We start from the raw sequence: 216,905 nt of genomic DNA, 5'->3' as shown, positions 1-216,905 counted from the left end.
CCCTTGAGGTCGTCGAGGGTTTTGATCTTCGCCGGGTTCACGACGAGCTTGACGCCGCCGGAGGCTGAGCCGGAGATGATGCGCAGGTTGGAGCCCTTGGACTTGACGTAGGCGTTGATCGAGGGGGAGGGGCCGATGAAGCCGATGTCGAGAGAGCCGCCGTTGAGGGCTTCGATCTCGGAGGGTCCGGCGTTGAAGGACTGCGGCTTGATGGCGGTGGCGCCGAGTTCCTTGGCGATGAGGCCTTCCTGGAGACCGACCAGCGCGGTGGCGTGGGTCAGGTTCGGGAAGTAGCCGATGCGGACCTCGGAAGCCGACAGCTTCTTGGCGGAGGTGTCCGCGACGTTCGCCTTCGGGGCGTCGTCCTTCTTCGCCTCGGAACCGTAGCCGCAGGCGGTGAGCAGCAGGGGGAGCGCAGCGGTCAGGGCGATGGCGCGCAGGGCGTTCAGCGGTCTAGCGGCAGACACGGAGGTGTCCTTTCACGGGTGGTGGTCGGGGAGGTGCGCAGAGGAGCGGAGACGAGAACCGCGGGACGAGAAGTGCGGGACGAGAAGTGCGGCGACGGAAGGACCGGGACGGCGGTGCGGGACCGTCGGCGCGCACGGCAGCCGTTCCCGGCCGGGTGGGGCGGGAGCGTTGGGCATGCGGGCGGTGATGCGGGCCGGGCGAGCCGGGGGCCGGGCCGGCCGACGGCGAGGGGATGATCAGTGCCCCTCGGCCGACCTGCGCGGGGTGCCGCGCCCTGTGACCGGTGTCAGGAAGGCTGACAGATGGCGCTGGACGTACGCACCAAGTCGATGTGCCGGCGGGAGGTCAGGGGCAGGATCCGGCCGGCGCTCTGCAGTGTCTGCACGGCCACCTCACCCCCTGATTCCTGTGATTCCTACTTTTCCCACCTGGTTGGTAGGCATATTGGCAGACAGGAAGGCTCGCCCCAAGAGATTGACCGCATGTTGGACGGTCGGATCTCGGGATGTGAGAAACCGCAGGTGGGGCGATGGTTACGGATTGGTCCAGGCGTCGGGGGTGCTGGACAGCGCGGAGACGCTGGGGGGCAGATCGGACGACGCGACATCCGCGAGCGTCACTCCGTCGAGGATCTCGCGCACGTTGGCGCGCAGGGCGATCCACAGGGGGAGGAGTGACTGGGCGGGGCCGGTGTACGTCAGGTCCGGGGGGCGGACCCCGCGCACCGAGACGAGCGGTCCGTCCACGACGCGGATGACGTCCGCGATGCTGATGGACTGAGCGGGCTTGGCCAGCCGGTAGCCGCCGTTGCCGCCGCGCTGGCTCAGGACGAGACCACCCCGGCGCATGTCGTTCAGGATGCCCTCGAGGAACTTGTGCGGGATGTCCTGCGCGTCGGCGATGGCCTCGGCCTTCAGGGGCCCGTCATCCTGTGACGCGGCAAGCTGCAGTGCGGCACGTACCGCGTAGTCCGCCCTGGCTGAAATCCGCATGTGGTCATTATCCCGTACGCCCGCGCCCGGCGGCCGCCACGGGTGCGGGCGCCGGCCGCGGGGCGGGCGAGGGGCGGGCAGGGGGCGGGCAGGGGTCGGGTGCGGGCGCCCGCCCCGCGGCCGGGAACGGCACCCGGCACCCGGCTCGGTGCCCCGTGTCAGTGGAAGGCCGCCGCCACCGCGCGGTGGGAGCCGTTGAGGTAGTGCTCGCCGATGGAGCGCAGCCGGTGCGCGGCGGGGTGGTGGGCCGTCAGGACGCGGGCGTTGCGCCAGAAGCGGTCCAGGCCGGGAGCGTCGGCGAGTTCCAGCACCCGCGCCGTGACGTGCAGGGCGGCCTTCGACGTCACCGTCTCGGCCGTGGCGACCAGGGCGGCGATGCCCGCGGGTTCCTCGGCATCGAGCTGGGCACCGGGGTCGAGGGCCCGCGTCATCACCTCGGTCGCCCGCTCGACCACGGCGGTGGCCGTCTGGGCGGCGGAGGCCAGTTCCCCGTAGGTGAGGAAGAGGTCCGGGTCCGTACCGGGCAGCCGGTACGCGTGCCCGCCCCTGCTGAGGTCGCGTGCCTCGGAGAGGGCGCCCTCGACGATGCCGAGGCCGACGTGGCACAGGGCGAGCCGGAGCGCCGGATCGGCGAGGCCCGTGTAGGGGGCCGCCGGTTCCTCGTCGTACGGGCGGCGGCCCAGTACCTGTCCGGGCGTGATGGTGACCCGGTCGAAGACGGCCTCGCCCGCGCCGGCCACGCGCTGCCCGAAGCGGTCGTGGGCGGGTTCGATGGTCATGCGGGGCGTGCCGGGTGGGATCCGTACGACCAGGGCGTCACCGGTGACCGTGCAGACGGCGTCGACCACGATCTGGTCGGCGATGGCCGCCACCGTGTCCAGGAAGCGGCGCCCGCTCAGCACGTAGCCGGTGGTGCGGGGTTGCAGCGCGAGGTCCGGCCCGCCGGTTTCGTCCTCGTCGGACGCCGGAGGGTGGATGGCGCCGCTCCACAGCCATTGCTCGCGCACCGACTCCTCCTCGAGGGCGGTCGCGGCGCCGTGACCCGCGTAGAAGCGCCCGCTCCAGGCGTACGTGTAGTGGCGGGCGAGTACGTCACCGACGGAACTGTCCGCGGTGGAGAGCTTGCGGACGACGGTGCACCCGGTGCGCCAGTCCGCTCCCCGGCCCGGCCCGGGCGGGGTGAGGCCGCCGAGCAGGCCGGCCTCGCGCAGCCGGGCCACCTCGTCGGTCGGCGGCCTGCCCGCCCGGTCACGGGAGATGACGTCCGCGGCGAGATCGTCCGCCACGTCGTGGGCGGTGCGCAGGAGCGCCGCCCGGCGCTGCTCGTCGGTGGGCAGGAGGCCGGCGGTGCTCGGTGGCGTCGGCATGGGACTCACTGACACTCCGCCCGGGCGTCGCCGCGTGGCGCTGGGGCTGGGCGGACAGCGGGGCCCTGGGGGGTGGCGGTGGTCATGTCGGCTACTCCGGAACGTCGTTGGGGTGTCGGCCGGTTGTTCGCTGGGTGGCGCGGGAGGCGCTCGGGCCGGCGCCTCGCCGAATCCCACCTTTCCCATCGGATTGATAGGGATACTTGCCCCATCCGGCGCCGCCTGCAAGTACGCGACCGAATGGCGGACAGTCCGGTCTTGAGATGCGAGATGACGCAGGCTCAAGAGCCTTTTGTGTCACCTTGTCCCGCCTCCCCTGCCACCTCCGGGTCAGCTCGGGCCGCGCCCGGCGGCGGGCCGGGACCGGGCGCTGCTGTGGCCGGACGGACGGCACGCTTCCCTATGGATTCAGTAGGAAAGTATTGACGCGGGCCCGTCCGGCACACCACGATGTGCCCATGTCCCCGTCGCAGCCGTTGCTCGTACGCCGCAGGCACGTTGACTTCCGTCGCGTCGCCAGCGCCGTCTGCCGACCCGTCTAGGCATTCTCCGACAGGGCATTTCCACGTCGCGCGCAGGCATGTCCGGCCGCCGCTTCTTCCCTCTCCGCACGCCTTCCGCTCCTCCTGGCAGCGGTTCTGCGGCACGGGCCCCTCCCAGCCTTCCCTCTGAGCCTCCCCTCCGAGTGGCCGGGGTCCGCCGCGTGTGCGGCGGCGTGCCCGCTCCTGCGGCCGAAGCCGGATCCGTCACGGATCCGTGACGGATCCGCCGCGCCCTGTCGTGGCCGGACACCCGGCATCCGTAGTCCACTCCGCGCAGCCGAAGGGGCCCACCGTGACCACCGCACTTCCCGCACCCGCCGTCCACCGTTCCCCGGCCCCCCGACTCCAGTTGGTCGGTGACCACCCGTCCGTGGTCCCCGCGCACGGCGCTGACGGCGGCCGCATCGGGTACCTCGTGTTCCTGCCCGCGAACGTCGACCCCGTGGCGCTGATGAACGCGCACGGTGTCCGCCCGGAGGTGCACCCCATCGAACCGGGATCCCTGAAGACCCTCACTCCGGAGCGGGCCCCGCGCCCCGCAGGAGTCCACTCCGACGATGCCATCCGGATCGATCACGACCGCCGGCTGGTGGAGGTCGACGGGGCCGAACTCGATCTCACCTACCTGGAGTTCGACCTCCTGTCACACTTCGTCGCCCACCCGTACACGGCGCACACCCGGGACGCGCTCATCTCGGACATCTGGGGGTACGGCCACATCGGCGACGGCCGCACCGTGGACGTCCATGTGGCCCGCCTGCGCCGCAAGCTCGGCCCCGCCCACCGGGGCCGCATCTCCACGGTGCGCCGCGTGGGCTACAAGTACGTGCCCGACCACCAGTAGACGCCACCACAACTCCACTCCACGGATGGCGTGTTCGTTGCCGCCGAGCCCGGCGCCCGGCCCGGCGTCCGGCCCGGTGTCCGGCCCGGCACCCGCGCCCCGATCCGAGCGGTGCTCGTACGGAGCGACCGTCCCCGCGCGGACGGCTGGTGCGACTGCCATGTTGCCGCCATGCTGCGGCAACAACCGGAGGCGAGAATCGGCCGGGGGCCGGGGGCCCGCACCCCCCTCACCCCGCCCCTTCCACCCTGGAGCATTCCGTGACGCTGCTGACGACCTGGCCGGAGAGCGGCCCCGAGACCGTCGTACGCCGTACCTCCGACCCCGCGGAGATCGCCGCCGCCCTGGCGCCGCTCGGGGTCCGCTACGAACAGTGGCCGGTACGCGAGGACATCCCGGCGGACGCCGGCAGTGACGCCGTCTTCGCGGCCTACCGGGCCGAGATCGACAGGCTGACCGTGGAGGAGGGATTCGCCACCGTCGACGTGGTCGCCCTGCACCCCGATGACGAGGACCCCGGTTTCGCGGAGAAGGCGAAGGCCGCGCGCGGGAAGTTCCTGGAGGAACACACCCACGACGACGACGACGAGGTGCGCTTCTTCGTCGCGGGTTCCGGCATCTTCTACCTGCATCTCGCGGGCGAGGTCCACGCGGTGCTGTGCGAGCGCGGTGACCTCCTCGGCGTGCCGAAGGGAACCACGCACTGGTTCGACATGGGCACCCGGCCCGCCTTCACCGCGATCCGCTTCTTCCACGAGGAGGACGGCTGGATCGGCACCTTCACCGGCAGCGGGATCGCCGGCCGCTTCCCCGACTTCGACACGATCACGGCGGGGGCCGCGGCGTGAGTCGGGGCGTGAGCCACGGCGTTCACGGTGTGGACGGTGGTGACAGTGTGCACGGTGTCGTGCTCGACATCGAAGGGACGACCAGCGCCGCCGACCACGTCGTCGACGTGCTCTACCCGTACGCCCGCGAGCGGTTCGCGGCCCTGATCGCCGAGCGGTCCGGGGACCCGGAGGTGGCCCGCGCGCTCGACCGGATACGGGCCGAGCTCGGCGAGCCGGAAGCGGACCCGGCACGGATCGTGCGGGCGCTGAACGCGTGGCTGGACGAGGACCGGAAGGTGACCCCGCTGAAGACCCTTCAGGGCCTGCTGTGGGCCGAGGGGTTCGCGCGCGGTGAGCTCGTCTCGCACTTCTACGCCGACGTGGTGCCCGCGCTGCGGCGCTGGCACGCGGAGGGTACGGCGCTGTACGTGTACTCCTCCGGCTCGGTCACCGCGCAGCGGGCGTGGTTCGGGCACAGCGCGGAGGGGGATCTGCGCGGCCTCGTCAGCGGCTGGTACGACACGGAGAACGCGGGCCCCAAGCAGGAGGCCGCGTCCTTCCGGACGATCGCCGCGGACGCCGGTATCTCCCCGGACCGGCTGCTCTTCCTCTCCGACCACGCGGGCGAACTGGACGCGGCCCGGCAGGCGGGCTGGCGCGTGGTCGGCGTACGGCGGCCCGGGGAGCCGTACTACGAACAGGGCCTGAACGGCCATACGGAGGCAAGGACCTTCGAGGACATCGGTGCAGTGGGGAGCGGAACATGACGACGGCGACGGACCTGGAGCAGGCGGGGGCGGTACTGGCGGCGGAGGCGGCCCGCTTCGCCTCCTTCGGCTGGATGCGCGGCACCTCCGGCAACCTCTCGGCGCTGCTCTCCCGCGACCCGTTCCGGCTGGCCGTCACGGCGAGCGGCCACGACAAGGGTGAACTTGCCTCCGCGGATGTGGTGTTGGTCGACGAACACGGTGCGGCCCTGAGCGGGGGCAGGCCGTCCGCGGAAGCGGAGCTGCATGCCCGCGTGGCCCGCCTGACGGGCGCGAACGCCGTCGTGCACGTGCACACGGTCGCTTCCGTGCTCATGGGGCGCAGGCAGCCGGGCGGCATCGTCCTGAAGGACCTGGAGATGCTGAAGGGTCTCGGCCATCCAGCGGAAGGGGAGGAGGTCACCCTCCCCGTGATCGCCAACAGCCAGGACATGCGGGTGCTCGGAGACCGTCTGGAGGCCGCCCGCGACCCGCGGATGCCCGCGGTGGTCGTGGCCGGGCACGGGCTGTACGCGTGGGGCGACTCGCCCCGCCAGGCGCGCCACCACACCGAGATCGTCGAATGGCTCCTGGAACTGGAGCTCGCCACGCGCTGATACGCGGCGTCGTCCGCCAAGCGCCACAGGGCGCTCCCCGCACGGGGAGCGCCCTATACGTCGTGCCGCGTCAGGCCAGGTGATCGGAGGGGTGCTCGCCCGCCGACACCTCCAGTACGCCGCGTTCGGTGACCAGCGCCGTCACCAGGCTGCCCGGGGTCACGTCGAAGGCCGGGTTGTGGCCGCGGGATCCGGCCGGTGCGGTGCGGACGCCCGCCCACTCCAACACCTCCTCCTCGCCGCGCAGTTCGATGGTGATGTCCGCGCCGCTCGCGGTCGCCAGGTCCACCGTCGTAGTGGGCGCGGCCACGATGAACGGGATCCCCGCGTGCGCGCACGCCAGGGCGATGCCGACCGTGCCCACCTTGTTCGCGGTGTCGCCGTTCGCGGCGATCCGGTCGGCGCCCACCACCGCGGCGTCCACCTCTCCCCGCAGGATGGTCCCGGCTGCCGCACCGTCGGCCTGGACGTAGTGCGCGATGCCCTCCTCGGCCAGCTCCCAGGCGGTCAGCCGGGATCCCTGCAGGAGCGGCCGCGTCTCGTCGGCGTACACCGTCTCCAGGCTTCCCCGGGCGTGCAGTTCGCGGATCACACCGAGCGCCGTGCCCCAGCCCGCCGTGGCGAGCGCGCCGGTGTTGCAGTGCGTCAGGATGCGCAGCGGGCGGTCCACGTCCAGCCGCTTCAGCAGCCAGTCCGCGCCGTGTGCGCCCAGCGCGTGATTGGCCTCCACGTCCTCGCGCTGCACGGCGGCGGCCTCGGCCAGGACCGCCGTCACGCCCTCGTCCAGTCTCACCAGCACCCGGTCCACGGACACGGCCAGGTTGACGGCGGTGGGCCGGGCCGCCCGGATCCGGGCGACCTCGGCGCGTACCCGCGTACGGTCCCAGCCCTCGCGCTCGCCCTGCAGCAGCGCTAGGGCCACGCCGTAGGCTCCGGCCGCGCCGATCGCCGGGGCCCCGCGCACGACGAGCCGTCGTATCGCGTCCACCAGGCCCTCCACGTCGTGGACGCGCAGCACCTCCTTGCGGTGCGGCAGGGCCGTCTGGTCGATCAGCGCGAGGGCGTCTCCGGCCCACTCGACGGCACGCAGTTCCCTGGTCATGGCAGTGCACTCCAAAGGCTTGGGGGAGGAAGGGGGGAGGGGTGCGGGTCACCGTACAGGAGCCGTGGGAACCAGAGTTCGAGACGCCGGACCGGTCCCGCGGGAAGCGGTGTTAGTCTCCTGGCTTCAACGACCTGTTGCACGGTGGTAGTCCGAGAGGGGAGCGCACATGCTGTTGACGCTGCGCCGCTACCTCGACTACGGCCGCTGCGCCAGCGACGCCTGTCGCGGCTGAGCGCTCCTCTCCGCCCGGCGTCCCGCGCCTGCCGAGCCGTTTTCCGACCCGGCTGAATTCACATCGATTTCATCGATGTCGCGCGCCGTTCACACCTGAGCGGCCGCGGCCCGTCTCACATCCCTCGTGCCGGCGCGCGCGGATCCCCGTACCCGGCCGTATCCCGCCGTACCTCCGTATCCCGCCGTACCTCCGTATCCCTGAACCCCCGTACCCCCGTACTCCTGTACCGCCGTACCCCGTACGTCCGTACGCCCGTACCGTCCTGGAAGGTCACCTCCATGTCCCGGAGATCCCGTACCCGCGCCCTTCGACTCGCCGCCACCGTGGCGGGAGGGGCCTTGCTCGCCACCGGCTGCAACGCCGCCGCGGCGAAGAAGGAGGAGGCCGGCACGAGTGCCGGCGGACCGGCGTTCACGCTCGTCACCCCGGACGCGGTGGGCCAGAACGAGTTCCTCAAGCTCTCCGTGGACGGCCTGAAGGCCGCGGCCAAGGCGAACGCGGGCAGCTCCAAGGTCTACGAGTCCACCGACGTGGCCTCCCGGCAGCAGAACGTCCAGGCCGCGGTGGACGCCGAGCCGAAGGTCATCGTGCTGGTCGGCTTCGAGTTCGCCGACCTCGTCGCGCAGCAGGCCGAAGCGCATCCGCAGCAGCGGTTCCTGGTGGTCGACGCCTGCACCCAGAAGACGTATCCGAACGTCGACTGCGCCGTCTTCAGGGAACACGAGGGCGTCTACCTCGCCGGAGCCGAAGCCGGACTGCTCAGCAAGAGCGGCAAGGTCGGAGCGGTGGACGTGCTCGACACGCCCCAGTTCCGGCGCTACAGCGACCCCTTCGCCGCCGGGGCGAAGAAGACCGCCCCCGCCGCCCTGGCCACCACCCGCTTCGTCGGCGGCCAGTCCCCCTTCAACGACTCGGCCCGCGCGAAGGAACAGGCGAGTTCACTGATCGCGGCCGGGACCGACCAGCTGATGGCGGCCGCCGCCGCGGGGAACTACGGCGTCTTCGAGGCGGCCAAGGCCAAGGGCGCCCTCGCGTACGGAGTGGACGTCAACCAGTGCGTCACGGCGCCCGGCACCGTCGTCGACAACGTGATCAAGAAGACCGACGTCGCCGTGCGGAAGGGCATCGAGCAGGTGCTGGCCGGCAAGGACGGCCGGATCGTCTCGTACGGACTGAAGGAGGGCGGCATCAGCCTGACCGGCCTGGAGCCGGGCGTCGACCGCTCCCAGTGCGTCATAGCCGAGCACGCCCCGGTCCTGGACCAGGTGAAGCGACTGCGCGACCAGATCGTCTCCGGGGAGCTGAAGGTCGATGACCCCGCTGCCAAGTAGCCCTGCCGATACGGTCGTCGAACTCACCGGAATCACCAAGCGGTTCCCCGGCACGCTCGCGAACGACGCGGTCGACCTCCGGGTGCGGCGCGGCGAGATCCACGCCCTGATGGGGGAGAACGGCGCCGGGAAGTCCACCCTGATGTCGGTCCTCTACGGGATGCAGCGACCGGACGCGGGCACGATCCGCATCCACGGGCGCGAGATGGACTTCTCGGACCCGGCCGACGCCATCGCCGCCGGACTGGGCATGGTCCACCAGAGCTTCCGGCTCTTCGACTCCCTGACCGTCGCCGAGAACGTCGTCTTCCGGGCCGAGCCCCGCCGGTTCGGCCTCCTCGACCGTGCGGCGGCCCGCCGGCGGGTCCGCGAACTCGCCGAGGAACACGGGCTGCCGGTCGACCCGGACGCCCGGGTCGCCACGCTGCCCGTGGGAGTGCGCCAGCGGGTGGAGATCCTCAAACTGCTGCACCGCGGGGCCCGCGTACTGATCCTCGACGAGCCCACGGCCGTCCTCACGCCCGACGAGGCGGACCGGCTCTTCGTCGTCCTCAAGTCCCTTGCGGAGCAAGGGCATTCGGTGATCATCGTCACGCACAAGCTGCACGAGGTCCTGGAGGGCAGCGACAACGTCACCGTGCTGCGCGACGGACGCGTCACCGCCCGGCTGCGTACCGCCGACACCACCGCGGCCGAGATCGCCGAGGCGATGACCGGCCGCCGGGTGGAGCTGGACCGCGTCCGTCCGGCAGGCACTCCCGGCGAGGTCGTGCTGTCGGTCTCGGGGGTGCGCGGAGTGGATCTGACCGTACGGGCCGGCGAGATCGTCGGCATCGCCGGCGTCGCGGGCAACGGACAGAGCGAGCTGATCGAGTCGCTCGCCGGGCTGCGCCCCGTCGGCGCCGGCCGCGTCGAGCTCGCCGGTCACGACATCACGCACGCCTCCCCGGCCGCACGCCGTGCGGCGGGCCTCGCCTACGTACCGGAGGACCGCGCGGCGGTGGGCACGGCGCCGGCCGCGTCCATCGCGGAGAACCTGGCGATGGGTCACCACCGGCGCTCGCTCGCCACCCGGTGGGGCCTGCTGCATCCCGAGGCCCTGCGCACGCATGCCCGCACGCTCATCGAACGCTACGGAATCAAGGCCCCCTCGCCGGCGACGCCGGCGGGCGCACTGTCCGGCGGCAACCTCCAGAAGCTGCTGGTGGGCAGGGAACTCGCGCACGACGCCCCCGTGCTGCTCGTCGAACAGCCCACGCGCGGCGTGGACATCGGCGCGATCCAGCAGATCCACGACCAGCTCATCGCCTACCGGGACGCGGGTCACGCGGTGCTCCTGGTCTCCGCGGAACTCAGCGAGGTCCGCGGCCTGTCGGACCGGATCCTGGTGATGTACGAGGGCCGCATCGCGGCCTCCTACGCCCGGGACGAGGCCGACGAACGCACCCTGGGCCTGGCCCTGGCCGGAGCGGTGGCCTGACATGAGCACCTTGCGCTCCACCCTCACCTCCGCACTGCGCTCACCCGTCTTGATCTCCGTGGCCGTCACGCTCCTCACCGGGGTGCTGCTCCTGGCGGCCACCGGAGCGGATCCGTTCACCGCGTACGGGGCCGTCCTGAGCGGCTCCCTCGGACCCGACGGGATCGGCTCCACGCTGACCACCGCCACCAGCGTCCTGGGCATGGCCCTCGCCCTGTCCGTGCCGCTGCGCGCCGGACTGATCAACCTGGGCGGCGACGGACAACTGGTGCTCGGCGGCCTGGCCGCCGCGGTCACCGGCCTCTACGCACCACTGCCCGCCGGCCTCACCGTCGTCGCCGCCCTGCTCGCCGGGATGGCGGCCGGAGCCGCGTACGCCGTGCTCGCCGCCGTGTGCGAGACCAGGCTCGGGGTACCGCTGCTGGTGAGCAGCCTGCTGCTGGCCTACCCCGCGGTCTCCTTCGCCTCCTACCTCGCGCGGTATCCGCTGAAGGAACCCGGCTCCAGCCTGCCGCAGACGCGGAGGCTGCCCGAGGGGGTCGCGCTGCCCGCGCTCGGATCGACCACGGTGACCGCCGGCCTCCTCCTCGTGGTCGCCGCGGCCGCCGTCCACTTCTTCGCCGATACGCGCACCAGCGCCGGGTACGAGGTCCGGATGACCGGGCTGGGTCCGCGCTTCGCGGCCTACGCGGGCGTGGACCGGGCCCGGCTGACACTGCGTCTGATGGCCACGTCCGGGGCCGTTGCGGGCCTGGTGGGAGCGATCGGGGTGCTGAGCTTCCCGTACCGCTTCCTCGACGGTGCGCTCACCGCCCCCGGCTACACGTGGACCGGGCTCACGGCGGCGCTGCTCGCCAACGCCGCCCCGCTCGGCACCGTCCTCGCGGCGCTGTTCTTCACGGTCCTGCAGGTCGGCGGCCTGAACATGGAGCGGGTCACCGAGGTACCGCGCGAGCTGACCCAGGTGCTGCAGGCCCTGGTCATCGTCCTGCTCGCCGCCCGGCCACGGATGCTCCGGCGGACCGCCCGGCACGCGGAATCCGCAGAAGAAGCGGAGACAGCGGAAGAAGGGGACGGCAAGCCCGAGGACGGCAAGTCCGAGGACAACCAGCCCGAGGACAACCAGCCCGAGGACAACAAGAACGTGAAGGTCGCCTGATGTCCCTGGAAACCGACCTCCTCCTCTCGATCCTGCGCGCGCTCACCCCGATCCTGCTCGCCGCCCTCGGCGGGGCGATCTGCGAGCGGGCCGGTGTCTTCAACATCGGCCTCGAAGGCATGATGCTGATCGGCTGCTTCAGCGCGGTCACCACGAGCTGGTTCACCGGCAGCCCGTGGCTCGGCGTGCTCGTGGCAGCGCTCGCCGGAGCCGCGTACTCCCTGATCCTGGCCGTGGGCGCGGTGACGCTGCGCGGCGACGCGGTGGTGCTGGGCGTGGCCATGAACCTGCTCGCCCTCGGACTCACCGGCTTCCTGCTGCGTACGGTCTTCGGGGTGCGGGGCACCTTCGACGACCCCGCGCTGACGGGACTCCCCCTGATCGGCGGGCAGTCACCGCTCGCCTACCTCTCCTGGGCCGCCGTCGCGCTCACCGCCTTCACGCTCTCCCGCCACGTACTGGGCCTGCGCCTGCGCGGCGTCGGCGAAGCGCCCGAAGCGGCGGCGGCGCTGGGAGTGAATCCCGCGAAGTACCGCTACGCCGCGGTCCTGGCCGCCGGCACGCTCTGCGGTCTGGCCGGGGCGCAGCTCGCGCTCGGCAACGTCACCCTGTTCTCCGAGAACATGACGGCCGGGCGCGGCTGGATCGCCGTGGTCGCTGTCATGCTCGGCCGTGGCGCCCCCCTCGGCGTCCTGCTCGCGGCCCTGCTGTTCGCCGTCGCCGAAGCGGTCGGCTTCCGCCTGCAAGGCCTCGGCCTTCCGCAGCAGGCCACGGACGCGGCGCCGTACGCCGTCACCCTCGCCGCCCTCTTCCTGACCACGGCGGGACGCCGCCGCCGTGCCGCCCGTACCCCTGGAGTTGTCGTATGACGCAGGACCTGCTGCCCCTCACCCGCATCCCGCGCACCGGCCTGCCGGCGTCCGCGCTCGTCGTCGGCGACCCGGCGCGAGCCGAGGCCGTCGCGGGGCTGCTCGAAGACGCCGCCGAGGTGTCGCACCACCGCGAGTACCGCGCCTTCACCGGGCTGTGGCGCGGACTGCCGGTGACGGTCGCCTCGCACGGGGTCGGCGCTCCCGGGGCCGTCCTGCTCTTCCAGGAGCTGGCCGACGCGGGGGTGCGCACCCTCATCCGGTTCGGTACGGCCGGGGCGATCCGGCCCGGAATCGCCGACGGCGACCTGGTGATCGCCGAGGCCGCGGTGCGCGACGACGGGGTGACCCGGCAGCTGCTGCCGCCGGAGTACCCCGCGGTGTCCGCACCCGAGGCGGTACTGGCCCTGGAGCGGGCGGCCCGGGAAGCGGGCGTGCCCCATCACCGGGGCATCGTCTGGACGCGCGCCGCCTTCCAGCCGGGCCTCGTCCCCTTCCCGGCGTACGAGAAGGCCGGTGTCGCCGCGATCGAGATGGAGCTCTCCGCGCTGCTGGTCACGGCCTCGCTGCGCGGGCTGACCGCGGGCGGCGTGCTGGTGGTGGACGGGGCGAACGCCGACGACCTCGTGGACGCGGAGGCCACCGGCGGTTACGACCCGCACCGGCAGGTGGTCGCGGACGGAGTCGCCAGGGGCAGCGCCGTGGCGCTGGAGGCGCTGCGCCTGCTGGCCGCGGCCGAGCACTGAGTCCGCACGATCGGGTTCTCGCCGCCCAGCCCCCCGCGGCCCGTGGATCAGCGCAGGCCGGCGAAGAGGTCGTCCTCGCGCGCGCCGTTGCCGGTGGAGTCCTTGACGCGTACGAAGGTCTCCATGCCCATCAGCTCGCCGAACCTCTCCTTGCCCATCTTGAGGAAGAAGATGTTCTCGCCCTGGCTGGCGTGCGCGGCCAGGGCGTCGTACTTCTGGCCGCTGAAGGCGAGGGTGTCCACCCAGGTGCTGATCTCCTCGTCGGGGAGGCCGATCTCGGCCAGCGCGGCGGCCTCGGCGGGGTCCGGCTCCGGCATGTCCTCCTGGAACTCGCGCATGGTCTCCCCGAAGCGCTTCATCGCCGAGTGCGGCATCGTCGTCCAGTAGACCTTCGGCGTCAGCTCGACCGTCTCCAGCGCCGCCATCGTGATGCGGTGGGCCTGGATGTGGTCGGGGTGGCCGTAGAAGCCGTTCTCGTCGTAGGTGACGACGACGTCGGGCCGGTAGTGCCGCATGAGCTCCGCGAGCCGGGCGGCGCCCTCCTCCACGGGGGTCTGCCAGAAGGACCCGGGGGCGTCGTTGCTGGGCCAGCCCATCATCCCGGAGTCGGCGTAGTCCAGTACCTCCAGATCGCTGACCTTCAGCACGTCGCAGCTCGCCCGGAGCTCCTCCAGGCGCATCGTGGCCACGGCCGCCGGGTCGTGCCCGGGGGTGCCCGGCTTGGCACCCCCGGGTCCGTCACCGCAGCGGCCGTCGGTACACGTCACCAGAACCGTGCGGATGCCCTCCGCCGCGTACCGCGCGAGGACCCCTCCGGTGCCGGTGGCCTCGTCGTCGGGGTGGGCGTGTACTGCCATGAGCGTCAAGGGCCGGTCAGTCATGAAAAGCAGTCCTCCTGCAGAACGCACATCCAGGTCGGCGTGCGCGGTGTGATCGGTGGGGCGGATCGGTCCCCCGTTCGTCTCAACCGTGTCGGCCGGACCCGTTGTTCCCGGCAGGGCCTGTTGTTCGCGGCCGTACCTGCTGTTTCCCGGCGGTACCTGCTGTTCCCGGGCGGTACCTGCTGTTCCCGGCAGGGCCGCCGGGCTTGCCCGTGAGGACCGCGGACCGGCACTCCGTCCGCGGCTAACTGGCCTTCAGGGTGCCGCCGTCGATGACGTAGTCGGCGCCGTGGATGTTGGCGGCCCGTTCGGACAGCAGGAAGGCGACCAGGTCGGCCACCTCCTCGGGCCGGGTGATGCGGCCCGATGCGACGCCGAACTGCCCGGGGATGTTCGCGAGCAGGTCGTCGTGGCTGACGCCGTAGGCCTCGGCCACCTTGCCGCCGTAGCCGTTCGGGTCGGTCCACAGCGGGCTCGCGACGAAACCGGGGGAGACCGTGTTGACGCGCACGCCGCGCGGTGCCAGTTCCTCGCTGAGCCGCTTGCTCAGCTGGTTCAGCGCCGCCTTGGCCTCGGCGTACCCCACCGGGGAACCCGAGGGGACACGGGCGTTGATCGACGAGATGTTGACGATCGCCCCCCGGCGCTCCAGGATGCCCGGCAGCGCCGCCCGGGTCGTCCGGACCGCGCTGAACAGATTGAGGTCGAAGAGGGCCTGCCACTGCTCGTCGTCCACGTCGAGGAAGCTGCCCAGGGACAGGCCGTCCGGATCGCCCGCGCCGACGTTGTTGACGAGGAAGTCGATCCCGCCGACCGCGGCGACCGCCTCCTCGACCACCCTCGTCGCCCCGTCGCGGGTGCTCAGGTCGATCGACACGGTGGCGGCGGCGGCCTTCTCCAGCTCGGGCGTGATGGTGCGCGCCGCACCCACGACCCGGACGCCTTCCGCTGCCAGCGCCTGGGTGATGGCGAGGCCGATGCCGCGGCCGGCGCCGGTGACGAGGGCGGTCTTTCCGTTGATTCCGAGGTCCATGACGTCGCTTTCTCTTGGTGTGAGGGCAGATTTCTTGACCTGTGGGTCAAAAATTAGGGCATAAAAAATGGCCCCGGCAGGGCGTTGCAGGTCAGAGGCCTGCCACGGCGGTGTCGATGACCCGGTGCAGGGTCGGCCCGTCGAAGGTCTTGGCCATGACGCGCAGCCCCACGATGGTGTTGAAGAGGAAGTGGGCCTGGGTCTGGGCGTCTACCTCCGGGGCGACGTCGCCGTCGCGGCGGCCCTGCTCGATGCGGTCGGCGAGGAGCTGGATGGTGCGCTGCCCCATGCGGTGGACGGCTTGGGTCGCCTCCTCGTCGCGTCCGCCGAGTTCCAGTGCGGTGTTGGCGGCCAGGCAGCCGCGCCTGACCGGTCCGGTGACCGGCCCGGTGACCGGCCCGGTGACCGGCCCGGTGACCGGTCCGGTGGTCGGTCCGGTGGTCGGTCCGTTGGCCGGCCCGGTGGTCGGCCTGGAGGCACGTCCGGCGGCCGGTCCGTTGAGCGAGCCGTTCAGGTCCGTGTCCACGAGGAAGGTCAGGTAGTCGCGGATGCACTCCCGGGTCGTACTCGGCCGGGCGAGCAGCGCCTCGGTCATCTCCGAGCCGGCGCGGGCGTAGAGCTCCAGGGCCTTGCCGAACAGCTCGCGCTTGGATCCGAAGGCGTGGTAGAGACTGCCCTTGGCCACCCCGGTGGCCTCCACGAGATCGGCGGGGGAGGTGCCGGCGTAGCCGTTGGTCCAGAACGCCTCCATCGCCTGTGCGATGACCGCGTCCGGTTCGAAGTTCTTCGGCCTGCCCATGACGCCACGCTATCGATTCTTGACCCTCAGGTCAAGAACATGCGCCGGCAGCGGCTTCATCGCCGCCTTCGTGCCGCGGGCATAGAATGCCGGGCCAGCCGCCGGACCGAAGGAGCCGCCGCCCGTGATCGTGATAGCCCACCTCAGCGACGTCCACCTCGACGGAGGGGACCGGGCCGCCGAGCGGACCCGCGCCGTCATGGAGTACCTGGAGGGGCTTCCGTACGAGCTCGACGCGGTGCTGGTGAGCGGCGACATCGCCGATCACGCGCGCCCGGAGGAGTACGAGGAGGCGCGCAAGGCCCTCGGCTCGCGCCATCCGCTGCTCGTCTGCCCCGGCAACCACGACGACCGCGCGGCCTTCCGGCGCGGCCTGCTGGGGGAGGAACGCCCGACCTCGGCCCCGGTCGACCAGGTGCTGCGCGGCAAGGGGTTCGTCCTCGCGGTGTGCGATTCGTCCGTCCCCGGTGAACACCGGGGACGCCTGGAGGACTCCACGATCGACTGGCTGGACGGGGTGCTCGCCGGCACGTCGCGCGAGGTGCCCGTCCTGGTCGCCTTCCATCACCCGCCCGTCCCGCTGCACATCCCCTACGTGGACGGCATCCGGCAGTTCGGTGAGGAACGGCTGGCGGAGCTGGCCGGGCGGCACCCGCATCTGACGGCGTTCCTGTGCGGGCACGCCCACACGGGCGCGGCGACCACCTTCGCCGGGCGGCCGCTGCTCGTGGCTCCGGGCGTGGTGTCCACGACGAGGCTCCCGTGGGAGGCGGCGTCCGGGGAGAACGAGTACATCCACGCGGACGAGCCGCCGGCCGTGGCCTTCCATGTCATCAGTGAGGACGGCCGGCTGACGACCCACTACAGGGTGGTCGTCGCCCGCCGGTAGCCGGAGCCGTCGCGGGTGCGGGTGAGGTGCCCGGCGATGACCAGGTAGCGCCGCAGCGCCGCGCAGTCCTCGTGGACGGTGAGCAGCAGCCCGTTCACCTCGGACTCCGTGTACGTGCGGTCCGCCGCGAAGAGGGTCTCGGTGAGGTGTACGAGCAACTGCTCGCGGCGGGCCGCCTTGCGCGGGATGGCCGCGAGGCGGCCGCCGGCGGTGAACAGGTCGGTGACGCCGCGCCGGGTGCGCGGGGCGGTCCCCGCCTCTGCGGTACCGGACTCTTTGGTGCTGAACTCTGCGGTACTGGACTCTGCGGTGCTGGATTCTGCGGTGCTTTGGGACATGTCACGGAGCTTCACCCGGCCGGAGGCCCCGGGGCAACCGGGTTTTCCGTGCGGGCAAAAAGTGACGGTCGTTCATCTTACTGAGTGGTAGCACCTGCCAGTACCCTCCCCGTGACCGGTTCCTGCCCCCCACGGAGGAGCACGTATGCGACGCCCCACCACGCGCACGAGAGCCCGTACGAAGACTCGGACGAAAGCTCGCACGAAAGCAGCCGTCGCCACCGCACTCATCGCCCTCGGAGTCGCCCTGCTGACCCCGGCCGCGGCCGCATCGGGCGCCGGCGCCCCGGTGCCGCCGCCGATCGCCGACCATGCCGACTACGCCGACTACTGCGGTCAGCAGTGCGCGGACATCCTGCCGCCCGGCCAGAGCGGCAACGCCACCCTCGCCCAGATCCTCGCCCACAAGGCCTTCGGCACGCTGCCCGCCCACACCTCCGACCAACTGGCGCGCTACGACTCGCTGGTGGCGGGCTATCCCGGCCTCACCGACGCCAAGGTCAACGATTTCTTCAACGACGCCTCCTTCGGCGTCCCCGCCGGACAGGTCGAATCCACCACGAGCCCGCGCTCCGACGTCACCATCACCCGGGACAAGAAGAGCGGCGTCCCGCACATCAAGGGCACCACCCGCTACGGGACTTCCTTCGGCGCCGGCTACGCGGCCGCCCAGGACCGGCTCTGGCAGATGGACCTCTTCCGGCACGTCGGCCGGGGCGACCTGACCCCCTTCGCGGGCGGCGCCCTCGCCAACCAGGGCCTGGAGCAGCAGTTCTGGCCGCAGGCCCCGTACACCGAGGCGGACCTCCAGGCCCAGGTCGACCGGATCCGGACCGCGGAGGGCGAGCGCGGACGGCTCGCGATGGAGGATGCCCAGGCGTACATCGACGGCATCAACGCCTACCGCGTGAAGTCCAAGAACGGACGCTACTTCCCCGGCGAGTACGTCCTCACCGGGCACATCAACTCGATCACCAACGCCGGGGAGATCCAGCCCTTCGAACTCACCGACCTGATCGCCCTCGCCTCCGTCGTGGGCGGCCTGTTCGGCGGCGGCGGAGGCGGCGAAGTGCAGTCAGCGCTCTCCCTGTTGTCCGCGCAGCAGACGTACGGCCTGGAGGAGGGAACCCGCGTCTGGGAGTCCTTCCGCCAGCGCGAGGACCCGGAAGCCGTGCTCACCGTCCACGACGGCACGAGCTTCCCCTACGCGCAGAAGCCGGCCGACCCCCGGGGCGCGGCCCTGCCCGACGCGGGCTCGGTCACCGCCGAGCAGCTCGTGTACGACCGTACGGGCGCGGCCGCGACGGCCGCCGCGGCCAACCCGCCCAAGCCGATGAAGCAGAGCATGTCCAACGCCCTGCTCGTCTCCGGCGCGAAGACCGCGAGCGGCCATCCCGTCGCCGTCTTCGGCCCGCAGACCGGCTACCTCGCGCCCCAACTCCTCATGCTCCAGGAGCTCCAGGGCCCCGGCATCAGCGCCCGCGGCGCCTCCTTCGCGGGCGTCAGCATGTACGTACAGCTCGGCCGCGGCCAGGACTACGCCTGGAGCGCCACCTCGGCCGGCCAGGACATCACCGACACCTTCGCCGTCGAGCTGTGCGAGCCCGGCGGCGGCGCCCCCACGAAGGCGAGCACCTCGTACGTCTACCGCGGCGCCTGTACGCCCATGGAGAAGCTGGAACACACCAACACCTGGAAGTCCTCGGTCGCCGACCCCACTCCGGGCGGCTCCTACCGGATGCAGGTGTGGCGCACGAACTACGGCATCGTCACGCACCGCGCGACCATCGCGGGCAAGCCCGTGGCCTACACCGCGCTGCGCTCCACGTACCGCCACGAGGCCGACTCGATCATCGGCTTCCAGATGTTCAACGACCCCTCCTACGTGAAGGACGCCCGCACCTTCCAGGAGGCCGCCCAGCACATCGGGTACGCCTTCAACTGGTTCTACGCCGACTCGCGCGAAGCCGCGTACTACAACAGCGGGTCGAACCCGGTGCGCGCGGCCGGAGTCGACGCGGCACTGCCCGTCCAGGGCAAGCAGAGCTACGAATGGCAGGGCTTCGACCCGGCCGCCAACACGGCCGACTACACCCCGCCCGCCGAGCACCCGCAGTCCATCGGGCAGGACTACTACGTCAGTTGGAACAACAAGCAGGCCAAGGGCTACACCGCGGCCGGCTTCGGGATGGGCTCCGTCCACCGCGGCGACCTGCTCGACCAGCGCGTCGGACCGCTCGTCGCGGCGGGCGGTGTGACCAGGGCCAAGCTCACCCAGGCCATGGCCGACGCGGCCGTCACCGACCTGCGCGCCGAGAACCTGCTGCCCGAGCTGCTGGCCGTGCTGCGCAGCGCACCCGTCTCCGATCCGGCCGCCCTGGCCGCGATCGACAAGCTCGCCGCATGGCAGGCCGCCGGCACCGAACGCAAGGAGACGGCGCCCGGTTCGAAGACCTACGCGCACGCGGACGCCGTCCGGATCATGGACGCCTGGTGGCCGCTGCTCGTCGAGGCCGAGTTCAAGCCCGGCCTCGGGGCGCCGCTCTACGACGCCCTGCGCGCCTCGCTCACCATCGACGAAGCACCCAACGCGGGTCACGGGCCCACCGGTTCGCACGCCGGCTCGGCCTTCCAGTACGGCTGGTGGAGCTACGTCGACAAGGACCTGCGCACGCTCCTCGGCCGCCCGGTGGCCGGACCGCTGGCCCGGCCGTACTGCGGGGGCGGCTCGCTCGCCGGCTGCCGGGACACGATGACGGCCACGCTCAAGCAGGCCGCCGCCGCCACCCCCGCCGCCGTGTATCCGGCGGACGGGACCTGCGCCGCGGGCAACCAGTGGTGCGCGGACTCCATCGTGCAGCGCCCGGTGGGCGGTCTGGCCCACCCGCAGATCAACTGGCAGAACCGGCCCACCTATCAGCAGGTGGTGGAGTTCCCCGCCCACCGCTGAGGCCCGGATGCGCGAAGGCCCGCCGGTCCCGGAACGTTCCGGGACCGGCGGGCCGTACGCTCAGGTCACGCGCCGCGGGGCTGCTCGCGCCGCTTGACCGCCCGCAGGACCACGAACTTCGGCTCGCTCGCAGCGACTTCGCTGTTGCCGAACAGGCGCCTCAGGTGCGTGTGGTACCCCATGTGCCGGTTGGCCACCACCCACAGCTCGCCGCCCGGGCGCAGCGCCTTGCGCGACTGCGCGAACATCCGCAGCGCCGTCGCGTCGGTCGTGGCCTGATGGGAGTGGAAGGGAGGGTTGCAGAGGATCAGGTCCACGGAACCGGGATCCAGCATCGCCACCCCGTCGCCGACGAGGAAGTCCGCCCGCTCCCGTTCGTGCGTGACGTTGGCACGGAACGTCGCCTTGGCCGAGGCGATCGCCTGGTACGACTCGTCGGTGAAGATGACCTCCGCACGCGGGTCGGCCACCGCGACCGCCGTGCCGACGACCCCGTTGCCGCAGCCCAGGTCGACGACCCGGGCCCCGTCCGTGTTGGTCGGGATGCTCTGGAGGAAGAAGCGGGTGCCGACGTCGAGGCGGTCCGCGCAGAAGATGCCCGCGTGGTTGACGACGGTCAGCCCGGCGCCCGAGCCGCCGTCCTGGTCCACGACGTACGTCAGCGGCCAGGGTCCGGGGGTCGCCGGACGGGTCGCACCCGGGTTGCCCGGCGTGCAGAAGATCAGGCGGGCCTTCTTCTCGGCCAGGGAGGTCTTCGTCGGGCCCAGGATCTTCTCGAAGAGCCGCAGCGTCGAGGTGTGGATCTCCTTCACCATGCCGGTGCCGACGACGACGGTGCCGGCATGCACGTGCGGGGCCACCCGGTACAGCTGGTCCTCCAGCAGCGCCAGGCTCTTGGGTACCCGGACCAGGAGCACGTCGATCCGCTCCGGCGGCGCGTCCTGGCTGGTCAGCAGGGTCACGGTGCCCTTGGCGGTACCGATCCCGTTGCGGTCCAGGTTCGCCATGGTGGCGGAGCGGGTCAGGCTGGAGTCGGTGATCTGGGTGGGGTGGTGCGCGGCCAGTGCCGTCGTCAGCGCCCCCCAGCGGTCCCCGATCACGGTGATCTGCCCGGCGCCGGCCAGATCCACCGGGCCGCGTTCACCCGTACCGGATTCGAGGTGGCGGAGCAGGTACTCGTCGGCGGCGTCCCATGCGAAGAGCCGGTCGCGCGGGTCCTCGGGGAAGCGGGCGAGCTCGTAGGAGCCGAAGGGCGTGGTCAGACGGTTCATATTGCCCCCAGGCTAACCGAGGGACCGGCCCGGTCCCGCACGGGCGGGGCCGGGAGAGTGGGCGGGGCCGTACGGGGCCCCGCCGCAGCACCGCGCCCCGGGCCGGCGGCGCTACCCCTGCTCCGGGAAGTCCCCGGCCATCGCGGCGGCGATCCGCAGGTACGGAGCCGCCTCGGCGGCCCGGCCCTGGCGCTCCAGGGTCCGCCCGAGCATCAGCTGCGCGTAGTCCTCCACGGGCCAGCGCTCCAGGATGCCGCGGAGCTCGCGCTCGGCCCGGGAGAGCTGGGCGGAGTGGTAGTAGGCACGGGCCAGCAGCAGCCGCGGAGCCAGCAGCTCGGGGGCCTCGGCCGCCACGCCGTGCAGGACCTGGGCGGCCTTCGCGTACTCCTTCGCGTCGAAGAAGAGCCGGCCGCGCTCCCACCGCTCGGCGGCGGTCCCGTGCTCCAGGTAGGCCTGCTGCCCGCCGATCGCGCCCATGACGTCCACCGCATCCCTCCGTAGCTGCGTCGCTCTGTCGCTCTGTCCGGCTGCACAACACGCGGATCCGTACGCACATTCCCATGACCGCGGCGGCTGCGCCGGGACTAAGTTGTGCCGTATGAGCAATCTCGATCGCCAGCCCGCTCTCTCCACCTGCGGCGGCCGCGGGTTCGTCGTGGCCGAGCCCGTGCGCGAGCTCCTGAGTCCGCGCACCGTCAAACTGGGCGAGTCCACCGAGGTCCGCCGCCTCCTGCCGAACCTGGGGCGCCGCATGGTCGGCGCCTGGTGCTTCGTCGACCACTACGGCCCCGACGACATCGCCGACGAGCCGGGCATGGCGGTGGCCCCGCACCCCCACACGGGCCTCCAGACGGTCAGCTGGCTCCACGAGGGCGAGGTGCTGCACCGCGACAGCGTCGGCAGCCTGGCGACGATCCGCCCCCGCGAACTCGGCCTGATGACCTCCGGCCGCGGCATCAGCCACTCCGAGGAGAGCCCGCGCCCGCACGCCCGCTTCCTGCACGGAGCGCAGCTGTGGGTGGCCCTCCCGGACGCGCACCGGGACGTGGACCCGCACTTCCAGCACCACGCGGACCTCCCGCAGGTCACCGCCCCGGGCCTGACGGCGACGGTCATCCTGGGCACCCTGGACTCGGCGACCTCGCCCGGAACCGCGTACAGCCCGATCGTCGGCGCGGACCTGTCCCTGGCGGCGGGCACGGAAACCCGCCTCCCGCTGGACCCGGACTTCGAGTACGCGGTCCTGTCGATGTCGGGCGAAGCCCACGTCGACGGCGTACCGCTCCTCCCCGGCGCCATGCTCTACCTCGGCTGCGGCCGCACGGACCTCCCCCTGCGCGCGGTCTCGGACACGGGCCTGATGCTGCTGGGCGGGGAGCCGTTCGAGGAGGAGATCGTCATGTTCTGGAACTGGATCGGAAGGTCCCAAGAGGATATCGCAGGCTTCCGCGAGGACTGGATGAACGGCACCCGCTATGGCGAGGTGAAGGGCTACGACGGCCCTCCGATTCCTGCCCCAGGCCTTCCCCCAACTCGCTTGAAGCCTAGGGGGAGGATGCGCTGAACAGCGCTGATGCCACCGAGGGTGAGTCGGGCGGAGCGGCTTTCATTTCGTTCCGCTTCCAGTCGCCGGGCTGGAGCCGAAGTGCTCGCCGGAAAGATTCTTGATCTCCACGTCGAGTCCCATGTGGAGCAGGCTGTGGTCAGGTCTGGTCGAACGAATGCTGACCCTTTGCTGACTCTACTGACGAGTAGTTAGATTTTCGGTGGAGAGATCCTGGCGGACCTCTCAGGGCGCAGACGTCATACCGAGGGTTCGCAAGTGGCCGCTTTCGGTGCGGAGGACGGCTCCATGCGGGCTCGACTTCGACTGCCCAGACCACCGTCGATCGGTCACGGCGACCGGCGTGCCTTGTTGTGGACAGCCAACAAGGGCGTGTCGGGCCCAGAGCTCGGAATGGCGGCGCACCGCCATGCGCCCCCAGGTCATCAAAACGCTCCTCGGGCTACGTCGGAGTGTCGCCGCTGGCGCGGGGCACGTTCACCCCGTCACACCCGGAAGCAGAGCCTCCAGCGATGAGCACCTGTCACGCAGACGGCCGGTGCCTGGGGTCGAGTCAGGGGCGATCGCCGGTGCCGCCTTCCGAGGGGGCCGCGGTGTGTTGATGTCCGCCGGGCCGGGGGGTCCGGGTGGTGTCGTGGATGCTGTCGCGGGCGGCTGCGGCGACCGCCTGGGGGGTGATGCCGAACTCGGTGTAGAGGCGTTGGTAGTCGGCGGATGCGCCGTAGTGTTCCAGGCTGACGATGCGTCCGGCGTCGCCGACGATGTCGCGCCAGCCCTGGCCGATGGCGGCCTCGACGCTGACGCGGGCGCGTACGGCCGGTGGCAGGACCTCGTCCTGGTAGTCCTGGGGCTGGGCGGCGAACCATTCACGGCACGGCATCGACACCACCCGTACCGCCAAGCCCTCGGCGGTCAGCACGTCGCGGGCGTCCAGGGCGATGTGGACTTCGGAGCCGGTGGCAACCAGGATCACCTCGGGCACCGTGCCGTCGACGGTGTCCGCGAGGGTGTAGCCACCGCGGGCCGCTTCCAGGGCCGGCGCGTACCGGCTGCTGCTTCGGTTCAGGACGGGCAGGTTCTGACGGGAAAGGATCAGGCCGGCGGGGCGGTCGGTGTGTTCCAGGATGGTCTGCCAGCACGCGGTGGTCTCGTTCGCGTCGGCAGGCCGCACGACGTCCAGGCCGGGGATCGCGCGCAGCGCGGCGAGGTGTTCGACGGGCTGGTGGGTGGGGCCGTCCTCGCCGAGGCCGATGGAGTCGTGGGTCCAGATGTAGGTGGCGGGCAGCTGCATCAGGGCTGCGAGGCGTACGGCAGGGCGCATGTAGTCGGAGAAGGTGAGGAAGGTGCCCCCGTAGGGACGGGTGAGGCTCTGCAGGGCGATGCCGTTGAGGATGGCTCCCATGGCGTGTTCGCGGATGCCGAAGTGCAGGGTGCGCCCGTAGGGGCCGCCCTTCCAGTCTTTGGTCTGCCGGTCGGCCGGGACGAAGGACGGCTCGCCGTCCATGGTGGTGTTGTTGCTCCCGGCGAGGTCGGCCGAGCCGCCCCACAGCTCGGGCAGCACCGGGGCCAGCGCCGTGAGGACCTCACCTGACGCGGCGCGCGTCGCCATCCCCTTGGCGTCGGCGGGGAAGGTGGGCAGGACGTCGCTCCAGCCGTCCGGCAGCCGCTTGGACTGGAGCCGGTCCAGCAGCGCGGCCCGATCGGGATGCGCGGTGCGCCAGGCCGTGAACGCCTCGTCCCATTCGGCATGCGCCGCGCGGCCGCGTTCCGCCGCCTGACGGGTACGGGCCAGGACCTGGTCCTCAACGGCGAAGTGCTGCTCCGGGTCGAAGCCGAGCAACTGCTTCGTGGCGGCGATCTCGGCTTCGCCGAGCGCGGAGCCGTGGGCCTTGCCGGTGTTCTGCTTGGTGGGGGCCGGCCAGCCGATGAGGGTGCGCAGCACGATCAGTGAGGGGCGGCCGTTCTCGTCGCGGGCGGCGCGGGTGGCGGCCAGGAGCGCGTCCACGTTCTCGACGTACTCGCCGGTGATGGTCCAGTCGACGCTCTGTACGTGCCAGCCGTAGGCGGCGAAGCGTGCGGGCACGTCCTCGCTGAAGGAGACGTCGGTGTCGTCCTCGATCGAGATGTGGTTCGAGTCGTAGAAGACGGTCAGGTCGCCCAGTTCCTGGTGGCCGGCCAGTGAGGCGGCCTCCGCGGCGACGCCTTCCATCAGGTCGCCGTCGGAGGCGATGACGTAGACGTGGTGGTCGAAGGGGCTGGTGCCCGGCTCCGCATCCGGGTCTAGGAGGCCGCGTTCGCGGCGCGCCGCCATCGCCATGCCGACTGCGCTGGCCAGACCCTGTCCCAGCGGCCCGGTGGTGATCTCCACGCCGCGGGTGTGGTGGTGCTCGGGGTGTCCGGGGGTGGCCGACCCCCACGTCCGGTACGCCTCCAGGTCAGACAGCTCCAGGCCGTAGCCGGCCAGGTAGAGCTGGATGTAGAGGGTGAGGCTGGAGTGTCCGCAGGACAGGACGAACCGGTCGCGGCCCAGCCACTGGTCGTCGGCCGGGTCGTGTTTCATGACGTTCTGGAACAGCAGGTAGGCCAGCGGGGCCAGACTCATCGCCGTCCCGGGGTGGCCGTTGCCGACCTTCTGGACCGCGTCGGCGGCCAGCAGTCGCGCAGTGTCGACCGCGCGGGTGTCGACATCGTCCCACCCGGCACACCCGGCATTCTCTGCTACCGGACTCGCCACGGGCCTGTCGCCCCGCACTGCCCCGGGCTCCTCGCTCATCATGCTGTCCCTTCGTATGGACGGACCGGCCCCGCAGGCCGCCTGCCGGTGGATGCGCCGTCGCGGCCGTGCTGGTCGGCATCCGCGGATGCCCTCGTTGCCGTCACCGCACGGCCTGCGTCGGGGATCCCAGCGTCCGGGACGCCGCGGCGGAGCGAACCTCCTCCAGCGTGGTGCTCTGCCGCGCGGCACGTTCGAGCAGTACGTCGAGGTCGTCGGTGTCAAGCCGGTTGTCGGTCTGGGCCAGGGCGCGCAGGGTGCGCCAGCAGGCTGCCTTGCCTTGGACGCCCGTCAGCATCGCCTCTGCCTCCAGGACGTCGCTGAGCGGGGAGCGGGAGAACAGGTGGCCGTTGGTCTTCAGGCGGCCTGCCTTCTCCGCCAGCCAGCCCGCAGCTGTCTTGGACTGGCTGGTCGACACGTCCAGGTCCGTCATGAGCCTGGCCAGCGCGTCACGGTCCTCGTCGACTTGCTCGGCGAGATCGGCGAGGATGTGGCCGTCCTGCTCGTCCTTGCGGGCGTTCGCGGCGCGACGGAACAGCTCCAGGCCACCGGTGGCGGCTGCGTAGTGGTCGCCCAGGTAGATCGCCAGGAGTTCGGCGCTCTCGGATTCGCCTTCCGCTGTGGCCGGCCCTGCGCGCATTTCGCGGGCAACCGACTGGCCGAGCTCGCTCCAGCTGTCCTCGAACTTGGTCAGTCCCTCGCGCTCCAGGGTGTCGGTGACGTCGGTGAAGTCGATGCCGACCCGTTCCAGCGCGACGAAGTGCGCCTTGGCGGCCGCGAAGTCGTCCACGGTGGGCGTGTGCGGGGGAAGGGTGCCGTGGTCGGCGAACGCGGCCAGCGTGCCGCCGGGCATGGTGTTGACCGTGCCTGCGATCACGAGCTCACTGACGTACATGGTGTCGGGAAGGCTCGGGTCCTTGACGCCGGTGGAGGCCCACAGCGGGCGCTGCGCGCGGGCACCCGCTGCGGCGAGGCGCTGCCACCGCGGATCGACGAGCAGTTGTTCGTAGGCCTGGAAGGCCAGGCGCGCGTTGGAGACCGCCGTCTTGCCCTTGAGCGTCAGCGCCTCCGCGGTGCCGATGGCATCGAGGCGGCGGTCGACCTCAACGTCGACGCGGGAGACGAAGAACGAGGCCACCGAGTGGATGTCCGCCAGCTCGCGGCCATTGGCCTGGGCCTGCTCCAGGCCCCGTAGGTAGGCGTGCATCACGTCGCGGTAGCGGTCCAGGGAGAAGATCAGGGTGACGTTGACGCTGATGCCTTCCGCGGTGACCGCGGTGATCGCTTCCAGGCCTGCCCGGGTGGCCGGGATCTTGATGAACAGGTTCGGCTGGTTGACCGTCTCCCAGAGCTTGCGGGCCACGGACACGGTGGCGCCGACGTCCTGCGCCAGCCGCGGGTCGACTTCGATGGACACCCGTCCGTCGATTCCTGCGGTCCGCTCGTACACGGGGCCCAGGACGTCACAGGCATGGCGTACATCATCGGTGGTCAGGGCGAAGACCGCGTCGTCGACGCTGCCTCCGGCCTCGCCCAGGCTCCGCAGCTGCTCGTTGTAGCGGTCCCCCTTGGACAGAGCCGAGGCGAAGATCGTGGGATTCGTGGTGACTCCCACGACGTGTTTGTCCGCGATCAGCTTCTTGAGCTCTCCGCCCGCGAGGAGTTCCCTGGACAGATCGTCGAGCCAGACCGATACGCCGGCGGCAGACAAGGCGGCGAGCGGGCTGGATTCAGCGGAGACTGACATGCGGGACCTCCAGAGCGGTACGGCGCCGCGCACGCTGAGGCTGCTGTCACCCGAAGGGCGAACTGCTGGCGGCGGCACTCGCACGGTGGTTCTCTCCGCGCCTGCCCGGATCGCCCCGCAGCAACCGCAATACCCGAAACGACCGACTTGAAGGTTGAAGGCTGAGGGCTGCAGGCAAGGACTCCGACTGAGCTGCGCACGGGCAAGAACCTCGTGAGTCCCGACGCAAGTATGGTGCGCCGCAGGAGACTGGAGCCCTGCCCCTGCGCCCTGCTCTCCGTACGGGCGAGACCGCCGAACATCCGCTGCTCGGTTGATGGCGGGCTGTTCACCGAGCCGCTCCCGGATCCGCTTGGCGAACCCTTCGTCGTACGTCATGCATCCACTGTCCTGCGGGTAGATGTGCGCCCGCGCCGGCCGCGGAGTAACTGGAGGCGGCATTGGTCAATGTCTTCGATTTTGAGGGAGGCTGCCCCGGGGTCCGGCTGGGGCCGCCATTCCCCTGGCGGCCATCAGGCAAAGGGGGCAAGGTCTTCCGCTGTGACCGTGGCGTTGGTGCCGGCACCCACCCTGGATGTTGGCACCAACGTCGTCGAGCGGGGCGGCCGAAGGGGGCGCCGGTGCCGAAGTACGTGCCAGCTCCTCCCGGTAATCGGCGTCACCGAGGTGCTTGGCCCAGTGGGACTCGGGGGTGTCCACCTTTACGCCGCTTGGCTCACTCGGCCGCTCGGTCAAGGCGTCACGGGGCAGACCATCCTCCATGGATAGCAATCGTGAGATGGACCCGGAGCATCAGGTCCCGGACGGTGTCGACGAGAAGACGGTGCGCGCTCTGGGTGCGCTGTCGAAAGCTCTGGAGACCACGGAGCGGGCCCGTGGTCACCTGTACGGGTTCCATCAGCTGACCGGGACGGCGGACTTCGAGCTCGGCGACGCGGTCCGGCTGCTGCGTGAGGCGGGCCACGAGGAGCAGGCCGCCCGGGTGGAGCGCGAGATCGTGGGCCGCAACGTCATCCCGGGCCACTGGACGTTCCAGATCGTGGAGGCCTATAACGAGACCTACTACCGCCCCTTCGCCGCGGTGGAACGGGACATCGTCGACGAGCTGGCCGGCGGGCGCGACCACCTCCTGGAGGCCCACCTCAAGACGAAGCGCCGCACCCAGCACCATCCCGACCACACGGCAACACCGCCGTCCTCCTCCTGATACGAGGTTCCCCGAAGCGGGGGGAGGGCGGGGAGCCTACGGAGCCGCCTGACCGACCGGAGCCTCTCAGAGCCAAGGCAGAGCGGCGCCCCGAGGTGTCCCTTACGTTGCGGCGTGCGCTCCGACAGACTGCCGGTAGGCCACGTGCCCGCCCAGTGCACCGCTGACGGCCACGGCAGCCAGTCCGCCCAGGGACCACATCCGGCCCTTCGCGGAGCGGCCCCGGAGCCGCGCTGTCAAGGAGGCGGTGTAACAGGCCACCGCGGCCACGTTGGCGACGGCGTGGGCCAGCCCGACCCGGGCCTGCTCGGGCGGCAGGTCCGCCCAGTCGGCCCAGCCGGCGACTGCTGCCGGGGCGACGCCTGCTAGGCCGACTGCGGTGAGGGTGGTCGCGGCGTGCCGAGCGCCGGGTACGGCGTCCAGTACCGAGGCCGACAGCCAGCATCCGATGGGCACCTGGACGAGCACGGGGTGCACGGGATGGCCCAGGGGCCTGCCGCGCAGCAGATCGCGTACGCCGCCCAGGGGAAGCGAGCGGATGCCCCGCTGGAGGGCCCTGATGGCCGGATCGGCCACCGTTGTGCGTTCGAGCCGGTCCAGGGCTGTGAGCCAGCAGACCGAGGCGGTGTGCAGTACTGCCGCCGGGTCGGCCGTGGGTGAGGTGTCGCCGGTGCGTGAGTTCATACACGACGCCTACCCGTCATCACGCTTCCATCCCGCCCGGACCTCTACTGCACGGGCCGCACCTCACGGCTGGCGGCGTTGACAAGAGCAGTGGGGTGGTCGCGGGAAGGACCGGTCACCTCCGCGCGTGCTGCGCCAGACGGGTGCACTTCTTGGCTCCGCTAGTCGGGGCGGTGCAACCGTCCCGCCCGCCCCTACAACCCGGCCGGGTACGGATGCCGGTCCCTTTCGTCGTAGGCGGGCACCAGCGTCCTGCGGTTTCGGGTCTGCTGGAGCGGGGCAACGGGATGCCCATGGGTGACTACGACACTTCGATCACCGTGGCGGTTCCGGCGGCCACGCTGTTCAGCTACCTCGCCGATGTACAGAACCTTCCCTTCTACATGCCGCGGCTGACCTCCGCGAAGCCGCACGGCGGTGACAAGGTCACCGTCACCGCGCACATCGAACCGCCCGGCGAACCGGAACAGGACGTCAAGAGCGAGGCCTGGATCCACGTCCTCGAAGAAGGCAAGTCCCTGGAGTGGGGCGCGGCGGGCCCGCACGACTACCGCGGCCGGCTGCACGTCGCCGCCGGAGACGACGCCCACCACTCCCGGCTCTCAGTGGAACTGCACACCGAGCGCGTCGAAGGCCAGCAGGTTGACGAGGGCCTCGCGGAAGCACTGGAGGGCATCAAATCCGCCGTTGAGGCGGCCCAAGCTGGTCAGTAGCCAACGCTGGGTACCTCTTTGCACAAAGGGCTCCCCTCATGGTTCGGGGACCGCCGGAGAGGTCCGTCCGGAGGGCGTGCAGGAGACGTGCTCTCCACGGCCCGGCGCAGCCGCAATAGGTCCGGGTCCCATTCCCGTGCGTCGTCCACTCGCGAAGCTCCGTTAATGCGGTTCGTACATCAGGTACAGGGTGAACTGCAGGTCTTTCCCCCCAAGATCGGCCTTCAGCTCGGCGCCGAGGGTGTCACGGGTGCGGGGTGCGGGGTGCGGCTGGGCAGCCCCCGGCTGTGTTCAATTGATCTCTCGGCCCGGTTCTCCGCTGCTATCGGCGGGATCGTCCGTACTGGCATCGGCGGCCACACCGGCTTCGCCGTCGGCGGGGCTGCCAGCGAGGTCGTCCACACCGGCAACGGCTGCGGGCGCCGTTGCTGCCGGCCCCGCTGCGGCATGCGCACGGAGGTATCCGATCACGGTGTTGCCGACCGCGACCAGGGGTACCGCCACGACCGCTCCGCCGATTCCCGCGACGATGCCGCCGGTGGCCACGGCGAGGACCACGGCCAGCGGATGCACCCGCACGGCTCGGCCGAGGATGAACGGCTGCAGTACGTGTCCCTCGATCTGCTGGACCACCAGGACGATCACCAGGGCCATGAGCGCGGTGAAGACGCCCTGGGTGACGAGAGCGACGACGACGGCCAGCGCGCCCGAGGCGACGGCGCCGACCAGAGGCACGAAGGAGGCCAGGAAGATCACGACCGCGATGGGGACGGCGAGCGGGACGTCGAGGAAGTAGATGCCCACGCCGATGAAGACGGCGTCGATCAGCGCGACGATCACCGTGCCCCGGACGTACGCGGTGAGCGTCCGCCAGGCGCGCGGGCCGGCGCCCGCCAGGCTCGGCCGGGCCGACGCCGGGACCAGCTTCAGCGTCCACTCCCAGATACGCCTGCCGTCGTAGAGCAGGAAGAGCGTGGAGAACATGGCGAGCAACAGCCCGGTCATGATCTCGACCAGCACCGTCACGCCCTGGAGACCGGTCGAGGTGATCTCGCTCGTGCTCGTCCCGATACTGCTGCTCAGCCGGTCGGCGACGTCGTTGATCTGCCCTTCCGTCACGTGCAGCGGGCTGTCGATGAGCCATTGCTTCAGCTCGCCGATGCCCTCCTGCACCCGCTCGGAGAGATCGCCGATATTGGCGAGCACCTGCCAGATCACGAACCATCCGGCCAGCCCCAGCACGGCGAACCCGCAGATCGCGGTCAGCGCGGTGGCCAGCCCCCGCGGCAGCCCGTGCCGTTGCAGCCGCGCGACGGTCGGCTGCAGGAGGGCGGTGATCAGCAGAGCGACGGCGAACGCCAGCACGACCAGCCGAACTGCGCCGATGACGCGCATCAGTACCCAGAGGGTGGCGGCCAGCACCAGCAACCGTCAGCCCACCTCGGCGGCCATCCGCACACCCCACGGCACCGCCGAGGCCGCGTCCCGGGACGCGACCCGGTCGGAACGCTGCTCCTCGATCTGGATGGCGTCGTCCCACGCCTCGAGGTACGCCGCTTCCTGCTGGGCGTGGAGTTGTGCCCGGCGCTCACTGAGGCCGGTGAGGCCCAGCTTGGTACGGGCGAGCCATCCGCGCGGGTCAGGCATGGGAGGTGGGTTCACCACGGATCCTTTTTCTCGGTGAAGCACTTGCCGCCCCGGGTATGGCATGCGTGCGGGTTTTCCTCGGCGCGCTGCCCACGGCACATGTACGTCGGCCACCCCTCGGCGCCTCGCCGCCACGCAGACCGGATGCCCCCGATCGTCCGCCGTACGCGTAGACCAAGTTTGTAGGTCGCTGCCCGGGGACAGTCGGTTCGCGGCTCGGCCCCCGGCGGGTCCGGGCACCCGGCGTCCGCCATGTTCTCTCTCGCCGTCCGAGGAGACGATCCGATGGCAAGTGCGCAGGAGTTGGCCGAGTCGCTCGGCTCGTGCCCCGCCCCTTTGGCCGCCGCGGGCACCCACACCCGGCGGATCACCGCAGCGCGCTCCGCACGGCCGCGGAACACGGCAGCGGCTCCCCCTCGGATGAGGGGGAGCCGCTGCGGTGCAGACGAGTGACGACACCGGCTTTACTCATTGAGTCGGGTGGAAGGGCCAGGTGTGCAGGAAGCAGTTGCGGCCGTCGTGGCCGTCCGCCTCTTCTTCGTCGAACCAGGGCCCGCCGCTGGCGAGGTAGCGGAATCCGTGGTGCTGGTTCACCGGGAACGCGACTGTGATCGCGCGGTTGCCGTCGGGGCGCTCGGCCAGGGCGTGGGCGCCGGCCGGATCCGTCATGCTACGAGCCGGGATACTCCTGCTCCTTCTGATCGCGTGCATGCTCTTCCGGCGTCTGCCAGGAGTCCGCGCGGCGCTGAGCGACGGGGTTCTGCTCGACCGGCGGTGCCTCCCGGCGTCTGCGTCGGCTCCCGTACCAGAATGCGCCGATCAGAAGGACGACCAGGACCACTCCGGCAAGCATGAGGAAGAGCGAGGCCTGGCCTTCGGCGGCGAGCGTTCCGATTGCAGTCATGCGCAGCCCCTACCCGCTCCCAGCGGACATATCAGTTCTCAACGGGGTTTATCGGTTAACCCGGGCGCGTCAGCTCCACCGTCGGACGGTCTAGCCGCGTCGCCCATCCGGGCCAATCCCTCGCTTGGGACGAGCAGCGTGATCGCGGTCGGGGTACACGGGCGGGGGGTGGCCGTCCGCGCCGCCTCTGTACGAGAGCTCAGGAGGCGCTTGGTGGACGGGATCGTACTGCTCAAGGAAGACCACAAGACGGTCGAGAAGCTGTTCAAGCAGTTCGAGAAGGCCGGCGAAGACGCTCACGCCGAGAAGCGGAAGATCGCGGACAAGGTGATCGACGAGCTGACCACGCACACCTGGATCGAGGAGAAGATCTTCTACCCGGCTGCCCGGGAGGCGGCGCCCGACACCAAGGACCACGTCCTGGAGAGCATCGAGGAGCATCATGTCGTGCTGTGGATGCTCTCTGAGCTGAAGGACCTCGACGCGGCCGATGAGCGGTTCGACGCCAAGATGAGCGTGCTGATGGAGAACGTCCGTCACCACGTTGAGGAGGAGGAGAAGGAGTGGTTCCCGGACGTCCGCAAGGCCATGGGCCGCAACCGCCTCACTGAACTCGGCGAGCAGATGGAGGCGGCGAAGAAGAAGGCTCCCGGCGAGCCCCTGGCCGTCCCGAGCGCCAAGCACTGACTGGGGGCTCCCATGTCGTGGCTCCGCTCCCGATCAAGCGTCGCCCCGCCCGCGGATGTGCGGGCGGGGCGGCGCTTGGCGTCAGAGGTTGGCGGGGAAACGGGCCCATGCGCGGTGTTCGCCCAGCGCTTGTGCTAGCTCTTCCACGATGGCTGTGCTGGTCTCGCCGGTGGCAATGCCGGGATCGCCCGCAGTGATGCCACACGTTTCGAGGAGCTGCCCCGCGCTGTTCCAGCCGCCGATGGCCTTGCCGTGGCGGTACGCCTCGGTGACGAGCAACAGGACCCTCGGGTCGGGGGCTGTGGGGGGCTGTGCCGTACCGGCCTTGGCGTCGCGGGCTCCGTAGGCGTCCGCGCCCGCTTCGGGCGCCCCGGCCAGGAGGAGGGCGTCGAATTCGACGGAGCGGGCGGTGGCGAAGGTGCGCTGGACGGCGATCGGGTCCCCGTCGGGGTCGAGGGTGCCGCCGGTGGGGGCGATGACCAGGGGCACCATGCCGGAGTCCAGGATGGTCCGGCGGGCGGTCCGTACGCCGTTCAGATCGGCCTCCGGGTCGGCGATGATCCCGATCACGCGTCCGTCGGTCGGCCAGGTTCCTCCCATCTGGGAGAGGGCCGGGCTGGGGTCGGCCGCGACGAGCGGCACGGTGGCGACAGGAGCCGGCAGACCGAGACCCGTAGCCACCTCCTCGCACAACTGCGGGTCGATGTTCGCGAGGACCTTCAGGGTGCGTTCCTTGATGGCCTGCTCGTAGCACTTGTTCAGTTCGAAGGTGTAGGCGGCGATGATGTGTTCGCGCTCGGGCGGGGTCATGCTGAGCCAGAACAGCCGGGGTTGGGTGAAGTGGTCCGAGAAGGAGGCGGGCGCCTCGCGGACCTTGCTTGCCGCCGGAACCTTCACGGGCGCCTCGATGAAGGCGCTCATGTCGGCGCCGGCGAGGAACGGGCAGCCGCCGTCTAGGCTGTTGGGGTGGTAGGGGGCGACACCGGTGTGGACGGCACTCTGGTGCATGCCGTCGCGGAGCATGTCGTTGACGGGTGCGTGCGGCCGGTTGATCGGGATCTGCCCGAAGTTGGGGCCGCCGAGACGGCTGATCTGGGTGTCGAGGTAGGAGAAGAGCCGGCCGGCGAGCAGCGGGTCATCGGTGACGTCGATGCCGGGGACGAGATGGCCGGGGTGGAAGGCCACCTGCTCGGTCTCCGCGAAGTAGTTCGTCGGGTTGGCGTTCAACGTCATCAGCCCGATGGGCTGTACTGGGGCCAGCTCCTCCGGAACGATCTTCGTGGGGTCCAGGAGGTCGATGCCCTCGAAGGTCTGGTCCTCGGTGTCGGGGAAGACCTGGATGCCCAGCTCCCATTGCGGGAAGGCGCCCGATTCGATGGCGTCGGCGAGGTCGCGGCGGTGGAAGTCGGGGTCCATGCCGCAGATCAGCTGTGCTTCCTCCCAGACCAGTGAGTGCACGCCCAGCTTGGGCTTCCAGTGGAACTTGACGAGCACGCTCTCGTCGGCCGCGTTGACGAGGCGGAAGGTGTGGACGCCGAAGCCCTCCATCATGCGCAGGGAGCGGGGGATGGCGCGGTCGGACATGTTCCAGAGGGTGTGGTGGGTGGCCTCGGTGTGCAGGGAGACGAAGTCCCAGAAGGTGTCGTGCGCGCTTTGCGCCTGCGGGATCTCCCGGTCGGGGTGGGGCTTGCCGGCGTGGATGATGTCGGGGAACTTGATCGCGTCCTGGATGAAGAAGACGGGGATGTTGTTGCCGACCAGGTCGAAGGTGCCCTCTTCGGTGTAGAACTTCGTGGCGAACCCGCGGGTGTCGCGGACGGTGTCGGCGGAGCCCCGCGAGCCCAGCACGGTGGAGAACCGCACGAAGACAGGGGTCTCGACGTCCTTGGCGAGGAAGGCTGCCTTGGACACCTCACCTGCCGTTCCGTAGCCCTTGAAGACACCGTGGGCGGCGGCGCCCCGCGCGTGGACCACCCGCTCGGGGATCCGCTCGTGGTCGAAGTGGGTGATCTTCTCGCGCAGATGGTGGTCCTGGAGGAGGACCGGGCCGCGCGGGCCCGCCTTGAGCGAGTGATCGGTGTCCGGCAGGCGTGCGCCCTGGGCGGCGGTCAGGTAAGCGCCACTCTGCGCGACGCGCGCCTGGTCCGCTCCGGTGGGCTGGCCCGTGGGGCTGACCGTCTCGGGGCCGTCCTGATCTGCTTTCGGGGGCAAGGGTTCGTTCGGCTGTGTGGGCTCGGCCAGGGGCGGGGGCACCGAGCCCGGTTGGCCCGGCAGTTCGTTGCGGGCGGCGTCTTCTGCTGACTGCCGTTGCTTCTTCTTCGTCATGATCGTTCTCCTCGTTGCGCCGACGTCGTGGTGGGGCCCGCGTACCCGATCGCGGCAGGTCAGGGGAGGGGAGTGCCGCCCGTGGCGTTGACGATCTCTCCGGTGATGTAGCTGGCCTGGGGTGAGGCCAGGAAGACGTAGGCAGGAGCCATCTCCGCCGGCTGGGCTGCTCGGCCCAGGGGCGACTGCTTGCCGAACTCGGTGACGTCGGGCATGGTCGCCGGGATCAGCGGCGTCCAGACGGGTCCGGGGGCGACGGCGTTGACGCGGATGCCGCGTTCGGCGACCATCTGCGCCAGCCCGTGGGTGAAGGAGATGATCGCGGACTTGGTCATCGCGTAGTCGAGCAGGTGGGGGCTGGGCTGGTAGCCCTGCACCGAGGCGGTGTTGATGATCGACCCGCCTCGTGGGATGTGCGCGAGGGCGGCGCGGGAGAGCCAGAACATGCCGTACAGGTTGGTCTTCATCACCCGGTCGAACTGCTCCGTGGTGATGGCCTCGATCCCGTCGGGCTGGGACATCTGGTACGCGGCGTTGTTGACGAGGATGTCGAGGCGCCCCAGGTCGCCGACGGTGCGGGCGATCAAGGCCTCGCACTGCGCCTCCTCGCGGATGTCGCAGAGCACGGGCATGGCCTTTCGGCCTGCCTCGCCGACCAGGCGCGCGGTCTCGGCGGCCTCGTCGGCTTCCTCGGGCAGGTGGGTGAAGGCGATGTCCGCGCCCTCGCGGGCGAAGGCCAGGCACACGGCCCTGCCGATCCCCGAATCCCCTCCGGTGATCAGGGCCACCTGGTTCAGGAGTACGTCGTGGCCTTGGTAGGAGTCCTCGCCGTGGTCCGGTCGGGGATTCATCGCCTCGGTGGAGCCGGGGTGGTCCTGCTCCTGGTCCGGAAACGGAGGGCGTGGGTGGCGGGTGACGGGGTCGGGAACGCGGGGTGCTTTCGGGGACGGCATTCGTTCCTCCGGTGTCCGGGGCGCCTCAGGGGCGAGCTGTGGCTCAGTTCGCCGGGTAGGGAGCGGCCTTGAGGCAGCGGGCGAGGTGGGCGGTGTTGGCGGCGAGGGTGGCCGTGGTGCCGGCGGTCTTCTCCGGTGTCTTGTCGAGGTCCTGGTAGTCGGTGCTCTGCATCGCCTCGCCTACCCAGTAGGTGACGGCGTTGGGGGCGAGGGAGAACCCGGCGTCGTTCAGGCCCTGGTAGAGGTCGGCGCTGACCTTGTGGGCGCCGTCCTCGTTGCCGACGACGCAGACCGCGGCGACCTTGCCGTAGGTGAGCATGCGGCCCTCGTCGTCGGTCTCGGAGATCTCCGCGTTCAGTCGCTCCATGACCTTCTGGGCGATGCTGGAGGGATGTCCGAGCCAGATGGGCGTCGACAGGATCAGGATGTCGCAGCCCAGGATCGTGTCGCGGATCTCCGGCCAGGCGTCGCCGTCGCCCAGGTCGGTGCTCACACCGGTCTTCACGTCGTGGTCGGCGATCCGGACGGTCTTTCCCGTGACTCCGTGCTCGGCGAGTGCCGCCATGGTCTGTTCGGCCAGCAGCTGGGAGCTGGACGGGGCGGGGGAGGGGGAGAGGGTGCAGACGAGTGCGACAGCACGCAACGGGGTGTTCTTACTGGGGTCCATGATGCGCGGCTACCCGCGCACCCCGCTTTGATGTGGCAAGCGACCCCATTCATCCCCTTTGGCTGAATCTGCCGGAGTGACCGCTCGACCAGACCGAGAGGCGAGCTGGAGAACACGCTCGGCCACAGGACCGGCCGTGGTTCGGGATTACGCCGAAGCGCCCCCCTCTGCCGTTGGTCAGCGCCCCAGGGCACGCTCCAGCTGTTGCTTGTTCATGTGTGACCGGCCTTCGACGCCCTGTGCCCTGGCCTCTTGACGCAGCTCCTCCAGCGTGTGGTGGGAGGATCCGTCGCGCCTGCCGTGTTTCGAGGCGGATGTCCGACCGCTGCTGCCGTTGCCGCCGTCGGGGTGCAGAACGACCTTCGTCCAGCCGTCGTCGCGGTTGTCGAAGTGCTCGTACGCCGAAGACGCCTCATCCAGGCTGAGTTCGTGGGAGACGAGGAAGCTCGGCTCGGCTTTGCCGCCGGCGATCAGGTCGCGCAGGGCCCGGTTGTAGCGCTTGACGGGTGCCTGGCCGGTGCCGATGTGCAGGCCCTTGAACCAGAGCATGCCGAAGTCCAGCGGTACCTTCCCCTGGGCTTCGAGCTCGCCCTGGGCCCCCGCGCCGCCCGGGTCCTCGGGCAGGAACACACCGACCACGCCGATGCCGCCGGTGAACCGCACCGAGTCGATCAGTCCGTTCATCGTCAGGGCCGCGTCCTCGTGGCCCTGTGGGTCGTGGGCCTGGTAGCCGACGCATTCGCAGCCGCTGTCCGCGCCCAGGCCGAGGGTGGCTTCCTTGACGACCTCGGCCGGGTCCTGTTCGGCGGTGTTGATGGCGATGGCGCCGATCTCCTCGGCGAGCCGGAGCCGGTCGGGTTGGTGGTCGGCGACCCATACGCGGCCTGCGCCCTTGAGGATCGCGGAGTAGGCGGCCATGAGGCCTACTGGGCCGGCGCCGTAGACGATCGTCTGGTCGCCGGGCTTGACGCCGGCCATCTCGGTGGCGTGGTAGCCGGTGGGGAAGATGTCGGCCAGCATCACGTAGTCCAGCTGCCGCTCGGCGGCGTCCTCGCCGAGGCGCAGGGCGTTGAAGTCGCCGTACGGTACGCGCAGCAGTTCGGCCTGGCCGCCCTGGTAGGGGCCCATCTCGGCGAAGCCGTAGGCGGCGCCGGCCATGTCCGACTTGGGCTGCATGGTCAGGCAGTAGTTCGTGAAGCCCCGCTCGCACTGCTTGCAGAACCCGCAGGCGATGTTGAACGGCAGTACAACCCAGTCGCCGACCTTCACCTTGCTGACCGCCTTGCCCACTTCCACGACCTGGCCGAGGTTTTCGTGGCCGAGGGTCCGGCCCGTCTCGAAGGAGGTCCGGCCTTCGTACATGTGCAGATCGGACCCGCAGATGTTGGTGGTCGTGACCTTCACGAGGATGTCGCCGGGGTGCTCGATCTTCGCGTCCGGGACGTCCTTGACCGTCACCGTCCGCGGTCCTTCATACACTGCCGCTCTCATGGTCGTTCCTTGCCGGCACCGTGCTTCACCGGAGTCTCAACGGCGGGTGGTGGCGCCTTTCGAGTGGTTGGCGCGGTCCGCCCCGTGAGGTGATTCGACCGCGGCGGCGACTCCGTCAGTCGCGGCGGACGACGCCTCTCCCATTCCGCCTACCCGCCCGCATGCGAGTCACCCACTGTTTTCCGTCGGCCCCTCCACCGCGCGGCCGTTTTGACCCCGTCAGCGCGCTTTCAGGTCTGTGGCGCCAACACCGTGAACAGGGCGCCCTCCGGGTCGCGGAGGGTGATCCAGCGGCCGGTGGTGGAGGTCTCCACCGGGGAGGCGGGCTTTCCTCCCGCGGCCGTGGCCGCTTCGACGGCGGCTTCCAGGTCGGGCACGCGGAAGTGGACGTGCCACCGCGGCCGCACCTGCGGGTCGGGCTCCTCCTCGCCCGCTCCGCCGCTGATGCGCGCGACGGTGTCGTTTCCGTGCCGCAGGACGACGTGGTCGTGTTCGTAGGCCACCACGCAGGACCCCGGGGATTCTCCGGCCCAGTCCAGCACCTCGCCGTAGAAGATGGCGGCGGCGAAAGCATCTCGCGTACGGAGTTCCAGCCAGGCGGGCGCGGTGCCGCGGCCCACGCCCCAGTCCTCCAGGATCTCGCCCTGCCAGAGTCCGAACACCGCCCCCGCGGGGTCGGCGGCCAGGGCGGCGCGCCCTGTGCCGAAGGAGAGCGGGCCCACGGCGACGGTGGCGCCGCGCTCGCGGACGCGGGAGGCGGCCACGTCCGCGTCGTCGACGGCGAAGTACGGCGTCCAGGCGGAGGGTAGCGAGAGATCGTCCGAGAGGGCCCCGAAACCCGCGACCGGGCCGCCGTCGCGAAAGGCGACGTAGAACCGATCGCCGAGGCGGGTCCGCCGGAATGTCCAGCCCAGCACGGCACCGTAGAACCGCCGAGCTGAGTCGAGATCTCCGGTCATGAGGCTCACCCAGCAGGGCGCGCCGATGACTTCGTGGCTTGACGTGGGCACAGCTCCGAGCCGCCTCATTCTGCCGCTCACTTTTCTTCGGACCTCTCTACCGTAGCCGGTAGGTGAAAGCGGTGAGGTGGGGTCCTGCTGTCTCTCTGCATTTCAAACTTTGAATCTGAAATCGTTTGGCTGGCAGTAGGCGAGTTACGTCAGGTGGGGTGCATATTTTGGTCTGATCCTCCGAAGATCAGCGCTTCTTCGGATGGAGCCCGGAGGCCAGGGCAGGCGCACTACCTCACCAGTCCCCCGTGGCTCGCTCGGGGAGCGGCGGTGAAACCGGAGGTATGGATGCCCAGTACTGCCCCGTCCCTGGCAACGCTGACCGGCGGCCTGATGGCCCTGCCGGGCGTCTACCAGCCGCAGGCGGACACCCGACTTCTCTCCGAGGCCCTCGCCCATGAAGACCTCGGACCATGCACCGATGTCTTGGAGATCGGTACCGGGACCGGCGTCGTGGCCCTGCAAGCTGCGGCGAGCGGGGCTCAGGTCACAGCGGTCGATGTGTCATGGCCCGCGGTGGCGACTGCCCGTCTGAACTCCTGGATCCACCGACTTCCGTTGCGCGTCCTGCACGGGGACTTCGAGGCACGCACCACGGGCCGGAGCTTCGACGTGGTCGTCTCGAATCCCCCGTATGTCCCCGCTCCCGATGGCCGAGTGCCCTCGCGGGGACCTGAACGTGCCTGGGACGCCGGGCTCGACGGACGCGCGGTCATCGACCGGATCTGCGCGGACGCGCCGACTCTGCTGCGTCCCGGCGGAATTCTGCTCATGGTGCACTCGGGGATGTGCGGCGCCGACCGGACCTTGGACCGGTTGATGGGTGCGGGGCTGGTCGCCCAGGTGACGGCGAGGGCCTCCGTGCCGTGGGGCCCGGTTTTGCGGTCGCGGCGGTCCTGGCTGGAACGGCAGGGCTTGGCGGCCGAAGCCGAGGAGTGGGAAGAGCTGGTGGTTATCCGCGCACAGGCCACGTCCTGATCAAGGCCCTGGCTGGTAAGTGGCGCGCCGGCATCACAGGCCGCGTGCTGTTGCGACATCCGGCGCGATGTGCAGGACCCCAGCCGTGCCACTCAGCTCCAGAAGGCGGCGTAGTTGGGGTGGCAGGGGGCCCGCCACCGTCAACCGGGGAAGCTGGTGATGGGCCTGCACGAGGAGCCGCAGCAGGCCGGAGTCGGCATAGACGACTCCGGAAACGTCGATGACCGTATGGATGGCCGGGCCGGCCTTGGCCTTGGCCAAGGCCCTGCGGAACGGCGCCAAGGTCCCGCGGTCGAACTCACCGGCCAGGACGAGGACGAGCGTGCCGTCCCCGCGGTCGGGCAGCGGGCTCGCGTCGGTCCCGCCGAGCGTGCCGGCCAGCCAGGAGGCGTACGTCGGTCGTCGGCTGCCCCGACGGCGCAGCGCCTTGGTGGCGCGGGACCGGAAGGGGAGTCGCATCGTGCCTGCACCGCCTGTCTGCGTCAGCTCGTCCATGTCAGCGGGGTGCGGCTCGGTGACCGAACCAGCCGCGGCCCCGGTCCCGAGGGATGTCAGTCACGGGCGCACCGGTCTCGGCACGGGCCTCGTCACGCTGCTTGATGAGATCGTCGCGCTCTCGGTCGACGACGGCGGCCTCACGGCGTGACGCCCCGTGCTCCTGCCTCGCCCGCGAAGAGCGCCGGGCGGACCGGCGGACGCCGATCATGATCATGGCCAGGCCGAGCAGGGCCGCGGCTCCCACGATGATTCCGCTCAGGAAGAGGGATCCGGTCGAACCGGTGGCGTGATATCCGAGAATCGAGAAATCCCCGCCGGGTGTGCCGATTCCGTGACCGGCGCCGGTGTTGCCGAATATCCCCAGCAGGGCGACGGAGGCGGCGATGATCAGAATGATGAGTCCGAGGATGAGAATCATGGCACCGCTCCTTCGATCCGTGCCTGGACAGGCTGACGGATGCGGCTTGCGCCTACCCTGGTTGTGAAGCATCAAGCGAGTTGGAGGACACCATGCTCGTCCTCGGCATCATTTTGCTCATCATCGGTTTCGTGACGGGAATTTCGATCCTGTGGACTATTGGGATCGTCCTGTTGATCGTCGGAGCGGTTCTCTGGATCCTTGGTGCGGCCGGTCACGCCGTCGGGGGCCGGAAACACTACTGGTGACTGGAGTCCAGCATCGGGGAACGTGCACGGCCGGCAATCGACGTCGTCCGCGGAGGGGAGCCTCCAGCGGGTTGGTCCGAATCAGGGCTGCCCCTTGTTGGCTACTCTGGGTTACCGGATGGTAACGCGACCGCTCGCGCAGGGGGTGGGACGATGAACCGTGCCGGCGGTCGTGGCGCGAGCCGGCCGGGCGTCCAGGCGCCGCGGGGGGTTGGCGCGGAAGGCGGTGGGCACTCGCGTTCCACGCAGCGCTCCGCCGCTGCGTCCGATCTCCCCGGAGAAGGGCCTCTCCCATGGCCGTACGCAGTCACCTGATCCACTGCCCTCCGCAGACCGTCTGGCACGTACTCGCAGATCCGGAGTGTTACGGCGCGTGGGTCGTGGGACCGTCGGAGTCCACACCGCTCGATCATGCCTGGCCCGCGGTCGGATCCCGGCTCCGCTACACCGTTCGGCTCGGTCCTTGGAAGGCCGAGGGGATCACGACCGTTCGGCACCAGGAGCCCGGCAGGGAGCTGGAACTGGAGGCGGCGTTCAAAGCTCTGGGTACGGCGAGGATCTTCCTGCAGCTCCGGCCGTGGGGAGAGGAAACCCTGGTCGTGTGCGACGAGCATCCGCTGCGCGGGTTGGGCGGCGCCCTGCACAACCCGGCCGTCGAAGTGCTGCTCCAGATCCGCCACCGGGGGATGCTCGCCCGCCTGGCAAGGCTCGCGGAAAAGGAGCGGGCAAAGGACCGTCGTGCCTGACGCGGTGGTGATCGGCGCGGGCCCGAACGGGCTGGTGGCCGCGAACCTGCTGGTGGACGCCGGCTGGAGCGTGGAGGTCCTCGAAGCGCAGCCGGAGCCCGGCGGTGCCGTGCGCAGTGACCGGGGCGTCCATCCCGACTACGTATCGGACCTCTTCAGCGCCTTCTACCCGCTCGCCGCCGCCTCCCCGGTCCTCGCCCGCCTCGATCTCGCCGCCGAGGGCCTGCGCTGGAGCCACGCCCCCTCCGTACTGGCCCACCCGCTGTCCGACGGCCGCTGCGCCGTTCTGGAACGCCGGCTCCAGGACACCTGCGACGGGCTCGCGGAGTTCGCCGCGGCCGACGGCGACGCCTGGCAGGACATGTACCGCACGTGGAGCAGGATCGGGCCGGATCTCGTACAGGCCTTGTTCACTCCCTTCCCGCCGGTCCGCTCCGGGCTCCGGCTGGCCGCGGGGCTCCGTGCCTCGGGAGGGTTGCGCCTGGCTCGCAAACTGGCCCTCCCCGTGCGGCGCTTGGGTGAGGAGGAGTTCGCCGGAGAGGGTGGCCGGCTCCTGCTGGCCGGCAACGCCCTCCACGCGGACCTGGCTCCCGAGGCCGCCGGCAGCGGCGGCTTCGGCTGGCTGATGTCGATGCTGGGCCAGAGCCACGGCTTCCCCGTCCCCGTAGGGGGCGCGGGCGCGCTGACCGCCGCGCTCGTGAACCGGCTGCGCCGCCGCGGGGGAGTGCTGCGCTGCGGGGAGCGGGTCGCCTCCGTCGTCGTACGCGGCGGTACTGCGGTCGGAGTCGTGACGGCCGGCGGCGAGAGCGTCGCCGCACGGCGAGCCGTGCTCGCCGACACCTCGGCGCCGGTCCTGTACCGCGACCTGGTCGGCGAGGAACACCTTCCCGCCCGGCTCCTGCGGGACCTGGAACGCTTCCAGTGGGACTTCGCGACCTTCAAGGTCGACTGGGCGCTGACGGGACCGGTTCCGTGGACGGCCCCCCGGGCGGCCGGTGCGGGGACGGTCCACGTGGCCGACGGCATCGACGGCCTGACCCGCTTCGCCTCCCAGCTCGCCACGGGCCGGGTACCGGACGAGCCGTTCACCCTGTTCGGCCAGATGACCACGGCGGATCCCAGCCGCTCGCCGGCGGGTACGGAATCCGCCTGGGCCTACACCCACCTCCCGCAGCGCATCACCGGCGACGCCGGCCCGGACCGCATCACCGGGGCGTGGGACGCCCGCGAACAGGAAGCCATGGCCGACCGCGTCGAAGCCCAGGTGGAGCGCTTCGCTCCCGGCTTCCGCGCACTGATCGGCGCCCGCCGGATCCTGGCCCCCACCACCCTCCAGTCCATGAACGAGAACCTGCACAACGGCGCCATCAACAACGGCACCACCGCCCTCCACCAACAGGCGATCTTCCGCCCCACCCCGGGCACCGGCCGCCCCGAGACCGCGGTCAAGGGCCTCTACCTCGCCTCCGCGGCCGCCCACCCGGGCGGAGGCGTCCACGGCGCACCCGGCGCGAACGCCGCCCGCGCCGCCCTGCGCTCCCACGGGCTCCACGGCCTCCTCCACCGCGCCCAGCGCGTATGAACGACCGCTCAAGCGGGAGCTGTTTCGGAGGTACCGAGTGCCACAACGGTTTGGTCTGTTTGAGAGGGGCTGCAGTGGTCATACGGGGTTGCGTAAGGCTTTTTCCTAGAAACAGGGAGTGATCAGCTGTGTCTGGTGAGCAGAAGGCCGAGGCAAAGGGCGAGCAGGCCAAGGGCAAGCTCAAGGAGACCGCTGGCCGTCTGACGGGCAACGAGCGGCTGACCGCCGAGGGGCGCGCCGAGCAGGCCAAGGGTGATGCCCGCGAGGCCAAGGAGAAGGTCAAGGACGTCCTCAAGGACTGACGTGACATGCGTGGGGGCCGGAACCGCAGCGGCGGTTCCGGCCCCCACGCATGCCACCACTGGCCGGGGTCGGGTTGCCGCACCGGTTGCGGCAGCTCGGCCGGGGTAGGCGCGGAGTACCGATATGCCCGGCCTGGTGGAGATCCCGTCCTACCCGGTGGCCGCGATCCGTGGCCAGCGGCGGGTGCGGATTCCCCCGCTCGGCCGTGCGCGGCACCAGTCGCGCGCTTGGCGGCGCAACCACGTTCCCACTTCGGGCGCGGCCGTGATGGGCTCCCGAGGAACGGCGGATGCGCCATGGGCCTCAACGACTTCGCCATCGGCGTCACCGAGGAACCGGAGCGGGCCGTCGTGTCCGTGAGCGGCGACCTCGACTACGAGACGTGCTCCCAGCTGGCCCATGTCCTGGACATGCTCGTACTGCCCGAACGGATCCTGGTCCTCGACCTCGCCCACGTCACGTTCATCGGGACCTGCGCTCTCCACGTCCTGCTCGCGCTCCGTGCCCGTGCCATCGACGAAGAGTGGACCCTCGAACTCGCCGGCGCCCCCGACCAGGCGCAATACGTCTTCGACCTCACGGCCACCCGCCGCCTGTTCACCTTCATCCCCGCCCTCACACCGGCCCCCCGGCCGTGAACGCCCTCCGGCTCCCGCAGCCCGAACTGGGAGCCCGGAAGTCCCTCATTCGTGGTGGAAGGCCTCCTGCTGGAGAAGGGAAGGCCGGCCCCCGAGCGGATGTCTCTGTCCAAGAGCATCCGTTTGGATGTGTTTTCTGCGGTTAGGGGACCTCCTGTCTTCGCGAAGCGTCGGTCGACTCCCGTCCGACTGCGATCAGAGCTGTCCCAGGCCAGAACAGATGAGGCCCATGCGCACCCACCCCACCGCCGATGCCGGTTCCGGCGTCGTCGAACCGCTGCGCAAGGTCCTCACCACGCGCCTGCTGTACTTCTTCATCCTGGGAGACGTCCTCGGCGCCGGCGTGTACGTCCTGATCGGAGAAGTGGCCGCCAAGTCCGGCGGCGCCGTCTGGGTGCCCCTCACGGTGGCCCTCCTGCTGGCGCTGCTGACCGCCGCCTCGTACGCGGAGCTCGCCACGAAGTACCCACGGGCCGGCGGCGCCTCGTACTACGCCACCCGCGCCTACGGGCCCGCCGTCGGCTTTTTCACGGGGTTCTGCATGCTGGCGGCGGGTCTCGTGTCGGTCGCGGCGCTCGCCCGGGGCTTCGCGGGCGAGTACCTGACCGCGCTCGTCTCGCTGCCGGTGGTAGGCGTTGCCGTGGTCTTCCTGGTCCTCCTGGGTCTGCTGAACGCACGCGGCATTCGAGAGTCGACCCGGGTCAACACCTTTGCCACCCTGATCGAGACGGGCGGTCTGCTGCTTGTGGTGGGGCTCGGCGTGTGGATTGCCGCGCGCGGTGACGGCGACGTCGGCAGGCTCACGCAGCTCGGTACGGGCTCCGCCTCGCCGGCGGCCGCGGTGCTGGCGGGAGCGGTCCTCGCGTACTACTCCTTCGTCGGGTTTGAGACCTCGGTGAACGTGGCCGAGGAGACGCTGGATCCGGGACGCTCCTACCCCCGCGCCCTTTTCGGCGCGCTCGCCACCGCGGGAATCGTCTACGCCGCCGTCGGCGCGGCGGCCTCCGCGGCCATACCCACCTCCACCCTGGCCGCCTCCGACGGCCCGCTGCTCGAAGTCGTCCACGCGGCCGGCGCCGTCCCGCCACGGCTGTTCGCGTTCATCGCCCTGGTCGCCGTCGCCAACGGGGCGCTGCTCACCGGGATCATGAGCTCACGTCTGGCCTTCGGGATGGCCAGGGAGGGACTCCTGCCCGCGTTCCTCACCCGCGTCCTCCCGGTGCGCCGCACCCCGTGGGCGGCGATCGCCGCCACCACCGTCGTGTCCGCGCTGCTCGCCGCGACCGGCGAGATCGACGTCCTGGCGGGGACGCTCGTACTGCTCCTGCTGGTCGTGTTCCTGACGGTGAACACCGCCGTACTCGTCCTGCGCCGACGCGACCGGTCCGCCCCGGCCACCGCCCACTTCCGCGCACCCACGGTCGTACCCGTGCTCGGTGCACTCTCGTGCGTGGTCCTGGCCACACAGGTGGAGGGCGAAGTGTGGGTCCGGGGTGTGGTCCTGATGGCAGTCGGCGTGGCCCTCGGCGTCCTCGTCCTGTGGCAGCGACGCCGCCGTCCGGCGCATGACGAGGCGTCCCTGCCGGGCCGGGGCCACTCACCCGAGCCGGCGCCGGCTCCGGAGGCTTGAACGGCGGTCGGCTCCTACAGCTACAGCTACAGCTACAGCCATGGCCGGCCGTGGCCGCGGAAGGCCCCCTACAGGGCTCCTGCCGCGAGCGCCATGAGGCCCACGGCGACACCTGCTCCTGGTCGTCTTCGCCACCCGCCCGGAGCACCGTTCGGACCTGCTTACGCTGCCCGGCTTCCCCCGCACCGGCCGGACCCACCTCCTCGACCACCCGGATCCCGAAGTACGCGCCCTGGCCGCAGCCGATCCCACTCCGCCCGACCTGTCAATGGACGACGCCGATGAGGCGATGCGCCGGGCCGCCGCGGCCGACCCGCGCCTGACACCGGAAGCCGTGGAGATCTCCTCTCCGACCCCCGCACCGCAGAAGGCGCCGCGGCCAACCCACCCCTCCCTGTGGCCCGTACGCTCTCCTCGACCATTGCCTCAACGGAGCCGCCACCCCACCGACCGCGGCGGGACGCCGAGACGCGACGCCCGCGGAGCGAGCACAGGCAGGGCAACCTCTGCCCGCCATCGGCCAGCGCCGACACACCGGACAGGCGTTTCCAAGTCGCGCGTCCTCGCTGACATGAGTGAGGAGGTGCTGGACAGGCGCATGGCATGACACGCACATCGAAGCCAGGCCCAGACGCGCATGACCAGTGCGGGGAAACCGGTCCCGAGGACGCGGCAGGACCGGATCCGCAGGTGGAAGAACGGGCGCCCGACCGGCCCACTGAGCTGCCGAAGAAGTCGTGGAAGGCGGTGCTGCGCGGCACCGTGAAGGAGTTCCAGGAGGACGAGCTCGCCGACCGGGCCGCGGCGCTCACCTACTACGGGGTCCTGGCGCTCTTCCCCGCGCTGCTGGTGCTCGTGTCGCTGCTGGGCATCGCCGGGGAGTCGGCGACGAAGCAGGTCCTGGACAACCTGCAGCAACTCGCTCCCGGTTCGGCGCGGGACGTGGTCAGCGACGCGGTGCACCAGCTCCAGGGCCACTCCGGGGTGGGCTCGCTCCTGGCGATCGTCGGCCTGGTCGTCGCCGTGTGGTCGGCGTCGGGCTACATCGCCGCCTTCATCCGCAGCTCGAACGCCGTCTACGACATCCCCGAAGGCCGCCCCGTCTGGAAGGTCCTCCCGCTGCGCCTGGTCCTCACCGTCACGCTGATGATCCTTGCCGTTGCCAGTGCGCTGATCGTCGTCTTCTCCGGCGCCCTGGCCCGGCAGGCGGGCACCGCGCTCGGAGTGGGGGACACGGCTCTGACCGCGTGGTCGATCGCGAAGTGGCCGGTGCTGGTCCTCCTCGTCACGATCATGATCGCGATCCTGTACTGGGCCGCCCCGAACGCGAAGGGCCGGGGGTTCAAGTGGGTGACGCCGGGCAGCGTCCTGGCGCTGGCCATCTGGATGGCCGCCTCGGCCGGCTTCGCCTTCTACGTCGCGAACTTCGCCTCCTACAACAAGACCTACGGCACCCTCGCCGGTGTCATCGTCTTCCTCGTGTGGTTGTGGATCACCAACCTGGCGATCCTCCTCGGGCTGGAGTTCGACGCCGAAATGACCCGGCAGCGGGCGATCGCCGGCGGACTCCCCGAGGACGAGGAACCTTACGTCGAGCCCCGCGACACCCGTGCCTGGAGCGACGGCGACCACCGCCGCATGGAGCACTGACCCCCTGCATCGTTCCCTCACGTTGGTTGCCGAGCGGGTGGCGGGGCCGTTGCGGGGTAGTCGCGGGATGACGGCGGCCTGGACATCTCGATGAGGAGGTCCCGCAACGTACTTCAAGGTCCGTCCGCAGCCCGTACAGGACACCGCGGGTAGCGCCGGGCAAAGCCCCAGGCCGACGCAACGCACGTTCCGTCAAATGGAAGAAGGGCAAGGTGTCCGCATCATGAGTACGGCAGAGCGAGAGCATCACACCGCAGACGACTCGGTGGGCGCCCTGGTCTCGCGCGCCTCGCAGCAGATGTCCGAGCTGGTGCGCGAGGAAATGCGACTGGCCCGGGCGGAAATGACCGACAAGGGCAAGCACTACGGGAAGAGCGGCGGCTTCTTCGGCGCCGCGGGGCTCCTCGGCATGCTGGCACTTCAGGCCCTGGCCGCCACCTGTATCGCCGCGCTCGCGCTGGTCCTGCCGGTGTGGGCGTCGGCCCTCGTCGTCACCGCGGTCCTGGGCCTCGCGGCCGCGCTGGCCGCACTGGCCGGCAAGAAGCAGATCGCCCGGGCAGGCTCCCCGGCTCCCGAGCAGACCATCGACAGCGTCAAGGCCGACCTGGCCGAGATCAAGGAGAAGGCACACCGATGAACGACGACGCCCGTACCAACATCGGCATTCCCACCCCCAGTTCCGGCGGCCACGGATCCGCGGAACTGCGCGAGCAGGTCGAGCACACCCGCGAGGAGCTCGGCCGGACCGTCGAGGCTCTCGCGGCGAAGGCCGACATCAAGGCCCAGGCCAAGGAGAAGACGGCCGCGATCAAGGACCAGGCCGCCGAGCAGGCGGCTGTGGTCTCCGGCCAGATCCGTGAGAAGGCGGAGCAAGCCGCCCAGGTGGTGAAGGACAGCACGCCCGACCCCGTCCTGGAGCGGACCGCGCAGGCCGCGGCGCAGGTACGGGATGGCGCGTCCAAGGCGGGCCGGTACGCGCTGGACAAGACCCCCGACCCGGTCCTGGAGAAGGCCGGCCAAGCAGCGACGGCCGCACGCGCCCACCGCGGCCCGCTCCTCGCGGCCGGAGCCGCCGTTGTCGCCCTCCTGCTGGTGCGCCGCAGCCGAGGACGCCGCAAGTGAGCGCTTCCCAGATCCCCTACAAGCCGGTCGGGATGGCCCTCGGCGTCGTGAGCGGCATGATCGCGGGCGCGGCGTTTAAGCAGGCGTGGAAGGTCGTCGCAGGCGAGGGCGACGCTCCCGGAGCCACCGACGAGGGCCGGTCCTGGAAGCAGATCCTGCTCGCCGCGGCCATCCAGGGCGCGATCTTCTCCGTGGTCAAGGCCTCGGTCGAACGGTCGGGCGCAGTAGCCGTACGACGTGCGACGGGCACTTGGCCCGGCTGACCCGCCGCGGTGGCAGCCCGCCCGAGCCGGCCGGCACCACCCCTTCTGCTTGCGCTGTCGACGCCCATCTCTTCGTGGAGGAAGTCATGGCCGTGCAACACGGTCTGCAGGCCCTGGCTGCTGTGGCCGTCACGGTCGTCACGGCCGGCGTCCTCACGGGGCGCTGGTGGTCTGCTCGCGCACGACGCAACGGGCACGGCGCTGGGGCCGCCCGTGCCCCGTGGCGCCGGACAGCACCCGCTTTGGGCGGGGCCGGTACGGGCCACGACCGCGTGATCAGTCTGCACACGGCTTTCCTCGACCGGACGGACCAGCAAGTGCTGAGGACAGCAGACGAACACCTCGACCAGTACTGGGCGAGCATCGCCCCGCTCTGACAGGTTGGGCCGTGAAAGGGGCGGGCCAGTCGCCACCCCTGAACCCGTTGAGGATCTCGCGGGCGCCGACCCTGTGCGTCCCGGAGTTCTTTCCGCCGCGCCACAGGCTGGTCCGGCTCGCTGCCTCGGGTCTCGATCAGTCCGTCGGTGAGCACTAGGAAGAGGCTGTCCGGTTCGACCAGCACGATGAGACGCTGGTGGTAGGTGTGCAGGGCATGCTGCAGCTGGCTCATGACCACGGCTGCTTGGAGGGGAGCGTCCCCGCGACGTCGCTGGAGGACGAACGAATGGGGTGATCATGGAGTGTGCGGGTAGCCGCATGAGGTGATCACCCTCGGAGTCGAAGAAGAGTATCTGCTGCTGGATCCGGCCACCGCCGAACCGACTCCCACGGTGGAGGAGGTCAGCCGCACGGCCGGCCTCGGGTCCCTCGCGGAGCAAGGCGAAGTGCAGGACGAGCTGCTGCAGGCACAGATCGAGGTGGCGACTCCCATCTGCTGGGCGCTCGACGAGGTCGGAGGCCACTTGCTCCGGTTGCGCCACGCTTTGGCTTCGGCGGCCGAGTCCAACGGCTGTCGGATCGCGGCGACCGGTGCGGCTCCGGTGCGCGGGGTCCTGCCCGTACCCGTCACCCGTAAGGCCCGGTACCTGCGGATGGAGGGTGAGGCCCGTCAACTCGTCGACGAACACCTGATCTGCGGGATGCACGTCCACGTGGGGGTGCCTGATCGGGAGACGGGGGTGGCCGTGCTCAACCGGATCCGGGTGTGGCTGCCGACGCTGCTGGCCATGTCGGCGAACTCGCCGCTGTGGGACGGGCGTGACACGGGCTTCGCCAGCTGGCGCACCATCGTCTTCAGCCGCTGGCCCGTCAGCGGTCCCCCGCCGCACTTCGAGGGGCTCGCCGACTATGAGCGCCGTCTGGATGCGTTGGTGACCTCTGGCGTCATAGCCGACAGGGGACAGATCTACTGGCAGGCCAGACTGTCCGATCGCTACCCGACCATCGAAGTGCGCTGCCCGGACGTCCAGTTGACGGCCGAGGACGCCGTGCTGCTCGCCGGTGTCATCCGTGCCCTGGTCGCCACGGCGATCGCCGAGGAGAAAGCGGGCCTGCCGCCCGTAACGGCGAGCGGCACGGAGGTTCTGCAGGCTGCGACGTGGCATGCGGCCCGGTACGGACTGAACGGCAGCCTCGTAGGGCCGGACGGCCGACCTGGCAGCAGCGGAGACGTCCTGTGTGCCCTCATGCGCCACATCACACCCGCCCTGGAGGATGCCGGTGACCTTCGGGAGGTGAGCGCGCTGTCGCATCGCCTCCTACGTGAGGGCACGCCTGCCGACCGCCAGCGCCGCGCTCTTGACGATGGCGGGCTGTCAGCACTGACTGGACTGATAACCGGCTCGGTACCGCCCAGTTGAAAACCGGGCACGTCCCGGCGTCCCCATCGCCGTTTGTCCGGCGGAGTTTCTGCTCGGGGTCCGGTGGCGGGGATCGTCCGTCCACAGGTCCGGTTCAGGCGTTGCTGAGGTCCTGTCGGCCCGTGCGGAGATCGGCCAGGAGGCGCGCGGCGTCGGTCAGCAGGGTTCCCTGGAGGGTCGGGGCCGCTGATCGGGCTTCCGGATCGCGCTGGGATGCCCTGTGGACCTCATCGAGCTGGGCCGACGCTTCCTCGATCGTGCGGTTCAGGCGGCTGTCATCGGTGCGGGGGGTGCGTCCCATCTCGTCCATCGCGTCGGCCGAGGTCCTGAGGACGGCGGCGAGGCCGGTGCGGAAGGTCGGCGGCAGGTCTTCGATTTCCCGGCTGTCGACGGCGTGGTCCAGCGTGCGGGTGAGGGAGCGCAGGTGGTCCAGTGAGTGCTGGGCGATCGTGACCGATGCGCGGGTCCGGGGCAGGGCGCCGGCGGCGCCTTCGAAGCTGCGCCGGGGGTTGAGGAGGCCGTTCTCCTCCTCCGTCTCGATGCCGCGGTGAAGGTCCTCGCAGTCGTGGGAGAGGCGGCGCCAGTCCTGTCGCCACTGCCGCACCCGGTCGGCGTCGGGAGCCGTCGCTTCGAAGGTGTCGGCCAGGCCGGTCATCCGTTCGCTCAGCTCCGCGAAGAGATCGGTGGCGGCCGTCTGCCGGTGACGGGCGTGGCGGGCGGGGGCGAGGACGAGGTGGGCGGTGAGTCCGCAGACCGCACCGATCGCCACTGACGCGGCGAGGTGGCCGATGTAGTCGATCCGGCCCTGCCCGGAGGAGAAGGCGAAGAATCCCACGATGGCGACCTGGGTGCCCTGCTGACCCAGCCGTCGTGCGCGGCCGAGACAGAGGGCCACCAGGGTGAGGAGACCGAAGGTCCAGCCGTGGATGCCCGCGGTGGCCGCCAGCGCGGCGGCGAGTGCGGCGCCCGCCGCCATGGCCAGGGCGTACTGGGCGCAGTCGCGCAGGGAGCGGTACACGGTCGCCTGCAAGGCCACCATGGCGGTGTACGGCGCGAACGTCGCCACGGCCGGCGGCAGGAAATGGCGGGCGGCGGTCCAGGCCACCATGGCCGCCACGACGGTCTTCGCCCCCAGGAGCAGGGTGTCCCGCTCACTGCCCGGCGTCCCTACGGCACGCCGCGCGAACGCGACGGCCCGCGCGGCCGCCGCCTTCGCCCGTCCCGGAATTCCTATCGGTGCGCTGAGCCCTTCCGGCACGACGCCTCACCTCCCGGGGGCCCGTCTGCCCCTACGGCGTCCATAAACGCCCGGGACCTGCTGTGACATGGCCGGGGAGGGAGGCCGGAGCCGAACTCCAGCTCGCCCGGTCCCGCCCCTCGACGAAGCGGCGTCCTTCACCGAAGCCCCCCGGCCGGAGCAGGAGCTGCACACCCGACACGACTCCGCCACCCAGTTCACGCGCCCCGGCTTCTGGTTGTCACTGGCAGGCGTGACGACCAAGTGCCTGGGCAAACGCCCCGAATCTGTGGCACCCGCCCTTCCGGAAGGAACTGAAGAATGCTGATCGACTTTGCACTCTCGCCCCAGGCCAGGGGTCAATGGATACCGGACGGCTGGCACTTGCCGATATTCGCGGTGTCCATTGCCGCGGTGGCGGTGATCATCTGGGTGTCACGACGCCGCCAGGGGAAGTGAACGTCTCCGGCGGAAGCGGTGCCGTCTACGCGTCGGGCCGCCCAGTAACAGGGGGCGTAGGCGTAGACAATCTTTCCGCCGTCGGGGGCGGGGTCGGTGCGGGTGGAGGGGGCCTTGACGAGGTGCCTCCTCGCAGCCGTCGAATCCCCGACCACCTGCGCACGGGCCGGCCGGCACCGCGAAGCACCCGCGAGGAGTCGAGCCACGGCGCGTGCCCCCCCGCCCCCGCGCGTCAGGTCGGCGCTGTCGCGCGGGACGCAGCGCGCTGGTGGGGGCGGAGGCGGTCTGGTGGCCGCCCGGACGCGACGCTTGTCGGGTGTCGTGGATGCTGTCGTGTGCTGCTGCGGCTATGGCTTGGGGGTGATGCCGAACTCCGTGTAGAGCCGTTCGTAGTCGGCGGAGGCGCCGTGTGCTCCAGGCTGACGATGCGGCGCGCGTCCTCTCCGACTACAGGCGTGCACGCCACTCCTCCGGAGCGCTTACGAGCCTCGGCACCTCTCGGCGATGGCCTCTGCTGGAGCGTGATCGGCGCCCGAGCGGTCTGCCACCGTTTACCGGTCATGAAGTGGGTGTGAGTGGGCAGGCGCGACGTTGCGGGGAGGGTCTCCCGCAGCGAAGCAGGCTCCGGATCTGGCGCCGGATGCCGGTTGCCGGACGCCGGAAACAGAAGGGATCGACTCGTGTCGAAGGTAGAAGAGTCCGTCGAGGTGGATGTTCCCGTGCGTACCGCCTACAACCAGTGGACGCAGTTCGACTCGTTCCCTCAGTTCATGGAGGGTGTGGAGCGCATCGACCAGCGCACCGACACGATGACGCACTGGGTGACGAAGGTCGCCGGTGTGGAGCGGGAGTTCGAGGCGGAGATCACCGAGCAGATCCCCGACGAGCGGGTCGCTTGGACGACGTTGGCGGGCGAGGTCAAGCAGGCCGGAGTGGTCACCTTCCACCGTCTCGACGACGCCAGGTGCAAGGTGATGCTCCAGCTCGACTATGACCCGGAGGGCTTCGCCGAGAACGTCGGCGACAAGCTGGGCTTCGTCAAGCGGAGGGTTTCGGGCGATCTCAAGCGGTTCAAGGAGTACATCGAGGACCGCGGCCGGGAGACCGGTTCCTGGCGCGGCGAAGTCTGATCTGCCGGCGCTGGTTCTGCGATCGGGCCCCTGGCAGTAAGACGCCCCGGGGCCCGATCGTGTGCGGGCAAGCACTCGCGCCTGCGGGTGGCTGCGAAGCCGTAGGGCTACGGCGCCGTGGGCGCGGAAGTCTGGCGACTCCGCCGAGGCCGGGGCTCCGTTCCGTCACCCGGTTGAGGCCGGTTACTAGGTCGCCGGGCTTCTTGAGCTCCTTGCTGACTCGCCTGCTGGGATGAAGAACCTTGCCTGATCTGCCGAAGCCCCGTCGCACCGCGTGGGACGGGTAGTGGCTCGTCCTCGCGGATTTTGGTCGGCTTCCCTGGTCAGGCTTCGGTGGTGAGGACGCTCTCGGGGGTCATGCGTCGGCGTACGAGGTTCTCGGCGATGTCGATGGCGCGTTGGCGGTGGTCGGCCGCATAGGCGTGCAGGTGGCGTGCGGCTTCGGAGGGGCTGATCTCTGCGGTGGCGGCGAGCATGCCGAGGGCGATGTCCAGGACGGCTTTGCTGGAGAGGGCGGCCTGCGTGCGGGTGACGATGTCGTAGGGCCGCAGGGGTTCGCGGCTCCAGGTCAGGACCGAGGTGGCGGCCGTGTGGGCGAGGGCCTGGAGGAGGCCGGCGTCTGCCGGGGGGAGGGGGGCGGGGGTGTGGGCGAGGAGGTTGAGGGCGCCGATGTTCTGGCCGCGCAGGTGCAGGGGGAAGCTGTGGGCGGCCTCGAATCCGGCGGTGCGGGCCAGCGGGGTGAAGGTGGGCCAGCGGTCGCCGGCTGTGGCGAGGTCGTCGGCGTGGACGGGGTGACCGGCGGCGTAGGCCTCGATGCAGGGGCCCTCGGAGACCTGGATCTGGAAGACCTCGGTGAGTTCGACGCGGTCCTCGGTGAAGGTCACCGACTGAAGGCGGCCCCGGGCGTTGGCGAGCATGACGCCCGCGGCGTCCATGGCGGTGAGCCGTACGCAGTGGTCGGCCAGGCGGCGCAGGAGCGTGAGGGGGTCCACGTCGTCGGCGACGGTATCGGTGAGGCTGACGAACGCCTCGGTGATCTCCAGTTCGCGGTTCATCTCTGTCCTCACCGTCTTCTCTGCTGGGTCCGGCCGTACGGGGTCAACCTAGTCATCGAACCTGACCCTCCCGGCGAGGACGTCGCGGGCGGCCTCGGTGATGCTCTGGCCCTGGGCAAAGGCGTGGGCGCGCAGGCGTGCCAGGGCTTGGGGAATGTCCTGGTTGATGTGCACCATGATCATGCCGGTGGCCTGGTGGACCTCGTCGTGGTCGAGTTCGGCCGCGTCCAGCCATGCCGCACCGCCGCCGGGGGGTTCCTGGGCCTGGAGGGCGAGCAGCGCCGTGGTGATCGCGTCCGCCGCGGGAAAGGCGAAGGAGCGGTCCCGATCGGAGAGGGGACCGGGACGGTCACGGTAGAGGTCGAGGGTGCCCACCGCGAGGCCGGGAAGCCCCAGGGGGAGCGAGAACACCGCTCGCACGCCGAGGGCGACGGCTTGCTGGGCGAACATGGGCCAGCGCCGGGCGTCCGTGCCTCCGGTCAGATCCGCCGCCAGGACCGGCGCCGCCAGGCCCCGGGCGACACGGCCCGGGCCGTCGCCGAGCGTGTACTGGGCTTCGGCGAGCTGGCTAGCCACCGGATTGCTGGACCACCACAAAGTGTGGTCGTCGCCGTCCCCGCCCAGGGACACCGAGGCGCCGGTCACGTCCAGCAGGTCCACGCACGCCCGGCACAGCGCGGCCGGGGTGTCGATCCCGGAAGCGGAGGTGTCCGCACGGGATGCCGCGAGGGCTTGTGAGAGCCGCTTGAGGTCTTCTTCACCGCCGAGGGGCGCGTCTTGGCCTTCAGGAAGGTCGGCATAGTCACCCACGACGGTTCACCTCCCCCACCGGTATCCAGTTCGCATTGTCTCCCAGCTGCTACCCATACACCGCCTCCCGACACGGGCCCGCTGCCGCGGGCACCTCAGGAGCAGGGATGGGCTCCCTTGCGCGCTCGACGGATCCCGGCTGCCCGCTGGGTCAGCACCCGGACCTCAAGAGCCCGGCGCAGCCCTGAAACCCCGACGGCGGCGTCGCTCTCGCGCACACTTTCCCCAGGGTGGGCTGGAACTGGGCGCGCATGTGGCGAGGGGGTGAGCGTCACTACGGGGATCTCCCGTTGGGCCGCCCAGGCATCGATTGCAGCCAGAGCGTCTACGGGCGGCGGGTACGGGGCGCGGTCGAGGTCCAGGATCAGCGAGTCCGCGCTTCCCCCGAGGCCCACGAGCATGTCCGTGAGGATCTCCAACGAGGCTTTCGCCCGGCCGACTGTGCTTCGGCCGGGGCACAGGGTCAGCACGGCCACGGAGCCGTAGAGGCGTACCTGTGCTGCATAGGGCTTCACGGTGGGCTCCCCTTGCACGAGTTCACCGGCTACGGAACGAGAGGGAGGAGCGGCTGAGGCTGCTGCTCGCGGAACACGGTTTATTGGTGGCGACCCGCGTTCATTTCCGTCGTTCAATGCCCCTGCATCCTCCGCCCAGCAGCGGATCCGCCGCCGTTCGGGAGCGAGGCGGGCCATGAGCGACGGAACCGGAACGGTCCATCCATTCCACGATCCCACGCCGCAGCCCGGACGGGGGCGGCCGGTCGAGCAGCTGGGGGCGTCTGATGCAGGGGGAGCCGCCAGGTGGAAACGTAGGGTCGGGGGATGCGTGTACTGGGGCGGGCGAAGTAGATCGGTTTGATAGCGGGGGCGGCTGCCCTGGGGTTGGTGCTGATCGGGTGTGGCTCCGTCATGGAGTCGATCGGGGAGTCTCCGCCGAAGGCCGGCGCGCTGCCTTGCCCGGAGGGAGGGGTGCGGCTGAGCGGAACGCGGCGATGGGGCTGCGGGTCGCGGACTTCCAGCTGGTCAACTGCGGTTCGGTGGCGTACGTGCTGGAGGGCTACCCGGAGATCCAGCTGCTGGATGCGGCGGACCGCCCCGTTCAGGTGGACATCGGGCACGGAGCGAACGGAGTGACCTCGTCCGCCGGCGGCATGGACGCACCGCCACAGCGGGTGACGCTTCAGCCGGGCCAGGCCGCCACGACGGGGCTGGTGTGGCGCAACCTGGTCACCGACTCGACCGTGCCCGCCGCCGAGGGGCGGACCCTGCGGCTCGTCCCCAAGCCGGGCGCTCCCCGGCTGGCGCTGCGGCTGAGCGCGCCTGTGGATCTGGGCAACACCGGCAACCTGGGCCTGAGCCCCTGGTCGGCGCTCGCGCGCTGATCAGCGCCGCAAGTCCATGGGGCGGGACCGGCCGATCACCAAAGGCGGAGGCCGGCCGCGCAGCGTCGTCACGGGCCTCGGGCAGCCGCGTTTGTTACCGCGTGCTGTTCAGGTGCAGTTCGGCGGCGGCGATGGCGTTCTGCAGTCGGGGCTGACCGATCAGGACACACAAGGTGTAGGCGGCGTCGTCCATGGCACGCAGCGCGCCCGGGTCGCTTGGGGCCTGGGCCAGGCGGGCCTGGCAGCCGCGAAGGCGGGAGAGGACTTCTTCGGTGCGCGTAGGGCTCGGCCGAAGGCCGGTTTCCCGGGCCTGCTCCGGCGACGAGGGGGACTGAGCCGCCAGCACCGTACGGTGCAAGGCCCGTTCGACGTGTGCCGGGACGGCGTCACCCCGGGCGGTGGCCACCAGCGCAGCGGCTACTTCGGCTGCGGGCAGGCCCGCCAGGTCGGCGGTGGCCTGCAGGATCTGTGTGGCCTCCCGCGCCGAGCAGGGCACCGTCGCCATCAGCATGCCGGTGGCCCATGCCGTCACCGGGCTCGCCACCAGGGGCCGGGAGCCCGGGGCGGGCGAGTCCTGCACGGGGGGAGGCGGCGGATCGGCAGGGAGGGCCACGGGGGTTCCATTCACGGCGGAAGGAGGAGCTGGGCAGATCCACGTAACGTCTGCGAAGTTCCCCACGGCGGGGCGCCGAAGTGTAAACAGGGCTCTGGCACCCCCGATGGGGGCCGGCAGTCCCGATAGCGAGGTCGGGGTTCGCTTGGCGAACACCCTCCCCTCGCGGCGACACCGCTCACAGCACCGACCGTGGGCCCGGAGGGGCGCAGGTTTGCGCCAGTGCCTTCGCGGACTCTTCCCAGCTTCGTGCCTCGGCGATGCCGACGGCTCTGCGCAACGCTGCCCGGTACATGAGGGCGGCCCGTAGTTCCCGCGTCTGGCGTAGCTGTACGTAGCGGGAAAGGGCGGGGAACGCCCGGCGGGAGCGGGCGACGGTCTCGGTGAGGAGGAGAGGACCCGGCTGCCAGCCGATGGTCAGCAGTACGGCGCCCTGCTCGTTGGTGCGTTGCTCCAGTGCGGCGAGGAACCGCAGGCCGCTCAGGTCCATGAACGAGACGTCCCGCATGTCGACCACGACCGCCACCGTCTGGGCGGGGATCGCGGGCAGGAATTTCTGAGTGCCGGAGAGGTCGAGTTCGCCGTGCAGGGTAACCAGGAAGGTGTCCCCTATGAGTCGGCCGTCAGCTGTGTAACCCGGGAGCGCGGCCTTCCGCCCGTCGGGATCGGCGGGTTGCACCACACGGGACTGGTCCGCTGTATCCCGCTCGGCAGGGTGGAAGAGCTTGTCGGTTCCGGTTAGCTCAAGCAGGCGGGCAACGGGGCGGCTTACGGCCCGGATGGTCAGGGGCCGGCCCACGGCTTCAGCGTGCACGCGCGCACGAAGGAACTCGTTCAGTCCGGAGCAGTCACAGAAAGTGACATTCTCCAGATCGAGAGTGAGCGGGCCCTCGGAGGAGCACAAGACGGCCGTCAGAATGCTTCGAAGATCAGGAGCTCTGTCGAGGTCGACATCCCCTGAGATCGTGACCAGAACCTCCCCGACTGAGGAACTCACACTCACGCAAAGCCTCGGAATCCCGATGGCGGCCTCCTGCGGCGTAGGCGAAGCGGGTGCGTGGGGAGTCATGGCCTGGTCCTTGTGCCCTTGGGCGGCGGAAGGAAGCAGGTAGGCGCGGATCCTGCCGAGGGTGACGGTGCCGGACGGACGGCATGCCGGCCGATGCCGACAGAACGCGTTACGGCCCGACTGGGCCGCCTAGCGGCATCGGTGTCCGAGAAGGGGCGCACGGTCTGGTCCGCCGTCCGGGATAGGAGCCCGTCACGGTCGGCTCCCGGATTCGGGCGGAGTAGGCCGTCAAGCGCACGGCAGTACGTGCCGTGCGAAGCCGAGCAAGACCACCCGCACCTGCCGTCAGCCACCTCAGGTGACCGGGCGGCGGCGCGGGGTCTCCCACCAGCCAGGCTGGTTCCCTTTGAGCGTTGCACGTTTCCACCCCTAAGACCAGCCCGTGCCCGGCCGCATGCCGGTGGATGGCCGGTATGGTCCGAGCCGCCTCCTCCCCGACGCAGCCCACCCCGGAGATGGCAGTCCCGAGCCTGGGATGACCGACTGGGGAGCTGGCATGTGGGAGCTGGGTGGGGGCATAAGCCGGACGTGCCGCAGTCCCCCGAGCGGGGCAGGGTAACCAAGGTGCTCAGCCTGCTGCGGCGCAACAGCTCCGCCGACTCCGCTTGGCAGCCAGAATCGAGGGCGAGCCGCATAACCGCGTGCGGGCAGGTCTGTTGGTACCCAGGACCATCCTCGATGGGCCGCCTGGCGGGCGCTTTCGTCCCCCGGTCGGGGTTGCGTCGGGAGGGCTCCGCCCGAGGTAGTGCTCCCAGCGGAATGGGAGGACAGTATGAACTCAGTTCCGTTGACCCCACGCGAATGGCGCGTCCTTGCCGTCATCGAGTCAGAGCTCAGCAGGGACAGGGACCTGGACCGCCGGTTGCGAACCATGCGATGCCCCCTGTCCAGCCCGATGGCCACGGCCCGCCCAGCCTTGTGGTGTGGTCTGCTTGCCAGCCTGGGACTGCTGGTCGCGGCCACGGTGACGGCTTCGGAAGCGCTCGCTTTGGCATTCGCCGTGGTCTGGCCGACCACGCTCGTGCTGGCGGCGGTCGTGCTCCGCGGTTGGTGCCTTCTACATCCCGGGGTCCAGTGAGGAGGCCGGAGCAGGGAGATACGCCCCGTCCGGGCCGGGCAGGCGCGCCGCTGAGGGCGTATCGAGGCCCGCTCCTCCGCGTCGTAGAGGGGGCGTGGCCTTGGGAGCGCTCCGTTGGGTCGCACACCAAGGAGGAGCCCATGTCCGACAACGAACCGGAAGCTGACAGGGACGCGCGGGAGCTCGCACCCGAATTGCCCGACGCGGGAGCGATGGTCGATGAGCACGGCCGTCCGCCCGGAGCGCCTTCGCGCAGGGGCACCGGATCCAGCGCACCGGCCGCCGATCCCGAGCGCGTGGAGCGCGCCGCCAGGCCCCGCCCTGCCGACGGGGTGGAGACGGGCGGAGGCGCCGGATCCACCTGATGCCGCGGCAGCTGCCGATACGGTGCCAGGTTCGCGCGTGCCGTCGGTCGGGCCGCTACCAGGGGGCGTAGGCGTAGATGGTCTTTCCGCCGTCGGGGGTGGGGCCGGTGCGGGTGTGGGTGGTGAGGGTCTTGATGAGGTGCATTCCGTAGCCGCCGCTGCCGTCGATCTGGGGTACGCGGGGCTCGGCTGCGGTGGGGCTGGTGTCGGTGACGCGGATCTCGATGTGGTCCTGGTGGAGTTCGAGGTGGACGGCGGCGGGTCCCTCGGTGTGGCGGATCGCGTTGGTGACGAGCTCGATGACGACCAGGAGGACCGCGTCGGCGTACTCAGGCCGTGCGGGGGCTCGGATCCGGGCCGCGTGCTCGAGGAACTCGTGCGTGACGCCCCGTACTGTGGTCGTGGCCTGGCCGACGCGTGGCACAGGTTGGTCGAGGACGAGCATGGGCGCAACCACGAATGTCTTCCTCCACAGGGTAGGCGTGCCCGGCGCCTGCCCTCTTTGCAGGCTCCCACCCCATTTGCTACGCCTCAGGCTTTCCCTGTCACGACGATCAGTTGTTCGTTTGGCGCCCTTCGCCGTGGGGGCCGTGCCAGTCGAGGCACAGGACGGTGGCGTCGTCCTTCGGCGCTCCGCCGTCGTAGGCGTCGCTGACGGCGCCGACCAGGGTGCGTACGACCTCGCGTGGATGCTCGGCCATGGTCTTGCGGAGGAGGGCCGGCAGATCGACGGTTTCGGCGTCGCGTTCCTGCATGCCGTCGGTGTGGAGCAGGAGCCGGTCACCGGGCCGCAGGTCAAGGGCCTGGACTGTGTAAGGGCCCGTGAGGGAGACGCAGCCGAAAGGCAGGTTCACGGTCAGGGGCAGCTCGGTGACGGCGCCTTCGCGCAGCAGGAGGGGCCAGGGGTGGCCGGCGTTGACGAGCTGAGTGCTGCTGCCGTCCAGGGCGATGCGCAGGAGCTGGCCCGTCGCCATGGTCTGACGCCCGTGGTCGAGGAGGGCCTGGTGGACCTGGCGGGCCTGCTCGGCCAGGTCTTCGCCGGCGCGGCGGGCGCCGCGGGAAGCGTTGACGAGGAGGGTGGCCATGAGGGCGGCGTCGACGTCGTGGCCCATGGCGTCGGTGATCGACAGGTGGAGGGTGTGGGCGTCGAGGCTGTAGTCGTAGGTGTCGCCGGCGATGGAGGAGGCGGGAACCAGGGCCCCGGCGAGGGTGAACTGCGGCGCCTGGCAGGTAGCGGCGGTCGGCAGGAGCTGGCGCTGGATCTCCGCGGCCAGGCTGACGGTGGTGGTGCGGTTGCCCCAGTGGTAGAGGTCGGTGAAGCGCCGGTCGGTGACCAGGATGTACGCCAGAGCGTGTGCGGCCCCCTCCACCTGCAGGAGTACCTCCGGTGTGACCTCGGGCAGGAAGAGTTCCAGGACGCCGATGGTGTCACCGCGGTTCGTCACCGGTGCGAGAACCCGCTGTCCCTGCCCGCCGTTGGCCGCGAGCACCACCTTCTGGGAGCACAGGACCTCGTCGTACACGGTGCTGCCGGAAAGCGGGACCTGGCGGGCGCGGTCCTCGTGCTGCGCGCCCGCCGTGTCGTGGACCCGCAGCAGGCGGCGGCCCACGACGTCGACGAACAGGAACGATACGGAGCGCGCGTCGAACCGGTCGCGCAGGTTGCGGGCCACCACATCGAGCGAATCCACGGGCGCGGCCGCCTCCGCGGCCTCCAGAACCGCGGCCAGTGCCAGTCGGTCGCGCTCCACATCAGCCTCCATCGATCACGGACGACCCATCCGCCGACGCAGCCGCACTGTCCAGATACCCATAATTGGGCATACCTCTTCAACGTATTCTCCCCGCGCAGCCCTTCGGATGCACGGACGAGCATCTCCTCGGGTACGAACCCGGGCGCCGGTTCGGGCCAGAGGGTACGCCCGGTAGTCAGCCGTGTGCTCGCAGAGGTCGGCAGGCGCGCGGTCACCAACCCGGGAGCTCGGGATTCGAACGTTTGAAAACCTCGGCGCGGTGCAGACGAGTGCTAACACCGACTTTATTCATCGAGGTAGGAGAAGCGCATGGGCATCATTGCTTGGATCCTGATAGGGCTGCTCGCGGGCTTCATCGCGAAGGCGCTGATGCCGGGCAAGGACCCGGGCGGCGTCATCATCACCATGCTCATCGGCATCGCGGGCGGTCTGCTCGGCGGATTCCTCGGCAAGGTCATCTTCGGTGTCGACTCGATTGACGGGTTCTTCGACCTCTCGACCTGGATCGCCGCCATCATCGGCTCGGTCGTCCTCCTCGTCGTCTACCGACTGGTCACCGGAAACAATCGCCACCACAGCCACGCTTGAGCGACCCAGTCGCATTCTGACGGTGAAGGCTCCCCCTCGCTTGAGGGGGAGCCTTCTGCTGCTTACGCGTTCGGGCCAGTTCATTGGTCGGCTCTCACCTCACAGGGCGGCCCCGCGGCGTTGCCCTGTGAGGTGGGCAGACAGGAAGGGGGCGCAGGCTGCCGGTCTGACGGCATACCCACCGGCTTTCCGGAGACGAGGGGGCACGCGGCCAATTCACCTGCTGCCCCGAGCCCCTTGCGATACTGACGCGATGACGAATACCGAAAAACCAGCTGACCGAAATTTGGAACGGGCCATCCTGGAACTGTTGGAGCGCCGCGGCCCGACCGCCTCAGACGCTGCGCGAGCGGTCTATGAAGGGAAAGATGACGGCTGGCGCGCTCATGGAACCGGCTCGCCGTCAGGCGCCTCTTCTCGTTTTAGAAGAAGACGAGCTTCTTCGGGGAGTACGACACGAGGAGGTTCTTCGTCTGCTGGTGGTACAGCGGCTGCACCCACTCTGACCAGTAGTCATGACGGTTGGCGCGGCTCTCTAACGGGGCCTGGTCCGGGAACGGTCCGGGTCTTGACCCGCGTGGCCCTGAAGTGGAGCGAACGGGATAGGCTGGGAGATCCTGGTACTGATGGGGAGCGGTTTGCTGCTGGGCTGGCCACCGCGCCGAAAATGAGCGGCGCGCGATCGCCGGATGTGGCTCCCTGGCTGATTGTCCAAGCAGCGGTGTCCGCGGCGCTGATCGTGGCAGGACGAACCGGGTACCCGGCAGATTCAAGCGCGAGTGATCATCTCACCTTCGCGCATCCCGCGACGGGCATCACGTCACAGCGCTCGCTGAAGGAACAGAAGGCCGGGCGATGCCCGTCGCACTGGAGCAGTCGAACGGTTGTCCCCACCTCGTGCCAGATGTGCTCTGCAGGCGGTGCAGGCCGCTCTAGGATCCGGCTGAGCGCTCCAGAACTCCATGGAGCACCACTGCGCGAGGAACGACCTTCGTCGTCCAGGATCTGGCAGATGGCCCTCAACGTCATGCCAGCAGCTCGCAACTCAAGAGCACGGTGGAGCGTTTGCTGCTCTCTGCTCTCCGGCGCCAGCCGGCCTCCCACCGCAGCCCAGCCGAAGGGTGGTGCCCCGTACGCATAGCCACCCTCATCGTGCTTTCTCCGCCGGGCTCTCTGCAGCTTCTGGAGTTGGTCGCCGGAAAGTTTCGGTGGTGCCTCGACGGCCGCGAGTGCATCCAGCTGCCGCCCCCTCATGCGGTCGATTGTCTTGCCGGTATCAGCAGCAATGACCCTGGGCATTCCCCAGGTTGGGATGCGGCCGTCAAGGCTGTAGCTGAACCCACGCGACAGCCACGTGGGCCAGAGAGGTGGCGGTTCGACATGATCCGCGAGCGTATCGGTGTAGAGGACGACAGCCTGGATGGCACCCGTAGCGAAGTCGCGGAAGACTGGCCATTCGGAATTCCTGAGGTCATGAATGGCCTGAACCACATGTCCGTGTGCCCGCGCCCAACGACGGATGACACGGGCTTGAACCTCTTCATCAGCAGGCTCGCCGAGGTGGGCCTCGACCCGAGTGCCCGTGACCGTCAAACCGATGAAACGCATGTCGACTCCCCACGATCAGCTTGTGACGCTGCGGAGGGAGGAGGCTGTGTGGCTCCTCCCTCCGAAGTTGGCCCCTACCGGTATTGGATCCACCAGAGAGCTCCGGCGAACAGTGACCCACCGGCCGCCGTGAACACTCCTCGGACCAGGCCGTGGGCCGCCGTCCGAGCTACGGAGCGGCAGAGAGCGAGCTTGCGGAGCGAGTGCCGTGACGGAATCGGCGGGTTGTGCGTACGGTTGGACATGACGGGCCTCCTAAGGCGACGTCGGTAGCCCCTGCGCATGCTTCTTTGACGGGACGCGGCGCGGGGGCTGCGGTCATCAACCATGCTGCACTCGGGTGTGGGTGCGACTGGCCTCTCCCGATAACTGCAGCAGACGATCTTGCCTGCCGAAGGAGACCCCGACGCCCCACTCCGCCCGAGTGTGCGGGGCCATGGCCTGCTTGGGCCCCGCGCAGGTCTCGATGATCCTCGTGTCAGTTGAGGCAGCAGCTCGGTGAGGCGCCTGCGTGTTCGGGGAGGCGCTTCACCGAGGGTCCTTCTTCTGAGCCGGCCAGCAGGGCGATGAGCGTGACGCGGGCTCGTGAGACGCGGGAGCGCACCGTGCCGACCGGACAGCCGATGGCTTCGGCGGCTTCGGCGTAGGGGAGGCCGACGAGCTGGGTGAGTACGAACGCGTCGCGGCGCTCGTCCGGGATCGTCGAGAGGAGCTCGGCGAGGGCCACGCCCTCTTCGAAGCCGGGGATATCCCTCGGTTGGGTGTGTTCGGCGGCGGTCTGCCAGTCGTCGAGATCCGCCAGGCGGGGCCGGGCGGCGGCATGGCGCAGGCTGTCGACCACCGTCCGGCGCGCTATGGACAGGAGCCAGGTGCGTGCAGAGGAGCGGCCCTCGAAGCGGGGCAGAGCTGTGAGCGCGCGCATGAAGACCTCCTGGGTCAGGTCGTCGGCGGCCTGGCGGTCGGCGCTGAGGTAAGCCACGTACCTCCAGACGTCGCGGTGCATGGCCCGTACGAAATGGTCCGTCATTTCGGGGTCGCCGCCACGGGCCGCAAGCGCGAGCAGCGTGGTCGCCGCGTCGGAGGTGGAGGGATTCCGGGAGCGGGGAGCTCTCACGGGGCGGTCGGCGAGGTTGAGTGCAGCAGTCATCGCGGTAAGTCCTCACGAGGCAGAGGGGGTCTGGCGGGCGCGCAGAAGCGGCGCCGGCGCGGATCAGTCGCTACGGCCTGCCGAAGGGCATGGCTGGGGCCCGAGTGGCGGCGGTGGGCCGACGTGCTCGGGGGAGCCGTGCTGGATCAGACGGCGGCGAGTGCCTGTGGGGGACCGCGGGAGACGATCGAGTGGGTGACACGGAGCTGTCGGGGGGCGCGTTCATCGCGTCGGCGGACGGCGCGGATGCGGGTGCGGTCCTGCGGTGTGGGGAGAGCGGCCGAGAGCAGTCGGCGAGGCCGGAAGATCACAGCGGGCAGAGCCCGCAGGATGCGGAAGATCGCGCGTTCTCCGTACGCGAGCCAGAGTCCGCTGAGCAGGGCGGCGAGCAGGTGGGCGGCCAGCATGCCCAGGGACGGAGACATCTCCGCCGCGGTGTGGGTGACGGGTGCCGCGTCGAGGGAGGACGCGATGTGGTCCATCGACGAGTGGGCGGTGGACGAGTGCCCCGCCGTCGTGGAGCTCATCGCTTCATGAGCCATGTGGGTCGCCGGTGCATGGGGCGCTGCGGGCAGCGGGGTGCCGGTCGGCGCGGCCCATGAGAACAACGTGTGCAGGGCTCCCTGGGCGGTCACGGCCGCAGCTGTGACGGAGAGCAGGTCCCGCTCTCGGCTCGCCAGGGCCCAAGACGTCGTCAGCATCACGGTAAACCCGGCGAGCAGGACCGGTACGGCCACGTGTTGACCTGACATCAGGATGTGGCCGGTGGCTGCGAGCGTGACGCAGACGGCCGCGAACATCGATGCCCGTACTGCTCGGGCACGCCGGAGTGGCGCCGTAGAGCCTGCTGCGTGCCTTCGGAGGGCAGAACGGTGCGCGGGCACGACCGTCGTGCGGCCAGCCCGGACAGCCGACGGCCGGCGGGACTGGCGTCCCGAACGACCGCGTGCCTGGAGGCGTTTCAACTTGGCGAACACCAAGGACCGATCAAGGAAACGGAAGATGTCTGGAAAGTAGGGGAATTGTGAACACCGCCTGAACGATGGGTGGTCGGTGAAGGGTTTCCAGCCGCCTTGCTGCCTGCTTAGACTCCGTTCAAATCAGAGCCTACTGGGGAGGATCCCGCATGTCCCGCACTGCTGAATCATCGTTGCAGTCACAGGACTTGGTGCCGGACGAGGTACGGACCACGGGATTGGCCACCCGCGGGCGTCGCATCGCCTACGTGGCCTCCAGCGTGGCTCTGCTCGCTTCCCTTGCCACGGCCTGCGCCGATGGCAACGGCGGTGGCGGGAAGGCCCTGCAGGCGAGCGGCTCCACCACCGTGGCCCCGGTCGCGGCGGACGCCGCGGAGGCGCTCAAGGCGGAGGGGCTGAACATCACCGTCGCCACGCAGGGTGGTTCTGCCGGTGGCATCTCCCAGCTTGCTGCAGCCCAGATCGACATCGCGCTGAGCTCGAAGCCGATAGCCGACAAGGACCGCTCCGACAACCCGAAGACCGACTTCGTCTCGACGCAGATCGGCTCGGACGCCGTCGGTGTGATCATCAGCAAGCAGGTGGCCGATGCCGGGGTGAAGAACCTGACCGTCGACCAGGTCAAGGGCCTGTTCGAAGGGAAGATCACCAACTGGAACCAGATCGGCGGGCCGAACCTCGAGGTCTTCATCTACGACAAGGAGCCGGGCCGAGGTACGCGGGAGGTGCTCGACAAGTACCTCTACCACGGTGAGAAGGCCCCGCCGGCGCCGAACTCCGACCACTTCGCCATCGTGGGCGGCAACCTGGAGACCCGGAACAAGCTCGAATCGACGCCGGGGGCAGTCGGACCGCTGTCGACCGGATTCATCGAGGGGAGCGACAAGCTCGTCGCCGTGTCGCTGGACGGCATAGCTCCCACCATGGAGAACGTGGCCTCCAGCAAGTACCCCATGAGCAGGCCGCTGTTCCTCGTCACGAACGGCCAGCCCAAGGACACCGCGAAGAAGTTCATCGACTACCTGCTGACCGACAAGGGCCAGGAGCTCCTTCCGAAGCACGGCTACCTGACGCTCAAGCAGATCGGGAAGTAGTCCATGTCCGTCGAGACACTGGAGCGGCCACCGGCCGCCCCGGAACCGAAGCCGGAGGCGCAGCCGCGTCCGCACCGGTCCCGGTGGGTCTGGGCCTGGGTGTACACCGGCGCCGCCTCCGTGGCCGGCGTTCTGCTCGTGCTGATCGGGTACCTCGGCCTGGGCGTCGTCAGCGCCGAGGTCGACTGGCTGGACCTCCTGACGGAATCGACCTGGAACCCCGTCGACTCCGTCTTCGGCGGGCTGGCCATGATCTACGGGTCGGCCGTCGTCTGTCTGATCGCCCTGGCGCTCGCCGTGCCAGTCGGCTGGGCGGCAGCGATCGCGCTCTCGGAGTACCTGCCGCCCCGTCTGGCGCGGCCACTCCGCATGAGCGTGGAGCTGCTCGCCGCCATTCCCTCCATCGTCTACGGGCTCATCGGCATCCTCGTCGTGCGTCCGGTCATCGCCTCGATGGCCGATGTGCCGGGTGGGGACAGCCTGCTGGCCGCCGGGATCGTGCTCGCCGTGATGATCACTCCGACCATCGTGGCCGTGAGCGTGGACGCCCTCGCGGCTGTCCCGGACCGCTACCGCGAGGCGGCGTACTCGCTCGGGCTCACGCGCCGGGAGGTGGTCCGCTCCGCGGTCCTGCCGCTCGCGCGATCCGGGATGCGGGCGGGAGTCCTGCTCGGGCTCGCCCGAGCACTCGGTGAGGCCATCGCCGTGTTCCTGGTGGTGGGACGTGCGGACGGGCGCCTGCCCTCCTCGTTCAGCGGGGTGTTCGAGTCGCTGGTCCATCCCGGCCAGACCCTGACCGCGAAGCTTGCCGGCCCGGAGCCGGTCCTCGCCGGAACCTCCGGTCCGTACTTCGCCGCGATCTGCGGCCTCGGCCTGGTGCTGCTTGCTCTGGTGGCCGCAGCGACGGTCTGGGGCTCGCGCGGTGCGGGACGGTCCGAAACCGGAGCGCGACGGACAAGGCACAAGCAGGCTGCCCAGATGCGCGGGGAGGTCGACCGGGTGGTCGGCGCCTTGAGGCTCGGAGCCCTGCTCCTCCCCGGCGTGCTGCTGCTGGGCATGCTCGGCATCCTGGCGACGAAGGGGAGCATCGCGTTCAACCCGTCGTTCTGGTTCTCCTCCGCGCTGGGGGCGGCCGGTGGAGGCGTGAGCGGGCAGATCGTCGGCACGCTCCTTCTGGTGATCACGGCCGGTCTGATTTCCCTGCCGCTGGGCTTCGGCGCCGGGATCCTGCTCGGCGTACACGCCTCCGCCCGTACGGCGCGCGTGCTCCAGACGCTGACCGTCGTCGTGGGAGGTACGCCGACCATCCTGCTGGGTCTGGCAGGGTTCGTGATTCTCTGCAGCGCCATGGGGTGGGGGAGGTCGTGGCTTGCCGGAGCCATCGTCCTCGTTCCCGTCGTCGTGCCCGTGGTCGCGCTGACCACCGCCGGGCGCGTCAGGAGCATGCCGCCGGAGCTGACAGAGAGCGCCCTCTCGATCGGGCTCACCCGCGCTCAGTACATCCGGTCGGTCGTCGTGCCCTACACCTGGCCCGCGACCACCACCGGTCTGCTGCTCGGTCTGGCTCGCGCGGCGGGGGAGACGGCGCCGCTGCTGTTCACCGCCACCGTGTTCTTTGGCGCCCCGGCGCTGCCCAACGGCATCGTCGCCTCTCCGGTGGCGTCCCTGCCCACCCACATCTTCACCCTGTCCCAGGACTCGGGCGATCCCCAGGCGGTTGCGCAAGCGTGGGGAAGCGCTATGGTCCTGGTGCTCATCACCGCGGTACTTCTGGGCGTGGCCGTCGCGCTGCGCAACCGCTTTGAAGGAGAGCGATGGACCACGTAATCAATGTGCGCCAGCTCCGTGTGCGCGACCGCGACAAGACCCTCGTGGGACCGGTCTCCTTCGGGCTCGAACAGGGGTCGACCACCGGCCTCTGCGGGCCCTCCGGGGCGGGCAAGTCGACGGTGCTGCGCGTACTGGTGGACCTGCTTCCCGCAGGTCTCACGAGGGACGGGGACCTGGAGGTGCTGGGGCGGCCGATCGCCGCCGGCAAGGGCAACGCGGATTTGAGGGCCAAGGTCGTACTGGTGCCGCAGACTCCCGTGGTCTTCGGCGGCAGCATCCTCGACAATGCCCTCTTCGGAATCCGGCACGTCATGCGGGCCTCGAAGGAAGTCATGCTGGAAAGGGCCGAACAGGCCCTGAATGAAGCCGGCCTGTGGAAGGAGGTCTGCGACCGGCTCGACGCTCCGGCGCAAACCCTGTCCGCCGGTCAGCGGCAGCGACTGTGCCTGGCCAGGGCGCTCGCGCTGGAACCGGCCGCTCTCCTCCTCGACGAACCCACGAGTGCCCTGGACGAACGCAGCAGGGACACGGTGGAGGAGTCGGTGGCCGCGCTTCGTGGGAAGCGGACGGTCCTGCTCGTTTCCCACGACCAGGCCCAGGTGGAGCGCCTCTGCGACCGGAAGGTGATGCTGGAGCCACCGGTCCCCGTGCCTCAGCAGGTCGCCATGGCGACCTGAGCGTCGCGCTGAAGCAAGAGATCGGACCGGATGGGCAGTCGGCGTGCTTGATGTCGACTGCCCATCGCGGCTTCCGACCCGGGCGGGACCGCTCTTCAGCAGGCACGCTTGCGGCCGCTGTCCGCGGTTTCCTGTGCGGTGGTCGCGAGTCGGGCCAGTTCGGCGGCGAGGGCCGCCAGCCCGCTGGGCTTCAGGCGGTAGTACGTCCATCGGCCACAGGGTTCGGTCTCGACGAGACCTGCCTCCCGCAGGACCTTCAGGTGGTTCGACAGGTTCGTCTGCCGGGCTCCCGTCTCCTCGACGAGGTGGCTCGTGCAGAGGGCCTCGCGAGCCAGAAGGGTCACGATCTCAAGCCGCAGGGGCTCGGCCAGCACGCGTAAGACGTCACCGTCAACTGATGTCAGCATGTGCTGACGATCTCATGGGCGTGGTCGGTGCATCCACTGCCTCCTCCTGATTCCCGAGCGGCCGGGTCCTCGGTCACCGCAGCCTGACCGTACGGCGCACCGTGATCTGGTCGATGTCGGAGGTCCGCACGGTCAGAGCCAGCTCCCAGTCGCCGGGCATCGGCACCTGGAAGTCGGAGGCGCTCCAATGGCCTTCCGACACGAGACGCAGGGGCACGGGCAGCGGGCCGATCTTGGTGGAGGGTGAGGTCAGGGACGCCTCCACCGAGGGCGCATCCACGGGTTCGCCGTTCCGATCTGTCAGCGTGACGTGGACGCCGTTGGGTCCGGCGAGTCCGGGATCGACGATAACGTCAGCGGTTCCCGCGCCCTTGGGCCCTCCCGTATCGAAGGCGACCTCGACGGCAACGGGGCCTTGCGCACGGCCGCCGCCCGCAGCTGCAGCCGATGCCTCCGAGCGGGCGGGCTCCGTGGAGGTCAGAGCGGCGGTCACCACGATCACACACAGGCCGAGCGCCGCCTCGACCGCCACCCCGCGACGGAGCCGCCGCAAGGACGGAACGGGGCTCTCGGGAGTCGCCCGCGCGAGTCGCCTCGTCCAGCGGCGCGAGAGGTACCCGAGGCACAGCAGGAGCCCGACTCCGGCAGCCTTGGCCAGGAGCAGCAGGCCGAACCGGGTCTCCACCAGGCCAGACGGGGAGCCCACCTGCCGCCAGGCCTGGTAGAGCCCCGTGACGACGAGGGTGCAGACGCTGACGAAGGCCGCCTGCGAGAACCGCGCCAATGCGTCGAACGAAACCTCCTGCCGGCGCAGCAGGAGCAGTGCCAGAACGAACAGCCCGCCGACCCACGTACCAGCGGCCAGCAGATGCGCCGCATCGACCGGCATGGCCACGAGGGGCTGCAGGCCCGCCGAGGCGTGTTCCGCCCCGGCCCAGGTCCCCGCGAGGCCGGCGGCCGTCAGGGCGGCCCAGCCGAGCAGCACTCCGGACGACCGGGCGGGCGGCCACGACGCACCCCGACGTGCCCACAGGACTGCGCATCCGGCCAGCAGAGCCAGGCGCACACCGAGCAGGGCGCCCGTCTTCGTACGGAGTGCATTGCCCAGCTGCACGATGTCGGCGACCTCCGCCAACCGGCCGCTGCCCGTATAGGCGCTGCGGAGCACGAGGAGCGCGAGGGTGGAGAGGACTGTCATCCCCCAGCCGGCCATCACCGCACCGCGCAGCAGGCGGCTTTCCCGCCCCTCCGGCCAGCACCATAGGAGAAGGCATGCAGCACCTACGAGCAGGATCACGCCGATGTACGCGCCGAGTCTGCCCGCCGCGTAGGCCCGACCGACGAACCCGGCGTCGGGATCACGCGTGCCGACCCCCGGGGACACCGCCGTCGTGGACGGCGCCCCCACGGAGAAGGTGAAGGCGCCCGCGATGGGGTGACTGTCCGCGGACACCCCCTGATAGGCCACGGTGTAAGTCCCGCGCGGCAGCTCACCACGCAGCGCCACGCTGTACGTGTTGCCGCCCTCCGCTACAGGGTGGACGTCGTCAACCCGCCGCCCCGCCGGGTCTAGGACCCGGACGGCATCAGGGGTCACGGCGATCTCTTCGGTGAAGACGAGAGTCACCCGGGAGGGCGGCTCGGCGGTCACCGCTCCCCGGGCCGGCGTACTGCTCGTAAGAACGGCGTGCGCGTCCGCCTGCGATGCGCCCCCGACCACCAGGCACAAGCCCGCCATCAGGGCAACGATCCAGGAACAGACCCGAGAAGTGGTGACCGTCATCGAACGAACCTCGCCCGATCAGGCGTTGCCGCGCCGACGCCCGACGAGGACGGCCGCGATGAGCCCCGCCGCGCCGACGGCAATCCCCACTCCGCCGAGCCACCGCGCCGTGCGGTCGTCAGCCTTCGCGGACGCCGTGGTGGCCTTGTCGTCGTGCCCTCCGCTCTTGGTGGGCTCGGCTGAGGGCGCGTTCGAAGCCGCAGCCACACCGTGGTGGTCGTCGGCCGCGGCGGACAGCTTCAGCACGGGAGCCGGGTGCTCCGGCTCCTCCTGTCCCGCGACCGGAGGGTCGATCCAGCGCACGACCTCCGAGCTGCTGTAGGTCTGAAGGGCCTTGAGGACGATCTGATCCGTGTCTTCCGGCAACTGCCCTAGGGACAGCGGGAACTTCTGGAAGTAGCCGGGCTCGATGCCCTTGCCGTTGGCGGTCCAGGTCACCTTGCTGACGGCCTCGGTGATGCTCTTGCCGTGGACGGTCAGCGGCTTGTCCAGCTTGGCCTTGGTGATCACGATGTCCCAGCCCGCCACGGGCTGGGGCATGACCGAAGCCAGGGGGTGCTCGGTGGGGAACGACACCTCGACCGAGACCGTCGAGGCGTCGGCCCGCTCGTTGGGGACCTTGACGTTCACGGTGGCGTAGCCGCCCTTGGCGGCGGTGCCCTCCGCTTGTACGGAGACATGGGCGAGGGCGGGGGTCGTCAGCGCTATGAGACCGGCCGCTGCCGTCGCGGCGACGATGCCAAGTCGGGAGAAGGTACGCATGGGAATGACTCCAGGGGAACAGGTCCCCGCGCCGGACGACGAACGGCCGGTGCATGAGGGGGACAAGACACGGGTGGCGTGCGAGTTCCGTTACTCGGTGGACGCGCCTACGAGGCAGCGTCAGACGAGTACGGCCACCCCCTGGGGCGGGCCGCGCCGGGTCACCTCGTGCAGCAGGAGCGGCACTGATCCTGCCGCTGCCGGTTCACGCCAGCACGAAGCACACCAGAGTGCTGTCGCCGCATCGGGCAGGCAGCACTGCCGGGTCCCGAGGCGGATCTGGAGCGCGTGCAGCAGGGTGAAGATGGTCCGGGCAGCGTGCAGGTGGGCCAGTTCGAGGATCCGCCCCGCCGCGGTGTCCCCTCGGTGCAGCACCCACGCGATGCCCGCCGATGCCGCGATGTGGCCACAGACCATGGGAATCGTCGGTGCGAACGCGACCCAGGCGGGCGTGGCCGTCATGCCCATGTGTGCGGTGCCGGGCATGGACATGGGCATGGAATGGGGCAACGAGCTCGCAGCGCCAGTGCCCGAGAAGAACAGGTGAAGCCCGATCTGGAGGATCGACAGCGTCCCCGCGCTCACGGGCACCGACAGCCGTTGCCGCGCGAGGGGCGCGAAGAGGACCGACGCCGCTGCGGCCCCGGCGGCCAGAGTGCCGGCCGAGGGCGTCATGCCGGTCGCCAGGCTGTGGCCGAACGCCGACAGAAGTACGGCAACCCAGGCGAACACGAAGGCGCGGATCAACCACGATCCACGGAAGAGTCGCGGGTTTGCGGAGGAGTCCATCTTCACCCCCTCTCGGGTGTGCGGGAGAGTACCGACCGGCTCTTGTCGACCGTCGGACAAGGACCCACGAACTGGGCAATCACCGTGCTGAAGAGGCCAGTCGACGGGTGTTTGGTCGACGGCGGCCTCACTGTAGCGCCTTGATTCGATGAATATCTAGACACGGAGTGTCGCTCCCCCTAGGCTCACCGCGCCTGATCCATCACAGGGGGAGTCGGACGTGCCAGACAGCAACAAGCCGGTTTCTAGGCGGAACGTGGTCCAGGGCGCTGTGCTCACCAGCGCGGCCCTGGCAGTGAACATCACGTCGGTCGCAGCGGCCGACGGTTCCGCCGTGAGTACCGTCCGGAACACCGTCGGCGAAGGTCGTCTGTTGAACTACACCGAGGGCTCGGCGGCGATGCAGCCTGACCGAACCGTCACCAGCGCCTGCCAGTTCTGCAACTCGAACTGCGCGCTCTCCGTGGGCGTGAAGGCCGAGCGCATCATCAGCGTCAAGGGCGCTGCCGGCGACCCGGTTCAGCAGGGAAACATCTGCGTCAAGGCGCCGATGATGGCCGAGCTGGTCCACAACCCGCTGCGGCTCAAGAAGCCGCTGATCCGTACGGGTGGCCGCAAGGGGTCCAAGGACTCCGCGTTCCGCGAGGCCTCCTGGGAGGAGGCCCTCGATGTGATCGCCCGGCGACTCCTCGCCCTGCGGGACAAGGGTGAGGCCGCGGCCATTGCCAACCGCACCAACGGGCGTCTCCCGCGCGGCACCGGCTCGCTGGTCGGCCGGCTCTTCGCCCTGCTCGGCAGCCCGAACAACACGGACGTCGGGCCCGTGTGCAACGACGCCGGCGGCAACGCGCTCAAGGCCACCTTCGGCATGGGCAACTTCACCAACGGGTACGGCACGGACGGCGCCACCGGCAAGGACGACCTCGGGTCGGCCGGCTACTTCCTCTTCCTCGGGACCAATCAGGCGGAAACCCACCCCGTCACCTTCGACTACCTGCTGCGCGGCCGAGCGCGTACGAAGGCCAAGCTCGTCGTGGTCGACCCCCGGGAGACCCCGACCGGAGCCCTTGCCGACGAGTGGATCGCTCCCAAGCCGCACACCGACCTCGCCCTCGTCCTGGGGATGCTCCACCACATCCTCGACAAGAGGCTGTACGACCGGGAGTTCGTCGAGCGCTGGGTGCTCGGCTTCCCGGAGCTCAAGGCCCATATGGCGAACTCGGGTTACACGCCCGACTGGGCTTCCGCGGTCACCGGGGTGCCGGCCGAGACCATCCGCCGCATCGCGCGCGACTACGCCGGCGCCGAGTCCGCGGCCATCTTCTGCAACGCCGGCATCTCGCACCAGCTCGGGGCCTTCGACACCTACCGCGTCCTGACCTTCCTCGCTGCCGTCACGGGCAACATCGGCAAGCTCGGCGCCGGGTGCAACTTCATGCACAACACCTGGCCCGGCGACCTGCACCTGCCAGAACTCTCTGTGCGCACACCCAAGGTGACGCACGCACTGCCGGTCGGCCCTGACTACTTCGCCGAGTCGATCCTCACCGGCAAGCCGTACCGCTTGAAGGCGATCATCACCCAGGGCAACCCCCTGATCTCCTCGGCCAACACGGAGCGGGTCAAGGAGGCTTTCAGCAAGCTTGAGTTCTACGTCTACACGGGCCTGTTCATGGAGGAAGCCGCGTACTACGCGGACGTGATCCTTCCCGTCAGCTCGGCCCTGGAGTACGACGGCGTCTACATGCGGCGTGACGACCGGGCCATCCGCTGGCAGGAGTCAGCCGTGGACCGGTGCGGTGACTCGAAGCCGGACTGGGAGATCTGGATCGACCTCGCCCACGCCCTGGCGCGTCGCGACCGCCGCAACGCACCCACCTACTGGACCGATGCCTTCCCCGTGGCGTGGAAGGACTACCCCACGCTGTGGGCGGAGTTCGTCAAGCACACCCCCGGCATGGGTGGAATGACCAGGCAGCGGATGCAGAAGCGCACCGAGCCCCTGCGCTGGCCGTGTCCCACCTTGGAACACCCCGGCGTCAGCGCGCTGTACCAGGACCACCCCTCCTGGTACGAGGCCGCCGAGTCGCTCGGCGCCGCGAAGGGGCGACGGTTCCTGACCCCGAGCGGGAAGATCGAGATCTACACCGGGGAGCTTGACAAGCAGCTCGCCACCGCCGGCCACGCCGCGCTCCCCAGCTTCTACACCCACCCCGAGGTAACGGGCGCACACCCCACGATCGCGTACGAGGACCGCTTCGTGGTCAGCCCGATCAACCCGGGGGCGCTCACCCACCCCGTGAAGCTCGGGGTCAAGGGCGACGGGGCGGTCCACCGCGACTACCCGCTCATGGGCATGAGCGGCCGGCCGAGCGTCGTGCACTTCGCCTCCGTCACGCACTGGACTCCCAGCGGAGCGCAGCTCAACGGCATCCGGCTCCTGCAGATCCACCCGGACACCGCTCGGCGTCTCGGAATCGCGGACCGCGACGAGGTGGTCGTCGAAAGCCCGCGCGGCCGGGTCGCCGCCACAGCTCTGTACTGGCCGGGCATCCGGCAGGACACGGTGTTCCTCCCCAATACCTTCGGCCCGTCCCAGAAGCTGGCCCAGCAGCTGGGCGGGGTCCGCTACGAGGCAGCGAACACCCTCACCGACGACCGCTACTACGACAACCTGTCCGGACAGCAGGCCTACAAGTGCTTCGCCTGCCGGGTCTCGAAGGCCGAGGACTGACCCCATCTGCCCGCTCGGCGAACCTCCTCTGCACCACGTCCCCGCCGGGCGCCCCGCCCCGCTTCCGTGCGACACCCCAGCGCGCGGAAGCGGGGCACCCTTCGCCACCCGCGCAAGAGTGCAAACCGGCCTACCTGGGACTGCTTGCGCAAAGATTTGACAACTGTCAAACTAGCGAGATGTCACAGCTTGAGGTGATCGAGTCGTCCTGCTGCACGCCCGTCATAGCCGCTCCGCTCGACGCCGAGCGTGCCACGGACATGGCCAAGATGTTCAAGGCCCTCGGGGACCCGATCCGGCTGCGGCTTCTGTCGATGATCGCGTCCGCGCCCGGGGACGGTGAGGTCTGCGTCTGCGACCTGACCAGCCCCTTCGAGCTGTCGGCCCCGACGATCTCCTACCACCTCAAGATACTCCGCGAAGCCGGTCTCGTGACCTCGGACCGCCGGGGGACCTGGGTCTATTACAGCCTCCGCCGAGACCGCCTCGGCATGCTCTCCGGCATGCTCGCGGTTCCGGACGCGGCCACCCTGCTGGCCTCCTGAGCCGACCGCAGGTGCGGTCGGACCCTAAACGAGGGCGGCGACCGTCGGAGCCAGGTCGCCTTCCGGCGCACGCCGGGCGGCCTTGGCGTCCTTCCCTCGCTGAGGTCGGTCGTCGTTGCAGGAGCAGGGGCGGTACCAGCCGAGTTCCACGGCCTTGGCCCCGGCCTCGAACCTGCTGCGAGCTCCCAGCCGCTCCATGATCTCGGCAATCATGCGGCGCACGGTACGCAGCCCCAGGCCGAGCTTCTTGCACACCGCTTCGTCCGTCAGTCCCTGCCCCATGAGGCGCAGCAGCTCTCGTTCCACAGGGCTGGGCTCGCTCAGTTCCGACTGGGTCGGAACGTCCAACGGCGTCATGCTCTCGCAGAGCCGCTCGAACAACGCGACCAGGCAGGCGAGATATCCAGCGCCCGTGACCTGAACCGCTCCTGCATCGGGGTCCTCAGGGTCGACCGAGATCAGCGCCGTGGTGCGGTCGTATACGACGAACCAGAGCGGTACGGTCGGAAGGGTTCCCACCTTGCCCCCGCTCTGGGACAGCCACCTGGCGTAGGTGAGGCCGGCCCGGTGGTTGTAGATGCTCTCGCGGTAGATGTTCCACACGGAGACACCGCGCTCCAGCATGTCCTGATCTAGCGGACGCCGTGCTTGCAGTGACTCGGTTCCGTTCATGTCCGAGGGCAGTAGATACACGCACTCGCCGGTCGTTTTCGCGGCGAGGTGTTCCATCCGTGCGTGGATCTCCGTGTGCGACTCCAGGCGTTCCCAGCCTGCGCGAGGACCCGGCCCCTGGGCGTCCTCGAAATCCTCGGAGAGCCGGTCCATGGCCGCCTTGAGTTCTACGAACTCCTGCTGACGGCGCAGGATTTCGGACTGCTCCCGCTGCAGTAGCGTCCGGAGGGTGAGCGGGGGGCGGGCCGGAATCAAGGTGCGGCCCACGGGGCGGAGCAGGGAGAGTTCGAGAAGCCGGTCCACGCTCTGGCGTATCGCGTCCTCGGGGGCGCGAATGCCGCTCAGCAAGGAGTCCATTCGGCAGCCCTGCCGACTCAGTGCGAAGCGGTAGATCTCGTGCGCCAGGTCGTCCAATCCCAGTGACTGCAACATCCGCGCCCCCAGGGTGTGTTGCTGAATCGAAGTTCTTCAAGATAGCACGCAGGGCATTCAGTTCAGGTTCAGATCCAGTCAACTTCGATCATGTGAGGCAGCATGCTGCACGGCAACTAGCTGCCGGACAGGGGAGGTTCCCCGCTCCCGTGATTGCCCCGCAGGCTCGACGGCGTCACCACCGGCGCTACGCCGCCACGATCATGGGGAGAAGGCATTGAGCTCGTTCGAGATCGATCCGCGGCTGAAGGCCGAAAGTGTCACGATCCGACCGCTGCAGACCTTCGACAAGCGAGTCAAGCTCCTTGGCTCAAAGAGCTACTCCAACCGCTACCTCGCGCTCGCCGCCCTGTCCGGGGAGGCGACCACCCTTGAGGGCGCCCTGGTGTGCGACGACACCCAGTACCTTGCCGGAGCGCTGCGCCAGTTCGGGCACGTCGAGGTGGAGATCGATGCGGCCGCCGAGCGCATTACGGTCACCCCCACCGGGCGCAGCATGCGGGCCCCGGCCGAAGAGGTGTACGTCGGCGCGGCCGGCACCCCGATCCGGCTCCTGATCGCCATGGCGGGCCACGCCGAGGGGACGACCGTACTGACCGGAACCAAGCGCATGCAGGAGCGCCCGATGGGCTCGCTCCTCGAAGCGCTGCCCGCTCTGGGGGTCACGGCGGAGGCCGTCCGGGGTAACGGCAGCCCGCCCATCAAGGTCACGGGCCCGAGCTTCCGAGGTGGATCGACGCGCATCAGCGGCGCGGTGAGCTCCCAGTTCACCTCCAGCCTGCTGATCAACGCCACGCTCGCCGAGCAGGACACCGAAGTCCACGTCATCGACGACCTGGTCTCCAAGCCGTACGTCGAGATGACCATCGCCGCACTCGCCGAGATGGGAGTCGTGGTGGAGCGCGACGGCTACACCCGCTTCACCGTGGCCGCCGGCCAGAAGCTGCGCGGTGGCACGGTCACCGTGGAGCCCGATGCCTCGGGTATGTCCTACTTCCTCGCCGCGGCCGCGGTCCTCGGCGGCACGGTCACTATCGCCGGCATCGGCAAGGGATCGAAGCAGGGTGACGTGGGCCTGGTGGCCGCTCTGGTCCGCATGGGCTGTACCGCCGAGATCGGCGACGACTCCATCAACCTGACCGGCGGCGAACTGCACGGCATAGACATCGATATGGAGGCGATGCCCGACGTCGTCCCGACCCTCGCCGTCGTCGCTGCCTTCGCGCAAGGCACCACGCACATCAGCAACATCGCCAGCCTCCGGATCAAGGAGTGCGACCGCATCGCCGCCGTCACCGCCGAGCTGCGGAAGATGGGCATCACCGTCGAAGAGCACCCCGACGCGATGACCATCACCGGCGGCACGCCCCACGGCGCCGTCATCGACACCTACGACGACCACCGCATCGCCATGTGCTTCGCCATCGCCGGACTGCGCACTGAAGGCGTCGTCATCACAGACCCCGGATGCGTCGCCAAGTCGTTCCCGACCTTCTGGCGGGCGCTGGACTCGCTGCACGACGGGGCCGCGAGCACCCTGTGAGCACTGCGCCAGGAGTGCGTCATTCGATGACCGTACAAGGACAGGAGATCTCCCGATGACACCTCGCCCGAGACTGGCTCTCGTAGGCGACCGCAGCGACCGCGTGCCCGCTCACGCCAAGCTGGACGAGGTCACACCCCGCTTCGGTGTCGACGTCGACTGGATTCCCAGCGCCGCCGTGACCGACACCATCGCCGAGTACGACGGCATCTGGGTGGTCCCCGGATCGCCTTACGAAAGCCAGGCCAACGTCCTGCTGGCGATCCGCACGGCACGCACGCTCGGCATCCCCTACCTCGGGACCTGCGGGGGCTTCCAGCACGCGCTGATCGAGTACACCCGCAACGTCCTCGGCATCGAGGACGCGGAGGACGTCCAGTACGACGCGGACGCATCGACGCCGCTGATCGTCCCGCTCGCGTGCTCGCTTGTGGGGGAGACCGCGCCCCTGGAATTCGCCGCCGGAAGCCGGCTGGCCTCCGTCTACCCGGGTCGTGAGTCGACGGTGGAGACCTATCACTGCAAGTACGGCCTCAATCCGGACTACGAGGACACGATCCTCGACAGCGATCTCCGTATCAGCGGCTGGGACGCGGAGAAGGCGCCGCGGGCGATCGAGCTGCCCGACCACCCGTTCTTCATCGGCAGCCTGTTCCAGCCCGAACTGTCGTCGACGGCGGACGAACTGCACCCGCTCATCAGGGGTTTCCTGGCGGCTGTCGCAGCGCGGGCAGGCTCCGGTGCCGCACGGACGACCGCGGCGGCGTCCACCGTCGTCTAACTCCGCTTGAAGAGTGACTGGTTGTGGCGAGATGTCGATCGTCGGCGGTCGTCGCGGCCATTGACACGGCGATCTCTCTGATTCGATACTTGTGTAAGTAAAGAGAGTTCGAATCAAGCGCGAGAGAGGAGCAATGGTCATGACCACGAACTCGACCGAGGCTGCCGAGCAGGAGCCCGTCGGCGGTTTCATCACCGATCCGACGGCCACGGCCGGCGTCTCCCAGGGTGGCTGTTGCGGCGAGCCCGCCGACGAGACCGGCGCGGTTCAGGGCGGCCAGAGCGGCGGCTGCTGCGGCGAGCCTGCCGGCGACAGCTGAGGAAGGCACCTTCGCGATGACCGACACTGCCCAGGGCCAAGAGTCCGATACGGCGATACAGCTGCTGGACGCCTTTGACACGGAACGCGCCCTGACCACGCTCCAGGCCCTGTGCGCGCCGGACATGTCCGGTCGCGCGCCGGGCAGTGCCGGACACGCGCTGGCCACAGAGTTCCTCGAATCGACACTGGCTTCCCACGGCCTGTCGCCCGATCTCGACACCTTCGCCATCCGCGAGGTGATGAGACTCGCGGCGCAGCCCTCCTGCAGCGTGGACGGGCCGGGATTCACCCGCGACCTCGTCCATCGTGCGGAGTTCGCGGAGAATCCGCGCTCGGGCCCTATGTCAGCGGCGCTGACGGGAACCGTGTCCGAAACCGCCGGGGCAGGGGAGTGGGCCGCCCTGCTCAAAGTCCCCCAGGGCGATGCCTTCGTAGCGCTGGCCGACGAGCTCGTGGCGCGCGGCGCGATCGGGATCCTGACCGCGCAGAACGCCGATGCCTCCGGGTATCTCACCAAGCGCGTCCAAGGCCCGCCTCCCGTGAGCCTGCCGGTGATCGCACTTCGCCCTGATGTGCTCGCGGCCTCCATCGGAGGCACGGTCACCGCCCACGTACCCCTGCTGCGCGAGCCCGCCACGGGCACCAACATCATCGCGACGCTGCCCGGAACGGACCCGGACGCCCGTCCCATCCTGCTCACCGCGCACTACGACGGGGTGGGGGCCGACCCCGAGCTGCACTTCCCCTGCGCCGGCGACAACGCCAGCGGGACCGCGGTCCTGTGCGAAGTGGCCCGAGTGCTCGCCTCGGCGGCCCCCTTGCCGCGGCCGGTCATTTTCGCCCTGGTCGACGCCGAGGAGATTGGCACGATCGGTTCCGGCCACCATGCCCGCCGTCTGCGCGAGCAGGGCATCGTGCCCGACGTCCTCAACGTCGACATGGCAGGTAAGGACAACGGGAAGGTCGCGGTCGAGTTGGGGCCGGCCGACCCCACCCCCACGGCCGTCATCGCCGCGCTCGACAGCGCGGGACGACGCCTGGGAATCCAGCTGTACGCCGGCACGGTCTCGTCCGACAACCGGCGGTACGCCTCGGCGGGCTTCCCCGCCGCAGGCATCGGCTTCGGGGCCGCGCACTACCACTCACCCCTCGACGCCCCGGACCGGATCGAACCCGAGGCGCTCAGGAAGGCCGGCCGCCTCGTGCTGGCCGCCGTGCACCACCTCGCAACCCAGAACTGACCCGCATTCCCCCCCTTTCTTCTTGAGGAGTTTCGCCATGGCCGCGGCCCCGCAGTCCGTCTCCACCCAGCTGATCCAGCTCGCCCCCGCCGTCGGGGAGCTCCACGCGGCGTTCTCCAAGGGCTACCAGGAGTTCTTCGGCGCCGTGTTCGACCACGACGCCCTGGAGCCCAAGACCCGCGCGGCGGTTGCCCTGTGTGCCGCGCTCATGCAGGACCGCGAGGAGACCGTTCGCTCCTTCCTGGCCGCCGCCAAGAAGCTGGGGCTGAAGAACGAGGAGATCGGGCAGATCGCCGGCATCGTCGAGGCCATGAAGCTCGACTCCCTGCAGCGCCCCGCTGTCCAGGCAGTCGCAGCCGCAGCCAAGAAGGCCAACACCTGCTGCTAGCAGCGCTCTTGATCCATTCCGAATCTCATCTCGAAGGATCGCGGCAGTGACTGACCCATCCAAGACAGATGCCGGTTTCGTCGTCGTGCTCGGCGGCCGCAGCGAACGGGAACTCGGCGTCGTACGAGACCTGGGGTACCGCGTGCTCCTCGTGGACGAGCAGGTGCCCTGGCACTGCATGTCCTGGGCCGACGCCCATTTCGACGTCGACCTCGACGACTGGGACGCGGTGGCCGACGCGATACGCGGGGAACTGGGCGACGCGCCCCTCGCGGCCGTGCTGACCCACACCGAACCGCGTCTGCCGCTCATGGCCCATCTGAACAGCCGGCTCGCCACGGGTGCACCGGGCCTCGACGAGACCGCGGCCGCCAACTGCCGTGACAAGTTGCTCACCCGCACCGTGTTGAGCGAGGCGGGTCTGCCCGTACCCCGCTTCGCACGGGCCGACACGGCGGACGACGCGGCAGTGGCGGCGGCCGAGTTCGGGTATCCCGTCATCATCAAGCCCCGGGACGGAGCCGGCGCCTTCGGCGTCCGTTGTTGCCCGGACGAGTCGGCCGTGCGCAAGGCGGTCGCCGCGCTGCTCGACGCACCCCCCGGACCCCTGCCGGGAGTTCTGGTCGAGGAGTACGTCGACGGGGCCGAGTACGCCGTCCAGACGATCACCCACGGCACGGACACCACTGTGCTGAGCGTCTTCCGGCAGCACATGACGCCCCCGCCGGTCTTTGTCGAGCTGGGCTACGAACACCCCAGCGGCCTGTCGGACGCGGACCACGACGAGCTCGCGAAGCTGATGCAGGACACGCTGGCCGCCCTGGGCCTGAAGGACTGGATCAGCCACACCCAGATCCGTCGTGGCCCCGACGGTTTCCGCGTCATCGAAGTCAACGCGCGCCGCCCCGGCGGTCGACTGGTGGAGATGACCACCGCGGTCAGCGGTGTCGACATGACGGAGGCCGTCACCCGCCAGGTCCTGGGCCAGCCCCAGGCCGCTGCCGGGACCACGGTGCCGTTCGCCCGTTACACGAGCGTCGTCTTCGACAAGGCCGGCACAGTTCTGTACGACGAGTACACGCCTGAGCCGGGGCCTTCGAGTCCCATCGTCGAGGTCGAGGTCGCGCCGGGGGAGACCGTACAGCCCAAGGAGCACCCCAACGGCGGCGTCTACGGACGCATCGTCGTCTACGGCGAGAGCGCCGAAGAGCTCGACCGCGCCGAGCAGGACGTCCGGGCGGCCCTGAGTCTGCAAGTCGTGTTCACGGACGGCCTCGAGCCGGCCGCGACCGACAGCCGCGAATTCAAGTCGTGCTGCTGAGGTGGCCCATATGACCCTCACCCAGCCCGCCCTCGGCGTGTCGGGGCAGCACAGGATCGACGTCCTCTCCACGATCCACGAGGCCGATACCGAGGACTGGAACCGCGTCGTCGCTCTCGCGGGCGGGAGCGTCTTCCACACGTGGCAGTGGCTCGCCGCGTTCGAGGACGCTCCGCCCGGCAGCTTCGAGCCCCGCCATCTCCTGGCCTACGAGGACGGCAGGCTGGTGGCGGTGTGCCCCACCTTCCTGGTGCACTCGTGCCCCCGTCTCTCTTACCTCACCGAGCTCGCCCAGCTTCCCCTCGACGGTCCCGTGCTCCTGGCCCACAGCCTCGCCGCCCTCGAAGGCGGGCCCCTGGCCGTCCCCGGTCATGAGGACGCGATCGTGTCCCTTGTGAACTCGCTGGAGACGACCGCCCGGGAAAGCGGAGCGCGGACGTGGGGCGTGGCCAACGCCGCCGCGGGTGAACCGATCGGGCTGCTGATACGGCACGGCTACGCTACGGCGCACATCACGACCTCGTACCGCTGCACCACGAATGTTCCCTCCGCGGCCGAGTACTGGAACTTCGCCGAAGGACGCCTGCGCCGGAAGCTCGCCAAAGAGCGCCGGGTATCGGGACGCGGAATCACGGTGGCCGAGAATGCGGCCGACGCGGACACGCTCGTCCGACTGGTCCAGTCCCTCCTCACAGACCGGGGCACACCCACCGACGTTCTCCCCGAAGAGTTCCTAAAGGCGATGAAGACCCGGCTGGCACCCTTCGAGCACACCCTCACGGCCGTCGACAGCGACCAGCAGGCCGTGGGGATCTTCGCCGGCTGGCAGTTCGGGCCGACGCTGTCGATGTGGCTGGCCGGGCTCGACACGGAGCGGCTGTCCTCCTTCGTCCCGTACCGGGCCATGGCGGCGCGGCTGGTGGAGGGCGCGGTCGCCACGGACGTGGCGTCGATCGACCTCGGCCGGTCCAACGGGCCGGAGAAGCGCAAACTGGGCGCGCATCCCGTACCCCTCTACCTTGCGCTGAACACGTCGGACCGCGGGGACAGAGCTGCATTGCACGCGGCGTGCCAACGGCTCGAACAGCGGTGCCAGGGCCCCGACGAGCAACTCGACATGAGCAAGAGGTGCTGCTGATGGACGCGGACACGCGCCCCACGGTGGCATGCGTCTCGGGCCGCCGCGTCGTCGATGTCCTCAATGACCTCGGCGCACGGTCGATCCTCCTCGGCGACCCCACTCCGCTGGACCTGGCGTGCCAGGTCGACGTTCCTCTCGACGTCGACCTCGGTGACTGGCCGGCCGCTGAGGCGGCGCTGCGCCGACTGCACGCGGCCCGCCCCCTCGAAGCGGTCTTCAGCGTCTATGACGCGCACCTGCCGCTGGCGAGTTACCTCGCCGCCCGACTCGGGGTACGCGGACTCGACCTCCAGGCCGCCCTGACCTGCCACGACAAGATCCGCATGAGAATGGCCCTCGCCAGTGGGGGAGTGCGGGTCCCGGAGTATCTGCCGGCCGCCGATCCGGCGGACGTGCCGACTGCCGCGAAGCGACTGGGGCTGCCCGTCGTCGTCAAGAAGGCGACGGGGTCCGGAGGCCGGGGCAGCATGCTGTGCCGAAGCCTCCGAGAGGTGACCCATGCCGTCGATGTGCTCGGCCCTACCGCGCTCATCGTGGAGCGGGCCGTGGAAGGACCCGAGTACGCCGTCCAGAGCATCACCAGCGGTGGAAAGACCGAAGTGGTCAGCATCCTGGCGCAGTACGTCGGTCCAGGTCCCCGGCAGGCGGAGACCGGCTACGACTTTCCCAGCGGGCTCTCCCACGACGTGGAGAACGAGCTGGCGGTGTTCGTAGCCGAGGCTCTGGCCGTACTCGGCTTCGACCACAGCGTCTCCCACACCCAGGTGCGGCTGACCGAGGACGGTCCCGTCCTGATCAACGTGGCCGCCCGCCCGCCCGGCGGCCAGCTGTGGGCCGCGACCGAGCGCGTGAGCGGCATCGACCTGACGCGCGCCGCCGCGGAGATCGCACTCGGACTGCCGGTCACGCGGAGCACTCCCAGCGCGACCCGCGTGCTGTACCGGTGCGTGACCTTCGACCGGCCCGGCCGGGCCTGGTACGACCTCGACGGCATCGACGCCCCCGCGGTCACGCTCGACGTCGACCCCGGTGACAGCGTCCGGAGCGTCGACGACCCGGAGGGCGGCAGCTACGGCCGCATCGTGGTCTACGGCGACGACCCCGCGGAGCTGGAGAGCAGATACCGCGCCATCTTCGAATCGCTCGGCCCCCGCGTCGAGCCAGACAACCAGTAGGTGATGGTTCCGTGCCCCCTCGCGTTCTCGTCCTCAGTGGACAGCGCACCGTACAGCAGTTGAAGGAACAGACGGACTACGACGTCGTGTTCGCCGAGGAGAACATGACCATCGAGCAGGTCATGCTCGCCGACTACCCGCTGGAGGTCGACTTCCGTGACTGGGACGAGGTGATAGCCCTGGTGGCCGGGGCTCACGCGGACCAGCCCATCGACGCCGTCGTCACCGGAGTCGAACGCCTCGTACCCCTCGCAGGGCGCCTGCGGGCCGAGTTGAAGCTCGAACACGGCATCACCGAGCAGGCCGCCCGCGCCTGCATCGACAAGGCCGAGACTCACCGGCTCCTTGCGGCGGCCGGTGTCCCCGTGCCCCGAAACCGGGTGGTCGGCGGGGTCCTGGAGGGCGGCGAGGCCGCGCAGGAGCTCGGGCTTCCCGTCGTCGTGAAGCCGCGCGACGCCTCCAGCGCCGCCGGCCTCAAGTACTGCGAGACCCGGGGCGATGTGGAGGGGGCGGTTGGCGACATCCTGGCCGCCGGCCGCGACTCTGCGCTCATCGAGGAGTACGTGACAGGACCCGAGTTCGGGGTGTTCGCCACCCGGATCGGGGGGCGGACCGAGGTCGTCTGGGTCGTCGAGGGCGAGGTCGGCCCGCCGCCGACCTTCGTCAAGGTCGGCGGGTACTTCCCCAGCCGGCTCGACGAGGAGCGACGCGCGGAGCTCGACGAGCTCGCGGACCGCGTCCTGGCGGCCGTCGGACTGGACGACTGGGTCGCGGCCCTCCAGTTCACCCTCACCTCTGACGGCTGGCGTGCGGGGGAGATCAACCCCAGGGTTCCCGGCGGGCAGGCCGTCGAGATGATCCGGTCCACCACCGGCTACGAGCCCAGCCTCATCGCCACCGAGGCCGCTCTCGGGCGCCAAGCGGAGCCCCGGGCAGCCAAGTTCGGCTTCGGGCTGTACCGCAGCATCGTCTTCGACGCGAGCGGGCGTATCGACTACAACGCCCAGGCCGTCGGGTCGCTGACCGGTCTGGAGTCTGTATCGCCGCCGTTCGTCGAGTTCGACGTCGCACCGGGTGACGCGGTCCTGCCCGTGGAGCATCCGCGGGGCGGCGCCTTCGGCCGCATCGTGCTGGCCGGCGAGAGCGCGGAGCAGCTGGAGCGCGACTACGCCAAGGTCATGGAGCAGCTCGCGGTCCGGCTGGTCGACGACTCCGCGGCTGCCGCCGCCGTGGACCGCGCGCACACCAGTTGCTGCTGACAACTGACAACTGGGGCTTCTGTAACACCTGTTGACGCTCAACCAGATCTCGTGATTCGATACTTTTGAAAGTATCGAATCAACAAGTACGGAGAGGAGGAACCCATGGCTGAGGACATGATCGGATCCGGCTGCTGCGAGAGCAGCGGCGTCGAGGACGTCGCCGAGGACGGCCAGGAGTGCGGCTGCGCCTGCGCTTGCTGCGACTAGCCCTCCGAGTCGCCCCTCAGGGGCACACGGCGGGCCGTGCTCCGTCGGAGCGCGGCCCGCTCCCACCATCAACCCACGACACCCAGAGGGGGGTCGACGTTGAACGAATCGCTTCGTGCCCTGCGCTTCATCTATGGCTACCCGCTGCGCTACCGCCGCGAGATCATCACCGCCACGGTGGTCATGTTCCTCGGCCTCCTCGGCAACATAGCCGTGCCGCTCCTGATGCGGTCCGCCATCGACATCGGAGTCCTCGGCGGCGAGTCCAGCAGCCTGCTCACGACGTCGCTGGGCGTACTGGCCGCCGGTGTGGTCACGACGGCTCTGCTGCACTTCGGCAAGCGCATGCGGTTCTCGGTAGCCAGCAAGGCAGTCAACGACCTGCGGGAGGACCTCTTCCGCAAGCTCGTGCACCTGGGCCCCGCCGACGTGGCGGAAGCCTCCGGCGGCCGGGCGCTCACCCGGCTCATCTCCGACGCCGTCGCCGTCCGCGGACTGACCAACGGCGGTCTGCTGGAACTGCTCAACCAGGTGCTGGTCACGCTCGCCATGCTGATCACGGCGCTGATCATCGACGCCCGGACGACCCTGCTGGCCCTCATCCCCCTGGTCTTCGTCGCCATCGGGAACTTCACGGTGCAGCTTCGCCTGCAGCGGGCCTTCATCGAACTCAAGGGCCAGTTCACCAAGCTCCTCGCCGGCGTAGGCGAGTCCCTGGCCAACATCAATGTGGTCAAGTCGTACGGCCGTGAGACGGACGCGTCGGACCGCCTGAACAAGGTGAACGAGGCGCACTCGGCCCGCGACGGCCAGATGAAGCGCACGTACAGCCGCTGGGAAGCCGCCCTCAACGTCATCGGTGGTCTTCCGACCCCGATCGCCCTGTGGGCCGGAGGCAACGCGGTCCTCGCCGGCACCAGCACCGTGGGCGACCTCGTCGCCGTCGTCGCGCTGGTGATGATGTTCCAGATGAGCATCCACATGCTCGCCATGCACACCAACGGGGCGTTCCGCAGCGTGGTGACCGCGCAGCGGCTCCTGCGCATCATCGACGCCCCCTCCGTCCTCAGCACACGTGAGGGCAGCGAGGAGATCCCGACCCTGGGCGCGCTCCACGCCACCGGCATCGACGTGGACATCGCCGGCCGCCGGATCCTGGACAAGGTCGACTTCCACGTGAAGGCCGGCGAGACTGTCGCCCTGACCGGTCCCACCGGCAGCGGCAAGTCCACCCTGCTGCACGTACTGGCTCGCCTGCGCGACCCGGACTCCGGCACCGTCACGTACGACGGCGCGGACGCCCGCTCGTACGCACCGAGCGCCCTGCGCCGACGCATCGTCTGCCTGCCGCAGCGACAGTGGATCTTCGAGGGAACCCTTGAGGACAACGTCCGCTTCGCGCGCCCCGAGGCCACCCGAGAGGAGACGGCCGACGCCGTCGAGGCCGCCGGACTCTCCCACATACCGCTCGACCGCCGCTTCGGGGCGAGCACCCTCGACCTGTCGGCGGGGGAGCGCCAGCGCATCGGCCTCGCGCGTGTCCTGCTCGTGGACCCCGAGATCCTGCTGCTCGACAACCCCACGGCGAACCTGGATGCCGAGACCGAGGCCGAGCTCCTGGAGACCGTCCTGCGGGTCCGCCGGGGCCGCACCCTGATCATCGCCTCGCAGCAGGCCGCGGTCAGCAGTTACGTCGACCGCACCGTCAGCCTCGCCTCCCGGGAGTCCTCGGTGGACGTCACGGCCACGCTCGCCGGCGCGACCACCCTCGAGGGAGGAAAGGAATCATGACCACCATCGCGACCGCGGAAGTCCTGGACGGCAAGGAGACGTGGCGGACGCTGCTGCGAGCCGTCCGGCGATTCCTTCCCTACCTGAAGCCCCACTGGTTCTGGCTCAGTGTCGCCACGGCGATGGCCGTCGTGAACACCATCGCCACCATCGCGGTCATGTACACGGTGATGGCCGGCATCGGGCACATCGTCATCGGCGACATGGAGGCCGTCCGGTCGACGGCGCTCAACCTCGTGCTGCTGACGGTCGTCGAAAACCTCATCCGCATCACCTACAACTCGGCGATGATCCGGGTCAACGAGGCCCTGACGGTCACGATCCGCAACGACCTCGTGGCCCGCCTGCACAACGTGCAGCTCTCGCGGCACGTGTCCCAGGCCAGCGGCGAATGGGTCACACGGGTCCTCTTCGAGGCCAACCGGTTCAGGGGCTTCCTGACGAAGACCCTGATGGAGGTGACCAACAGCGTCATCTGGTTCGTCGCGTTCGCCGTCTTCTTGCTGGCCCTCAGCCCCGCCGTGGCCCTGCCGACCCTCGTCATCATTCCGCTGATGACGTGGATCTCGGTCAAGTGGACGGTGCGTCTGCGACCCGATACCCACGCACAGCGCGAGGGCTGGGACCAGATGGTGGGCTACATGAACCAGCGGATCGACGGCCTGGAGGACATCCGCTCCTTCGGCCAGGAGGAGGCGGTCCTCACCGATCTGCGCGCGCGCTCCGAGGAATACAGCACGGTCCACAACCGGCTCTCCCGCAAGCGGCTCTGGCTCACGTCCCACCTGGGCTTCAGCGTGTTCCTCGCCCTGGCCCTGCTGATCTTCTTCGGCGGCCTGCAGATCATCAACGGACACCAGCTGGGTTCCGGATTCTTCTTCGACATGGCCTCCGGCATGATGCCGATGACGTGGATGCTCCTGGGCACCAACACCATGATGGCGTCGATGGGCATGGCCTCGGGCACCGCCCTGGCCGCCGGTACCCTCGCGGCCTTCGCGCTCTTCGTCAAGCGCATGCTCAACCCGGTACGGGACCTCGCCGGCATGATCGGCCAGTCGTCCGACATGGCCGCCTCCGCGGGCCGCATCCTCGACGTGCTCGACCTGGAGGAGGAGCAGGGCGGCTCCGGCACCCTGCCGCCCGTCGAGGGAGCCGTCGCCATCGAGGACGTCACCTTCGCCTACGGCGCCGACGGACCCGAGGTCCTCCACGGCATCACCCTGCGCGCCGAGCCCGGCCAGCACATCGGAATCGTGGGCACGAGCGGCGCCGGCAAGAGCACCCTGATGCAGCTGCTGGTGCGGCTCTACACACCGACGAGCGGCACCGTCCGCATCGACGGACACGACCTCACCGACATGAGCAGCTCCTCCGTGCGTTCCCAGGTGCTCCTGGTCACCCAGGAGGCCCAGCTCTTCGACGGCACCGTCTCCGAGAACATCCTCTTCGGCCGCCCCGACGCCACCGAGGAGCAGGTCGTCGAGGCAGCCCGGGCGGTAGGGGCGTACGAGGTCATCTCCGACCTGCGCAACGGTTTCCAGACCCGGGTCGGCGAACGCGGCTCGCGCCTGTCGGTGGGCGAGCGGCAGATCATCGCCCTGGCCCGCGCCATGCTCGCGGACCCCCGCGTCATCGTCCTGGACGAGGCCATCTCCAGCGTCGACCCCGACCGGCAGCGCATCGTCTTCGCCGCGATCCGCCGCCTCCTCGAAGGCCGTACGGCGATCGTCGTCGCCCACTGGCTGACCCTCGTCGAGGACCTCGACCAGGTCTTCGTCCTGGAGGACGGACGCATCGTCGAATCCGGGCGGCCCGTCGAGCTGCTCACCGCGGGCGGCCGGCTCACCGAACTGTGCCAGGCCCAGGAGGGCCGCACCCACAAGAACACCACTGGAAAGGACGTCAACCATGTCTGACACGAACCTCGGAAGCATGTTCTGGGACGCCACCCAGCAGACGGCGGCCGCGCCCGTCGAGGCCCCGAAGGCATCCTCCTGCTGCGGCCCCAAGCCGGCCGCCGACAAGGCCGAGCAGGCGGAGAAGGCGGAGAAGGCCGCACCGGCCGTCCACGTCCACGCGCACAAGGCGTCGTCCTGCTGCGGCCCGAAGCCCGCGGCCGACGCGGCCGAGGCCCCGAAGAAGTCCTCCTCCTGCTGCACCCCGAAGCCCGCCGCCGTGGCGGCCGATGCGGCCGAGAAGACCGAGACGGCGGCGAAGACCGACGAGCCCGCCGCGGCGCAGCCGGCGAAGAAGTCCTGCTGCGGCTGACCCTCACCACCCGTCCTCCTAAGGAGAACCGATGACCTGGCGCACGGCCACCACCCAGCCTGCCGCGTGGCACAGCAAGGCGGCGCGACGAGCTGGACCCCGCACCCACAAGGGGGTGGTGCGCCTCGCGGCCGTCACCGGTGCAGTCCTGGCCGCCGTACTCGTGAGCGGCTGCGGCCCGTCCAAGCCCGCCGCTCCGGCCGCCACCGGCCCGCACGACCTCGACGCGAGCTGCAGCAGCACCAAGACCGACGCCGGTCTGGCGGTCACCTTGACGGTGACTCCCTGCCCGGCCAAGGGCGGCGGTTCGGCGAGCAAGGCCTCCGTCACCGTCAAGGACGCGGCGGGCACGGCCGTGGAGGGGGCGAAGGTCGAGGTCAACTCGGAGATGCCCAACATGAAGATGAAGGGCGGCAAGCAGTCCGCGGGTGCGAAGGGCGACGGGTACGAGTCGAAGCTCGTCCTGGGCATGCCCGGCGACTGGCGGATCAGTGTCCTCGTCACTCCGGGGTCCGGCCAGGCATCCACGACGGTGTTCAACGTGAAGGCGGGATAGGGGCCGTGCTCAGTACACGAGCGCGGATCCTGCCCGCCTCCAGCACCGCCGCCCTGGACGCGCACATCAAGAGCCTGATGGCGGACGGCGCCGACGTCATCAACCTCACCGGCGGCGAACTCGACTTCCCCACGCCGGACCAAGCGGCAGACGGGGCCCGGCAGGCGATCTCCGGGGGACTGACCCGGTACACCCCGGTCGCCGGCATCGGCCCCCTGCGCGAGGCCATCGCCCGGCGGCTGGAGAGCCACTGGGGATCCACCTACACAGCGGCGCAGATCGTCACCACCAACGGCGCCAAGCAGGCACTCGCCCAGCTCTTCACCGTCCTGTGCGACCCCGGCGACGAGGTCATCCTGCAGGCGCCGTACTGGGTGAGCTTCCCGCACATGATCCGGCTCGCCGGAGCCACGCCCGTCGTCGTGGACACGGCCGACACCGGCTTCAAGCTCACCCCCGAGCTGCTCCGGGCGCACATCACCCCGAGCACCCGGGTCGTGCTGCTCAACAATCCCTCCAACCCCACGGGCGTGGTGTACGACCGGCCGGAGCTCCTTGCCCTGGCCCGTGTCGCCGTAGAACACGACCTCGTCATCGTCAGCGACGAGATCTACGGGGACCTCGTCCACGAGGGCGCCTCCTTCACGAGCGTCGCCTCACTCGGGCCGGACATAGCCGAGCGCACAATCACCGTCGGGGGCTTCTCGAAGACCTACGCGATGACGGGATGGCGGATCGGCTTCGCGGCCGCCCCCTTGCCGGTGGCCGCGGCTCTGACCGCCGTACAGGGGCACACCAGCTCCGCCCCGTCCTCGATCTCGCAGTACGCGGCGCTCGCCGCGCTGACCGGCGACACTGACGTCGAACTGGCCCGGCGCGCCATCGAGCTCAACACCCGCAGGTCACTCATGCGGGATGGCCTCGCCACCCTGCCGCACCTGCGCCTGGCCGCGGAACCCCAGGGCGGGTTCTTCGCCCTGGTCGACGTACGGGGCCTCTACCGGCACCCCGACGACGATGCCGGCACCGTCGCCAAGGACCTGCTGGAGCACGCCGGAGTGGCGGTCATGCCCGGCCGCGACTTCGGGGCACCGGACCTGGTCCGCCTCTCGTACGCGGTGGGCGCCGAGGACATCTCCCAGGCACTGCACCGCATCGGTACCTACCTGAAGACCATCAACGATCGGAGAACTCCCATGAGCAGCAACGCCACCGCGTTCGAGGTCCACGGCATGACCTGCGGCGGCTGCGCCAAGCGCATCCGTACGGCCATCGTGACGGACCTCGGTGAGGGCACCGAGGTGACCGTCGACCACAAGGCCGGCCGCGTCACGGTCAGCTCCACCGGCGAGTTCGGATCCGACGCCGTCCAGGCGGCCGTCGAGCGCGCCGGCTACAAGTTCGTCGGAACCGCGGCGTGAACCCGCCCCTCAAACTCGCTCTCTTCGCCGTGGGGCTCGCGGTCTGCTTCGGGGCTTCCTTCCTCCTCGGCGGCGCGCTGCAGCCCCTGTAGCCCAGTCCGCTCCGCCCACCTATTCCAAAGGAGAGTGCAGTCATGGCCGGCACTGCCACGACGGCACCAGCCGTAGTCACGCTCGACATCGGTGGCATGACCTGCGGTGCCTGCTCAGCCCGGATCGAGAAAAAGCTCAACCGGCTCGACGGGGTGACCGCCGAGGTCAACTTCGCCCTCGAACGCGCCCACGTCAGCTACGACGACCGGCACACGCTGCAGGAGCTCCTCGACACCGTCGAGAAGCTGGGTTACAGCGCCGCGCTGCCTCCGTCGCCCCAGGAGGCCCAGGCCGAAGGCGGAGCCGGTGAGACCGCCGAAGAGGCGGCCGACCGCGAACTGGCCACCATGCGTCAACGCCTCCTGGCGTGCCTCGCGCTCACCGTTCCGGTCGTCGCCATGGCCATGATCACGCCGCTGCAGTTCGACAACTGGCAGTGGCTGTCGCTGACCCTGGCCGCCCCTGTGGCGATCTGGGGAGCCTGGCCCTTCCACTCGGTCGCCTGGAAGAACGTCCGCCAGGCCGCCGGCACCATGGACACCCTCGTCTCCATCGGCGTCCTCGCCTCCTTCGGCTGGTCGGTGTACGCCCTCTTCTTCGGCTACGCCGGCGTGACCGGCATGCAGATGCCGTTCCTGATGACGCCGACCCCGGGCCAGGGCCTGCACCACATCTACCTCGAAGTCGCCACCTCCCTGACCCTCTTCGTCCTCGCGGGCCGCTACGCGGAACACCGCGCGAAGCGCCGGGCGGGCAGCGCCGTACGCGCACTGCTCGAACTGGGCGCCAAGGACGTCACCGCCCTGCGCGCGGGCCAGGAAGTCAGCATCCCCATCGGCGAACTCCGCGTCGGCGACCTGTTCGTGGTCCGCCCGGGGGAGAAGATCGCCACCGACGGGGTCGTCGTGGACGGCGCGTCCGCCGTCGACGCATCGATGCTGACCGGGGAGAGCGTCCCCGTGGAGGTCTCCGAGGGTGACTCGGTCGTCGGAGCCACGGTCAACATCAGCGGTCGCCTCACCGTCCGCGCCGAGCGCGTGGGCGCCGACACGCAGCTCGCCCACATCAGCAAGCTGGTCTCCGAAGCCCAGGCCGGCAAGGCCCCCGTACAGCGACTGGCCGACCGTATCGCCGGTGTCTTCGTCCCGGTGGTCATCGCCATCGCTGTCGGCGTCGGCGGGTTCTGGGTCGGCAACGGCGGAGACGCCGTGATCGCACTCACCGCCGCCGTGGCCGTCCTCGTAGTCGCGTGCCCGTGTTCCCTGGGCCTCGCCACCCCCACCGCACTGCTCGTCGGCACGGGACGCGGTGCGCAACTGGGCATCGTGATCCGCGGACCGCAGATCCTCGAGTCCACCCGCCGTATCGATACCGTGCTGCTCGACAAGACGGGCACGGTCACCACGGGCAAGATGCGCCTCGTCGAAACGGTGTGCGCCGAGGGCACGAGCCGCGAGGAGCTGCTGACCCTCGCCGGAGCCCTGGAACACTCCTCCGAGCACCCCATCGCCACCGCCGTCACGACGGCCGCCCGAGAGGTGACCGTAGACCTGCCCCCGGCGACGGACTTCAAGGCCAGCGCCGGATTCGGAGTCGTAGGCACCATCGCCGACCGCGAGATTATGGTCGGCCGCCCCGGCTGGGTCGGCGAACGGATGACCGTTCCCGACGACCTCCGCCGACGCCTCACCGAGATCGAAGGCAGCGGCCACACCCCGGTCGGTGTCGGCTGGGACGGAGAACTCCGCGGGCTGCTCCTCGTCGCGGACGAAGCCAAGCCCACCAGCCGCCGCGCCATCGACGAGATGCGGAGCCTCGGGCTGAACCCGATCCTCCTCACCGGCGACAGCAAGGGAGCGGCCCGCCGTATCGCGGACGAGATGGGCATCACCGAGGTGGAGGCCGAGGTCCTGCCCCAGGACAAGGCCGCCGTGGTCCGCCGCCTTCAGGAGGCGGGCCGCAACGTGGCCATGGTCGGCGACGGCATCAACGATGCCGCCGCGCTCGCCCAGGCCGACCTCGGCATCGCCATCGGAGGCGGAACCGACGCCGCCATCGAGGCCAGCGACATCACCCTCGTCCGCGGGGACCTGCGCGACGCGGCCGACGCGGTCCGCCTCTCGCGGCGCACGCTCGCGACGATCAAGGGCAACCTGTTCTGGGCGTTCATCTACAACCTCGCCGGCATCCCCCTCGCTGCCTCCGGTGTACTGAACCCGATGATCGCGGGAGCCGCCATGGCTCTCTCCAGCATCTTCGTCCTGACCAACAGCCTGAGGCTGCGCGGGTTCAAGTCGTCCTCACGAGGCGAGAACACGACGAGCGTGACGGGACCCCTCGCTCAGGCGCACCGCAGCCCGGCGGCGGTCTCGTGATCGTGAGCTCCATGGGCCTGCCCATGGCGCTCATCGACGTCGACCAAGCACTGAACGGCCAGTGGCGCCAGTACGGGGACGCGGTGGACATCGTCCGGGTCCAGGACCCGCCGGTCGACGCCTGGCCGGACCTCCGGGAGGCGGGCTTCCTGCCCAAGCCCCAGGTCGTCATGTGGCGGGCGGAGGCGCTGGACTCGGAGGAGAAGTACCTCGCGGCTCTGTCGGGGAAGGACAGGTACGACATCAGGTCGGCCTACCGCAAGGTGGCGGAGGCCGACCTGCACGTGAGCACGGAGCCCCTCACGGTCCCCCTGCTCGACGCATTCATGGACCTCTACGAGCAGCAGGTCTCCGCCATGCGCAACGGCTTGGCGGTAGCCCTCCAGCAGCGACCCCAGATCCTGGCGGAGGCCGACACCTACCGCGTCGTCATCGTCCGCTCAGGCGACGCCCTGGTGGGCGCGTGCCTGAACCAGGACCTGCCGGCCAACGACGAGATGCGGGCACGCTTCTCGGCCGTGACGGCGGGCGGGCGCGGCGACAGCCTCACCCGGGTCCTGTACGCGGAAACCCTGCGGGAGGCGAGGCGCCGGGGCCGGCGCTGGGGGACCCTCGGCCGCGACATCAACCTCTACGGCCACGTGGTCAAGGCCGGCCTCTTCAGCTTCAAGGCCCGCCTCGGCTTCGTCGCCGTACCGGGACAGCTCGTCGAGCCCGGCAGCGGTTCGCACCAGGCCGACCGGGTGGTCCGCTTCGAGGAACTCGACGACCCGACCCTGCTGTTGTCGTACGCGGCGACGCCCGAGGAGGCGGCGTCCGTGGCTGCCCCCCTCTGGCTCAACGTGTACACCTCGTCCGAGAAACTGGACGTCCGCCCCTTCCGCGGCCCCGGTCTCGCCGGAACGAGGGTGCACCCCGTCAGCCGCCCCTGAGACCGCGGGCGGGCACCGTGAGTAATCCCCCGTACCGGTGCCCGCCCGCTCTGTACGGAGTTTCCCGGCAGGTGTGATGAGCCGGCGTCGGGTTAGGTAGGAGTGGGCAGCCCCAAGAGGGCGCCGAGGGCCACCAGCACGCTCTGGTCGATCCGGTAGTACACCCATGTCCGGCGACGCTGGGATGTCAGAAGTCCCGCCTCGCGCAGCTTCTTCAGGTGGTGGGAGACCGTTGGCTGCGATACGCCGACGTCGGCGATGTCGCATACGCAGGCCTCGCCCGCGGGGTGGGACGCCACGCGCGAGAGCAGCCGCAGACGGATCGGGTCGGACAGGGCCTTGAACAGGTTCGCCAGTCGCTCCGCGTCGAGGGCCGACAGCTCCGCGGAGATGAGGGGGGAGCAGCAGGGCACGACGCCCTGCTGTGAATCGGCAACCGTAGGAACCGCACTCGGGTTCGACATTCCTCTATTTTTGCATGTATCGAATCACGCCTGCAACGGTGTGGCGATGCTCCGTTGGGGTGGGGGCGGGAAAATGCGAAACCGGATGCACTCAGGGGGCGGGTGGCGTCATCCTGTGCATCATGCCGACATATCCGCATCGATTGTTCACGGCACCCGCTTCCGCCATCGACGCGGACATGGTGCGCAGCTTCCTCGACCTGCGGCTTGAGGAGAGCTTCACGATCGACTACAAGCGGAACCTTGATGCCGTCCCCGACACGGTCGCTGCGATGGCCAACAGCTACGGCGGCGTTGTGCTGATCGGCGTGGACAACGACCCCAAGGACCAGAACCTTCCGGGCCCCCTTCGTGGCGTGCAGCCGTCGGACAAGGACAGGCTCGTCAGTAAGATGGTCACGGTCTTCGACCCGCCCGGCTGGTGCCCTGACGTCATCCCCGTCACGATCGACGCGACGACGCTGTTGGTTGTCCGCGTCGACCCCGACTCGGTCCCGCGGCCGCTGCTGCACAAGGGCGCGGCGAAGGTCCGCGTGGACGGCAGGAACGACACGGCGGACAGGCGGCTCCTGAGGCTGCTCTTCCAGCAATCGGCGGACGAGGCCGCGGTGATGCCGGACATCGATCCGCGCTTCTCGCCCGACCGGCATCTCGCTCCGCAGCACCGGGACATCTATCGGCAGGTTCCTCCGGATGTCGTGATCCGCGCGTCCGCTTCGCGTTCGCTCGGGCGTGACGGAGTCCGGCGCCGGCTGCGAGGAAGCACCATCGAGGCGCTCATCTCCGCGCTGAGTGACCGGCAGGGGTTGCCCTACGGCTCCGCGAAGCATCTGCCTCCTGCGTTGGCGGGACTTGCCGCGCGGGTTCGCCCGGGGGAGCGCCTCAGCGCGTGGGAACTTGACACGCTTTACGGGAGTAGCCGATTCGTGCGGATATCAGCCGGTCACGGCGACCTGGCGGCTCCGCCCGCTCCAGCGGGAGTTCGGATGGAGTGCGCCGTCGGGCTCGAGGGCGGAGGCGTAGGCGTCGCTGTGCACTTCGACGTCTTGTATTGGCTCGATGGGCAGCGTCTCGCCGGGGACCTCTGGGTCCAAACCGCGTACGACGCAGTCGCGGCCCTCGTTCGCCGCGCCCTCCCTGCGCTGACGCAGGAGCTCGCTGGTACTGCCAACTTGGCCACCCCGCCGGTTGAACTGCACATCTCGTCGGGCTGGGCCGACCATTGGTCGCTGTCCAACTCGCTGAACACCGAGATGCTCGGTGAGCGCACCGGGGCGGGGGACTTGTATGGGGGCAGCGAGTACCTCACTGAGGAGCTCGTCGGTGTGGACGATCTGAAGGGCGCGACGCTCGAAGCCTTGGCCAATATCGCCCTGGACTGGCGCTTCCTTCGTCCTGAGTTCCCGGAGATCCACGGTTGATTGCGGCTTTCCAGGGGTGTGCTAGAGGGCGAGGAGCGCGGAGAGGGATGCCATCGATTCGGGGGCGACCCGGTAGTAGATCCAGGTGCCGCGTCGTTCCGAGGTCAGCAGGCCCGCCTCGCGGAGCTTCTTCAGGTGGTGGGAGACCGTCGGCTGCGAGACGCCGACATCGGAGATGTCGCAGACGCACGCCTCGCCGGCCGGGTGGGAGGCGATGCGGGAGAACAGCTGGAGGCGGACGGGGTCGGCGAGGGCCTTGAACATCGACGCCATGTGTTCGGCGCCGTCTGCGGAGAGGGCGCTGGAGACGAGTGGCTCGCAGCAGGGCGTCGGTGCCACCGCGAGGGTGTTCGCCGGTCGAGGGTTCGACATTTGTCTATGTTGACATCCATCGATGTTCGCGGCAAGCTGGAAGCGATTAGATATCCGTCTAATCAGTGGAGGGGGTGGCACCACTCCCGCCGACAGCGAAGGACAGAGCTCCGATGGCCAACATCGATGCCGCTTCACTCCCCGTCGTCATCATCGGCGCCGGCCCTGTGGGCCTTGCCGCCGCTGCGCACCTCGTCGACCGGGGTCTCGAACCGCTGGTTCTGGAGGCCGGGTCCGCGGCCGGCGCGGCCGTCCGCGCATGGGCGCACGTGAAGTTGTTCTCCACCTGGGGCGAGGTCATCGATCCCGCCGCCGAGAAGCTGCTCGCGGCGACGGGCTGGACCCCGCCCGACAGGGAGAGCTACCCGACCGGTGGGGACTGGGCCCAGTCGTACCTGGCCCCGCTCGCGTCGGCCCTCGGAGACCGTGTCCGCCTGGACACCACCGTCACCGGCGTCTCCCGAGTCGGCCGCGACCGCGTGGTCGACGCCGACCGGAACGAGCAGCCCTTTGCCGTGCACGCCGTGACCGGCGACGGAACCGAGCTCCGGCTGCTCGCCCGTGCCGTCATCGACGCTTCCGGGACCTGGTCCCGTACCAGCCCCGTCGGAGGCAACGGGCTGCCGGCCCTGGGCGAGCGCGCCAACGCGTCGCGCATCGTCTACCGGGTGCCCGACTTCCGCGATCCCGCGGTCCGCAGCCGCTATGCGGGCCGGCGTACCGCCGTCGTCGGCAGCGGGGCCTCCGCGTTCACGGCGCTCGTAGGCCTCGCAGACCTCGCGGGGAGCGAGCCCGGTACGCACGCCCTGTGGGTCGTACGCCGTGGCGTCACCTCCACGACGTTCGGAGGCGGCAGCGCTGACCAGCTTCCCGCCCGCGGAGCCCTCGGCGGCGCGGCCAAGGCGGCCGTCGAAGCCGGACACGCCGACGCCGTCACGGGCTTCCGTACCGCTGAGGTGCGGGCCAACGCCGACGGCACGCTGACGCTGGTCGCGGAGGACGGCACCCGGACCGAACCCGTCGACGAGGTCATCGCGCTCACGGGCCTGCGCCCCGACCTCTCCTTCCTCGACGAGCTCCGTCTCGACCTCGACGAACGCCTCCAGGCCCCCGTGGGCCTCGCCCCGCTGATCGACCCGAACGCCCACTCGTGCGGCACGGTCTACCCGCACGGGGTCAAGGAGTTGAAGCACGGGGAGAAGGACGTGTACCTCGTCGGCATGAAGTCCTACGGTCGCGCCCCCACCTTCCTCGCGATGACCGGGTACGAGCAGGTCCGCTCCATCGCCGCCGCGCTCGCGGGCGACCACGAAGCCGCCGAACGCGTCGAGCTCACCCTTCCCGAGACCGGTGTGTGCGGTGGCTCGGGCCTCTTCGACGAGCCTGTCGAGGAGAGCAGCGGTGGTGGCTGCTGCGGCCCCACGCCCGTGACCCTGGAGATCGCCCCGCTGGGGCTGGCGGGCCGCACCGTCGGCAGCTGACCCGGTGCGACCCGTCGCAGCCCGGCCGCTCGCCGAGACCCAACGGCGACCGCGCCGGGCGCTCTGGGCCCTGTGCATTACGCAGATCACGAGCTGGGGGATCCTCTACTACGCCTTCCCCGTCCTAAACCCGGAGATCGCGGCGGCGACCGGCTGGTCCACTCGCGTGACCACCGGAGCGTTCTCCGTCGCGCTGATCGTCTCCGCGCTCACCGGGATTCTGGTGGGGCGCATCATCGATCACCGAGGTCCCCGCATCCTCATGACGGCCGGATCGATCCTGGGCAGCGCGAGCCTGGTCCTCATTGCCACGGCACGGTCGCCGATCGCCTTCTTCGCCGGCTGGGTGGTGGCGGGGGTGGCCATGGCGGCGACCTTCTACCAACCCGCCTTCGCGGCACTGACGCGGTGGTGGGCCCCGGACCACATCCGTGCCCTGACCCTCGTCACCCTCGCGGGCGGCCTCGCCTCCACCGTATTCGCTCCCCTGACGGCCGCACTCGCGGACCGCCTGTCGTGGCGGGGCACGTACTTGGTCCTTGCCCTGGTGCTCGCGGTCGTCACCATCCCCACCCACGCGATCGCCCTCAAAGCGACCTGGCCCAAGGCGACCGTGCTTCCGGGGGCGAGCCCCGGCGCCGCATCCGACATCGCCCGCAGCCGCCGGTTCCGGATGCTCGCCATCGCGCTGACGCTCTCCTCCTTCACGGCCTACGCGGTCATCGTGGCGCTCGTCCCGCTCCTCGTCGGGCGGGGCTTCTCTCTGGCGGATGCAGCTTGGGTTTTAGGGCTCGGCGGCGCCGGGCAGACCCTCGGTCGACTCCTCTACGCCGGCTTGGCGCGCCGAACGGGCCCGACGGCCCGCCTCACCACCCTGATCGCACTCAGCGGCCTCGCCGCCGCCTCCTTCGCCGTGTTCCCGGGCCCCTTCCCGCTGCTCGTCGCTCTCTCCGTGGCGGCGGGAATGGTCCGGGGCAACCTCACCCTCGTCCAGGCGACCGCCGTGGCCGACAGATGGGGGACGGAGCACTACGGGCGGCTCTCAGGGCTCCTCGGCGTGCTGCCCTCCTGCGCGAGCGCGATCGCCCCCTTCGGCGGCGCCGCGCTCGCCTCCGCGCTCGGCGGCTACCCCCACCTGTTCGCCCTGCTGGCCGCCGTAGCAGCATGTGCAGCCCTGGCGGCCACCTTGTCGAAGTAGGCTGCCGCGGCACCACCCCACGACCCCCGCCCCCGTCGGCGGAGTACCATAACCCAGGAAGGGAACACCCCAACATGAGAAGGCAGTTCGACGTCGTGGTGATAGGCGGCGGCCAGTCCGGTCTGGCGGCCGGCTATTACCTCCGCCGGGCAGGACTCAGCTTCGTCATCCTCGACGCCGAACCCACCCCCGGCGGAGCCTGGCAGAGCGCCTGGGACTCCCTGCGCCTCTTCTCCCCGGCGGCCTACTCATCCCTCCCCGGCCGTCTCATGCCGCCCCAACCCGGCGAGACCTACCCGGAGGCGGCCCACGTCGTCGAGTACCTCACCGACTACGAGCAGCGTTACGAACTCCCCATCCACCGGCCCGTACGCGTCACCGGAGTGCATCGCGACGGCGAACTCCTCCGTGTGGAGACCGACTCGGGAGCATGGCAGGCCCGGGCGGTCATCAGCGCCACCGGAACCTGGTCCCGTCCCTTCCTGCCGGCGGTGCCCGGCCGCGAGGCCTTCTCCGGACGGCAGATCCATACGGTGGACTACCGCAGTCCGGACGAGTTCACGGGGCAGCGTGTCATCGTCGTCGGCGGCCGCAACTCGGCCGCCCAGATAGCCGCCGACCTCGCACCCGCCACACACCTGACCTGGGTCACCCTGCGCGAACCCCGCTACCTCCCCGACGACGTCGACGGTCGCGTCCTCTTCGACGCCGCCACGGCCCGCCGCCGTGCCCTTGAAGCTGGCCTCCCCGACACCGGAGGGGTCTCCGCGCTCGGAGACATTGTCGCCATACCGCCGGTACGCGAGGCTCGGGACGCGGGACTGCTGAAGGCCACGCCGATGTTCCAGCGCGTCACGCCCACCGGAGTCGCCTGGGCCGACGGCATGACCGCCGACGCCGACGCGATCATCTGGTGCACCGGCTTCCGCCCCGCCCTCTCCCACCTGTCCCCGCTCGGTCTACGCGGCCCCGACGGCCTCATCCCCGCCCAGGGCACTGAGGCCCAGGGCGAACCGCGCCTCCACCTCCTCGGCTACGGCGACTGGACCGGCCCCGCCTCGGCAACCCTCATCGGAGTCGGCCGCCCGGCGCGCGAGGCCGTGAAGGCGATCACCGAAGTTCTGCACGGGTAGACGAGCGATGTAAATATGTCGGAGACCGACACTCCAGACGGTCCCGGACTCTCAGAGGTCTTGAGGAGCTGACCCGCTGGTGCCGAGGGCATCACGGGCTGCTGCCAGGTTCTCCGCCACGAGGCGAGCTGTCGGATGGTCGGCGCCCCACATTCGTTCCAAGCCGTTCAAAGCGTGTTCGTACAGCGGGATGGCATGATCCAGATCCTCCACGGCCTGGTAGACACTGGCGAGGTTGTTGCAGCACGTGAGCGTTTCGAGATGGTCGATGCCCCAAACTCGCTCCATGCCGTTCAGAGCGTCCTCGTAGATGGGTATGGCGATGTCACATTCATCCATCGCCGCGTAGGTGTCAGCGAGGTTCCTACGCGCGATGAGCGTGCTGGGTGCGTCGGTTCCGAGCACCCTTTCCATCTCGATCAGACCGTGCCGCAGGAGCGGGATGGCCCGTTCCGGATCGCCCAGTGCGTAGTACGTGCTGGCGAGGTTGTTGCGGGCGACGAGCGTGGTGGGTGCGTCAGCTCCCAACACCCTCTCCATCTGGATCAGACCGTGCTGCAAGAGCGGGATGGCCCGCTCCAGATCGCCGAGAGCGTAGTAGGCGCCGGCGAGGTTGTTGAGTGCGACGAGAGTATTGGGCGAGTCCTTTCCGAGTCGCCGCTCCATGTCGGCCAGGGTGGTCTCGAAGAGGGGGACGGCACGGTCCACGTCCCCCACAGCTTGGTAGGCGCCGGCGAGGTTGCTGCGAGCGGCGAGGGCATCCGGCGAGTCCTCGCCTAGCACTCGCTCAATGTCGGCCAGGGTGGTCTCGATGAGCGGGATGGCGCGGCCCAGATCACCTGCCGCATGGTAGGCGTAGGCGAGGTTCCTACGGGAGGAGAGCGTGGTTGGCTCGTCTCTTCCTAGCACTCGCTGCATGTCGGCCAAGGTGGTCTCGAAGAGCGGGATGGCGCGGCCCAGATCACCCACGGCTTGATAGGCGCTGGCGAGGTTGTTTCGTGAAATGAGCGTGACGTGTGCGTCTGCCCCCAACACGCGAGTCCGGTCAGCGAGAACGCGCTCGAACAGGGGGATGGCGCGCGCGACCTCTCCCGCCGCTGTGTAGGCGTTGGCGAGGTTGTTGCGGGAGACGAGGGTGAGACGGTCGTCCTCTCCCAGTACTCGGATGGCGTCGTCCAGAGTGCCCTCAAGGAGCGGGATTGCGCGGCTCAGGTCTCCCGCCGATGAGTAGGCGTAGGCGAGGTAACTTCGAGCAGTGAGCGCATCGGGGTGGTCAACGCCCTGCACTCGCACGGTGTCGTCCAGGGTCGCCTCGAAGAGTGGGGTGGCGCGGGCCAGGTCTCCTGCCACCGCGTAGGCGCTGGCGAGGTTTCTTCGGGAGACAAGCGTGTCGGGCGCATCCTGACCCAGTACCCGTTCGCGGCAGTCGATGGCACGTTGGAGGTACGCGATGGCGCGTCGGCTCTGTCCTTGATAGGCGAGGAAGGGTCCCGTGCGGTTGAGTACGACGGCGGTGGTTGCGAGATCCGTCGAGGGTGCTGCATGGCAGGCAAGGGCCTCGACGTGGGGGAGCAGGGTCCGCAGGGCCGTCCCCTCGACAGGCTCCTGCCAGTCTTCCGGGATGGCGGATGCAAGGCAGGCGGTGGCCCGCTGGAGGGCAGTAGCGACGTCTTCGGGCTGGCGGTGGGGGTCCTCGGCATCGGGGGTACGGGCAACGGCCTGCACCAGTCGGTGCGCGGTTAGGGTCCTGCTGTTGGCGTTGATCATGCTGTAGGCGGCCAGTCGGCGTACCGCCTGATGAACGGCCGGTGGTGCACCGAGGGGGTCGAGTAGGTGACGGGGGATGCCTTCGGGGGCGTACCAGGCCAGGATCCGCAAGATTTGCCCCGCGAGGGGAGTGTCGATGATGCGGTCGAGGGTGATGCGCCAGATCCGGGCTATGGTCCGCTCGCTGTCACGTCCTTCCCCTGCCTCCCGGTACATGTCAGCCGGGTAGTCGGCGAGCAAGCGCAGGTAGGCACGGGGATCCAGTCCGGACTCCGCGATGTAGGAGGCGGCCTGTTCGACGGCCAGCGGGAGATGGCCGAGTTCCTCGCACAGCTCGGCGGCACCGTCCAGGGTCGAGGTACGGCCGCTGCGGTTGAGGATTCGGGAAAGGAGTTCCAGTGCCTCGGCGGGGGTGAGGACGTCGAGGGGGACGGGGGTGGCGATGTCGTGCCACCCCGAGGCGCGGCGACTGGTGATCAGGATGCGGCCGGTAGTGGCGCGAGCAGTCAGGCGTGCGATGTGGTCGGGATGATGAACGTTGTCCAAGATGAGCAGCCACCCGCGGTGGGTGGCGAGCCACTGCACGGCCCGCTCGGTCAGCTGGTCCTGTGGGAGTTGTGCGAGTGCTGGCTGCAAGGCCGCTGCCAAAGAGGCCAGACCCGCCTCGACACCCGCCTCGCTATCAGCGGTTATCCACCAAACCGGATTGTCCGTGTTGATGCGGGTAGCGGCCCAGTGGCTGGCCAGCGCACTCTTGCCAACCCCTCCCAGACCGTGCAGTGCCTGCACCACGGCTGTCCCCGCACCGTGAAGTACAGCGTCCAACAGATCCAGCTCTCGCTGGCGTCCGACAAAGGAGGCATGCCGGACAGGCAGGTTCACCAGACCGTGTGGGGCGTCGACCTCGGCCGGTGGGCGCAGTTCCTTCGCAGGTACCTGCACGATCGTCAGGTTGTCCCCCGTGATCGCGTTCCCAAGGAAGGCGCCACCCGCAGTGTCGATCGCGATCGCCCGATCACCGGATGCGATCGTAGCCCGCGTAGTGTCGCCTTGACGCTGGGACGGCTGGGCGGAGTTGTTTCCGGACGGCCACTTCACAAGCGGGGGCGGTTGTTCGAGTCGTCGCCCGTGTCGGCGTTTCCGACGAGGCCGTCTCCGAGGGCAATCGAGCGTTCGCCGGCAGCCACGACCGACCCAGGTTGGGCTGGGGGCGCAATGGATCCAGGGCTGGGCAGGGGCGTGGCCCGAGCTGCTGGCGCGGATGGCCGACCGTTGTCGCCTGTTGACACGTTCCCCTGGACTCGCCCGATGATGGCGATGGATCGCGCACCCCGCGCCTCAGCGCTTCCGGCCCTGAGGCTGTTGCCGGAGGCGAAGCTCTGCCCCCACATCACGGCCAAAGCGGCTACCGCCGCGCCCATTGCCGATGCCACCGCCCACCGCGCGCCGGCGTCCTTCACCAGCGACGGCAACACCCACAGCCCACACGTCACCGTTGGCACTGCGAACGCTGCCGCCGCAACTATGCCGGCCACCAGCCAGCGCATTCCACGCCCCATCAACGGCTCCCTCATTCGCATGCCTGACGTGTTGTCACCACACTGCCAGGAGGCATCACGTCTTGTATGACGAACTATGAGGGACTGCCGTTGCAGGGGAGCGTGGATCAGTTCCTTCTGCCTGCTTGACGAAGAACAGTGATTCAGGATTGGGATGCTGGCGATAGCGGAACGGAGATCAGGCGGCCGTCGTGAACTTCTTGCGCCAGGCCAGTGATACGTAGACGAGCGCGATCAGGACCGGTACCTCGATCAGCGGTCCGACGACGCCGGAGAGGGCCTGGCCGCTGGTGACGCCGAAGGTGGCGATGGCGACGGCGATGGCCAGTTCGAAGTTGTTGCCTGCGGCTGTGAAGGCGAGGGTGGTGGTGCGGTCGTAGGGGAGGTCGATGGCCTTGCCCAGGGCGAAGGTGCCGAACCACATGACCGCGAAGTAGACGAGCAGCGGGAGGGCAATCCGTGCGACGTCGAGCGGCTGCGATGTGATCGTCTTCCCCTGGAGGGCGAAGAGGATGACGATCGTGAAGAGGAGGCCGTAGAGGGCCCAGGGGCCGATCTTCGGGAGGAAGTCCGACTCGTACGCGTCGCGGCCGAGCTTCTTCTCGCCGAGGCGGCGGGTGAGGAAGCCGGCGAGCAGGGGGACGCCGAGGAAGATGACGACGTTGAGGGCGATTTTCCACATGGAGATGTCGAGGTGCTCGCCGTTGCCGAGGCCGAGCCAGCCCGGCAGCAGGTCGAGGTAGAACCAGCCCAGGACCCCGAAGGCGAGGACCTGGAAGACCGAGTTGAGGGCGACGAGGACGGCGGCGGCTTCGCGGTCTCCGCAGGCGAGGTCGTTCCAGATGATGACCATGGCGATGCAGCGGGCCAGGCCGACGATGACCAGGCCGGTGCGGTATTCGGGCAGGTCGGCCAGGAAGATCCAGGCGAGCGCGAACATGACGGCCGGGCCGACGAGCCAGTTGATGACGAGTGACGAGATCATCAGCTTGCGGTCGCCGGTGACGGAGTCGAGCTTGTCGTAGCGGACCTTCGCGAGGACCGGGTACATCATCACGAGCAGGCCGACCGCGATGGGCAGCGAGATGCCGCCGATCTCGACCTTCGCGAGCGCGTCGTTCAGGCCAGGGATCAGGCGGCCGAGTCCGAGGCCGAGGGCCATGGCGAGCAGGATCCAGACCGCGAGGAAGCGGTCGAGGGTGGAGAGCTTCGCGACGATCGAGCTGTCCTCGCGGACAGGCGCGGTCGTGGTCATCAGCAGGCTCGCTTTCGGTTTGTCTCATAGGTGGCGCGAGCGGTGGCGGCCAGCTCGCCGAAGGATTCCGCGAGGGTCTCGATGACCTCGGGCTTCAGCTTGTAGTAGATGAACCGGCCACAGGGCTCGGTCTCGACGACGCCCGCCTCCCGCAGCACCTTCAGGTGGTTCGAGAGGTTGGTCTGCCGTGCGCCGGTTTCCTCCACGAGGTGGGTGGTGCAGAGGGTCTCGCGGGCAAGCAGGGTCACGATCTGGAACCTGATCGGGTCGGCGATCACTCGGAACAGATCAGTGGTGGCTGACGTCATCATGCGCTGATACTCTCACATCATTCGGGACTGACACCAGTCGGCAGTGACCCTTTAGGGGTGCTGTCGGCATGCCGTCCCGTAGCCCCTGCCGATGAAGGAAAAGCTCATGATCGACACCCCGCTCGCGTCCGTGCTGTTCGTCTGCGTCCACAACGCGGGCCGGTCGCAGATGGCCGCCGGCTTCCTGCGGCACTTGGCGGGGGACCGTGTCGAGGTCCGCTCCGCCGGGTCCCTTCCCGGAGATCAGATCAACCCCTCCGCCGTGGCCGCCATGGCCGAACTGGGCATCGACATCTCCGACCAGAAGCCGAAGGTTCTCACCCCGGAAGCCGCGAAGGCATCCGACTACATCATCACCATGGGCTGCGGCGACGCCTGCCCGTTCTTCCCCGGCAAGACGTACCTGGACTGGCAGCTGGAGGACCCGGCGGGCCAGGGCGTCGAGTCCGTACGCCCCATCCGGGACGAGATCAAGGGCCTGATCGAAGGCCTCATCAACGAGATCGACGCGAAGAAGCAGGAGAGCTGACCGCATCATGACGACGACGAACACCGAGGCCGCCACCGACGAGGTGCGCGAGGTCATCATCATCGGCTCTGGCCCGGCCGGATACACCGCCGCCCTCTACACGGCCCGCGCCCAGCTGAAACCCTTGCTGTTCGGCAGCTCCATATTCGTCGGCGGCTCGCTCACCACGACCACCGAGGTCGAGAACTTCCCCGGCTTCCCCTCCGGCATCGACGGCCCGGACCTGATGGACAACATGCGGGCCCAGGCGGAGAAGTTCGGCGCCGAGATGATCGACGACGACGTCGTCTCCGTCGACCTCAGCGGCGAGATCAAGCTGCTGACGGACTCCGGGGGCACCGTCCACCGCGCGAAGGCCGTGATCATCGCGACCGGCTCCGGCTACCGCAAGCTCGGCCTCCCGAACGAGGACGCGCTCTCGGGGCGCGGAGTGTCCTGGTGCGCCACGTGCGATGGGTTCTTCTTCCGTGACCGCGACATCGTCGTGGTCGGCGGCGGCGATACCGCCATGGAGGAGGCCACCTTCCTGACGCGCTTCGCCCGCTCGGTCACCATCGTCCACCGCCGCTCCACCCTGCGCGCCTCCAAGGCCATGCAGGACCGGGCCTTCGCCGACGAAAAGATCTCCTTCGCGTTCGACAGCGAGGTCGCCGAGATCAAGGAGACCGGCGGCATGCTCTCCGGCGTCGTCCTGCGTGATGTCCTGACCGGCGAGACGCGCGACCTGGACGTGACGGGCCTGTTCGTCGCCATCGGGCATGACCCTCGTACCGAACTCTTCGCCGACCAGCTCGAACTGGATGCGGAGGGCTATCTCAAGACCCAGGCACCCACGACCCGTACGAACATCCCGGGCGTCTTCGGCGCCGGCGATGTGGTGGACCACATCTACCGCCAGGCCATCACCGCGGCCGGCTCCGGCTGCGCCGCCGCCCTGGACGCGGAGCGGTACCTGGCCGCGCTGGCCGACGTACGAACGGAAGCCCTCGTGCCGGTCGTGTGACGGACGTTGCCGGGTGCCGTGCCGCCGTCCCGGCAATAGACGCCGGGCCCGTCCATCGTGATTGCGACACGACGGGCCGGGCCCGGTCTTCCCTGCTCTGCTGTTGGTCTTGACGCTCCTGCTCAGGCTGCGACCGAGCAGCGCGTCACGGCTTCCGGCAGCTCCAGGCGCACCGTGCGGTCACAGAGTCGATCCACCTGCGCCGGGTCGTGGGAGACGAGGAGGACCGTGCGGTTGCCGCGGAGTGCGGCCACCGACTCCTCGACCGTGTCCCGGCTGCGCTCGTCCAAGGCGCTGGTTGGCTCGTCCAGCAAGAGGGCGGCCGGTTCCAGCGCCAGTGCACGGGCCAGGCACAGCCGCTGGCGCTGTCCGGCGGAGAGCGTCTGGGCCGGGGTGTCCAGCCGGTTGCAGACCTCGCTCCACAAACCCGCCTCGCGCAGGGCCTGTTCCACACGGTCGCGCAGGTCCGCCCGGGAGGCACGCACGAGGTGGCGGAGTCCGAAAAGGGCGTTGTCCAGAATGCTCCCGCCGAAGACCACGGGTGTCTGCGGCACCAGAACAACGGTGCTGCGCAGGCCGGAGTCGCCCTTGCCATAGCGGATGGGCTGTCCGAGCACCTCGACGTGGCCGCCGCGGGTGAGGCCGTGGGGGAGCAGGTCCACCAGGGCGCGCAGCACCGTGGACTTGCCGGCTCCGGAGGGGCCGCACAGGCCGGTCGTCGATCCCCCGGTCAGCTCGAAGGTGACCGGGCCCACCAGGGTCTTCTTGCCGTCGAGAACCCGCAGGTCGCGGACGGCTATCACGTTGTCCATCGTCGTGCTCCTTCGAAGCGGTTGCGCAAGGCCACCGCCAGGCTGAGAAGTACCGCGGTGATCAGGACCAAGACCAGAGCGCTGCCCCATGCCTGGGCGATCGCCTCCGGGGCACCCGAGTCCTGGGACAGGGTGAAGATGTGCGTCGGCAGTGCCTGCACGGGGGAGTTGACGATCCCCGTCGGCAGGGCCGGCGCCCCGAAGAACACCGTGGCGGTGAAGATCAGCGGGGCCGTCTCACCGGCCGCCCGGGCCAGGCCGAGCAGTAGACCGGTGAGCGTGGCAGGCCAGGTGTACGGGATGACCACCGAGCGGATGTACTGCGTACGGGACAGGCCCAGGGCCAGGGCGCTCTCGGTGAGTTCGGCCGGCATGCTCCGGATCCGGCCCGCGGTGGTCAGCGCGATGACCGGTACGACCACGGGGACCAGGACGATGGCTCCGGCCAGCCAGGACCGGCCCCATCCCATGGCCGAGGAGAAGAGGACGTAGCCGGCCAGGCCCAGCAGGATGGTCGGTGTTCCGCCGATGGCCACGGTGAGGGTTTCGAGGACTCGTGCTGTCCGCGCGGAGGCGTGGGCGCCGATCAGCACGCCCGCCCCGTAGCCGAGGGGGAGTGCGATGAGGGCCGTTGTGAGGAGCAGCAGGAGCGTGCCGAGGATCTGGTCGCGCACACCGCCGCCGGCCGCGCCGGCGGAGGGCGAGAACCAGAAGGCCGGGTTGAGCGCGGAGCTGCCCCGTGTCAGGAGGATGGCGAGCATCCCGACGAGGAGGGTTCCCGGTAGCAGCAGGGCCCCCAGCCGCAGGAGTGTCGTGACCCGGTCCCGCGGAATGCGCAGCCGTGTGGTGGCCTGGCGGCTGCGGAGCCCACGCCTCACGGTGCGGCCCGATGCCCTCCGAGTGCCCCACACCGTGGCCGCGGCGACCAGGACGAGCAGAACGATTCCCAGACCGCACAGCGCCGCGAAATAGGGGCCGGAGGTTCCCGCGAGCATCGGCTCGGGTCCGGCCAGTTTGGTGGTCAGGGTCTGACCGGGATGCACCAGGGAAGAGATGAAGCCGCCGAAGGACTCCGGGAGCCTTCCGTCGGCCCTGCCCACGACGAGGAAGACCGCGATTGCCTCGCCGAGGGCCCGGGCCAGGCCCAGAAGGACGCCGGCGCGCATGCCCGATCGGGCCTGGGGCAGCACGGCCGACCGTACGACCTCACGACGGGTCAGTCCCAGGGAATAGGCAGCCTCCCGGTAGCGGCCCGGGACGGCTGCCAGGGCGTCCACGCTCACGGCGACGATCGTCGGCATGATCATCACGGCGAGGACGATGCCGGCGGCGAGCAGGCTGTCGCCGCCCGGCACGTCGCCCAGCGCCGCGACGAACGGCCGGACGACCATGATGCCGATGAGGCCGTAGACGATGGAGGGGACCGCCGAGAGGAGTTCGATGCTCAGCCTCAGGGGCCGGGCCAGGCGGGGAGGCAGGTACTCGGACAGCGCGACGGCCGCCGACCACCCGACCGGCACGGCCAGCACCAGGGCGAGTACGCACACGACGGCCGAACCGTAGACCATGGCCAGCGCGCCGTACGCGCCGTTCATCGGACTCCACGTCGGGTCGCCGATCAGGTTGCTCCAGTCGACGTCGCCGCTCGCGATGCCGGTCGCGAGGTATCCGATCAGGACCGTCAGGACGAGGACCACTGAGAGCGTCCCGGTGTACACCCATCCCCAGACCCATCGTGCCCGCCCGGGGCGGCTGCCCGCGAAGGGCAGCCGGGACCCGGCGGTCGGGGGCGCCTCGGGAGGGCGCTCCAGAGTGAAGCTCACGGTCACATCCCCATCTGCTCGCGGGTCAGGTAGCCGTGCTTGGGCAGCAGCTTCTGGCCTTCGGGCGAGAGGACGTAGTCGATGTACTGCTTGGTGGAGCCCTTCGGCTGACCGTTGGTGATCATGAACAGCGGTCGGGTCATGGGGTACTTGGAGGACTTCACGTTCTCCAGGGTGGGCGCGACGCCCTCCAGGGGAACGGCCACCAGTTCGGCATGGCCCTCGATGAAGCCGGTAGACAGCGGGCCGACGGATCCCCGGGTGGACTTCAGCTTGTTGAGGGTCTCCAGGTTGCCGCCGACGACGGCGTAGTTGTCCGACTGCGGCGGCGGCGGGGGCTTCTCGCCGGCGTAGACGAACTTGTCGAGCACCTCGCGGGTGCCGCGGCCGGGCTCCTTGTCGTAGACGAAGACCTTCAGGTCCGGGCCGCCCACGGCCGACCAGTTGGTGATCTTCCCTTCGAACAGGCCCTTGACCTGCTCCTTGGTCAGGCTCTTGACCCCGCCGTCGGCGACCTCCTTGGTGACGATGATGCCGACCGCGTCCGAACCGATCTGCGTCGAGACGAAGTCGACCTTGGGGTAGGTCTTGCGGTCCTGGTCGGACAGGGGCTTCGAGCTCAGCGCCACGTTGATCTGGCCCGCGCCGAGCTGGGAGATGCCGCCGGCCGAACCGCCCTGGGTGGCGACCGTGATGTTCAGGCCCTTGGGCTTGAGCGCCTCGGCGGCATCCGCCGCGACGGGGGCGACGGTGGTCGATCCGCTCGCCTGCAGCGCGGCCGAGCCGGCGGCGTCGGTGGAATCCGCGCAGCCCGTCATCAGAGCGGCGAGGAGCAGCGCGGCCGAGGCGGCGTAGCCGAGCCGCTTCGGCTTTCCGGCGAGGAGGGACGGCGCCTGGCGGGGCTCGGCGGTCATGATGGACATGGAGGTGCCTTTGCTGGTGAACAGTGGGGTGATGAAACCTTGAGGACAGGTGAACTGCCCCGGTGATCAAGAGTCTGCTCAGTGGGAGGCCGGGGGAGAAGGGGTTCCGGGTGGCATCAACCGCGTACGGCACCCACCTGCCTTGCGGGGGTCGGAAGCATGGCTCCGCACCGGTTGAACGGCAGGCAAATTATGGGTGAATAGGATCAACGGTGACGTCGGGCGGTTCGTCGGCGGAAGTAGGCTGACCGCATGTCCGCAGAACAGGTGAGCGCCCAGATTTCGGGGCTCCTGCCCTTCATCGACGAGGACCCGACCTGTGGGCCGCCCCTCGATGTCGATCCGCTGCCCAGGCAGCGGGCGGAAGCCCTCGCGGGGAGCCTGAAGGGCATTTCCGATCCGACGCGGCTGCAGATCCTCAGCGTTCTGCTGGCGGCCCCGGAGGGCGAGGCGTGCGTATGCGACCTGACGCCCCTCCTGGGACTGGCCCAGCCCACGGTCAGCTACCACATGAAGATCCTTGTGGATGCGGGGCTGGTGAGCCGCAGGAAGCGCGGTACGTGGGCCTGGTACGCGGTCCGGCCCGAGCGGCGCGCCGTACTCGACGCACTGATCTGGGGCGACGAGGAGCCGGCCGGGAAAACGAAAAAGCCCGGGCTGGTCACGTCGGAGACGTGACCAGCCCGGGGCTTCGTCGGGCTGTCAGGCGGTGATGGCCGCGCCGGCGTTCACCTGAGCGGTGAAAGCCTTGATCAGCGGGTGGATGTTGCCGGGGCCGGAGACCAGCTCCGGCTGGAAGAGCGTGCCGATGAAGAACGGGTGGCCCGGGACCTCGGCGGCGCGGGGGGCGCCTTCGGTGTCCCAGCCGCTGAAGAGCACGCCGGCATCGGCGAGCCGGTCCACGAACTCCCCGTTCAGCCCGTACTTGCAGTGGTACGTCTCGGTCGTCAGCTCGGCGTCGTCGTAGACGGCCGCGAGCCGGCTGCCCTCCGTGAGCAGGAGTGGCGCCTGCTCACCGGCCAGGCAACACGTGAGCGGCACGATGAGCGGGGTCGAGGCCTCCGGGTCGTACTGGACGTCATCCGCGTCGGTCAGGCCGACGACGGTACGGGCGTACTCGATCAGCGCGTGCTGGAACCCTCCACAGGTGCCCAGGTAGGGGATGCCGTTCTCCCGGGCGTGCCGGACGGCGAACAGGACGCCGTTCTTGTTCTCGTAGGGGGAGCCGGGGACGACCCAGATTCCGTCGAAGCCGGCCAGGGACTCGGGGCCGGTGACGGCCTCGCTGGGTACCCACTCGGTGTCCACGTCCAGTTCGGCGCGGAAGGTGTCGAGCCGGGCGTGGGCGGGCGACTTGCCGTGGTCGCCGATCAGCGCGATGCGCGGTCGGGAGCCGGTGGCGGTGGTCATGCGGGCTGCTCCTGTATCGATTCGGTGCGATGGCCGTCGCGGGTGATCCGTCCGAGGCGGACGTGGCCGTGGGGGGCGAGGCGGGCGACGAGCAGGCCGTCGCGCTCTTCGGTGGTGGAGGCTCCGCCGAGGAAGAGCAGCGGGTCGTCGCCGTCCGGCAGTAGTGCCTCGGGGAACAGCTCCTGGTCCTGGTCGGTGCTGTTGCGCACGGTCAGGACGTGCACCCGGCCGTCGGCGCCGCTCGCGAGGTAGGCCTCAAGGGCGGGGCTGCCGGCGTCGACGGCACGTACGTCCGCGTCGTCGGCGAAGGCGGGGGCGAAGACGGTCCCGCCCGGGGTCGGGCGGGTGTCGGCAGGGGGTGCGGTCACAGCAGACTCCGGCCGGTCATGGCCGGGCCGCTCGGGCGGCCCAGCAGGTGGAGGACGGTGGGTGCGATGTCGGCGAGGCTGCCGCCGTCGGCGAGGTGCTCTCCGAGGGACTGGCCGGGGGCCGGGACGACGACCGCGGGCACGGGGTTGGTCGTGTGGCCGCCGTAGGGGAGCGGGGTGCCGTCGGGGCCGGGCTTGAGCATGCGCTCGGCGTTGCCGTGGTCACCGACGAGCAGGACCCACCGGCCTGTTGCCGCGGCAGCGGTCAGGATCTTCTCGACCTCGCCGTCGGTGTGCTCGGCGGCCCGGACGGTGGCGTCATGGTCACCGGTGTGGCCGACGACGTCGATGTTGGCGAGGTTCGCGATCACCAGGGCCACGTCGTCACGCCGGGCGGCGGCGGTGATGGCCTCGGTGACCCGGGCGAGGTTCATCTCGGGCCGGGCGACGTAGTCGGGGGTTGTGTCCGCGGTGATGCGGACATGGTCCTCGACCGCGCGGACGCGGTCGTCGCGGCCGTTCACGTAGTAGGTGACGTGCTCGAACTTCTCCTGCTCCGCGATGCGTACGGAGCGCAGGCCGTGGGATTCGAGTACGTCGGCCAGGCCGCCGGACGCGTCCGCCCGCCCGACCAGGGCGGGGATGACCGCCTTGGTGTCGTACTGGGTCAGGGACAGGACCTCGACGTCCGCGTCGGTGAGGATCTGGACGAGGTCGTCCGCGAGCTGCTGAATGCGGTCGCTGCGGAAGTTCGTGAACAGGACGGTGTCCCCGTCGCGGACGGCGGCGAGCGGCTCGCCGTCGGCGTCGGTGAGCACGGTGGGGGTGACCCACACGTCCCCACTCTCGGCGCTGGCCAGTACCTGCCCGTAGTCGAGGGCGGTGGCACCCTTGCCGTCGGTGATCGCTTCGCTGACCTTCGCGGTCAGCTCCAGGTCGCCGCTCTTGTCGAGGCCGTAGCCCCGGCCCGAGACGGTGGCCAGTGCCCCCACGCCGGTGGAGGCGAAGAATTCCTCGACACGGGCGAGGTAGTGGCCGGCGGTGCCGTCGGCGACGTCGCGACCGTCGGTGATGGCGTGCACCCACACGCGCTGCACACCGCGGGACGCCGCGATGGTCAGGAGCGCTTGGAGGTGGTCGACGTGGGAGTGGATCATTCCGTCGGAGACCTGACCGACGAGGTGGAGCGCTCCACCGTCGGACGCGAGCCGGTCGAGGGGTTCGGTCAGGCGGGGGTTGTCGCGGAGCTCCCCGCTGTCGATCTGCCGCTGGACCAGGACGCTGTCGTAGTCGAGCGGCCGGCCGGCCCCGATGACCATGTGGCCGATCTCGGAGTTTCCGACGGTGCCGGGCAGCAGACCGACGTGCTCGCCGGATGCCTCCACGAAGGTGGAGGGGTGCTCGGCTGCGATGGAGTCGAGGACGGGGGTGTGGGCGTTGGTGAGCGCGTTGCCAGCGCCGGGGGCTGCGTGGCCCCAGCCGTCGAGAACGAGCAGGATCCCGTTGGTGGCCTGGTCGCCGCTCATCGCAGGGTGTCCAGGGTGTTCCAGAAGGCCGGGAAGGACTTGGCGACGCAGCCGGGGTCGTTGATGACGACGCCGGGGGTGCGCAGGCCGATGATCGCGAAGGTCATGGCGATGCGGTGGTCGTCGTAGGTGTCGATGACCGCGCCGCGCGGGGTGCCGCCGTGGATGGTCATGGCGTCGGCGTACTCGTCGACGGTGATGCCCATCTTGCGGAGCTCGGTGGTGACGGCCGCTATGCGGTCGCACTCCTTGACGCGCAGGCTCGCGATGTTGGTGATGTGTGTCTTGCCCTGAGCGAAGGCCGCGACGGCGGCGAGGGACGGGACGACGTCGGGCATGGCGTCCATGTCGACCTCGATGCCGTGCAGTTCACCGCCCCTGACGGTGATCGAGTTCTCGGCGATCTCGACGTCGGCGCCCATCCGGCCCAGGACCTCGGCGAGGCCGACATCCCCCTGGTGCGAGGTCGAACCGATGCCGGGGATGGTGACCCGGCCGCCGAGGATCGCGGCGGCGGCGATAAAGTAGGACAGGCCGGAGGCGTCGGGCTCGACGACGGCGTGACCGCCCTTGAAGGACTGGCCGGCCGCGACCTTGAAGCGGCGGTAGCCGTCGCGCTCGACGGTGATGCCGTGCTCGGCGAGGGTGGCCAGCGTCATTTCGACGTACGGCTTGGAGACGAGCTCGTCGACGATCTCGATCTCGGTGTCCTGCTGCGCGAGGACCGAGCTGATCAGGATCGAGGAGGTGTACTGGGAGGAGATGGCGCCGGAGATCTTCGTCTTGCCGCCGACGAAGTTGCCACCGGTGACCTGGATCGGCGGGGAGCCGTTGCCACGTACCGCGACGGCCTGAACGCCCAGGCCCGGGAGGGCCGCGAGCAGGTCACCGAAGGGGCGCTCCTGCATACGGGTGTTGCCGGTGATGGTGGTGATCCCCTCCGCGAGACCCGCCATCGAGATCAGGAAGCGCAGCGGCGTGCCGGCGCCGCCGACGAAGATGTCGTCCTCGGGGGCGACCATCGGCTTGCCGGTCGGGGTGAGAGTGAACCGGTAGTTGTCGTGGTCCACCTCGACGCTGACGTGCCCGAAGGAGGCGACGGCGTTGGCGAAGAAGATGGTGTCGTCGGAGACGAGTGCGCCGTCGATCACGCCGGTCTTGCCGTCGAGGGCGGCCAGGGCCGCGATGGCGATCTGCCGGTTGGTGTAGCTCTTCGAGCCGAGGACCTTCACCTCGTGGTCGATCGAGTCGATGGTCTCGACGGTGAGCTGCTCGGCCTTCAGACGGGGGTCGTTGATACCGCTCATGGGATGGAACTCCTGGTGCTGGTGTGTGATCTGGGTCACGCGAGTACGACGCCCGAGCCGGGCATGGCGTCGGGAAGCTGAGGGCTGGCGGCAATTCGCCATTGCGTCAAGGTGGGGCTGGAATTCAGTGCGCGGCGGCAAATCTCGGCCGCCGCGGACAATGCGCCGTCGAGGGTGCTGGTGCGGTGGAAGAACGTGAGCTCGATGAGTCCGGAAGCCGTCTTCGCGTGGACGTGTTCGAGGTCGTCGCTCGGCACGGCCGCCGCCCACACGATGTCGGTGACCGTGGCCGATTCCAGCTTCGCGGCCCCGGCTTCGTGGGCGGCGACGAGCGTGGCGGTGGCCATGAACACGGGTCCTCCAGGCCGGGCGGTAAGTCCTGGTACGGACCAGACGTGCTGGTCTGCCTCGGACTGGGTGATGGCGCTGTAGAGCTCCGTGTGGCGGCACTTGGGTCCGCAGCCGTGCCCGCCGGCGGGAGAAAAGCCGAGCGCGAGGGCGGCGGCTCTGTTCATCAGGTGCAGGGCTCTCCGCGCAGCAGGCATGGCTGTCCTCCGTGGGTGGGTGATGGATTTCGCTTCGATCAGGGGGCGTTCTCGACGCGCCGCGGATTCCGCTTCCGGAGGCTTCCGCTGCCCTGTGATCGCTAGTTTGCTGAGCATTCCGAGGAGGTGGAAGAGATCCTCGCTGGCAGGAAGTGCGAGCGGCAGGCACCTGCCTGAAAGTGGCCTGAACTCCGACGTTCGGTGACTCGAAGGATGGCGTGGAGGTGCTCAGCCTGCGGACATCCCTTGTCGGACAGATCTCTGACCTGCAAAGATTGGTGTCCGCCGATGAGTTGAGGAATCGTCTCAATATTTGAGACGTGAAGCGGGGGGTCGCTGTGCTGGCGAGTTTGGGACTGGATACCGAGGCTGAGTCGGTCTACCGGCTGATGCTGACCCAGCAGGACTGGGGAGTTGCGGAAATCGCGGTCCACTTGGTCCGTCCGGAGGAATCCGTACGGGGAGCCCTCGACCGGCTGGCCGAACTGAACCTGCTGCGCCGCTCCATGCAGGCACCCGGCGGACTCAGACCCGTCAGCCCGGACCTCGGCTTCCAGCTGCTGCTCCAGCGCCAGCAGGCCCATCTGCTTGCCCAGCAGCAGCAGTTCGCCGAAAGCCAGGCCGCCATCAGCAAGCTCCTGGACGAGTACTCCGAGCTGCGGACCGGTGAGCGGCACGGTGTCGAGTACCTCCAGGGCATCGACGCCATCCAGACCCGGCTCGAAGAGCTCGCCCACCGTTCCACGAGCGAGTGCCTGTCCTTCATGCCCGGCGGCGCGCAGTCCGAGGCCAGCCTGGAGGCCAGCCGGCCGCTGGACGAGGACCTGATGCGCCGAGGGGTGCGGGTCCTGACCGTCTACCTGGACAGTGTCCGCAACGACAACCCCACCGTCGAGTACGCGGAGTGGCTCCACGGCAACGGCGGTGAGGTCCGCACGGTGCCGGCGCTGCCGCTGCGCATGGTGCTCTTCGATCGAGAGGTGGCCCTGCTGCCGGTGGACCCGAACAACACCAAGAAGGGCGCCGTCCAGCTGACCGGCCCCGGCGTGCTGACGGCGTTGGCATCCCTCTTTGAGCAAGTCTGGGTCGCGGCGGCCCCCATCGGCAGCACCCGCGACCGCGACGAGGCGGGCCTGACGGCGCAGGAGCGCGAGCTGCTGCGCCAGTTGACGCATGGCGCCACCGACGAGATCGCGGCGAAGAAGCTGGGCATCGGTCTGCGCACGGCCCGCCGCATGATGTCGGAGATGATGGGCCGTCTCGGTGCGCGAAGCCGCTTCGAGGCGGGGGTCTTGGCGTCGAAGGCGGGCTGGACCGACTAACTGCGGCCCGCCTACGGACCCAGGTACGACATGAGCAGGTCTGGGCCGGTTGTTCGGAGCCGCGGGTAGACCAGGACCGCGACGATGGCGGCCGGTACCAGAGTCCACGGACTCTCGACGCCGAGCTTGGCTCCGTACCAGGTACCCAGCCATCCGACCGTGCCCACCAGCGCGAGCGCGCCGGCGAGGTGAAGGGTTTCCTTCAGCGCGGTTCGGTCCCGCACCGGTTGCAGGTCCTTGAGGTCCTCCTCGGGAAGCAGGGCGCCGAGTCTGCCGGTGGAGTAGTTCTCCGCCACGCTGATGAGCATGCGGGACAGGTCCTTCGCTCCTTGGACCGGATCCGTGTCCAGGCGGAGCTCGGCCTGCCGGAGCGCGGCCACGACCAGGCGTGCGTGGAGCCCGAGCTGTTTGCGGCGGGGCGAGGAGCGCGACGCCGAGCCGTACTGGGTCGGGCCGCGCAGGATGGCGCGTTCCGCAGCGCGAACGGACCTCGACACCGCGTCCACGTGTGCGGGACGGGAAGCCGCCGGGGACACTGCCAGCGTGGCGCAGCTCCGTATCGCGCGCATGGCGGCGACCACCGGCAGGAACTGCCGTAGGGGGCGCAGGCTGCCGCGGGCGAAGTAGGTGACCCACAGCCTCCACAGCATGGGCGCGACGTACAGGACTGCGGCGGGCAGGTACCACCGGAGCGTCGCGGGCTCCTCCCCGGCCCGCTGCTGCTCAGCCGTGAACCCGACGAAGCCGACGAAGAGCGCGACAGCCAGTGCGAGCAACCCGATGAAGGCGACCTGGTTGGCGCCGGCGGCCGCGAAGACGCGCTTGCGGAGGACCGCGCGTACGGCAGGGGGCACGTCAGGCGTCGAGGTGAGGACTTGGAGGTCCTGCGACAAGGCGGCTGTCGACGTGACGATGCGCTGGTGGAGGCGAGGCCAGTTGCGCCGACTGGTTCCCCTCAGCATCCACCACTTCAACGTCCCGCGCTGTCTTGCCACTTAACCCCCAGTTCCTCGTTCGCTCCGCTCAGGGTGGCACCATCGCCGCACCGAGCAGGGTGGCGTTGCCGACCTGTGACAGCTTCCGCCGTACGTCGGGAGGCCCGGTGCATGTCGCGCACCGGGCCTGTCGAGGGGTGTGGATAGGTGGATGAAGGGTCAGCCGCAGCAGCCGCCTTGAGGCTGGAGGGGCTGGATCGGCTCGTACGCGGAGCCGCCGAGGAGCTTGGCCTTTAGGCGGCCGATCGCCGTGGTCGGCTCCTGCTCCGAGGCCGCGCCCAGCGCCTCGCGGCGGGCCTCGCCGAAGGCGGCGTGCAGCTTGCCGACCTCGGGACGCAGGGCAGGGTCGGTGACCAGGACCGCCGAACGGATCTGGCGAGCCGTGAAGCCTCGCAGCCGCTTGGCTTCGTTGGCGCCCGGGCCGGCCTCGATGGAGGTGACACCCTCGGCGTAGGCATCGCGCAGCGGGCGGTCCAAGACCATCTCGAAGTAGATGCCGCTGCGCTCGCCGAGCGCCTCGTAGTCGAAGCCGGCCCACTTCACGAACAGCCGCTTGCCCTGGCGGACGGTCACCGATACGGCGGCGACCTCGTCGTCCTTGTATGCGAGGTAGGCGCGGACGTCGGTGCCGCCCTCGATGAGCGCACGGAGCAGGGCGCCGATGTGCGACCCGTCCTCGCCGCCGCCGTACTTCTGCCGGTTCTGGGTGATCAGCTCGGAGATCCGGCCGACCAGTGGCCGCAGCTCCTCGCGGTCCTTGCGCTCGATGCGGGCGCCCGAGTTCGCGGCCCGGTCGCGGTCCTCCTTCACGCGGCGCCGCTTGCGGGCCGGGAGGGAGGCGAGATAGGTGTCGTAGCTGTCGTGCTGGAGCTCCAGCAGGTTGTTCTCACCGTGGAACGCGAGGGTGCCGCCGTACGCCTGCAGGGCGAGGGCCAGGACGTCGCTGTGCGGGCCGTCGTGCAGCCAGGGGGCGATGATCGACCGTACGTCGGCTGCGGCCGCGGCCGGGACGATGCGGTCGATCAGATCCGCGACCAGCAGCGGGTCCTCGACCGAGGCGGAGGCCTCGGAGCGGTAGCCGAGAGGGGAGCCGAGCAGCAGCGCGGGGAAGAAGGCCTCGGTGCCGAGGGCGTCGACGGTGCCGTTCGTGCTGTCGCAGCAGGACGTGGCCGAGCAGCAGGCGACGGCGCCGTTCTTCGGCTGCCAGCCCAGGTAGGTGCGCGGGTCGGCGTCCACGATCGGGTCGACGTCGAAGAGGAAGCCGGGCAGGAAAGCGAGCTCGCCCTCGCCGCGGTCGGCCACGGTGTACCAGGGCTTGACCCCGTCGAGGCTGGCCTCGGTGGCCTGCAGCCAGTGCGGAAGTACGTACGGCGCGGGGTCCGTGACCTGCGGGACGCTGCCGCCGAGGGCCGCGACAGCGTCGCGGAGCGAGAGACCGGTCCGCACGTCGGCCGGGGCCTCCTGCTCGGCGGGACCGCACTCGGAGCCGCAGCCGGAGACGGGCTCGGGCTTGGCGGGACCGCAGCAACCGGTGGCCTGCGCGGGCTCCGGCTCGGGGGCGGCGGCCGGACCGCAGCAGCCTGCGGACTCATCGACCTTCACGGGTACGGTCTCCTCCGCCGTGCCGCAGCATGAGGACTGCTCCTGCTCGGCGACCTCGGGGGCGATGGTGACGACGGAGGTCGCGGCGGCCTCCGAGGCCTCAGTTTCCTCGGTGGCCGAGCAGCAGCCGGTGGTCGTCGGCTCTTCCAGCACCACGAGCGCCGGAGCCGGCTTCTCGATGGTGGCGCAGCAAGTGGTGCTCATCTCTCGTACTCCTTGGGGCACAGCGGGAACGGGGTGGGTGTCTCGGGTAGCGGGGTGACGCGGGGTACTGGGGCCGTGAGCCGGGGATCAGTCCCAGCCCGCGCCGTTGGTGGAGGGGTTGACCGGGGCGGAGTCCCAGCCGGCACCGGCCAGGGTCATGGGGGCGGAGTCCCAACCGGCGCCGGCCAAGGAGTCGTGCGCGGGGCCCAGTGCGGAGGCGGAGCCAAGTCCGATCACGGCAACCAGGACGGTGGCGGCGAGGCTCATCGAGGTACGCGAAACAGACATGGCTATCCCCTTGGATGTGGTGGTGGCTTTTTGGTGACCGGCGGCCTGCCGGCCTGTCCGGTGGTCCCGGGGGGCTTCTCGCCCTCCCGGTGTTCATGAGTCTGTCCGAGGCCACCCAGGCTCCGGAAGGGATCACCACTGGCATGAAGCGCGCCCGGCACCCTCATGCCTGAACATGCCGAAGGGCCCGTTGCTCACGCGTGGCGTGAAGTCAACGGGCCCTTGGCTGAAACGAGTTGGATCAGCTGGAGAGCAGCTCCGGCGAGGGGTCCAGGGCCTGGCACAGCACGGCCATGCTGCCGGTCGCGATCCGGTAGTACGTCTGGCGCCCGCGGCGCTCCCGCTCGAGGAAGCCCGCCTCAAAGAGCACCTTGAGGTGGTGCGTCACCGTCGGCTGGGTCAGCCCCAGCGGCTCGGTGAGGTCGCACGTGCACGCCTCTCCGTTCGGCCTGGAGCGGATCAGTCCGAGCAGGCGCAGGCGGGTCGAGTCCGCGACGACCTTGAGTGCGGCCGCGAGGTCGTCGGCCGCCTCCGGGGTGAGGGGACCGGCCAGCACGGGGGAGCAGCAGAGCTCCGAGATGGGCGTAGGCATACCCGATTCAACGACGGTCATCTATGGATTGTTCCCTGGATGCATTGACAGTCATCTATGAATCCGACAGAGTTCAACCCATCGACAGCCGTCTATGAGTTGGAGCTTTCCGTGTTCGACACCGTCCTCGACGTCCTGAGCCGCACGGCCCAGGACGTCGGCCACTCCCTCGCCGCGAACTGGCCGTTCCTGCTGATCAGCGTGATCGTGGCCTCGGCCATCCCGGTGTACATCGGAGCGGATCGGCTCTCCTCGTGGCTGCGGCGCAAGACCCTCTGGGCGGTCATCGGAGCCGTCGTCCTCGCGACGCTCACCCCGTTCTGCTCCTGCGGAACCACCGCGGTCGTCCTGGGCGCCCTCGCCTCCAGCGTCCCCTGGGCCCCGGTCGTGACCTTCATGGTCGCCTCGCCGCTGACCAGCCCTGAGGAGCTCGTCTACTCCATGGGCCTGTTCGGTACGAACTTCGCCACGACCTTCTTCGTCGCCGCGATCATCCTCGGCTTCTTCGCCGGCGCCGTGACCTGGCTCATCGAGAAGACCGGCTGGCTCGACGGGCAGGCCCGCCTGACCTCCACCGAGGCCGAAAAGAAGTCCGAGGAGAGCTGCTGCACCGGCGATGACACCGAGTCCGACGACATCTCGGGCGGTGGCGGTGTCAGCGCCCCCGCAGGCTCCGGCGGTGGCGGTGGCCTGGCCCGTACGGCCCTCCTCAGCCGGCCGATCGCCCCGGCTCCGGCGCCCGCGCCGGTCGAGACCAGCCTGGTCAAGCGCTGGAAGCTGGACGAGTTCGGCAACGAGCTCCTGATCACCAGCAAGCGCCTCGCGCTCTACTTCCTGGGATTCGCGACCCTCGGCTTCCTGATCATCAACGCGATCCCCACCCGCTACCTGACCGAGTACCTCGGCGGCGGCCACTGGTACTCCGTCCCGCTCGCCGCACTCATCGGCATCCCGGTCTACCTGAACTCCGACGGCTCCCTGCCGCTCGTCGCCAGCCTGATGAAGGGCGGCATGGGCCCGGGCCCTGCGCTCGCCTTCCTGATGACCGGCGCGGGCACCAGCGTCGGCGCCATCAGCGGCATGCTCCTCATCGCCCGCTGGCGCGTGGTGGCCCTGGTCGTCGGCATCCTCTTCACCGGCGCGGTCGTCCTCGGTTACACCGCCCCGATGTGGCTCTGATCCACCTGGCCTGAGGGCCCAACGCGACAGACGGCAACGGCCCGCCCCCTGCTCCGGGGCGGGCCGCAGCCATGTGCGGAGGTGGTGGCGGTCGCATTCGCCGAAGTCGCTTCTGGCGCGGCAACGCGCGGCCTCTGCAGGGTGGGTTCGACTCCCGTAACTCAGGAAGCGTGAGCGACCAGCGACCTCATTGCCGTCAACTGATCGATGAGGGAGTCCAGCCGGGCGGACCGCACCTGGTAATACACCTCGCTCGCCCGCCGCTCGGAGGACAACACGCCAGCCTCGCGAAGCTTCCGCAAGTGGTGGCTGATCGTGGGGCCTGAAACGGAGAATTCCGCGGCGATCTCGCCCATGCAGACCTCGCCGGCCGGGCAGCAGGCCACGATGCTCGCGATCCGCAGCCGTACCGGGTCGGCCAACGCTTTGAATGCGGCTGCCAGATCCGCGGCTTCGGCGACGGTCATCGGGGGAGTGCAACAGGAGGCGGATGTTTTGGCAGGTCCAGGCTCGATCATGTGATCAATTTGGCTGATGGAGGCCCCTGCCGTCCAGATCTGGCAGCAAGGCGGGCTGCATCGCTGAGTGCAGTGACGAGCGTCCGTGTGTGAGCTCCTCGACGCCCACGGGCTGACCTCACCGCCTTCGACGCGCAAAGCGCTCAACGAGGCGGCGCGCGCCTTCATGAGCGCCACACCCTCTCGCGTCCGGCCGGGCACGCCGAAGCCCGCGCCATCCGCTCCGCAGTGCCAGGCTTCTCGTGCCGGCGACGCTCTCGGTCGAGTCGAAGGCGGAGTCGCCACCGCCGTGCTCCTGACGACGCCTGTCCCCGTAACCATCGCCACCCCAGTCACGGGTGTCCTCCCAGACGGAGACGGCCCGGTTGCGGTCCTTGTGCTTCGAGTTGAGGAGGGGGCGGTAGAACGGTTCGCGGGATGTTGCAAGATGCCCGGGGCCTCGGTCGTGTGTGCGGCGCCCGCGGCTCTACGTCCCCGAAGGTCGAGAAGGAAACAATCTCCTCTCCGCCACTGTTGTGGTATCTGGATACAGCAATGCATGGGGGTGCTGAGACTGAGGCTGTTCGATGTGAACGGTGGGGGCGCGGTGGAGATCACCGCGAGGCCGGCGGAGCTGGAACGCCACCTGCAGGACGTGGTCGAGGGGAACATGGAGCTCCTGCTCGGTGTCCGGTTCCTGGCGAGCGAGTACAGCACGGGGCCGGTGCACGGAGGCAGGATCGACTCGCTCGGTATCGACGAGAACGGCTCGCCCGTCGTCGTCGAGTACAAGCGAGGGCGGGACGCCGGCGTCATCACGCAGGGCCTCTTCTACCTGTCGTGGCTCGTCGACCACAAGGCGGAGTTCCAGCACCTGGTCCGCGACCGGCTCGGGGAAGCGGCTGCGGACCAGGTCCTGTGGAGCGCCCCCAGGCTGATCTGCGTCGCGGAGGACTTCACACGCTACGACGTGCACGCCGTGCGCGAGATCCGGCGCAGCATCGACCTGGTCCGCTACAGCTACTTCGGCAATGACCTCCTGGCCCTTGAGCCGGTCGCCTCCGTCGTCGCCGACGGGGCGGTCCGAAGCGACCGCCGACAGCGCAGGGCAGCACAGGGGGACAGGCCGGTGGACAACACCGGGGTCTCGGACCTGCGGGCCGCGCTGGAGGAACTTCTCTTGGGGCTCGGTGATGACGTGAGCCGCATCGACCGCAAGCAGTACCGGGCCTACCGGACGCTGCGGAACTTCGCATGCGTCAGCCACGGCCACCAGCAGGAAGTCGTCGTGACCCTTCGTCTGTCGCCCAAAGTGGTCGACCTCGTCCCCGGCTTCACTCGGGACGTCAGCGAGATCGGTCACCACGGAACCGGCGACCTTGAAGTCCGACTCCGCTCAGACCGCGATCTGCACCGAGTGGAGCCGCTACTGCGGCAAGCCTACGAGGCCGCGTGACCACCGCGGCGGCCAGCGGCGTCGAGTTGTGGTTCAGGCAGCGAGGTCGGCCCTCCGCAGTGCGGACAGGGGGGCCTTCCATGAAACATGGATCGAAAGTTCGGAATTCATGGGTCCACCGCTGCAAGGGGCCTCCTCATGAGATCAGCAAGAGGCGGCCGTCGGCCTCACCGAAGCGGGTAAGTCGGCGGCCGCATCCCTCTATGGTCAGGTGGGCTTGGTCTCGTGATCGAGGGCATCAATGATCGAAACGATCACTGCCAGGTCTGCTTCGACCTCGGCTACGGTGATCGTCGCGCGCCCACGCCCAAGGCGGTCACCGGTGTGGGCGATCAGGTTGCGGCGAGCCACGATCCGGTCCAGCTCGGTTGTCGATTCGTTGACAGCGACCTTGCGCCGCTTATCGACTCGGGTCATGAGCTTCTTCTCGCCCACGAGACTAATCAGCTGACCGATCTGGGCAGGTGCGGGACTGGCACGCATTCGGACCTCCAGCTCAACGACCTGCCGAAGCCCCCAGCCACGCTTCTCGTACTTCTCCTCGATTGCGAGGTAGTCCCCGACTGTCATGGAGAGTTCAAGCAGGCCCCCGGGCGGTGGATTCGAGGAGATGGCGGCGCTGTAGCGTTCCATGACGCGGTCTGCGCAGAAGGTCTCTATGGCCGCACAGGCGGCCACGAGGGCCTGCCTGAGCAGAGGCCGGAGGTTCGGTTCCTGGAGCTTCTCTCGTAGAGAGGCATGGCCTGGCTTGAAGGTCACGAAAACCCTGTCGTTCTCCAAGCACTCCAGCTCGTCCCAGTGCTTCTGCGGCAGGGAGAGCGCATCGCCCAGGCGCTCGCGCTTCTCGCGTCGCATCCTGCGCTGCCGGTTGTTGACGAGGGTCTTTGCGAGGTCCACCAGAATCTCAGCGTCTTCGAGATTGAGGTCGAACGCTTCACGTGCGGTCAGCTTGGGGGGTGCGCCCATGTGGTCTCCGGGATCTCAGATCTGACGTTGATCAGACTGCCTCTCGGTTTGCTGTCCGTCCACGTGTTTCCTGGAAATCGCGAACAAAGCCGGGCAGTGCGATCTTGGTCAGCCAAGACTCATACGGGTGTGGGCTCACTTAGCGTCGAGCGGTAGGGCGGTGGGCTACGGCCGGCGGTGGGGCTGCGATCGGCTGGTGGGCCGAGCGGGGGACCTTGCCGGTGACCGGGACTGGAGACGGCCGTTGGCTGTAGCCGTGAGCGAGTTCGAAGCTCACGCCCTGGATGAGGCCTGTGGGGGCGTACGCGGAGAGGTGGATGGACCATGAGGGGCTGTCGGCCGTGTTGCCGCCCCAGATCGTCCAGGCCGGCACGACGTCTCCATGCTTGATGAGGGTGTCGAAGCGCAGGCCTGCCGCGTCGGCCGTGGGTGCCGTCCACTCGATCAGCCGGGATCCGACCTTCAAGGGCCAGCCCGCGTCGCCCAGGGGGCGGGACGCGTGGGCGAGGTCTTCCTCCTTGACGGGGCTACCGGATCCCCGACCCCAGGAGTCCTCGGTGCTGACGCTCTTGAGGAGGGCGCGCATGACCTCGGCGGGCGTGGCCGGGGTGGCGGTGGCGTGCCAGAGGCGTTCGCCGACGGGTGACTCGTAGGCGGCGATCGTCCAGGCGCTGTCGCCGTGCCTGGCCTCGTGGAGGAACTCGACGCGCAGGGTGAGGGACTCGTGGCTGGCGATGGTGGTCTCGTCGTGTGGCCGCCATCTTTCCCATTCTCCGTTGGCGGCGAAGAAGTCTTTCAGGAGGGCTTCGTGGTCGCCGGGACCGTTGGCGTACACGGGCACCAACTGGGACACCTCCTCGGTTGCGAGGCCCAATGGTGCTGCCGACGGCGTGGGGGAGGACGGAGCCGTGCCCAGGACGGCCAAGGCGTCACGCTCGATGCCGGTGAGAGGGGCCGGTCCGGGGCGGACGGCAACGGTGTGGCGGCGGTGGAAGTCGGCTACGGCCTCGGCTTCGGAGGTGTAGTCCGTCTCCTCCGTGCGGAGGTGGCCCTCGCCGTGGAGATGGACGCTCTTGCCCCCGGCGTAGGTGCCGACGGCGACGGTGGTCCAGCCGTCATGGGCATGGAGGTGGATGGTGAGGCGGCCGGCGGCGATGTCGTCGTGGATCCGCTGGGCTTCCCCGGTGTGCTCGCGGATCTCTTCGGGGGTCAGCCACTGCCAGTGCGTTGGGGCGTTGCCGTAGGTCCATTCCGTCTCAATCTCCTCCTGGAGCGCGGCGCTGACCTCGACTATTACGCCGCCTTCCCGGAGGGCCGAGGCGGCCTTGTCGGCGTGGTGGGGTTCATCGTGGTCGATTCGGGCCAGGACCATGGTCGAGTCGCCGGTCGCCCGGAAGCCGTACTCGGCGAGCACGGAGCGGGCGAGGTAGCGCTCGGGGGCGGTGAGGGTGGCGACCACGGCGCTGCTGTGGTCGGGGTGGAGGGCGAGGCGAACGTCGGGGAGGTCGGTACGGGAGGGCATGCGGCTCGCTTCTCGGGTCCGGCCAGCGGGCGGCTGGCCGGACCCGGGTGGGGTGGGCTCATCGGGAAGGCCGCGGTGAGGCGGCTGGGGTGCGGGTCCGCTGTGGGGAGGGACCGGCCCGGGAGGCGGGGACAGGTGGGCGTGGGGAGGCCGGCTGGTGCGTGGCGTGCTGCCAGCGGGCCCGGACCCCAGCGAGGTGGGAGAGCGCCCGGCGGCTGCCGGTGATCACCTGGTGTGGCGTGTTCGTCGGGTCCTGAGCGAAGGCCTGGACGTGCAGGCCGGCGAGGTGCGCGTGGCGCAGGAGGGCACGCCGCAGGATCTGCTCGCCCCAGTGCTCAGGCGCTCCCGCCGGGCTGTCCAGCAGTTCCAGAGCCTCCTGCGGTCCGAACGTGGAAGTGAGCAGACCGTTCTGTTGCGCCTCCCAGAGCACGGTCACCTTGTCGACCGGCTCGCCCCGGCTGGCCAGGGACGTCAGGCACCGGTACAGGCAGCCGTACAGCGCGGTGGTGAAGTCCTCCGGGCGCAGCCACCGCATGGACGCCAGAGCCTCCGGGTACGTGGTGGCCGTCGACAGCAACAGCTGCTCCTCGTCGGCGACCTCGGGCCTCACCCGGAGGCCAGGAAGTGTCGGCGGTGCCGTACGCGGCAGGGAGCCGGGGTGGGAGGGGAAGGAGCCGGCCAGCTGATCGAGCAGCGTGGCGAGTGCGTCTGCCCGGCTCAGTACCACGGTGGCCGGGTCCGGCAGGCCCCGGTCGGTGGCCGCCTGAACGAGGAGGCCGGCGTGCACGAGGACGGTCCGCCGAGCATGGTCGGAGCGCACCATCCGCGCGTATGCGGGGGTGTGAGCCGGGTCGGGACAGGCCCCGGCCAGGGCGTGAAGGTAGCTGGGGGTCAGCCCCCGCGCGTGAGGGCGGGCGTGGGCGAGGACTGCTGTGATCCACACCGGCTCCTTGGCGTGGAGGTCCGCAGAGGGTGCGGGGAGCGCGGCCATCGCCGCGAAGATCGCCCGATGGATAGCGGAGGCGAAATGATCCGGGCCGAGCAGCCCGATCGTCTTGATCCGGTGCGGGTCGAGGAGAAGGCCGCCGAGAAGGGCCTGCTCGGCGAAATAGACAGGTGGGTTCGGCGGGATGTCCGCCAGGCCGAAGTCTGGCTCGGAGGTTGGCGAGTTGGGCATCAGGCGGCCAGGATGAAGTCGGAGCGGGGCAGGGTCTTACCGAGATGCGGCGCAAGGAGATGGCCGGCCAGCAGCGGCGGGACAGCGTTCCCGATCTGGCTGAACTGCGCACCCTTCGTGCCCGCCCACGGATAGCCCGCGGGGAAGGTCTGCAGTGCCCCTGCCTCAGCGGCGGTGATCCGGATGGGCTCGGGTGCAGCAGCCACCACGCCCGACGCCGTTCCTGCGGGCTCGGCGACCCACACGCACTCGTTCGCCCGGTGCCCGAAGAACAGAGTCCCGGCCGGCTCGTCAATGCCGCGGATGGTTGCGTTGGCCTGGTTGGAGTTCCGCAGCGACCAGGCCCAGGGATGCCGGCCGCAGGTGCAGGCTAGTGCGTCGGAGCGGGACGGACGCCTTCGGGTCCGCCTGGTCGTGGGAGGCGAAGCGGGGGACTTCCATGTGCCGCGGTCACGGGCGTCGGTCAGGGTCTTGCGGGCTCCAGACGGGAAAGGTTCCGGCCCTCCGCCGGGCCCGCCGCCTGCGCAGACCGTCGGGACGGGGCGATCAGTGGCACCCCAGCCGAGCGCCTCTGCCATGGACACCCACCGCTCGCGGCCCGGGCCGAAGAACGACTCGGCCTCGGCACTCTGGGCGTGCGTCGGTGCCGGCGGTTCGGCCACGCGGGCCCGGGAGGCGATCAGGATCGCCCGCCTCCTCGTCTGCGGCACCCCGTAGTCCGCCGCGTTGAGGAGCCCGGTCCAGACCGAGAAGCCCCAGCCTCGCAGGATCGCGGCGTACTGCTTCCACAACGGCAGGACGTCGGGGACCTCCTCCATGAGGACCCACTCCGGTTCGCCCACCGAGTGCAGTGCGCGGAGGTAGCGCATCGGCTCCGCGGCCAGCAGGCTCCGAGGGTCCTTGCACGCGGTCAGCAGCTGCGCCCGGGTGTCTCGGCCTGCGGCGAGGTCGGCGACGGCCTGGTGGACCAGCGGCTGGTCCACCAGGCCCAGACGCTTGCCGGCCATGGACCAGGCCTGACAGGGCGGCGAGGCGATGAGCCCTCGGACGCGGCCCGTGAACGGCCACACCGGGTACATCGCCACGTCCGTGCGGATCGTCAACTGCCCTGCCGCGGCCCTGGTCTTGCAGGCCCACTCGTCCCATTCCAGGCCGACATCGCGGACGCCGAGCACACCCAGCGCGTGGCTCCAGCCGCCGGGGCCGGCGAAGAGGTCCAGGACGAGGTCCTTCACGCGGTCAGCCCGAAGTCGTCCTGGTCGGCGCCCTCTTCTTCGCCGCGGCAGGCCCAGGGCGAGCAGCCGTTGACCACGCCGTTTTCGAGCTCGTCGAGATCGGCGGCGGCCCGCTCCGAGCGGGTGACGTGGTCGATCGGTGCCACGCCGAGCGGAACGCGGGAGCGGTGGAGGAAAGCCTGCCCCAGGAGCGGATTACCCGAAGCATTCGCCCGCGCGTTGCCTTTACGGATAGCCTCGTCGAAGGCGACAACATCATCCCATTCGGCTGGGGATGCGTCCCGGATACTCCGCCATTGCGCATTTCCGTGAAATGGGCAACCAAGGCAGCTCGACTTAGGTGTGTCCGCCAATCCAATGTTGGACAGATAGCGTGTGCAGTCGGCGCGCGACCAGTCCAGATCGGCGATCAGGGGGTGCCGGTTGCGCATGTATTTGACGTCGGAGTCCTTGGCGCGATGAAACTCATCCGTGGAAATACCGACCCACTGCTCGACGAAGAGCCCCTTCGGGACGCGCAGAGGATGCGGGTATCCGAGCAGGTCGCGGATCTGTCGTTTAATCGGCTTTATCTTGTATTCGCCAGTGCATTGACGTCTGGTCATTCCGGGCCGGCCGTCTTCGTTGAGAATGTAGAGCGGCATTGACGCGAATCGGTGATTTGGGTTCAGGGCGTCGTTTCGGATGTTCCCGGAGGAGACGCGGAGGATTGGTATCCCGGCAGGGCGGGCTATCTCCCGTTCCAGGCGGTCGAGATGGTCATAAACGGCCCGGGGTTCCCAGCCGGTGTCTGCGAAGACCGCGAAGTCAACTTTCGGGAGAATTCCTTCGGCGGAAAGCGCGAGGAGGCTGGAAGACTGTACTCCGGCGCCCAGGGAGAGCACTCGGTATCGGGGGTTTTCCAAGAGAGGGGGATCCAGGGAGGTGCGGGCGCCGAAGATCAAGGGCGCAAGATGGGTGGAGACTGTGGGGGCGTCCGGCAGGAGTGCGGTGTTCAGCGGCGCCTTGCCGGCACGGCGGTGGTGGTGTGGGCGGGACGTGCTGTTGGGGCTGTGAGGGCCTGGATGCGGGGGCTGCTGCCGAGGGCGGCCGTCAGGGCCATCGCTCCGGTGAGGGTGAGGCGGACCCGGTCGCGCGGGGGGCCGGCGCCGAAGGCGGGCGGTGCGGACCCGGGCTCGACGGCGACGAGCCCGGCCTGTTCGAGAGCGCGCAGGGTGTCGATGTGCACGGAGTTGCTGCGGCTGTGGACGGCCTCGCGTCCCTGGTGCCGGGCGATGACGACGTGTCCTCGGGCCGTGGCGTGCAGGGCGGCCCGCTGAGCAGGGGCCAGCGCGTCGGCCTCGGTGGCCGTCCCGGGCCGGCGGCGTTGGATCTCCGTGGCGAGGGTGCTCGCGGACTCCACGGCTGCGACCGGCGCCAGAAGCGTCAGTTCGCGGGCCAACTGGATCCGATGTGCGATGTCCCCGCTCTTGTTAGGCGTGTCTGATGGCTGAGGAGCGGCGGCGAGGAGTTCCTTGGCATCGGCGAGGTGCCGGACCGCCTCTCCGGTCAGAGCGGTCAGTTGCTTGATCCGGACCGTTGCTTCGGTCAGGTCCACGCCCGTGTACATGGGTTGGTCGACGATGGCCTGGACGGCTTCCCGGCAGGCGCCCACCAAGCTGTTCGCCGAGGGGTGGCCCTGAGCGGCGGAGTACGCCGGCTGGAGGCATGCGAGCAGGTCATTGTGCTGGGTGAATTGGTCGGCGAGAGCGAGTAGCCGCAAGACCGGGGAGGGCGGACCGGCAACGGCCGGCACCGGAGTCTGCGGTGCGGGTGGCACGTCAGGGCTGGGTGTGAGCGGCGTTGCGGGAGGCGGAGGGTCAGGCGAAGGTGGAGCCGGTGGCGGCCCGGGACGGCCCCGAGGCTTCGGTGCGGGGGATGCGGGCAGGCCAGGCAGGGAGAACAGTGCGTCGTCGGGCATGAGGGTGAGGCCTTCTCAGGGCCCCCTCCCGGAAGCACTTGCGCCACCGGGAGGAGGCTAGGTCAGAGGACAGGGGCGGGGCCCGGGTGGCGGGGGCGGGCGGGAACACCCGGCTCCGGAGCCGGGCCGAGGCGACGGAGAACCTGGAGTCCGTCCGAGGTGAGGTGGAGGCGCTGACCCGCGAAAAGGCCTCCGCGGGAATGGGGTCGGTGATGACTGCTCCTTCGGGAGAACGGGTCTGTGTGGCGGCGTCTACGCGGCTGGGCCGTAATCGCTCTGCTGGGGCGTGTGCTTGGCGATGGCTCGGGCGGTGATGGCCTTCGAGGCCCGGGCGGAGGCGGCGGACAGTTCGTCGGCGCCGGGCTCCAGGTACCAGGGGCGCATGTCGAGCATCGCGGGGCGCATGCCGGTGGCGAAGAGGAGTCCGGATCCCTTGGGGAGGGCGCGGATGGCGTCGGCCGGCAGGATCCGTTCCTGCCGCATGGAGACCGATGTGGACTTCCCGGAGTCGGAGGTCGAGGTGGAGGTGGTCTCGACGTCGTGGTCGCCGATCATCCTGCTGAGCTTGTCGGCGAAGTCGGGGTCGTCGATGCCGCTGCCGATGACCTTGATGGTGGAGGCGCTCCACATGGCGTCCATGCCGGCGTCGCCCCAGACGCGCTGCCCCTGCCTGTAGCTCTGCAGGATCGTGATGGGGATGATGCCGCGGCTGCCGAGGTGGGAATACAAGTCGGGCAGGTCCGAAATTTTGCACACGTTCGCGGCCTCGTCGAGGACGCAGATCATGGGCGGGTCAAGGCGCCCACCGGCGCGCTCGGCCTGGGCTGTCGCGGTGCGCATGACGGAGTCCGCGCAGGCCGCGATGAGGGCTGACGCGCCGCCGCCGCCGTCCTTGCTGAGAAGGAAGAGGGTGTCGGTGCTGGTGACGAAGTCGCGGGGTTTGAACTCGTCGGCGTCCTTCTGCGGGGTGACCCACTTCGCGATGTCGGCGTTGAGGAGGCAGGCGGCGTACTGCCTGCTGGTTTCGAAGATGCCGTCCCGCGTCTCCGGCGGCCCTTCCACTGTGCCCTTGAGCTGGGAGGCGACGGCGGTGAACCCGTGGTCGCGCAGGAGGTCGAGCGGGGTGCGGTCGGCGGGGAACGCGAGCCAGCTCATGACATCGGTGATGGGGCGCTGGTCGAGTGCGGCCGCGAGGAACAACTGGCTCAGTACGTTGCTGGCGGCCTTGGACCAGAAGTCGCCCTGCTGGCTGGCATCGACGGCAGCGGTCAGGAAGTGGCCGGCGAGGCGGCCGGCTCCTTCAAGGCTGTCGGCGTCGGCGAGCGGGTTCCACCACATGGTCCGCTCCGCGTGGGCGATCTGCTGCGGGTCCATCGACCAGGTTCTGCCCACCGCGCCGCGGGCGTCGAGGCAACAGGTGTAGGCGTCGCCGGCGGCCTTGTTCGAGGTCAGGAGGACCGGGCCGGGGGCGGCCAGAATCATGGGGATGGCCAGCGTGGTCGTCTTGCCCGACCGGGGTGCCATGATCGCGACGGCCACGTCCTCGAAGTTCATCCGGACCTCGGTACGGCTCCCGGCGATGTTGCCGAGGAGGATCCCGGTGTCCTTGGGCGCGAGGTTCTTGACCTCCTTCAGGCTGGGGCGCAGTGATCGGGCCTTGCTGTTCAGGGACTTGGCCAGCAGGGGCTCGATGTCCCGGGCCTTGGCCATCCCCACGACCTTCTTCTTCCTCCCCCCGCCGGGGCGCTTCTTCCACAGGCTGAGTGCGACGAGGGCGATCGTGACCAGGAGGACCCCGGGGATGATGAGCCGGCCGATTACCAGGGCGGTGCTGCCGGTGGTGGGCCACAGGCGATCCGGGTGGAGGAGAGCACCGGCCGGGTCGTACGGAGCCCAAGCGCCTGCGCTGGTCAGCCAGGTGGTGCTGTTGCCGCCCAGCCAGGTGAGGTTGGCCCAGGGGATGGCCACGGCCAGGGCGCCGAGCAGCACCTTGAAGGCCAGGTCGGTGAAATCGTGCGAGGAGTCAGGTCGGTTGGGGGGCAAGCGGACGTCCTAGGTACGTGGGTTCAGGGCCGGTGCGGCGGTGCGGCTCGGCGGCGGGGCAGAGGGGGCGGCTCGGGGGTGCGGACTGTGCGGGTGGTGAGGCCGCGTGCGAGAACGTCGAGCTGGAGGATCGTTTCTGCGTCGCGGGTCCAGCGGGCCAGGTGAGGCCAGGCGGCGTGGTTGCGGTGCTGGAGGCGCGCTTCGTACTCGGCTCGCGTGTCGGTGTCGCGGGAGAGGATCTCTTCGCGGTCCACCAGCCACTGGGCCTGGAGTTCATCCAGGTGGCGGGCCGCTTCGCGCAGGCCCGCGCAGGTGGCGGCCCAGGAGTCGGGTAGAGCCTGCGGAGGGAGCCGGGTGGCCTGGATCTCGGCGACGGTGAGGATCTGCCCGGCGCTGTAGGAGATCTTCCGGAAGGCCCGCCAGGTGGCCGCCTGTACCGACGGGCTGTCGGCGACGGGCTCCTCTGCGTGAGCATCGTGCTGCGGCGAGGGGAGAAGGGCGCGGCTGTCGCGTACGTACACGGCGAGCTGCTGAAGGCGCAGTCGGTGGAGATCTGCTGGGGACAGTGCCAAGGGGCGAGGGGTCCTTCGAGCGTGGGTAGGGAGCTGGGGCCGTAGGACGGAGGCGGTGCGCCCCGCCCTACGGGCTACCGGGTCCGGCCGGACGGGGTGGATGTCGTTGCTCGGACGGGCGGGTGCACTGCACTCGGCAGGCGCTCCGGTCCGCGGGCCAGGGCGCGCCCCGCTGCTTTGGCTGCCGCCACCCGGACCTCGTGGGCGGCGACGATCTGCGCTCCTGCCGCGAAGGGCTCGCCTTCAACTGCCAGGTAGTGCCTGGTGTTGTCGTGGGAACCGCGCAGGACGGGAGCTGGGTTGACGAGCTCGGCGAGGAACCCTTCGAGTGCCCGCGGCGGGGTGCTGCGATCGAGTGAGGCGGACCAGATGCGTTCGACGCCGCCCCCACCGTTCTCCGTGGTGGCCTCGACGCTCCACCAGAAGCGGCCGTCGTCAGGGGAGCCGAGGCCCCTCTGCCTGATCCTCAGTCCTGGGTGCGGGGCGTCAGCCTCACCCCGGTGCGGTTCGTTGCTGATGACGTTCCAGCCTGCGGCGGCGAGGGTCTCCCAAGCATCTGGTGACTGCTGCTCGGGCGCTGGGCGGGTGAGGGAGTCGGTCAGGCCCGCGATGATTTCGACGGGGGTGTTCCCGTCGAATCGTGCGGTCCAGTAGCCGGGCGTGAACGGGTGTGTGCCCAGCCGCCACCATGGAGGGAAGGAGGCCGCGCTCGGCTCGATGGACAGGCTCAGCGAGCGATCTGGGCTGGTCAGCCGCACATGCGGAAGACCGCGGTCGCCGGAGTGCTTCCAGCCGGCCGCGCGCAGGACGTGCGTGGCATGCCGGGGATCCCCGGCGCCGGCCAGGTGCCGGGGGCTGATCTCGCAGTGGAGCTTGCTGTTCTGGTCTTCCGCGAAGGCCTTCAGGTCCTCGTTCACACGCTGCTCGGGCTCCGGAACGGTGCCTCGCGCAGCCGGCTGACGTCGAAGTGAAGGATCGTCCAGTCCTGGATGTCGTTGGCCGCGAGGATGAGCCACTGGATGGTGTGCTCGACCTGCGGTTCCCAGGGGACCGGAGACTGCTGGACCAGGTAGCGGGACGTTGCGCGGAGTGCCTCGGCCAGCCGGGCGAGGAGTCCGTTGTCCTCGTCGAGCAGAACGGCCGCCAGGTCCAGGGCCTGTTCGGGGGCGGGGCCCGATCGCAGGTGGGCAGTGAGCTTCAAGAGCGTGTTCGCGGCCTCCTGGAGCTGGTCGGGTGTGAGTTCGGTGGTGCTGTCGGTCATGGGCGTCCAGTAGGTAGGTGGGCTAGTGGCGGCCGGCTGCGGCGCCGTTCCTGGCGGTGTGAGAGCGCGGTGCGGGCTTGCGAGGCTGTCGGGCCGCCCATGTGTTCTTGGCCCAGGTCGCCGTGCGGGCTGCGGTGACGCGGGCCTGTTTCCAGGCGGCGAGTTGGGAGGGAAGGACGGAAACCGAGGTGGTGCGGATCCTGTCGGTGGCCGGTACGTGCCCTCGTGGCCGCATCACGGGCTGGGGGTCGGCCAAGGCGGTGGCGAAGCCCTGGACGAGGTGCATCGGAGTGTTCTGGGAGAAAACCGCGTCCCAAGTGCGTCCGTGTTCGGTTCGGGCCCCGGCCCACCAGTGCGCCCCGCCCGCAGGGCTCTGGTGGAACTGGACCCAGGCGTCACCGTCAGGGCTGGTTGCGGTGAAGTGCTTCCCGCGGGCGGTCGCCCAGTTCTGCTCCTCCAGCGGCGCCCACACGTTCGGGGCGTGAGCCGGGCGAGTTTGGGTCAGTGCGTCGGTGAGCCCGGCGATGATCTCGACGGGAACGTGCGCGGTGAGGGTCACGTGCCAGGCGGGCTCGTCCGGGGTGGTGCGGCCGGAGACCGTCCAGCCCGGCGGCACAGCTGCGGTGTTGTACCCCAGGCGGACGGACTTGTCCGGGCTGTCGAAGACGATGGGGGTGCCGGCGCGGGGTGTTCTGTCGGCCCACCCGCTGGCACGGAGGTACTCGGTGACGTGTTGCATGTCGCCGCCGCCGGCGAGGTGGCGGGGCTCGATCAGGTAGTGGTGCTCAGGGAGTTCGCCTCCCGGCCCCCAGCCCTTCCACTGCCGACTCATCGGGTCCTCCCAGGCAGAGTCAGCGGCGGGGCGGGCGGCAAGGGGGATGAGACCGGGGCCGGAACGGGGGCCAGGGACGGCCACTGGGCGATCTCGGCGTCGGTGCCGAGGAGGTTCTCGGCCTGACGGAATACGGCGTCGCGGGAGTGGGCGAGGTCGCGCCAGAGGTCTGCGTCTTCGACGCCGACGTCGGCATGTCGCTTGGCCAGCCGGCTGACCGAGCCCAGGATGTTACTGACCTGGTAGAGCAGCCCGTCGTCAATCTCGAAGACAGGCTTCAACAGAGCTGCGGCATCCTCGGCGGTCGTCCCCGCGTCCAGTTGCACAGCCAGGGCAGCGAGGGTGATACGGACGTCGTTGAGGTCCTGCGCGGTGACGTTGAACAAACGACCTCCTTTCAGGAGTCGGGGTGTCTGCGGCGGTGCCCGGGGTCACGCCGCGGGGAGCGTCAGCGGGCCTCGCCCGTTGTGCCACAGGCAGGCCCCACCATCCGGGGGACCGGACGGCGGTCGCTGCCGAACGTATGGACCCGCAGATAGCGGCGGAGAAGGAAGAAAGCGAGCCGGGGTCTGCGCCGGATAGAGACGGGAGGAAGTCGAAGAGGTTCGGGCGGTGAGGTGATCAGATCTCCAGCGAGGTCAGGAACGCCGGCGGGCGGCACTGCCCGGCGCGGGGATGCCCCGTGGCGGGTGCGGCACGGGCCCGCGCCGGGCGGCCATGGCTTCCACGTAGGCCGCCTCGTCGAAGAGCTCGGGGGCGATGCCGACCCGGTATCCGGCTCCGGTGCCGGCGACCATGGCACGGGTCGCGTGCTGGCGTTCCTCTTCAGGGCTGAGGGATGTGGGAAGCACGTGCCACACGTAAAGCGGCGGCATGACGTTCCGTTCGAAGCCCCGATCGTCAAGCAGCTTCAGCAGGCGCTCGGGGGCGCCGGTGCGGGTGTCCGCGTAGATGGCCTTGTCGCTGTGGTGCCGGTAAATCTCGACGTCGGTGCCGAATTCGTCAGCGTGGTTCAGAGGGGCTGTCCTCTCTCGGGGCGGGCCTGTGGGGTGAGGTCACCGGCTCCGGACTGGGGCGCCGGGGCCGAGGGCGGCTGGCCGCGCGGGGTTGGAGGTAAGCAGGGGACGGACGACGACGCCGATGCCCAGACGGTTCAGGCGCTGCGAGGCGAGGTGGATGCGGGTGATCTGCTCACGGTCGCCGTACGCGGCCGGCAGCACGAACATCCGGTCGTACGGATGGAACTGGAAGCCGCACCCGTACAGCACGTCGGCGGCGCCCTCCGCTCCTGATACCGCGCCCACGGCTCCGTCGGGATACCAAGCCATGCTGACCCGCCCGGTGAGCAGGGGCGGCGCCGGACGGCGGGGGACGGGGTGGCCGGTGTTTCGCCTGACCTGCTGCAGGGCTGCCTCGTACCGGGGCAGAAGTCGGCGGCTGACCTGTGAGGCCGCGCGGGCCGCTTCTGCGGGGACGGTGATGCCGTTGGGCTCCAGGACCTTATGAAAGGCGTCCGGAGCGGCATCCGGTTCCAGGGCGCCGATCATGAACTGGCGGGGCCGCATGGGCCGGTCGAAGACCAGTAGGCGGGCTCCGTCGGCCCGGCTGAGGACCGCCTGGTGGCCGAGGACGAAGTTGGAGGCCGCGTATCCGATGGCGCCGATGTCCCACAGCGAGTTAGTCGTCGGGATCTGATCGGAATATTTGGCGTGGCGGGTGTACGTGCTGGTCCAGGTCGGGCCTGGGAGGCGGGCGGCGAGGGAGACGGCGAAGGCGGCGAGGTCATCGCGCTGGCGGGGCGAGGGCATGGGGAACCTTGTGCGTGGTGGAGGAGTTCAGCGCCCGCGTCGTACTGCGGGAGCCGGGGGAGAAGGCGGTGGACAGGAGCAGACGACGGAGGCTTCACGCTCGGTGCTCTCGACTCCGATGCAGGCCGGACGGAGCGGGTGCGCGGTGTGCCGGTCAGCGAGAGTGTTGCGATACGCGGGGATCTCGGTGGTGACCACCGCGATCTTCTCCGAGAGGCTGCGGATCCGTGCGGCGTGATGAGGGTCGGCGTCTGCGCCGAGGCCGGCGAAGAATTCGGCCGCTGCTTCGAGGACCTCGACCGTGGCTGGCAGGACACCGTCTGCGGGAGCCACCAGTTCGGTCAGGGCGGCTGTGGCGTCCTCGCTGTGCTCGGCGTCCCGGATTCTCTGAGCGAGGTTCGCGACCTGTCCGCCGAGCGTCAGGTCGTGGAACGCCACCTGGTGTGAGGCGAAGTCGGGATCGTGCTGCACGGCGTACCCGGCGGCCTTCAGCAGGGCGACCGTTCGTTGGGAGAGGTGCAGCTGTTCGTCGGCGTCGAGGCCGTACGGCAGACGGTGATAGCGGTCATGGGCGCGGGCCACATTGATGAACCTCGCGCGCTGCAGGATCGCTTCGGCTTCCTCGTCCCCGCCGCGGGCGATGACTTCGGTGGAGTGTGGATCGCGGGATATGTGTACGACGCGGTCGGACAGGGCTATGGGTGGCTCCAGATGGGTCAGCGTCCCCGCGGGCCGGGAATGCTCGACGGGGTGGGAGCGGGCGGTAGGCGGGGCATGTGCGGTTGGGGCGGACGGGTCCATGAAGGGCCGGCCAGGGTGGCGATGGTGGTGACCTCGGCGTTCAGTGCTCGCAGGTGGGCGACGACGGCCGCGATCCGAGTGCTGATGTCGTTGGTGTGCCCGAAGCGATAGGACAGGGCCTCGGAGGTGCGGGCGCTGACTCGGGTGGCTCTGGCCAGCAGCCCCCGGTCGGGATCGGCCAGCTCTGCGAGCAGCTGGTCGGTGTCTCCTCCGAGGTGGACGGGTGGCTCGTAAGGCGCGCTGTCCGTCGCAGGGGTGTGGAGGCCGAGGTCGCGTTCGAGGTGCCGTGCCTCGGCGAGGAGGGTCCGCGCGAGGGTGTGCGGCACGTCGGTCCACGATCCGTCGGCGCGGATGAGGTTGGCGACGATGTGCAGGGTTCCCGATTCTCCGAGGAAGGCCACCCAGCGGGATCCTGGGGTGTCTGCGGGAGCGGTGATTCCCGAGGCCTGGGCCAGCCGCTCGGCGATCTGCTCCCACGCAGCTGGATGCTGTGGGTGATCAAGCGGGTGGAGCCGGACCTCCAGATGCAGGACAGCGTGCCGGTCACCCCCCGGGCTGGTGGTGAAGGGGTGCTCGTGGAAGGGTTCTTCGAGGTGCTCGACCCATTCCTCGGCACTCCACATGCGGGCGTTCTCCTCCAGCACCGGCCGCTGGGTGAAGGCCGGCCCGTGGGCCACGACGGTGAAGTCGGTGAGCTCGTCGACGTGGAGTACCGGCCGGCCGAGGGCATCCTCGAAGACGTCCTCGACGTGAAAGAGCCGGGGCCGTACGCGGGGGATCACCGGCCCTGCTTGGCGTCGGCGACGTGGACGAGCTGGTCGAGCGCGGTCAGGCTGTACCACCCGCAGTCGATCTCGGTGTTCTCGTCTGCTGAGGACAGGCGGGGCAGGAGGAGTTCCTCCAGAGCCCGCATGTGGATCAGGCAGTCCGGGCAGTGCCGGTCCAGGTGGATGAGGTAGCGCGGGTGGCCGGTGACGAAGGTGTGCTGGCCGCCGAGCGGGTTGCGCAGCCGCCAGCCGTCCTCATCGGTGGGGGTGTGCCAGGACGGGGCCACGACGGTGACGGCGTCGCCGTACAGGCTGTCCCCCGCCACGCCGTGGATGATGACGACTCGGTCTCCGGGGGCGAAGTGGCCGTGGGTGATGTCCCGGTTGGGAGTGAGCGCGTCCTGGGGCGTGGCGTAGGGCGGGCGGGGAACAGCTTCGGGCATGGACGGGTCCTTCCGCGAATGGGTGCCGGGGCGGCGGTGGGGATTACTTCAATGGTGCGGAGAATCCCGGATTATCGAATTCGCGGAATGTGCGATAGAAGCGGCTACAGGTGGGGGTTCTCGTTGCCGCGGTCGGTGTCGGAGGCGGCTTCGACGAGCTCGGGGAGGTCGCTCCCCTCGGCGTCGCGCTGGTCGATCCACCAGCCTGCCCGGCGGAGGCCGCGGACGGCTTCCTCCAGCGTGGCCCACTCGGATTCGCCCCAGGACCCTTCGGCCACCAGACACTCGTACGCAGCGGTGACCAGCTGATGTCGGCTGCGCTCACCCCACGCCAGAGCCCGCTCGGGTCCTTCCAGCGGGGGCATCGCGAACTTGGCCGCCCACTCGGCGGCGGCTGCTTGCTCCTCGGCGCGCTTCCCGGCGAGCCAGGCTTCGCGGCTCTCGGCGTCGCCGTCGCGAGCGGCCTTCCAGCAGGCTGTGCAGTCCTTGGTGCCAAGCCATCGGGCGAGACCGGCGCGTTTGTCGGCCGGGCGGTTTGAGAGATCGTGCTCGACCTGGTGGCCGCAGGGGTGATCGATATTCCAACGGGTCGCAACCCCCGGGGAATTCCGTTTGATGGGCGTTACGTTCGAGGTCGGGCTGCTGGTCTGGGACTTCAAATCGAGTTCCCTTCGTTGGTGGTTGGGGTGGTGGCCTGCGTCATTACGGAGGGCCGAGCATCAGGTGCACGATTCATGCGGCGGACAGAGGTGGTCTCGAATGCTTGGCGGTGGTCGTGGGGACGCTTCCGCCTTCTGCGTCGTCTCAGCGTGTCCTGCGGATGGCGTCCGTAGCCGCCTTGGCGATGGCGGCGGGAGCGCTGGAGGGCTTGGGCAGGTGCAGCAGGGTGGTTCCCGGCAGGTGTCGGGAATTCGGGGTGAGGGTGAGCTGGAGTACGGCGCAGCCGGCGGTCGTGAGGTGCTTGACGCGGGTGACGGCTTGAGCGGTTTCGTCGCTGCCGTACTGGGCGTCGGTGACGATGACGAGGAGGCGGCCGGCGCCGGGGAGGCTGAGTGTGAGGCCGTGGTCGAGTGCGTCGATGGCGTCGCCGAGGTTGTGGGCGCCGCCGTTGGCATTGAACGTCGTCACGCGCTCTGGTGCCCGGTGGGTGGGGCGGGTCAGTGCGGTCAGGTGCCTGTCGTAGGCGATGGTGGCGGTGAGGGAGTCGGGGTCGGTCAGGGCTGCTGCGCGTGCCACGATCCAGGCGGCGGACGCGACGGGCGCGCAGGCGGCACTCATGGAGCCGGAGACGTCCACCGCGATTCCCACCCGCAGTGGCGGGGTGGGGGTGTTCCGGCGGCGGGTGTGGGTGAACGGTTCCGCGGTGGGGACCGATCCGGCCGCAAGCTGGGCGTCGCGGGCGAGGGCCGCGCGCATGTTGAGGCGGCCGGGCGGGGTGGGGCTGGTGATCCGTTCCTCGGTCCGCTCGCGGTAGGCGGCGGCACGCAAGGCGCGGCTCAGGCGCGAGGCGGCACTCTGCTCGGCGGCCGTCGGCCTGCGGGTGCCGGTGACCGGGTTGCGGCGGGGCGCTGGTGTGCCGTCGGGGCTGACGGTGCCGCGGGCGTTGAAGACCGACTTGGCGGTGGCGGCGGCCCGGCGCCTCTGGCCGGCCCGCTGGGCGCGGTCCTGGGACTGCGCCTGGGACTTCGCGGCCATGGCGCTGGCCGCTGCGGCCTGTTCCGCGAGGTCGGCGGCGTCGGTGGCGGCTGTGCTGTCCATGACGACTCCCACGGCGCCGGACAGCAGATCGGTGAGGTTCTCCGGCACGGGCAGGGCGGGGGCCGCGGTGGCGAGCGCGTCGCACCATTCCTGGGCGTGCGCGAGCATGGTCGTGGCATCGTCGTCGGCGCACTGGTGCGCTGCGGTCCAGATGCGGGTGAGCGTGGCCAGCAGGTCTGCGCCCAAAACCTTTCCGCACAGATCGGCGACGGCCCGGGTCTCGCCGGCGTCCAGGATGCCGACGTCACGGCGGCCGAGGATCAGGGCCGCCACGGAGGCGGCGTGCTCGATGCCCTGGAGGGTGGGGTGGGCGATGTCGGGCATGACCAGTGTCCGGGCGCTGGTGCGCAGGTACGTGCGGTCGGTGGGCCGCCTGGTCAGGTGCGCGCCTTCGGCGCGGCTCTCCTCCAGCAGGAGTGCGGCCTCGACGACACGGGGGTCCGCTCCGGCGGGCGGTGTCCAGACGGAGTGGGCCGCGTGCGCGGCCTCGTGGACGAATACTCCCCAGGCGGCGGGATAGCGCTCCTCGTCGCCCACGATCCGCGGATGGATCTCGTGTGGCCGGAGCGGGGCGAACAGGCCGGCGTCGAACTCGACCTCGCCCAGCGTGGGGAAGAACGCGGCGGGCGCGCCGCTGCGCGTGCCGGGGCGGCAGGTGACGAGGAGGTCTTGGCGGCCGGAGAGGGCGACCAGCCGGTCGCCGAGTTCGGCTCCCACGCGCAGCCACGCGTCCGGGGAGGTGCGGGGTTGCGCGGGTGGGGCGCCGTCGTCGTCCCATCGCGCGAGGTCGGCGTCGTCCTCCGGCCTGGTGGCGGGGTACTGGACGTGGTGGTGGGCGCTCATCGCGAGCGGCCCCGGGGTGCGGAGACAGGGCTGCTCGGGGGCTGCCGGAGGGCCGAGGCGGGGAGCTGCTTGCCGAGGGTGAGGGGCGCGATCTTCGTGACGCCGACGGTCTTGATGACGGCGTCGGCGACGGCGTCGCGATCCTCCAGAGGAGCGATGCCGACCAGGTTCGCGAGCGCGGGGTTGGTGCCGAGGACGGCCTCGGTCTTCTGGTAGCTGAGCAGTTCCCGCAGTTGGGGGGCCCAGCCCAGCTCGCCGAGTTCGACTTGGCGGGCGAGGTGTCGGGCGACGCGGACCACCCGGGCGTCGATCTTCAGCGCCAGGGCGAGGTCGTAGTCCGTGCCGATCTGGATCTGCACGCTGAACCGGGACGACAGCGCCTCCGTCAGCACGGCCCCGTGGACGCCGGGGTTGTGGCCCGCCACCACGTAGAAGCCCGGCTCGGCCTTGATGGTCTCGCCGTTGTGGGCCTTGACCTGGATCTGCCTGCGCCCGTCCATCGCGGGATACAGCGCGGCCAGGACCTTCGGCGAGATCAAGGTGGCATCGTCGATCAGCAGGGCGCGGCCCTCGGTCATCGCGGTGACCAGTGGACCGTACTGGAAGACGTAGCCGCCGCCGTCGGCTTGTGTGTACTCGCCGATCAGGTCTCCGACCGTGGTGTCGCCGTCGCCGGCGACGGTGAGCAGGTCCGGGAACGCCGCCTCCACTAGCGACGTCTTGCCGGTGCCCGGAGGCCCGTAGAGCAGCACCGGCACGTCGGCGTCCCGTAGGCGGTTCAGCGCCTCGACGTCGGGCAGATCGGCCAGTTTCCGGGGGTGGTAGAGCTGGCCCCCTGCGCGGCGGATCGGGCCGGTCCGCCTGGGCGTGGCCGCCGCGGGAGTGGTCGTGCGGGCCGTGGCCGCCGGGGCGCGCAGAGCATGGGTCCCCGGTGGGCTGATCACAGCGGCTTGCGCGGCGGCGGCGGTCGTCGCGTTCGCGCGGAACTCCGGTTGCCCGGTGCCGCTTTGGTCGGCCTCGCCTCGCCGCACCAGGGTGAGGGCGGCATTACGGACGGCGCCGTGGGAGTGGCCCAGCTGCCTGGCCATGTCCCCGACGGTGAGCTTGTCCGCAGGCCGGTCGGCCAGCAGCCGGGCCACCTTGGCCCGTAGTTCGCCGCCCTTGGTGCGCGCTGGACTCGTAGGCGTTCCGGGCGTGGTCAAGGCGGGCTCCTTTCAACAGGTGGGCGTGCGGTCGGGGTTGGGGATGCGCTGGAGAGGCCGGTCGCTCTGGGGGCGGATCACGGACTGTGTCGACCTTGGCGACCGGGCCAACCGGGGCGTTCCGGCGGAGCTCACCGGTCGACCGGGGGCTCGGTCCAGGTGCAGGGGATGCCCGGCGACGAGCAGCTCGCGGGCTGCCCAGCGGGACCGTGCGCCCGCTCTGTACCGGACTCCGTTGCTCGGCAGGCGCAGCCGGGCGCCTCCTCGAAGCCGTCCTGGAGCAGGATCCGCCGGGCAGCGGCGTTGTAGCCGGTGGTGGTGATCTCGCCGGTGATGGCGTGCCGGATTGGCATGAACGGCTCTGCTGGTGTTTCGGGCAAGGCGGATCTCCTATCGGTGATAGCAGCAAAGCGGTGGGGCGTTGGGCGAAGGCCAGGCGGGCCCAGAGCTTCCGGTGCTATCGACTTCGTGCCGTGCCGGTGGCGGTGCCTGTCGGTGCGGCGACGGGTGCCGGCCGGAGAGTCTGGGCCACGGTGCTGGTGAGGGATCCCGCGCGCTGAGGCGACCGGGCCGTCGCTGCGCCGGCGATGCGGGCTTGGCGCTCGGCGAGCCCGTGGCGCAGGGTGGGCCGCGGCGGTTCGGCGCTGAGCTCCGGATCGAGGGTGAAGTCCGCCTGGACAACCAGGCCCAGGCTGCGGATCGCGGTCACGGCCTGACGTGCCCGGCGCTGGCCGTCCTGACCAGGCTCGGTGAGGCGGTGCAGGTTGGTGCCGGGGACGGGTTCGAACTGGACACGTTCGAGGGCCCAGTCGCGTAGATGGTCGGTCAGACGCGGGGTGGACGCGGCGACGAAGCCGTACTCGGGATGCCAGCCGAGGTGCAGGTGCGGAGATTCCAAGGGCTCAAAGGGCCTTTCATCGTGGGGAGTCGACGCCTGCTCGCGGACCGATGGCGCCGCGTGGGACGGCTAGAAGGTGGTGCGGGCCTTGCGTGCGGCAGCGAGGAGGTCGACGCCCAGCTGGTAGAGCAGCCGGTCTGCGACATCGAAGAGATCGCTGGTGTGCGCGTAGCGCCGGGCGAGGGCTGGCTCTTCGTGTTCCTGGCACCACGTAGAGGCGTCTCGAAGAAGGTCGCGCAGGCCGAGCAGTGCACCGTCCGCTCCGGTGGTGCCTTCCACAAGGAGGTGGAGTGCCTCCGCGGAGGGGGCGTGCGCGACCTGCTCAGCCCAGGCCCGGACCGCGCGGCCCGGATCCGGGAGCTCCAGGCCGGCGAGGTACGGTCCGGCTTCCAAGCGGGCCTGTCGGCGAAGGTCTGCAGGCCCCGGCGGCGGATTGGCCTCCGGTTGTGCTTCGTCCCTGGCGGTGGCTTGGGAGGATCCGTTGCCGCTATCGCGTGTCACCGTCGTACGGATTTGACGGGAGCGGTGCTGGCGGGAGCCGGCTTGCGCACGGTGGTCGTCGGCGGTGTGCGCCGTCCTGGGAGCCAGGCGCGGACGTCATCGGGGAAGACGGCCATAGGGTCCTGGTCCCACGCGACGACGGATCCGGTGACGGTCCCCGAGAGCGGGAGGACCTCGATGCCGTGCGGGTGCAGGACGTAGGCCCACTGCAGCCACCCCTGACCGGCCGCGGCCTCGTTGCACGTCATCCGCTCTGCGGGGCTGCCGTCGGGGGTGAACATGTTGTCGATGGTCGAGCTCGGCCCGGGGCCGCCGTGCGGGCCGCCGATGTGCTGGCGGACTTCGTCGGGTGCGCCGTCGAGGAGGTCTTCCCCGAGCGAGTTCCACCCGACGGCGGGCGAGTCGATGAGGTGAGCGGCGAGGGCATCGGTGTCACCGGCGAAACGGTGCTGATGAGCCGCGAGCAGGAGGGGGAGGTGGTTGCTGGGATATCCATCCCAGTGCACATAGATCCCGGTAAAGCCGGTCTCCGTGGGGCGGGCGATGGTGGATCGGGTTGCCAGGGTGACTCCAGGTGAAGGTGGCTCGCTCGTGGCGGGGCATGGATCGAGGGGGGGGAAGGGCGCCGTCTGGTCAGCGGGTCGGACCGGCGGTCCTGCCGGGTGGCAGGAGCGGTGCGGGAGACGGGACGGGCTTGGTGGGAGGCCGGAAGGCGTACTCCCATGGATGTGCCGAGGTGAGCGTGATCGCGTAGCCGTAGGCGCGCAGGAGAGTCGTGGCGGAGCCGACGAGGTTCTTGCGGTCGCCGGCGGGGTCCCGAGGGCGGCACAGGCCGGACTCCGGATCCAGCAGCCAGGGTGAGCCGTGCTGCAGCAGGAGTCGCGCCGCGTGCTGCGACAGCACGTTGATCAGGGGGGTGCCGTCGAGGTCCCGGCCGAACACGACGCTGTTCACCTCCCCGAACCGCGTCTCCCGCGACACTCGCGCAGCGGCAACCCGGTAGTGCCACAGGAACCTGCGGTGGCGCATGACGGCGGCGGCCCGCACCGGGTCCCTCGGTACGGAAATCGCGGCCGGGCCCTCGGTCATGCCGTGCGAGTTGATGCCGACGGGGAGCAATCCGGCCACGAGAACCTCCCGCGGCCGCCCGGGCCTCTCCATCAGGTAGAGCTGAAAGCCGTGGGGATGGGTCAGCACGGCCCGCTCGCCATCCTCAGCGCGGCGCAGGGCCCTCCACAGGACGCCTTCCTCCCTGTCCCAGGAGCGCTTCTCGGCCGGATCCCAGCCCCTCGGCCCTGTGGAGTAAGGGCTTCGACGGGCCGTTGCGCTCCATCCGGCACCCAGACGGGAGGCCACCTGCTGGGAGAACTGGGACAGGGGGGCCGTACGTGGTCGAGGCGTCCCGAGGTTGCTCCTTGCCCGGACTTGTCATCCGCCGGCCACTGGATGGTGGAAGTGCGCTACCGGATAGCCGAGGGCGGCCACGGCGTGTACGGCTTCATGGACAAGGAGGACCTGCTGCTCGGCGGGGAGTACCCCCGGGGCCACGTAGCCGTTGTAGCGCGGCGAGTAGACGAACCCGCGGCCCCACAGCAGCCGTTGGAGCAACGTCTTGGAGCCTCGGTCCAGCGGGCCTGGTGTGTGCAGGCCAACGCGGATGCTGGCGGGGTGGTGCACGGAAGGGGGCCTCTCGATCTGGTTGTCCTGGGTCAGCGCCGGATACGAGGAGGAGGCCCAGGAGCGGGGAGTTGTGCGACTGCGGTTGCCCGCCTAATGCCGCCGGCAGGCGGAGGCGGGGCGATCAGCGCCTTGGCGGAGCAGATGGCCTCGCCGGCCCGGCGTAGGTCTTGGCGAGCTTCGGCATGGGCGAGCGCCAGATGCCATTGCTCGTGGTGCCGGGAATTGCTGGAGGGTTCAACCTCGCTCCTGAGAGCCTGTGCCAGGCTGCGAACAGCAGCGGCACTCAGGGCGGCGGCGGAAGCAAGGTGAGCGAGCGCGGTGATACCTCGGACCGTCGGCAGCTGGTCGGGCCTCGTCGCCTCGTCGAGCACTGAGTTGGTGGCACGGGCGAGTTCTTGCGCCTGGCGCACCTGCTGATACAGCTGGGGCTTCAGGTGAGCGCTGGGTACCTGGTCGGAAGCGTCCAGCAGGACGATGCTCTGCGTGGCCTGCTCGAACCTGTATACGAGGTTGTCGAGGCCGCGGGGCCAGGTGTGGTCGGTTGCCTGCTCCCAGGTGAAGTCGTACTCCTCATGGGGGCTGAGGAGCCCATTCTCGATCTGGGCTTCGCGATCAGCGAGTTCGCTTTGGACGAGTGCGTCATCACGGGCGGCTTCGCGGTAGTCCGCCCAGTCGGCGTCACTCAGCCCGGAGGGTCGGTCCATGGTCATCCGATCGGATCTGGTCAGCGGGTGTGCGTCGGGCGGCCTGCAGGCGGCCCTACTTGCCGGGGCACCGCCGAGATGGGGGCCGCTGGCGCGCGAAGACGGGCGACATGAGCGTCGACGGCGGCAAGCAGGGGAGCGAGCTGGTGGCCGTGCTCTGCATCAGGGCCTGCGGGCGGTGTGCTCCCAGCACGGGAGTCGTAGACGACGGAGAGGTCGGACCAGTCCTCTGCGGGTGCCTGGTGGGTCACCAGCCAGCCGCCGTCCTCGGGTCCGATGATGAAAACTGAGTCGTGGCCAGGCGGATAGGCGTAGACGAGTCCGTACTGGAGACCCTGCTGCACGTCGCAGATCATGCCGCGAGCGCGGAGCGGGGTCGTCAGGTAGGCACTGTTCACCCACGCCTCCTGCCACTCGGGGTGCTCGGTGTTGCGATGTTCCGGCAGCGGGGCCAATGGGTGCGGATGTTCGGGGGGAGTCATCGCTGCCGAACGATCTGGCGGATGTCCTCAGCGGGCGCGTGGAGTTCGTCCTCATCGAGCATGGGGAAGAAAGCGGCGGTGGGGTGGAATTCGATGATTTGGTTCCTTGAGTTGGTGGAGTGGTTGGGTAGCTAGAGACGCGCCACGAAAGGTTGGGGTGGTAATCGTGTTGGGTTGACCGCTGCTGGCGGAGATGTTGCTGGTGGGTCGTCAACCTTGACTGTTCGTGCTGCCGTTACAACCGGAGCAGGCGAACCGGTTGGTCAAGGTCGCGCGGTCGATCAGGGACCGGGTTCGGCCGGAGCGTGCTTCACGAGCCGATTCCGCTTGTCGGTCACCACGTTGGTGCCGGCATCGACACGGACGCGCAGTGCCCCGCACGGCCAGTGTCGATTCCTCCCTGTGACGGGTTGTTCGACACGTTCACCGGTGGGTGCGTCGTGGCGTCCGGGGGACACGCTGTGGACAGTTGTAGGACAGGTGTTCTGCTTCCAGTCCGTGCCTACCGAGGGGCAGACTTGCTCTCGGTCCGCGAAGGGGCGGGACGTTGAGGCGACAGGAGTGGCTGACATGGGTCTACGGAATTGGTTGAGGGCAGCGGCGGTCACGGGCATAGTCACGTCAGGATTGGCCGTCATGGCTCCGTCGGCCTCGGCGGCCACCCGCCTCGGCGGCATCGACCTGGGCTCCTACTGTCAGAGAACAGTCGCTCCGGGGGACGGCAGCGTCGCCCGCTTGGTTGAGAACCACGCGAGGGGATGGCGCTGCGTGGACTCGATGTGGATGGGCGCGCCCTTTGGCTGGGCGACCTACCGCGTGCGAGAAATGGATCTCAACCACGCCTGTAGGTTGCAGTACGGCCCGGGGGCGTATGCGGTACTTGAGCAGAACCACGCGCGAGGCTGGGCGTGCTATCGATAGCACGCGAGGCCTGGACAACATCCGCCCACGTTTCGTGCAGCGGTGGCCAGGCGTCCTGTGGCTCCGACGTACGGTCTGGCAGACTTCCGGTCGCCACAGCCAGTGCCGCCTCAAGCAACGTTGGGTAGGTAATCGGGTCGGCGGATCTTGGAGACAGAACCCCTGCTCATCGAACGCGTGGATCAGCTCCCGCACGTCCTGTGCAGTGGCCGCGAACATTCCCGCCGCGTCCGTGGCGCTGCACCCCTGCGCCGCGGCCAGCACGATCCCCGCCCTACGTGACCGAACCTGCTTCCTCGCCATGCGCGTGATCTTCAACCAGCGGCTGGGCCTCTTCCGGCTCCAGTGAACACACGAACACCTCGGGCTGACGCGCCACCAGCACCACCTCCGGTGGCAGGCCTCACGACCCGCCTGTAAGTGGCCAGGTCAAGCCGACAGGACTACAAAGCCAATGTTTCTGGTCGAGGCACTAGTGCATCCGGGCATCTGTGTCGAAGAGGGCGGCTTCGTGGGGGTGTAGGAGGTGCTGGACGATGAAGGACCGTCCTGCGACCCGCCACAGTCCGCGGCCCCGGTTCAGGTGGGAGATGGCCTGCGTCTCGACGCTGGTGAGGCCGAGGAGTCCGGCGGCTGCGGCGAGCTGGTCGTTCTCCTGGCGGTAGATGATTCGGGTGGAGCAGTCGGCGAGGAGGCCTTCGGCGAGTGCGCGGCCTCGTGAGCCGACGTCGCCTGCGGTGAGCAGGTCGGAAAGCCGGTGGATGACCATCAAGTTGGCGATGCCAAGGCCGCGGCTCAGCTTCCATTGGGCCTGCATGCGCTCCAGGAGGCCGGCGTGCCTCATGAGTCTCCAGGCCTCGTCGTAGACGACCCAGCGCCGGCCGCCGCGCGGGTCGGTCAGCGCGGACTCCATCCAGGCCGATGCGCAGGTCATCGCCAGGACGAGGGCAGTGTCGTCGCCGGATCCGCCCAGCCGTGAGAGGTCGATGGTGAGCATCGGGCTGTTGGGGTCGAAGCGGATGGTCGACTGGGCGTCGAACATGCCGCTCAGGTCTCCGTGCACCATGCGTCGCAGTGCGTGCGCGAGGTCGCGGGCGGCGTCGCCGAGGTGGCCGGACATGGTGCCAGCGGCCTGGTCGAGGAGGTTGGGCTGGTTCAGGGTGTGGGCGATGTCGCCGAGCAGCGGAGTGCGCCCGGCCGCGGTGGCGGCCTGGACGACGGCGTCGAGGGCGACGTCCAGCGCGGTGTGTTCCATCGGCTGGAGATCGCGCCCGAGGACGGTGCGGGCCAGGGAGCCGAGGAGCAGGAGCCGCCGCTTGCGGATCTCGCCTGCCCAGTCCGCTTCCGTGACGCTGTTCGGGCGGGGCGCGGCGTCGAGCGGGTTCAGCTTGCCGGGCAGGCCCGGGCCGAGGGCGATGGAGGTCCCGCCGAGGGCGGTGGCGACCGGGGTCCACTCGCCCTTCGGGTCGCAGGGGACGTACACCTTGTACCCGAAGGCGACGCTGCGGAGCGCGAAGGACTTCGCGAGGGCGCTCTTGCCCTGGCCGATCACGCCGGCGAGCAGCACGTTCGGGTTGGTGAACCCCTCGATCTTCCCGTACAGGGAGAAGGGGTCGAAGGTGAAGGACGCCTCAGCATGCACGTCGCGGCCGATGTAGACGCCGTCCGCGCCGAGCCCGCCCTCGGCGAGGAAGGGGTACGCGCCGCTCGCGGTGGCGGTGGTCATGCGGTGTGCGGGAAGCCGAAGCTTGTTGCCGCGGGCGGAGGCGGGGCCGGGCCGACCAGAGGGCGGGTACAGCGGCAGCGGCATCTCAGCTTCGGCCGGCAGATGTCCGCCGGGGAGCGAGGCGGCCGTCTCGCGGGCCTTGGCCTGGGCTTCGGCGAGCTGGCGCCGTGCGGCCCGGCGGGTGGCGCGGTCGGTGCCGTGGGGGGTGAACAGGGGGGATGCGCTGGCGCGTCGGGCGCAGCGTTCGGGCCGGTGGGTCATCGGTGGCGGCCTGATCTCGTGAGGGTGGGGGTGTTCATCGCCCGCAGTGGGTGACGTGGCCGCGCAGGTCGGCGGGGGTGGTCTTGCGGCGGATGGCGTGGCCGGCGGTGAGGTGGCGCTGGCAGATGGTCAGTACGGGCGGGCCTTCGGGAAGCCGGTGCGGATCGCACTCCTGAGCAGCTCCGGGTGCTGTGGTGGCTGTCCCCGGGAGGGTGTGGAAGGCGTCGTGGACTTCGGCTGCGGCCTGCCACAGGCGGGTGTGGGCGCCGGCGAGGTGACGGCCGGCGGTCGGCCAGGTGGTGCGGGTGGTGTCGGTGAGCTGGTCGAGGAGGTGGTGGAGCGCGGTGAGGTGGGCGTGGACCGTGTCGAGGTGGACCCGGTCGGCGGGCGTCGGTGCACCGGGGTTGAGGCCGCGGGTGTGGTGGCGGATACCGGCGGTGGCGGCGCGCAGGTAGGGGTGTGAGTCGGGGAGTGGGGTGGGGGGTGTCACGGAGTCCTTCCTGCGGGGCAGGGATGGTGCGGTGCCACTAGAGGGCGGCGCGGGCCAGAGGCAGCGCGGCGAGGGCGAAGGCGTCGGGCTGCTGGAACAGGAGGCGGCGCAGGTCGACTTGGGCGGTGACGGCGGCGGTTTCGATCTGTGCGCAGGCCGCGTCGAGGAGGGTGTCGGTCTCGGCGCTGACGGTGATCAGGCCGGTGAGGGCGACGTCGGCGTGGCCGGCGATCAGCTGACGCTCACGGGTTTTGACGTCGGTGTACTCGACGTTGTCCTCTTCGCTGTCGACCATGCCCTTGCGGCGGCGCTCGGCGACGTCGGCGATGATCGTCGCCTTGCGGCGCTGGACATCGCGCAGGGCGGCCGTCAGGGCCTGCGGCGCGTATATGAGGGAGAAGCTGCGCCGGACTCCGGCGCTGAAGAGGAGGCCGTGGAGGAAGCCGGCGCCGGTCTCGGTCCGCGGCCAGGACTCCACCCAGTAGGTGGCGTGGCGGGCGGAGTCGGTGGCGAGCCGGTCGCTCTCCTCGATCTGGACCACGGGACCGGCGGCGGCCGGGTCGGCCTCGGCGCGGCCGTTGGGAGACCACTGCTGCAGGGCGGACATGGCCTTCGGGTCGTACGCGGTGCGGATCACGGCCGAGATCTCGCGGGCGGTCAGCCAACCGGTGACGGTCAGGCCGGAGGAACGGGCGGCCTGGGAGACCGAGCTCGTGGTCGTGGCCATGACGGTGAAGGCTCCCGCGAGGCCGCCGCCGGCCTGGGAGATGAGGCGCTTGGCTGCCCTGAGGTCCAGGGAGATCGCGATGTACGCCTCGTGCGGTGCGGCGGCCGGTCCGGCGGATGCCAGCAGTTCCGAGTACACCTGGCCGGCGACGGGGGTCTGGGCGTTGCCGTGCTGGGCCCAGTGACGGGCCAGCCCGTCTCCGGAGTCGGGCACCGTGCGCTCCAGGACCTGGACGGTGGCGACGTGCCCGGTGCGGGCGATGCTCGCCAGCGCCCGGCCCCAGTTGGCGACGTTCGCGTTCTGGGTGCCCGGGTCGAGGAGCGCGAAGGCCCTGGAGCTGACGCGGGCGACCGCGGTCAGGGTCTGCTGCTGGGGGTCGTGGACGGCGGCGGCCTGGGAGCCGTCCGGTGTGACGACGCGCAGCGACGCGGTGGTGCCCGGGAGGTGGAGCAGCCCGTCCACGCGGGGCCGGGAGACCGCGCGGGCCAGCCACATGGTCTGCCCGGTACGGCGACGGTGCACGTAGCGGACGATGATCGGCGCCCAGTCGATCAGGGACCGGCCATGGCGGCGTACGAAGGTGAGGGTGGCGATGGCGGCCCAGAGCGGGGTCAGGGCGAGCGCCCCGAGCAGGCCGGAGGACACGACGGTCGCGAGGAGCAGCGCGAGGGTGATCGAGACGAGGACCAGCTGGGGCAGTGTGAGGCCGAGGAGGATGCCGCGACGGGAGCGGATGGGGAACTTCACCGTCATGGGGGAGAGCGTCAGGTCTGACAAGGGAAGGGCCGTTCAGGTACGGGCGGGAGGCCGGGGTGGGTCCGTGGGACGCGCCGGAGCGGGCGCGGCGCGTCCCACGGGGCTTCCTGCCGTCAGCGGATGGTGATCAGTTGCCGGCGGGCGGCGGCGTCGGGGCCGCCGGTCCGGTTGCCTGGCCTGCGTCGGCCGACGGGGAGGCTCCCTGTGGCGGCGGGGAACCGGTGCCGCGGCCTGACCACTGCGCGCCGCCCGAGTCGGGGCTGGCGGGGGAACCGTCGCCGGACGGCTGACCGGAGGGGCCGCCGGGCTGTCCGCTGGTGTCCTGCTGCGGGCTGGTCGGCGGAGGCTGCACCGCCTTGGTCAGCGCGCCCATCGCGGGCGACATGCCGCCGCCCTCCTGGGAGCCCTGCTTCTGCCCGCCGCCACCACTGGACTGGGAAGCGACATCGCCGGGGAACCCGCCGCTGGCGAGCGAGTCGGGGCCCTGCGGAGCGGCGGATCCTGCCGCGGCTCCGCCGGCTCCACCCGTCGCGGCCATGGTCGCGACCTTGCGGGCCGCCTGCTCCGTGTGCTGACGGGCAACCTGTGCACCGGCACCACCGGCGCGGTGAAGGGATTCCCCGTCTGCACCCTCGGCGGCCCAGTGCACGAACCGGAACGTGGCGTACGGGGCCAGCAGGACCAGGCACATGATCACGATGCCGGCCATGACGTCGGCCAGGGCCTGGGTGCCCTCCTTGCCCTCGGTGTCGCCGAGCGCGGAGATGCCGAGGATGAAGATGACGGTCATCAGGAGCTTGGAGACGACGAGGGTTGCGGTCGCCTCGATCCAGCCGCGGCGCCAACGGCGTGCGACTTCCCAGCCGCCGCCGGCACCGGCGAAGACGGCCAAGGTGACGAGGACCAGGATGCCGACCTTGCGCATCAGCATCACGCACCAGAACATGAACGCGCCGACGGCTGTGCCGATCCCGACGAACGCGGGCACCATCCAGCCGAGCCCGGCCACGCCGCCGATGACGGAGGCCTTGATGCTGCGCCGGACCGCCTCCTCCATGGAGGTGCCGGCCGCCGCGAAGAGTCCGTCACTGAGGGCATCGACCACTTCGATCGCGACCGTGGTCAGGGCGATGGCGCTGAACGAGAAGATCACGCCCACGAAGGTGCCGGTGAGCGCCTGGGTCAGGGCCTGGCCGTCCCTCTTGATCGCGGCACGCACCAGCTGGGCGCACATGGTCGCTACGAGCATGACGAGGCCGATGGGCAGCAGCGTCTCGTAGTTGTCCTTGAACCACGTGGCGTTGAGGTCGATCTTTGTGGTGGCGGTGATGCCGTCGACGGCGAGGTCGGCCGAGGCCATCGCCAGTTCACCGACCGACTTCGCGATCCAGTTCCCGATGCCTTCGGTGATCGCCTTCCCGGGATCACTGGCGAAGTCGATCAAGTCGGCGGCGGAGCAGAGCTTGCTCGCCATGGGCAGGTCACAGAACCCCATGAGGGGATGGCTCCTTTCGGGGAGCGGGGCGGATCACGGAAGGACTCGGGGCGAGATCGCGACGAGGCTGCAGTCGGCTCCTGGGCGGCACTGGACGGCGAGGGTGACCGAGCGGTCCTCGGCCCCGGCACCGCCGCCGTTCCAGCTGATCTGCTGCGTGCCGGTGACGGTGACGAAGTAGATGTACGCGGTGGACAGCGCGGCGGGATCCTCGGCCAGCGCCTGCTTGAAGCTGCTGGGGAACCGGGACTCGGTGACGGTGGCCTCGCCGTGCTGGGCGTTGTCGTGCATCCGGGTCCACAGGACCGGGTCGGGGATCTGGGCCTGGATACCGGGCCAGTCCGCGTACTTCGTCTCCTGGGTGACCCAGCGGTGAAGGCCGGCGAGGTGCTGGGTGTGACTGGTGGTGCGGGTGTCGTACGTCCACAGCACCTGCGCCGCTGCTTTCCCGTACGCGAGCGGGTCGGAGATCTTCGCCGGTGGGGCCACCGTGCCGGTCCCGCCGGCCGAGGACTGCGCGGGGGCGGTGGTCGGCGGTGTGACGGAAGGGCTGGGGGAGGCGGGCCGCTCGGTTTCGGAGCGCCCGGTCCACCAGGCGGCGAGCCCCGCCAGCGCGAGGAGGACGGCCAGGCCGATGGCGAGGAAGGTGATGCGCTTGTTGGCCGGCCAGGGGCCGGTGTGGCTGTACATAGGGGGGCGAGCGCGCTTGCGTGATCGTTTCGCCACTACTTGACCTGGGTGCCGAGCGTAGAGAAGAAGGTGATGGCGCCGTTGGCGGCACCGAGGCCGAGGGCCGCGCCTGCGGACACCAGGGCGCCCTTCTTCCCGTTGGCCTCGCTGTTGTGGCCGCCGGTGAAGTGGCCCCAGGCCCAGGCCCCCAGGCTGATCGAGAGCGTGCCGACGACGGCGATGATCCCGTAGAGATTGATGGAGGAGACTACGTCCTTGACGACTGACAGACCGGGCAGGCCACCTTCCTTGGGGGTGATGCCCGGGTCGTACGCGAGGTAGATGATGCGGTCGATCGAGAGCATAGGCGGGCAGACTCCTTGCGCGCACGGGCAGTTCGACTGCGTGCGGGGTGCTTGATGAGAGGGAAGCGAGGGCTGCGCGGGTTCGACAGCGCACAGTCGCTGGAAATCCGGTGAAGAAGCCGGATGGGAATGACCGCCGTCAGGCGGTCAGGGAGCGGGTACCAGCCGCCGGACGGCGATGATGTCGCCGAGGCTGGCCTGGGTCACGATCCGGACCGGTTTCCGTGTCCGCGGGGCCTCGATCGCGAGGACCGTGCCCTTAGCGGAGCCGATGGCCATGGCCACGTGCTCGGGCCCGTTGGGACCGGGGCGGGTGAACAGCAGGTCGCCCGGCCTGATGGCGGAAGCCGGGATGCTGGAACCCTCGTTGACCTGTGTGTACGTGGTGCGGGTGAGGGTGATGCCGGCCGCGTTGTAGGACTGCTGGGTCAGGCTGGAGCAGTCACATCGGCCCATCGGGTCCGGGCCGTGGGAGGCGAGGCAGGTGCCGCCCCACTGGTACATCGTGCCGAGCTGGCCCATGGACCAGCGGATCGCGCTCTGGACCTTGGCCGGTGCGTCCTTGGGGATCTCGTACCCCTCGGGCACCGTGCCCTCGGGGATCGGCCCGAAGTCCCCGCCGCCCGTGCATCCGCCGGTGGCCGGGGGCTGTGAGCCCGGGGTGGGAGTGCTGGTGGATCCGCCGCCGGGCAGGACCTTGACGATGGCCTGCTGCAGGGCCCGGGCGAGCGGCTCCCACTGCGCATACGCGCCGGGGAATCCGCTGAGCTGGACCTTCTGAGCGGCCTGGGTGACGGTCAGGCTCTCCCAACCAGGCACCTTGAGGAGCGCGTTGTAGAACTTGGTGCTCGCGTAGACAGGGTCGCGGATCTGCTCGGGCGTTCCCCACCCCTGGCTGGGGCGCTGCTGGAACAGGCCCAGGCTGTCGCGGTCGCCGTAGTCCAGGTTCCGCAGGCGGGATTCCTGGATCGCGGTGGCGAGCGCCACGATCTGGCCGCGCTCGGGGAGGTGGAGGGAGATACCGGTCGCCACGATCGTCTTCGCGTGGGGGATCTGTTCGGCGGGAAGCTCCAGGCCTTCGACGCGTACGTCCTGGCTGCTGGAGCCGTTGGTGCCGAGGATCGCCTCGACGGCCTTGGCCACTTCGGCCGCGTCTGCGTCGGACCCTGTGTTGCAGGTGGTTGAGCGTCCGGCGGAGCCCGCTGCTGCCACGGCTGCGGTGGCTGCGAGGAGGAGAGGAGAGAGGCAGACGATGCCTATCGCGGCGGCCAGTGCCTTCAATCGGGCCGCCTCAGAGCGGGGCCAGGCTGGTCGGCGGCGGCATCGGCCGCCTCAGGGCATGGGTGTGCCATGGGAGTCGTCCTTGGATGAGGGCCAGGCCGTGGCGCGTTGAGGAGCGGAAAGACGCCACGGCCGGCGGTAGATGATCGGGGAGGCCGGCCTATCCGGTCGAGTTGCCGCTCGTCCGGTGCCGACACACGTCTAGGTGATGTGGATCAAGGCATGCCTCCGGCACGGAAGTCAGGGAAGGGGATGTCCCACCGGGCCGTGCCGGTCGGGACATCCAAAACTCTAGGCGCCGATCCGGACTTACCGAAATGGCTGTGAGCGGCCATCGTCATTCCCGGATCGTGCCCTAGCCTTTTCGATATCCCCGCCACCGCTCCCCCCGGACGTCACTCTCCACGATGTCCGGGTGATGCCGCCGTCGCGCTGGGGATTCCCCTTTCACCAACCAGAATCGCGGTACACCCTTGCCCTTTTCCCTTCACCAGGGCGATGCGCTCAGCGTGCTCGCCACCCTGCCCGACGCCTGCGTCGACTCCATCATCACCGACCCGCCGTACAACAGCGGCGGCCGGACGGCGAAGGAGAGGACCTCCCGTACGGCCCGGCAGAAGTACACCTCCAACGACGCCAAGCACGCTCTGCCGGACTTCACCGGCGAGAACATGGACCAGCGGTCCTACGCGTTCTGGCTGACGCAGATCATGACCGAGGCCCACCGCCTGACGAAGCCGGGCGGCACCGCGCTCCTGTTCACCGACTGGCGGCAGCTGCCGACCACGACCGACGCCCTGCAGGCCGCCGGCTGGCTGTGGCGCGGCGTCCTGGGTTGGCACAAGCCGCAGGCCAGGCCCCAGAAGGGCCGCTTTACCCAGAACATGGAGTTCGTCATCTGGGGAAGCAAGGGCGCCATGGACGGCTCCCAGAACGAGGTCTATCTGCCGGGCTTCTACAGCGCCTCGCAGCCCTCGGGCAAGGAGCGTCAGCACATCACGCAGAAGCCGGTCTCTGTCATGCGCGAGCTCGTGAAGATCTGCCCCGAGAAGGGCACCGTCCTCGACTTCTGCGCGGGCAGCGGTTCCACCGGAGTCGCCGCTCTGCTGGAGGGCCGCAGCTTTATCGGCGTGGAGAAGACCGCCGAGTACAGCCGGATCGCAGCCGACCGGCTTACGGAAACCCTCAACCAGACCCTCACCCGTGAGGACTTCATCCTCGCCGCATGACCGGGTCCCGGGGCAGGGAACTCCCTGTCCCGGTCGGACATGCCACCTGGCCTGTGAATTCCGAACCAGCGGATTCCCGGACTCCTGGAATCGGCACCACATTTCCCGCCTTGTGCGGCGTCAAGGAGGATCCCCATGTCTGAATCCACCGATCCCGGTCAGGGACGGTTGGAGCCGATCAGGCTGCCGGACGCAGAGCTGGACAACCTGGAGGCCTCTGTGCGCCGGCTGATGGATCAGTCGGCCGAGCAGGCCCGTCTCCTGGACACGCTCTCCGCCGAACCACTGCCGGGGATGTCCCCGTTCGCCGGCATGCCGATGCCGGGCTCGCGCTCGATGCCGGAACCGCCCCCCGAGCCGCGCTTCATCCTCGCCCTCGACGGCGAGGAGTACGAGGCCGAGCTCGACGCCCTCACCGACTGGGTCCAGGACGTTCTCCTCGACGTCTACGGCGCCGAGGTCACCACCTCGACGCCCTGGTGCCAGCAGTGGCAGGAACACCTCGACGTCGTGGGCTGGCTCCACGCCCTGTGGATGGCCTACCAGCAGCACATGGAGCCCGAAGCGGGCCTGTCCGGTCCGGCCGTGTGGCACCGCGACTTCCTCACCCACACCATGGCCGCGGTGCGTGCCCCAGGCGGCCCGCTCTCCGCTTGCATGACCGATCCGAGCCGGCCCTCCCACCGGCTGCTGCCCGGGCCGAAGGCGCCCGCGCCGACCGAGGCATCGTGACCGGCCCGGCCGAGCCCGTGTACAGCCTGTCCTTTGACCCCCGGGCCCTGAACGACCTCCTCGCCGCGCCCGCCGACGTCCGCGATGTGGCGCTCTCCCGCCTCCAGGACGCCGTCACCGGTCAGCGTCACGGACCGGAACTGACCGGGACTCTGGCCGGGTTTCGGAAGATCTACATCGACTCGGCCCGGTGGCGCATGGTCTACGGACTGCGCCCCGCGCCGGAAGCGTCGGCTCACCGGAGCGAGGTGTTCGTCGTCGCCCTCAGGCCGCGCGCCCAGTACGAGATCTACAAGGTCGTCGCCGAGCGCCTGGGCATCGAACACCGACCCCTGAGCGCGCTGGCCCACGCCGCCCGGGCGCGGTCCCCGCAGACCGCAGCCCACCCCTACCCCATCACGGCAGGCCTGCCCACTGCCCGGCCCGCCACCACGTCTCCCGTCTCCCTCCACCCGAGAGGTCTCTCCCTTTGAGTAGCCGAGCCTGTCCCGCCGCAGCCCCCTGTATCTCCGCATCCTGCCCGCGGCCGGCCGCCAGCGCCGACATCGCGAGCACTACCAGCGCAACCTGCGTCTGCGCCCTCCTGACCGCGCTTCTGGCGGCCTTGAGCGCCCGCGCGACCTGTTGCTGCACCTGCGAGCCGAAGGCTTCCGCGTGCTCGCGGAGGAGCGGCGCGCACTGAGCACCCAGCACGCCGAACCGCTCCAGATCCGCCGGACCGGGGTAGACGACTGGCCACTGATCGAAGCGTTCCACCGCGCGTGCACTGAGAAGTCCCTGCACAGCCGCTGGGGTCACACCCAGGTTTGCCAGCGCGACTGGGAGCGGTTGTCGGCGCTCTCGGATTGCTGGGTGGCAACCGAGGCCGGCGCAGTTGTCGGGCTCGTATCCGTCGGGCCAGTCCTGAGCGAACCCGGCACCGTTGACCTGGGTCTTCAGGTTGCCGACTCGCACCACCGCCGCGGCATCGGGACCCGCCTGATCCACAACGCCGCCGACCGTGCACGGACAGCGGGAGCCCGCACGCTGCACGCGTACGTCGAGCGGTCCAACCGGCCGATGCTGGCGCTCCTGCGGCAGCTCGGTCCCACCGCGGAGCACCCCGTCGGAGCCCACCTCGAAATACGGCATCGGCTCGCACTCCCTGCTCTGCCAGCCGCACCCCTCCCCGTCCGACAGGACCCTCATGCCTATCTCCCAGAGCCGGACCGGCATCGATGACCGCATCGAAACCGTCACCGGGAAATCCATCGAAGCCCTCTGGCGCCTCGACGACAGCAACCTGCTGACCGAGCCCGTCACGCAGCTGGTCCGCGCGCACCGAGCCCTGGCCCATGCGCAGGCCACCTTGACCTTCAACCAGGTCCTGCTCCAGCGGCTGACCAGCGGACAGTTCGACATCGACAGCGCCCTACTCGGCCGGATCGACCGGGGTCTGGGCCAACTCAAGGAAGCCGTCGCGACCCGTGACCAGCTCCTTGGCGAAGCCCTCGCCCTGCTCGTACCGCTGGAACAGCACGCGCCCCGTCCTTCCAGGCCGCTCGGCCCCGACATCTCGCCACCGGACTTCGCCGCCCTGCTCGCCATCGCCCGCGGCGCAAAGCTCCACGAGAACCTCATGACCCGGCGCATCTCCGTCGCGACGGCCACCGGGGCCAAGATCACCCAGTACGACTTCGAACGCCTTGAGGACGCCGGCCTCGTCACCCGCGACACCTCACGCCCTTTGCACGCCGGTCAACCCGTGTCCGTCACGGACCTCGGCCGCTCAGTCCTTGCAGGCAGCCGCCCCGCCATTGGCACGCATCTGCCTCCACAGCCGGGCTCCCGCACCCCTTCCCGCTCCCCGCTGGCCTGACCCAGCCGCTGCCGAAAGCAGGCACGTGCCCAACCCCGAACACCAACCCGTCCTGAGAATCGACGGCTTCGAGCCCGCCGACGACTCCGTCGACGATGACTTCTACGGCGCGATCGACGCCAACCTCGACCACCTGGGCCGGATGGCCGAGCATCACACGCCCGATGGCCGCCACAGCTACCACGTGATGTTCGACGAATCCGTCACCTGGGGAATCCCCGGACTTCCCCAGCTCCTCGCCCTCCACATCGACCGCGACCTGAACGCCAAGACGTTCACCTTCGAATACGCAAGCCTTCCGCTCCCGGTGATGGCGCAGTCCTGGCTGATTTCCCGGGGATGCCCGCGTGACGAAATCCGGCTCCAGAAAGGCATGGGGACCGCGCCCGCTGACAAGCGCACGGCTGCGCTGCAGGAGCGGCTGATGGGCGACGGCAACCACTTCGCCCTCCTGCACAGCAACACCGACGACTCGTTGCCGGCGCCGGTCGTGGTCATCGTCCTGCGTGCCCTCGACGAGAAGGACCCCCACCCCTTCCGGGTCCTGCACGAGGTCGCCGACATGGACGCCTTCACCCACACCCTCCGCGAGGGCGTCTTCCCCACGTACGAAGCCGCGATGGACTGGATCGAGAGCCCGGACGCACCCCTTCGCCCGGCGCCCCTCGCCTCCCGAACGGCCCTGCGCCCAGGACTGGTTCAGCCCACGCTGCCGGGCCTTGCCCGTCGGCGCTGACAGTAATCCGGCGCACCGCCGACGGCCGTATATCAGGCTCTTCGTGCTTATCGAATTCCCGGATTCTCCGGATGCTTAGAGAAGGCCGCAAGCGGAACACGTCTGCTGGTCGGCCACTGCATTTTCGAAAGGAGAGACGTGTCATCCGACGACGTCATGGGTGTCCTCACCCAGCACATAGAGGCGGCATTTCAGCAGCCGCTCGATGAACTCCGCCGAGTAGCGACCGCCACTGGCCGCGTGCATCCCGCCACCGAAGTGCTCCACTGGTACGGCCTGACCGCCGAAGCCCAGACCGTGGTGGACCGGGCCGAGAACACCTTGCTCGCGGCCATAGGCCCCGCTCCCGGCGAACTCACCCCGTCCCAGATGGCCATCGCCCACCAGGTCAACACCGCGGTCGCCGCGCGAGACGGCCGCGCCATGGTTCTGCGCCACCTCCTCGACCCCAACGCACGCCAGGTCTGGCGCGGGCAGCGACCCCAGACCCGGATCGCCACGCAGATCCCCACGGCACTGCCACCCCGCCCGCCGGCGAACACCGGCCGGGCCGCCGGACGATGAACACACCCTTGCCACCCAGTAGTCAGGACCAGGCGATCGAAGCCGCGTTCAACGGGCCGGTTACTGAGCTCCACCGCACGGCGACCGCCGGCCAGGCAGGGCCCGCGTTGTTCCGGGCGATGGAACTCCGCTCCTTCCTCGCCGTTGCCGAATCCCACGTGGACCGCGTACGGGACCGCCTGCACCAGGCCACCGCGCCCGACCGCGACCAGAGCGAACTCGACGCCGGGGACATGCGCACGGACGTCGAGTGGATGAAAGCAGCACTTACCTCCCGCACCGAGATCGTCACTGCCCTCACCCGGCTGCTCCGCAGCATGCCCGGCCGAGAAGCTGCCGGCCCCGGTCGGCACCAGGCCACCCCCATGGCCAGCCCCAAGTCGAACACCGCCCCACCCGCGGCCCGGTCCCGACACCCCTGAAGGAACCCACCTGTCCGACCAGACCTCGTCCGAACTCCGCAACCGCATCGAAGCCCTCTTCGGCCAGCCGCTCACCGAACTCAAGCAAGCGGCCGCCCAGAGTCCCGACTCCACCCTCCTCGGCGCCATCCTCACCATCCACGGTGACCTGGTCTTCGCCGAACGCAGCATCGACTTCCAGCTGGACCGCCTGCGCACGTACACGGGCGAAGACCGCGACATCGGCACCTTCGAGACCGGCCACATCCGCGACAGCGCCGAGAGGCTGCACCGCGCAATGACCGCGCACGAGGTGCACGCCAAGACCCTCGCCGCCGTCCTGCAGGGACTGCGCCGCGCCGAGCCGCCCGTGAACCCGCCCGCCGGGAAGCCCGCCCACGCCGTGTCCAGCACTTCCTCACGCACCCACTGACCCGAAACGCTCAGGAGACCCTTCCGTGGCTACCCCCGGCCTGCCCCGCCCCATCGCGAAAGACCTCGCCCGCGTCACCGAGGCCCTCGACATGCTCAGCCCCCGCTGGAGCGTGTGGACCCTGATGACCCTCGGTGAACAGCCCCTGCGCTACACGGACATCAAGACGCGGCTGCCGATGCTCTTCGACGCCCAGCTCTCCGGCCGGCTGACCACGCTCACCGCCGACGGGCTCGTCGACCGGCACGAGGAGTCGGCCCGCCACGTCACCTACCAGCTCTCCGGACGCGGACGCAGCCTGGGAACGGTCATCGCAGCTCTCGCCACCTACGGGGACACCCACCTCGACAAGATCAAGAAGCCCAACCGGATCACAGGTGAACTGGAGCCTGAGCGGATACCCGCGGCCCAGAACGCCGAGGACACCCTCAAGCTGATCACGCCGAAGTACGCCACCGCCCTGCTGTGGGCCCTGCGCTCCCAGCCGAGCGCCTCGGGCCGAGAGCTCGCCGACGTCGTCCTCGACCACGCCACCACGACAGCTCCGATCTACCAGCCGCTGCGCCAGCTCGTCGAGGACGGCCTCGTCGACCGGCTCGGCCACAGCAGCTACCAGCTCTCCCGCCAGGGCGAAGCCCTCACCAGTACCTTCCAGGCCCTGTCCACCTGGGCCGCCGGCCGCGCCAAGGCCACCCCGCACCCGCTGTGGGTACCCGCCTCCGCTCCCAGCCGCCCGGCCATGTGGGCCGCGAACAGCTCGCCCTCCCAGCGGCCCGCCTCGTCGGTGGCCACGCCGGAGAGCATGGTGCAGCAGCGCCTCGGCCTGTTCTCCCACGGGATCCCCGACCGTCCCCGAGCCGGGTCCTCCATGGGAGGCCGCGTCCGATGACGCAGCCCAGCCCCGAGACCGAATCCCTCGTGCGCGCGGCGACGCTTCTCAGCTACCGGTGGACCACGAGGATCATCACCGAACTCGACGACAACGGGCCCGTCGCCCGGCGTCGAGGCAGCCTGCCGGCCACGTTCCCGGATATCCCGGTCGAGGTCCTGAAGACGGCCGTGGCCGGACTGCGCCGCCGTGGGCTCCTCCGCCGCGAGACCCTCAGCACCGGCGAGCGCCAGTTCCGGCTCACGCAGGCGGGCGCCGGCCTTGCAGACGTGTACGACCAGCTCGGCCGCTGGGCCCGCCAACACGACTACCCCGGCGGTCAGAGCGACTTCGTCAACCGAGTCGAAGCCACCCTCGGCCTGCTGCGCGACCCCAACACCGTCACCGTCCTGCTCAACCCCCACGCGCCGTACGAAGCCAGCCGGGTCGCCCGAGCTGTCGACGCCGGCTTGGTCCGTCAAGGCGCACGCGTCCCGTGGATCTTGACCGACACCGGACGCGAACTGCGCGGACCGCTGGCCGAACTGCAGGCCTGGGTCACCGCGAACACCGCTCTCGTCCAGCGCGTGCGGCACACACGGCCTGCCCCACCCGTGGCCAAGGTGCAGGCGGCTATCCCCGGCGTAGCGAAGGGAGCCGCCCTGCCCGGAGCGGCCCCCCGGCGCTCCGCGTAGCAACCGGCCCCTCCACGCGGCACGCCTCCGGCGCGCCAGCTCCGGGCCACGAGGACTGAAGACTCCCGGCCACCACCCATCGGCCACACCCCGACTGAAAGTGATCATGACCCGTCACAGAGCCGCTGGTGGCCGCCACGCCCGCCTGCCCGACCACGGCATCTTCCGCCGCATCTACCTGCCGCGGACCATGGATGCCGCCGCGTTCAACCTGGGCACCTACGGGATCCCGCTGCTCGTCCTGGCCACCACGTCCTCGGCCATGCTGACCGGCCTCGCCTTCGTCCTGGAATGGATTCCCCGGATCGGAGCCTTCGTCGGAGCAGGCGCAGCCGTCGACCGCCACGGCGCGGCTCGAGTCTTCCGGACGGCGACCACCATCCGGACCCTCGTCGTCACTACGGCGGTCCTGGCCCTGACCTTCATCGACGACAAGCTCATCACCACCATCGCGGTGATGGCCCTCGCCGCCGTCATCGGCGTCCTCACCGAATACTCCTACGTCGCCGCGGAGACCGCCGGCGGCGCTGCCAGCCGGGAACCGGGCCGAGTCGAGCACCGCGTGCAGTCCGTCCTGCTCAGCATCGACCAGTCCGCCACCCTCGCCGGACCCGCTGCCGGCGCGTTCCTTCTCCAGTACGCCGGCCAGCAGACCCTGCTCGTCACCATCGGCGCGCTCTCACTCCTGGCCGCCGTCACCTCTCCCCGGGCACGCCGGACCCAGCCCAACCCCGAGACCACAACCGTCCGCCAGGGTCTGCGCATGGGCTGGTCGACCCTCAGGGCACTGCCTGCCCTCGGATGGCTGATCGCCGGCCTGACCGTCAGTAACTTCGCCACCGGCCTTCTCCAGGCCGCCGCCCCCGTGATCGTCGTACAGAACTTCGGACTCAGCACCGCGTCTGTCGGACTCATCTGGTCCGCCGCCGCGACCGCCGCCCTTCTGGCAACGACCCTGTCCCGGTTCGCCATCGACCGCTTCGGACTCTGGTCCGTCGGCACCGCGGGAGCGCTGATCGCCTCGCTCGGGGGCATCGCCGTATCCCAGGCCGATGCCTACACGCCCTTCCTGGTCCTGGTCGCCATCCTGATGGCCGGCGAAGGCTCCATGACGGTGGTCCTGCGCACCCTGCGCTCCCGCCTCATCCCGCGCGACGTCTTTGGGGCCACCCTCAGCATCACCATCCTGATCATGCTGCTGCCCTTCCCGATCGCCGGCGTACTCGTCGCCGTCACCCCGCCCGCAGCCCTCGGCCACGTCATGACCGGCTGTGCCGCGCTCCAGACCATCGGCCTGGCCACCGCGTTCTGGCGCCTGCGCCGCGATCCCGCCCTGCACGACACGAACAGACCAGCACTCGAACCGGTAGCCGCTTGAGTCCCGACCCACGGAGAGCCATGCCGTCCCCGAACCGCCGCACCTCGTCGTTCAGCACCGACCAGGCCGTGGCCGCCGCAAGCCTTCTACGAAGCCTCACCTCACGGCTCCACAGCCTTCCCGGGCCCGAAGCGGAATCCCTCGCCCAGACGCTCCTCGCCCCTGCCGGACTCGTGCACGACCTACGCGTGCTCGTCGAAGCCGCGACTGCCCGTGCCGGAATCACGTCACCTCCTGGCGAAGGTCCACTGCCCGAGCTCCGCCACCATCCGGCCGACGTCGATCAGCGACCTGCCGGCAGACCCGCTCCGGTCAGGCGGCTACCGAGCCGGTCTTCTTCTCCGGGCACCCGAGGTCTGCCCCACCCGACGGCCTCCGTCGCGCCGGAGTAGCCACCCGCCCACACCACCGGCCCGCGCTGATCTGGCACCGCGAGCGGGCCACCGCCCCACAACGAACCTCTAGAACGGGACCCTTCCGACCCTTGTCTCCCACTCACACCGCCCCCTCCCGCCCCGTCGTCCTGGTGGTCGCCCCCAACGACTACCTCTACCGGGGCTACTGCCTGCAGGCGGTCGCCGCCGCCTACGGCACCGTCGTCATCACCCCGAGCCCCATCACCTGGGAGCACGACCTCGTCATCGACCACGAGACGGCCGACCCGTACGACCGACAGGCCCTGCTGAGCGCGGGCGAACTCCTCGCCGCGCGCCACCCCGTTGCCGCAGTCGTCACCTGGAACGAAACGCTCCTCGTCGCGACCGCGCACCTGGCCCAGCACCTGGGCGTCCTCACCGACGACCCCCATGTCCTCCATGCCTGCCGCGACAAGGCCACCAGCCGTGCCCAGTTCGCCCGCCATCGCGTTCCCTCCGCACAGTCCATCAAGGTCGCCTCCCTCCTGGAGAGCGCCCTCGCGGCGGAATCCATCGGCTACCCCGTCGTGCTCAAGCCAGCTGGTCAGGCAGGCAGTGTCGGCGTGATCCGGGTGGACAAGGCCGAAGAGCTCCCCGAGGCTTATGAGTTCGCGACCGCCGGCGCGAACCTGCACGGCGGCGACTCCAACGACGTCCTCGTCGAGGAGTACCTCGACGGGCCGGAGATCTCCGTCGAGTGCGTCACCCACCAGGGCCAGACCACCGCCGTGGCCATCACGCGCAAGGAGCTGGGCTTCGAGCCCTACTTCGAGGAGACCGGCCACAGCGTGGACGCGGCCGACCCGCTGCTCGCCGAGGCCGGCCCGATCGCCACGGCCGCCGTGGCCGCCCTCGGCGTAACGACCGGCATCTCCCACGTCGAGCTCCGGCTCACCGCCACCGGCCCGCGGATCATCGAGGTCAACCAGCGCATCGGCGGCGACCTCGTCGGCCGCCTGGTCCAGCTCGCGACGGGCATCGACCTGCCCCGAGCCGCCGCCGACCTCGCCCTCGGCATCGCACCCGACCTCACCCCCACCCGACGGCAGGCCGCAGCCGTACGCCTGCTCTACCCCGATGTCTCGGGAACCGTCATCGAGCGCGGCATCGACCCCAGCCTGCTCGACGCCGACTGGCTGGCTCAGGTCAGCTGGATCAGCGAGGTCGGCGACCAGGTCGTCCTGCCTCCCGAGGGCGACGTCGATGTCGCCAGGGTCGGCCTCGTCGTCGTGACCGCAGCGGACGCGGCACAGGCTGCCGCCCGTATGCAGGAAGCCCAGGACCACATCACGGTCGTCGTCCGCCCCACACCGGGGAACCCCGTCAGCAGCGCCGGGGGACAGAACTGATGGGGGAGAGTCTCCCCGGCGCCGAAGCCGAAGATCTCGACGGCGATGTCTACGTCACCCCCCGCTACCTCGCCGGTCCCACCGCGATCGGAGACCCAGGGCTTCAGCCCCTGCGCGACCTGGGCTGGCCGCTCGAACACGATGACCTCGGCAACTGCTACGTGACCGCGCCCGACCGACGCGTCCGACTCGGCTACCTCCCCGAAGGCGAGGACGACGGCCTCTGGCGGATCACCGCCTACCGCGACCCGCACGCCGCCCCTGTCTGGGGCGTCTGCTTCAGCGACACTGCGCCCACCGAGCTCGTCACCGCGTTCACCGAAGCCCTCGCGCAGAGCTACACCGAAGGACCACAGGCCTACCTTCCCCACATGAAGGGGAGCGCCTACGACGGGCTCGTTCCGCTGATCCACAACGGGTGGAAGCTGACCCGTGCTGAAGAGCGAACCCTTGAATGGACGTCGCCCGACAAACTTGCGGGTGCCGCCTTCACCACCGGTGACCTCGACCCCGAGATGGAGTTCACCACCCTGGACGCCCGGTGGCTCATGTGGGGTGGCACGCAGGGATGGAACCGCTGGTACGCGACGGCCTCCTCCGAGACCCCCGTCAACCTCGTCACCGCGATCACCGTGGCGATGGCGAATCCGGCCCCGGTCATGCGCCGGGAGCAGGAGATCCCAAAGGTGCTGCGCGAGCGCGCCGAGCTCACCCCCGTGCGACCGGCCCCGCCCAAGGCACCGACACCTCTCGATGTCGCCCGTTCCCGCCCCCGAACACGGCCCAGCGCCCGCACACACAGCGTCCCGCGCTGGTCGACCAGCACTGCCCCAAGCGCGCGGCTCCCCGCGCCCACCCGACGGCCGGTCCGCTGAACCTGAACCTCTGGAGCTGCTGAATTGTCCCTACAGCCACGCTGGTTCTTCGACCAGGAACTCGCCCTCAGCCTCCCCGGCGGCACGGTCATCGGACAGAGCTACTACGCGACGCCCAGCCCCCGGAGCCCACTGCGCCTGCGAGTCGACTTCCACCCGACCATCGTTCACCGCGAATACGGGGGGCTGCGCGTCCGGATCCTCCACGAAGACAAGGGCACGATCGACGACGTCGTCCTGTCCTTCGCCGACCACCGAACCTTCCAGCGCCGCGACCAAGCCGCCGGCAGCTTCCCGGGCCTTAGCGGGCACGGCGTCTTCACCGACTACACCACCGCCAAGGGCGGCCCCGGCTGGTCAGGAGGCGACTGGACACCACTGCGGGAGGCCATCACGCGCTACGCCGACCTTTGGTTCCCCCCGAAACGCCCGCGGGGAGCCGTCCGGTCAGCCGCGGCCCCGACCCTCCAGGCCACACCCGCGAAGTCCGCGACCGCCCCCAGGCGGTGAACCGCACGCCAGCAGGGAAGCCACCCACTTCCACCGATGTCCCCAGCACGGCAGACCGCTCTTCCCGAGCAGCCGCCCCCACCACCCACCACTAGGAGCAGCACCACTTGCCCAGCCGCCGCACAGCCCCAGTCCTCGTCCTCACCCTCACCGCGCTGACCGCCACCATTCCCTTCGCCCACGCCAACGCGAGCCCCGACCCGTCCACCCCGCCGCCGGCCCCGACCGAGCGCTCCGCGACGACGGGCGGGATCGAGATCCAGAAGAAGGACCCGGCCGGAGACGTCCTCGCCGGCGCTTCTTTCACCCTCCTCGACGCCTCCGGCCAGCCGGCGGCCGAAGGGAAGACCGGTACCGATGGCCTCCTGCGCCTCGACGGCCTTATGCCCGGGGCCTACCGACTCAAGGAGAACGCCAGCGGGAGCCCGATCCACGACACCGTCGCTGCCCAGGACGTCATCATCACGGATGCCGTCACACCCTTGGTGATCATCGACCCGTTTAAGGCGGCCGATCTGATCGTCAAGAAGACCGACAAGGAGACCGGTAAGCCCTTGGCCGGCGCGGTGATCAACGTGACACCTGCCGGCGCGAAGGGGGACGCGGTCACCCTGACCACGGGACCCGACGGCACCGCCAAGGCCAAGCTGCCGGTCTCCGCACGAGCAGGGACCGCCTACATCGCCACCGAGACGAAGGCTCCGGCCGGATACCAGCTGTCGGCCAAGCCGGTGGCCGTCACCGCGAAGCCGGGCGCACCGGTCACCGCAGAGTTCACCAACTCGAAGATCCCGACGACCAAGCCCCCGACCAGCACGCCGCCGACTTCCCCGGCCTCGCCCAAGCCGAGCACTTCGGCCACCCCTTCGGCGACGGCCTCCGCATCCCCGTCAAGCACGCCCACGGTCGCCGAAACGGCGTCGAGCACCACCACCCCCGCGCCGACCGGCTCCCTCGCCAATACAGGGGGTGGCGCGGCCCGCTGGATCGGCATCCTGGCCGGGGCACTGATCATCGCCGGCGGCGGAGCCGTCTGGGCCTTGCGCCGGCGGACAGAGCGAACGACTCACTAGCCGCTCCTTCGCCGACCCCTCCCACGCAAACAGACGGCCAGCCCACGCTGGCCTCCGCTTATCCCAGGAGCTCCATGCCTGACTCGATCGAACCCGACATCCTGTACGGGCAGATTCCCGGTAGTTCGCATCCACTGTGGGTTGCCGTGCTCAAGGACCTGCCCCATGCCGTTGCCGTACTGGAACGCTATGGCTTCGTGCCGACCATGATCGGCGATCTGGAACTCTTCGCTCTCCCAGAAGAGACCGACACGCAGCTGAGTGCCGAACTGCACCTTGCGTCATACGCGAAGCTGGCCAACGCCGGCTACATGGTCATGTCCACCCCCGCTCACCCGGCTCTCCCCATCGATCGGCTCGGACGAATCGAACGACGTACGGCCCTGGGGCCCGCTCGCCCGCTCTCCGCAGCGTCCGTAGCGGGACAGGGCGGGATCCCCGGCAATCCGATGAAGGCCGCACCGGCCGCGAAGCCCGCCGTGCCGGACACCTTCCGCCGTCCTCCAACCCTTGGCGGGCTGTGACTGATTCCCAATCATCGTTGTCAAGCGTGCGGATCAGTCGGTCGATCTTGTTGGTTCTCCATCGGCGATGACGCGTGCGCGCAGCGTTCCAGGAGCAAGCGATACCGTTCGGGATCCGCCAGGATGATGCGCCTCGCCTTCTCGTGGCTGTCCTGGAGAGCGGCGGGGTAGATCGTCGCGTCGAGGCTGAGGTCGAGAGAGAGGTCCTGGCGTGTCTCCGGGCCTTCGCAGGTCAGAAAAGCGGAGAGGCCGGCCGCGCGGTAGTCGTCGCGAAGGTCGGCCAGTGCCTCCAGTTCCGCCTTGCTCTCCTCTGTGGGGACTCCTCGGCGGAGATCCTCCATGGAGGCGTACTGAAGTCCGGGCCGGGCGAAGTACCAGGCCATGGAGGCGCCGACCTTCTCAGCGTCGGAGCCGGTCCTCATGTAGTCGACGATCGCCGATTGGACCTGTCGGTGGCCGATCGCCTTCACCAGGGGCTCGATCACTTGCCGAATACCGCTCCGGCATTGATCGTGCACTGCCGCGCGCATGAGGAGGTCTGCGTGGTGCCGTGTGGCTTCGAGATTTTGCGCTGCGGCCTCGCTGACCTCGAAACGCTTGACCTCATTGCAGTGGTATCGCTCTTCGCCTTCCATGATCTGCGGCAACTCCCAGTCAGGGGAGAACGCAGTGAGGAGCTCATCCAGCATGGGTTCAAAGGCGACTTCCCGGCCTGCTCGATCGGGGATCATCTCCAGCGCCATTCCGTTGCCCTCCCTGGGTTGGATGGCCCGATGAGGGCCTGGCCTCAGGCTAGGCGTCAGACCGGCCCCCAAGGTCAGCGAAGTGACCGTCACCCGCAGGCCGTCCCGGCCGACTTGTGCTGAGCCGGGATGTTCATGCGGCCACTGCTTCTGGTTGGGGTGGTTGGGCCGTCCAATGGCGTTGGTCGCGGAGGAGAGCCCACAGGACGTCGAGGCGGCGGCGGGCGAGGGCGAGGATCGCCTGTTTGTGGTTCTTGCCCTCGGCTCGTTTGCGGTCGTAGAAGGCTTTCGAGGTGGGGCAGAAGCGGGCGGCGATCTGGGCGGAGAGGTAGAAGACGCGGAGGAGTCGGCGGTGGTAGCGATGGGGTCGGCGCATGTTGCCGCTGATGCGGCCGGAGTCCCGTGGGACCGGTGCGAGTCCGGAGACGCCGGCGAGCCGGCCCGCGGTGCCGAAGGCGTCCATGTCGCCGCCGGTGCAGGCGATGAATTCCGCGCCCAGCAACGGGCCCATGCCGGGCATGCTGAGGACGACTTCCGCGTGGCGGTGCTCTCGGAAGCGGACTGCGATCTTCGCGTCGATGTCAGCGATCTCGTCGTCCAGAGCCATCACGGCCCTGGCCAGAGCGTTGACCACGGCAGCGGCTGTGCTCTCCCCGGCCACGGCGGTGTGCTGGGCCTGGGCCGCGGCGACAGCCGCATCGGCCATGGCCTGGGCGCCACGGACTTTGCGGTTCTTCAGCCAGGTCGCGAGCCTGTTGGGGCCGACCCGGCGCAGGCTCGCCGGGGTCTGGTAGCCGGTTAGGAGGATGAGTGCGGCTTTGGAGGCGGCGTAGTCGAAGGCCCGCTCCAGCGCCGGAAGGTACTCCAGTAGCTGGGCTCGCATCCGATTGATGGCGCGGGTGCGGTCGGCTGCGAGGTCGTAGCGGCGGGCGGTGAGGATCTTCAGGTCCACCGCGATCTCGTCCCACTCTTGCAAGGGCTGCAGGTCCCGACGCATTCGTGCCTGGTCGGCGATGACGTAGGCGTCCTTCGCGTCAGTCTTGCCGTCGCCCCGGTAGCCACGGGAGGCATGGTGGATGGTTCGGCCAGGGATATAGAGGAGCCGCTGGCCGTGGTTGACCAGGAGGGCAATCAGTAGAGCGCCGCCGCCGGCGTTCAGGTCAACGGCCCAAGTCACCGGGCCGTCCTCCGCCAGCGCCAGGACGTCGCCTATCAGTTCCAGGAGGTCGGGCTCGTTGTTGGGCACCCGGCGCGAGAGCACCTTCGTCCCGTTCGTGTCGATCACCGTGCAGTGGTGCGCGGCCTTGCCGGCATCCGTCCCCGCCCAGAGCTCGGGCACCCGAGCCTCCCTCGTCGTCCGGTTGACTGGTCCCTGCAGACGACGACGCCGACGTGTCCTTACGAAGCGATCTGTGTTCGCTTATCCCAATGAGTGGCCGTGTCGTCGCGGGGCACTGGGCGGCCAATCAGTCAAAGCCACACCTTCGGCATGAGCGCGGTAAAGCCACACCCAGGCCCCTGGGTCTCCCGATCGTACGAAGGACCGGAATCAACCCGCCAACACGGTAAGGAGCACGGTAGCTGGCCTTTGTGGCCAGCTACCGTGCTCAGCCGTTCAGGTGGAACGGCCGCTCGTGGCGATCAGCTCGGCTTCCGCGTCGCCTCGTGTCGAGGACTGGTCTTTTCCGCCGGGCTGATGGTGGCGTCGGCCGGTGTGGTCCCCACGGTCGACGCCACGGAGGGGTTCAGCCGAGGTGGCGGCCCTGGTATCCGGCCGAGGTGATGGCGGCGATGACCCGCTGCGGGTCCACCGGCGTCGTGCACTCGACGAGCGTGCGTTCGCTGCGTGCGTCCGTGGTGCTGGCGATGACGTCCGGGAGTTCTTCGATCTGGTCGTCGATGAGCAGGCCGCAGCTGTTGCAGTGCATGCCGGTGATGGCGAAGGTCATGCGGATGGTGCTCACGGGGTGGCCTCCGGGGCCGGTGCGGTGTCGGTGAAGGTGATCTGGCCGCTGTACATGCCCATTCCGCAGGTGAACGGCAGGGTGCCAGCCTTAGGGGTGCCGAGGTCGATGACGGTTTCCCCGGTGACGGGCAGGACTTCCTGGACGCCGCGGTCGGGGACGACGAAGGAGCGGACGCAGCCGTTCGTGCCGTGGGTGGCGACGACGAGCTTGGTGGGCACACCGGCCCGGGCGGTGACGGCTGCGGGTGTGTAGGAGTTGGTTCGGGCCTGGACGGTGATCGTCTGCGTGCCGTCGGCGGCCGTGCGGACCGTCTCGGCGGGTGTGCTCGCGGGGGCGGCCGGCGGTGTGGCGGTGGGCCACCAGCCGCCCAGGCGCAGTCCGGAGCCCAGGGTCCACACGGCGACGAGCAGGACGATCACGCCGGTGATGCGGGTGAGGCGGCCCTGCCACAGCTTGGCGGCCGAGCGCAGGAAGAATCCGAGGAGGGCGAAGAGCGGTCCGGTACCGAGGACGAATCCGGCCATCACCGCCGCCCCGGCGTAGGGGGTGCCGGAGGTGACGGCGAGCAGTTCCACGCTCAGCGTCACTCCGCAGGGGATCAGGACCGTGAGGAAGCCGAGGAGGGCCGGGGTGGTGACGGCGGTGGACTTCGCCGAGCGGCGCACCCGGCGCCCCCAGGAGGCGGGCAGCCGCGGCACCAGGCGCCGTACCGCCTTCACGCCGAGCATGTCGAGCGCGAACACCACCATCAGGGCGGCGCTGGCCAGGAGAAGAAGAGCGCGGGCCTGGGGGCCCGGCTGGACGGCGGCGCCGACGAGGCCCAGCAGGGCGCCGAGGAGGGTGTGGGAGGTGAGCTTGGCGCCGAGGAACGCGGCCACGGGCGTGAACAGCCCGCTGCGCTCCCATGCATCGGGCGTCCATGCGGTGGCGCGGCGGCCGACGGCGCCGGCGAGCAGACCGCCCTGGACGGCTGCGCAGGACGCACCGCCCGCGAAGAGGCCGGTGGTGACACCGGTGAGGAAGAGAGTGCTGGTGGAAGCCATGAAGGAGAAGGACTCCTCTGAGAAAGGGGGAAGCCGGAGTGAGGACATGGCAAGGCACCCGCCGGCCCGAAACCCGTGAAGAGGGTGGGGGTGGGGTGCCGGGTGTGCTCAGGTCCGGCTGATGCAGAGGAGCGAGAGGGGATCGGGCGCCCGGGGCCAGACGCAGGAGACTCCCGCCGGCAGCGGCAACCGTGCGGCGACGGCCGGGGGCTGTGCTGTCACGACGAGGGCGGGAGCGGCCACCGTCACTGGAGCCGGGGAATGCGCGGAAGCCAGCGGGCAGTCCATGGCCATCACCGCGCAGCCGTCACCACCGGTGTCCGAGAACGCGGGCCCGTGCCCGGAATCGGGGCTGGCCGTCATCGCGCCCATGCCTGCCGTGGGGGTGCTGTCCATCGCGGCGGGCATGGGCATCGTGTCCGCGTGCCCGCCTCCGGCCATCAGGAACGCGCAGAGCAGCAGCACACCGGCCAGCAGGGCGGTGAGTGCCGGCTGAGGGCGCCGGGCCGGACGAAGGGACATGCCTGTGATGCTAGCGACGCCCGGCGTCCGGCCGGACGCCGGGATGGCCGACACCAGGTGGCCTTGGGCAGCCGAGGCGTACCGGGGCCGGGCGGGGCGCGGTCCGGTCAGGGGCGGGTCCTGTCGGCTCTGGTTTTGCGCAGGCCGTAAACGCAGGCCCCGAGAAGGAGGACGGCGCTTCCGGACATGACGGAGGCCAGCGGCAGGGCGAAGGCCAGGACCGCGCAGCCGGCCAGGCCGAGGACCGGGACAACGCGCGGGGGGCGCCCTTCGGCCCCGGTGAGGGTGTGGGCGGCGGCGTTGGCGATGGCGTAGTAGGCCAGGACGCCGAAGGAGGAGAAACCGATCGCTCCGCGCAGGTCGACGGTCGCGGCGGCGATGGCGACGACTGTGCCGACGGCGAGTTCGGCGTGGTGGGGAACCCCGAAGCGCGGGTGCACCGCGGCCAGGGTGCGGGGCAGGTGGTGGTCGCGGGCCATGGCCAGCGTGGTGCGCGAGACCCCGAGGATCAGGGCGAGCAGGGAGCCGAGCGCGGCGACGGCCGCCCCGATGCGCACGACCGGCACCAGCACGGGGACACCGGCTGCCCGTACGGCCTCGGTGAGAGGTTCGCTGGTGCGGGCGAGTTGGCCGGGCCCCAGGACCGTCAGCACCGCGACCGCGACCAGGGCGTAGACGACCAGGGTGATGGCCAAGGCGATCGGGATAGCCCGGGGGATGGTGCGGGCAGGGTCGCGGACCTCTTCGCCCAGGGTGGCGATACGGGCGTAGCCGGCGAAGGCGAAGAAGAGCAGCCCCGCCGCCTGCAGGATGCCGCTGACGGTGGCGTCGGCGCCGATGTTCAGCCGGGCGGGCTCGCTGGTCTGGCTGGTGAGGCAGGCGGTGACCACCGCGGCGAGGACCGACAGGACGACTGCGACGATGACACGGGTCAGTCGCGCGCTCTTCTGCACGCCGGTGTAGTTGAGCGCGGTCAGCGCGACCACGGCGGCCACCGCGATCGCGTGGGCCTGGCCGGGCCAGACGTAGGTTCCGACGGTCAGGGCCATGGCGGCGCAGGAGGCGGTTTTGCCGACGATGAAGGCCCAGCCGGCCAGGTAGCCCCAGAACTCCCCGAGCCGTTCACGGCCGTAGACGTAGGTCCCGCCCGACGCCGGGTAGCGGGCGGCCAGCCGCGCGGAGGACGTCGCGTTGCAGTACGCGACCACCCCAGCGAGCGCCAGCCCCAGCAGCAGACCGGAGCCGGCCGCCCGGGCCGCCGGAGCGAGCGCGGCGAAGATCCCTGCCCCGATCATCGACCCGAGCCCGATCAGCACCGCGTCCCCCACCCCCAGGCGCCGTCTCAACTCGCCGCCACCGGCCGGGGCCCCTACCGCGTTCATCCTGTGCTCCCTCGCGGCATCCCGCCGCTCATGCCCGTGCCTGCGCGCGCGGGATCCCGGCGCACCGTAGCCGAGCAAGGTGTCCAGCTGGAGCCGGGGTCCACGTGGTGGCGACAGAAGCGACCGGTAGCGTCACGGGACCACCCGTCGAAGGAGAGCAGCTACCCGTGGACCTGGGCATCATCGGGCAGGCGGCCGGACTGTTCGCCGTCACCAACATCGACGACATCCTCATCCTGGCCCTGTTCTTCGCCCAGGGCGCCGGGCACCCCGGCTCCACCCGGCGCATCGTGCTCGGCCAGTACCTGGGCTTCGCCGCGATCCTCGCCGTCGCGGTCGCCGCCGCGTTCGGTGCCACCTTCCTTCCCGAGTCCGCGATCCCCTACCTCGGCCTGCTGCCGCTCGCGCTGGGCCTCAAGGCGGCCTGGCAGGCGTGGAAGAGCCACCGGGAAGGCGAATACGGCGAGGAAGAGGCGCAGGCCAAGGAGGGCGGGCCGAGCCCGCTGGAGGTCGCCGCGGTCACCTTCGCCAACGGCGGCGACAACATCGGCGTCTACGTACCCGTCTTCGCCACCGCCGGCGGGATGAGCGTCTACGCCGTAGTGTTCCTCGTCCTGGTGGCGGTGTGGTGCTTCGCGGGCCGGTTCTTCGCCACCCGCCCCGTCATCGCCAAGGCCCTCGCCCGCTGGGGCCACATCCTGCTCCCCCTCGTCCTGATCGCCATCGGTCTGCTCATCCTCATCGAGGGCGGCGCCTTCGGTCTGTAGCACCGGGCCTGCGCTCACCGGCGCGGTGAGCGCAGGTCAGCCGACGTCGATATGGACGTCAGTGGACTTGACCCGGGCGATGGCCGACACGCCAGGCTCCTGCCCTAGTTCCTCGACGGCCTCGCGGGTCAGCAGGGATACCACGCGGTGAGGGCCGGCCTGGATCTCGACCTGGGCCATGACTTCACCGAGGACCACGCGGGTGACGATGCCCGGCATGGCGTTGCGGGCCGAGGTCGTCGATTCGGCTTCCTCGGCGTTCTCCTTCGCGAGCTCCACGCAGAACGCGGCCAGCGCCGGGCCCGGAACTAGCCGCTTACTGCCCTGCTTCGTCGGGGGGAATCGGCCGGCATCGGCCCAGCGGCGGGCGGTGTCGCTGCTCACGCCGAAGAACTGGGCGGCCTCGCTGACGGTGTAGTAGTGCACCCCACCCACCCTAGTCCGGACAGCGGAAGTGTCCGCTCAGGTGCCTGGTCAGATGAGGGTCTGGACGGCGTAGAGGGCGCCGATGGAGGCGGCCAGGGTGCCCAGGAGCAGGCGCAGGAAGGTCTCAGGGAGGCGGGGCTGGAGGCGCGCGCCGAGGTAGCCGCCGATCAGACCACCGAGGCCGCAGGCCAGACCGAGCCACCAGTCGGGCGCGACGGGCCCGGGGCTCGCCAGGGCCAGGACGGAGTACGTGGCGGCCCCTGCGATGGAGGTGGTGAACGTCGCGGCGAGGGTGGCGGGGGCGATGCGGGCCATGGGCATGCCGCGCGCGGCAAGGATCGGGCCGAGGAGGGATCCGCCGCCGATCCCATAGATCCCGCCCACCACTCCGACCGTCAGGGCCAGGAAGGCGAGTGCGGGCGGTGACGGCTCGGCGGCATCCGGCCGCCGCTGGGCGGGGCGCAGGGTTCGCCAGCACAGCCACGTTCCGAGCGGCAGCAGGAAGGCGGCGACCAGAATCCGGAAGACGCCGGGGCTGGGGAGGGCGAAGACGCGGATGGCGGCGCCGGCGATGACGCCAGGCAGCGTCCAGAGAACGAGGCGCCGGGCCAGTGGGCCGCGTAGGGCGCCGTCGCGGCGGTAGCGCCACAGGGCGCCGGGCCCGGCTACCACGTTGAAGAGCAGGTTCGTCGGGGTGACCGCGGGGCTCGGCACACCGAGGACGCTGATCTGGACCGGCAGGAGGAAGACCGCCCCGGACACACCGACCGGCGCGGTTACCGTCGAGATCAGCAGGCCGGCCGTGAACCCGGCCCAGATCGTCCACTCCACCACTGCCCCCGCCGCTCCTCGATCGTCTGGCCAGTATCGGCCGACCTGATAGCGGGAGGCCGGAGCGGCAACGAGATGTTCACGAGCAGCAGGTGCAGCCTGGCTTGCAGCCGCACGCGTCCACGTCGGTCGCGACGGAAGCCGGCGCGTGGGCGGTGGGTGCGCAGCAGCCCTTGCCCTGCCAGGCGTCGCGGCCTTCCTTGAGGGCGATGGCGGCGATGACGAGGGCGGCGATGGGGTCGGCCCAGGACCAGCCGAGGGTGGCGTTGAGGACCAGGCCGACGAGGAGGACGGCGGAGAGGTAAGTGCACAGCAGGGTCTGCTTGGAGTCCGCGACCGCACTGGCGGAGCCGAGTTCGCGTCCGGCGCGGCGTTGGGCGGCGGAGAGGAACGGCATGATCGCCAGAGACAGGGCGGCGATGACGATGCCGGGGATCGAGCTTTTTGCCTCGCTGGTTCCGGTCAGGACCCGGACGGCGTCGAAGGTGACGTAGGCGGCCAGGGCGAAGAAGGAGACCGCGATGATCCGCAGCGTGGTCTTCTCCCTTGCCTCCCGCACGGCGTGGTCGCGGGCGGAGAACTGCCAGGCGACCGCCGTGGCGGAGGACACCTCGATCACCGAGTCGAGGCCGAAGCCGATCAAGGCGGTGGAGGACGCGATCGTGCCGGCGGTGATCGCGACGATCGCCTCGATGACGTTGTAGGTGATCGTCGCGCCGACCAGCAGCCGTATTCGTTTGGCGAGCACGTCACGGCGGGCCGGGGACGGCCCGAGGGATATCGCGGTCATCTCAGCAGCAGCCCTTCTCAGCGGCGTCCGGGCAGGTCTGGTCGGACTCGACCGCGACCACGGAGGCCAGGAGGTGTTCCAAGGCGTGGCCGAGGCGGGGGTCGGCGAGCTCGTAGCGGGTGCGGCGCCCGTCGGGGACGGTGACGACGAGGCCGCAGTCGCGCAGGCAGGCCAGGTGATTGGACAGCCGGGTCCGCGAGACGCCGAGAGCGTCGGCGAGGTCGGCCGGGTAGGCCGGCGCCTGGCGCAGGGCGAGCAGGATGCGGCAGCGGATCGGGTCGGCGAGCGCGCGGCCGAAACGGGCCAGCACGTCGATGTCGGAAGCAACGGTCAGCACCCTCCGACAGTACAGCGAAACCTGAATTCATAGAATCGTGGATAATAGTGATCGGGCTTGTGGGCCTACGATCGGGCCACTGACCAGCGGGGAGAGGGACGAGCGAGTGACGGGCGACGAGCAGGACCTGGCCGAGTTGCAGCGGGCGCACTGGCAGAGCACGTACTCGGCCCACCCGGGCATGTACGGCGAGGAGCCCTCCGCCCCCGCCATCCATGCCGCGACCGTCTTCCGGGCCGCCGGTGCCCGGGACGTCCTCGAACTCGGCGCCGGCCACGGCCGCGACGCCCTGTACTTCGCGCGCGAGGGCTTCACCGTGCAAGCCACCGACTTCTCCGCGACCGGCCTGGAACAGCTCCGCCACGGTGCACTCGCCCAAGGCACCGCCGGGCAGGTCACCACCGCCGTGCACGACGTCCGCGAGGCACTCCCGCTGCCGGACGCCTCCGTGGACGCGGTGTTCGCCCACATGCTGCTGTGCATGGCCCTGTCTACCGATGAGATCCGCATGCTCGTCGCCGAGCTCCGCCGGGTCCTGCGGCCGGGCGGTCGCTTCGTCTACACAGTCCGCCACACCGGCGATGCCCACTACGGCACCGGCGCCGCCCACGGCGACGACATCTACGAACACGGTGGCTTCGCCGTCCACTTCTTCCCCCGCGCCCTTGTCGACACCCTCGCCGACGGCTGGAAGTTGGATGAGGTCCACGCCTTCGAGGAAGGCGACCTGCCCCGCCGCCTGTGGCGCGTCACCCAGACCCTGCCGCGCTAACCCGATCCCGATCCGGCCCGCCGCGCGACTCAGGCGCCGGCAGCCCAGCGCGCCGCTTGGTGCACGCGCCATCCCGTGCTCGACATGGAGCAGGGACAGCCCGCGAACAGCTCAGCGTGTACGCAAGGCCGGGCCGGGCCGCGACCTCGGCCTGAATGGATCTGATCCAGGCCGCCCAGGAGGCAGGGCCGAGGGCCCAGCGCACTTGACCTTGGAGTCGAGTCGAAGGTTTAGCGTCGATGGTGTGACGACCTACCGCATCTCGCAGCTGGCCGACCGCTCGGGCGTTCCGGCCACGACGCTGCGTTTCTACGAGGACGCCGGGCTGCTGCCCGCCGACCGCACGCCGTCCGGGTACCGGACGTACGGCGAGGAGGCGGTGGAGCGCCTGGCCTTCATTTCCTCCGCCAAGCTGCTGGGCTTGGCCCTGGAGGAGATCCGCGAACTCCTCGACGTCCGGGAGGAAGGGGTGTGCGCCTCGGTCCGGGCCCGGATGCTGCCGCTGCTCGCCGCCCGGATCACCGAAACCGACGGCCGGATCGCCGAGCTGCGCGCCTTCTCCGCCCACTTGGCCGCTGTCCACGCCAGCCTGTCTGGCCCGGCGCCCGCGGGGGCGTGCGGGCCGGAGTGCGGCTGCACGACGAGCAGCCCGACGGCGGCCGGGCCTGTGCCGATCACGCTGTCGCCGACCCGCCACGGCCAGGCCGCCGACCCGTGGCGGGACGTCCCGGTGGCCTGCACACTCGGCGGCGCAGAGCTGGGCGAGCGCACCGAGCAGTGGCAGCGACTGGCCGCCAAGGCCATACGGCGCGAGAACATCCCCGACGGCATCCGGCTGTATTTCCCCGCCGGGGCGGAGCTCGCCAGCGAGGTCGCGGCGCTCGCCGCGGCGGAACAGAGCTGCTGCGCGTTCTTCGACTTCACCCTGCACCTGACCCCCACCGCGCTCCAGCTGGAGGTGCGGGCACCCGAGTCCGCCGCCGGGATGCTGGCCGACCTCTTCGGAGCAGCCGCATGACCACCCCGTCACCCGCTTCCCGTCCGTCCCGGCCCTGGGGCACGCTCGGCGCCGGTGCGGCCGCGGCGGCCGCCTGCGCCGTGTGCTGCGCCGGCCCGGTCCTGGCTGTCCTCGGCTCCATCGGCGTCACCTCCGCGATCGGCGCGCTCTGGATGCCCGCCCTGGCGGTGCTGGCCGCGGCCGCCGGACTCGGCGTCCTCGTCGGACGGCGCCGACGCCGCACGACGTCATGCCGCACAGCACCAGCGGTGGCCGACCTCGGGATGCCGACCCTCGGCCCTCCGGGGACGGACGGCAGCTCGGGCGCACGCTGAACGGAAACCGCAGGCCGAACCGCGAGCACCCGGTCCTGTGAGGATGAGAGCGCGCGGCCGCCATGAGGCGGCCCGCACAGCACGAGGGAGTCGTTCGGGTGTCGCAGCAGGGACCGCAGGGCCTGGTCGAGCGGATGGAACACCACCAGGTCGCGATCTATCTGGCGGCCATGGCCGCTGGCGGACTGCTCGGCTGGACGGCACCCGGCCTCGGCCCCGGGCTGAAACACGCGATCAACCCGGTACTCGGCGCGCTGCTGTTCGTCACCTTCCTCCAGGTCCCCGCCGCCGAACTGATCCGCTCACTGCGCGACGGACGGTTCCTGTCCGCCGCGGTCTTCGTGAACTTCGTGATCGGGCCGCTGGTGGTCGCCGCGATGTTCACGTTCCTGCCCGCCGACCAAGCGGTCCGCCTCGGCGTCCTGCTGGTCCTGCTGTGCCCGTGCGTCGACTACGTCATCGTCTTCTCTGGCCTCGCCGGCGGCTCCAGCCGCCGCCTCCTCGCCGCCACCCCGGTCCTCCTGGTCGCGCAGATGCTGCTCCTGCCGGGGTTCCTCTACCTGTTCCTGGGCTCGGGCCTGACCGACGTCGTCGAGGTCGGCCCGTTCGTCGAGGCTTTCCTGGTTCTGATCGTCATCCCGCTCGCCCTCGCGTGGACCCTGCAGGCATGGGCCAGACGCCGTCCGGCCGGGCAGAAGGTCTCCGACGCGACGACCACCACGATGGTGCCGCTAATGGCCGCCACCTTGCTGGTCGTCGTCGCCTCACAGATCCCCAAATTCGGCGACAACCTGGCGGACGTCGCCGCCGTCGTCCCCTTCTACGCCGCGTTCCTCATTGTGATGGCGTTCGCGGGCAAGGCCGTGGCCCACCTGTTCCGCCTGGAAGTGCCCGCCAGCCGGGCGATCGTGTTCACCGGCGCGACCCGCAACTCCCTCGTCGTCCTCCCTCTGGCCCTGGCCCTGCCGGACGACTTGGCAATCGCCGCGGTCGTCGTGGTCACCCAGACCCTGGTCGAAGTCCTCGGCATGGTCGCCTACGTCCACCTCGCCCCCCGCCTGATCCCCGCCCGCACTGAACACGCTGGCGACGGTCCTATCGCGTCCTAACAACCGCGGCCGATCCCGATGAAGCCCGAGCTGGCCAGACAGGCGTCAAGTCTCTGGCCACCTACGAATCAACGCGGTTGGAACACCAGCATGGGTTGCGGAACCCCATCCATAATCGAAGAACGCCGAGCGAGGGCGGCATCCCATCAGGGGTGCCGCCCTCGCTCTGTGCTGTCCGGACATCGCTCACGGCAGACGGGCAAGATGCGCACACCGCTGGAGAGACCGGCCGACCCATGTCAAGGTTGACCCCTTCCCCAAAACCGCAGGTCAGAGAGGTGATCGCGTATGACCGTCGAGATGGGCCGCCCCGGCTTCTCCACCACCATCGAGGCCCTGCGGATCCGGACGTGGATGCTCGGACGGGGCCAGCCATCCCAGGTGATCGACCAGTTCACGGCTGAGGACTTCCACTTCGTGGTGGACGACAGAGCCGACATGCACATCGCCAGTAAGGATGGGCGCCTCTACCTCGGCTGGTTCCCCGACGGCCGACCGGGCCAACTCGACGAGGGATGGCGGCTGGCCGTCACAGGAACGGCAACCGTTCCCGGCTACAGCATCGGATTCGACGTCGAAACCCCAGCTCATCTCGTCGCCTCGGTGGTCGCCGCCGTCATCTCCACCTCGCGTCCGGCCTGAAGCCCAGATCGTCGAGCACGACTCCCCAGCCAGCTCTTCAACCACCAGCCCCGGAGGCTCCGTGCGTCCCACCGCCAGTGACCCCACCAACACCGAGATCATCGAGCACCTTTCGCGCTACGCCCCCGGCACCCCGGTGCGTATGGCCATCAACCCCGAATTCCCCTACGCCCACACGATGGGAGCCATCGTGCTGGGCATGGGCCACGACGGCGGCCCCGTCATCTACATCGGGGAAGCGGGACAGGCAGGCTTCCTGCCGGCCCTCACCGCCCAGGACCTGGGCTGGCACCCGCGCACCGTCGTGCCGGCCAGGATGCGCCGAGGAGTAGGAGCCACTGACCAGTGACCATCCCGTGGAAGCCCCGGAGGCGCCCCTGAACGCGGAACAGCCCGAAGAGCGTCCGAGCCTCGACGTGCTCTGGGTGAGCCCGAGACACCTGGCCGGCGACGACGGAGAGCTGGCGGAACGTGTGGGAGACGAGCTCGTCGGCGCCGGATGGTCGTACTGGGTCACAGCGCGCCGGACGCTCTTCTACGCGAGCCCCGATCAACTCCGCTGTGCCGAATGGGTCATGGCCGATCCGCTTACCACGGAGCTGGCCGACCTGCCCGTCGCCTGGGAGATCTCCGCACGCGAGGACTCCTCGCGCGCCACCGTGAACTGGACGGCCTACTTCACCCGCGGAGTGCCCTATGAAGCCGTTGCCACCTTCGCCCTCGCCGTTGTGGATCGCACGGAACCCGCGTGGGGTTTCGACAGCCCCGAGGCCGTCCCCGAGATGCTGGTGGCCGGCGGCTGGCAGGGGGACGTGGACGACCCGAACTTCACGCTCTGGGACGAGTCCTTCACGGCGTGCATGACCCGGGCGCCGCTTCCCGACGGGATTCATGACCAAGACCCCCGCCCCGATATGCCCGGCTGGCAGGCCTGGTCCCAGCCGGAAGTCGCGGGTCCGTACCTGTGGGTCGCTGCGTTCAGTACGTCCACACCGCATGAGCTGGTCGCGACCTTCGCGGCAGGCCTGGTCGGCGAGGCGCCCGTGCCGCGCCGCGTCCTGCCGGCGTCTTCCCGGGCACGTCTTACGATCCGGCCTTCCCTCTGACGAGGGCGCAACTGGAGGTTGATCAGCGACGCACGTTATCCGCATACAGAGCCCTGGCCCCCAGCGAGATTCTTCGCTGGGGGCCAGGGCGTTTTCGGGGCGCGTCAGCCTGCGGGCTTCAGGGCCTTCGCCAGTGCCTTGTCCACGTGGGCGTCGACCAGGGCGGGGCTGCCCGAGAGGACGATCAGCACGTTGCCGGAGCGGACGGCGATCTGTTTCATCACGCTGGGGCGTCCGCCGGCCGTGAGCGTGAGGACGTGCCCCCACTGCTCGTCGCCGCGCTGGGGCGTGGTCACCTTCTGGACGGTCACGTCGATGGGGACGTTGCCAGAAACCATCTGGTACTTCGGGCACGACTCCATGGCGGTGAAGATCTCTCGGGACCGGGCGGAGACCTTCTCCTCGGTGTCGCTGTAGACCTCTTCGCTCAGGTCGGAATCCTTCGAGGCGTACGTGAAGGACACCTTGGCCTGGTTGGGGAAGTCCAGCGAACCGTCCGCCTGTCCGGAGCCGAGCTTCTCCAGAGCAGGGCACCCGACGGCAGCCATGTCGTCGTGCTTCGACGTCGTCTCGGGCTTCACCCGGTAGTCGGAGCCCAGATCGATCAGGTCCAGCAAGCGGGGGCCAAGTTCAGCACTGGACAAAGGCTTCGCGGATACGCCGGATCCCTCACTGCTCTTCGCCTCTGCCCCGGCCGATGAGGCCGGCGCGGAAGGTGCGGCAGCCTGGGAACAGCCGGTCAGCGCGAGGGCTCCCAGAGCCGTCAGGCTGAGCAGATTCTTGACGTTGTTTCGCATATGTGATTCCCCCCAGAATGCGTGTGCGGCCGTACGCTACCCCGATCATCTCGGGTGGGGTAGATCCATCTCGCCTGGTGCGCGATCAGAGAATCACTCCCGCGAAGGTTCCGTCGTAGCCGAACGAAGCCTCGCCATCCTCCTTGCTGGTGTAGAGACCCTCGACCGGCCCGGCGGTCCGCTCGTACCAGGCCGAGTCCAGCCCGGGAACGGGGGTGTCGTGTCCGGAGCGGCAGCGGACCCACACCCGCTCGCCGGAGCTCAGTACGAGCCAGTCGCGGTACACGCCGCACTCCGCGCAGGACACCACGACCCCGCCCACGGTCAGCGGCGCCCAGTAGCGCATCATCGACCCGGCCAGATCCCCGGCCGCCGGGACGTGGAGCTCCGCCGGTATCTCAAGCTCCACGTCCTCGCTCTCCACGTTGCTGGGCTCGGCACCCGCCGCGGCAGGCCGGGCGGGCTCCTCAGCCGCCGCGATCAGTTCTGCCGCGGCAGCACGGAACTCGTTGGCCTGGTCGTGGTGTCGGTCGTGCCGGCGGAACATGGGCGTCTCCCGGGCCTGGTGTGTGGTGGCAGGGGAGAATCCTCTCCCGGCAGCGGCTCGCACTTCTACTAAGGAAACGATCAGCGGCCCGGGGCTGGACGATCCTGCCGAGGGCTACCCTGACCTGGGACGAAGTTCTGCCGCGAGCGGACGGTGCTTGCCCTGGTGCCCTTTGCGGGAGAGTCCGTGCCAGCGGCGGCAGGCAGGTCTGCCAACCGGCGAAGGCGCCACACCAGCACGTCGGACACCGACTCCGCAGTGTCCAACTCGCGGCGCGAGGCGGCCTCGGTCAGGAGCGGGACCACGTCATGGCCGGCTGCCTCGGCCTCGGCGAGCGTTGCGGCCAGCGCCGGCCACCCGGCCTCGTCGAGCACCCGCTGCGCGAGATCCGGGACCGCCTCGCGCATGGCGGAGCCGTACCTGCGCTGGAGCGGCAAGGTGAGCCTGCGGCCCCGTTCGCGCAGGACGCTCAGCGGCGTTGCGGCGGCGTTGCGGTACGCCGCACGCAGGTGCTCGGTTGTCTGTTGCGCTGCCGCGGCCTGCTGGGCGTGGCCCCTCTTCGCATGCCAGGCCGCGGCGGTGATGACGAGGAAGAACAGCATGTCAATGACCATCGCCGTGCCGGCGCCGTCCTCACCGCGCCCCAAGGCGGGACCGCCTCGGACGAGGTCCCGGGCTGCCTGACGCAGGACACGGTCCTGCTGCCGTTCGGCACGGATATGAGAGCGCGATGCCCGCTCGAACGCGAGGGCGGCGTCGGAGAGTTCTCGCCGGGTGTGGGCGGCGCTGGTCTTGGCCAGGGCGTCGAGCACTTCTCCGACGTCGGCGATCTGGGCGGCTGCCGCGCCGTCGTCGTCCTGGTCGATGACCAGCAGTGCAGTCCACACCGCACCGGTCGCTGAGCGGCGGGCCTGCGACGACCTCGGCTGCGGGCTGCTGACCGCGGTCTCGTCGGGAGCTTCCTGCCCGCCGTATCGCTGGCGGATCCGGGGGAGGGAGAGGTCGGGAGCCAGCTTGGCGCCGGCGTAGAAGATCGGTTCGCCGTCCTTGTTCCGGTCCGAGGGGAGGGCGACCTTGTAGCCGAGGAGATTGCCGCTGGGTGCGACACGGCGTACGACGAGGAGGCCGGAGGCGCCGAGCCGGTCGAAGAACTCCGCGTCGTTCGCGGCGCCGGCCACCGCGCGGCGGACGGTCTCGCGGAGCTCCTCGCGCGCGGTACGGGTCCGGCCGGTGCGCTCCGCCTTGTGTCGCTCAGCGCTGGTGGGGCGTTGAGCAGCGGTCTTGTCGCCGGTGTTGAGACGGCGCAGGCCGTAGTCGGCTTCGATGAGGCGTGCCTCGGCCTGGGAGCGGGCGGCATCGTTGTGGAGGCGGGGCTTGCGGCCGTCCTCGCGGACGGTCGTGGCGATGATGTGGATGTGGTCGTCGGCGTGGCGCACGGCCGCCCACCGGCATGCAGCAGGGTCTTCATCTGTGGCGATGCCGGTCGCGGCGACCATGCGACGGGCGATGTCCGCCCACTGTGCGTCGGTCAGTACCGGGTCTTCCGGGGCGGCGCGGACAGACAGGTGCCACACGTGCTGGTCCGGTCGCCGGCTAGCGGGAAGCGCGTCCACAGGCTGGTCGAGCAGCTGCTGCAGCTCCTTTAGGGTGGCGTCGACGTCCCGGCCGGGGTCCCGGCCGGGGTCCGGGGCGAGGCTGTCCCAGGCGGCGACCAGGTGGGGGTCGGTGTGCTCCTCGTGGGTGCCGGGGCCGTAGAGGTAGTGGAGCAGGCCGATCGTGCGGCTTCCGCGCTTGTGGACTCGGGGGATCATGCGCAGGTGCCTTAGCGGTCGATCAGCTGTTGGGTGACGGCTTCCAGACGTCGTGCGGCCCGGTGGACCGCGGTGAGTGCGGCGTCGGTCTGAGGGGTGTCGCCGCCGGAGTTGAGGATGCGGGCGATCTGGTTGATGTTGTTGCCGATGTAGCTCAGGTGCCGGCGGGCGGCGAACAGTTCCGCGACCACCTCACGTTCGGAGGCGATCTGTGCTGCTGTCTTGTGGATGTCGCGTGCAGCGGTGAGTGCGGCGTGAGCGATGAATCCGGCGACGGTCAGACCGGCCGCGTGGGCGCCGGCGGTGATCGCTGCGAGTTCGTCGTCGTTGAGTCGGGCGTTACGTACGTGCGGGCGCTGCCCGCGCTGGTACGGACGGCGGCGGCGCGGACGGGAGGGAACGGGTTCGACGTGCTCGCACGTGCTGTCGTGACAGGTGTGCGGCTGCTCCTCCGACTGCGATCCGCCCCCGGTCGCAGTCGACCCTCCTGGCGCCCCCCGGTGCCAGGAGGGCTCCCGGCTCCCCTGGGGGCCGGCTCCATTGGATACTCCGCCAACGGTGGAGTATCCAATGGGATAACTTGCTCGCCCTGAGATCGAGTTGATGTGTGCCTGGTTGACCTCGTGGATCGGATCCGAGAGCGGGTCGGTCATTGGCTGACGCCCCGGATTGCGTTCTCGTCGCGCTGGACCCGGGCTGCGAGGTCCAGCAGATCTTCGGGGCCGGGCAGCACCAGCACGGGTGACTTCGGCCCCTCCTGGACCAGCCATTGACCGGTGGGCGTGGGCAGGGCGGCGTGCAGGTGCCCCCGTCGCACGAGGACATCGGCCCAAGCGGAGGCAACGGCGGAGGTGTTCGTCGACTGGCAGAGCTGGCTGGTGGATGATGAGGACACGAGGACTCCTTGGGGGCTGAGCGGGGCGTCGGAGCCTGCTCCGGGCCGCCCCGCTCTGCGATGTGTTTCCGGCTGGTCAAGACGCGCGTTGTCTGCGCGTCAGCGGGTTCGCCGCCTCGGTCGAGGCAGATGCTCCAGCGCGGGGTCCTCGTAGAGGACCTCTTGCAGCTCCCGGAACCGTTCGTTGCTGATCGTGAGGCGCTGGTCGCGTAGGTACGGTCCGATCACTCTGCGGGTCATCCGGCCGCCGGCCAGAGCCGCATCGCGCGCGATTGGGACGAGCACTTCCAAGGGGATCGGATCGGGGAAGGGGCCGCTGGTCTTGTCCACCGTGTCTTCGAGCCCCCGGCCCCCGTGATCCTCTGAGGCTGGTTCTGGTCCGGCCGCAGGAGGATCCGGCACGGGCTCCGCATCGTCAACGTGGTCCGCTGCCAGGTCTGGTCCGCCCTCCTCGACAGGGTGTGGGAGGGCTTGGTCCGCGACACCACCTGCGGCTTTGGCGGAACGGCCGTGTTCAGGATCGGGCTCGCCGGAGGCGAAGTCTTCCCCCGAGTTCGGCCGCTGGTCCGCTGCTGGGATACCGCTGCTCACCGTGCTGGGCAGGTCTTTGTCCGCCTCTCGGACGACGGTCTGGTCGTCGGCCCCGTTGCACGGATCAGGGTGCGCGGTGTGGTCCGCCGGCTCTTGGTCCGCCTGAAGGTTGCTCGCACGCGGGTGGTCTGGTCCGGTGGCGCCCTCCTCTGCGTCGGCGGACCGGGCGACGAGTGTGTCGCACCGGACCAGCGAATTGGCCTGCTGGTCGGCAGGGTTGGTCCGCGTCCGGTCCGTGGGGTGGTGCCGCGTGATGAGGATGTAGAGGTGGACAGCGCCGGCGAGCGCGAGGGGGGCGAGGGTGGACAGGATCGCCACCACGGTGTCGCTCAGGCGCAGGCCGCTGAGACGGGGTGCCTGCTGGTTGAGGCGCACCGCGTGAAGTGCGTTCGCCCAGATGCTGGATGCGGTGGCTGTACCGAAGAGCGTCCACACGTAGAGCCGTGCACGCAGGGGGGCTTCGGCGAGCACCAGCAGGGCCCGTACGCCATAGGCGATGAATCCGTCGACCACCAGAGGAAATAGGTAGGTCAGGAATCCGCGGACGTGGATGGCTACGGCCATCTGCTGGAGGGCGTCGTACGAGAGCGCGCAGCCGGCTGTGCCGAGGGTGATGATGGCGAGACGGTCCCAGAACCCGACGGGGGCGGCGGCATGCGCGGGGGAGTCCTTCACGCGGCTTCCCCGAAGGCCGTGCGAACTTCGGAGTCGCAGCGAGCCGCGGCGTCTGCGACGGCGATGGTCGAGGCCTTCGCCGGGTCGCCTCCCCCACGCGTGGGGGACATATGCTGGAGCCATTCGTGGTCGCGTGCCGTCACCTCCTTGGCCTGCTCACGCATCAGCTTGCGGGTGTAGTCGAAATCGCTCTGCAGCAGCATCGCCAGACGTTCGACGCTCCACTCGCGGAGGTAGGCCTGGCGGACCACAGCGTTGCGCTCCGGGATCGACAGGGTGACATCGCGGCCCCGGAAGACGGCGTGTACGCGGTTGTAGTCGAGACGCTTGGCGACCTTGTTGTGGAAGGGGCGCCGTTCCTTCTCCGTGAGCCCGGCTCGGAAGCCCTTCCGGGCGTCGCTGTCCATGGCCCCGTCGAAGCACTGCTGCACGACCGGGCAGCTCCTGCAGATCGACCGGGCTTCCTCGGTGCTCTTGCTGCTGGTGGCCGTGGGGAAGAAGACCTCGTCAGCCTCGGTGGGGTCCATGCCGTAGCAGGAGCTTCGCTCGGTCCAGCTGCGGTCGGTGATCCCGAGCATGCCGACGATGGGGTTCTCGTGGGTGGTGATGTATCGCATGGTGCTCTCCGTGGTGCTTCACGGCCGGCGCACGGTCACCACGGCGTGCACTGCGACGGTGCAGCGCGGCGTGGCGGGTCCAGGCGGTGAGGGCGGGCAGGGGCGCGGACTTAGATGCCGCGCTGGTAGGGGAGTTGGTCAGGCCGAGGTTCGTGTCCGGCGGCGGTCCGGCCCGGACATCGCGATCTGCTGGCACATCCCCGCGAGGCGCGAGGCGACCCGGTCACCGATCTGCTCACGCAGGACAGGCTGCTCCGCCGGCATCGTGGCGGTACGGACCGGGGCGAGGTTGCTGGTGATCAGGGTCGGCAGCTCGCGGTTGTAGCGCCAGTTGATGAGCCGGTACGTCAGCTCCTCGGTCCACCTGGTGGTCGTCGCCGCGCCCAGGTCGTCCAGGTGCAGGAGCGGGATCCGCACGAGACGCCGCATCATCCACTCCGGGTCGACACCCGCGCTGGGGCGCATATCGGCGTAGAGGTCGGCAGCGGTGATGGACTCCCACCGCACCACGACCCCCGTGGCGATCAGTGCCCGGAGTGCCCCGAAGGCCTCGTGCGTCTTGCCGACCCCGGTCGCGCCGAGCAGCAGGAGCGAGGGGCCGGTCGAGACCTCCCGGCGTCCTCCCGTTGTGGGAGCGGTGGCGTTCGCGGTGACGTCGTCCACCCACTGGCGGACGCGCGGATCCGAGACGGTCGCCTTCTGGTAGCGCGAAGGGATCCGCTGCTGGGCGGCCTCAAGGGCCGGGATGCCAGCGGGCGTGTCGGCCAGGGGGCGGTCCGGGTCGATTCCCAGCTCGGCGAAGCGCGCGGGCCAGCGGCGGACTACGGCGGCGGTGCCCAGCTTGTGCGGTCCGGAGGTGTCAAAGCGTCGGGTCACAGGGACTCCTCGTAGACGGAGCTGTCAGTGGGGTTCTGCCAGGGCTGATAGGCGGGCCGGGCGCTGGCCCAAAGCCCCGCGCCGGAGGCGGATGCCGCCGGGGAGGCGTTCAGTGCCTCGTTGACCAGGCTTGGCAGGACGCTGGCGTGCAGGCCCTTGACGCGCAGCCGCTCCAGGGCGGTGCGGATGACTGCCGGATCGAAACCTTCTTCCAGCAGCCCCTTGGCGTGGCGGCCGATGAGACCGCGCACCGTCTGCGGCACTGGTTGCGAACAGGCCGACACGTACCCGGCCACCAGGTCCTTTGCCGATACCGATCCGAGTGCGGACTCCGGCGCGGGGGCATCGCCCCCCTTAGGGAAAGATCCAGGATCCAAGATCCTAGATCCAGACGCCGAGCCCTCGCGCAGTTGTGTCGAGGCCTCATCGAGAACCGTCTGACCTGCGGATTCCTCAGGACCCTCGACGAGGGGCTGTTGGACCGCCGGGGGAGTCGACCCCGCGGTGGTCCTGCTGCCAGTGGAGGAGACCTTGGGAGCCATGGACGGCGCCGAATCCGTCGAAATGGTGTGATCGAGGGCTCGTCGAATACTCGTCGAATCCTGCGGCCGGTCGCCGCAGAGCTCGGCGGGAGTGGTCGGAGCCGTCGTCCGGGCCGGAGCGGAGGAGACCGGGCACGATGCTCCGTCGCACTCGCTGCACTTGCTGTGCGCCTGGTGCACGGGGCACCGCGGGCGCCGCGACGCCGAGGCACGGTCGATCTTCTGGTGCTTCTCCCAGGTCACGAAGTGGAGGTAGGCACCGCCGTCGCACCCGGTATAGCGGCAGATGAGACCGGCGCCGGCCAGCTGATCGAGGTCCCTGGCCACGTCTGCTGGGGTGTGGTCGGCGCGGAGAGCCCAGAGACGTCCGGCGATGATCGCAGGGTGGTCGCGGAAGCGGCCGTGGTCGTCAGCCTGGGTGAGCAGGCCGAAGAAGGTGACCATCGCGGTCACGTCGACCGAGGCCAGGTCCTCGGACTCGAATGCTTCGGGTTTGATCGTGCGGATGCGTGCCATCAGGCGGCACCGCCATCGAGCGCACCGGACCGGAGGTCGAAGGTGCGGCGTTCCGCCCAGCTGGCGGCAGCGTAGGTGCGGATGATCCAGCGGGCAGCGACGTGCGCCTGGGTGCGGCTGATCCGCACCGATCGCCCGTTGGCGTCGGTCGCCCGCACATCGAGGTGGGGCCACGTTGTCCGACCGTCCTGAAGCCGGATCTGCAAGTCGGTGACCTGCGGCAGCATGACGGTGAGCCTCTGCGCCAGTGCGCGAGCTCGGAGGGTTGGTGCCTCGGTGCAGGCCGGATTCAGTGGCCTTTTGCGCAGGACGCTGGTCATGCAAGACTCTCCAGTGAGGTAAGCCCCATACCGGTGTGCCCCGTCAGAAGGGCCGGCGTGGTGGTGATAGATGGATCTCCTGCCCCGGCAAGGGCTAGAGGTCCATTCGGTGTGCGGCGTCTGGGAGTTCGCTCTCTCAGACGCCGACGCTGTTTCTGGTCCGGGTAGGTCCCCGATCTCTGGCTATCCACCTACCGCTCCTCATCTCTCGCCTTCCGCGGGTGTCTTCCTCGGGTGGCGATGAACATATGCGGATGCCGCGACAAGATCCAGACTTAGCTAATGAAATACCGATCAGACGCGATCGGGGTGCTGGCATTGACGCTTCCTCCGGACTCTGGAGCAGTGCTGTGGGAGCGGCGGTGGCCAAGGCGACGCATGTGAATCTCATGATCACGATTTCCCCCGTAGCGGCTATCTGTGCGCGGATCTTGAAATGGCCGGTCGGAGGGATTTAAACCCGACTGAACAGCCTCGTCAATCTATGTCAAATCGGCACATTCTATGCGTGAGATGTCTCGCGCTTCATCACGGATGCTGCCGCCTGATGCTTTCAACCCGCGCCGCGCTCAAGGGGTTTCACGTTTTGCCGCGAAGGAGCTTCCCCGGCGTTGTGGGTTGGGTACGTCGAGCGGGCCTAAAGTCGGCAATTTGTTGCCGATTCCCAGATCGGAAATCGGTTGCCGATTTTGGTGTCCGATTCGCTCTTAAACGCACCGTGTGCCCCGGTGAGATCGCTCTGGCGCGCGATCTTGTTGCGAGGTGTCATTGGTCACAAGGGCAGGGGTCTTGTCTCTGGCGGCGGGCACGTACAGCTGAGGGGGCAGGGAAGGGGGCGGGCTGCGTCCCTGCTAGGGGATTGGCTGCCAATGGTCGCGGTGCATGGGCCCTGCAGGGTCGCTTTAGCGTGAAGCCGCTGGCGGAGTCTGGGAAGGGGGTATTCCTGAGGTCCTTGGGCTGGGGGACTTGGGCCTAAGGGCCTCGCGTTCGGATCTGGAAAATGGTCCTTCTGGTGGATATTCCTGTCGGTGCAGGTCAAGTGCGGGATTTGGAGCGGAAAGCGGGCGTATTCTCAAGAGGCTTGGCCTCGGGGGCGACGGCTAGTCGCCAAATCAGCGCATCCGGCAGCTGCAAGTGCTGCTGGTCATTTCTCGCTACCCGAATGAGGTGCTGCCGCTATGCAACACGGAGTCGATCCGATCCCGCTGGGTGATCTGGATTCGATGCCTGGTCAGGTGATGGGGTTTGCGGGCCTGCTCAAGGCGTGGCGCGCGTCCGCCAGCGTTCGCCGGGGACGGACGATCACGCAGAAGGAAGCTGCGGCGGCCATCAAGCGGTCCGTGCGTTCATACGGTGCTATAGAGCGCGGCGCTACTGCCACCAGGCTCACCAGTGAGCAGTGTGAGGCGCTCGCTGAGCTGTTGATGCTCAGCCGGGATGAACGCCGTGCCCTGATGCTGCACAGCCTTGGCACCTTGCCGGAGACAGCGCCGCGCCGGCCGGACCCGCGAGTCAAGAAGGCCCTGCAGCTGTTCATCGATCAGCAGATGCCCAGTCCTGCCTACCTCAGCGACGGCACCTGGTCCATCTTGGCGTACAACCATGGAATGGCCGAGTGGTGGCCGTGGGTGACGAAGCCTGACGCGAATCTTATGAAGTGGGCGCTGCTTTCTCCTGAGGCGCGTGTCCAGTACTCCGACTGGGAAAAGCATGCGGAGGTTTACATTCGACTGCTGAAGTTCGCTTTGGCAAGTCGTAGTGGGGACAAGGCCTTGCTGCGGCTGATTTCTGACGTCTGTGCCGACCCGGACGTCGATCGGATCTGGAAAACACACTACGACCTTGGTGCGGACCGTGACGGCCATGTGTTCCACATGAATGTTCCCGCTCTCGGCGAGACCGTGGAAGTCGTCAGCCATGTCCTCTTCCCGGCGAGCTTGCCCGAATGCCGACTCGTAGTCATCACCTGGGTGGAGGGAGACGAGTCCAGCAACCACACCGTCGACGCTCTGGGCGGTGTACGGGACGCCTGGGCCGAGAGGGCGAGCGGTGTCCGGCATGACTCCCGGGACTGGACGCGCCCTGCCGGAGTTCCTCGGCGAAGTGCGTCCTGCCGCACTCGCGACGAAGCCGCAGCCCTTGCTGGCGACGGCGGCATCCATCTTCCCGCACTGGGCAAGCATGTTGGCCCTGACGTGCGGCTGACGCTTTCACCTTCGAGCGGGTCCGTGATCTGGGCGACACAGGAGAGTGGAAGGTGGGCCGTCGCAGAGTTCGACGCGTCGGCTGTCTTGGCGCACTTCCCGGTCGCTGCGGATCCGGACACCACGACAGAGCTCGATGCCCTCACGCGTACCACCTTGGCCTGCTCGCAGCCGCAGGCCGGCGTCAAGCGATCTCGGGCGGGCTCGCGCGGGCAGATCCGGGCCGCACGAACAGGTGTGTGTACGTCAGTTGCCGCAAGTCAGGTCTAGCAGGAGAGTAACTCCGACGTTTTCGCATGACGATTTCACGCGATTCCCTGCTCAACTCGTGGCGGATGCAGCCGGCTAGTAGCAGCCTTGTTGTCATGTGAGCGAAACACCTTGTCGATTCTCCCAGGAGGAGCCGTGCCCCGATTTACCTACCTGTGTCCCATCCGCTGGTCGGATATGGACGCCAACAGCCACGTCAACAACGCTGTTTACCCCCGCTATCTTGAAGAGGCGCGGATGAACATGTTCGAGGCGCTCGTGCCCAGCGATCCCACCGAGCGACTCAGTAAGAACTTCCTCCTCTCGGAGCAGTGGATGAAGTTCTCGAAGCCCCTTGTCTACAGCAAAGAGCCGGTGTCGATTGAGGCGTGGGTGACGAGTCTGAAGGGCGTCTCGTTCGAACTCGCTTATGAGATCAAGGGCAGTGGAAGCGTGTACGTTTCCGCGACCTCCAAGATGGCTGGCTTCGACTCAGTTGCCGGACGAGTGCGCCGCTTTGATGACGATGAACGTGCAGTCCTTGGAAGCTTCCTCGACCAGTCATAGAGCTGGATTCGCGTGGACAGCGATGAAGGCCGTGTGAGCGACGGAGGGTTCGATCCGGCGGTCATGGCCAGGCAGGCGTGTGCCCTCGAGATTACGAGCGGGAAGTCCCAGCAGGCCGGCGCGGAGGAGACCGGCAGGTTCGCTGTGCCGCGTCCCTCTTCGATTGGAAGAGACGGGAGGCCGGCATGGGGTTCGCTGGGGCCTCCCGTCGGAGGCCCCAGTGCTTGCTTCCGGTTATCCCTTCATGGCGCCCACCAGGGCCGCTCGCTGGGTCAGTGCACGGACAGCCTGGATCTTTGCGTGGGGTTTCAACCTTCGTCGCATCGTGTCGAAGTGCTCGTCGCCCCTCGATGAGGAGAGGTGTTCGTACTCGTCCAGGAATCTGCCCCACGAGTCGCACGCGGCCTCCACATGTCCATAGGAGTGCTGGCGCTGCGCGAGAACCGCATAGGAGTGGAGGCGGCCTTGCCGCTGTCCTTCCGGCTGAATGCGGATGGACTCCTTCAGTGCACGGATGGATCCGGAGAGGTCACCCGTTTCGTTGAGTACGTGCGCTTCGTGAAAGAGGAGGGCGGTCCGGTCATACCCGCCGACGGAGTCCTTGCCGTCATCGGCCCTCGCTAGAGCATCGCCGGCCTCCCTCAGCCGGTTGAACGCCTGCCGCTGGTCTCCGACCATCGCGGCCCCGTGGGCCTGCTGGCCTCGCAAGAAGGCAGTCAGGCGCGGTCCGGCAACCGGTGCCGCCTCGGCCGCTGAGTCAGCCAGCTCCAGGGCCCGCCGTCCATAGCCGAGGTTCGAGGCCTGCAGCGACATCCCGCGGAGCGTCCTGCAATACGTGATGTGATCTTCCGCCTCACCGGCCAGTTTGAGGGCGGACACGTAGTACTGCTGGCCCAGGCTGTGGGCCCGCTCGTACATGGCCATCCAGCCGGTGAGATAGGTCAGGTCGGAGGCGGCCGCGAGCATGTCGCGCCGAACTTCCTCGGAGGCTTGCGCTTTCAGCCATGGGCCGACCGAGTTCACCAGGAAGGCCGCAGCCATCGGGCGGGCATGCCCCGCACCCAGCTCGTCGAGGATGTCAGCTATCCGGTCGGTCATCGTTCGCACGATGGCAACCTGGCCGGTTCCGATCCTCGTGGTGGCCTTCCCCGGCAGCACGGACGCAGGCTCGGCAGCCACAGCCAGGTCGGGGAACAGGGGAACGGCCAAGGCCGCGGAAAAGATTCCGGCGGCGAGGATGCCGCGCCGGGACGGGTCCATATCGGCCTTTCCGAGGTCTACGAGTTCCCCCACAGTGTCCTGGGTCGTCGCAGACGGCGGCGGCGTGAGACCAGCCTCCGAGAAGGTGACGGGGCGGCCCAGCTTGCGCGCGAAGGCTTCGATGATCAACGCTCTGACCTGTGGCCGAGGCTGATGGCCGGCGATCCATTGGGAGACAGCCGGCTGGCCGTAGGTGAGGCTCAGTCCGGCCTCGGCGCCAAGCCGGTTGATGATGCTCGCGAACTGAGACCGGGACCAATTCGCCTGGTCAAGGAGCGAGGGCAAGCCCGAGTTGGGCGTGCGTGAGCGTTCCGCCATGTGCAACTCCCGACATTGCATGGCTTGCATACTCTGCTGACCTCTCCACGGTACTCGCGGAGCGTCCTGGTGCGGTTACCTCTTCACAGACCCGAGCAGGCTGTGACGAGGGAGGCTCAGGTGACCACGGTTGCCCCCGATCAAAATGAACAGAGCGCCGCCAAGCACGACTTGTGCTCCGACGGCCTACCGGTTGACCTGGAGACGATCCGTCAGACCATCTGCCTGGCGAAGGCCCTCGGGCTACTCGCGCCCCGGGCGGAGATCGACGAACTCGCCCTGCACATGCGGGCCCATCTGGCGCTGCTCCTGGCCGAAGACATCGGCGACGAGGACCAGCTCCGTGGGTTCTACCGGCGCGGGTACCGGCTCCTGGAGAGTGCCCGCCGGGTGACCGAGGCGACACCGAACTTCGTTGCGTGGGAGCACCTGCAGCGGGTGACGTCGACCACCGAAAGCTGCGGCCGTCTGTGGGAGATCCGCCACCAGCACGCGGGCGCCGCATGAGAGTGATTGAGGATCGGCCGGAACTCCCGACGGAAGAACCGTGGTGACCCGCAGCACAGCCGGATCGATCGAGCATCGCCGGGCAGTGTTCCGGCTGATCTCGCGGGGCAGCGGCGCCCTGCGGCGCATACCTCGGCCGTGAGTTCAGTGGTCCGGCCAGAGGGGCCACACACCCTTCGACGACGTCTGGCTGTTCTCCGCGTACGACGTCCCGGCCGGCGCCCACCACGGGAGCGATCAGCTCGGGGCCCGCAGGGTCGAGCACGACCAGGCACATCACCTCATCCAAGCGAGAAGTTCGTCCGGATGCCCCAGGAACCGAATGACAGGGAGCCAGCACGTGACCGAGACCATGAATGAATCCACCGCGTCCGCCGAGGAACTGCGCACCGCGATGACAGCCCAGCTCGTCGAGGCGGGCACGATCCGAACCAAGTGGGTCGAGGCGGCGTTCCGGACCGTGCACCGCCACGCGTTCGCTCCCGACGCACCGCTCGTCGAGGCATACGCCGCGCACGAGGCCGTGCGTACGAAGAGGGACGAGTACGGGATCGCCACGAGCTCCGTCTCGGCCCCCGACATCCAGGCGATGATGTTGGAGCAGGCAGGGCTCCGGGTGGGGATGAGGGTCGGCGAGATCGGCTCAGGCGGCTACAACGCGGCCCTGATGGCAGAGATTGTGGGCCGGGACGGATCGGTCGTCACCGTCGACATCGACTCCTACGTCACCGACCGGGCGCGCACCCTGCTGAACGCGGCAGGCTACGGCCGGGTGGAGGTGTTGCTCGCCGACGCGGAGCACGGCTTGCCCGGCCACGGGACGGTGGACCGGCTGATGGTCACCGTCGGCGCCTGGGACATCCCCCCTGCGTGGACCGATCAGCTCGCAGGGGACGGGCGATTGATCGTGCCGCTGCGGATGCGTGGCCTGACCCGCTCGGTCGCCTTCGACCGCGACGGCGACCGGCTCGTCTCCCGGTCGGCGCAGGTCTGCGGGTTCGTCAACATGCAGGGCGAGGGAGAGCACGCGGAGCGGCTGCTGCTGATCCGGGGCAAGGAGATCGCCCTCCGATTCGATGACGGGTGGCCGGCCGACCCCGACGCCCTGAACGGGGTGTTCGACACCGAGCGGGTGGAGAAGTGGTCGGGGGTCAGCGTCGCGCGTACCGAGCCCTTTACCGGACTGCAGATGTGGCTGGCGACCGCTCTGGACGGCTTCTGTCTGATGTCAGTGGACGCCGACCTGGACAGCGGCCTCGTCGCTCCGCAGAACAAGCAGTCCAACCTCGCACTCCTCGACGGGGACTCCTTGGCCTACCTGACCATCCGCCGGGACGGGGACCGGGCCGAGTTCGGTGTGCACGGCTACGGCCACCACGCTGAGCAGGTGGCCGAGGCCCTGGCGGAGCAGATCCGGACATGGGACCGCGACCACCGGCAGGACGAGCCGGTGATCTACGCCTACCCGATCAGCACCCCCGCGAACGACCTGCCCGCTGGGCGGGTCATCACGAAGCGGCACCGCCGCATCGTCATCTCCTGGCCCCACGAGGGTCAGGTCGACCACCGCACCACCAACGACAAGGAGAACTGACCATGACCCACCAGATCGAACGGGCCACCACCAACCTCGGCGACTTCCAGCTCGACCTGCGAGTGGTCGAGTCCGCCACTCCGATCGCGAACCTCCTGCGTGCCACCGACGACGGCTGCGGGTCGTCCTGCGGCGGTTCCAACACCGCGTGTACCTCGTTCACCGGCGACCCCTCCTGAGCCGGTCCGTCGCGAGGTGACCGAGCCTTCACCGCCGGCCGCAGTGAACCACGGCACCTGATCTATCCCGCCGCCGGGCACACGGCCGTGTGCCCGGCGGCGCCACGAGGACTCCACGACGGCGAAGGGGCACGGCTATGGCGGGTCGAGGACGGCTCTACCGGGCTACGAGGGTTGTGCTGGTGCGGGCCACCACACACTCCGGGCTGGGGGTTCCGACGGTGAACGTGGACCTGTCCGGGCCGGGCGGCGTCGAACGGGGCCGGGCCTGGCTGGCGGCCGTCCGCGCCCACGAGCAGGGCCGCCAGGCGTTGGAGGAGGCGAGCCCGGTCCTGACCGCGCAGACCACCGCTGTTCTGGCTGCCCCCGATCCGGACGAGCGGACAGTGCGACGGCTGGTGCACTCCACTGCTGCCTACCTACTGCGCTGGCGCGGGCGGGCGACACCGTTCGGGCACTTCGCGGGGATCGCCCCCGTTCGCATCGGCCCCGAGCCGCAGGCGGACTGGGGGGAGGAACACAGGGTGGTACTGCGGCCGGATGCTGACTGGCTCGGTGCCGTGACCGACCAGCTTGCAGCCCGGCCAGAGGTGCTGGAGAGGCTGTTCGTGGCAGTGAACCCGGCCGCCGCCGTCCGGGGAGGGCGCATCGTCTCCCCGGGCCGGACGCCCGCTGAGGGCCTGGCGCCGCTGGAGGTGTCCGTGGCGGCCACCGAGCCCATCCGAACCGCGCTGGACGCTGCCCGCGTGCCGGCCGCTTTCGCCGACGTCGCCAAGGCCGTCACCGCCGCCTTCCCCCATGCCGACACCACCACGGTCCACGGGCTCCTCGCGCAATTGGTGGACAGCGGCGTCCTGCTGTCCACCCTGGATGCTGTAGCCGCTGGCCCCGAACCCATCGCCGTCTTGCAGGCGGTATCTGGCGGCCCGGCCGCGCACAGCGGACCGCTCCTGGCACCCGCGGTGGAGGTCTCCGAAACCGTGCCGCCCGCATGGCCGGACACGGTCCTCACCGCCCAGGTCACCATCCCCGCCGACGTGCTGTCCGAGGCGGAGAAGGTCGCCTCCATCCTGTTGCGGCTCTCTCCGTATCCGTTCGGCCCCCCGGTCTGGCGCGACTATCACCAGCGGTTCCGGCAGACGTACGGACACGGTGCTGCGGTGCCGGTGGCTGACCTGGTCGCCGACTCCGGGCTCGGGTTCCCGTCGGGCTACCTCGGCGCCGCCCGTCCGTCGCCGGCCCGGACGCTGTCCGCCCGCGACGAGACGTTACTTGCCCTGGCACAGCAGGCTGCCCTCGATCGGGCCCGCGAGGTCGTGCTCACAGAGGAGCTGCTCGCCTCGCTCGCCGTGGCCGAGGCCGCCGATCTGGTACCTCCGCCGTGTGTGGAGCTGGCCTTCCACCTCCTGGCCGACAGTGCCGAGGATGTGCGGCGGGGGCGGTTCGAGGTTTGGGCGGCGTCGGCTGCCCGCCCATCCTCATCCATGGCCGGACGCTTCACCGACCTACTGCCGAAGGACGATCACGACGCGTGGATGGCCGCGCTGGCAGGTCCGACCGGACCGCTGCACGCGCAGTTGTTGTTCCCGGCCCGCAGACGCCGTAGCGGCAATGTGGTTCGCACCCCGGTCGCGACCGGCCACACCATCGGTCTCGACTGGCCCGCCCCCGGCCCTGGCGGCATCCCGCTCGCCGACCTCGCCGTCACCTGCGACGCTCGCCACCTCTACCTGATCCGCTCCTCCACCGGCCAGGTGGTGGAGCCGCGGGTCCTTCATGCACTGGAGCCGACCGTCCTGACGCCGCCCCTGGCCCGCTTCCTCGCCGAACTCGCCGGGGCCCGGCGTACCGCGTGGCGGCTGCCTGACTGGGGCGCCGCCTCGCGCCTCCCCTACCTGCCCCGACTGCGCCACGGCCGCGCCGTCCTGGCACCGGCGCGCTGGCTCCTGAACGCCGGCGATCTGCCTGGCCCGGCTGCCGCACCCGCTGCCTGGGAGGATGCCTTCGACGGGTGGCGGGCTCGCCGCGACGTCCCGTCCTCCGTGGTCCTCGTCGAAGCCGAGATGCGTCTGCCCCTGGACCTTGACGTGCCTCTGCACCGGGATTTGCTGCGCGCCCGACTGGCCAGGACGGGGGAGCTGGCGTTGCGGGAATCACCTGAGCTGACAACTATGCCCACCGCTCCGTCCGCAGGCGGGTTCATGGGCCGTGCTCACGAATTCCTGACCGTCCTGCACGCCGCCGAACCGGCCCCGATCCCGAGGCACTGGTCCGCCGTTGCGGCCGCGGTCCCAGAACAGCCTGGCCTATCCCGCACGCTGTGCGCCCACCTGCACGGGCATCCGGGGAGGCAAGACGAGCTCCTCACCGAGCACCTGCCCCGGCTGCTGGCCGGATGGAATCCGTTGCCCCTCTGGTGGTTCACCCGCCATCACGACAGTAGCCACCCCGACCTCGACCGCCCCCTGGTCTTCACCATGCAGGTTGACGAGGGCGGGTTCGGACCGACAGCCGCCCGCCTCGGCTACTGGGCTGACGGACTACGGCGCCTGGGCCTGGCCTCCAGGCTCGACTTGGTCGCCCACCAGAGCCAGGACGGCCGGTACGGGTACGGGCCCGCTCGCGCAGCTGCCGAGGAGGTGTTCGCGGCCGACAGCGCCGCCGCCCTCGCCCAGATCACGTACGCCGCCCATACCGGCATCCCCGCCGAAGCGCTCACCGCTGCGTCCCTCACCGACCTCGCCACCGCCTACGCCCCTACGCCGGACGAAGGCTGGGCCTGGCTGTCAGCCAACCTGCCGCGCGAGTCCGGGCGTATGGACGCCGTGCTGGTTCGGCAGTCACTGGCGCTGGCCAACGCCGACGCATTCCCTCACGAGGCCGCCGCCCGACCGCTTGTAGTCGCTTGGACTGCCCGTGCCGACGCCCTGACCACCTACCGTCGGGCGCTGGCCGATCAGCGCGAAGACCCCCTGACCGTCCTCCGGTCGCTCCTCCACCTACACCACGTTCGTGCCCTCGGCGGCGGTCCGGGCCCTGAGGCACTCACCCTCCGTCTCGCCCGCACCGCCGCCCTCGCTCGCACCCACCACACCGACCGTCACAGGGGTCGCTCGTGAACGCCACCCTCCTCGGGGCGCGCTACGGCCGCCGCCTACAGACACCCGACCCGTCCGCAGACCCGGTGCTGGGCCAGTCCCTCAGCCAGGGGGCGGCCGGGATCGCGCTGTGGCACGTGGAGAACGCACGGTGCGGTGCCGGCTCGTGGGAACCGGTCAAGGACTGGCTGGCGGCAGCGACCCGCACTGACGTGACGGCTGCCGACTCTGCCTGCCTCTCCTACGGAGCGCCGGCGCTCGCGTTCGTCCTGCACGCCGCCGGGGCCGACGGCACCGCCCGCGACCGTCTCGACATTGCGACCGCCACCCTGGCCCACCGCCGTGTCGCCGCCGCCCGGGCCCGTATCCGGTCCGGCGCCCTACCGGCCATGGCCGAATTCGACCTACTGCACGGCCTGACCGGCATCGGCGCTCACCTCCTCCACCACACCCCCGGTGATGACGCGCTTGCCGCCGTCCTCCGATACCTCGTCGTACTCACCCGCCCGGTGACCGTGCACGGCGAACAGATGCCGGGCTGGTGGTGTGTCCATGACCCGGCACGCCGCTACACACCGGGCGGGCACGCGAACTTCGGCATGGCCCACGGCATCGCCGGTCCCCTCGCCCTCCTGGCCCAAGCGACCCGCCGGGGAATCACCGTGGACGGCCAGACGGACGCCATCGCCACCCTGACGGCCTGGTTCGACCAGTGGCGTCAGGAGGGTGAGGGCGGTCCGTGGTGGCCAGAGACGATCACACGCACTGAAATGGCGACCGGCCGCCCGCACAGCAGGGGCCCCGGGCGCCCATCGTGGTGCTACGGCATCCCGGGAATCTCCCGAGCCCTCCAACTTGCCGCCCTGGCAACCGCCGACACAGTCCGTCAGGAGGCGGCCGAGAACACGCTGGCCGCTTGCCTCGCCGACGCTTGCCAGATCAGCCGGATCACCGACACGGGCCTGTGCCACGGCACGGCTGGATTGTTCCAGACCGTCTGGAGGGCCGCTCAGGACGCCCGCACGCCCGACCTGTCGGCCGCCGCCGATGCGCTCGCCACCGTCCTTCACGGTCAGCCGGCCGAGCCCGCCCCCGGGCTTCTCGAAGGCGCTGCCGGACAGGCCCTCGCCCTGGCCACCGCGGCACGCGCCTGCCCGCCTGTTTCTGGCTGGGACGCCTACCTCCTCATCAACTGACCCCGCTGCAGCAAGTGAGGACAGCGCTTGCACCGCCGGCCACTTTGTCTCGCAACCCTTCGCGGAGAGGAACCACCCCCGATGACAACCCCTCACGTCCCCCAGCAGACCGAACATGCTGTTCTTGCCGTGCTGGCCGGCCAGTCCATCGCCGCAGCCGCGGCTTACGCCGGGATCGACGCCGAAGAGCTCAGCGACGCAACCACCCTCTACCGGGCAGCAGGGCAAGCTGCTCTCGCCGAGCAGGCCTCCCGATGTGACTGGCACCAGTCCCGCATAGAGTTCGCGGACTTCGACCGGGCCGAGGATGTCGCCGCCAACCACCTCGTCCCCCACCTGCGTCTTCTGGAGGACTCCGGTCTCCTCGGCGCCTGGTGGTTCATCCGCAAGGCGCCCTGCTGGAGGCTGAGGCTCCTGCCCGCCGCCGATACTGATCCCGGCCAGCTCCACGCGGCCCTGTCCGAAGTCCTCGGAACCCTCGTTCACTCCGCGGACATCGTGCGATGGTGGCCCACCGTGTACGAGCCCGAGGTCGCGGCCTTCGGCGGGCTCGAAGGCATCGACATCGCCCACAAGCTCTTCCACGCCGACTCCCGCCACTTTCTCGATCGAACCCGGCAGGTAGCGGGTTTGGGGCGGCGTGAGACCTCGATTCTGCTGGTCACGGCCCTCCTGCGAGCGGCTGGGCTTGACTGGTACGAACAGGGCGACGTGTGGGACCGGGTCTCCCGTCTACGCACTCTGCCCGTCGACGTCACCTCCGACAACCTGGCCCAGACCTGCGAAGGAGTACACCGCCTGCTGGCCCTCACCCCCCGACCGCTAACGGCCGCTGGAGGGCCGATGGAGGCCATCGCCCCGTGGCTCGCCGCCTTCGAAGAGGCAGGGAAGGGCATCGGTCACGCTGCACAGATCGGCATCCTCCAGCGTGGCCCCCGCGACGTCCTGGCCCACCATGTGATCTTCCACTGGAACCGACACGGCCTGTCCGCCCGCACTCAGGCAGTCCTCGCCCACGCTGCCCGCGCCGCGATCCTGGCTCCCACCGCGAACACCTGACCAGCGGCGGGCGTTTGTGGACCGCGACATTGCAGTCGCAGCTGTGTCGCTGACGTATTCTGCGCCGCCGTGCATTCGCGCCTTGCAAGCTGCCACACGAGGCGATACGCCAGCCGGCCCTGAACAGCAGACGACTTCTATTTAGACAGCCAGACCCATATCCAGAGACTTTGCTGCCTGTCCGAGTGACCCTGGCATTAGGTGTCGGTAGATTTTGAACGTAACATCGATGCTTTTGTGCCCCATCCATTCGGCAACGTCTGTGATGGGAACACCATGGCTAAGACAGTTCGAGGCGAAGAAGTGGCGCAAGCCGTAGATGACCATGCCTTTGGGGATGTCGAACCCTCCATCCCGTTTGAGTCGTTGCCATTGGTTCTGCAGGAGATATGGCTGGAATGGTTGGCTCGTATCTGTAGGGTGTCGAAGTAGATAGCCGTCGACCGTACCGTATTTCTCGGCGTACAGTTCGATGGAATTTCTGATCCGGAAAGGAAGTGGGACATCACGGTACTCGCCAGGCCTCCGGTGTTTGAGTGGCCCGTATCTCTTAGTGGTTTGGTTGACCTGTTCCGTTATTCGGTAGACGTCATCGGCGACGATGTTGCGAACGTTGACGGCAGCTGCTTCGCCATTCCGCATCCCGCACCCACTCATAAGATTCACGAGCAACTGGAATTTGGGATTGCCACTGGAACGTATGTTGGAGAGCTGGCTCGGCGTCGGAATCTCAGTCCGGGGTGGGGTGTACTGGGGAGGCCGAACGCCTACCAAAGGGTTCTCTTCGTAGATACCCAGTCGATGCGCATTAAGCAGGATGGAGGATAGTTTGTCGAAGGCGTTCGATTGTGTGGCCGCGCCTATGCCGGCAGCCTCCATGCCGCGCAGGAAGTCTTCGACTGCCTTAGGGTCAAAGCTGTTCATGCGGCGGCTGCCGAGGGCGGGTAGGACGTGGTTCTCCAGCAGAGAATCGAGTTGTCTGGCAGAAGACTCTGCTAGGTGACGTTGTCCAGTACGCCATTCGGCGGCATATTCGCTGAGGGGCATTCGGCCAAATTTGTCAATGCGCTCTGCCTTCAGTTGGCCTTGCGGATGCTTTCTCTTTGCTTCGTACACCTCGGCGAGCCTTCCGATGGCCCTATCTTGAGAGCTGAACCCAGATTCTTGAATCTGGCGACCAGAGGGGCCTCGGTATCGAATTTTGTAATCATGCTGGCACTTTGACCACCTGGCTGGCGGGTGATTGCATGATTTGAAGAACGCGCCCATGCCGCGGGCTAGATTCCTTGTTGTCACTCTGGGGTTTCTCCTTCACTCCGAGGTCATTTTCGCTCCCTGGGGTCAATTGGCGTTGGATACTCTCTGCTGTCCTATCCAAGCTTGAACCTCGGATGCTTTAAATTGGATCTTCGCGTTACGGCCTGTGCCAAACTTGTAAGGAATGAGGCCAGACCGCACCCCGTCTCTGTAGATCCAGGTAAGTGACATGTTGAGATGTGTTGCGAGTTCTTTTGCGCTCATGAACTGTTTTGACATCGTTCCTGTTTAGTCGCTCTAGGAGATGAGGCTGACCGCCTTGGCTGACCCAAGCGCAATCCGTGTGAACAGATTCAATGATCGGGAGAATCTGGGATTCTCAAATTCCTGGATCGTCTGATATTGGGCAGGCCGATGAGGTCGATGATGGGGTGGACGCCTCGTCATGCGGCCAGGCCGGTGTCGAGCAGCTTGGCGGCCGTACCGATCGAGCCGGGCATGAGGTGCCGGTAGATCTTGAAGGTGATGTCGATGGTGTTGTGCCCCATCCACTCGGCTACGTCGGTGATGGGGATGTTGTGCCGGAGACAGTTCGAGGCGAAGAAGTGGCGGAGGCTGTAGATGACAGCACCGTCGGGTATGTCGAGTTCGCCCCGTCGTTTGAGTCGCTGCCACTGGTTCTGCAGGAGGTAGGGCTGGAAGGGCCGGCCGGAGTCCCGGGGGTGGCGCAGCAGGTAGCCGTCGGTGGTTCCGTGCCTGTCGGCATACCGCTCGATGGTGTTCTTCGTCCGCTGAGGGAGGGGGACGTCGCGGTATGCGCCGAGCTTGCGATGCTTGAGACGGTCGTACGTCTTGGTCGACTGGTTGACCTGCTCGGTGACGCGGTAGACGTCGTCGGCGACGATGTTGTTGACGTTGACTGCCGCCGCCTCGCCGTTGCGTAGGCCGCAGCCGCTCATGAGGTCTACTACGAGTTGGAACGTTTCGTCGCCGGCTCCGCGTATGGCCTGGAGCTGGGCGGGAGAGGGGATAACGGCACGCTTGGGGTCGTACTGAGGTGGCTTGACGCCCAGCAGCGGGTGGTCGTCGAAGAGCCCCAGGCGATGTGCGTCGAGGAGTATCGACTTCAGCTTGTCGTAGGCGTTGGACTGGGCTGCGAGGCCGACGCCGTTGCGCTCCATCGTCCGGATGAACGCGTCAACGACCTTGTGGTCGAAGGTGCTCATCCGGCGGGTCGCGAGGGCTGGGAAGATGTGGTGCTGGAGAAGTGAGTCGAGGTGACTCAGTGACGCGGCGGCAAGGTGGCGCTGGCCGGCTCTCCACTCGGCGGTGTACTCCCGGAACCGCATCTGTCCGTACTTCTCGAGGCGCTCGCTCTTCGCCTGGTTTGCCGGGGCTGCCTTCTTCGCTTTGTAGACACTGGTCAGACGGTCGATAGCTGCATCCTGGTCGAGGAAGCCCGACTCCTCGACCTGGTTACCGCCCGCGCCCCTGTAGCGGACCTTGTAGAAGTGCGGGCACCGCGTCCAGCGGGATGGCGGGTGCTCGCAGTCCTTGTAGTACGTGCCCATTCCTCGGGCGAGTGCCTTGGCCGCCACGTGTGTGGACTCCTCGGATTCCGATGCTGACGGTTTGCTGACCTTCAGCGATCCGAGGTCTCTCTGACCTGCGAAAACGTTGTTGCGGCGCGCCTTGTTCTGGAACTGGATCGGGCGCAGCAACGAGGAGATCGTGCAAGCCCGCAAGGACTGGATGGAAGGCACCCGCTTCGGCGAAGTGAAGGGCTACGACGGCCCCCCGATCCCAGCGCCGCAGCTCCCGCCGGTACCTCTGAAAGCACGCGGGCGGGTGCGCTGACCTGCATGGTTTCAGATCGGGCCGCGCCTGATCCTCCTTCGCTCCGAGGCCTTCGGGGCGCTGTCCCGCTCCCCGAAGGCTGGACGGTGGGTGCGGTCAGCTAAGGCGGAGGTGGCGCAGGGCCATGACGGTGCCGTCGGGGTGGAGGGATACGGGGCCGCCCCACTTGGCGTCCCAGGGGTCGCAGTCCCAGGAGTCGCGGAGGGCGTATGCCTCGTGGCGGTACTGCTCGACCCTGCCGTCGCGGAGGAGGTCGAAGAGGCCTTCCGCGAGGCCGGAGAAGGCCTCCACCCGGACGCCGTTGAGGCGGAAGACGTGGTGGGTACCCACGAACTTCCTGCCATGGATGGTGTGGGTGACGTCTTGGACGATGCCCGTTCCGGCGTGGGTGAAGGCCTCGAAGTGGCCCTTGCCCTGTCGCTTGGTCAGGTACTGGGCAGTGGGTTCGCCGCCTCCGGTGAAGCCCATCAGGCCCGCGGCGTCGGCCTGGGCGAGCACCCGGCCGAACCAGCCGCACTCCTCGGGGCGCACGTGGTAGCCGACCGGCGGTTCCTCGTGCGGGGCGGTGGGGGCGTCGATGCCGGGAGCGATGCTGCGGTCCTCGACCGGAGGGTCGAGGCGGAGGTCCTTCGCATCCCAGAGGGTGCCGTCGCCCGGAGCCTGGAGCAGGTGGAGCGTGATGCTCTCGCTCTTCTTGGGGAGCGCGGTGCCGAAGACGAAGGCCGGCGTCTCGTTGTACGGGCCGATGTGGATGCCCTCCACGTCGGCAGAGGCGGTGGCGAGCTGTTTGTGAACCTGCGCGGCATGGCCGTGGGTGCCCTTGCACATGACCGGGATGACCCGGGACGGCTCACCCGGCTGCCACACCTCCAGGAAGAAGCCCGGCCGGCGCGGGGCGCTGCTGCGCCCGGCCTCCTTGCCCGTCAGCGTCCAGCCGGCCCGCATGGCTATCTCGGCGTCGATGACCGAGACCGAGTGGTCCGGGTACTGCGCCGCGAGTACGCGCCGGGCGAGTGCCAGCGCGAAGCCGATGCCGAGCTCGCCCGACTGAGTGGCGGCGTAATGGCGCCTGGGGTTGCGGCCCTCGGTGGAGAGCGCCATGTAGCGGCCGTCGTTGCCGGTGAGGGCCTGGCAGTACTTCAGGCTGGCCCAGTGCTCGGCGAGTCCTCGCCCGGCTCCTTGGCGGGCGAGGACGTTGGCCCGTCCCAGGGAGTGCAGGACGTCCCAGGGGGTGAGCTGGAGCGATATGCCGAGTGGCTTGATGGGCAGGGGCCGGAGTTCTGGTTTGCGGCGGAGAGGGGCCTGGCCCTTCTCCCGCTTGGCCTTGTCGTCCGCGGTCGCGGCTTTCGCGACGCTGCCCGCGAGTTCTGATGTCGAGTGAACGGCCACGTTCCACGGCTGCGCGAGATCCCTCAGCACGTCTGCTCGCTTCAAACTGCTTCCCCCTACGTTCGTACGGGTGTTACAGGCCGACGTCGCAAGCTACGTGGGGGGCCAGGGGCGCATGAAGGGCGTAAGCGCGCACATCGCCGATGTCGGCCTTGCCCAGACTGCTGATCGGTCGGCCATCTGGCCATACCTGGTCGGACTGTTGCTCCTCGGGGTTGTCGGCGGTGGCACGTGGTGGCTATGGAGGACGGACCGTTTCATCCGGGGCAGGGACCGTCGGCGGCGTCACGAGGACGCGGTCGACGTCGGTCATCGAACGCGAAGCGGAAGATCTCCAACGGGAGGTCCGCAACCTCCTTGGCTCGCAAGTGCACTTCAAAGCCGAGGCCGCCGCCCAGTTCCTGTAGGGCGGCGGCCTGCGGATGGGGGGACGGGGTCAGTGGTGGGCCGCGTGCATGTTTTCGATCGCCTTGAGTACGAGGTCGGGGCGGTCCGTCGGGATCTCGTGGGACGTACCGGCGGTGGTGACGAGGGTCCGGTTGGGTGCCACCGAGGCGAAGGCGGCGGCGGCCTCGCGCCAGCGCTGGGCGTCCTCGGGCGACCCCGCGAACGGGGTCTTCGCCGAGACCATGACCGTCACCGGTACCGCGGCCGGCCACTTCACCTGGTGGAAGGCTTCGTGGGCCGCGGCGAAGCCTTCGGCTGTGGCGATGAGCTGGCGGTTCTCCGGCTTCTCGGGGTCCTTCTTGGCCGCGTCGACCTCGGGCTGGGTCGCGGCCACGAGACGGGGGATCTCCTGGTCCGTGAAGAACTGCGGGAGGTTGGCGTCGATCAGGACCGCGCCCGAGAGCATCTTCGGGTGGGCCTGGGCGAAGTAGTTCGCGATCTCGCCGGCCTGGGAGTGCGACACCAGGGTCACGTCCTTGGTGACGCCCAGCTGGTCGAGCCCGGCCTTGAGGTCGCTCACGGCGCCCTCGGCCTTCCACGGGCCCGGGACCACGTCGCTCTGGCCGAGCCCGGACCGGTCGTAGGTGATGACCGTGGCGCCGGTGGACGCGTGGAGCTCGGGCGCGATGTCCTTCCACTGCGTGGAGTACTCGCCGCCGCCCGAGTCCAGGACGATCGTGGAGCCGCTGCCCTGGGTGACGTAGAAGGCGAGACGGTGACCGGCGTTGTCGATCATGTGCAGCTTCGCTTCGCCCGCCTTGCCGGTCTGCGGCGAGGTGGCGGACGGGGAGGCCGGCTGCCCGGGGGTGGAGTCCTGGCCGCTGCAGGCAATGAGGCCGCCGGCCGTTGTGGACAGCAGGGCGAGGGCAGTCAGAGCGCGGTTCACGGATCGGCGGCCGGGGGTGGTGCGGGACATGCCGTGCCCTTCGAGGTGCGGATGGTGACGAAATACCGATGTCCATCCTTCGGTGAATCGTCCACCCGCGGAATCCGGCTGCCCTGTGTGTCGATGATGCGGCTGGGGCCAGGGGGCGTGCTGGGGATAACCCCCGCACGTCGGTCTCACGCCTCCGGCGGTGCAGCAGGCCGTGCTCGTCAAGCGCGGCCCGGAGGATCGGGGTGCATGGCGGCGGGTTCCGCCTCGGTGGGGGCCTGTTCGGGATGGGGACGGCTGGTGGAGCCGCCGTTGCCGTAGCCGCCCATCTGGTGGGGGCTCAGTCCGCCCGCGGGGAAGCCCCTCGGTTCGCGGTCTTCGGGCTGCTCGCGCACCTCGTGGACGGCGCCGCCGGGTGGGAGGTGCGGCTGGCTGTCGGGTGTGGGGGGAGGGGGTTCGTGGGCCCGGACCCTCGCGCCCAGGAGGAACGCGGCGATCAGGACGGCGACGATGAGGAGTCCGACGATTCCGAACCACCCGATGTCCGTCAGGGTCATGTCCACGGCCAGGTTGTGCACGCTGGTGTCCATGTCGTTCATGGTGGGGGAGAACGCGCCCAAAAAGGGGAAAAGGGATCATACGGAAGTCTTACGGTCGGGGGCGTGCTGCGGCGATGCCGCCCCGGCGCCCCTCTGCGCGGCGCGGTGCCGGAACCAGGTGGTGACCAGGACGAGGCCCGTGGCGGCTCCGTACACGATGTCGGCGAGTACGGGCCCGTAGTCGAAGGTCGGTCCGAGGATGTAGACGGCGGCGCCGGCCAGCGGGATGCCGAGCCATTCCCAGCGCCCGTCCAGGGCGACGAGCGCGATCAGGAGGAGGGCGTACCAGGAGTAGCCGGGGGTCAGGAGCGCGAACGCCCAGCCGGTGACCAGGAGGGCGCCGCTCCAGGGCCGCCGGGGGTCGCCGCGCCACATCACGTACAGGGACACGCCCGCGACGGCGGCGAGCAGGACGGGGAACGCCCAGGTGTCGGGCAGGACCAGGCGCAGGAGCGCGTACCGGGAGCCGGCCGAGGGGTCGTCGTAGCCCTCTTCCTCCACGTAGCCGCCGAGGTAACCGAAGACCGATTCGTGCGAGAGCAGCACGTACGGCACGTAGGCGAGTACGACGAACGCCGCGGCCGGCAGGAGCACCGCGGCGGCGTCGCGGACGCGGCGGACGCCGGAGAGCGCGCCGGGCAGGACGACGGCGGGCATGAGTTTCGTGGCGATGGCGGCGCCGATGAGCAGGCCTCCGGCCGCCCGCCGGGTCCGGACGCGGGAGGCGACGAGGCCCAGTCCGGCGATGGCGAGGAGTACGCCGAGGACGTCGATGTGGGCGTTGTTGACGGCCTCCAGGGGGACGGCCGGGCACCAGGCCCAGTACGCGGCCTTGCGCAGGTCCCCGCCGCGCCGCCGCAGGATCAGCAGCAGGGCGCCGGTCACGCCGAGGGAGATCAGGCCGGCGCCGATCTGGAGCGGCTTGTGCCGGGCTCCGGAGGGCGAGAGCGTGTCGACGGCGAGGAAGTACACCTCGGCGACCGGCGGGTAGATCGTGTGGACGGCGGGCCTGTTGATCCGGGTGCAGTGCGGCGTGGGGTCGGCGTGGGGGAGCCCCGACAGGCCGGGGCCGGTGCACGCGGCACCCGCGGGGAAGAGCCAGGGGTCCCGCAGCCGGGCGAGCGCCGGGTCCTGCGGGGTGTGGTCGTACGGAGAGACCCCGGCGGACTGGACGCGTCCGTCCCAGGCGTAGCGGTAGGAGTCGGTGCTGGTCCGCGGCGGCCCCAGGAGCCCGGTCACCGTGACGGCGACGGCCCCCGCCACGAGCAGCGGGACGACGGACCGGGCCGGGGCGCGGCGCAGGGCGAGGAGGGCCGCGGCGAACAGTGCCCAGCACGCCGCGTACCACCAGGACAGGCCCACGGGATCGCTGAAGAACCCCCCGTACCGGACGGTGAGGGCGAGGACCGCGGTGAGGGCGGCGAGGGCGATGCCGGTGATCGCGGCGAGGGCCACGCCGGTGGTCGCGGTACGGGTGAGGGGAGCGGGAGGCGGGTTCACCTGCGAAAGCGTTCCAGGCAGCGGCCCTCCGCTGGGGGTCGGCGCCCCGGACGTCCGTGTTTCGTAAGGTGTTCCAGGACCCTGCGCGAGCCGCGCGGGGGGTGTGATGGGGCCATGCGCTTCACCTTGCCCCCGGACCCGCCCCTCACCTTCACGGCGCGCCTGCACGACGCCCGTACGGCCACGGCCATCGGCCGCTGGCTGGGCCTCTCCTTCGCCGTCTGCTTCGCCACGGGTGTGCTGAGCCACTACCTCCAGCACCCTCCTGGCTGGCTGGCCGACTCGCTGCCGAGCCGTCCGTACTGGGGCTACCGGCTCACCCAGGGACTGCACGTGGCGTCCGGGATCGCGGCGATCCCGCTGCTGCTCGCCAAGTTGTGGGCCGTCTACCCCCGGCTGTTCGCCTGGCCGCCGGTGCGCTCCGCGGTCCACGCGCTGGAGCGGCTCTCCGTGGCGGTCCTGGTCGCGGCCGCACTGTTCGAGCTGTTCACGGGCCTGCTGAACACCTTCCAGTGGTACCCGTGGCCGTTCAATTTCGTCCCCGTGCACTACGCCGTGGCCTGGGTCGTGCTCGGCGCCCTGATCCTGCACATCGCCGTGCAATGGCCCACGATCCGCGATCACTTCACGCTTCGTTCCCCCGGAACCCTGGAGCTCCCCGCGTCCGACGGACCCGACCGCAGGCAGCTCCTGGCGGGTGTGGCGGCCGCCGTGGGGGCGGTCACCCTCACGACCGCCGGGCAGTCGGTGACCGCGCTCGGCCCGCTCGACCTGTTCGGCCCCCGCAGCCCCGCCCACGGCGTGCAGGGCCTGCCGGTGAACCGCACGGCCGCCGCCGCACGCGTCAGCAGGGCGTCACTGGCCGACTGGCGGCTGACCGTGGACGGGCCGCGCCCGTACACCCTCACGCTGGACGAACTGCGCGCCATGCCGCAGCACGAGGTCACGCTGCCCATCGCGTGCGTGGAGGGCTGGAGCAAGTCCGCCCGGTGGACCGGAGTGCGCGTACGGGACCTCCTGGAGCGGGCCGGAGGCGGCCCCGGCGCCCGGGCCCGGGTGGTGTCCCTGGAGGCGGCCGGAGCCTACCGGGTGATGGAGATGGGCCGGCTGTACGCGCAGGACCCGCTGACGCTGCTGGCGTTGCGGCTGGGCGGTGAGGTGCTCTCCCTGGACCACGGCTATCCGGCGCGGATCATCGCCCCGAACCGGCCCGGAGTCCTGCAGACCAAGTGGGTCGGCCGACTGGAGGTCGCGTGATGAACTTCCGCTACGTGACAGGCGGGTTCGGGCTGTTGCTCGCCGCCTGGGGAGGGTGGCTGCTCCTCCAGCAGCCCGAGCCCTGGCGGATCGCCGTATGGCTCGGGGGAGCGGTCGTGGTCCACGACGGGTTCGTCGCCCCGCTCGTGATCGCCGTCGCCGCACTCGTCGCCGCGCTGGGCCCGCGCCTGCGCGGTGTGCCGCGCGCGGCCCTGATCGTCGCGGGTTCACTGACCGCGATCGCCCTTCCCCCGCTGCTGCGGCCCGGCGGCGTGGCCAACTCCACGGTGCTGCCGCTCGATTACCTGCGCAACTGGCTGACGGTGCTGGCGGCCATCGCGCTGCTCACCGTCGCGCACGCGGGTGCGCGGGCCGTCCTGCGCCGGACGGCCCGCCGGGACTGAGCGGGGCGCCCGGTCGGGGGCGCCGGCCGCGGGGCCGGCCGGGGGCGGGGTGCGTACCGTACGGATTCGCCGGCGGCCCGCCCGCCGTCGGCCGGGTCGGGTGCACGCGGTGACGCCCGGCCGTCTGGCAACTCCCTTACGGCTTCTAGCCGGTGGCCCGCGCTGCCGCGCTCGGAGCGCCGGCGCCGTACGGCCGACCCCGCGGCGAGGCGACCGCCCCGGCCCCGGCGCCGTACGGCCGGCCCCGCGGCGAGGCGACCGCCCCGCCCCGGATGCGGGTGGGCCGGCCCCCCCGGGTAGGGGGAGCCGGCCCGCAGGGGTGCCCTGTTGTCGCGCGGTGGGATTACTTCGGCATCAGGACGGTGTCGACGATGTAGACGTTGGCGTTGGCGGTCTTGACGTTGCCGCAGACGACGGTGGAGGTGTCGTTGACCTTGTAGGTCTCGCCGGA

General features: G+C 69.7%; 220 protein-coding genes and 2 pseudogenes. 102 read left to right on the top strand and 120 right to left on the bottom strand.

Going from position 1 to position 216,905, the window contains the following annotated elements:
• From ACWCP2_RS10500 to ACWCP2_RS10485, 4 genes are all read right to left on the bottom strand, one after another.
• Positions 1 to 467: ABC transporter substrate-binding protein (locus ACWCP2_RS10500; RefSeq protein ID WP_450908183.1), on the bottom strand; the 467-nt coding region annotated here is incomplete at its 3' end.
• Positions 468 to 754: 287 nt separating this feature from the next.
• Positions 755 to 853 (bottom strand): putative leader peptide, encoded by a 99-nt coding sequence (locus ACWCP2_RS10495; protein ID WP_450908182.1) that lies wholly within the window; start codon positions 851 to 853, stop codon positions 755 to 757.
• Positions 854 to 1,001: 148 nt separating this feature from the next.
• Positions 1,002 to 1,460 carry an RrF2 family transcriptional regulator gene (locus tag ACWCP2_RS10490; RefSeq protein WP_450908181.1) on the bottom strand — a complete coding sequence of 153 codons (459 nt, stop codon included), beginning with the start codon at positions 1,458 to 1,460 and terminating at the stop codon, positions 1,002 to 1,004.
• A 158-nt stretch (positions 1,461 to 1,618) separates the two neighbouring features.
• On the bottom strand, positions 1,619 to 2,827 hold the full coding sequence (locus ACWCP2_RS10485; RefSeq protein WP_450908180.1) for an acyl-CoA dehydrogenase: 1,209 nt from the start codon (positions 2,825 to 2,827) through the stop codon (positions 1,619 to 1,621).
• Positions 2,828 to 3,090: 263 nt separating this feature from the next.
• On the opposite strand from ACWCP2_RS10485, the gene ACWCP2_RS10480 reads away from it, so the two are divergent.
• From ACWCP2_RS10480 to mtnB, 5 genes are all read left to right on the top strand, one after another.
• A complete protein-coding gene (locus tag ACWCP2_RS10480; RefSeq protein ID WP_450908179.1) occupies positions 3,091 to 3,369 on the top strand; it encodes a putative leader peptide in 279 nt (92 codons plus the stop codon).
• A 292-nt stretch (positions 3,370 to 3,661) separates the two neighbouring features.
• Positions 3,662 to 4,213 (top strand): winged helix-turn-helix domain-containing protein, encoded by a 552-nt coding sequence (locus ACWCP2_RS10475; protein ID WP_450908178.1) that lies wholly within the window; start codon positions 3,662 to 3,664, stop codon positions 4,211 to 4,213.
• A 260-nt stretch (positions 4,214 to 4,473) separates the two neighbouring features.
• Positions 4,474 to 5,061: a 1,2-dihydroxy-3-keto-5-methylthiopentene dioxygenase gene (locus ACWCP2_RS10470; protein ID WP_450908177.1), complete on the top strand. Its 588-nt coding sequence runs from the start codon at positions 4,474 to 4,476 to the stop codon at positions 5,059 to 5,061.
• Positions 5,062 to 5,120: 59 nt separating this feature from the next.
• Positions 5,121 to 5,810 carry an acireductone synthase gene (mtnC, locus tag ACWCP2_RS10465; protein WP_450908176.1) on the top strand — a complete coding sequence of 230 codons (690 nt, stop codon included), beginning with the start codon at positions 5,121 to 5,123 and terminating at the stop codon, positions 5,808 to 5,810.
• Positions 5,807 to 6,406: a methylthioribulose 1-phosphate dehydratase gene (gene mtnB / locus ACWCP2_RS10460; RefSeq protein ID WP_450908175.1), complete on the top strand. Its 600-nt coding sequence runs from the start codon at positions 5,807 to 5,809 to the stop codon at positions 6,404 to 6,406. The genes mtnC and mtnB overlap by 4 nt, the downstream gene beginning before the upstream one ends.
• Before the next feature lie 70 nt (positions 6,407 to 6,476).
• Here mtnB and mtnA read toward each other — a convergent pair whose 3' ends face one another.
• Positions 6,477 to 7,508 carry an S-methyl-5-thioribose-1-phosphate isomerase gene (gene mtnA / locus ACWCP2_RS10455; protein ID WP_450908174.1) on the bottom strand — a complete coding sequence of 344 codons (1,032 nt, stop codon included), beginning with the start codon at positions 7,506 to 7,508 and terminating at the stop codon, positions 6,477 to 6,479.
• A gap of 516 nt (positions 7,509 to 8,024) precedes the next feature.
• Here mtnA and ACWCP2_RS10450 point away from each other — a divergent pair.
• Genes ACWCP2_RS10450 through ACWCP2_RS10430 form a run of 5 tightly spaced genes read left to right on the top strand, consistent with a single transcriptional unit; the run spans position 8,025 to position 13,331 of the window.
• Positions 8,025 to 9,077 (top strand): BMP family ABC transporter substrate-binding protein, encoded by a 1,053-nt coding sequence (locus ACWCP2_RS10450; protein ID WP_450908173.1) that lies wholly within the window; start codon positions 8,025 to 8,027, stop codon positions 9,075 to 9,077.
• Positions 9,058 to 10,557 (top strand): ABC transporter ATP-binding protein, encoded by a 1,500-nt coding sequence (locus ACWCP2_RS10445; protein WP_450908172.1) that lies wholly within the window; start codon positions 9,058 to 9,060, stop codon positions 10,555 to 10,557. The genes ACWCP2_RS10450 and ACWCP2_RS10445 overlap by 20 nt, the downstream gene beginning before the upstream one ends.
• Before the next feature lies 1 nt (position 10,558).
• On the top strand, positions 10,559 to 11,716 hold the full coding sequence (locus ACWCP2_RS10440) for an ABC transporter permease (RefSeq protein WP_450908171.1): 1,158 nt from the start codon (positions 10,559 to 10,561) through the stop codon (positions 11,714 to 11,716).
• Positions 11,716 to 12,585 (top strand): ABC transporter permease, encoded by an 870-nt coding sequence (locus tag ACWCP2_RS10435; protein ID WP_450908170.1) that lies wholly within the window; start codon positions 11,716 to 11,718, stop codon positions 12,583 to 12,585. The genes ACWCP2_RS10440 and ACWCP2_RS10435 overlap by 1 nt, the downstream gene beginning before the upstream one ends.
• Positions 12,582 to 13,331: a nucleoside phosphorylase gene (locus ACWCP2_RS10430; protein ID WP_450908169.1), complete on the top strand. Its 750-nt coding sequence runs from the start codon at positions 12,582 to 12,584 to the stop codon at positions 13,329 to 13,331. Before ACWCP2_RS10435 ends, ACWCP2_RS10430 begins: the two co-directional genes overlap by 4 nt.
• A gap of 47 nt (positions 13,332 to 13,378) precedes the next feature.
• Here the strand turns inward: ACWCP2_RS10430 and ACWCP2_RS10425 are convergent, their stop codons facing one another.
• The 3 genes from ACWCP2_RS10425 to ACWCP2_RS10415 all read right to left on the bottom strand — a co-directional run bounded on the left by ACWCP2_RS10425 (position 13,379) and on the right by ACWCP2_RS10415 (position 16,044).
• Positions 13,379 to 14,212, bottom strand: a complete 834-nt coding sequence (locus tag ACWCP2_RS10425) for a PIG-L family deacetylase (protein ID WP_450908168.1) — start codon at positions 14,210 to 14,212, stop codon at positions 13,379 to 13,381.
• 244 nt (positions 14,213 to 14,456) lie between these two features.
• Positions 14,457 to 15,245, bottom strand: a complete 789-nt coding sequence (locus ACWCP2_RS10420; protein WP_450908167.1) for an oxidoreductase — start codon at positions 15,243 to 15,245, stop codon at positions 14,457 to 14,459.
• Between the two features lie 91 nt (positions 15,246 to 15,336).
• Entirely contained in the window at positions 15,337 to 16,044 is a 708-nt protein-coding gene (locus ACWCP2_RS10415; RefSeq protein ID WP_450908166.1) for a TetR family transcriptional regulator, read from the bottom strand.
• 124 nt (positions 16,045 to 16,168) lie between these two features.
• Here ACWCP2_RS10415 and ACWCP2_RS10410 point away from each other — a divergent pair, with 124 nt between their 5' ends.
• Entirely contained in the window at positions 16,169 to 16,933 is a 765-nt protein-coding gene (locus ACWCP2_RS10410; RefSeq protein ID WP_450908165.1) for a phosphodiesterase, read from the top strand.
• Here ACWCP2_RS10410 and ACWCP2_RS10405 read toward each other — a convergent pair.
• Positions 16,906 to 17,271 carry a DUF2087 domain-containing protein gene (locus tag ACWCP2_RS10405; RefSeq protein WP_450908164.1) on the bottom strand — a complete coding sequence of 122 codons (366 nt, stop codon included), beginning with the start codon at positions 17,269 to 17,271 and terminating at the stop codon, positions 16,906 to 16,908. The two genes, ACWCP2_RS10410 and ACWCP2_RS10405, sit on opposite strands and share 28 nt — an antisense overlap.
• Positions 17,272 to 17,416: 145 nt before the next feature.
• Between ACWCP2_RS10405 and ACWCP2_RS10400 the strand changes: the two genes are divergently transcribed.
• Positions 17,417 to 20,221, top strand: a complete 2,805-nt coding sequence (locus ACWCP2_RS10400; protein WP_450908163.1) for a penicillin acylase family protein — start codon at positions 17,417 to 17,419, stop codon at positions 20,219 to 20,221.
• 65 nt (positions 20,222 to 20,286) lie between these two features.
• On the opposite strand, the gene ACWCP2_RS10395 is transcribed toward ACWCP2_RS10400, so the two are convergent.
• Positions 20,287 to 21,492 (bottom strand): methyltransferase, encoded by a 1,206-nt coding sequence (locus ACWCP2_RS10395; RefSeq protein ID WP_450908162.1) that lies wholly within the window; start codon positions 21,490 to 21,492, stop codon positions 20,287 to 20,289.
• A gap of 111 nt (positions 21,493 to 21,603) precedes the next feature.
• Positions 21,604 to 21,969: a tetratricopeptide repeat protein gene (locus tag ACWCP2_RS10390; protein ID WP_450908193.1), complete on the bottom strand. Its 366-nt coding sequence runs from the start codon at positions 21,967 to 21,969 to the stop codon at positions 21,604 to 21,606.
• Between the two features lie 121 nt (positions 21,970 to 22,090).
• Between ACWCP2_RS10390 and ACWCP2_RS10385 the strand changes: the two genes are divergently transcribed.
• Positions 22,091 to 23,056 carry a pirin family protein gene (locus tag ACWCP2_RS10385; protein WP_450908161.1) on the top strand — a complete coding sequence of 322 codons (966 nt, stop codon included), beginning with the start codon at positions 22,091 to 22,093 and terminating at the stop codon, positions 23,054 to 23,056.
• A 553-nt stretch (positions 23,057 to 23,609) separates the two neighbouring features.
• Here ACWCP2_RS10385 and tkt read toward each other — a convergent pair.
• Positions 23,610 to 25,832 (bottom strand): transketolase, encoded by a 2,223-nt coding sequence (gene tkt, locus ACWCP2_RS10380; protein WP_450908160.1) that lies wholly within the window; start codon positions 25,830 to 25,832, stop codon positions 23,610 to 23,612.
• A gap of 100 nt (positions 25,833 to 25,932) precedes the next feature.
• The gene (tal, locus tag ACWCP2_RS10375) at positions 25,933 to 27,576 is read right to left on the bottom strand and encodes a transaldolase (RefSeq protein WP_450908159.1); all 1,644 of its coding nucleotides are present in this window, start codon (positions 27,574 to 27,576) and stop codon (positions 25,933 to 25,935) included.
• Positions 27,577 to 28,336: 760 nt separating this feature from the next.
• Between tal and ACWCP2_RS10370 the strand changes: the two genes are divergently transcribed.
• Entirely contained in the window at positions 28,337 to 28,783 is a 447-nt protein-coding gene (locus ACWCP2_RS10370; RefSeq protein WP_450908158.1) for a hypothetical protein, read from the top strand.
• A gap of 102 nt (positions 28,784 to 28,885) precedes the next feature.
• Here the strand turns inward: ACWCP2_RS10370 and ACWCP2_RS10365 are convergent, their stop codons facing one another.
• The gene (locus ACWCP2_RS10365; protein WP_450908157.1) at positions 28,886 to 29,467 is read right to left on the bottom strand and encodes a DUF2231 domain-containing protein; all 582 of its coding nucleotides are present in this window, start codon (positions 29,465 to 29,467) and stop codon (positions 28,886 to 28,888) included.
• A 293-nt stretch (positions 29,468 to 29,760) separates the two neighbouring features.
• Between ACWCP2_RS10365 and ACWCP2_RS10360 the strand changes: the two genes are divergently transcribed.
• Positions 29,761 to 30,180 (top strand): SRPBCC family protein, encoded by a 420-nt coding sequence (locus ACWCP2_RS10360; protein ID WP_399454342.1) that lies wholly within the window; start codon positions 29,761 to 29,763, stop codon positions 30,178 to 30,180.
• Positions 30,181 to 30,471: 291 nt separating this feature from the next.
• Here the strand turns inward: ACWCP2_RS10360 and ACWCP2_RS10355 are convergent.
• The 3 genes and pseudogenes from ACWCP2_RS10355 to ACWCP2_RS10345 all read right to left on the bottom strand — a co-directional run bounded on the left by ACWCP2_RS10355 (position 30,472) and on the right by ACWCP2_RS10345 (position 32,731).
• A pseudogene (locus ACWCP2_RS10355) lies at positions 30,472 to 31,827 on the bottom strand (AI-2E family transporter).
• 468 nt (positions 31,828 to 32,295) lie between these two features.
• Positions 32,296 to 32,496, bottom strand: coding sequence for a hypothetical protein (locus ACWCP2_RS10350; protein ID WP_450908156.1), 201 nt, complete (start codon positions 32,494 to 32,496; stop codon positions 32,296 to 32,298).
• A gap of 1 nt (position 32,497) precedes the next feature.
• Positions 32,498 to 32,731 (bottom strand): DUF6479 family protein, encoded by a 234-nt coding sequence (locus tag ACWCP2_RS10345; RefSeq protein WP_450908155.1) that lies wholly within the window; start codon positions 32,729 to 32,731, stop codon positions 32,498 to 32,500.
• Between the two features lie 213 nt (positions 32,732 to 32,944).
• On the opposite strand from ACWCP2_RS10345, the gene ACWCP2_RS10340 reads away from it, so the two are divergent.
• Complete coding sequence (locus ACWCP2_RS10340; RefSeq protein ID WP_450908154.1) at positions 32,945 to 33,418, top strand: hemerythrin domain-containing protein; 474 nt, start codon at positions 32,945 to 32,947, stop codon at positions 33,416 to 33,418.
• Between the two features lie 81 nt (positions 33,419 to 33,499).
• On the opposite strand, the gene ACWCP2_RS10335 is transcribed toward ACWCP2_RS10340, so the two are convergent.
• From ACWCP2_RS10335 to ACWCP2_RS10315, 5 genes are all read right to left on the bottom strand, one after another.
• Complete coding sequence (locus tag ACWCP2_RS10335; protein WP_450908153.1) at positions 33,500 to 35,743, bottom strand: catalase; 2,244 nt, start codon at positions 35,741 to 35,743, stop codon at positions 33,500 to 33,502.
• Between the two features lie 59 nt (positions 35,744 to 35,802).
• A complete protein-coding gene (locus ACWCP2_RS10330; protein ID WP_450908152.1) occupies positions 35,803 to 36,696 on the bottom strand; it encodes an SDR family oxidoreductase in 894 nt (297 codons plus the stop codon).
• A gap of 43 nt (positions 36,697 to 36,739) precedes the next feature.
• On the bottom strand, positions 36,740 to 37,363 hold the full coding sequence (locus tag ACWCP2_RS10325; RefSeq protein ID WP_450908151.1) for a flavodoxin family protein: 624 nt from the start codon (positions 37,361 to 37,363) through the stop codon (positions 36,740 to 36,742).
• 177 nt (positions 37,364 to 37,540) lie between these two features.
• Positions 37,541 to 38,854 carry an alcohol dehydrogenase catalytic domain-containing protein gene (locus ACWCP2_RS10320; RefSeq protein WP_450908150.1) on the bottom strand — a complete coding sequence of 438 codons (1,314 nt, stop codon included), beginning with the start codon at positions 38,852 to 38,854 and terminating at the stop codon, positions 37,541 to 37,543.
• A gap of 230 nt (positions 38,855 to 39,084) precedes the next feature.
• Positions 39,085 to 39,813: a VOC family protein gene (locus tag ACWCP2_RS10315; RefSeq protein ID WP_450908149.1), complete on the bottom strand. Its 729-nt coding sequence runs from the start codon at positions 39,811 to 39,813 to the stop codon at positions 39,085 to 39,087.
• Positions 39,814 to 40,152: 339 nt separating this feature from the next.
• Between ACWCP2_RS10315 and ACWCP2_RS10310 the strand changes: the two genes are divergently transcribed.
• On the top strand, positions 40,153 to 40,842 hold the full coding sequence (locus tag ACWCP2_RS10310; RefSeq protein WP_450908148.1) for a HemK2/MTQ2 family protein methyltransferase: 690 nt from the start codon (positions 40,153 to 40,155) through the stop codon (positions 40,840 to 40,842).
• A gap of 33 nt (positions 40,843 to 40,875) precedes the next feature.
• On the opposite strand, the gene ACWCP2_RS10305 is transcribed toward ACWCP2_RS10310, so the two are convergent.
• Both ACWCP2_RS10305 and ACWCP2_RS10300 read right to left on the bottom strand, forming a co-directional pair.
• Complete coding sequence (locus ACWCP2_RS10305; protein WP_450908147.1) at positions 40,876 to 41,337, bottom strand: STAS domain-containing protein; 462 nt, start codon at positions 41,335 to 41,337, stop codon at positions 40,876 to 40,878.
• A 1-nt stretch (position 41,338) separates the two neighbouring features.
• Positions 41,339 to 41,758, bottom strand: coding sequence for a hypothetical protein (locus ACWCP2_RS10300; protein ID WP_450908146.1), 420 nt, complete (start codon positions 41,756 to 41,758; stop codon positions 41,339 to 41,341).
• Between the two features lie 92 nt (positions 41,759 to 41,850).
• On the opposite strand from ACWCP2_RS10300, the gene ACWCP2_RS10295 reads away from it, so the two are divergent.
• The 12 genes from ACWCP2_RS10295 to ACWCP2_RS10240 all read left to right on the top strand — a co-directional run bounded on the left by ACWCP2_RS10295 (position 41,851) and on the right by ACWCP2_RS10240 (position 51,739).
• Positions 41,851 to 42,006, top strand: coding sequence for a DUF6131 family protein (locus tag ACWCP2_RS10295; protein WP_351370981.1), 156 nt, complete (start codon positions 41,851 to 41,853; stop codon positions 42,004 to 42,006).
• Positions 42,007 to 42,299: 293 nt separating this feature from the next.
• A complete protein-coding gene (locus ACWCP2_RS10290) occupies positions 42,300 to 42,752 on the top strand; it encodes an SRPBCC family protein (RefSeq protein WP_450908145.1) in 453 nt (150 codons plus the stop codon).
• Positions 42,745 to 44,334 carry a phytoene desaturase family protein gene (locus ACWCP2_RS10285; protein ID WP_450908144.1) on the top strand — a complete coding sequence of 530 codons (1,590 nt, stop codon included), beginning with the start codon at positions 42,745 to 42,747 and terminating at the stop codon, positions 44,332 to 44,334. The genes ACWCP2_RS10290 and ACWCP2_RS10285 overlap by 8 nt, the downstream gene beginning before the upstream one ends.
• 128 nt (positions 44,335 to 44,462) lie before the next feature.
• Positions 44,463 to 44,636 (top strand): CsbD family protein, encoded by a 174-nt coding sequence (locus ACWCP2_RS10280; protein ID WP_351370989.1) that lies wholly within the window; start codon positions 44,463 to 44,465, stop codon positions 44,634 to 44,636.
• 297 nt (positions 44,637 to 44,933) lie between these two features.
• On the top strand, positions 44,934 to 45,275 hold the full coding sequence (locus ACWCP2_RS10275) for an STAS domain-containing protein (protein WP_450908143.1): 342 nt from the start codon (positions 44,934 to 44,936) through the stop codon (positions 45,273 to 45,275).
• A 220-nt stretch (positions 45,276 to 45,495) separates the two neighbouring features.
• On the top strand, positions 45,496 to 46,905 hold the full coding sequence (locus tag ACWCP2_RS10270; RefSeq protein WP_450908142.1) for an APC family permease: 1,410 nt from the start codon (positions 45,496 to 45,498) through the stop codon (positions 46,903 to 46,905).
• A gap of 603 nt (positions 46,906 to 47,508) precedes the next feature.
• Positions 47,509 to 48,555: a YihY/virulence factor BrkB family protein gene (locus ACWCP2_RS10265; protein WP_450908141.1), complete on the top strand. Its 1,047-nt coding sequence runs from the start codon at positions 47,509 to 47,511 to the stop codon at positions 48,553 to 48,555.
• Positions 48,556 to 48,778: 223 nt separating this feature from the next.
• The gene (locus tag ACWCP2_RS10260) at positions 48,779 to 49,192 is read left to right on the top strand and encodes a phage holin family protein (protein WP_450908140.1); all 414 of its coding nucleotides are present in this window, start codon (positions 48,779 to 48,781) and stop codon (positions 49,190 to 49,192) included.
• A complete protein-coding gene (locus tag ACWCP2_RS10255) occupies positions 49,189 to 49,677 on the top strand; it encodes a DUF3618 domain-containing protein (protein WP_450908139.1) in 489 nt (162 codons plus the stop codon). Before ACWCP2_RS10260 ends, ACWCP2_RS10255 begins: the two co-directional genes overlap by 4 nt.
• Positions 49,674 to 49,940 carry a DUF4235 domain-containing protein gene (locus tag ACWCP2_RS10250; protein ID WP_450908138.1) on the top strand — a complete coding sequence of 89 codons (267 nt, stop codon included), beginning with the start codon at positions 49,674 to 49,676 and terminating at the stop codon, positions 49,938 to 49,940. The genes ACWCP2_RS10255 and ACWCP2_RS10250 overlap by 4 nt, the downstream gene beginning before the upstream one ends.
• 86 nt (positions 49,941 to 50,026) lie before the next feature.
• The gene (locus ACWCP2_RS10245; RefSeq protein WP_450908137.1) at positions 50,027 to 50,317 is read left to right on the top strand and encodes a hypothetical protein; all 291 of its coding nucleotides are present in this window, start codon (positions 50,027 to 50,029) and stop codon (positions 50,315 to 50,317) included.
• A gap of 324 nt (positions 50,318 to 50,641) precedes the next feature.
• Positions 50,642 to 51,739: a carboxylate-amine ligase gene (locus ACWCP2_RS10240; protein WP_450908136.1), complete on the top strand. Its 1,098-nt coding sequence runs from the start codon at positions 50,642 to 50,644 to the stop codon at positions 51,737 to 51,739.
• Positions 51,740 to 51,833: 94 nt separating this feature from the next.
• Here the strand turns inward: ACWCP2_RS10240 and ACWCP2_RS10235 are convergent, their stop codons facing one another.
• Positions 51,834 to 52,997, bottom strand: coding sequence for an FUSC family protein (locus tag ACWCP2_RS10235; protein ID WP_450908135.1), 1,164 nt, complete (start codon positions 52,995 to 52,997; stop codon positions 51,834 to 51,836).
• 300 nt (positions 52,998 to 53,297) lie between these two features.
• Between ACWCP2_RS10235 and ACWCP2_RS10230 the strand changes: the two genes are divergently transcribed.
• Together ACWCP2_RS10230 and ACWCP2_RS10225 are read left to right on the top strand one after the other, a co-directional pair.
• Positions 53,298 to 53,435, top strand: coding sequence for a hypothetical protein (locus ACWCP2_RS10230; protein WP_450908134.1), 138 nt, complete (start codon positions 53,298 to 53,300; stop codon positions 53,433 to 53,435).
• A gap of 680 nt (positions 53,436 to 54,115) precedes the next feature.
• Positions 54,116 to 54,565 carry an SRPBCC family protein gene (locus ACWCP2_RS10225; RefSeq protein ID WP_450908133.1) on the top strand — a complete coding sequence of 150 codons (450 nt, stop codon included), beginning with the start codon at positions 54,116 to 54,118 and terminating at the stop codon, positions 54,563 to 54,565.
• Between the two features lie 323 nt (positions 54,566 to 54,888).
• Here the strand turns inward: ACWCP2_RS10225 and ACWCP2_RS10220 are convergent, their stop codons facing one another.
• Both ACWCP2_RS10220 and ACWCP2_RS10215 read right to left on the bottom strand, forming a co-directional pair.
• On the bottom strand, positions 54,889 to 55,620 hold the full coding sequence (locus tag ACWCP2_RS10220; protein ID WP_450908132.1) for a GAF and ANTAR domain-containing protein: 732 nt from the start codon (positions 55,618 to 55,620) through the stop codon (positions 54,889 to 54,891).
• Between the two features lie 48 nt (positions 55,621 to 55,668).
• The gene (locus ACWCP2_RS10215) at positions 55,669 to 56,430 is read right to left on the bottom strand and encodes a GAF and ANTAR domain-containing protein (protein ID WP_450908131.1); all 762 of its coding nucleotides are present in this window, start codon (positions 56,428 to 56,430) and stop codon (positions 55,669 to 55,671) included.
• Between the two features lie 781 nt (positions 56,431 to 57,211).
• Between ACWCP2_RS10215 and ACWCP2_RS10210 the strand changes: the two genes are divergently transcribed.
• Positions 57,212 to 57,811: a DUF4232 domain-containing protein gene (locus ACWCP2_RS10210; protein WP_450908130.1), complete on the top strand. Its 600-nt coding sequence runs from the start codon at positions 57,212 to 57,214 to the stop codon at positions 57,809 to 57,811.
• Positions 57,812 to 57,905: 94 nt separating this feature from the next.
• Here the strand turns inward: ACWCP2_RS10210 and ACWCP2_RS10205 are convergent, their stop codons facing one another.
• Together ACWCP2_RS10205 and ACWCP2_RS10200 are read right to left on the bottom strand one after the other, a co-directional pair.
• The gene (locus ACWCP2_RS10205; RefSeq protein ID WP_450908129.1) at positions 57,906 to 58,391 is read right to left on the bottom strand and encodes a DUF5133 domain-containing protein; all 486 of its coding nucleotides are present in this window, start codon (positions 58,389 to 58,391) and stop codon (positions 57,906 to 57,908) included.
• A 211-nt stretch (positions 58,392 to 58,602) separates the two neighbouring features.
• The gene (locus ACWCP2_RS10200) at positions 58,603 to 59,493 is read right to left on the bottom strand and encodes an STAS domain-containing protein (protein WP_450908128.1); all 891 of its coding nucleotides are present in this window, start codon (positions 59,491 to 59,493) and stop codon (positions 58,603 to 58,605) included.
• A 1,218-nt stretch (positions 59,494 to 60,711) separates the two neighbouring features.
• On the opposite strand from ACWCP2_RS10200, the gene ACWCP2_RS10195 reads away from it, so the two are divergent.
• Entirely contained in the window at positions 60,712 to 60,936 is a 225-nt protein-coding gene (locus ACWCP2_RS10195) for a hypothetical protein (RefSeq protein ID WP_450908127.1), read from the top strand.
• A gap of 55 nt (positions 60,937 to 60,991) precedes the next feature.
• Here the strand turns inward: ACWCP2_RS10195 and ACWCP2_RS10190 are convergent, their stop codons facing one another.
• Together ACWCP2_RS10190 and ACWCP2_RS10185 are read right to left on the bottom strand one after the other, a co-directional pair.
• Complete coding sequence (locus tag ACWCP2_RS10190) at positions 60,992 to 61,393, bottom strand: ATP-binding protein (protein ID WP_450908126.1); 402 nt, start codon at positions 61,391 to 61,393, stop codon at positions 60,992 to 60,994.
• A gap of 97 nt (positions 61,394 to 61,490) precedes the next feature.
• Positions 61,491 to 62,687, bottom strand: coding sequence for a PP2C family protein-serine/threonine phosphatase (locus ACWCP2_RS10185; RefSeq protein WP_450908125.1), 1,197 nt, complete (start codon positions 62,685 to 62,687; stop codon positions 61,491 to 61,493).
• Positions 62,688 to 62,999: 312 nt separating this feature from the next.
• On the opposite strand from ACWCP2_RS10185, the gene ACWCP2_RS10180 reads away from it, so the two are divergent.
• The gene (locus ACWCP2_RS10180) at positions 63,000 to 63,278 is read left to right on the top strand and encodes a GlsB/YeaQ/YmgE family stress response membrane protein (protein WP_450908124.1); all 279 of its coding nucleotides are present in this window, start codon (positions 63,000 to 63,002) and stop codon (positions 63,276 to 63,278) included.
• 783 nt (positions 63,279 to 64,061) lie between these two features.
• Here the strand turns inward: ACWCP2_RS10180 and ACWCP2_RS10175 are convergent.
• The 3 genes from ACWCP2_RS10175 to ACWCP2_RS10165 all read right to left on the bottom strand — a co-directional run bounded on the left by ACWCP2_RS10175 (position 64,062) and on the right by ACWCP2_RS10165 (position 66,560).
• Positions 64,062 to 64,886, bottom strand: coding sequence for a recombinase family protein (locus tag ACWCP2_RS10175; RefSeq protein ID WP_450908123.1), 825 nt, complete (start codon positions 64,884 to 64,886; stop codon positions 64,062 to 64,064).
• A 478-nt stretch (positions 64,887 to 65,364) separates the two neighbouring features.
• Positions 65,365 to 66,033 carry a sigma-70 family RNA polymerase sigma factor gene (locus tag ACWCP2_RS10170; RefSeq protein WP_450908122.1) on the bottom strand — a complete coding sequence of 223 codons (669 nt, stop codon included), beginning with the start codon at positions 66,031 to 66,033 and terminating at the stop codon, positions 65,365 to 65,367.
• A 146-nt stretch (positions 66,034 to 66,179) separates the two neighbouring features.
• Positions 66,180 to 66,560 carry a hypothetical protein gene (locus ACWCP2_RS10165; RefSeq protein WP_450908121.1) on the bottom strand — a complete coding sequence of 127 codons (381 nt, stop codon included), beginning with the start codon at positions 66,558 to 66,560 and terminating at the stop codon, positions 66,180 to 66,182.
• A gap of 599 nt (positions 66,561 to 67,159) precedes the next feature.
• On the opposite strand from ACWCP2_RS10165, the gene ACWCP2_RS10160 reads away from it, so the two are divergent.
• The 3 genes from ACWCP2_RS10160 to ACWCP2_RS10150 are packed head-to-tail and all read left to right on the top strand — an operon-like array spanning position 67,160 to position 70,611.
• The gene (locus tag ACWCP2_RS10160; protein WP_450908120.1) at positions 67,160 to 68,104 is read left to right on the top strand and encodes a phosphate ABC transporter substrate-binding protein; all 945 of its coding nucleotides are present in this window, start codon (positions 67,160 to 67,162) and stop codon (positions 68,102 to 68,104) included.
• A gap of 3 nt (positions 68,105 to 68,107) precedes the next feature.
• Complete coding sequence (gene pstC / locus ACWCP2_RS10155; RefSeq protein WP_450908119.1) at positions 68,108 to 69,931, top strand: phosphate ABC transporter permease subunit PstC; 1,824 nt, start codon at positions 68,108 to 68,110, stop codon at positions 69,929 to 69,931.
• Positions 69,919 to 70,611 carry an ATP-binding cassette domain-containing protein gene (locus ACWCP2_RS10150; protein WP_450908118.1) on the top strand — a complete coding sequence of 231 codons (693 nt, stop codon included), beginning with the start codon at positions 69,919 to 69,921 and terminating at the stop codon, positions 70,609 to 70,611. Before pstC (ACWCP2_RS10155) ends, ACWCP2_RS10150 begins: the two co-directional genes overlap by 13 nt.
• A gap of 95 nt (positions 70,612 to 70,706) precedes the next feature.
• Here the strand turns inward: ACWCP2_RS10150 and ACWCP2_RS10145 are convergent, their stop codons facing one another.
• The 4 genes from ACWCP2_RS10145 to ACWCP2_RS10130 form a co-directional block, all read right to left on the bottom strand.
• Positions 70,707 to 71,018 carry an ArsR/SmtB family transcription factor gene (locus ACWCP2_RS10145; RefSeq protein WP_450908117.1) on the bottom strand — a complete coding sequence of 104 codons (312 nt, stop codon included), beginning with the start codon at positions 71,016 to 71,018 and terminating at the stop codon, positions 70,707 to 70,709.
• Positions 71,019 to 71,091: 73 nt separating this feature from the next.
• Positions 71,092 to 72,756, bottom strand: coding sequence for a copper resistance CopC/CopD family protein (locus ACWCP2_RS10140; protein ID WP_450908116.1), 1,665 nt, complete (start codon positions 72,754 to 72,756; stop codon positions 71,092 to 71,094).
• A gap of 63 nt (positions 72,757 to 72,819) precedes the next feature.
• Entirely contained in the window at positions 72,820 to 73,563 is a 744-nt protein-coding gene (locus ACWCP2_RS10135) for a YcnI family copper-binding membrane protein (RefSeq protein WP_450908115.1), read from the bottom strand.
• Between the two features lie 120 nt (positions 73,564 to 73,683).
• Positions 73,684 to 74,352 (bottom strand): hypothetical protein, encoded by a 669-nt coding sequence (locus tag ACWCP2_RS10130; protein WP_450908114.1) that lies wholly within the window; start codon positions 74,350 to 74,352, stop codon positions 73,684 to 73,686.
• A gap of 400 nt (positions 74,353 to 74,752) precedes the next feature.
• On the opposite strand from ACWCP2_RS10130, the gene ACWCP2_RS10125 reads away from it, so the two are divergent.
• Both ACWCP2_RS10125 and ACWCP2_RS10120 read left to right on the top strand, forming a co-directional pair.
• On the top strand, positions 74,753 to 77,086 hold the full coding sequence (locus tag ACWCP2_RS10125; protein WP_450908192.1) for a molybdopterin-containing oxidoreductase family protein: 2,334 nt from the start codon (positions 74,753 to 74,755) through the stop codon (positions 77,084 to 77,086).
• 179 nt (positions 77,087 to 77,265) lie between these two features.
• A complete protein-coding gene (locus tag ACWCP2_RS10120; protein WP_450908113.1) occupies positions 77,266 to 77,631 on the top strand; it encodes an ArsR/SmtB family transcription factor in 366 nt (121 codons plus the stop codon).
• A 24-nt stretch (positions 77,632 to 77,655) separates the two neighbouring features.
• Here the strand turns inward: ACWCP2_RS10120 and ACWCP2_RS10115 are convergent, their stop codons facing one another.
• Positions 77,656 to 78,735 carry a LuxR C-terminal-related transcriptional regulator gene (locus tag ACWCP2_RS10115; RefSeq protein WP_450908112.1) on the bottom strand — a complete coding sequence of 360 codons (1,080 nt, stop codon included), beginning with the start codon at positions 78,733 to 78,735 and terminating at the stop codon, positions 77,656 to 77,658.
• A 217-nt stretch (positions 78,736 to 78,952) separates the two neighbouring features.
• Here ACWCP2_RS10115 and aroA (ACWCP2_RS10110) point away from each other — a divergent pair, with 217 nt between their 5' ends.
• From aroA (ACWCP2_RS10110) to ACWCP2_RS10035, 16 genes are all read left to right on the top strand, one after another.
• Positions 78,953 to 80,278 (top strand): 3-phosphoshikimate 1-carboxyvinyltransferase, encoded by a 1,326-nt coding sequence (gene aroA / locus ACWCP2_RS10110; RefSeq protein WP_450908111.1) that lies wholly within the window; start codon positions 78,953 to 78,955, stop codon positions 80,276 to 80,278.
• Between the two features lie 55 nt (positions 80,279 to 80,333).
• Positions 80,334 to 81,059, top strand: a complete 726-nt coding sequence (locus ACWCP2_RS10105; RefSeq protein ID WP_450908110.1) for a CTP synthase C-terminal region-related (seleno)protein — start codon at positions 80,334 to 80,336, stop codon at positions 81,057 to 81,059.
• Positions 81,060 to 81,198: 139 nt separating this feature from the next.
• A complete protein-coding gene (locus tag ACWCP2_RS10100) occupies positions 81,199 to 81,378 on the top strand; it encodes a hypothetical protein (RefSeq protein WP_266961743.1) in 180 nt (59 codons plus the stop codon).
• Positions 81,379 to 81,394: 16 nt separating this feature from the next.
• Entirely contained in the window at positions 81,395 to 82,621 is a 1,227-nt protein-coding gene (locus tag ACWCP2_RS10095; RefSeq protein WP_450908109.1) for a M28 family metallopeptidase, read from the top strand.
• 37 nt (positions 82,622 to 82,658) lie between these two features.
• On the top strand, positions 82,659 to 83,009 hold the full coding sequence (locus ACWCP2_RS10090; protein WP_450908108.1) for a carboxymuconolactone decarboxylase family protein: 351 nt from the start codon (positions 82,659 to 82,661) through the stop codon (positions 83,007 to 83,009).
• A gap of 46 nt (positions 83,010 to 83,055) precedes the next feature.
• Positions 83,056 to 84,330 (top strand): ATP-grasp domain-containing protein, encoded by a 1,275-nt coding sequence (locus ACWCP2_RS10085; protein WP_450908107.1) that lies wholly within the window; start codon positions 83,056 to 83,058, stop codon positions 84,328 to 84,330.
• Between the two features lie 10 nt (positions 84,331 to 84,340).
• Positions 84,341 to 85,468, top strand: coding sequence for a GNAT family N-acetyltransferase (locus ACWCP2_RS10080; RefSeq protein ID WP_450908106.1), 1,128 nt, complete (start codon positions 84,341 to 84,343; stop codon positions 85,466 to 85,468).
• Positions 85,468 to 86,646 (top strand): ATP-grasp domain-containing protein, encoded by a 1,179-nt coding sequence (locus ACWCP2_RS10075; protein ID WP_450908105.1) that lies wholly within the window; start codon positions 85,468 to 85,470, stop codon positions 86,644 to 86,646. Before ACWCP2_RS10080 ends, ACWCP2_RS10075 begins: the two co-directional genes overlap by 1 nt.
• Positions 86,647 to 86,657: 11 nt before the next feature.
• On the top strand, positions 86,658 to 87,905 hold the full coding sequence (locus ACWCP2_RS10070; protein WP_450908104.1) for an ATP-grasp domain-containing protein: 1,248 nt from the start codon (positions 86,658 to 86,660) through the stop codon (positions 87,903 to 87,905).
• A gap of 309 nt (positions 87,906 to 88,214) precedes the next feature.
• The gene (locus ACWCP2_RS10065) at positions 88,215 to 89,906 is read left to right on the top strand and encodes an ABC transporter ATP-binding protein (RefSeq protein ID WP_450908103.1); all 1,692 of its coding nucleotides are present in this window, start codon (positions 88,215 to 88,217) and stop codon (positions 89,904 to 89,906) included.
• Positions 89,903 to 91,825: an ABC transporter ATP-binding protein gene (locus ACWCP2_RS10060; protein WP_450908102.1), complete on the top strand. Its 1,923-nt coding sequence runs from the start codon at positions 89,903 to 89,905 to the stop codon at positions 91,823 to 91,825. Before ACWCP2_RS10065 ends, ACWCP2_RS10060 begins: the two co-directional genes overlap by 4 nt.
• The gene (locus ACWCP2_RS10055; protein ID WP_450908101.1) at positions 91,818 to 92,177 is read left to right on the top strand and encodes a hypothetical protein; all 360 of its coding nucleotides are present in this window, start codon (positions 91,818 to 91,820) and stop codon (positions 92,175 to 92,177) included. The genes ACWCP2_RS10060 and ACWCP2_RS10055 overlap by 8 nt, the downstream gene beginning before the upstream one ends.
• 31 nt (positions 92,178 to 92,208) lie before the next feature.
• A complete protein-coding gene (locus ACWCP2_RS10050; RefSeq protein WP_450908100.1) occupies positions 92,209 to 92,733 on the top strand; it encodes a FixH family protein in 525 nt (174 codons plus the stop codon).
• A 5-nt stretch (positions 92,734 to 92,738) separates the two neighbouring features.
• Positions 92,739 to 94,154, top strand: coding sequence for an aminotransferase class I/II-fold pyridoxal phosphate-dependent enzyme (locus ACWCP2_RS10045; RefSeq protein WP_450908099.1), 1,416 nt, complete (start codon positions 92,739 to 92,741; stop codon positions 94,152 to 94,154).
• A gap of 134 nt (positions 94,155 to 94,288) precedes the next feature.
• A complete protein-coding gene (locus ACWCP2_RS10040; protein ID WP_450908098.1) occupies positions 94,289 to 96,622 on the top strand; it encodes a heavy metal translocating P-type ATPase in 2,334 nt (777 codons plus the stop codon).
• A gap of 11 nt (positions 96,623 to 96,633) precedes the next feature.
• Positions 96,634 to 97,554, top strand: coding sequence for a GNAT family N-acetyltransferase (locus ACWCP2_RS10035; RefSeq protein ID WP_450908097.1), 921 nt, complete (start codon positions 96,634 to 96,636; stop codon positions 97,552 to 97,554).
• A 92-nt stretch (positions 97,555 to 97,646) separates the two neighbouring features.
• Here the strand turns inward: ACWCP2_RS10035 and ACWCP2_RS10030 are convergent, their stop codons facing one another.
• Positions 97,647 to 98,018 (bottom strand): ArsR/SmtB family transcription factor, encoded by a 372-nt coding sequence (locus ACWCP2_RS10030; protein ID WP_450908096.1) that lies wholly within the window; start codon positions 98,016 to 98,018, stop codon positions 97,647 to 97,649.
• 122 nt (positions 98,019 to 98,140) lie between these two features.
• Between ACWCP2_RS10030 and ACWCP2_RS10025 the strand changes: the two genes are divergently transcribed.
• Positions 98,141 to 99,439 (top strand): AlbA family DNA-binding domain-containing protein, encoded by a 1,299-nt coding sequence (locus ACWCP2_RS10025; RefSeq protein ID WP_450908095.1) that lies wholly within the window; start codon positions 98,141 to 98,143, stop codon positions 99,437 to 99,439.
• Between the two features lie 21 nt (positions 99,440 to 99,460).
• Here ACWCP2_RS10025 and ACWCP2_RS10020 read toward each other — a convergent pair whose 3' ends face one another.
• On the bottom strand, positions 99,461 to 99,811 hold the full coding sequence (locus tag ACWCP2_RS10020) for an ArsR/SmtB family transcription factor (protein ID WP_450908094.1): 351 nt from the start codon (positions 99,809 to 99,811) through the stop codon (positions 99,461 to 99,463).
• Between the two features lie 113 nt (positions 99,812 to 99,924).
• Between ACWCP2_RS10020 and ACWCP2_RS10015 the strand changes: the two genes are divergently transcribed.
• The 3 genes from ACWCP2_RS10015 to ACWCP2_RS10005 all read left to right on the top strand — a co-directional run bounded on the left by ACWCP2_RS10015 (position 99,925) and on the right by ACWCP2_RS10005 (position 103,623).
• Positions 99,925 to 101,292: an FAD-dependent oxidoreductase gene (locus tag ACWCP2_RS10015; protein ID WP_450908093.1), complete on the top strand. Its 1,368-nt coding sequence runs from the start codon at positions 99,925 to 99,927 to the stop codon at positions 101,290 to 101,292.
• Positions 101,293 to 101,296: 4 nt separating this feature from the next.
• Complete coding sequence (locus ACWCP2_RS10010) at positions 101,297 to 102,490, top strand: MFS transporter (RefSeq protein ID WP_450908092.1); 1,194 nt, start codon at positions 101,297 to 101,299, stop codon at positions 102,488 to 102,490.
• A 74-nt stretch (positions 102,491 to 102,564) separates the two neighbouring features.
• The gene (locus ACWCP2_RS10005) at positions 102,565 to 103,623 is read left to right on the top strand and encodes an ArsO family NAD(P)H-dependent flavin-containing monooxygenase (protein ID WP_450908091.1); all 1,059 of its coding nucleotides are present in this window, start codon (positions 102,565 to 102,567) and stop codon (positions 103,621 to 103,623) included.
• Between the two features lie 51 nt (positions 103,624 to 103,674).
• Here the strand turns inward: ACWCP2_RS10005 and fxsT are convergent, their stop codons facing one another.
• The 3 genes from fxsT to ACWCP2_RS09990 form a co-directional block, all read right to left on the bottom strand.
• Entirely contained in the window at positions 103,675 to 106,332 is a 2,658-nt protein-coding gene (fxsT, locus tag ACWCP2_RS10000; protein ID WP_450908090.1) for an FxSxx-COOH system tetratricopeptide repeat protein, read from the bottom strand.
• A 795-nt stretch (positions 106,333 to 107,127) separates the two neighbouring features.
• The gene (gene arsB, locus ACWCP2_RS09995) at positions 107,128 to 108,204 is read right to left on the bottom strand and encodes an ACR3 family arsenite efflux transporter (protein ID WP_450908089.1); all 1,077 of its coding nucleotides are present in this window, start codon (positions 108,202 to 108,204) and stop codon (positions 107,128 to 107,130) included.
• Complete coding sequence (locus ACWCP2_RS09990; RefSeq protein WP_450908088.1) at positions 108,204 to 108,515, bottom strand: ArsR/SmtB family transcription factor; 312 nt, start codon at positions 108,513 to 108,515, stop codon at positions 108,204 to 108,206. The genes arsB and ACWCP2_RS09990 overlap by 1 nt, the downstream gene beginning before the upstream one ends.
• 106 nt (positions 108,516 to 108,621) lie before the next feature.
• On the opposite strand from ACWCP2_RS09990, the gene ACWCP2_RS09985 reads away from it, so the two are divergent.
• Positions 108,622 to 109,044 carry an arsenate reductase ArsC gene (locus ACWCP2_RS09985; RefSeq protein ID WP_450908087.1) on the top strand — a complete coding sequence of 141 codons (423 nt, stop codon included), beginning with the start codon at positions 108,622 to 108,624 and terminating at the stop codon, positions 109,042 to 109,044.
• Positions 109,045 to 109,051: 7 nt separating this feature from the next.
• On the top strand, positions 109,052 to 110,047 hold the full coding sequence (gene trxB / locus ACWCP2_RS09980; protein ID WP_450908086.1) for a thioredoxin-disulfide reductase: 996 nt from the start codon (positions 109,052 to 109,054) through the stop codon (positions 110,045 to 110,047).
• Between the two features lie 122 nt (positions 110,048 to 110,169).
• Here trxB and ACWCP2_RS09975 read toward each other — a convergent pair whose 3' ends face one another.
• The 3 genes from ACWCP2_RS09975 to ACWCP2_RS09965 are packed head-to-tail and all read right to left on the bottom strand — an operon-like array spanning position 110,170 to position 113,605.
• Positions 110,170 to 110,859 carry an ATP-binding cassette domain-containing protein gene (locus ACWCP2_RS09975; RefSeq protein ID WP_450908085.1) on the bottom strand — a complete coding sequence of 230 codons (690 nt, stop codon included), beginning with the start codon at positions 110,857 to 110,859 and terminating at the stop codon, positions 110,170 to 110,172.
• Positions 110,847 to 112,682, bottom strand: a complete 1,836-nt coding sequence (gene pstC, locus ACWCP2_RS09970; protein ID WP_450908084.1) for a phosphate ABC transporter permease subunit PstC — start codon at positions 112,680 to 112,682, stop codon at positions 110,847 to 110,849. The genes ACWCP2_RS09975 and pstC (ACWCP2_RS09970) overlap by 13 nt, the downstream gene beginning before the upstream one ends.
• A gap of 2 nt (positions 112,683 to 112,684) precedes the next feature.
• On the bottom strand, positions 112,685 to 113,605 hold the full coding sequence (locus ACWCP2_RS09965) for a phosphate ABC transporter substrate-binding protein (RefSeq protein WP_450908083.1): 921 nt from the start codon (positions 113,603 to 113,605) through the stop codon (positions 112,685 to 112,687).
• 252 nt (positions 113,606 to 113,857) lie between these two features.
• Here ACWCP2_RS09965 and ACWCP2_RS09960 point away from each other — a divergent pair, with 252 nt between their 5' ends.
• Positions 113,858 to 114,283 (top strand): ArsR/SmtB family transcription factor, encoded by a 426-nt coding sequence (locus ACWCP2_RS09960; RefSeq protein WP_450908082.1) that lies wholly within the window; start codon positions 113,858 to 113,860, stop codon positions 114,281 to 114,283.
• 24 nt (positions 114,284 to 114,307) lie between these two features.
• On the opposite strand, the gene ACWCP2_RS09955 is transcribed toward ACWCP2_RS09960, so the two are convergent.
• Genes ACWCP2_RS09955 through ACWCP2_RS09935 form a run of 5 tightly spaced genes read right to left on the bottom strand, consistent with a single transcriptional unit; the run spans position 114,308 to position 118,563 of the window.
• Positions 114,308 to 115,015 (bottom strand): glutamine amidotransferase-related protein, encoded by a 708-nt coding sequence (locus ACWCP2_RS09955; RefSeq protein WP_450908081.1) that lies wholly within the window; start codon positions 115,013 to 115,015, stop codon positions 114,308 to 114,310.
• On the bottom strand, positions 115,012 to 115,383 hold the full coding sequence (locus tag ACWCP2_RS09950) for a hypothetical protein (RefSeq protein ID WP_450908080.1): 372 nt from the start codon (positions 115,381 to 115,383) through the stop codon (positions 115,012 to 115,014). Before ACWCP2_RS09950 ends, ACWCP2_RS09955 begins: the two co-directional genes overlap by 4 nt.
• Positions 115,380 to 116,909 (bottom strand): 2,3-bisphosphoglycerate-independent phosphoglycerate mutase, encoded by a 1,530-nt coding sequence (gene gpmI / locus ACWCP2_RS09945; protein ID WP_450908079.1) that lies wholly within the window; start codon positions 116,907 to 116,909, stop codon positions 115,380 to 115,382. The genes ACWCP2_RS09950 and gpmI overlap by 4 nt, the downstream gene beginning before the upstream one ends.
• Positions 116,906 to 118,216, bottom strand: a complete 1,311-nt coding sequence (aroA, locus tag ACWCP2_RS09940) for a 3-phosphoshikimate 1-carboxyvinyltransferase (protein WP_450908078.1) — start codon at positions 118,214 to 118,216, stop codon at positions 116,906 to 116,908. Before aroA (ACWCP2_RS09940) ends, gpmI begins: the two co-directional genes overlap by 4 nt.
• Before the next feature lie 35 nt (positions 118,217 to 118,251).
• A complete protein-coding gene (locus tag ACWCP2_RS09935) occupies positions 118,252 to 118,563 on the bottom strand; it encodes a hypothetical protein (RefSeq protein WP_450908077.1) in 312 nt (103 codons plus the stop codon).
• Positions 118,564 to 119,111: 548 nt separating this feature from the next.
• Between ACWCP2_RS09935 and ACWCP2_RS09930 the strand changes: the two genes are divergently transcribed.
• Positions 119,112 to 120,083 (top strand): LuxR C-terminal-related transcriptional regulator, encoded by a 972-nt coding sequence (locus ACWCP2_RS09930; RefSeq protein ID WP_450908076.1) that lies wholly within the window; start codon positions 119,112 to 119,114, stop codon positions 120,081 to 120,083.
• An 11-nt stretch (positions 120,084 to 120,094) separates the two neighbouring features.
• Here the strand turns inward: ACWCP2_RS09930 and ACWCP2_RS09925 are convergent, their stop codons facing one another.
• From ACWCP2_RS09925 to ACWCP2_RS09910, 4 genes are all read right to left on the bottom strand, one after another.
• A complete protein-coding gene (locus tag ACWCP2_RS09925; RefSeq protein ID WP_450908075.1) occupies positions 120,095 to 120,976 on the bottom strand; it encodes a hypothetical protein in 882 nt (293 codons plus the stop codon).
• Positions 120,977 to 121,237: 261 nt separating this feature from the next.
• The gene (locus ACWCP2_RS09920; protein ID WP_450908074.1) at positions 121,238 to 122,884 is read right to left on the bottom strand and encodes a GNAT family N-acetyltransferase; all 1,647 of its coding nucleotides are present in this window, start codon (positions 122,882 to 122,884) and stop codon (positions 121,238 to 121,240) included.
• Positions 122,885 to 122,971: 87 nt separating this feature from the next.
• On the bottom strand, positions 122,972 to 123,172 hold the full coding sequence (locus ACWCP2_RS09915; protein WP_450908073.1) for a hypothetical protein: 201 nt from the start codon (positions 123,170 to 123,172) through the stop codon (positions 122,972 to 122,974).
• A 241-nt stretch (positions 123,173 to 123,413) separates the two neighbouring features.
• Positions 123,414 to 123,785, bottom strand: coding sequence for an ArsR/SmtB family transcription factor (locus ACWCP2_RS09910; protein WP_450908072.1), 372 nt, complete (start codon positions 123,783 to 123,785; stop codon positions 123,414 to 123,416).
• A gap of 90 nt (positions 123,786 to 123,875) precedes the next feature.
• Between ACWCP2_RS09910 and ACWCP2_RS09905 the strand changes: the two genes are divergently transcribed.
• Positions 123,876 to 124,943, top strand: a complete 1,068-nt coding sequence (locus ACWCP2_RS09905) for a permease (protein WP_450908071.1) — start codon at positions 123,876 to 123,878, stop codon at positions 124,941 to 124,943.
• Positions 124,944 to 125,104: 161 nt separating this feature from the next.
• Here ACWCP2_RS09905 and ACWCP2_RS09900 read toward each other — a convergent pair whose 3' ends face one another.
• Positions 125,105 to 125,410, bottom strand: coding sequence for an ArsR/SmtB family transcription factor (locus ACWCP2_RS09900; protein ID WP_450908070.1), 306 nt, complete (start codon positions 125,408 to 125,410; stop codon positions 125,105 to 125,107).
• A 589-nt stretch (positions 125,411 to 125,999) separates the two neighbouring features.
• Here ACWCP2_RS09900 and ACWCP2_RS09895 point away from each other — a divergent pair.
• A complete protein-coding gene (locus ACWCP2_RS09895; protein ID WP_450908069.1) occupies positions 126,000 to 126,896 on the top strand; it encodes a DUF5655 domain-containing protein in 897 nt (298 codons plus the stop codon).
• Positions 126,897 to 127,103: 207 nt separating this feature from the next.
• On the opposite strand, the gene ACWCP2_RS09890 is transcribed toward ACWCP2_RS09895, so the two are convergent.
• From ACWCP2_RS09890 to ACWCP2_RS09760, 27 genes are all read right to left on the bottom strand, one after another.
• A complete protein-coding gene (locus tag ACWCP2_RS09890; RefSeq protein ID WP_450908068.1) occupies positions 127,104 to 127,862 on the bottom strand; it encodes a HEPN domain-containing protein in 759 nt (252 codons plus the stop codon).
• A gap of 139 nt (positions 127,863 to 128,001) precedes the next feature.
• Positions 128,002 to 129,384 carry a DUF317 domain-containing protein gene (locus tag ACWCP2_RS09885; RefSeq protein WP_450908067.1) on the bottom strand — a complete coding sequence of 461 codons (1,383 nt, stop codon included), beginning with the start codon at positions 129,382 to 129,384 and terminating at the stop codon, positions 128,002 to 128,004.
• Positions 129,385 to 129,442: 58 nt separating this feature from the next.
• A complete protein-coding gene (locus ACWCP2_RS09880) occupies positions 129,443 to 130,561 on the bottom strand; it encodes a DnaB-like helicase N-terminal domain-containing protein (RefSeq protein WP_450908066.1) in 1,119 nt (372 codons plus the stop codon).
• The gene (locus ACWCP2_RS09875; protein ID WP_450908065.1) at positions 130,561 to 131,796 is read right to left on the bottom strand and encodes a DNA cytosine methyltransferase; all 1,236 of its coding nucleotides are present in this window, start codon (positions 131,794 to 131,796) and stop codon (positions 130,561 to 130,563) included. Before ACWCP2_RS09875 ends, ACWCP2_RS09880 begins: the two co-directional genes overlap by 1 nt.
• Positions 131,793 to 132,680, bottom strand: coding sequence for a hypothetical protein (locus ACWCP2_RS09870; RefSeq protein WP_450908191.1), 888 nt, complete (start codon positions 132,678 to 132,680; stop codon positions 131,793 to 131,795). Before ACWCP2_RS09870 ends, ACWCP2_RS09875 begins: the two co-directional genes overlap by 4 nt.
• Positions 132,681 to 132,790: 110 nt before the next feature.
• The gene (locus tag ACWCP2_RS09865; protein ID WP_450908064.1) at positions 132,791 to 133,558 is read right to left on the bottom strand and encodes a hypothetical protein; all 768 of its coding nucleotides are present in this window, start codon (positions 133,556 to 133,558) and stop codon (positions 132,791 to 132,793) included.
• A gap of 450 nt (positions 133,559 to 134,008) precedes the next feature.
• A complete protein-coding gene (locus ACWCP2_RS09860) occupies positions 134,009 to 135,799 on the bottom strand; it encodes a type IV secretory system conjugative DNA transfer family protein (RefSeq protein ID WP_450908063.1) in 1,791 nt (596 codons plus the stop codon).
• Between the two features lie 23 nt (positions 135,800 to 135,822).
• A complete protein-coding gene (locus ACWCP2_RS09855) occupies positions 135,823 to 136,371 on the bottom strand; it encodes a hypothetical protein (RefSeq protein WP_450908062.1) in 549 nt (182 codons plus the stop codon).
• A gap of 74 nt (positions 136,372 to 136,445) precedes the next feature.
• On the bottom strand, positions 136,446 to 137,288 hold the full coding sequence (locus ACWCP2_RS09850) for a DUF317 domain-containing protein (protein WP_450908061.1): 843 nt from the start codon (positions 137,286 to 137,288) through the stop codon (positions 136,446 to 136,448).
• Entirely contained in the window at positions 137,285 to 137,632 is a 348-nt protein-coding gene (locus ACWCP2_RS09845) for a hypothetical protein (RefSeq protein WP_450908060.1), read from the bottom strand. The genes ACWCP2_RS09850 and ACWCP2_RS09845 overlap by 4 nt, the downstream gene beginning before the upstream one ends.
• Positions 137,633 to 137,654: 22 nt before the next feature.
• Positions 137,655 to 138,464, bottom strand: coding sequence for a DUF317 domain-containing protein (locus tag ACWCP2_RS09840; protein ID WP_450908059.1), 810 nt, complete (start codon positions 138,462 to 138,464; stop codon positions 137,655 to 137,657).
• Complete coding sequence (locus tag ACWCP2_RS09835; protein WP_450908058.1) at positions 138,461 to 138,850, bottom strand: hypothetical protein; 390 nt, start codon at positions 138,848 to 138,850, stop codon at positions 138,461 to 138,463. Before ACWCP2_RS09835 ends, ACWCP2_RS09840 begins: the two co-directional genes overlap by 4 nt.
• A 252-nt stretch (positions 138,851 to 139,102) precedes the next feature.
• On the bottom strand, positions 139,103 to 139,315 hold the full coding sequence (locus ACWCP2_RS09830; protein ID WP_450908057.1) for a hypothetical protein: 213 nt from the start codon (positions 139,313 to 139,315) through the stop codon (positions 139,103 to 139,105).
• 204 nt (positions 139,316 to 139,519) lie between these two features.
• Positions 139,520 to 140,272, bottom strand: a complete 753-nt coding sequence (locus tag ACWCP2_RS09825) for a hypothetical protein (RefSeq protein WP_450908056.1) — start codon at positions 140,270 to 140,272, stop codon at positions 139,520 to 139,522.
• Positions 140,273 to 140,299: 27 nt separating this feature from the next.
• A complete protein-coding gene (locus ACWCP2_RS09820) occupies positions 140,300 to 140,854 on the bottom strand; it encodes a hypothetical protein (RefSeq protein WP_450908055.1) in 555 nt (184 codons plus the stop codon).
• A gap of 134 nt (positions 140,855 to 140,988) precedes the next feature.
• A complete protein-coding gene (locus ACWCP2_RS09815; protein ID WP_450908054.1) occupies positions 140,989 to 141,855 on the bottom strand; it encodes a hypothetical protein in 867 nt (288 codons plus the stop codon).
• Positions 141,852 to 142,283 carry a hypothetical protein gene (locus ACWCP2_RS09810; protein WP_450908053.1) on the bottom strand — a complete coding sequence of 144 codons (432 nt, stop codon included), beginning with the start codon at positions 142,281 to 142,283 and terminating at the stop codon, positions 141,852 to 141,854. Before ACWCP2_RS09810 ends, ACWCP2_RS09815 begins: the two co-directional genes overlap by 4 nt.
• A gap of 104 nt (positions 142,284 to 142,387) precedes the next feature.
• Complete coding sequence (locus ACWCP2_RS09805; protein ID WP_450908190.1) at positions 142,388 to 142,861, bottom strand: hypothetical protein; 474 nt, start codon at positions 142,859 to 142,861, stop codon at positions 142,388 to 142,390.
• 226 nt (positions 142,862 to 143,087) lie between these two features.
• Complete coding sequence (locus tag ACWCP2_RS09800; RefSeq protein ID WP_450908052.1) at positions 143,088 to 144,884, bottom strand: hypothetical protein; 1,797 nt, start codon at positions 144,882 to 144,884, stop codon at positions 143,088 to 143,090.
• On the bottom strand, positions 144,881 to 146,023 hold the full coding sequence (locus tag ACWCP2_RS09795) for an AAA family ATPase (protein ID WP_450908189.1): 1,143 nt from the start codon (positions 146,021 to 146,023) through the stop codon (positions 144,881 to 144,883). The genes ACWCP2_RS09800 and ACWCP2_RS09795 overlap by 4 nt, the downstream gene beginning before the upstream one ends.
• Before the next feature lie 194 nt (positions 146,024 to 146,217).
• Entirely contained in the window at positions 146,218 to 146,439 is a 222-nt protein-coding gene (locus ACWCP2_RS09790) for a hypothetical protein (RefSeq protein ID WP_351384524.1), read from the bottom strand.
• 104 nt (positions 146,440 to 146,543) lie between these two features.
• The gene (locus ACWCP2_RS09785; RefSeq protein WP_450908051.1) at positions 146,544 to 146,984 is read right to left on the bottom strand and encodes a hypothetical protein; all 441 of its coding nucleotides are present in this window, start codon (positions 146,982 to 146,984) and stop codon (positions 146,544 to 146,546) included.
• A 69-nt stretch (positions 146,985 to 147,053) separates the two neighbouring features.
• Positions 147,054 to 147,377, bottom strand: a complete 324-nt coding sequence (locus ACWCP2_RS09780) for a hypothetical protein (RefSeq protein WP_450908050.1) — start codon at positions 147,375 to 147,377, stop codon at positions 147,054 to 147,056.
• Between the two features lie 104 nt (positions 147,378 to 147,481).
• Positions 147,482 to 147,991 carry a hypothetical protein gene (locus ACWCP2_RS09775; protein WP_450908049.1) on the bottom strand — a complete coding sequence of 170 codons (510 nt, stop codon included), beginning with the start codon at positions 147,989 to 147,991 and terminating at the stop codon, positions 147,482 to 147,484.
• A gap of 127 nt (positions 147,992 to 148,118) precedes the next feature.
• Positions 148,119 to 148,613, bottom strand: a complete 495-nt coding sequence (locus tag ACWCP2_RS09770; RefSeq protein WP_450908048.1) for a hypothetical protein — start codon at positions 148,611 to 148,613, stop codon at positions 148,119 to 148,121.
• 300 nt (positions 148,614 to 148,913) lie between these two features.
• Entirely contained in the window at positions 148,914 to 149,093 is a 180-nt protein-coding gene (locus tag ACWCP2_RS09765; RefSeq protein ID WP_450908047.1) for a hypothetical protein, read from the bottom strand.
• Between the two features lie 101 nt (positions 149,094 to 149,194).
• On the bottom strand, positions 149,195 to 149,875 hold the full coding sequence (locus tag ACWCP2_RS09760) for a hypothetical protein (RefSeq protein ID WP_450908046.1): 681 nt from the start codon (positions 149,873 to 149,875) through the stop codon (positions 149,195 to 149,197).
• A 1,602-nt stretch (positions 149,876 to 151,477) separates the two neighbouring features.
• Between ACWCP2_RS09760 and ACWCP2_RS09755 the strand changes: the two genes are divergently transcribed.
• Positions 151,478 to 151,621, top strand: a complete 144-nt coding sequence (locus ACWCP2_RS09755) for a hypothetical protein (protein ID WP_450908045.1) — start codon at positions 151,478 to 151,480, stop codon at positions 151,619 to 151,621.
• A gap of 123 nt (positions 151,622 to 151,744) precedes the next feature.
• Here ACWCP2_RS09755 and ACWCP2_RS09750 read toward each other — a convergent pair whose 3' ends face one another.
• The 7 genes from ACWCP2_RS09750 to ACWCP2_RS09720 form a co-directional block, all read right to left on the bottom strand.
• Positions 151,745 to 153,259 carry an ATP-binding protein gene (locus tag ACWCP2_RS09750; protein ID WP_450908044.1) on the bottom strand — a complete coding sequence of 505 codons (1,515 nt, stop codon included), beginning with the start codon at positions 153,257 to 153,259 and terminating at the stop codon, positions 151,745 to 151,747.
• A 34-nt stretch (positions 153,260 to 153,293) separates the two neighbouring features.
• Positions 153,294 to 153,749: a DUF6238 family protein gene (locus ACWCP2_RS09745; RefSeq protein WP_450908043.1), complete on the bottom strand. Its 456-nt coding sequence runs from the start codon at positions 153,747 to 153,749 to the stop codon at positions 153,294 to 153,296.
• A gap of 37 nt (positions 153,750 to 153,786) precedes the next feature.
• Positions 153,787 to 155,229, bottom strand: a complete 1,443-nt coding sequence (locus tag ACWCP2_RS09740) for an SCO6880 family protein (RefSeq protein ID WP_450908042.1) — start codon at positions 155,227 to 155,229, stop codon at positions 153,787 to 153,789.
• Between the two features lie 130 nt (positions 155,230 to 155,359).
• A complete protein-coding gene (locus tag ACWCP2_RS09735) occupies positions 155,360 to 156,727 on the bottom strand; it encodes an SCO6881 family protein (RefSeq protein ID WP_351384494.1) in 1,368 nt (455 codons plus the stop codon).
• 33 nt (positions 156,728 to 156,760) lie between these two features.
• Positions 156,761 to 157,417, bottom strand: a complete 657-nt coding sequence (locus tag ACWCP2_RS09730) for a hypothetical protein (RefSeq protein WP_450908041.1) — start codon at positions 157,415 to 157,417, stop codon at positions 156,761 to 156,763.
• Positions 157,418 to 157,452: 35 nt separating this feature from the next.
• Positions 157,453 to 157,761 carry a DUF6112 family protein gene (locus ACWCP2_RS09725; protein WP_450908040.1) on the bottom strand — a complete coding sequence of 103 codons (309 nt, stop codon included), beginning with the start codon at positions 157,759 to 157,761 and terminating at the stop codon, positions 157,453 to 157,455.
• 147 nt (positions 157,762 to 157,908) lie between these two features.
• On the bottom strand, positions 157,909 to 159,042 hold the full coding sequence (locus tag ACWCP2_RS09720; RefSeq protein ID WP_450908039.1) for a C40 family peptidase: 1,134 nt from the start codon (positions 159,040 to 159,042) through the stop codon (positions 157,909 to 157,911).
• A 473-nt stretch (positions 159,043 to 159,515) separates the two neighbouring features.
• Between ACWCP2_RS09720 and ACWCP2_RS09715 the strand changes: the two genes are divergently transcribed.
• The 17 genes from ACWCP2_RS09715 to ACWCP2_RS09635 all read left to right on the top strand — a co-directional run bounded on the left by ACWCP2_RS09715 (position 159,516) and on the right by ACWCP2_RS09635 (position 172,683).
• On the top strand, positions 159,516 to 160,271 hold the full coding sequence (locus ACWCP2_RS09715; RefSeq protein ID WP_450908038.1) for a DNA-methyltransferase: 756 nt from the start codon (positions 159,516 to 159,518) through the stop codon (positions 160,269 to 160,271).
• Positions 160,272 to 160,406: 135 nt separating this feature from the next.
• A complete protein-coding gene (locus ACWCP2_RS09710) occupies positions 160,407 to 161,003 on the top strand; it encodes a DUF4913 domain-containing protein (protein WP_450908037.1) in 597 nt (198 codons plus the stop codon).
• Positions 161,000 to 161,476 (top strand): hypothetical protein, encoded by a 477-nt coding sequence (locus ACWCP2_RS09705; protein WP_450908036.1) that lies wholly within the window; start codon positions 161,000 to 161,002, stop codon positions 161,474 to 161,476. The genes ACWCP2_RS09710 and ACWCP2_RS09705 overlap by 4 nt, the downstream gene beginning before the upstream one ends.
• A gap of 181 nt (positions 161,477 to 161,657) precedes the next feature.
• Positions 161,658 to 162,224 (top strand): N-acetyltransferase family protein, encoded by a 567-nt coding sequence (locus ACWCP2_RS09700; RefSeq protein ID WP_450908035.1) that lies wholly within the window; start codon positions 161,658 to 161,660, stop codon positions 162,222 to 162,224.
• Positions 162,190 to 162,861, top strand: coding sequence for a hypothetical protein (locus ACWCP2_RS09695; protein ID WP_450908034.1), 672 nt, complete (start codon positions 162,190 to 162,192; stop codon positions 162,859 to 162,861). The genes ACWCP2_RS09700 and ACWCP2_RS09695 overlap by 35 nt, the downstream gene beginning before the upstream one ends.
• A 25-nt stretch (positions 162,862 to 162,886) precedes the next feature.
• The gene (locus tag ACWCP2_RS09690) at positions 162,887 to 163,597 is read left to right on the top strand and encodes a hypothetical protein (protein ID WP_450908033.1); all 711 of its coding nucleotides are present in this window, start codon (positions 162,887 to 162,889) and stop codon (positions 163,595 to 163,597) included.
• Between the two features lie 138 nt (positions 163,598 to 163,735).
• Positions 163,736 to 164,161 (top strand): hypothetical protein, encoded by a 426-nt coding sequence (locus ACWCP2_RS09685; RefSeq protein ID WP_450908032.1) that lies wholly within the window; start codon positions 163,736 to 163,738, stop codon positions 164,159 to 164,161.
• Between the two features lie 8 nt (positions 164,162 to 164,169).
• Positions 164,170 to 164,583, top strand: coding sequence for a hypothetical protein (locus ACWCP2_RS09680; RefSeq protein ID WP_450908031.1), 414 nt, complete (start codon positions 164,170 to 164,172; stop codon positions 164,581 to 164,583).
• A 277-nt stretch (positions 164,584 to 164,860) separates the two neighbouring features.
• A complete protein-coding gene (locus ACWCP2_RS09675; RefSeq protein WP_450908030.1) occupies positions 164,861 to 164,995 on the top strand; it encodes a hypothetical protein in 135 nt (44 codons plus the stop codon).
• A gap of 25 nt (positions 164,996 to 165,020) precedes the next feature.
• Positions 165,021 to 165,884: a winged helix-turn-helix transcriptional regulator gene (locus tag ACWCP2_RS09670; RefSeq protein ID WP_450908029.1), complete on the top strand. Its 864-nt coding sequence runs from the start codon at positions 165,021 to 165,023 to the stop codon at positions 165,882 to 165,884.
• Complete coding sequence (locus ACWCP2_RS09665) at positions 165,881 to 166,558, top strand: winged helix-turn-helix transcriptional regulator (protein WP_450908028.1); 678 nt, start codon at positions 165,881 to 165,883, stop codon at positions 166,556 to 166,558. Before ACWCP2_RS09670 ends, ACWCP2_RS09665 begins: the two co-directional genes overlap by 4 nt.
• Before the next feature lie 106 nt (positions 166,559 to 166,664).
• The gene (locus ACWCP2_RS09660) at positions 166,665 to 167,936 is read left to right on the top strand and encodes an MFS transporter (protein ID WP_450908027.1); all 1,272 of its coding nucleotides are present in this window, start codon (positions 166,665 to 166,667) and stop codon (positions 167,934 to 167,936) included.
• Between the two features lie 484 nt (positions 167,937 to 168,420).
• Positions 168,421 to 169,701, top strand: a complete 1,281-nt coding sequence (locus ACWCP2_RS09655) for an ATP-grasp domain-containing protein (protein WP_450908026.1) — start codon at positions 168,421 to 168,423, stop codon at positions 169,699 to 169,701.
• Positions 169,701 to 170,576, top strand: coding sequence for a DUF317 domain-containing protein (locus ACWCP2_RS09650; RefSeq protein ID WP_450908025.1), 876 nt, complete (start codon positions 169,701 to 169,703; stop codon positions 170,574 to 170,576). Before ACWCP2_RS09655 ends, ACWCP2_RS09650 begins: the two co-directional genes overlap by 1 nt.
• Positions 170,577 to 170,600: 24 nt before the next feature.
• The gene (locus ACWCP2_RS09645) at positions 170,601 to 171,086 is read left to right on the top strand and encodes a hypothetical protein (RefSeq protein WP_450908024.1); all 486 of its coding nucleotides are present in this window, start codon (positions 170,601 to 170,603) and stop codon (positions 171,084 to 171,086) included.
• A 107-nt stretch (positions 171,087 to 171,193) separates the two neighbouring features.
• The gene (locus tag ACWCP2_RS09640) at positions 171,194 to 172,159 is read left to right on the top strand and encodes an MSCRAMM family protein (protein ID WP_450908023.1); all 966 of its coding nucleotides are present in this window, start codon (positions 171,194 to 171,196) and stop codon (positions 172,157 to 172,159) included.
• 74 nt (positions 172,160 to 172,233) lie between these two features.
• Complete coding sequence (locus ACWCP2_RS09635) at positions 172,234 to 172,683, top strand: hypothetical protein (RefSeq protein WP_450908022.1); 450 nt, start codon at positions 172,234 to 172,236, stop codon at positions 172,681 to 172,683.
• A 20-nt stretch (positions 172,684 to 172,703) separates the two neighbouring features.
• Here ACWCP2_RS09635 and ACWCP2_RS09630 read toward each other — a convergent pair whose 3' ends face one another.
• The 6 genes from ACWCP2_RS09630 to ACWCP2_RS09605 all read right to left on the bottom strand — a co-directional run bounded on the left by ACWCP2_RS09630 (position 172,704) and on the right by ACWCP2_RS09605 (position 178,340).
• Complete coding sequence (locus ACWCP2_RS09630; RefSeq protein ID WP_450908021.1) at positions 172,704 to 173,426, bottom strand: hypothetical protein; 723 nt, start codon at positions 173,424 to 173,426, stop codon at positions 172,704 to 172,706.
• Between the two features lie 133 nt (positions 173,427 to 173,559).
• The gene (locus tag ACWCP2_RS09625; RefSeq protein ID WP_450908020.1) at positions 173,560 to 174,765 is read right to left on the bottom strand and encodes an IS110 family transposase; all 1,206 of its coding nucleotides are present in this window, start codon (positions 174,763 to 174,765) and stop codon (positions 173,560 to 173,562) included.
• A gap of 406 nt (positions 174,766 to 175,171) precedes the next feature.
• Positions 175,172 to 175,390, bottom strand: coding sequence for a cation transporter (locus ACWCP2_RS09620; RefSeq protein ID WP_450908019.1), 219 nt, complete (start codon positions 175,388 to 175,390; stop codon positions 175,172 to 175,174).
• Positions 175,387 to 176,436 (bottom strand): urease accessory protein UreH domain-containing protein, encoded by a 1,050-nt coding sequence (locus ACWCP2_RS09615; RefSeq protein WP_450908018.1) that lies wholly within the window; start codon positions 176,434 to 176,436, stop codon positions 175,387 to 175,389. Before ACWCP2_RS09615 ends, ACWCP2_RS09620 begins: the two co-directional genes overlap by 4 nt.
• A gap of 108 nt (positions 176,437 to 176,544) precedes the next feature.
• Positions 176,545 to 176,958 carry a hypothetical protein gene (locus ACWCP2_RS09610; protein ID WP_450908017.1) on the bottom strand — a complete coding sequence of 138 codons (414 nt, stop codon included), beginning with the start codon at positions 176,956 to 176,958 and terminating at the stop codon, positions 176,545 to 176,547.
• A gap of 107 nt (positions 176,959 to 177,065) precedes the next feature.
• On the bottom strand, positions 177,066 to 178,340 hold the full coding sequence (locus ACWCP2_RS09605; RefSeq protein WP_450908016.1) for an APC family permease: 1,275 nt from the start codon (positions 178,338 to 178,340) through the stop codon (positions 177,066 to 177,068).
• Positions 178,341 to 178,507: 167 nt separating this feature from the next.
• Between ACWCP2_RS09605 and ACWCP2_RS09600 the strand changes: the two genes are divergently transcribed.
• On the top strand, positions 178,508 to 179,107 hold the full coding sequence (locus ACWCP2_RS09600; RefSeq protein WP_450908015.1) for a cadmium resistance transporter: 600 nt from the start codon (positions 178,508 to 178,510) through the stop codon (positions 179,105 to 179,107).
• 36 nt (positions 179,108 to 179,143) lie between these two features.
• On the opposite strand, the gene ACWCP2_RS09595 is transcribed toward ACWCP2_RS09600, so the two are convergent.
• The 4 genes from ACWCP2_RS09595 to ACWCP2_RS09580 form a co-directional block, all read right to left on the bottom strand.
• Positions 179,144 to 179,542: a TOBE domain-containing protein gene (locus ACWCP2_RS09595; RefSeq protein WP_450908014.1), complete on the bottom strand. Its 399-nt coding sequence runs from the start codon at positions 179,540 to 179,542 to the stop codon at positions 179,144 to 179,146.
• Between the two features lie 39 nt (positions 179,543 to 179,581).
• On the bottom strand, positions 179,582 to 180,364 hold the full coding sequence (locus ACWCP2_RS09590) for a sulfite exporter TauE/SafE family protein (RefSeq protein ID WP_450908188.1): 783 nt from the start codon (positions 180,362 to 180,364) through the stop codon (positions 179,582 to 179,584).
• A gap of 79 nt (positions 180,365 to 180,443) precedes the next feature.
• Positions 180,444 to 181,154 (bottom strand): cation transporter, encoded by a 711-nt coding sequence (locus ACWCP2_RS09585; protein WP_450908013.1) that lies wholly within the window; start codon positions 181,152 to 181,154, stop codon positions 180,444 to 180,446.
• Position 181,155: 1 nt separating this feature from the next.
• Complete coding sequence (locus ACWCP2_RS09580; RefSeq protein ID WP_450908012.1) at positions 181,156 to 181,491, bottom strand: ArsR/SmtB family transcription factor; 336 nt, start codon at positions 181,489 to 181,491, stop codon at positions 181,156 to 181,158.
• Positions 181,492 to 181,597: 106 nt separating this feature from the next.
• Between ACWCP2_RS09580 and ACWCP2_RS09575 the strand changes: the two genes are divergently transcribed.
• From ACWCP2_RS09575 to ACWCP2_RS09545, 7 genes are all read left to right on the top strand, one after another.
• Positions 181,598 to 182,263, top strand: a complete 666-nt coding sequence (locus tag ACWCP2_RS09575) for a class I SAM-dependent methyltransferase (RefSeq protein ID WP_450908011.1) — start codon at positions 181,598 to 181,600, stop codon at positions 182,261 to 182,263.
• A gap of 244 nt (positions 182,264 to 182,507) precedes the next feature.
• Positions 182,508 to 183,281, top strand: coding sequence for a heavy metal-responsive transcriptional regulator (locus tag ACWCP2_RS09570; RefSeq protein ID WP_450908010.1), 774 nt, complete (start codon positions 182,508 to 182,510; stop codon positions 183,279 to 183,281).
• On the top strand, positions 183,278 to 183,595 hold the full coding sequence (locus ACWCP2_RS09565) for a hypothetical protein (protein ID WP_450908009.1): 318 nt from the start codon (positions 183,278 to 183,280) through the stop codon (positions 183,593 to 183,595). Before ACWCP2_RS09570 ends, ACWCP2_RS09565 begins: the two co-directional genes overlap by 4 nt.
• Positions 183,596 to 183,729: 134 nt before the next feature.
• On the top strand, positions 183,730 to 184,704 hold the full coding sequence (locus tag ACWCP2_RS09560; protein ID WP_450908187.1) for an arsenic resistance protein: 975 nt from the start codon (positions 183,730 to 183,732) through the stop codon (positions 184,702 to 184,704).
• Between the two features lie 288 nt (positions 184,705 to 184,992).
• A complete protein-coding gene (locus ACWCP2_RS09555) occupies positions 184,993 to 185,346 on the top strand; it encodes a DUF317 domain-containing protein (RefSeq protein ID WP_450908008.1) in 354 nt (117 codons plus the stop codon).
• A gap of 61 nt (positions 185,347 to 185,407) precedes the next feature.
• A complete protein-coding gene (locus tag ACWCP2_RS09550) occupies positions 185,408 to 185,695 on the top strand; it encodes a hypothetical protein (protein WP_450908007.1) in 288 nt (95 codons plus the stop codon).
• A 7-nt stretch (positions 185,696 to 185,702) separates the two neighbouring features.
• A complete protein-coding gene (locus ACWCP2_RS09545) occupies positions 185,703 to 186,452 on the top strand; it encodes a DUF317 domain-containing protein (RefSeq protein ID WP_450908006.1) in 750 nt (249 codons plus the stop codon).
• 104 nt (positions 186,453 to 186,556) lie between these two features.
• Here ACWCP2_RS09545 and ACWCP2_RS09540 read toward each other — a convergent pair whose 3' ends face one another.
• From ACWCP2_RS09540 to ACWCP2_RS09495, 10 genes are all read right to left on the bottom strand, one after another.
• Positions 186,557 to 187,069, bottom strand: a complete 513-nt coding sequence (locus ACWCP2_RS09540) for a hypothetical protein (RefSeq protein WP_450908005.1) — start codon at positions 187,067 to 187,069, stop codon at positions 186,557 to 186,559.
• A gap of 265 nt (positions 187,070 to 187,334) precedes the next feature.
• The gene (locus ACWCP2_RS09535; RefSeq protein ID WP_450908004.1) at positions 187,335 to 187,796 is read right to left on the bottom strand and encodes a hypothetical protein; all 462 of its coding nucleotides are present in this window, start codon (positions 187,794 to 187,796) and stop codon (positions 187,335 to 187,337) included.
• A gap of 80 nt (positions 187,797 to 187,876) precedes the next feature.
• Positions 187,877 to 189,607: a relaxase/mobilization nuclease domain-containing protein gene (locus ACWCP2_RS09530; protein WP_450908003.1), complete on the bottom strand. Its 1,731-nt coding sequence runs from the start codon at positions 189,605 to 189,607 to the stop codon at positions 187,877 to 187,879.
• Between the two features lie 11 nt (positions 189,608 to 189,618).
• Positions 189,619 to 190,260, bottom strand: a complete 642-nt coding sequence (locus tag ACWCP2_RS09525; protein ID WP_450908002.1) for a plasmid mobilization protein — start codon at positions 190,258 to 190,260, stop codon at positions 189,619 to 189,621.
• On the bottom strand, positions 190,257 to 190,502 hold the full coding sequence (locus ACWCP2_RS09520) for a hypothetical protein (protein WP_450908001.1): 246 nt from the start codon (positions 190,500 to 190,502) through the stop codon (positions 190,257 to 190,259). The genes ACWCP2_RS09525 and ACWCP2_RS09520 overlap by 4 nt, the downstream gene beginning before the upstream one ends.
• Before the next feature lie 99 nt (positions 190,503 to 190,601).
• The gene (locus ACWCP2_RS09515; protein WP_450908000.1) at positions 190,602 to 191,768 is read right to left on the bottom strand and encodes a DUF2637 domain-containing protein; all 1,167 of its coding nucleotides are present in this window, start codon (positions 191,766 to 191,768) and stop codon (positions 190,602 to 190,604) included.
• The gene (locus tag ACWCP2_RS09510; protein ID WP_450907999.1) at positions 191,765 to 192,385 is read right to left on the bottom strand and encodes a WhiB family transcriptional regulator; all 621 of its coding nucleotides are present in this window, start codon (positions 192,383 to 192,385) and stop codon (positions 191,765 to 191,767) included. Before ACWCP2_RS09510 ends, ACWCP2_RS09515 begins: the two co-directional genes overlap by 4 nt.
• Positions 192,386 to 192,523: 138 nt before the next feature.
• Positions 192,524 to 193,261 carry an ATP-binding protein gene (locus tag ACWCP2_RS09505; protein ID WP_450907998.1) on the bottom strand — a complete coding sequence of 246 codons (738 nt, stop codon included), beginning with the start codon at positions 193,259 to 193,261 and terminating at the stop codon, positions 192,524 to 192,526.
• On the bottom strand, positions 193,258 to 194,319 hold the full coding sequence (locus ACWCP2_RS09500; RefSeq protein ID WP_450907997.1) for a hypothetical protein: 1,062 nt from the start codon (positions 194,317 to 194,319) through the stop codon (positions 193,258 to 193,260). The genes ACWCP2_RS09505 and ACWCP2_RS09500 overlap by 4 nt, the downstream gene beginning before the upstream one ends.
• Entirely contained in the window at positions 194,319 to 194,639 is a 321-nt protein-coding gene (locus tag ACWCP2_RS09495) for a transcriptional regulator (RefSeq protein WP_450907996.1), read from the bottom strand. The genes ACWCP2_RS09500 and ACWCP2_RS09495 overlap by 1 nt, the downstream gene beginning before the upstream one ends.
• A gap of 1,178 nt (positions 194,640 to 195,817) precedes the next feature.
• Here ACWCP2_RS09495 and ACWCP2_RS09490 point away from each other — a divergent pair.
• Together ACWCP2_RS09490 and ACWCP2_RS09485 are read left to right on the top strand one after the other, a co-directional pair.
• Complete coding sequence (locus tag ACWCP2_RS09490) at positions 195,818 to 197,113, top strand: helix-turn-helix domain-containing protein (protein ID WP_450907995.1); 1,296 nt, start codon at positions 195,818 to 195,820, stop codon at positions 197,111 to 197,113.
• A 135-nt stretch (positions 197,114 to 197,248) separates the two neighbouring features.
• Positions 197,249 to 197,659 (top strand): acyl-CoA thioesterase, encoded by a 411-nt coding sequence (locus ACWCP2_RS09485; protein ID WP_450907994.1) that lies wholly within the window; start codon positions 197,249 to 197,251, stop codon positions 197,657 to 197,659.
• Positions 197,660 to 197,893: 234 nt separating this feature from the next.
• Here ACWCP2_RS09485 and ACWCP2_RS09480 read toward each other — a convergent pair whose 3' ends face one another.
• Positions 197,894 to 199,237, bottom strand: a complete 1,344-nt coding sequence (locus ACWCP2_RS09480) for a hypothetical protein (protein WP_450907993.1) — start codon at positions 199,235 to 199,237, stop codon at positions 197,894 to 197,896.
• Positions 199,238 to 199,357: 120 nt separating this feature from the next.
• On the opposite strand from ACWCP2_RS09480, the gene ACWCP2_RS09475 reads away from it, so the two are divergent.
• The 6 genes from ACWCP2_RS09475 (at position 199,358) to ACWCP2_RS09450 (ending at position 206,870) form a co-directional block, all read left to right on the top strand.
• The gene (locus tag ACWCP2_RS09475; RefSeq protein ID WP_450907992.1) at positions 199,358 to 199,744 is read left to right on the top strand and encodes a hypothetical protein; all 387 of its coding nucleotides are present in this window, start codon (positions 199,358 to 199,360) and stop codon (positions 199,742 to 199,744) included.
• Positions 199,745 to 200,096: 352 nt separating this feature from the next.
• Positions 200,097 to 201,338: a methyltransferase, FxLD system gene (gene fxlM, locus ACWCP2_RS09470; protein WP_450908186.1), complete on the top strand. Its 1,242-nt coding sequence runs from the start codon at positions 200,097 to 200,099 to the stop codon at positions 201,336 to 201,338.
• 2 nt (positions 201,339 to 201,340) lie between these two features.
• The gene (locus ACWCP2_RS09465; protein ID WP_450907991.1) at positions 201,341 to 201,517 is read left to right on the top strand and encodes an FxLD family lanthipeptide; all 177 of its coding nucleotides are present in this window, start codon (positions 201,341 to 201,343) and stop codon (positions 201,515 to 201,517) included.
• A gap of 221 nt (positions 201,518 to 201,738) precedes the next feature.
• On the top strand, positions 201,739 to 204,636 hold the full coding sequence (locus tag ACWCP2_RS09460) for a lantibiotic dehydratase (RefSeq protein ID WP_450907990.1): 2,898 nt from the start codon (positions 201,739 to 201,741) through the stop codon (positions 204,634 to 204,636).
• Positions 204,633 to 205,811 carry a lanthionine synthetase C family protein gene (locus ACWCP2_RS09455; protein ID WP_450907989.1) on the top strand — a complete coding sequence of 393 codons (1,179 nt, stop codon included), beginning with the start codon at positions 204,633 to 204,635 and terminating at the stop codon, positions 205,809 to 205,811. The genes ACWCP2_RS09460 and ACWCP2_RS09455 overlap by 4 nt, the downstream gene beginning before the upstream one ends.
• An 81-nt stretch (positions 205,812 to 205,892) precedes the next feature.
• Entirely contained in the window at positions 205,893 to 206,870 is a 978-nt protein-coding gene (locus tag ACWCP2_RS09450) for a thiopeptide-type bacteriocin biosynthesis protein (protein ID WP_450907988.1), read from the top strand.
• Between the two features lie 141 nt (positions 206,871 to 207,011).
• Here ACWCP2_RS09450 and ACWCP2_RS09445 read toward each other — a convergent pair whose 3' ends face one another.
• The 3 genes from ACWCP2_RS09445 to ACWCP2_RS09435 form a co-directional block, all read right to left on the bottom strand.
• The gene (locus tag ACWCP2_RS09445; protein WP_450907987.1) at positions 207,012 to 208,139 is read right to left on the bottom strand and encodes a tyrosine-type recombinase/integrase; all 1,128 of its coding nucleotides are present in this window, start codon (positions 208,137 to 208,139) and stop codon (positions 207,012 to 207,014) included.
• Positions 208,140 to 208,211: 72 nt separating this feature from the next.
• Positions 208,212 to 208,391, bottom strand: a complete 180-nt coding sequence (locus ACWCP2_RS09440) for a helix-turn-helix transcriptional regulator (protein WP_450908185.1) — start codon at positions 208,389 to 208,391, stop codon at positions 208,212 to 208,214.
• 179 nt (positions 208,392 to 208,570) lie between these two features.
• Positions 208,571 to 209,848, bottom strand: a complete 1,278-nt coding sequence (locus ACWCP2_RS09435) for a tyrosine-type recombinase/integrase (RefSeq protein WP_450907986.1) — start codon at positions 209,846 to 209,848, stop codon at positions 208,571 to 208,573.
• Here ACWCP2_RS09435 and ACWCP2_RS09430 point away from each other — a divergent pair.
• Positions 209,820 to 209,984 (top strand): annotated as a pseudogene (locus ACWCP2_RS09430) (pirin); the annotation flags it as partial. The gene ACWCP2_RS09435 and the pseudogene ACWCP2_RS09430 overlap by 29 nt on opposite strands.
• A gap of 96 nt (positions 209,985 to 210,080) precedes the next feature.
• Here the strand turns inward: ACWCP2_RS09430 and ACWCP2_RS09425 are convergent.
• The 4 genes from ACWCP2_RS09425 to ACWCP2_RS09410 all read right to left on the bottom strand — a co-directional run bounded on the left by ACWCP2_RS09425 (position 210,081) and on the right by ACWCP2_RS09410 (position 214,793).
• Complete coding sequence (locus tag ACWCP2_RS09425; RefSeq protein WP_450907985.1) at positions 210,081 to 211,418, bottom strand: hypothetical protein; 1,338 nt, start codon at positions 211,416 to 211,418, stop codon at positions 210,081 to 210,083.
• A gap of 391 nt (positions 211,419 to 211,809) precedes the next feature.
• Positions 211,810 to 212,736 carry an alpha/beta fold hydrolase gene (locus ACWCP2_RS09420; protein WP_450907984.1) on the bottom strand — a complete coding sequence of 309 codons (927 nt, stop codon included), beginning with the start codon at positions 212,734 to 212,736 and terminating at the stop codon, positions 211,810 to 211,812.
• A gap of 179 nt (positions 212,737 to 212,915) precedes the next feature.
• Positions 212,916 to 213,284 carry a DUF6479 family protein gene (locus tag ACWCP2_RS09415; protein WP_450907983.1) on the bottom strand — a complete coding sequence of 123 codons (369 nt, stop codon included), beginning with the start codon at positions 213,282 to 213,284 and terminating at the stop codon, positions 212,916 to 212,918.
• Between the two features lie 45 nt (positions 213,285 to 213,329).
• Positions 213,330 to 214,793 (bottom strand): glycosyltransferase family 87 protein, encoded by a 1,464-nt coding sequence (locus ACWCP2_RS09410; protein WP_450907982.1) that lies wholly within the window; start codon positions 214,791 to 214,793, stop codon positions 213,330 to 213,332.
• Between the two features lie 114 nt (positions 214,794 to 214,907).
• Here ACWCP2_RS09410 and ACWCP2_RS09405 point away from each other — a divergent pair, with 114 nt between their 5' ends.
• Together ACWCP2_RS09405 and ACWCP2_RS09400 are read left to right on the top strand one after the other, a co-directional pair.
• Positions 214,908 to 216,050 (top strand): molybdopterin-dependent oxidoreductase, encoded by a 1,143-nt coding sequence (locus ACWCP2_RS09405; RefSeq protein WP_450907981.1) that lies wholly within the window; start codon positions 214,908 to 214,910, stop codon positions 216,048 to 216,050.
• On the top strand, positions 216,050 to 216,454 hold the full coding sequence (locus tag ACWCP2_RS09400; protein WP_450907980.1) for a hypothetical protein: 405 nt from the start codon (positions 216,050 to 216,052) through the stop codon (positions 216,452 to 216,454). Before ACWCP2_RS09405 ends, ACWCP2_RS09400 begins: the two co-directional genes overlap by 1 nt.
• A 343-nt stretch (positions 216,455 to 216,797) precedes the next feature.
• On the opposite strand, the gene ACWCP2_RS09395 is transcribed toward ACWCP2_RS09400, so the two are convergent.
• Positions 216,798 to 216,905: fasciclin domain-containing protein (locus ACWCP2_RS09395; protein ID WP_450908184.1), on the bottom strand; the 108-nt coding region annotated here is incomplete at its 5' end.

It is taken from the genome of Streptomyces sp. NPDC002104 (assembly GCF_053593795.1).
This window is presented reverse-complemented; position numbering and strand designations above follow the sequence as displayed.

What these genes read in the sequence shown, in the direction of transcription:
- ACWCP2_RS10490 (WP_450908181.1), bottom strand. Translation starts at nt 1,460, where the DNA reads ATGCGGATTTCAGCCAGGGCGGACTACGCGGTACGTGCCGCACTGCAG.
- ACWCP2_RS10485 (WP_450908180.1), bottom strand. Translation starts at nt 2,827, where the DNA reads ATGCCGACGCCACCGAGCACCGCCGGCCTCCTGCCCACCGACGAGCAG.
- ACWCP2_RS10480 (WP_450908179.1), top strand. Translation starts at nt 3,091, where the DNA reads ATGCGAGATGACGCAGGCTCAAGAGCCTTTTGTGTCACCTTGTCCCGC.
- mtnB (WP_450908175.1), top strand. Translation starts at nt 5,807, where the DNA reads ATGACGACGGCGACGGACCTGGAGCAGGCGGGGGCGGTACTGGCGGCG.
- mtnA (WP_450908174.1), bottom strand. Translation starts at nt 7,508, where the DNA reads ATGACCAGGGAACTGCGTGCCGTCGAGTGGGCCGGAGACGCCCTCGCG.
- ACWCP2_RS10450 (WP_450908173.1), top strand. Translation starts at nt 8,025, where the DNA reads ATGTCCCGGAGATCCCGTACCCGCGCCCTTCGACTCGCCGCCACCGTG.
- ACWCP2_RS10445 (WP_450908172.1), top strand. Translation starts at nt 9,058, where the DNA reads ATGACCCCGCTGCCAAGTAGCCCTGCCGATACGGTCGTCGAACTCACC.
- ACWCP2_RS10440 (WP_450908171.1), top strand. Translation starts at nt 10,559, where the DNA reads ATGAGCACCTTGCGCTCCACCCTCACCTCCGCACTGCGCTCACCCGTC.
- ACWCP2_RS10435 (WP_450908170.1), top strand. Translation starts at nt 11,716, where the DNA reads ATGTCCCTGGAAACCGACCTCCTCCTCTCGATCCTGCGCGCGCTCACC.
- ACWCP2_RS10430 (WP_450908169.1), top strand. Translation starts at nt 12,582, where the DNA reads ATGACGCAGGACCTGCTGCCCCTCACCCGCATCCCGCGCACCGGCCTG.
- ACWCP2_RS10425 (WP_450908168.1), bottom strand. Translation starts at nt 14,212, where the DNA reads ATGACTGACCGGCCCTTGACGCTCATGGCAGTACACGCCCACCCCGAC.
- ACWCP2_RS10420 (WP_450908167.1), bottom strand. Translation starts at nt 15,245, where the DNA reads ATGGACCTCGGAATCAACGGAAAGACCGCCCTCGTCACCGGCGCCGGC.
- ACWCP2_RS10415 (WP_450908166.1), bottom strand. Translation starts at nt 16,044, where the DNA reads ATGGGCAGGCCGAAGAACTTCGAACCGGACGCGGTCATCGCACAGGCG.
- ACWCP2_RS10405 (WP_450908164.1), bottom strand. Translation starts at nt 17,271, where the DNA reads ATGTCCCAAAGCACCGCAGAATCCAGCACCGCAGAGTCCAGTACCGCA.
- ACWCP2_RS10400 (WP_450908163.1), top strand. Translation starts at nt 17,417, where the DNA reads ATGCGACGCCCCACCACGCGCACGAGAGCCCGTACGAAGACTCGGACG.
- ACWCP2_RS10395 (WP_450908162.1), bottom strand. Translation starts at nt 21,492, where the DNA reads ATGAACCGTCTGACCACGCCCTTCGGCTCCTACGAGCTCGCCCGCTTC.
- ACWCP2_RS10390 (WP_450908193.1), bottom strand. Translation starts at nt 21,969, where the DNA reads ATGGGCGCGATCGGCGGGCAGCAGGCCTACCTGGAGCACGGGACCGCC.
- ACWCP2_RS10385 (WP_450908161.1), top strand. Translation starts at nt 22,091, where the DNA reads ATGAGCAATCTCGATCGCCAGCCCGCTCTCTCCACCTGCGGCGGCCGC.
- tkt (WP_450908160.1), bottom strand. Translation starts at nt 25,832, where the DNA reads ATGATGAGCGAGGAGCCCGGGGCAGTGCGGGGCGACAGGCCCGTGGCG.
- tal (WP_450908159.1), bottom strand. Translation starts at nt 27,576, where the DNA reads ATGTCAGTCTCCGCTGAATCCAGCCCGCTCGCCGCCTTGTCTGCCGCC.
- ACWCP2_RS10370 (WP_450908158.1), top strand. Translation starts at nt 28,337, where the DNA reads ATGGATAGCAATCGTGAGATGGACCCGGAGCATCAGGTCCCGGACGGT.
- ACWCP2_RS10365 (WP_450908157.1), bottom strand. Translation starts at nt 29,467, where the DNA reads ATGAACTCACGCACCGGCGACACCTCACCCACGGCCGACCCGGCGGCA.
- ACWCP2_RS10360 (WP_399454342.1), top strand. Translation starts at nt 29,761, where the DNA reads ATGGGTGACTACGACACTTCGATCACCGTGGCGGTTCCGGCGGCCACG.
- ACWCP2_RS10350 (WP_450908156.1), bottom strand. Translation starts at nt 32,496, where the DNA reads ATGACGGATCCGGCCGGCGCCCACGCCCTGGCCGAGCGCCCCGACGGC.
- ACWCP2_RS10345 (WP_450908155.1), bottom strand. Translation starts at nt 32,731, where the DNA reads ATGACTGCAATCGGAACGCTCGCCGCCGAAGGCCAGGCCTCGCTCTTC.
- ACWCP2_RS10335 (WP_450908153.1), bottom strand. Translation starts at nt 35,743, where the DNA reads ATGACGAAGAAGAAGCAACGGCAGTCAGCAGAAGACGCCGCCCGCAAC.
- ACWCP2_RS10330 (WP_450908152.1), bottom strand. Translation starts at nt 36,696, where the DNA reads ATGCCGTCCCCGAAAGCACCCCGCGTTCCCGACCCCGTCACCCGCCAC.
- ACWCP2_RS10325 (WP_450908151.1), bottom strand. Translation starts at nt 37,363, where the DNA reads ATGGACCCCAGTAAGAACACCCCGTTGCGTGCTGTCGCACTCGTCTGC.
- ACWCP2_RS10320 (WP_450908150.1), bottom strand. Translation starts at nt 38,854, where the DNA reads ATGAGAGCGGCAGTGTATGAAGGACCGCGGACGGTGACGGTCAAGGAC.
- ACWCP2_RS10315 (WP_450908149.1), bottom strand. Translation starts at nt 39,813, where the DNA reads ATGACCGGAGATCTCGACTCAGCTCGGCGGTTCTACGGTGCCGTGCTG.
- ACWCP2_RS10310 (WP_450908148.1), top strand. Translation starts at nt 40,153, where the DNA reads ATGCCCAGTACTGCCCCGTCCCTGGCAACGCTGACCGGCGGCCTGATG.
- ACWCP2_RS10305 (WP_450908147.1), bottom strand. Translation starts at nt 41,337, where the DNA reads ATGGACGAGCTGACGCAGACAGGCGGTGCAGGCACGATGCGACTCCCC.
- ACWCP2_RS10300 (WP_450908146.1), bottom strand. Translation starts at nt 41,758, where the DNA reads ATGATTCTCATCCTCGGACTCATCATTCTGATCATCGCCGCCTCCGTC.
- ACWCP2_RS10295 (WP_351370981.1), top strand. Translation starts at nt 41,851, where the DNA reads ATGCTCGTCCTCGGCATCATTTTGCTCATCATCGGTTTCGTGACGGGA.
- ACWCP2_RS10290 (WP_450908145.1), top strand. Translation starts at nt 42,300, where the DNA reads ATGGCCGTACGCAGTCACCTGATCCACTGCCCTCCGCAGACCGTCTGG.
- ACWCP2_RS10275 (WP_450908143.1), top strand. Translation starts at nt 44,934, where the DNA reads ATGGGCCTCAACGACTTCGCCATCGGCGTCACCGAGGAACCGGAGCGG.
- ACWCP2_RS10270 (WP_450908142.1), top strand. Translation starts at nt 45,496, where the DNA reads ATGAGGCCCATGCGCACCCACCCCACCGCCGATGCCGGTTCCGGCGTC.
- ACWCP2_RS10265 (WP_450908141.1), top strand. Translation starts at nt 47,509, where the DNA reads ATGACACGCACATCGAAGCCAGGCCCAGACGCGCATGACCAGTGCGGG.
- ACWCP2_RS10260 (WP_450908140.1), top strand. Translation starts at nt 48,779, where the DNA reads ATGAGTACGGCAGAGCGAGAGCATCACACCGCAGACGACTCGGTGGGC.
- ACWCP2_RS10255 (WP_450908139.1), top strand. Translation starts at nt 49,189, where the DNA reads ATGAACGACGACGCCCGTACCAACATCGGCATTCCCACCCCCAGTTCC.
- ACWCP2_RS10245 (WP_450908137.1), top strand. Translation starts at nt 50,027, where the DNA reads ATGGCCGTGCAACACGGTCTGCAGGCCCTGGCTGCTGTGGCCGTCACG.
- ACWCP2_RS10230 (WP_450908134.1), top strand. Translation starts at nt 53,298, where the DNA reads ATGCTGATCGACTTTGCACTCTCGCCCCAGGCCAGGGGTCAATGGATA.
- ACWCP2_RS10220 (WP_450908132.1), bottom strand. Translation starts at nt 55,620, where the DNA reads ATGAACCGCGAACTGGAGATCACCGAGGCGTTCGTCAGCCTCACCGAT.
- ACWCP2_RS10210 (WP_450908130.1), top strand. Translation starts at nt 57,212, where the DNA reads ATGCAGGGGGAGCCGCCAGGTGGAAACGTAGGGTCGGGGGATGCGTGT.
- ACWCP2_RS10200 (WP_450908128.1), bottom strand. Translation starts at nt 59,493, where the DNA reads ATGACTCCCCACGCACCCGCTTCGCCTACGCCGCAGGAGGCCGCCATC.
- ACWCP2_RS10195 (WP_450908127.1), top strand. Translation starts at nt 60,712, where the DNA reads ATGTCCGACAACGAACCGGAAGCTGACAGGGACGCGCGGGAGCTCGCA.
- ACWCP2_RS10180 (WP_450908124.1), top strand. Translation starts at nt 63,000, where the DNA reads ATGGGCATCATTGCTTGGATCCTGATAGGGCTGCTCGCGGGCTTCATC.
- ACWCP2_RS10175 (WP_450908123.1), bottom strand. Translation starts at nt 64,886, where the DNA reads ATGCGTTTCATCGGTTTGACGGTCACGGGCACTCGGGTCGAGGCCCAC.
- ACWCP2_RS10170 (WP_450908122.1), bottom strand. Translation starts at nt 66,033, where the DNA reads ATGACTGCTGCACTCAACCTCGCCGACCGCCCCGTGAGAGCTCCCCGC.
- ACWCP2_RS10165 (WP_450908121.1), bottom strand. Translation starts at nt 66,560, where the DNA reads ATGAGCTCCACGACGGCGGGGCACTCGTCCACCGCCCACTCGTCGATG.
- ACWCP2_RS10160 (WP_450908120.1), top strand. Translation starts at nt 67,160, where the DNA reads ATGTCCCGCACTGCTGAATCATCGTTGCAGTCACAGGACTTGGTGCCG.
- pstC (WP_450908119.1), top strand. Translation starts at nt 68,108, where the DNA reads ATGTCCGTCGAGACACTGGAGCGGCCACCGGCCGCCCCGGAACCGAAG.
- ACWCP2_RS10150 (WP_450908118.1), top strand. Translation starts at nt 69,919, where the DNA reads ATGGACCACGTAATCAATGTGCGCCAGCTCCGTGTGCGCGACCGCGAC.
- ACWCP2_RS10145 (WP_450908117.1), bottom strand. Translation starts at nt 71,018, where the DNA reads ATGCTGACATCAGTTGACGGTGACGTCTTACGCGTGCTGGCCGAGCCC.
- ACWCP2_RS10140 (WP_450908116.1), bottom strand. Translation starts at nt 72,756, where the DNA reads ATGGCGGGCTTGTGCCTGGTGGTCGGGGGCGCATCGCAGGCGGACGCG.
- ACWCP2_RS10135 (WP_450908115.1), bottom strand. Translation starts at nt 73,563, where the DNA reads ATGCGTACCTTCTCCCGACTTGGCATCGTCGCCGCGACGGCAGCGGCC.
- ACWCP2_RS10130 (WP_450908114.1), bottom strand. Translation starts at nt 74,352, where the DNA reads ATGGACTCCTCCGCAAACCCGCGACTCTTCCGTGGATCGTGGTTGATC.
- ACWCP2_RS10125 (WP_450908192.1), top strand. Translation starts at nt 74,753, where the DNA reads ATGCAGCCTGACCGAACCGTCACCAGCGCCTGCCAGTTCTGCAACTCG.
- ACWCP2_RS10120 (WP_450908113.1), top strand. Translation starts at nt 77,266, where the DNA reads ATGTCACAGCTTGAGGTGATCGAGTCGTCCTGCTGCACGCCCGTCATA.
- ACWCP2_RS10115 (WP_450908112.1), bottom strand. Translation starts at nt 78,735, where the DNA reads ATGTTGCAGTCACTGGGATTGGACGACCTGGCGCACGAGATCTACCGC.
- ACWCP2_RS10105 (WP_450908110.1), top strand. Translation starts at nt 80,334, where the DNA reads ATGACACCTCGCCCGAGACTGGCTCTCGTAGGCGACCGCAGCGACCGC.
- ACWCP2_RS10100 (WP_266961743.1), top strand. Translation starts at nt 81,199, where the DNA reads ATGACCACGAACTCGACCGAGGCTGCCGAGCAGGAGCCCGTCGGCGGT.
- ACWCP2_RS10095 (WP_450908109.1), top strand. Translation starts at nt 81,395, where the DNA reads ATGACCGACACTGCCCAGGGCCAAGAGTCCGATACGGCGATACAGCTG.
- ACWCP2_RS10090 (WP_450908108.1), top strand. Translation starts at nt 82,659, where the DNA reads ATGGCCGCGGCCCCGCAGTCCGTCTCCACCCAGCTGATCCAGCTCGCC.
- ACWCP2_RS10080 (WP_450908106.1), top strand. Translation starts at nt 84,341, where the DNA reads ATGACCCTCACCCAGCCCGCCCTCGGCGTGTCGGGGCAGCACAGGATC.
- ACWCP2_RS10075 (WP_450908105.1), top strand. Translation starts at nt 85,468, where the DNA reads ATGGACGCGGACACGCGCCCCACGGTGGCATGCGTCTCGGGCCGCCGC.
- ACWCP2_RS10060 (WP_450908102.1), top strand. Translation starts at nt 89,903, where the DNA reads ATGACCACCATCGCGACCGCGGAAGTCCTGGACGGCAAGGAGACGTGG.
- ACWCP2_RS10055 (WP_450908101.1), top strand. Translation starts at nt 91,818, where the DNA reads ATGTCTGACACGAACCTCGGAAGCATGTTCTGGGACGCCACCCAGCAG.
- ACWCP2_RS10050 (WP_450908100.1), top strand. Translation starts at nt 92,209, where the DNA reads ATGACCTGGCGCACGGCCACCACCCAGCCTGCCGCGTGGCACAGCAAG.
- ACWCP2_RS10040 (WP_450908098.1), top strand. Translation starts at nt 94,289, where the DNA reads ATGGCCGGCACTGCCACGACGGCACCAGCCGTAGTCACGCTCGACATC.
- ACWCP2_RS10035 (WP_450908097.1), top strand. Translation starts at nt 96,634, where the DNA reads ATGGGCCTGCCCATGGCGCTCATCGACGTCGACCAAGCACTGAACGGC.
- ACWCP2_RS10030 (WP_450908096.1), bottom strand. Translation starts at nt 98,018, where the DNA reads ATGTCGAACCCGAGTGCGGTTCCTACGGTTGCCGATTCACAGCAGGGC.
- ACWCP2_RS10025 (WP_450908095.1), top strand. Translation starts at nt 98,141, where the DNA reads ATGCCGACATATCCGCATCGATTGTTCACGGCACCCGCTTCCGCCATC.
- ACWCP2_RS10020 (WP_450908094.1), bottom strand. Translation starts at nt 99,811, where the DNA reads ATGTCGAACCCTCGACCGGCGAACACCCTCGCGGTGGCACCGACGCCC.
- ACWCP2_RS10015 (WP_450908093.1), top strand. Translation starts at nt 99,925, where the DNA reads ATGGCCAACATCGATGCCGCTTCACTCCCCGTCGTCATCATCGGCGCC.
- ACWCP2_RS10005 (WP_450908091.1), top strand. Translation starts at nt 102,565, where the DNA reads ATGAGAAGGCAGTTCGACGTCGTGGTGATAGGCGGCGGCCAGTCCGGT.
- arsB (WP_450908089.1), bottom strand. Translation starts at nt 108,204, where the DNA reads ATGACCACGACCGCGCCTGTCCGCGAGGACAGCTCGATCGTCGCGAAG.
- ACWCP2_RS09990 (WP_450908088.1), bottom strand. Translation starts at nt 108,515, where the DNA reads ATGATGACGTCAGCCACCACTGATCTGTTCCGAGTGATCGCCGACCCG.
- ACWCP2_RS09985 (WP_450908087.1), top strand. Translation starts at nt 108,622, where the DNA reads ATGATCGACACCCCGCTCGCGTCCGTGCTGTTCGTCTGCGTCCACAAC.
- trxB (WP_450908086.1), top strand. Translation starts at nt 109,052, where the DNA reads ATGACGACGACGAACACCGAGGCCGCCACCGACGAGGTGCGCGAGGTC.
- ACWCP2_RS09975 (WP_450908085.1), bottom strand. Translation starts at nt 110,859, where the DNA reads ATGGACAACGTGATAGCCGTCCGCGACCTGCGGGTTCTCGACGGCAAG.
- ACWCP2_RS09965 (WP_450908083.1), bottom strand. Translation starts at nt 113,605, where the DNA reads ATGTCCATCATGACCGCCGAGCCCCGCCAGGCGCCGTCCCTCCTCGCC.
- ACWCP2_RS09960 (WP_450908082.1), top strand. Translation starts at nt 113,858, where the DNA reads ATGTCCGCAGAACAGGTGAGCGCCCAGATTTCGGGGCTCCTGCCCTTC.
- ACWCP2_RS09955 (WP_450908081.1), bottom strand. Translation starts at nt 115,015, where the DNA reads ATGACCACCGCCACCGGCTCCCGACCGCGCATCGCGCTGATCGGCGAC.
- gpmI (WP_450908079.1), bottom strand. Translation starts at nt 116,909, where the DNA reads ATGAGCGGCGACCAGGCCACCAACGGGATCCTGCTCGTTCTCGACGGC.
- aroA (WP_450908078.1), bottom strand. Translation starts at nt 118,216, where the DNA reads ATGAGCGGTATCAACGACCCCCGTCTGAAGGCCGAGCAGCTCACCGTC.
- ACWCP2_RS09935 (WP_450908077.1), bottom strand. Translation starts at nt 118,563, where the DNA reads ATGGCCACCGCCACGCTCGTCGCCGCCCACGAAGCCGGGGCCGCGAAG.
- ACWCP2_RS09920 (WP_450908074.1), bottom strand. Translation starts at nt 122,884, where the DNA reads ATGAGCACCACTTGCTGCGCCACCATCGAGAAGCCGGCTCCGGCGCTC.
- ACWCP2_RS09915 (WP_450908073.1), bottom strand. Translation starts at nt 123,172, where the DNA reads ATGTCTGTTTCGCGTACCTCGATGAGCCTCGCCGCCACCGTCCTGGTT.
- ACWCP2_RS09910 (WP_450908072.1), bottom strand. Translation starts at nt 123,785, where the DNA reads ATGACCGTCGTTGAATCGGGTATGCCTACGCCCATCTCGGAGCTCTGC.
- ACWCP2_RS09900 (WP_450908070.1), bottom strand. Translation starts at nt 125,410, where the DNA reads ATGACCGTCGCCGAAGCCGCGGATCTGGCAGCCGCATTCAAAGCGTTG.
- ACWCP2_RS09895 (WP_450908069.1), top strand. Translation starts at nt 126,000, where the DNA reads ATGGGGGTGCTGAGACTGAGGCTGTTCGATGTGAACGGTGGGGGCGCG.
- ACWCP2_RS09890 (WP_450908068.1), bottom strand. Translation starts at nt 127,862, where the DNA reads ATGGGCGCACCCCCCAAGCTGACCGCACGTGAAGCGTTCGACCTCAAT.
- ACWCP2_RS09885 (WP_450908067.1), bottom strand. Translation starts at nt 129,384, where the DNA reads ATGCCCTCCCGTACCGACCTCCCCGACGTTCGCCTCGCCCTCCACCCC.
- ACWCP2_RS09880 (WP_450908066.1), bottom strand. Translation starts at nt 130,561, where the DNA reads ATGCCCAACTCGCCAACCTCCGAGCCAGACTTCGGCCTGGCGGACATC.
- ACWCP2_RS09845 (WP_450908060.1), bottom strand. Translation starts at nt 137,632, where the DNA reads ATGACCGACAGCACCACCGAACTCACACCCGACCAGCTCCAGGAGGCC.
- ACWCP2_RS09840 (WP_450908059.1), bottom strand. Translation starts at nt 138,464, where the DNA reads ATGAGTCGGCAGTGGAAGGGCTGGGGGCCGGGAGGCGAACTCCCTGAG.
- ACWCP2_RS09825 (WP_450908056.1), bottom strand. Translation starts at nt 140,272, where the DNA reads ATGCCCTCGCCCCGCCAGCGCGATGACCTCGCCGCCTTCGCCGTCTCC.
- ACWCP2_RS09810 (WP_450908053.1), bottom strand. Translation starts at nt 142,283, where the DNA reads ATGCCCGAAGCTGTTCCCCGCCCGCCCTACGCCACGCCCCAGGACGCG.
- ACWCP2_RS09800 (WP_450908052.1), bottom strand. Translation starts at nt 144,884, where the DNA reads ATGAGCGCCCACCACCACGTCCAGTACCCCGCCACCAGGCCGGAGGAC.
- ACWCP2_RS09790 (WP_351384524.1), bottom strand. Translation starts at nt 146,439, where the DNA reads ATGCCAATCCGGCACGCCATCACCGGCGAGATCACCACCACCGGCTAC.
- ACWCP2_RS09760 (WP_450908046.1), bottom strand. Translation starts at nt 149,875, where the DNA reads ATGACCATGGACCGACCCTCCGGGCTGAGTGACGCCGACTGGGCGGAC.
- ACWCP2_RS09750 (WP_450908044.1), bottom strand. Translation starts at nt 153,259, where the DNA reads ATGACCCACCGGCCCGAACGCTGCGCCCGACGCGCCAGCGCATCCCCC.
- ACWCP2_RS09740 (WP_450908042.1), bottom strand. Translation starts at nt 155,229, where the DNA reads ATGACGGTGAAGTTCCCCATCCGCTCCCGTCGCGGCATCCTCCTCGGC.
- ACWCP2_RS09735 (WP_351384494.1), bottom strand. Translation starts at nt 156,727, where the DNA reads ATGGGGTTCTGTGACCTGCCCATGGCGAGCAAGCTCTGCTCCGCCGCC.
- ACWCP2_RS09730 (WP_450908041.1), bottom strand. Translation starts at nt 157,417, where the DNA reads ATGTACAGCCACACCGGCCCCTGGCCGGCCAACAAGCGCATCACCTTC.
- ACWCP2_RS09725 (WP_450908040.1), bottom strand. Translation starts at nt 157,761, where the DNA reads ATGCTCTCGATCGACCGCATCATCTACCTCGCGTACGACCCGGGCATC.
- ACWCP2_RS09710 (WP_450908037.1), top strand. Translation starts at nt 160,407, where the DNA reads ATGTCTGAATCCACCGATCCCGGTCAGGGACGGTTGGAGCCGATCAGG.
- ACWCP2_RS09695 (WP_450908034.1), top strand. Translation starts at nt 162,190, where the DNA reads ATGCCTATCTCCCAGAGCCGGACCGGCATCGATGACCGCATCGAAACC.
- ACWCP2_RS09675 (WP_450908030.1), top strand. Translation starts at nt 164,861, where the DNA reads ATGACCGCGCACGAGGTGCACGCCAAGACCCTCGCCGCCGTCCTGCAG.
- ACWCP2_RS09665 (WP_450908028.1), top strand. Translation starts at nt 165,881, where the DNA reads ATGACGCAGCCCAGCCCCGAGACCGAATCCCTCGTGCGCGCGGCGACG.
- ACWCP2_RS09660 (WP_450908027.1), top strand. Translation starts at nt 166,665, where the DNA reads ATGACCCGTCACAGAGCCGCTGGTGGCCGCCACGCCCGCCTGCCCGAC.
- ACWCP2_RS09650 (WP_450908025.1), top strand. Translation starts at nt 169,701, where the DNA reads ATGGGGGAGAGTCTCCCCGGCGCCGAAGCCGAAGATCTCGACGGCGAT.
- ACWCP2_RS09635 (WP_450908022.1), top strand. Translation starts at nt 172,234, where the DNA reads ATGCCTGACTCGATCGAACCCGACATCCTGTACGGGCAGATTCCCGGT.
- ACWCP2_RS09630 (WP_450908021.1), bottom strand. Translation starts at nt 173,426, where the DNA reads ATGGCGCTGGAGATGATCCCCGATCGAGCAGGCCGGGAAGTCGCCTTT.
- ACWCP2_RS09615 (WP_450908018.1), bottom strand. Translation starts at nt 176,436, where the DNA reads ATGGCTTCCACCAGCACTCTCTTCCTCACCGGTGTCACCACCGGCCTC.
- ACWCP2_RS09610 (WP_450908017.1), bottom strand. Translation starts at nt 176,958, where the DNA reads ATGTCCCTTCGTCCGGCCCGGCGCCCTCAGCCGGCACTCACCGCCCTG.
- ACWCP2_RS09605 (WP_450908016.1), bottom strand. Translation starts at nt 178,340, where the DNA reads ATGAACGCGGTAGGGGCCCCGGCCGGTGGCGGCGAGTTGAGACGGCGC.
- ACWCP2_RS09585 (WP_450908013.1), bottom strand. Translation starts at nt 181,154, where the DNA reads ATGACCGCGATATCCCTCGGGCCGTCCCCGGCCCGCCGTGACGTGCTC.
- ACWCP2_RS09565 (WP_450908009.1), top strand. Translation starts at nt 183,278, where the DNA reads ATGACCACCCCGTCACCCGCTTCCCGTCCGTCCCGGCCCTGGGGCACG.
- ACWCP2_RS09560 (WP_450908187.1), top strand. Translation starts at nt 183,730, where the DNA reads ATGGAACACCACCAGGTCGCGATCTATCTGGCGGCCATGGCCGCTGGC.
- ACWCP2_RS09555 (WP_450908008.1), top strand. Translation starts at nt 184,993, where the DNA reads ATGACCGTCGAGATGGGCCGCCCCGGCTTCTCCACCACCATCGAGGCC.
- ACWCP2_RS09535 (WP_450908004.1), bottom strand. Translation starts at nt 187,796, where the DNA reads ATGTTCCGCCGGCACGACCGACACCACGACCAGGCCAACGAGTTCCGT.
- ACWCP2_RS09530 (WP_450908003.1), bottom strand. Translation starts at nt 189,607, where the DNA reads ATGATCCCCCGAGTCCACAAGCGCGGAAGCCGCACGATCGGCCTGCTC.
- ACWCP2_RS09525 (WP_450908002.1), bottom strand. Translation starts at nt 190,260, where the DNA reads ATGACCGACCCGCTCTCGGATCCGATCCACGAGGTCAACCAGGCACAC.
- ACWCP2_RS09510 (WP_450907999.1), bottom strand. Translation starts at nt 192,385, where the DNA reads ATGCGATACATCACCACCCACGAGAACCCCATCGTCGGCATGCTCGGG.
- ACWCP2_RS09500 (WP_450907997.1), bottom strand. Translation starts at nt 194,319, where the DNA reads ATGGCACGCATCCGCACGATCAAACCCGAAGCATTCGAGTCCGAGGAC.
- ACWCP2_RS09495 (WP_450907996.1), bottom strand. Translation starts at nt 194,639, where the DNA reads ATGACCAGCGTCCTGCGCAAAAGGCCACTGAATCCGGCCTGCACCGAG.
- ACWCP2_RS09490 (WP_450907995.1), top strand. Translation starts at nt 195,818, where the DNA reads ATGCAACACGGAGTCGATCCGATCCCGCTGGGTGATCTGGATTCGATG.
- ACWCP2_RS09480 (WP_450907993.1), bottom strand. Translation starts at nt 199,237, where the DNA reads ATGGCGGAACGCTCACGCACGCCCAACTCGGGCTTGCCCTCGCTCCTT.
- fxlM (WP_450908186.1), top strand. Translation starts at nt 200,097, where the DNA reads ATGAATGAATCCACCGCGTCCGCCGAGGAACTGCGCACCGCGATGACA.
- ACWCP2_RS09465 (WP_450907991.1), top strand. Translation starts at nt 201,341, where the DNA reads ATGACCCACCAGATCGAACGGGCCACCACCAACCTCGGCGACTTCCAG.
- ACWCP2_RS09450 (WP_450907988.1), top strand. Translation starts at nt 205,893, where the DNA reads ATGACAACCCCTCACGTCCCCCAGCAGACCGAACATGCTGTTCTTGCC.
- ACWCP2_RS09445 (WP_450907987.1), bottom strand. Translation starts at nt 208,139, where the DNA reads ATGGGCGCGTTCTTCAAATCATGCAATCACCCGCCAGCCAGGTGGTCA.
- ACWCP2_RS09440 (WP_450908185.1), bottom strand. Translation starts at nt 208,391, where the DNA reads ATGAGCGCAAAAGAACTCGCAACACATCTCAACATGTCACTTACCTGG.
- ACWCP2_RS09420 (WP_450907984.1), bottom strand. Translation starts at nt 212,736, where the DNA reads ATGTCCCGCACCACCCCCGGCCGCCGATCCGTGAACCGCGCTCTGACT.
- ACWCP2_RS09415 (WP_450907983.1), bottom strand. Translation starts at nt 213,284, where the DNA reads ATGGACACCAGCGTGCACAACCTGGCCGTGGACATGACCCTGACGGAC.
- ACWCP2_RS09405 (WP_450907981.1), top strand. Translation starts at nt 214,908, where the DNA reads ATGCGCTTCACCTTGCCCCCGGACCCGCCCCTCACCTTCACGGCGCGC.
- ACWCP2_RS09400 (WP_450907980.1), top strand. Translation starts at nt 216,050, where the DNA reads ATGAACTTCCGCTACGTGACAGGCGGGTTCGGGCTGTTGCTCGCCGCC.